Here is a 230,686-nt window from a genome sequence, read left to right on the forward strand (position 1 = left end):
CTGGTGATTCACCCGCACAACCCCTATGTGCCGACGTCCCACGCCAACGTGCGTTTTTTCATTGCTGAAAAAGAAGGCGAAGAAGCGGTGTGGTGGTTCGGCGGTGGCTTCGACCTCACCCCTTATTACGCCAACGAAGAAGACTGCATCCACTGGCACCGCGTGGCCGAGCAGGCGTGTGCGCCGTTCGGCCCCGACGTCTACGCGCGTTACAAAGCCTGGTGCGACACCTACTTCCACATCAAGCACCGCAACGAACCGCGTGGCATCGGCGGCCTGTTCTTCGATGACTTGAACGAGTGGGGCTTCGACACCTGTTTCGCCTTTATTCGCGCCATCGGCGACGCCTATATCGACGCCTACCTACCGATCGTGCAGCGCCGCAAGGCCATGGCTTATACCGAGCAACAACGCGAGTTCCAGGAGTTCCGTCGTGGCCGCTACGTCGAGTTCAACCTGGTCTACGACCGTGGCACCTTGTTTGGCCTGCAATCGGGTGGCCGTACTGAGTCGATCCTGATGTCGCTGCCGCCGCAAGTGCGCTGGAGCTATGACTGGAAAGCCGAGGCCGGCAGCGAAGAAGCGCGTCTGACCGATTACTTCCTGCAGGACCGCGACTGGCTCGGCATCGCGGCCCCCAAGGCGGCGAACTGATGGATCGCTACGTCGTCTTCGGCAACCCCATCGGCCACAGCAAATCGCCGCTGATTCACCGGATGTTCGCCGAGCAGACCGGCGAACAGTTGGACTACAGCACGTTGCTTGCACCGCTGGAGGACTTTAGCGGCTGTGCCCGTGAGTTTTTTCAACAGGGCCGTGGCGCCAATGTCACCGTGCCGTTCAAGGAAGACGCTTATCGCCTGGCCGACACCCTCACCGAACGCGCCAAGCGCGCCGGTGCGGTGAACACCTTGAGCAAACTCGCCGATGGCACCCTGCTGGGCGATAACACCGACGGCGCCGGGCTGGTGCGTGACCTGACGGTCAATGCCGGGTTGAGCCTCAACGGTAAACGCATCCTGCTCCTGGGCGCCGGCGGCGCGGTGCGTGGGGCGCTGGAACCGTTGCTGGCCGAACACCCGGCTTCGCTGATCATTGCCAACCGCACGGTGGAAAAAGCCGAACGGCTCGCCGAGTTGTTCGATGACCTGGGCCCAGTGTCGGCCAGTGGTTTTGATTGGCTGCGTGAGCCAGTGGACGTCATTATCAACGCCACCTCCGCCAGTTTGTCAGGCGATGTACCGCCGATTGCCAGCAGCCTGATCGAACCGGGTAGGACTTTTTGCTACGACATGATGTACGCCAAGGACCCTACCCCCTTCTGCCGCTGGGCCACGCAGCACGGCGCCGCCGTCTCGATGGATGGCTTGGGCATGCTGGTGGAACAGGCGGCTGAAGCGTTCTTCCTGTGGCGTGACGTGCGCCCGGCATCGGCCCCGGTGCTGGCTGAGTTGCGTCGACAGTTGGCCTGACGCCCCTCTGGTCAGTCTTCGAAATGGATGGGGCAGTGGTCGGCCCCTTCCAGCTTCTTCAGTTCCTCGACCACCTGCGGCCTGGCCCGACGCAACGTCAGGCTGCGCCCCAACTTGCGTAAACGCCGCGCTTCCTGGTGCAGCATCTCCACCCCGGAATAGTCGATAAAGTTGATCTGCTGCGCCTCGATGACCACGCGTTCGCCCTGTAAGCGTTGCAAGCGCGCTTGCAGGTAGTGGCTGGCGCCGAAAAAGATCGAGCCGCCGACGCGCAGCACATCCTCGTCACCGTCGCGCCAATGGTGGACGCGCGGCTGCGAGGTGCGCTTGAGGTAGAAAAACAGCGAGGCCAGCACGCCGGCATAAATCGCCGTTTGCAGCTCCAGCAGCAAGGTGGCCACGCAGGTCAGGCCCATCACCGCAAATTCGGCGCGGCTGACTCGGAACAATGCGCGAATACCGCGATGATCCACCAGGCCCCAACTGATCAGGAGGATGCTGGCGGCCATGCTCGGGATCGGGATTTGTGAGATCAATGCCGCGCCAAACAGCGCGAACAGTGCCACCCACAATGCGGAAAACACCCCAGCCAGCGGTGAGCAGGCGCCGGCTTCATAACTGAGCCCGGAACGGGTAAAGGACCCGGCTGACAGGTATCCGGAGAAAAATCCGCCGATGATGTTGGAGAGTCCCTGCGCGCGAATTTCCTGATTCGCATCGAGCAACTGTTGCGAGCGGGCCGACAGCGAGCGCGCAATCGACAGGCTGGTCACCAGCCCCAGCATGCCCACGGCCACGGCGCTGGGGAGCAGGCGCAGAATCGTGTCCAGGTCCATCGGCAACGGGCTGAACGGCGGCAATTTGCCCACGAATGAACTGACCCGCGCCACCTGCCCGAACATGGCCGGCCACAGCCAGGCCACCAGGCTACTGAGGGCCAGGGCTATCAACAGCGTCGGCCAGCGCGGTTTCCAGTATTTGAGCAGCGCCCCTGCCAGCAATGTGCCGAGGCCCAGAGCGAGCGAGGCGTGGTCCCATTCGCCGCGGTGCTCAATCAGCGCCAGCAGGCTGTTGATCGCCGTGGCCTGGCTGGGCAAATCCAGCCCCAGCAGATTGGGCAGTTGCCCCAGCGCGATCACCACCGCGGCGCCCAGGGTGAACCCCAGCACCACCGAATGGGAGACGAAATTGACCAGCGCGCCGAAGCGCAGCATGCCCAGCAACCACTGGAAAACGCCGGCTATGAAGGTGAGCAACAGGATCAAGGTGATGTAGTCCTGCGATCCGGGCACGGCCAGAGGGCTGACACTGGCGTAGAGCACGATGGAAATCGCGGCGGTCGGGCCGCAGATCAAGTGCCACGACGAACCCCACAGGCAGGCGATCAGCACCGGGATGATCGCGGCGTACAGCCCGTATTCCGGTGGGAGGCCGGCGATCAGCGCGTAGGCAATCGACTGCGGCAACGCCAACACCGCGCCGCTGAGGCCGACTATTGCATCGCGGCCCACGCTGGCGCGGGTCTGGCGCGGCAGCCAACTGAGGAAAGGCAAGAGAGTGTGGCGGTTGAGCCGGGGCATTTATAACTCGGTTGAAAAGGTTTGAATCAGGGTATCAGTACACACCGAAGTTTGTGGGAGGGGGCCCTCCCACAATGTCAGCCTTTAGAGTTTGGCTTTTACCGCCGGCAATGCCTCCTGACCATCCAGGGTTTTTACGCCGTCGAGCCACTTGTCCAGTACCGCTGGGTTCGCCTTGATCCACGCCTTCGCCGCGTCGGCATTGCTGACTTTGTTGTTGGCGACCTCGGCCATAATGCTGTTCTCCATCTCTTGGGTAAAACTCAAGTTGGTCAGCAGTTTTCCTACGTTCGGGCAGGCCTGTGCATAACCTTTGCGTGTCAGGGTGTAGACGCTGCCGGTGTCACCGAAGTACTTCTCGCCGCCCTTGAGGTAGTGCATTTTCAGTTGCACGTTCATCGGGTGCGGGGTCCAGCCCAGGAAGGTGACGAAACGCTGTTTTTTCACCGCTCGCGACACTTCGGCCAACATCGCCTGTTCGCTGGATTCGATCAGCTTCCACTGGCCCAGGTCGAAGTCATTCTTCTTGATGATCTCTTGCAGCGAGATATTGGCCGGTGCGCCGGAGCCGATGCCGTAGATCTTCTTGTCGAACTTGTCGGCAAATTTGTTCAGGTCAGCAAAGCTATGCACGCCGGCATCCCATACGTAGTCCGGCACGGCGAGGGTGAACTCGGTGCCGTCGAGATTTTTCGCCAGTTGCACCACGTCGCCATTGGCCACGAATTTGTCGTAGAAGCCTTGTTGTGCCGGCATCCAGTTGCCCATAAACACATCCACTTGGCCGTCCTTGAGCCCGCCGAATGTGATCGGCACGGCCAGGGTATCGACCTTGGGTTTGTAGCCCATGCCCGTGAGCAGAAAACCGGTGATGGCATTGGTCGCGGCGATGTCGCTCCAGCCTGGGTCGGCCATCTTCACCGTCTCGCAACTGGTGTCTGCGTACACGTTGGCGCTGGTCAGCGCCAGGATGCTCAGTACTACCGTTAACTTTTGCATGGCCTTCCCTCAGTTTTATTAGTGTTGGCAGGGTTGTGGATAACGTGCCTTGCGCTCCAGGTCGTCGAGGTCGATATGGTTGCGCATGTACTGCTGACTGGCGTCGACCAGTGGCTGGTGATCCCAGCTCTTCAGCTTGCCGTGGGTCAGCGCCTCGAACACCAGGCGACGACGGCGTTGGCTGGCGAGCACCTGCTGGTGGATCGCCGGGATGTCCCATTTAGCCCGCGCTTCCTGCAAAAACGCCTCGAACAGTGGCCGGTGTTCCGGTGACTGGCTGAGGTCTTCCCGCTCGTGCGGGTCGTTGTGTACATCGAACAGCAGGCAAGGGTCGTCCTCGCTGTAGATGAATTTGTAGGCGCCCCGGCGGATCATCATCAGCGGGCTGATGGTGCCTTCGGCCATGTACTCGCCGAATACCTCGTCATGGCCGCCCTGCCCTTGCAGATGCGGAACCAGCGAGCGGCCGTCCAGCGGCAGGCGTGGGTCCAGTTCGCCACCGGCCAGTTCCACCAGGGTCGGCAGCAGGTCGGCGGTGGACACCGCAGCGCTCACCCGGCCCGCCGCGAATTGCCCCGGCGCGTATACCAGCAGCGGCACGCGGGCGGCCATCTCGAACCAGTGCATTTTGTACCAGAGGCCGCGCTCCCCGAGCATGTCGCCGTGGTCGCCGGAGAACACGATCAGGGTGTCGTCGGCCAAGCCGGTGTCTTCCAGGGTTTGCAGAAGTTTGCCGACATTGCTGTCGATGTAACTGCACGCACCGAAGTAGGCGCGGCGGGCGTCGCGGATCTTATCCACAGGCAGCGGCTTGTCCCACAGGTCATAGACCTTGAGCAAGCGTTGGGAATGGGGATCGAGGTCGCCTTGGGCCGGTGTGGCGGGCAAGGGGATATCGCTGTCGTCGTACAAATCCCAGAACGCCTTGGGAATGGTGTACGGGTCGTGGGGATGGGTCATCGACACGGTAAGGCAGAACGGTTGGTCGCCGTCTTCGCGGATATGGTCGAACAGGTATTGCTGGGCTTTGAACACTACTTCTTCGTCAAAATCCAACTGGTTGGTACGCACGCACGGGCCGGCTTGCAGCACCGAGGACATGTTGTGATACCAGCTGGGGCGCACGTCCGGCTCGTCCCAGTTCACCGCCCAGCCATAGTCGGCGGGGTAGATGTCGCTGGTCAGGCGTTCTTCGTAGCCGTGCAATTGGTCGGGGCCGCAGAAGTGCATCTTGCCCGACAGCGCAGTGCGGTAGCCGAGGCGGCGTAGGTAGTGGGCATAGGTCGGTACATCGGCGGGGAAATCCGCCGCGTTGTCGTAGGCGCCGATCTTGCTTGGCAACTGGCCGCTGACCAAGGTGAAACGCGAGGGCGCACACAGCGGGCTGTTGCAATAAGCGGCGTCGAACACCACGCCCTGGGCGGCGAGACGGCTGAGGTTGGGCAACTTGATTGGCGAGGCACCGTAGAACGGCAGCAGCGGCGCGGCCATTTGATCGGCCATGATGAAAAGAATGTTCTTGCGCTTCATGGGTTATCGGCATTCCATAGGCGGTGTTTATGCCAGTGAGCATGCAGCCCATGAAAAATGGGGTAAAGCCCATGAAAAGCAATGTCTAGGATAAGCACAGCTTATGTATGAAGCCCTGGGAGATCTGTCACTGGACCTGCTGCGCGCATTTGAAGCCGCCGCGCGCCACCGTAGTTTTACCGCCGCCGCCAGGGAGCTGGGCACCACCCAGCCGGCCATCAGCCAGCAGATCAAGCGCCTGGAAGAACAATTGGCGATTCGCCTGTTCGACCGCATCTACCGTGGCATTGAACTGACCGACGCTGGCGCGCTGCTGTTCGAACACGTCCAAGGCGGCCTGCAGGCCATCAACCAAGGCCTGAGTACGATCACCCAGCACAGCCAGCACGAAGTGCTGCAAGTGGCCACCGACTTTGCTTTCGCCGCTTACTGGCTGATGCCGCGCCTGCATCGATTCCACCAGGCCAACCCGCAGGTGGATGTAAGCCTGGTGACCAGCGAACGCAACCACGCCACCTTGCGCAGCGATATCGACGTGGCGGTGTTGTTCGGCGATGGCCGGTTCAAGCAGGGCGACAGTCTGTGGTTGTTCAACGAGGAGGTTTTCCCGGTGTGCAGCCCGCAGTGGCTCAAGGGCCAGGACAAACCCTTGGCCGTGCAGGACTTGCCCGACTGCCCCCTGCTGCACCTGCGCCAGGAAAACAACAGCCAGTGGTTCGATTGGAGCGGCGTGTTCCGCGAATTGGGCCTCAGCGCCGCACCGACCCCCGGCCAATTGCGCTTCGACAATTACACCTTACTGATCCAGGCGGCGATTGCCGGCCAAGGCGTGGCCATTGGCTGGCGTCATCTGGTGGATAACCTGCTGGAACAGAACTGGCTGTGCCGTCCGTTCAGCGACACGGTGATCTCCCGTTTCGGCTATTACGTGGTGCAACCGCAGCGCAAACGGCGTGGGCAACTGGTGGAGCGCTTCGTCGATTGGCTGGTGGCCGAACAAGCCAGCAGCGCGCAATCGCTGACCGGACTGGCCCTGCCCTCGATTGCGGTCTAGCATCTGGCGCACATCCCCATCGGAGCCGGTCATGCACCGTATCAAGGGTTATCACGCTCATATCTACTTTGATGCCAGCACGCTCGAACAAGCGCGCGCCTTGTGCGAGGACGCGGCCAAGCTGTTCCCGATACGCATGGGCCGTGTGCATGAGCGCCCCGTAGGCCCGCACCCGGACTGGAGCTGCCAACTGGCCTTCGACGCTGAGTACATCGGCGTAATGCTGCCGTGGCTGGCGCTGCATCGAAACGGACTGGTGGTGTTTCTGCACCCCGATACCGGCGATGAGTTGAAGGACCACACCGACTACGCGATCTGGATGGGTGCAATGCGCGAGCTGGATCTGTCGGTTTTTTAACCTCTTCTTGCAAGACGCAAGTCCGCACATTCCCGATGACACGTAGGACTTTGCTTGCCTATCTCCCACTATGTGGGATAGCCATTTATATATTGAGATATTTCACCGCATAGGTTTATAGTCGCCCATCTGCTTATTTCAGCACCCACACATTTCAGGTGAAGCGATGCAGGCGCAATTGATCGCGCTCGACTGGGGGACCAGCTCCCTTCGTGCTTACAAACTCGGCCCCGCAGGCGTGGTGCTGGAACAACGCTCGCTGGCGTCGGGCATCATGCATCTGCCCAGCGAACCCCGCGACATTGCCGGCGTGCGCTGCAGCGATGGTTTTGAGTTGGCGTTCGACGCAGCGTGTGGAGATTGGCTCGACGCCGAGCCACACCTGCCGGTGATCGCCTGCGGCATGGTGGGCAGCGCTCAGGGCTGGAGCGAAGCGGCATACCGCAATACGCCGGTGGACGTCGCCAGTCTCGGCAAAGCCTTGCACACCGTACGCAGCCTGCGTGGCGTGGCGGTACATATCGTGCCCGGCGTGATCGAGCAAGGCCGCTTGCCCAACGTAATGCGCGGCGAAGAAACCCAGGTGCTCGGCGTGCTGCACAACCGGGCGGCCGGCGGTGAAGTCTTGATCGGCCTGCCGGGCAGCCACTCCAAGTGGGTCGAGGTGGTCGGTGGCTGCATCACCCATTTCGACACCTTTATGACCGGTGAAGTGTTCGCGATCCTCAGCAAGCACAGCATTCTGGGGCGTACGCAACAGCCTTGCGAACATTTCCAGGCCGAAGCCTTTGATCGCGGCGTGCAAGTGGCGCGCTCTCAGGATGGCCAGCGCGGCGTGCTGTCGACGCTGTTCAGCGCCCGCACTCTGGGCCTGACCGCCGAACTCGCGCCCGACCAGCAAGCGGACTACCTGTCCGGTCTGATGATCGGTCATGAGCTGGCCGGTCTGCCTGAGCGCGCTCGGCACACCCCGATCATCCTGGTCGGCGCCGGCCCTTTATGCGCGCGCTACCAACGCGCCCTCGCCCTCTGCGGCTTTGCCCATGTCAGCCTGGCCGAAGAAGCCACCGAGCGCGGCCTGTGGCAATTGGCGCTGGCGGCCGGGCTCACTCAACCTGCAACGGAGGCCTGACATGCTCAAGCAAGCACTCGCTCAAAACGGTTTGATCGCCATCCTGCGTGGCCTGCGCACGGAGGAAGCCCAGGCGGTCGGCCAGGTGCTGTACCAGGCCGGCTTTCGCGTGATCGAAGTACCCCTTAATTCACCGGACCCTTACACCAGCATCCGCATCCTGCGTGACAGCTTGCCAGCCGATTGCCTGATCGGTGCCGGCACGGTGTTGACGCCCGAGCAGGTCGAGCAGGTGAAAGCCGCCGGTGGCCAAGTGATCGTCATGCCCCACAGTGACGCCAAGGTATTGCACGCTGCCAAAGCGGCGGGCCTGTACCTGTCGCCGGGTGTGGCTACGCCCACCGAGGCCTTTGCCGCACTGGCCGAAGGCGCCGACGTGTTGAAGCTGTTCCCGGCCGAGCAAATGGGCCCGGCGGTGATCAAGGCGTGGTTGGCGGTATTGCCGGCGGGCACGTTGTTGCTGCCGGTGGGCGGCATTACCCCGGACAACATGCAGGTGTTTACCGACGCCGGCGCCAAGGGGTTCGGGCTGGGTTCCGGGTTGTTCAAACCGGGTATGACAGTGGATCAGGTAGCGAGCCGCGCCCAGGCTTATGTCGCCGCCTGGAAAGCCCTGAGCTGAATTCAAGTTCTGCGCCCCTGGCGCTGCATCTACAAGAGAGATAACAGATGAAAATCACCAAACTGACGACCTTTATCGTCCCGCCGCGCTGGTGCTTCCTGAAGGTCGAAACCGACCAGGGCGTGACCGGCTGGGGTGAGCCTGTGGTCGAAGGCCGCGCCCACACCGTGGCTGCTGCCGTTGAAGAACTGTCCGACTACCTGATCGGTAAAGACCCACGCAACATCGAAGACATCTGGACCGTGCTCTACCGCGGCGGTTTCTACCGTGGCGGCGCGGTGCACATGAGCGCCCTCGCCGGTATCGACCAGGCGCTATGGGACATCAAGGGCAAGGCCCTCGGCGTTTCCGTCAGCGATCTGCTGGGCGGCCAGGTGCGCGACAAAATCCGCGTGTATTCATGGATCGGCGGCGACCGCCCCGCTGATACTGCCCGCGCGGCTAAAGACGCCGTGGCGCGTGGTTTCACTGCGGTGAAAATGAACGGCACCGAAGAGCTGCAATTCCTCGACAGCTTCGAAAAAGTCGACCTGGCCCTGGCCAACGTCGCCGCCGTGCGTGATGCGGTCGGCCCCAACGTCGGCATCGGCGTCGACTTCCACGGCCGCGTGCACAAGCCGATGGCCAAAGTGCTGATGAAAGAGCTGGACCCGTACAAGCTGATGTTTATCGAAGAGCCCGTACTCAGCGAAAACTACGAAGCGCTCAAGGAACTGGCGCCGTTGACCAGCACCCCGATCGCCCTGGGCGAGCGCCTGTTCTCGCGTTGGGATTTCAAGCGCGTGCTCAGCGAAGGTTATGTCGACATCATCCAGCCGGACGCCTCCCACGCCGGCGGCATCACCGAAACCCGCAAGATCGCTAACATGGCCGAAGCCTACGACGTAGCGCTGGCCCTGCACTGCCCGCTGGGCCCGATTGCGCTGGCGGCGTGCCTGCAACTGGATGCGGCCTGCTACAACGCGTTTATCCAGGAGCAAAGCCTGGGGATCCACTACAACGAGAGCAACGACTTGCTCGACTACGTGCGTGACCCCGGCGTGTTCGATTATGAGCAGGGCTTCGTCAAGATCCCTAACGGCCCGGGCCTGGGCATCGAGATCAACGAGGAATACGTGATCGAGCGCGCTGCCATCGGCCACCGCTGGCGCAACCCGATCTGGCGCCACGCCGACGGCAGCTTCGCCGAGTGGTGATGCTCACCTGAAGATACCTGGTAAAAAATGTGGAAGGGGGCTTGCCCCCGATTGCGATGGCCCTGCCACTGACGCTGTCGACTGACACTCAGCTATCGGCGGCAACCTCCCCTCCCACATTCAATCCGGTTTCTTCAGTAAGACTTGTCCTCAATAAACATAAGAAGAGACTCCCCCCATGCAACCTGAATCCTTGACCGGGCAGGCTCCTTTAGTCACGCCTAGCCGAAAGCGTTTCTTCATCATGGTGCTGCTGTTTATCACCGTGGTGATCAACTACCTGGACCGCAGCAATCTGTCGATTGCAGCGCCGGCCCTGACCAGTGACCTGGGTATCGACCCGGTGCACGTCGGCCTGATTTTCTCGGCCTTCGGCTGGACCTACGCGGCCATGCAAATCCCCGGCGGCTGGCTGGTGGACCGGGTGCCGCCGCGCATTCTCTACACCGCTGCCCTGCTGCTGTGGTCCATCGCCACGGTGATGCTCGGGTTTGCCGCCAGCTTTATTGCGCTGTTTGTGCTGCGCATGGCGGTCGGTGCGTTGGAAGCGCCGGCCTATCCGATCAACAGCCGCGTGGTCACCAGTTGGTTTCCCGAGCGTGAACGCGCCACGGCGATTGGCTTTTACACCTCCGGGCAGTTCGTCGGGCTGGCGTTCCTGACACCGGTCTTGGCTTGGCTGCAGCATCACTATGGCTGGCACATGGTGTTTGTGGTGACCGGTGGCGTCGGCATTCTGTGGGCGGCGATCTGGTACGCGGTGTACCGCGAGCCGCGTGACTTCAAAGGTATCAACCAGGCCGAAATCGACCTGATCCGCGACGGTGGTGGGCTGGTGGACCTCAGCACCCAAGCGGCCAAGACCAAGACGCCGTTCAGCTGGGTCGACCTGGGTATTGTCCTGAGCAAGCGCAAACTGTGGGGGATCTACCTCGGGCAGTTCTGCCTGAACTCCACGCTGTGGTTCTTCCTGACGTGGTTCCCGACGTATCTGGTGAAGTACCGCGGCATGGACTTCATCAAGTCCGGCATGCTCGCGTCGCTGCCATTCCTTGCGGCATTCGTTGGGGTGCTGTGTTCCGGGCTGTTTTCCGACTGGCTGATCCGGCGCGGCGCGAGCGTGGGGTTTGCGCGCAAGTTGCCGATCATCAGCGGCCTGCTGATCTCCACGGCGATCATCGGCGCCAACTTCGTCGAATCGACTCCGTTGGTCATCGCCTTCCTGGCCGTGGCGTTCTTCGGCAACGGGCTGGCTTCGATCACTTGGTCGCTGGTCTCGACCCTCGCCCCGGCGCGCTTGTTGGGCCTGACCGGCGGGGTGTTCAACTTCATCGGCAACCTGGCGGCGATTACCACGCCAATCGTCATCGGTTTCCTGGCCAGCGGCGATTCGTTTGCGCCGGCGATCACCTACATCGCGCTGCTGGCGTTGCTGGGGGCGTTGTCCTACGTGCTGCTGGTAGGCAAGGTCGAGCGCATCGAGCTGTAAACCAGCCACCCGCTGGCGAGGGCGCAATGCCCTCGCCAGCGGGGTTGTAGCCTCAGAGGCGCCGGTCGTTACGGGAGTGGCACCGACATTTCGTTGCGGAACACATTCAATGGGTCCCAGCGTTGCTTGGTTCTACGCAGACGGCTCTCGATGAGGGGGTTGGGGAAGAAAATTCCATACCACGACGGGTTCTTGGCATTGGCCGGGTCGCCGCCGATGTAGGTCATATCCAAGTCCGGGTAGTTGATGTAGCAGCCCTCGAATTGCGCATCGTCCGGCACGCCGGTGCTGAACGCCGCTTTAAAAAGTCCGCGAATCCAGTTGGCATGGGCCTGGTCCACTGCATCGTCCGCCGAATGCCAATAGCACTGCGGTTGCCATTTGAGGTACGAGGAACGCTGGGCGGCGGAGGTCTGCGCCAGGATCGGAGCCTCCATTTCGTTGATGCGCCCGCCAAACGATTGGATCTGGATCAGGCTCTGGGTCAGGTATTGCGCTGGGTCGGGCCATTTCAAAGTGTTCCAGATCGCGTCCTTGACCTGTAGCGTGAACGCGCCTTTCTGATACGCCGATTTATAGCGACCGCGCTGATTGTCGCCGGACCCGTTGAGCGATTGCGTGGCGTACAGCCAGTCCAGGCGCCTGGCGGCGTCATGGGCGGTGCGCAGGGAGGTGATGTGGCGGCCCTTATTCATGCCGCTGGGCTGGTGCACCACATGAAACGGCAACAATGATTCCCGTGCACTCCCGCCGACCGCAGCGAGCATGCTGCTGACAAAGTCGTCGAAGGGCGCGAGGTCATCAAGTTGGCCATCCTTGTCGACGTAATGAATGCCTAGAGTGACATTGCCGGTATTGGCGTGACGCATCTCCAGCTTGGTGGCCAGGCCCCAGGTGCTTGGGTCTGCCTGATGGCTTGCAAACCAGAGCTGATAAGCGTCCAGCAGCCCGCCGAGCTTGGTGCGGTCCAGTTCGTTCAAATCCCATTCCAACGGCAGCCAAAGCACTTCCTTCGGTGCCGGCGGCAGCGCCTTGAAGTAGTAACTGGTGATGATGCCGAACTGGCCGCCACCGGCACCGCAGCAGGCCGCGAACAAATCCAGCTCGTCGCTATCGGTGCTGTCGCGGGACACATGCACCGGTTCAAGGCCTGTGCCGGTGGCATCGGCCACCAGGATATCCACACCGTCCAGCCAGTCGCAGACCAGCCCGTATTTGCGCGATAGCAACCCGTAACCGCCGCCGCAGATATGCCCGCCGAGCCCCACCGAATAACAGGAACCGCTCGGCAAGGCTTTGCCCGCCAGCTTGTACAGCGCGACGCTGGTGTCCCAATTCTGGCAACCGGGTTCCAGGCGCACGCTGTAGCGGTAGGTCGAGTCGGGCATCAGCACTGAGCCAATCTGCCCGCTGGGGTCGTAGGCCACTTGGTTCATCTGGCCTACATCCAAAATCGATAATGCCTCGCCAGGCGCATTGGGCATCACGTTGGAGACGAAGCCCTCGTAACAGTGGCCGCCGCTGCGCACGGTGATGCGGCCCATGGGCATCGCCAATGCCTGGGCGGCGGCGTCGATGATGTCCTGGGGGGTGTGACACAGGTATATCAGGTTGGCGCCGTCGGGCGACGACTCGCCCTGAACGTTGCCTTTTGGCCAGCGCAGGTTGAAGCCTTTTTGCAAGGTGGAGTGACGCGAGTCTGAAGGTGGGACGAGATCAAATGCCATGATGTACTCCAGGGAGACAATGATGACTTCTGATGCAACTAACTTAACGACCGACGGAGCAAGAACGGTGGGGCTTGCAGAGGTGGTTAGACAGCAATAGGCAAGAAGTGCGTTGAAGGTGGGGCGCAATGCCCACCTTCAGCCTAGCCTAGATCAGTCGGGAGCCTGAGGCCTTTACTTACGAGCGTTGCGTACACCTTCCGACAATGCTGCGCAGTGGCTGAGCACGCCGTCGATAGCCTGCTGGTCACTGCTGGCATTGGCGATGTGATCGATCAACGCCGAGCCCACCACCACACCGTCCGCCAGCCGTGCAATTGCGGCGGCCTGTTCCGGCGTACGAATACCGAAACCGATGCTGATCGGCAGATCGGTGTGCCGACGCAGACGCGTGACGGCTTCTTCGACGTGTTCCAAGGTGGCGGCGCCGGCGCCAGTCACACCGGCCACCGACACGTAATACACAAACCCGGAACTGCCGTTGAGTACGGTCGGCAGGCGCGCGTCATCAGTGGTCGGCGTGGTCAGGCGGATAAAATCCATGCCTGCGGCCTGGGCCGGGTCGCACAGCTCGCCGTTATGCTCAGGTGGCATGTCGACCACGATCAAACCGTCCACACCGGCGGCTTTGGCATCGTCGATAAAAGCGGGCACGCCGTATTTGTGGATCGGGTTGAAGTAGCCCATCAACACCAGCGGTGTTTCGTTGTTGTCCTTGCGGAACTCGCGAACCATCTGCAGGGTTTTCGCCAGGTTCTGCTTGGCGGCCAGCGCGCGGATGTTGGCCAGTTGAATGGCCGGGCCGTCGGCCATTGGGTCGGTGAAGGGCATGCCCAGCTCGATCACATCGGCACCGGCAGCCGGCAGACCTTTGAGGATCGCCAGGGAAGCATCATAGCCAGGGTCGCCGGCGGTGACGAAGGTCACCAGGGCGGCACGGTTTTGTTCCTTGAGTTGCGCAAAGCGGGTTTGCAGGCGGCTCATTTAGTGTTTCTCCTGCTGAGACTGTTCCATGTGGTGCATCACGGTCTGCATGTCTTTGTCGCCACGGCCGGACAGGTTGACCACCATCAGGTGATCCTTCGGCAGCGTCGGTGCGCGCTTGAAGACCTCGGCCAGGGCATGGGCGCTCTCAAGTGCAGGAATAATCCCTTCCAGACGGCAGCATTTGTGGAAAGCATCGAGGGCTTCGTGGTCGGTCACCGAGGTGTACTGGACGCGGCCGATATCATGCAACCACGCGTGTTCCGGGCCGATGCCTGGGTAGTCCAGGCCGGCGGAAATCGAGTGGGCGTCGATGATCTGGCCGTCGTCGTCCTGCAACAGGAAGGTGCGGTTGCCGTGCAGTACGCCCGGTACGCCGCCGTTGAGGCTGGCGGCGTGCTTGCCGGTCTCAATGCCGTGGCCGGCCGCTTCGACGCCGATGATTTCCACGCTCTTGTCGTCCAGGAATGGGTGGAACAGGCCCATGGCATTGGAACCACCGCCGATGCACGCCACCAGGCTGTCCGGCAGGCGGCCTTCCTGGGCTTGCAGCTGGGTGCGGGTTTCCTTGCCGATCACGGCCTGGAAGTCGCGCACCATCGCCGGGTACGGATGCGGGCCGGCCACGGTGCCGATCAGGTAGAAGGTGCTGTCGACGTTGGTGACCCAGTCGCGCAGGGCTTCGTTCATCGCATCTTTCAGGGTGCCGGTGCCGGCGACCACTGGGATCACTTCAGCGCCCAGTAGCTTCATGCGGAACACGTTGGCCTGCTGGCGCTCGATGTCGGTGGTGCCCATGTAGATCACGCATTGCAGGCCGAAACGCGCAGCCACGGTGGCAGTGGCCACGCCGTGCATGCCAGCGCCGGTCTCGGCGATGATGCGTTTTTTGCCCATGCGTCGCGCCAGCAGGATCTGACCGATGCAGTTGTTGATCTTATGCGCGCCGGTGTGGTTCAGCTCTTCGCGCTTGAGGTAGATCTTGGCGCCGCCGCAGTATTCGGTCAGGCGTTCGGCGAAATACAGCGGGCTTGGGCGACCGACGTAGTCGCGCTGGAAGTAAGCCAATTCCTCGTTGAATGCCGGATCGATCTTGGCCGCTTCGTATTCGCGGGCCAGGTCGAGGATCAACGGCATCAGGGTTTCAGCGACGTAGCGGCCGCCGAAGGTGCCAAACAGGCCGCTGGCGTCTGGGCCGTTGCGTAGATCGGTCTGGGACTGAGTCATGGGACGCTCCAGGAAAGAATTCGTGTGGGAAGCAATGAGGGCCACTCTACCCCTCACATTCGATGCTGAAAACCGATAAGATCGCCGCAACCTGTCAGGAAAACTCACAGATGAGCCGAGACCTCCCGCCCCTCAATGCCTTGCGCGCATTTGAAGCCACCGCGCGCCTTAACAGCGTCAGCCAGGCCGCTGAGCAACTGCATGTGACCCACGGCGCAGTGAGTCGCCAGTTGAAGGTGCTCGAAGAACACCTGGGCGTCAGCCTGTTCGTCAAAGAAGGTCGTGGCCTTAAACTCACAGATGCCGGGGTAAGGCTGCGGGACGCCAGCGGCGAGGCGTTCGAGCGCTTGAGGGATGTGTGTGCCGAACTTACTCAGAGCAGCGTGGATGCCCCGTTTGTGCTCGGTTGCTCAGGCAGCTTGCTCGCGCGCTGGTTGATCCCGCGGCTGGGCCGGCTGAATGCCGATCTGCCGGACCTGCGTCTGCATCTTTCGGCGGGCGATGGCGATCTGGACCCGCGTCGGCCTGGGCTGGATGCCTTGCTGGTGTTCGCCGAACCGCCATGGCCGGCGGATATGCAGGTGTACGAGTTGGCCAGTGAACGTATCGGGCCGGTAATGAGCCCGCGCTTCAGCGGCTACGAGCGTTTGCGCCAGGCGCCCGCCTCGGCGTTGTGTGGCGAGGCGCTGTTGCACACCACTTCACGACCCCAGGCTTGGCCCAGCTGGGCGCAGCAATACGGCATCGCATCGGCGGCGTTAAAGCACGGGCAAGGCTTTGAGCACCTGTATTATTTGCTGGAGGCGGCAGTGGCCGGCTTGGGCGTGGCGATCGCGCCGGAGCCGTTAGTGGCAGAGGATCTGCGGGCCGGTCGCCTGGTGGCGCCGTGGGGTTTTAGCGAAACCCCGGCGCACCTGGCGTTGTGGCTACCCAAGCGCGCCGCGGATGGGCGCGCTCGGCAATTGGCGCAATGGCTCAAGGCTGAGCTGTCGCGCCAACCGGTTTAGTCACCGCGCTTGCACAGCAGGTAAGCCGCCAGCAGGCCCAGTGCGCCAACGGCGACGCCGGCGGTGGTCCATGGGTGCTCTTGTGCGTAATCGCGAGTCGCTACGCCGGTTTCGCGCAGTTTGACTTTGCTTTCTTCGTAGGCGTCGGTGATCAGATGACGGGAATGCTTGAGTGCGTTCTCGGCATTGCTTTTCAGGGCCTTCAAGGTTTTGCGCGACTCATCGGACGCATCGTCCTTGAGACTTTCAAGGGACTTGAGCAGGCTCGAAATCTCGGCTTCCATGCTTTCCAGCGACGCTTTGCGTAAAGAAGTGTTGGCCATGTGGACTCTCCTGAAGTGATTGAGTGGCGTGTGTAGATACCGACTGCGGGGTTTGCAGAAAGTGCAGTAAATCTGAACTTTCGGGTAGGAACGGCCGCCAGAAGCAGTACGAAGATTGACTGCTAGGCTGCATAAACCACCCTTAGGAGAAACACCATGAGCGATCATCACACGTACAAGAAAGTCGAATTGGTGGGTTCGTCCACCACCAGCATTGAAGACGCAATCAACAATGCCATCGCCGAAGCGAACAAGAGCCTCAAGCATCTGGAGTGGTTCGAAGTCACCGAAACCCGTGGCCATATCGAAAACGGCAAGGTGGCGCATTACCAGGTGACGTTGAAAGTGGGATTCCGAATTGCCAGCAGTTGATCCCGTGAGTTGAACTTGCTGACTGGCCGATTGCCATAACCTGCGCTACACCGTTCGGGTGCCGATGCCGTTGCATCGGCACGTCCATTTCGATCAGCGCAAGGAAGTAACGGATGAAGAAGCTCCTGTTAGCAGTAGGTTTGTTGAGCATTGCAGGCTCCGCACTGGCCGCGGGTAAGCCGTGTGAAGAGCTCAAAAGCGAAATTGCCGCGAAAATCGACGCCAAAGGTGCTTCGGGCTATTCGCTGGAGATCGTCGACAAAGGCGCTTCGACCGACGCCCAAGTGGTCGGTAGTTGCGAAGGCGGTACCAAGGAAATCGTCTACAAACGCGGCTAACCCCGTGTTGCAGACATAAAAAACCGACGCGGGTGCGTCGGTTTTTTTTCGCCTGAGGTTGGGTCAGCCCTTCATCAGCTGCGCCAGCAACTCGTAGGAATGAATCCGGTCGGCGTGTTCGTAAAGGTCGCAGGTGAAGATCAACTCGTCCGCGCCGGTCTGTTCGATCAGCACCTCAAGTTTGGCGCGGATCTTCGCCGGGCTGCCCACCATGGCCAGGCCGAGGAAACTGCCGACTGCGTCCTTTTCATGGGGCAACCACAGGCCGTCCATGGTTTTCACTGGTGGGCGCTGCACCAGGCTCTGGCCGCGCATCAAGGCGAGGATGCGCTGGTAGACAGACGTCGCCAGGTAATCGGCCTGCTCGTCGGTATCGGCCGCCACCAGCGGAATGCCCAACATCACGTAGGGTTTGTCCAACACGGCTGAAGGCTTGAAGTGGTTGCGGTACACGCGAATGGCTTCGTGCATAAGGCGCGGTGCGAAATGGGAGGCGAAGGCGTAAGGCAAACCGCGCTCGCCGGCCAGTTGCGCACTGAACAGGCTCGAACCCAGCAGCCACACCGGTACGTTGGTGCCGGTGCCGGGAACAGCGATGACCCTTTGATCTGGCGTGCGCGGGCCCAGGTAAGCCATCAGTTCGGCCACGTCTTCGGGGAAGTCATCGGCGCTCCCCGAGCGCTCACGGCGCAGGGCGCGGGCGGTCATCTGGTCGGAGCCAGGCGCGCGGCCCAGGCCCAGGTCAATGCGCCCGGGATACAGGCTTTCGAGGGTGCCAAACTGCTCGGCGATCACCAGCGGCGCGTGGTTGGGCAGCATCACGCCGCCGGAGCCGACGCGAATCGTCGAGGTGCCGCCGGCCAGATAGCCGAGCAATACTGAAGTGGCCGAGCTGGCGATGCCATCCATGTTGTGGTGTTCAGCCACCCAGAAGCGGTTGTAGCCGAATTTTTCCAGGTGCTGAGCCAGGTCCAGGGAATTGCGCAAGGACTGCGCCGGGCTGCCATTGGCCCGCACGGGCACCAGGTCGAGGGCGGAAAACTTAATGTCGGACAGCGATTTCATAAGCCTGCTTCTCCAGTAGGGGCGCAGGCTTCTTAAGACGAACCAAAACCTGCCGCTTCATGTGCATGTTCTATGCAATGAGGGCATATACCCGAGATTCAATAGCGCGCGTAAAAAATCCTACGTAATTGCTGGGTTTTTCCTATGACTGAACTTTGCCAGAGCTTCTATCCTCAGAACCTTACTGAAGCAAAACCACCGTTCGAGGAGAAAGCTATGAGTATCGTTAAAAAGGCATCCGCGCATTGGGAAGGTGATCTGAAGACAGGTGTGGGCTCCATTTCCACCGAAACCGGCGTACTGCGTGACGCGCCTTACGGCTTCAAGGCCCGTTTTGAAGGCGGCAAGGGCACCAACCCCGAAGAGTTGATCGGAGCGGCCCACGCCGGCTGTTTCTCCATGGCGTTTTCCATGATTCTGGGCGATGCCGGCCTCAAGGCTGACAGCATCGACACCCAGGCAGACGTGACCTTGGACCAAGTCGACGGTGGCTTTGCGATCACCGCCGTGCACCTGACGCTCAAGGCCAAGATCCCAGGCGCCAGCCAGGCCCAGTTCGATGAACTGAGCAAAAAGGCCAAGGAAGGTTGCCCGGTATCCAAGGTGTTGAATGCAACCATCACCCTGGATGGCACGCTCGTAAACTGACACAAGGTCCATCGTGGGAGGGCGTAAGCTGCCTCCCACGATGTTCTGCGTTAAATCAGAACTCCCGTTTCACACCTGTGGTCCTATACCCTATGCAGCCTAGTCGCACACTCGTGCGCAATGCATTCAGGGAGCTTCAACATGAAACGTTTTGCCTTGGCGATCATCTGCGGTGTGTTGGCCACATCGGCCGTGGCCGCTCCAAAAGATTGTGAAGAACTCAGGAAAGAGATCGAAGTGAAGATCCAGGCCAAGGCGATTCCGTCCTACACCCTGGAGATCATCACCGCCGAAGAAGCCAAGAACCACGACAGCGCCATGATCGTCGGTAGCTGCGAAAACGGCACCAAACGCATCATCTACCAGAAAAACAACGACTGATTAGAGGCAGTTCACACTGCGCTCCTCTGCCAGCAACTGACGGGCCGAGTCGTAGAGCCGGATGTTGGGCGTGAAGGCCAGCGAGCGACCTTCGAGCAGGTAGCGCTGGCCGGCCTGGAAGTGGTCGTACTGCAACGTCATAAAGCAGGTTCGGTACATCATCTGGCTGAGTCCACCCAGGCCGCCACCCGCTGGCACCTCAAAATCAAAACGCACCATCAGCTCATGGGCGCCGGGCGGCATTTGGAAGTAGCGCCCGTCGTCGAGATTCTTGCCGTCCAGACGCTGTGCCATCACCAGCTTCGCTCCCGGAGTGGGCGTGATGAAATCGACCCATGCCTGTTTTGGATCGGCCGACGGCACCGGCGTTGTGGTGCAGGCACTCAGAAGTAAGGCAGCGGCGGCAAACAGCAATGGGCGCATGGCACAGTCTCTATGCAGGATGAGGTTTGAGTATAAACACCTCAGGCCGTGGAAAAATTCCCGGCAGGCACGCTAGTCTGGCGCGCACATTACCCAGGAGCAGTCGGAATATGGTCAGGCGTTTTGTTGTTGCGGCGTTGACTGTGCTGCTGAGCGGTTGTTCCAGTGTCACTTACTACAGCCAGTTGGCGAGCGGTCAATGGCAGTTATTGCGAGCCCGCGAGCCCGTGGCCCAAGTCATTGCCGACCCGACGCGCCCCCAAGTGCTGCGCGAACACCTGGCACAAGCGCAGAAGGCACGCACCTTCGCCAGCGACCATCTGCACTTGCCCGACAACCTGAGTTACAGGCTGTACGCGGACATCGGTCGTCCCTATGTGGTCTGGAATGTCTTCGCCACGCAGGAGTTTTCTCTGACGCCTCAGACCCATTGCTTTCCCATTGCCGGCTGCGTGGCCTATCGCGGTTATTACAACCAGGGCGCCGCACGCGGCGAGGCGGCAGTGTTGAAACTGCAAGGCATGGATGTGGCGATCGGCGGCGTGGAGGCTTATTCCACCCTGGGGTGGTTCGACGACCCGATCATGAACTCGATGATGAACTGGGGCGATGAGCGGCTGGCCACGTTGATCTTCCATGAATTGGCTCACCAGCGTTTCTATGTAAAGGACGACACGGAGTTCAACGAGTCGTTTGCCAGTTTCGTCGAGCAAGAAGGCACGCGCCAATGGCGTGCAGCGAGGGGGCTGGGGCCGATCAGCGATACCCAGGCGCGGCAGCGCGAGCAATTTATCCGCTTGATCCTCGACACCCGCCAACGCCTGGAAAAACTTTACGCACAACCCTTGGCTCCGGAGGTGATGCGCCGGGCCAAGGCGGCGCAGTTCGAGCAATTGCGCCACGACTATCGACAACTGCGCGACACCCAGTGGGCGGGCGACAAACGCTATGACGCCTGGATCAATCAGCCGATGAATAACGCCCGGCTGCTGCCGTTTGGGCTGTATGACCAATGGGTGCCGGCGTTTGCGGCGTTGTTTGCCCAGCAAGGTGGGGACTGGCTGAAATTCTACGCCGCAGTGGAAAAGATGGGCGAGATGCCGCCGATGCAGCGCAAGGCTGCGTTAAGGCAGTTGGAGGGTGTGGGCTTGTTGGGCCTCATCGGGGGCAAGCCCCCTCCCACCTTTTTACGCTGCACAGCTTGCCCCCGATGACGATTTTTAAGGCCGCTGCAAAAACGCCCCGTGCATCGCGGCCAATGTCTCGAAATGCCAGGTCGGCGCTTCGGCATTCAATTCTTCAAAGCTGCCAAATCCATACCCCACCGCCGCCGAATCCAGCCCATTGCTACGGGCGCCGATCAGGTCGTGCTTGCGATCGCCGATCATCAGGGTGTTGGCCGGGTCCAGGCCCTCTTCTTTGATCAGGTGGGCAATCAGCTCGACCTTATTTGTGCGGGTACCGTCCAGCTCGCTGCCGTAAATCACCTTGAAGTGCTTGGCAAAGTCGAAATGCCGCGCAATTTCCCGGGCAAATTCCCACGGCTTGGAGGTGGCGATGTACAGCTGGCGGCCTTGGTTGTTGAGTGCCTCCAGCAACGGCATCACCCCGTCGAATACGCGGTTTTCGTACAGCCCGGTGACCTTGAAGCGCTCGCGATAGAAATTCACCGCGTCCCAGGCCTTGGCTTCATCGAAGTCATAGAACTGCATAAAGGCTTGCAGCAACGGCGGGCCAATGAAGTGTTCCAGGCGGGTCAGGTCTGGTTCATCAATGCCCAACTTGGCGAGGGCGTACTGGATCGAGCGGGTGATGCCTTCGCGCGGGTCGGTAAGGGTGCCGTCCAGGTCGAACAGCACGGTGGAGTAATGCAGAGTCATCGGTCGAATCCTTCCGCCAGGTGCAGGTCTTTGAGCTTCACGTAGTTCGCCGCGCTGTAGGTGAAAAAGGCGCGTTCCTTGTCAGTCAGCGCACGGATTTGTTTCACCGGGCTGCCCACATACAAAAAACCGCTTTCCAGTGTCTTGCCCGGCGGCACCAGGCTGCCGGCGCCAATGATCACCTCATCTTCCACCACTGCGCCGTCCATCACGATGCTGCCCATGCCGATCAGAATACGGCTGCCCACCGTGCAACCATGCAGCATGACCTTGTGGGCGATGGTCACATCGTCGCCGATCAGCAGCGGGAAACCGTCGGGGTTGAAGGGCCCGGCGTGGGTGATGTGCAGCACGCAGCCATCTTGGATGCTGGTGCGCGCGCCGATACGGATGCGGTGCATGTCGCCGCGAATCACGGTCAGCGGCCATACGGAGCTGTCGGGGCCGATTTCGACATCGCCGATCACCACCGCCGAAATATCGACAAACGCCCCGGTGCCCAGGGTTGGCGTGTGGTTCTGATAGGTGCGAAGGGTCACGATAGCTTCTCTCTCTTTTGCTGATAGCTGCGGTGGGCATTGATTGTAATTAAGATGGCCCCATCTTTGTTCTTACATGTTTCTCCAGCCAAGGTACCCACCGTGAGCGCGAACAACCCTCTTCTGCAGCCCTACGACCTGCCGCCGTTCTCGGCGATCCGTGCCGAGCACGTTCAGCCGGCCATTGAACAGATCCTCGCCGACAGCCGCGTTGCCATCGAAGGCATCCTGCAAAGCCAGGGGAAAAATCCGACATGGGCCGGCTTGGTCCTGGCCATGGATGAACTCAATGATCGCCTGGGCGCGGCCTGGAGCCCGGTGAGCCACCTCAACGCCGTGTGTAACAGCGCTGAATTGCGTGAAGCCTACGAGGCGTGCCTGCCGGCACTGAGTGCTTATTCCACCGAAATGGGCCAGAACCGCGAGTTGTTCCAGGCCTTCGAAGCCTTGGCCAATAGCCCGGAAGCCGCTGGCTTCGATGTGGCGCAAAAAACCATCCTCGAACACTCCCTGCGCGACTTCCGCCTGTCGGGTATCGATTTACCGCCCGAGCAGCAAAAACGTTATGCCGAAGTGCAAAGCAAACTCTCCGAGCTGGGCAGCAAGTTTTCCAACCAACTGCTCGACGCCACGCAGGCTTGGACCAAGCACGTCACCGATGAAGCCACCCTCGCCGGCCTGACTGACTCGGCCAAGGCGCAGATGGCCGCCGCCGCCCAGGCCAAGGGTCTCGAAGGTTGGCTGATCACCCTGGAGTTCCCTAGCTACTACGCGGTGATGACCTACGCCCAGGACCGCGCCCTGCGTGAGGAAATCTACGCAGCCTACTGCACCCGTGCGTCGGACCAAGGCCCGAATGCCGGTCAGAACGATAACGGCCCGGTGATGGAACAGATTCTCGACCTGCGTCAGGAACTGGCCAGCCTGCTGGGCTACGCCTCGTTCTCCGAACTGAGCCTAGCCACCAAAATGGCCGAGTCCAGCGACCAAGTGCTGAGCTTCCTACGTGACCTGGCCAAGCGCAGTAAGCCGTTTGCCGCTCAGGATCTGGAGCAGCTCAGGGCCTACGCCGCCGAACAGGGCTGTGCCGATTTGCAAAGCTGGGACAGCGGTTACTACGGCGAAAAACTGCGCGAGCAGCGCTACAGCGTGTCCCAGGAAGCCCTGCGCGCCTACTTCCCGATCGACAAAGTGCTGAGCGGCCTGTTCGCCATCGTGCAGCGCCTGTATGGCATTGAGATCGCCGAGCAAAAGGGTTTCGACACCTGGCACCCGGACGTTCGCCTGTTCGAAATCAAGGAAAACGGCCAGCACGTCGGACGCTTCTTTTTCGACCTGTACGCCCGCGCCAACAAGCGCGGCGGTGCCTGGATGGACGGCGCGCGCGACCGTCGTCGCACCATCAATGGCGTGCTGCAAAGCCCGGTGGCCAACCTGGTGTGCAACTTCACCCCGGCCGACAGCGGCAAGCCTGCTCTGCTGACCCACGATGAAGTCACCACGTTGTTCCACGAATTCGGTCACGGCCTGCACCACCTGCTGACCCGTGTCGACCACGCTGGTGTCTCCGGGATCAACGGTGTGGCATGGGATGCGGTGGAGTTGCCGAGCCAGTTCATGGAGAACTGGTGCTGGGAGCCGGAAGGTCTGGCGCTGATCTCCGGCCACTATGAAACCGGCGAGCCGCTGCCCCAGGACCTGCTGGAAAAAATGCTCGCGGCGAAGAACTTCCAATCCGGCCTGATGATGGTGCGCCAGCTGGAGTTCTCGCTGTTCGACTTCGAACTGCATGCTACTCATGGCGATGGTCGCAGCGTGGCGCAGGTGCTTGAAGGCGTACGCGACGAGGTTTCGGTCATGCGTCCGCCGGCCTACAACCGGTTCCCCAACAGCTTTGCGCACATCTTCGCCGGTGGTTACGCGGCAGGGTACTACAGCTACAAATGGGCCGAAGTGCTGTCGGCGGATGCCTTCTCCAAGTTCGAAGAAGAGGGCGTGCTCAATGCTGAAACCGGCCGTGCGTTCCGTGATGCGATCCTGGCGCGTGGCGGTTCCCAGGCACCGATGGTGCTGTTCGTCGATTTCCGCGGCCGCGAGCCTTCCATTGACGCTCTCTTGCGTCACAGTGGCTTGAGCGAGGACGCAGCAGCATGAGCCAAGGACCTGTAATCACCAAAAAGCAATTTATCGCCGGGGCTGTGTGCCCGGCGTGCAGCGAGCCGGACAAGCTGAAAATGTGGACCGAGGACAACGTGCCCCATCGCGAATGCGTGGCCTGCGGCTATACCGACACGCTCAATGATCAAGGCTTGTCGGTGCCCAAGGAACTGGGTACGCGGGTCAATACCTCGGCGCTGAAAGTGCCGGATCCGAAGGTGCAGGCGGTGCAGTTCTTTCCGAACCCAAAGCTGAAAAAAGACTGAAGAAACCTCCCTCAATCCTGTAGGAGCGGGGGGCTCGCAAAGAGCCTCAAGACAATGCGGTCATTCACGTGGCTGCATTGTCTTGATCACGTCCGCCCCTACTGCATCTGCTCCCTCCTTGTTTGAGGTGGAGATCCAATCCTTCATCGAACACAGTGCAAACGCGCTGGTGCTGCAATCTCCGTTTGCCAAGGCTGTGCGCAATTTGTCGACATCGGCCCGCATCATGTAGCGAACGCCATCTTTGAACCCATTACTGGTGCCAAATCCACCCAGGGTCATTTCGTTCAGCGCGTCTTCTTTGCTCCACCCTTGAATCACCACCCGGTACATCGCCGCCATCAAGCCCGTACGGTCCGAACCATGCTTGCAGTGCATCAGCACCGGGCCGCTGTTCTCTGCTTGCTGAATGGCGCGTAGCGCCGCCAGTACGTCTGAATCATCAACGTGATTGGTGCGATAAGTCAGTTGCACTTGTTTGATATCGACTGTTTTAAGCCAACTGGCGTCGGATTCCGGTAGGAAATTGATCACCGTGCCGATCTTCAGCTTTTCCAACAATGGCAGCGCGCCGCTATCCGGTAAGCCACTGCGGTACAACGTGGGGGTCATCTGGTGCAAGTTATAGTGGGTATCAATCGGTTGGGCCCATTCGGGTGAGCGCACGGAAGTGATGATCTCATCGGCCTGCACGGGGGTAGGGGCTGACAGGCTGACGAGCGTGAGGCAGAGAGCCGCAAATAAGGCGTGTTTCAACATGGTCGACGTAACCGGAAGGAGCTGGCGAATGGCTCTCAGATTGGGTGACGTCGGGTCAATGCCGTGTGAGTCGGTCGTCAAAGAAGCGTGATTTGGCGGGCTTTGTGGCCGGCGATTTTCAGCTGAATCGATTTTCCTCGATGCTTAGCCTGCTATCATTCGTAACTATTCATGTCAGCTGTGTTCTATCTCTCTGAAACAGTTGGATCCAATTGCCCTGTAGACGCTCAAGCCGCTCGCCAGAAGCGGCTGTTCAATCCGTGACCACATGATGAGGTGCTCCATGTCTGATCAAGATCAAGACAACCCCCGGCGTGACTTTTTACGCAAATCCTTGACCTTGATCCCGGTGGTCACGGTTGCCAGTACCGGCCTGGGTGGTTCGATGCTGATGGCCACGCCTGAGCCGGCACAGGCCAGCGCGGCCAAGCCAGCGGTTAGCGAAAAAGCCTACGAACCCAGCTACTTCACGGCTGAGGAATGGGCGTTTATCCAGGCTGCCGTCGCGCGCTTGATCCCTGCCGATGCCCAAGGTCCCGGCGCCCTTGAAGCGGGTGCGCCGGAGTACATCGACCGTCAGATGAACACGCCCTATGCCAGTGGGGCGTTGTGGTACATGCAGGGGCCATTCAACGCCGATGCCGCCCCAGAGATGGGCTGGCAGAGCAAGTTGGTGCCCAAAGAGATCTATCGCCTGGGCATTGCCGCGACCGATGCCTGGTCGAAGGCATTCAATGGCAAAGCCTTTGCCGCTCAAGACAGCGCTACCCAGGACGATATGCTGCGTCGCCTTGAAGCCGGCGGCGGCGAGGTATCGGCCCATTTCGAGGCGGTGCCGGCGAAGATGTTCTTCAACCTGTTACTGCAGAACACCAAAGAAGGGTTTTTCTGCGACCCGATTCACGGGGGCAATAAAGGCATGGTCGGCTGGACCCTGATCGGTTTCCCCGGCGCGCGCGCCGACTTTATGGATTGGGTGGAACGCAACGAGCAATACCCCTTCCCGGCAGTTTCCATCCGCGGCGAGAGGGCATAAGCGTGGCGACCATCATGAAGAAAGTCGATGCAGTGATCGTAGGTTTTGGCTGGACCGGTGCGATCATGGCCAAGGAGCTGACGGAAGCGGGCCTGAACGTGGTTGCGCTGGAGCGCGGCCCAATGCAGGACACATACCCCGACGGCAACTATCCCCAGGTCATTGACGAACTGACCTACAGCGTGCGTAAAAAACTCTTCCAGGACATTTCCAAAGAGACCGTAACCATTCGCCATAGTGTGAATGACGTGGCCTTGCCCAATCGGCAGCTCGGTGCATTCTTGCCCGGTAATGGCGTGGGCGGTGCGGGCTTGCACTGGTCGGGCGTGCATTTTCGCGTCGACCCTATTGAGCTGCGCATGCGCAGCCACTACGAAGAGCGCTACGGCAAGCACTTCATACCCAAGGACATGACCATCCAGGACTTCGGCGTCAGCTATGAAGAGCTTGAGCCGTTCTTCGACTATGCGGAAAAAGTCTTCGGCACCTCCGGCCAGGCCTGGACCGTCAAAGGTCAATTGGTGGGCGAAGGGCGCGGCGGCAACCCTTATGCGCCGGACCGCTCAAACCCGTTCCCCCTGCAAGCGCAGAAAAATACCGTCTCTGCACAGCTGTTTCAGAAAGCCGCCACAGAGGTAGGTTACAAGCCCTACAACCTGCCGTCGGCCAACACTTCGGGGCCTTATACCAACCCCTACGGTGCGCAAATGGGGCCGTGCAACTTCTGCGGTTTCTGCAGTGGCTACGTGTGCTACATGTACTCCAAGGCGTCGCCGAACGTGAACATCCTGCCGGCGCTGCGGCAGGTGCCGAATTTCGAACTGAGGCCCAATTCCCACGTACTCAAGGTCAATCTCGACAGTACCAAGAGCAAGGCCACCGGCGTGACCTACATCGACGGCCAGGGCCGCGAGTGCGAGCAGCCGGCGGACCTGGTGATCCTCGGTGCGTTCCAGTTCCACAACGTGCGTTTGATGCTGTTGTCGGGTATCGGCAAGCCTTACGACCCGATCAGCGGCGAAGGCGTGGTGGGCAAGAACTTCGCTTACCAGAACATGGCCACCATCAAAGCGTTCTTTGACAAGGACACCCACACCAACAATTTCATCGGTGCCGGCGGCAACGGCGTGGCCATCGATGACTTCAACGCCGACAACTTCGACCACGGCCCCCACGGCTTTGTGGGCGGTTCGCCAATGTGGGTCAACCAGGCCGGCAGCCGACCAATTGCAGGTACGTCCAACCCGCCGGGCACCCCAGCCTGGGGCAGTGCGTGGAAGCGCGCCACCGCCGATTACTACACCCATCAGGTGTCAATGGATGCCCACGGCGCTCATCAATCCTACCGGGGCAACTACCTGGATCTGGACCCGGTATACCGCGATGCCTACGGCCTGCCACTGCTGCGGATGACATTCGACTGGCAGGAAAACGACATCAAAATGAACCGCTTCATGGTCGAGAAAATGGGCAAGGTGGCGCAGGCCATGAACCCCAAGGCGATCGCTCTGCTGGGCAAGAAGGTCGGTGAGCACTTCAATACCGCGTCCTACCAGACCACCCACCTCAACGGTGGCGCGATCATGGGCACCGACCCGAAAACCAGCGCGGTCAACCGCTACCTGCAGTCCTGGGATGTGCACAACGTGTTTGTCCCGGGCGCATCCGCTTTCCCACAAGGCTTGGGTTACAACCCTACCGGCCTGGTGGCGGCGCTGACCTACTGGTCGGCCCGAGCGATCCGCGAACAGTACCTGAAAAACCCCGGCCCCCTGGTTCAGGCATAAGGAGCGATGACCATGAAAGTATTTGTTATCGCGACCTTGGCGCTGCTCAGCAGTTGCTCGATCAGCGCCGCTGAAACCGACCTGATCAAGCAAGGCGAGTACCTGGCCCGCGCCGGTGACTGCGTGGCCTGCCACACCGCCAAGGGCGGCAAACCCTTTGCCGGTGGCCTGCCGATGGAAACCCCCATCGGTGTGATCTATTCCACCAACATCACCCCGGACAAGACCGGCCTGGGTGATTACAGCTTTGAGGACTTCGACAAGGCCGTACGCCATGGCGTCGCCAAAAGCGGTAGTACGCTTTACCCAGCCATGCCCTACCCGTCTTACGCTCGTGTCAGCGAAAGCGATATGCAGGCGTTGTACGCATATTTCATGAAAGGCGTCGAACCGGTCGCCCAAGCGAACAAGGACAGCGATATTCCCTGGCCCTTGAGCATGCGCTGGCCGTTGACGGCGTGGCGCTGGGTGTTTGCGCCGGCCGTTGAGGATTATCAGGCTGCAGCGGGGGCCGACCCGGTGATCAGTCGCGGCGCCTATCTGGTGGAGGGCCTTGGCCACTGTGGCGCATGCCATACGCCGCGCGCCCTGACCATGCAGGAAAAAGCCCTGAGTGCTCAGGACGGCAGCGCGTTTCTGTCCGGCAGTGCGCCGTTGGAAGGTTGGATCGCCAAAAGCCTGCGCGGCGACCACAAGGACGGGCTCGGCAGCTGGAGCGAAGAGCAACTGGTGCAATTCCTCAAGACCGGTCGCAGTGACCGCAGCGCGGTGTTTGGCGGCATGAGCGATGTGGTCGTGCATAGCATGCAATACCTGTCGCAAGACGACCTGACCGCTATCGCCCGGTACCTCAAGAGTCTACCGGCGGTGGATCCCAAGGATCAGCCGCACCAGTACGACAAGCAGGTGGCGCAAGCCCTGTGGAAAGGCGACGACAGCCAGCGGGGTGCGTCGGTGTATATCGACAACTGCGCGGCCTGCCACCGTACCGACGGGCATGGTTATACGCGGGTGTTCCCGGCGCTGGCGGGCAACCCGGTGTTGCAGACGGCGGATGCGACGTCGCTGATCAACATCGTGTTGAACGGCGGCACATTACCGGCCACCCACTCGGCACCGTCCACCTTCACCATGCCGGCGTTCGCCTGGCGTCTGTCGGACCAGGAAGTGGCGGATGTGGTGAGCTTTATCCGCGGCAGTTGGGGCAACCAAGGGGGGCCAGTCAAAGCCAGCGACGTAGCGGACCTGCGCAAAGACGACATGCGCACCACCTCCGGCGATGACCTGGGGCAGGTGACGAAAAAGCACTGATCTTGCATTGACCGCCAAACGGCACTGGTCAGACACCCTGCGCCTCGATACTGTATATAAAAACAGTATTGAGGCGTTCTTATGTCGACTGCGCTGCCACCCCGGGGCCGGGGCACGGCCACCAACCTGCACAACCGCTTTGCGCCCACGGTCAGCGTGGTCGAGGACGACGGGTGGCACCAGGAAGTACCGCCGACCCAGGGCACCGAAGTGCGTATCGAGACGGCCAAGACCATCATCACCCGCAACAACTCACCAGACCTGCCGTTCGACCGCTCGATCAACCCTTATCGTGGCTGCGAGCACGGCTGTATTTACTGCTACGCGCGGCCCAGCCATGCCTATTGGGACATGTCCCCGGGGCTGGATTTCGAAACCCGCCTGATCGCCAAGCACAATGCCGCCCAGGTGCTGGAGCAGCAGCTGTCGAAACCGGGCTATGTGTGTGCGCCGATCAACCTGGGGTCCAACACCGATCCCTACCAACCCATCGAGCGCGAGCACCGCATCACCCGACAGATCCTGGAAGTGCTGCTGCGATACCGGCACCCGGTGACCATCATCACCAAGGGCTCGCTGATCCTGCGCGATCTGGACTTGCTCACCGAGTTGGCGCGCCAGCGTCTGGTGGCGGTGATGATCAGCCTCACCAGCCTGGACGACGAGCTCAAGCGCATCCTGGAGCCTCGCACGGCGGCGCCCAAGGCGCGTCTGCGAGGGATTCGGGTGATGCGTGAGGCGGGGATCCCGGTGGGCGTGCTGTGTTCGCCGATGATCCCGATGATCAACGACAGCGAGCTGGAAAGCCTGCTGAGCGAAGCCCATGCCGCCGGGGCCCAGAGCGCGGCCTACATGATGCTGCGCTTGCCGTTGGAGGTGGCGCCGCTGTTCGAAGAATGGCTGGCGGCGCATTATCCGCAGCGCGCGGCCCATGTGATGAGCCTGGTGCGCCAGGTGCGCGGCGGAGAGGTGTATGACAGCCGTTTCGGCGTGCGCATGCGCGGTGAAGGGCCGTTTGCCGATCTACTGGCCCAGCGCTTCAGCAAAGCTATCAAGCGTTTGGGGCTGGATCGTCGGGAAGGCTTCAATCTGGATTGCGAGGCGTTCTGTCCACCTGGCCGACAGATGGCATTGTTGTAGACTGACTGGGAAGAATGCACCATTCCTGTAGGAATAGTCGCGTTTTGACATCACTGAAACCCGCGATCTAGAGCGGTTCATTCAGTTTGAGTTAAGTTTCGATGGTTACCTTGTTCAGCGAGTGACTGATGAGTCGGCCCTGGAGTCCGTGGCGGTTTACAACTATTCCACTAGCCAGGCGTCGAACTGACCTGAAAACTCCCCTGCATTAATTAAGAGGATGAATCATGAGTGACAAGGATAAACAGCCGTTGGCTGCGTCGGCATCAGCCCCTCAGGTGGCAGAATCCGCCGATGCAGCGTTGCAACATATCGTTGACGGTTTTTTGCATTTCCATCACGACGTCTTCCCTCAGCAGGAAGAACTCTTCAAGAAACTCGCCACGGCCCAGAGCCCAAGAGCGATGTTCATCACCTGCGCGGACTCGCGCATCGTCCCTGAATTGATCACCCAAAGCTCGCCCGGCGACCTGTTCGTTACCCGTAACGTCGGTAATGTGGTGCCCCCTTACGGGCAGATGAACGGCGGTGTTTCCACGGCGATCGAGTACGCGGTGCTTGCCCTGGGTGTACAGCACATCATCGTCTGTGGGCATTCCGATTGCGGCGCCATGCGCGCGGTACTCAACCCCGACAGCTTGGAGAAAATGCCCACGGTCAGGGCTTGGCTGCGGCACGCCGAGGTCGCCAAGGCCATGGTTCATGACAACTGCGACTGCGCTAATGAAGGCGAGAGCATGAAGGTGCTGACCGAAGAAAACGTCATCGCCCAGTTGCAGCATTTGCGCACCCACCCTTCAGTGGCCTCGCGCATGGCCAACGGTCAATTGTTTATCCACGGCTGGATTTACAACATCGAGACCAGTGAAATTCGCGCATACGACGCGGAGCAATCAGCGTTCCGACCGTTGAGCGGTTCCGGACCTATCCCTTGCGCGACGCCTAAAGCGCGCTTCTAAAACACTTCCCTGCCGGGTAAAGCGGTGGCTGCCATGGACGCAGCCAGGCTTTACCGCGCCCGGCGAATGCCTCGGGAGAGCCATCATGCGTGCTGCTCAATTGAAAGCTGTATTGCCACGGGAGCTGCTCGCTTCGGTGGTTGTGTTTCTGGTCGCCCTGCCACTGTGCATGGGCATCGCCATTGCGTCCGGCATGCCGCCGGCCAAGGGCCTGATCACCGGCATCATCGGTGGCCTAGTGGTGGGCTGGCTGGCGGGGTCGCCGTTGCAAGTCAGCGGTCCGGCGGCGGGTTTGGCGGTGCTGGTGTTCGAGCTGGTGCGCCAGCACGGCATGCTGATGCTCGGGCCTATCCTGCTGCTGGCGGGTTTCCTGCAACTGGTGGCCGGGCGTTTGCGCCTGGGCTGCTGGTTTCGTGTGACCGCACCAGCTGTGGTCTACGGCATGCTGGCGGGGATTGGCGTGCTGATTGTGCTGTCGCAGGTCCATGTGATGCTCGACGCCACGCCCAAGCCTTCAGGGCTGGATAACCTGGCGGGCTTCCCGGCTGCACTGGCCGAGGCGATCCCCACTCTTGGCGGTGGCCTCGGCTGGCAAGCGGGACTGCTTGGTTTGTCCACCATGCTGGTGATGTACCTGTGGGACAAACTGCGCCCGCAGTCACTACGATTCGTGCCGGGAGCCTTGCTCGGTGTTGGCCTGGCGACGGTCACCAGCCTGGTGCTGGCGCTGCAGGTCAAGCGGGTGGAGGTGCCGGAGAACCTCGCCGATGCCATCGACTGGCTGCGCCCCAGCGACCTGCTCAACCTGGCTGACCCCCAGCTGCTGATCGCCGCGTTCGCCGTTGCTTTCATTGCCAGCGCCGAAACCCTGCTCTCCGCGGCGGCTGTGGATCGCATGCACAGTGGTCAACGTTCCGATTTTGATAAGGAATTATCTGCCCAAGGTGTAGGCAACATGCTGTGTGGTCTGGTGGGCGCGCTGCCGATGACCGGTGTGATTGTGCGCAGTTCGGCCAACGTCCAAGCAGGCGCTACCACGCGGCTGTCGGCGATGTTCCACGGCGTGTGGCTGCTGGGTTTTGTGCTGCTGTTGTCGAGTGTGCTTCAAAGCATTCCGGTCGCAAGCCTGGCGGGTGTGCTGGTGTACACCGGGATCAAGCTGGTGGACGTCAAGGCGTTCAAGGCGCTGGGGCGCTACGGACGGATGCCGATGTTCACCTATGCCGCCACAGCGCTGGCAATCATCTTCACCGACTTGCTGACGGGTGTGCTGGTGGGCTTCGGGCTGACCCTGGTCAAGCTGGCGTTCAAGGCGTCGCGCTTGAAAGTCAGCCTGATCGATCTGCCTCAGGACGGCGAGATGGAACTGCGGTTGATTGGCGCGGCGACGTTTCTCAAAGTCCCGGCGCTGACTCAGGTGCTCTCGACCGTGCCTACCGGCACCACGGTGCATGTGCCGCTTAACAACCTGAGCTACATCGACCATTCCTGCCTGGAGTTGCTGGAAGAATGGGGCCGGGCAAATGCGGCCAAAGGGTCGAAGTTGGTGATTGAGGCGCGGGGGTTGAAGCGCAGGCTCGAAGGCCGAATCAGGACGACGACGGGGATCGGCTCGGCACCCTCTATCGGCTGACGGAGCCGAATCAAATGCGGGAGAGGGCTACCACCCTCCCGCATTAGATTGAAAGTTCAAGCCGGCTGATCCAGCTCCAGCTCAACACCCAACTGACGCGACAGGCACGGCCAGCGCTTCCACGCTGCTTCCGTTTCCGGGCTTTTGAGCTGCTCGCGATAGGTCTCCACAGACTCCAGCGCAAAGCTGTCTTCGTTGAGCATTTCATCCACGGCGTGGTGTACGGCCTCATCCAGCTGGTTGGCGAATGCCTCGCCGATCAACTGATGGGCAATCACGTTGGCGACGGTGATATCCACCGGAATCAATGGCTGGCCAAAGTGCTTGATATACAAGTCGTTGACCTCTTCCACCAGACGATGGGCCAGGTACGCTTCATCCAGCAGGCCGTCGAGCCCTTCGTGGCCTTGCAGCAAAGCGGGCGGTTGCAGGAAAAAATGCTCGGCGATCTTCAAGACGGGTTTGATCTGACTTTCGATACCGGCCTCGCGGGCCACTTCGTTGGCCGCATCCAGCAGGTCCGGCACGAGGTCGATGTAGGCAGTGACAAAGCGGGTCATGATGACGACGTGATCACCGTCAGCCAGGGAAATGGCCGAATGCAGGTGCGGCAATTGTTTTTCCAACTGGCAACCCAGCTGGCCCGTCTCGGTCTCGTGTTGATGGGCACGGGAAATCTGCTCGCGCAATGCGGCGGTGTTCATGAACGCTCCAGTAGTGCAGGCATAAGAAGAAAGAGCATAAGGTAGCTCGTTTAGACGAGAGCCTCAGATGCATTTGTCATAATTATTTCACGGTTATACGCAGGCGTTATATCGGATAGCCATCGTTCGTCGGAAAATCGATTCCGCCCCCCGCTTCCATTGGGTTTCCACCCAGCCTTTGCGGCTCATTTGCCCCTACACATTGCGGGGTTGCAGACCCTGTCTATACTCGGATTTGTACGCGATTAGCTGATGACGCCAGACTGCATAAGCAGGCAAGGCTAAGCGGTTGTAAGCAGTATGGAAGCCGCTCCCTTCGACGCAGGTGCAAACCGGCGGGATAACAAGAACGATAAGGGGAACCCGCAATGATGCGACATCCACACGTTTGGATGGGCCTCCTGTTGTGGTCGGTATTCGGCCAGGCGCACGCCGCTTGGACCACGAATATGGCGCCAGGGGCGACAGAAGTCAGTCACGCTGTGTTCGACCTGCATATGACCATTTTCTGGATCTGTGTGGTGATCGGCATCGTCGTGTTCGGCGCCATGTTCTGGTCGATGATGGTCCACCGCCGCTCCACCGGGCAGGTCGCCGCCAAGTTCCACGAGAGCACCACCGTGGAAATCCTCTGGACTGTCGTGCCCCTGCTGATCCTGATCGCGATGGCCATTCCGGCCACCAAGACCCTGATCAATATCTACGACAGCAGTGAATCGGATATCGATATCCAGGTCACCGGCTACCAGTGGAAATGGCACTACAAATACCTGGGCCAGGATGTGGAGTTCTTCAGCAACCTGGCCACACCCGCCGAACAGATCCGTAACCAGGCGACCAAGGGCGAGCATTATCTGCTGGAAGTCGACCAGCCGCTGGTGCTGCCGGTGGGCGCCAAGGTGCGCTTTCTGGTGACGGCCGCCGACGTGATCCATTCCTGGTGGGTGCCGGCCTTCGCGGTCAAGCGCGATGCCATTCCGGGGTTCGTCAACGAAGCCTGGACCCGCGTCGAGAAACCCGGCCTCTACCGTGGCCAATGCGCCGAGCTGTGCGGCAAGGACCACGGCTTCATGCCCATCGTGGTGGAGGTCAAGTCCAAGGCCGACTACGACACCTGGCTGGGCGAGCGCAAGGCCGAAGCCGCCAAGCTTAAGGAGCTGACATCCAAAGAGTGGACGCTCGACGAGCTGGTTGCCCGTGGCGACAAGGTCTATCACACCACCTGTGTGGCCTGTCACCAGGCCGAGGGCCAGGGCCTGCCGCCGATGTTCCCGGCGCTCAAGGGCTCGAAGATCGCCACGGGGCCCGCGGCCGATCACCTGAGCATCGTGTATCACGGTAAGCCGGGAACCGCGATGGCCGCGTTTGGCAAGCAGCTCTCGGAAGTGGATATCGCCGCCGTAGTGACTTACGAGCGCAACGCCTGGGGCAACAACAAAGGCGACATGGTCACGCCTAAAGATGTGTTGGCCATCAAGCAGGCGGAAAGCAAATGACTCCTTTCATTGCAAATGCCCTAAACCGCCCCGCCCCTTCGTTTGCAGGAGAACGGCCATGAGCGCTGTGATCGATGACCATGGCCACGCCAGTGACCATGCCCACGGCCCCGCCAAAGGTTTGATGCGCTGGCTGCTGACCACCAACCATAAAGACATCGGCACGATGTACCTGTGGTTTGCCTTCACCATGTTCTTGTTGGGCGGCTCCTTCGCCATGGTGATTCGCGCCGAGTTGTTCCAACCGGGTTTGCAAATTGTGGAACCCGCGTTCTTCAACCAGATGACCACCATGCACGGCCTGATCATGGTGTTCGGCGCGGTGATGCCGGCATTTGTCGGCCTGGCCAACTGGATGATCCCGCTAATGATCGGCGCCCCCGACATGGCCCTGCCGCGCATGAATAACTTCAGTTTCTGGCTGTTGCCGGCGGCGTTCCTGTTGTTGGTGTCGACCTTGTTCACGCCAGGCGGTGGGCCGAATTTCGGCTGGACCTTCTACGCGCCGCTCTCCACGACCTATGCGCCGGAAAGCGTGACGTTCTTCATCTTCGCCATTCACCTGATGGGCATCAGTTCGATCATGGGTGCGATCAACGTGGTCGCCACCATCCTCAACCTGCGTGCGCCCGGCATGACATTGATGAAGATGCCGCTGTTCGTGTGGACCTGGTTGATCACCGCGTTCCTGCTGATCGCGGTCATGCCGGTGCTGGCCGGCTGCGTGACCATGATGCTGATGGATATCCACTTCGGTACCAGCTTCTTCAGTGCCGCCGGTGGCGGTGATCCGGTGCTGTTCCAGCATGTGTTCTGGTTCTTCGGCCACCCTGAGGTGTACATCATGATCCTGCCGGCCTTCGGCGCCGTCAGCTCGATCATCCCGACCTTCTCGCGCAAGCCATTGTTCGGTTACACCTCGATGGTCTACGCCACGGCGAGCATCGCGTTTCTGTCGTTTATCGTGTGGGCGCACCACATGTTCGTGGTGGGCATTCCGCTGGTGGGCGAGTTGTTCTTTATGTACGCCACGTTGCTGATCGCCGTGCCCACGGGGGTGAAGGTGTTCAACTGGGTCAGCACCATGTGGCAAGGCTCGCTGACCTTCGAGACGCCGATGCTGTTTGCCGTGGCCTTCGTGATTCTGTTCACCATCGGCGGCTTCTCCGGCCTGATGCTGGCGATTGCGCCGGCGGACTTCCAGTATCACGACACCTACTTCGTGGTGGCCCACTTCCATTACGTACTGGTGCCCGGCGCGATCTTCGGCATCTTCGCCTCGGCGTACTACTGGCTGCCGAAATGGACCGGCCATATGTACGACGAAACCCTGGGCAAGCTGCACTTCTGGCTGTCTTTCGTGGGCATGAACATGGCGTTCTTCCCGATGCACTTCGTGGGCCTGGCGGGCATGCCGCGGCGGGTGCCGGACTACAACCTGCAGTTCGCTGACTTCAACATGGTGTCTTCGATTGGCGCCTTTATGTTCGGCGCTACGCAGATCTTCTTCCTGTTTATCGTGATCAAGTGCATCCGTGGCGGCCCGCCCGCGCCGGCCAAGCCGTGGGATGGCGCCGAAGGCCTGGAATGGAGCATTCCATCGCCGGCGCCGTACCACACCTTCACCACGCCGCCGGAGGTCAAATGAATACGCCGATCCCCTGTGGGAGGGGGCTTGCTCCCGATGACGGTATGTCAGCCGACATCACCCTGGTTTGCGACGCAGCAGGTGGGCGTCATGGCTGACTCCGTGCCCGTCAGGCGCCTGGTCACGCGGCTGTTGATCCTGGTGGTGGCGATGTTCGCCTTCGGGTTCGCCCTGGTGCCCATCTACGACGTGATGTGCAAGGCATTTGGCATCAACGGCAAGACCGCTGGGCAGTACGAGGGCTCGCAGGTAGTTGACCCGTCGCGCCAGGTGCGCGTGCAGTTTCTGGCCACCAATGCCATCGACATGGTCTGGGAATTTCGCTCCAAGGCCGATGAACTGGTGGTCAACCCTGGGGCGGTCAACGAGATGCTGTTCGTGGCCTACAACCCCAGCAATAAGCCAATGACCGCCCAGGCGATTCCGAGCATTTCCCCGGCCGAAGCGGCGGTGTATTTCCACAAAACCGAGTGTTTTTGCTTCACCCAGCAAGTGCTACAGCCTGGCGAGCGCATCGAGATGCCCGTGCGTTTCATTGTCGATCGCGACATGCCCAAGGATGTGAAGCATTTGACCCTGGCGTACACGCTGTTCGATATCACTGCGCGCCAACCGCCCGTGGCTGCCCATAGCGGCGGCTAGCTACTGTTTGCCCGCTCAATCAGGAGAGCGAATACATGTCGACTCATGATACGTACTACGTACCAGCGCAAAGCAAATGGCCAATAATTGCCACGTTCGGTCTGTTGATCACCGTGTACGGCCTGGGCCTGTGGTTCAACGACCTCAAGGCCGCGCGCCCGGAATCCCACGGGCCGTGGATTTTTTTCGTCGGTGGCCTGCTGTTGGCCTATATGCTGTTCGGCTGGTTCGGCGCGGTGATCAAGGAAAGTCGCGCCGGTTTGTACAGTTCGCAGATGGACCGCTCGTTCCGCTGGGGCATGAGTTGGTTCATCTTTTCCGAAGTGATGTTCTTTATCGCGTTCTTCGGTGCGCTGTTCTATGTGCGGCATGTGTCCGGTCCGGCGTTGGCGGGCGAAGGTCCTAAGGGCATCGCGCATATGCTGTGGCCGAACTTCGAGTTTGCCTGGCCGTTGCTCAACAACCCGGACCCGAAACTCTATCCAGCGCCGGAGGGCACCATCAGCCCGTGGGGCTTACCGTTGGTCAATACGATTTTGCTGGTCAGTTCCAGCGTGACCATTACCATTGCCCACCATGCCCTGCGTAAAGGCCATCGCGGTGCTCTGAAACTCTGGCTGGCGATCACCGTGCTGCTGGGCTTGGCGTTCCTTGGGTTCCAGGCCGAGGAATATATCCACGCCTATAAAGAGCTGGGTCTGACCTTGGGCTCGGGCGTGTACGGCGCGACCTTCTTTATGCTCACCGGTTTTCACGGCGCCCACGTGACCATCGGCACGATCATTCTGTTTGTGATGCTGATGCGCATCCTGCGCGGGCATTTCAATGCCGAGCACCAGTTCGGCTTCGAAGCGGCCAGTTGGTATTGGCACTTTGTGGATGTGGTGTGGATAGGCCTGTTTTTCTTCGTTTACGTGCTGTGAGGCGTTTCACCACGGCGCGTGCGAGACCAACTGGCCGCTGAAAAAGCCCCAGGTAATCAAGCCGAGGGTGATCACGGCCAGCACTACGCGCACGGTCAGGGCAGTGACGAGGCGGTTGGAGTGGCCCTCGTCCTTGACCAGAAAGAACAAGCCACTGAACAGGCTCACGACGGTCGCGATCAGCATCAGGGCAATGGCTGCTTTGAGCATGGTGCGGCTCCTGGGCTTTCGAGGGGAGGGGCGATGAAATCCAGTATAGCCAGTGCCTGGCAGCGCTTTCGTCCCGGTATTGCGCCGACGGTGGTAGTGCTTGTGCTGCTGCCGCTGATGGTGGGGCTGGGATGCTGGCAGTTGTCTCGCGGCCAGGAAAAGCAGGCGCTGGTGGACAGCTATGCCGAGCGCCGTGCGGCCGAACCGATCCATGGTGACCAGCTCGCGGCGCTCGCAGACCCTGCGTTTCGTCGGGTTCACCTGAGTGGGCAGTTCGATGCCGAACACAGCGTACTGCTCGACAACCGCATGCGCGATGGCAAGGCCGGTGTCGAGCTGCTGCAACCCTTCCATGACCAGGCCAGCGGTCTGTGGCTGTTGCTCAATCGCGGCTGGCTGCCCTGGCCGGACCGGCGCACGCCGCCGGCCTTCACCACCCCTGAACAACCGGTGAATCTCGACGCCTGGGTGTACGTGGCGCCGGGCGAAACCTTCCAGTTGCAGGCCGACCCGGTGGCGTCCAACTGGCCGCGCTTGCTCACCGCGCTGCACCCCTGCGCGTTGTGGGCCGAGCTGGGTCGCAGCGGGTATGCCTACGAGTTGCGCGCCGAACCCGGCCCAGGCACCTACGAAACCCGCTGGCCGGTCGTGGCCATGGGCCCGGAAAAACACCTGGCGTATGCCGTGCAGTGGTTCGCCATGGTCTTGGCGTTGCTGGCGCTTTATCTCTATCTCGGATGGCACCATACAAAAAAGGAGAAGCCCCATGAGAGCGGCCATGAATCCACCCAACATGTCTGAGCTGCCCGACCGTCGCAAAGGCCGCTGGCAGTTGATCCTGATTCTGCTGATGGTCATCGGCCCGATGGTGTTGGCCACACTCATGTACAAGCTGCAGTTCTGGGTGCCCGACAGTCGCAGCTATCACGGCGAGCTGATTGGCGATGGCCAGACCCGCGCCGACATCGGCGTGCAGGCCGACGAGCAGCGCTGGCAACTGCTGGTTACGGCACCCACGGCCTGCGCCGCCGACTGTCAGCAACTGGTGTACCTGGCGCGGCAACTGCAGATTGGCCTGGGCCGCGATGCTTCGCGCGCCAGTCATGCCCTGGCCAGCGCGCAACCTTTGAGCACTGACTATGACGCCAAGCTCAAGGCCGAATACCCCCAGTTGCAACGCTACGCGCTGGACCTGTCGACCTTCGGCAAAAACGCCGCCGCGCCGGGTGACGCGCAGCTTTGGATCGTCGATCCCCACGGCAACCTGGTGCTGCGCTATGACGCCACGGTCAAGGGCAAGGATCTGCTCAACGATCTGCGTCATCTGTTGAAACTGTCCAACATCGGATAAGGGCATCGTCATGGCCAAACCTGGATTTCGCCTCGCGTTGTTTGCCACCCTGCTGGCGCTGATCGTCGTGCTGCTCGGTGCCTATACCCGCCTGACCCACGCCGGTCTCGGCTGCCCGGATTGGCCCGGTTGCTACGGTTTTATTGGGGTGCCCAACAGTGAAGCCCAACTGGCCCATGCTGAATTGCATTTTCCTGACACGCCGGTGGAGGCCGACAAAGGTTGGAGCGAGATGATCCATCGCTACTTCGCCGGCACCTTGGGGCTGCTGATCGGCGTGTTGGCGGCGCGGTGCTGGAGCCATCGGCGCGATCCCGGTCAGCCGGTGAAGTTGCCGCTGTTTCTGCTCGCCGTGGTATTCGCCCAGGCGGCGTTTGGTATGTGGACGGTGACATTGAAGCTGTGGCCGCAAGTGGTCACAGGGCACTTGCTGGGAGGCTTTGCCACCCTGAGCCTGCTGTTTTTGCTGACCCTGCGTTTGTCGGGAGTGTTACCGGCGTTGATCGTGCCGAAGCGCCTGCAATATTGGGCCACGGCCGGGCTGGTGCTGGTGATCGGCCAGATCGCGCTGGGCGGCTGGGTGAGTTCCAACTATGCGGCCGTGGCCTGTATCGACCTGCCCACCTGCCACGGTCAATGGTGGCCGGCGGCGGACTTTGCCAACGGTTTTCACCTGACCCAACACATCGGCCCGAACTACCTGGGCGGGCAGCTCGACAGCGAGGCGCGTACGGCGATTCACCTGACCCACCGCTTGGGCGCGGTCATCGTCACCTTGGCCCTGCTCGGTTTGGCCTGGCAACTGCGCGCGGTGGGCATGACGCGACTGGCCGGCCTGTTGCTGATTGCCTTGGCCGCGCAAATCGGCCTGGGCTTGAGCAATGTGTATTTCCATCTGCCGCTGCCGGTGGCCGTGGCCCATAACGCCGGTGGCGCCGGGTTGTTGCTGACGCTGGTGCTGGTCAATTACCACGCGCGCACCAGCCTGGTACGGGTGCGCAGTCAGCGGCCGTTCGGCTGGCGCTTTATCCCGCGCAAACAGATATCGGGCCTGACCACCCTTAAAGGAGAAATGCCATGGCGACCTTGACCGGCGCGCGGCACGACCAGGCGCTCTGGCGCGACTATCTGGAGCTGACCAAGCCGAAAGTGGTGGTGCTGATGTTGATCACCTCCCTGGTCGGTATGTTTCTCGCGACCCGCGCTGGCGTGCCGTGGACGGTGCTGATTTTCGGCAATCTGGGGATCGCTCTGTGTGCAGGCGGCGCGGCGGCGATCAACCACGTGGTGGACCGGCGGATCGACGCCGTGATGGCTCGCACCCATAAGCGCCCGTTGGCCCAGGGGCGCGTGCAGCCTGTGGGCGCGCTGGCCTTTGCGTTGGTGTTGTCAGTGGCTGGGCTGACGCTGCTGCTGGCGTTCACCAATCCGCTCGCGGCATGGCTGACCTTGGCGTCGTTGTTGGGGTATGCGGTGATCTATACCGGGTTTCTCAAGCGCGCTACGCCGCAGAATATCGTTATCGGCGGTTTGGCCGGAGCGGCGCCACCGTTACTGGGCTGGGTTGCCGTCACCGGGCATGTCAGTGCCGAACCGCTGCTGCTGGTGCTGATTATCTTCGCCTGGACCCCGCCACACTTCTGGGCTTTGGCCATTCACCGCAAAGAGGAGTACGCCAAGGCCGATATTCCGATGCTGCCGGTAACCCACGGCGAGCATTACACCAAGGTGCATATCCTGCTCTACACCTTCGCCCTACTGGCAGTGAGCCTGATGCCCTACGTGATCCACATGAGCGGCCCGCTCTACCTGGGTTGCGCGCTGGCCTTGGGTGCGCGCTTTCTGCAATGGGCCTGGGTGTTGTACCGTGGCGGTCGGCCGCACGCGGCGATCAACACCTTCAAGTACTCTATCTGGTACCTGTTCCTACTGTTTATCGCGCTGCTCGTAGACCACTACTTACTGTTGAACCTATGACTCGAACTCAAAAAACCGTCTTTATCCTGGTGGCCATCGTCGCGTTGATCATGGGCCTGACCGTCAACAAAGTGCTCAACGGCAAAGGCCAGGGCGACCCCACCGCGCTGATCGACGCCGGCATCATCCTGCTGCCGCAAAGCCGCGCGCTGCCGCCGGTGACCATGACCAATCAGGACGGCCAGCCGGTGGTGATCAATGAATTGAAGGGTAAGTGGAGCCTGCTGTTCTTCGGCTACACCTTCTGCCCGGACATTTGCCCTACCACCCTTGCTCAACTGCGCCAGATCAAGAGCGAACTGCCCAAGGACGTTGTGGATAAGCTTCAGGTGATTCTGGTGAGTGTCGACCCCAACCGCGACACTCCGACCCAGCTCAAGCAGTACCTGGGCTATTTCGATCCGCAATTCCAGGGTCTGACCGGCGCAAATGTGGCTGAGGTGCAAAAGGTCTCGAACGCCGTGAGTATCCCGTTCATCCCGGCCGATACCAGCAAGCCGAACTACACCGTCGATCACAGCGGTAACCTCGCGCTGATCGGCCCGGACGGAACTCAACGTGGTTTTATCCGCGCGCCATTGAACAACCAGAAGCTGGTGGCGCAATTGCCAGGGTTGTTACAGCGTCAGTAGTAGTCGACACAAGAAATGTGGGGGGCTTGCTTGCCCCTGATAGCAGAGTGTCAGTCGATGTAGATGCCGACTGAAGCACTGCCATCGGGGGCAAGCCCCCTCCCACATTTGCTTTGTGTTGCCTGAGGATCGGGGCCAGCGTCTGCTGTTGATTGGGATCGAGTTCACGCCGTAATGCTGAATCGAGATGCAAGCCCATCAGGTGGCCGATGTCAGAGGCACTGCGGTTGGTCGTCGATTGGCACATTCGAATCTTGCACAAACCTAACGTGGGAGGGGGCTTGCCCCCGATAGCTGAGTGCCAGTCGATGTAGATGCCGACTGAAGCACTGCCATCGGGGGCAAGCCCCCTCCCACATTTGCTTTGTGTTGCCTGAGGGATCGGGGCCAGCGTCTGCTGTTGATTGGGATCGAGTTCACGCCGTAATGCTGAATCGAGATGCAAGCCCATCAGGTGGCCGATGTCAGAGGCACTACGGTTGGTCGTCGATTAGCACATTCGAGTCTTGCACAAACCTAATGTGGGAGGGGGCTTGCCCCCGATAGCAGAGTGCCAGTCGATGTAGATGCCGACTGAAGCACTGCTATCGGGAGCAAGCCCCCTCCCATATTGTTGATCGCCAGTGGACTGGGGATCAGGTTGTTTCTTCAGGATCAGAACGCCGGCTTGATCGCGCCTTTGTATTTTTCTTCGATGAATTGCTTCACCTCAGGGGTGTGCAGCGCGGCGATCAGTTTCTTCACGGCGTCCGCGTCCTTGTTGTCTTCGCGGGTGACCAAGATGTTCACATACGGCGAGTCGCTGCCTTCGATCAACAGGGCGTCCTTGGCAGGGTCCAGCTTGGCTTCCAGGGCGTAGTTGGTGTTGATCAGCGCCAGGTCGACCTGGGTCAGCACGCGTGGCAGGGTGGCGGCTTCCAGTTCGCGGAACTTCAGGTCTTTCGGGTTGGCGGTAATGTCTTTGATGGTCGACAGGATGTTGGTTGGGTCCTTCAGGGTGATCAGGCCGTTGTTGGCCAGAAGCAGCAGGGCGCGGCCGCCGTTGGTGGCGTCGTTCGGGATCACGACGTTGGCGCCGCTTGGCAGCTCGTCGATTTTTTTGTACTTGCTGGAGTAAGCACCCAGGGGCTCCAGGTGTACCCCGCCCACGCTTACCAAGTGAGTGCCCTTGGTCTTGTTGAATTCATCGAGGTACGGCTGGTGCTGGAAGAAGTTGGCGTCCAGGCGCTTCTCGGCCACTTGTACGTTGGGCTGCACGTAATCGGTGAACACCTTGACCTCGAGGTCCACGCCTTCTTTAGCCAGGGCTGGCTTCACGAATTCGAGGATTTCCGCGTGGGGCACCGGCGAGGCCGCGACGGTGAGGGTCTCGGCCGCGTGAGCGGAAAACGCGGCAACGGCGGCAAAAGCAACCAGTAGTTTTTTCATCCAGCAAGCTCCTTGTTCGGGCATCTGCCGGCAGTTGGCCGGCAATGGCCGTTATTTTCGAGAATAGTGTGTCACCAGCTTGTCGCCGATGGTTTGCAGAATCTGCACCAGCACAATCAACATAATGACGGTGACGACCATGACGTCGTCCTGGAAACGCTGGTATCCATAGCGGATCGCCAGGTCACCCAACCCGCCGGCACCGACCACGCCGGCCATGGCGGTATAGCCCACCAGTGCAATGGCGGTCACGGTGATTGCGGCAATGATGCCAGGCTTCGCCTCGGGCAAAAGTGCCTTGACGATGATCTGCCGAGTGGTGGCGCCCATGGCTTGCGTAGCTTCGATGATGCCGCGATCCACTTCGCGCAGAGCCGTTTCCACCAACCGCGCGAAGAACGTCGAGGCGCCTACCACCAACGGCGGAATAGCGCCGGCCACTCCCAGGGATGTGCCGGTGATAAAGATCGTTGTAGGAATCATCACAATCAGCAGAATGATAAACGGCAGTGAGCGTATAGCGTTGACGATAAACGCCAGAACGCCGTAGGTGGCTTTCTGCTCCAGCAACTGACGTGGGCTGAACAAGAAGAGCAGGATGCCGAGCGGCAGGCCGACCAGCACGGTGAACAGCAGTGAAGTGCTGAGCATCAGCATGGTGTCACCGGTGGCGACCCAAATGTCGGCCCAATCCACCTTATCGAAGTAATGCAGTAACACGTCCATTAACGCAGGACCTCCATATGCACGTCGGCTGCGGTGAAGCGGGCGAAAGCTGCTTCCATATCACCGCCGGTGATGGCCAGAGTCAGTTGCCCGTAGGGAATGTCTTTGATGCGATCGATACGACCGGCAAGGATGCTGTAGTCCACTCCCGTCTCGCGCGCGACGGTACCCAACAATGGCGCGTAAGTCGCTTCGCCCTGGAATGTCAGGCGCACGATACGGCCAGGCACGTGAGCGAAGTCATCGCGCTGTTCGCTTTCGTCGATTTGGTCGGCTTCCTGCACAAAACGCTTGGTGGTCGGGTGCTTAGGGTGCAGGAACACATCCGCCACCGACCCCTGCTCGACGATTACACCGGCGTCCATGACTGCGACTTGGTCGCATACGCGACGGATCACATCCATTTCATGGGTGATCAGTACGATGGTCAGTTTCAACTCGCGATTGATTTCGGCCAGCAATTGCAGGACCGACGCGGTGGTCTGCGGGTCGAGGGCGCTGGTGGCTTCGTCGCACAGCAGGATCTTCGGCTTGGTTGCCAGGGCGCGGGCGATGCCGACGCGTTGCTTTTGGCCGCCGGAGAGTTGCGCGGGGTACTTCTTGGCGTGGTCGGACAGGCCCACGCGAGCGAGCAGTTCTGCCACCCGTTGGTCGATTGCCTTGCGCGACATTTCGCCGGCCAGAGTCAGTGGCAGCGCCACGTTGTCGGCGACGGTCTTGGAAGCCAGCAGGTTGAAGTGCTGGAAGATCATGCCGACCTGCTGGCGGAAACGCCGCAGGCCGTTGGCGTCCAGGGCGGTGACTTCTTCGCCATCGACCGTGATCTGACCGCCGCTGGGTTCTTCCAGGCGGTTGATCAAGCGCAACAGCGTGCTTTTACCTGCACCCGAATGGCCGATCAGGCCGAACACCTGGCCGTTCTCGACTCGCAGGCTGGTGGGATGCAGCGCGGGGATATCCCTACCGTCGACACGGTAGGTTTTATGGACGTTTTGAAACTCGATCACGTAGCGAACCTTGTGGGGCGCATGAAAAGGGATCAGCGGTTAGCCGGGCGCGCATTTTAGCCTGTCCGTATAGCGTTTCTTAGCATTTATTTCGTATCCAACCAGCGATTTGGCAATAACGCGATCAAAGGTCATAAAAAAGGAACGGCGCAAAACCCTGTCAGTCCCTACTTAAGCAACTCAATTTCCCAGGTGCCGTGCCTGGGGTTTTGCTCAAACGAGCCGGGGAACGCTCTGGCCACTTTGAATAAGGAGTTTTGACTGATGAGCACCAAGAAGCCAGCTACCCCGTCCAAGAGCGAACTCGCGGGGACCGATACCCTGGACCGCGGCAATACCAACGCCAAGCTGCAGGCCCTGGAAGCTTTTCGCTCCGATGCCACCGGCCAGGCTTTGCGTACCAACCAGGGCGTGAAGATTTCTGACAACCAGAACAGCTTGAAGGTCGGCTCCCGCGGCCCGTCGCTGCTGGAAGACTTCATCATGCGTGAAAAAATCACCCACTTTGACCATGAGCGCATCCCGGAGCGCATCGTGCATGCTCGCGGTACCGGCGCCCATGGCTATTTCCAGACCTACGAAGACCATTCGGCACTGACCAAGGCCGGGTTCCTACGGACCCCCGAGCATAAAACACCGGTATTTGCGCGGTTCTCCACCGTACAGGGCCCGCGTGGTTCCGGTGACACCGTGCGCGATGTGCGCGGCTTTGCCGTGAAGTTTTTCACCGAGGAAGGCAACTTCGACTTGGTGGGCAACAACATGCCAGTGTTTTTCATTCAGGACGCGATCAAGTTTCCTGACTTCGTGCATGCGGTAAAACCTGAGCCCCATAACGAAATTCCTACCGGCGGCTCGGCGCACGACACTTTCTGGGATTTCGTTTCCCTGGTGCCGGAATCGGCCCACATGGTGGTGTGGGCAATGTCCGACCGCGCCATTCCGAAAAGCCTGCGCGCCATGCAGGGTTTTGGCGTGCATACCTTTCGCCTGATCAACACTGAGGGCAAGTCCAGCTTCGTCAAATTCCACTGGCGTCCGAAGGTCGGCACCTGCTCCCTGGTGTGGGACGAAGCGCAGAAGCTTGCCGGTAAAGACACCGACTACCACCGCCGCGACCTGTGGGAATCCATCGAGAGCGGTGACTACCCCGAGTGGGAGCTGGGCGTACAGATCGTCGCCGAAGAGGACGAGCATAAGTTTGACTTCGACCTGCTCGACCCGACCAAGATCATCCCCGAAGAGTTAGTGCCCATCACGCCGCTGGGCAAGATGGTGCTTAACCGCAACCCAGACAACTTCTTTGCCGAAGTCGAGCAGGTGGCGTTCTGCCCGGGTCATATCGTGCCGGGTATCGATTTCACTAACGACCCGCTGCTGCAAGGCCGTCTGTTTTCCTACACGGACACGCAGATCAGCCGCCTGGGTGGTCCGAACTTCCATGAAATCCCGATCAATCGACCAGTCGCGCCGTTCCATAACGGCCAGCGCGACGCGCAGCACCGCAGCGTGATTGATAAGGGACGTGCCTCTTACGAGCCGAACTCCATCGATGGCGGCTGGCCGAAAGAAACCCCGCCGGGCCCGACCGACGGTGGCTTCGAAACCTATTACGAGCGCGTCGACGCCAACAAGGTACGTGAGCGCAGTGAATCGTTTGGCGATCACTTCTCCCAGGCCACGCTGTTTTTCAACAGCATGAGCCACCACGAGAAAGAGCACATTATTGCCGCTTACAGCTTTGAGCTGGGCAAGGTCGAGCGCGAGCATATTCGTGCGCGCCAGGTAAACGAGATCCTCGCCAATATCGATTTGGAACTGGCCAAGCGTGTGGCGCAGAACCTGGGCCTGCCGGCACCGACCAAGGGTACCGTGCCGCCACGCGAAACCTCGGTGAAAACTTCGCCGGCGTTGAGTCAGGTGAACTTGCTGTCGGGGGATATCAAAACGCGCAAAGTGGCGATTCTGGCCGCCAACGGCGTGGATGGCGCCGCGATTGATGCGTTGAAAAAGGCCTTGGAGGCCGAAGGGGCCCATGCCAAATTGCTGGGGCCGACTTCGGCACCGGTGAAGACGGCCGATGGCAAAACCCTGGCGGTGGATGCATCGATGGAAGGCATGCCGTCCATTGCGTTCGACGCGGTGTTTATCCCTGGCGGCAAAGACTCTGTGAAAGCCCTGAGCGGCGACGGTGTGGCATTGCACTACGTACTGGAAGCCTACAAGCACCTGAAGGCGATTGCCGTAGGGGCGGATGTGAAGCCGCTGCTGGATCAGCTGAAGCTAGAGGCGGATGCGGGGCTGATCGTCGGCTCGGATGCCAAAGCGTTCAAGGCGTTCTTCGCCGCGATTGCACAGCACCGGGTCTGGGAGCGTGAGCCGAAGGCCAAGGCGATTCCGGCTTAAGGCAGGAGTTGCTGGTTAGATAGCTATCGGGGGCAAGCCCCCTCCCACATTTGAATGTATTCACAGTTCAATGTGTGGGAGGGGGCTTGCCCCCGATGCTTTTACTTCACTGCGCCTTGCGCGGAATCAGCACGATCTGCGCCGGGATCTTCTTCAGAATCTGCCGGTGAATCTTCAGGTCATATCCCGAATCAATGCGCTTCACCCGTTTGGTCAGCAGGCTGGCCAGCCACGGGTAATCTTCTGTGCGCGGCACCTGGATGCTCACGTCGCACTGGTAATTCACCACGTCGGTGGCGATGGCGTCGAGCTGATGGCGCATGTCTTCGATGTTGGTGAGGTTCAGCGCCACGGTGGTGCTCGGTGCTGCCGGGTCGATGACCTTCGCGGCGGGCTTGGCTTCGGCGGCTTTAAGGGCCTCTTCGGCTTGATCCAGCTCGGCTTTACGGGCGTGGGTGATAGCGCTGTTGACGCCGCCGGTCAGCGCCGGTGCTTTTGGCATCAATGCCCGGGCGCGGCTCAAGGCGGTGGCGGCCGCGTTGACGTCGCCTTTTTGCAGCACGATCTGGCTGCGTTGTAGATAGGCTTCGGCCAGTTGGCGCTGGTAGGTTTCCAGCGCCGGATCATTGGGCGTCTGGGCCTGCAGGGTGGCGAGTTGGTCTTCGGCGGTGGCCAACTCACTGCTGGCCAGGTTTTGCTCCAGCTGCGCGATGGCCGCAGCACGCGGGTCCGTGGCCTCCGGGGCAGCGGGCGGTGTGCTTTGACAGGCACCCAGCAGCAGGGAAAATGCGGCAAGGAGCAGATAACGTGCGGTGAACGGCTTCATTCCTGCGACTCTCTATTTGCGCAAAAAGCGAGCAAGTCTACACCCCTCGACGGGGCAGGACAAAACTCAGCAGAAACAGGGCGGCGGCGGTGACCACGATCGACGGTCCGGCCGGAGTGTCCTTGAACCACGACAACGCCAGGCCCCCACACACTGCAAGCATCCCCAGCAGGCTGGCGCCAATCGCCATTTGCTCCGGCGAGCGGGCGTGACGCTGAGCGGCCGCGGCGGGGATGATCAGCAACGATGTGATCAACAATACGCCGACAATCTTCATCGCGACAGCAATCACCACCGCGATCAATAACATCAAGGCCATGCGCAGGGCGGGCACCGGCAAGCCTTCGACCCTGGCCAGTTCCTCATGCACGGTGATCGCCAGCAGCGGGCGCCACAGCGTCACCAGCAACACCAGTACCATTGCGCTGCCGCCGAGGATCCAGGCCAGGTCGGTGGGGCTGATTGCCAGCAGATCGCCGAACAGGTAAGCCATCAGGTCGATACGCACTTCATGCATAAAGCTCAGCACCACCAGGCCCAGGGATAAGGTGCTCGGTGCCAAGATCCCCAGCAAGGTGTCGGAAGCCAGCGGCTGGCGCTGTTGCAGCGTCACCAATAGCACGGCCAGCAGCAGGCAGCCGGCGGTTACGGCGATGGTCGGGCTCACATCCAACAGGAAGCCCATGGCTACGCCCAGTAGCGCGGCGTGTGACAAGGTGTCGCCGAAATAGGCCATGCGCCGCCAGACCACGAACGAGCCCAGAGGGCCCGCGACCAGTGCCAGAGCCAAGCCTGCCAGCAGGGCGTAGAGCAGAAAATCAGCCATGCTTGCAGCTATCTCCGTGAACGTGGGTATGGGGGGCGCTCGGGTCGTCGACCACCGCGCCATGCAGGTCATGGGCGTGGTCATGATGGTGATGGTAAATCGCCAGGCTTTGCGCGTTTTTGCCGAACAACTCGACAAATGCCGGGTCGCCGCTGACTTGTTCCGGGTGGCCCGAGCAGCACACATGGCGGTTGAGGCATACCACTTGGTCGGTGGTGCTCATCACCAGATGCAGATCGTGGGACACCATCAGCACGCCGCAGCCGTGGCGGTCGCGCAGGCGGGTGATCAGGCTATACAGTTCGGCCTGGCCGGCGACGTCGACGCCCTGCACGGGCTCGTCCAACACCAGCAGTTCCGGTTCGCGCAGCAGCGCGCGGGCCAGCAGCACGCGTTGCATTTCGCCGCCGGAAATACTTTGTACCGGGCTGTCGATCACCTGTTCGGCGCCGACTTCCTTAAGTGCGGCTTGGGCGCGGGCGCGGTCTACGCCGGGCACCAGACGCAGGAAGCGCAATACGGACAGCGGCAGAGTTGGGTCCACATGCAGTTTCTGCGGCATATAGCCCACGCGTAGCTTGGGCTTGCGCCACACACTGCCACTGTCGGGCTTGAGCAGGCCGAGCACGGCGCGCACCAGCGTGGTCTTGCCGGCACCGTTAGGGCCGATCAGTGTGACGATCTGCCCCGGCTCCACGCTCAGTGCGATGTTGTCCAGCACGTTTTGCCCGGCGAACTTGACGCCGACCTGCTCCAGACGGATTAACGCGTTGCTCATCAAGCCCCCTGGCAACCCGAGCACAAACCGACCACTTCGACCGTTTGCCCTTCGACTCGGAAGCCAACGTCGGCGGCGCTGTGGATAATCGCATCGCTGATGCTTTTTTGTTCAAGCTCGATGGCCGCATGGCACACCCGGCAGATCAGGAACTGACCCTGGTGCGCATGCTCTGGGTGGTTGCAACCGACAAACGCGTTGAGGGAGGCGATACGGTGGACCAGGCCGTTTTCCAGCAGGAAATCCAGCGCGCGATAAACCGTAGGCGGCGCGGCGCGGCGGCCGTCCTGCTCGCTGAGCACGCCGAGAATGTCGTAGGCACCCAGCGGTTTGTGGCTCTGCCAGACCAATTCCAGCACGCGCCGCCGCAGGGCGGTCAGGCGCAGGCCTTGGCGTGCGCACAGCGCATCGGCCTCCGACAGCGCGCTGTGCACGCAGTGAGAGTGGTCGTGGGGACGGCTGGCAAGCGGTGTTATAGGCATGAGCGGCGACAGATATTTGATAGAGACGTTATTATGTTACCCGTTCCTACGCCATTGAGTGGTCATCGTGTCCCGACTTTTTCCCGTTTTTGTCGTATTTGTCACCAGTTTATTCATTGCCGGCACCGCTCAGGCCGACGTCAAGGTGCTCACCAGCATCAAGCCGTTGCAGCTGATCGCCGCGGCGGTGCAGGACGGCGTGGCGGTTCCGGAGGTGCTGTTGCCGCCGGGCGCGTCGCCGCATAACTTCGCCTTGCGCCCATCCGACGTACGGCGTGTGCAGTCGGTCGACCTGCTGTATTGGATCGGGCCGGACATGGAGACTTTCCTGCCTCGCGTGCTCAAAAATCGTACAGCCACAACCGTGGCCGTGCAGGACCTGCCTGGCATGCAGTTGCGCCGTTTCGCCGAAGATAGCCATTCCCACGTCGATGAAGACGAACATGATCACGACCACCGTCCAGGCAGCGTGGACGCCCACTTGTGGCTATCGACAGTGAACGCCCGCGTGATTGCCGCGCGCATGGCCTCCGATCTCGCCAGCGCCGACCCTGTCAATGCCGCGCGTTATCAGAGCAACGCCAAGGCTTTCGCCGCACGCCTGGATGCGTTGGACGCGCGATTGAAGAAACGTCTGGCCGGCATCGGCGACAAGCCCTACTTCGTCTTTCACGAAGCCTTCGATTACTTCGAAGCTGCCTACGGCCTCAAGCATGCCGGCGTGTTCAGTGTTGCCGCTGAGGTACAGCCGGGGGCTCAGCACGTCGCGGCAATGCGTACGCGGTTGCAGGAAGTGGGCAAAACCTGTGTGTTCAGCGAACCGCCGCTGCGTCCGCGTTTAGCTGAAACCCTGGTGGCAGGGTTGCCGGTAAAACTGGCGGAATTGGATGCTTTGGGCGGTTACACCCCGGCAACCGCGCAAGGTTATGAGCAGGTGCTGGAAAAGTTAGGCAATGACCTGGCTGGGTGCCTGGAGTCGTTGTAAGTGTTAGCGCAGATCAAATGCAGGAAGGGTTTGCCCCTTCCCGCATTGTTGACCGGATCGGCGCTTAGAGCGCGAATGGCAGGTTGACCGTGACCTGCTGACGCTGCGCTAGGCGATGTTCGAACTCGGCGGGATCGTGAATGAGAACATCCTGCCCGGCAAACGACTCGGCCGCGATCAAGCGCGAGAGCCAGAAGCGTACACACGCTACCCGCAGCATGGTCGGCCACAGTTCGGCTTCCTTGGCGGTAAATGGCCGCAGGCTCGCATAGGCGCCCAACAGTGCGCGAGCGCGGGGTGCGTCGATCACACCGTCGGCGTCCGAACACCAGTCGTTCAGGGCAATCGCCACGTCGTACAGCATCGGGCCCGAGCAGGCGTTGTAGAAGTCGATCAGGCCGGTCAGATGTGTGCCTTCGAACATCGCGTTGTCGCGGAACAGGTCCGCGTGCACGTTGGCCCGAGGCAAGGCGAGGATCTGAGCCTTATGGGCGGCGATTTCATCCAGCGCGCCTTGCAACAGGCGCTGTTGGGCATCGTTAAGATGTGAAATCAGTTGGTTGCCCTCACTGAGCATCCAGTCCAACCCGCGATCGGTCTTACGTTCCAGCACCTTGTCGCCCTGAGTTGCCAGATGCAGGTGACCGAGCAATTCGCCGACCTGGGCGCAGTGCTGGGCATTGGCATCTTTGATGTGCTTGCCGGCCAGGCGCGGCTGCAACAGCGCCGGTTTGCCGGCCAGTTCGCGCAGGGCCACGCCATCGGTTGTACGCAGGGCGTATGGCACGGGCAGGTTGGCGTCGTGGAGTACGTCCAGCAGCTCGATGAAGAACGGCATTTCCTGCACCGGGCCGCGCTCAACCAGGGTCAGGACAAACTCGCCCTGCTCCAGGCTGATAAAGAAGTTGGTGTTTTCGCTACCAGCGGCAATCCCCTGGAAGTCAAGCAGGCGGCCGAGCCCATAAGGGGCAAGAAAGGTTTCCAGCTCGGGCCGAGCCAGGGGGGTAAACACAGACATGGTTAAAACTGCCAGTACGGGCGCCGCGGTGGGCGGCGCCGATTGAAGTTAAGAAGTCATTTCCATTCGAAGATCTTCCATGACGGGATCAGCATATCCGGCTGGTCGGAGCGGATGAAGTTCGCATCGGTTCCGTCTGCGCGCACCAGGAAATACGGCGGGCCCTTCTTAGGGATCACCTTGATTGCGTACAGGAAGCCATTCTGACGATATTCCTGAATAGTCTTGTCGCCTTCGGTGCGAATGGTAACTTGCGGGTCGCCCGAAGGCGCATCGTCTGCCGCCATGGCAGCCATCGGAGCGAGTGCGATCAAGCCGGTCAACAGCAGGCGATTGAATGTACGCATGATAACCTTGTCCCTTTGTTTTCATTGGTCCGGCTATTCTAGCGCCTGACCCGCCGAAAAGGTTGATCCTGCTCATGAGCCAAGCCCCCCTCGTCCTGGTGGACGGTTCGTCCTACCTGTACCGCGCCTTCCACGCGCTGCCACCGCTGACCACCTCCAAAGGCCTGCCGACCGGTGCGGTCAAAGGCGTCTTGAACATGCTCAAAAGCCTGCGCAAGCAGTACCCGGACAGCCCGTTCGCGGTGGTGTTCGACGCTAAGGGTGGGACTTTTCGCGATGACATGTACGCCGAATACAAGGCCAACCGCCCCAGCATGCCTGATGACATGCGCCTGCAGATCGAGCCGCTGCACCAGAGCGTGATCGCTCTGGGCTTCCCGTTGCTGTGCGTCGAAGGCGTCGAGGCCGACGACGTGATCGGCACCCTGGCGCGCAGCAGTGCGGCCGCTGACCGTCCGGTAGTGATCTCCACCGGTGATAAAGACATGGCGCAGTTGGTCGACGGGCACATTACCTTGGTCAACACCATGACCGGTAGCGCCTTGGACGTGGAGGGCGTAAAGGAGAAATTTGGCGTCGCTCCCGAGCAGATCATCGACTATCTGGCGTTGATGGGCGATTCGTCCGACAACATCCCCGGCGTACCGGGCATCGGCCCCAAGACTGCGTCCGGCCTGCTGGTGGGCGTCAATGGTGGCCTCAAAGAGCTTTATGAGCAGTTGGATATCGTGCCGACGCTGCCGATCCGTGGGGCCAAGAACCTGCCGGCCAAGTTGGAAGAACACAGGGAAATGGCGTTTCTTTCCTACCAATTGGCGACGATCAAGATCGATGTGCCACTGGACGTGGGCCTGGATGACCTGCATCTGATCGAACCGGACCGTGAAAAACTGCTGGAGCTGTACACCCTGCTGGAGTTCAAGAGCTGGTACGACGAAGTGCAGCGTGATACCAAACGCGTCGAACTGAAGGCGTCGACCGAAGCGGCCCCCGTCGCGGCGGTAGCGGAGGCAGTGGTTGTGGCCCCTGTTGAAGCGGTCTACACCACCATCTTGGATCAGGCCACGTTCGACGTCTGGCTGAAGAAGCTCGACGCTGCAACGTTGATCGCGTTCGACACGGAAACCACCGGGATCGACGCGCATCAGGCGCAATTGGTCGGCGTGTCCTTTGCTGTGCAGCCCCACGAAGCGGCCTACGTCCCCTTAGCCCATTCCTACATCGGCGTACCGCAGCAACTGGATCGCGACAGCGTATTGCTCGCCCTGAAACCGCTGCTGGAAGATCCGAACAAGCTCAAAGTCGGCCAGCACGCCAAGTTCGACATGAACATCCTGGCCAACTGCGCCATCGGCGGCGACCCCGCGCACGGCATCACGGTGCGCGGCATTGCATTCGACACCATGCTCGAATCCTACGTGCTCAATTCCACCGCGACCCGGCATGACATGGACAGCCTGGCGAAGAAATACCTGGACTACGACACAGTCAGCTTCCAAGACATCGCCGGCAAAGGCGCCAAGCAACTCACCTTCGACCAGATTCCACTGGAGCAGGCCGGGCCTTATGCGGCTGAAGATGCCGATGTGACGCTGCGTCTGCATCAGGCGTTGCATGCGCGACTGGCCGCCATCCCGAGCTTGGCCAGTGTGCTGACGGACATTGAAATGCCGTTGGTGCCGGTGTTGGCACGCATCGAGCGTCAGGGTGCCTTGGTGGATGCGCAGCTGCTGGGCGTCCAGAGCATCGAACTGGGCAACAAGATGGTGGAGCTGGAGCGCCAAGCATTCGAGATCGCCGGTGAGGCGTTCAACCTGGGCTCGCCCAAACAACTGGGGGCGATTCTTTACGAAAAGCTCGGGCTTCCGGTACTGAAGAAAACCGGCAAAGGCCAGGCCTCCACCGCTGAAGAAGTGCTGGCCAAGCTGGCGGAAGATGACTACCCGTTGCCCAAAGTGCTGATGCAGTACCGCAGCATGAGCAAGCTCAAAAGCACATACACCGACCGCCTGCCGGAGCAGATCAACCCGCGCACCGGGCGTATCCACACGTCTTATCACCAGGCAGTGGCGGCGACCGGTCGACTGTCGTCCAGTGACCCGAACCTGCAGAACATTCCGGTGCGTACCGCCGAGGGGCGGCGGATTCGCCAGGCGTTTGTTGCGCCCAAGGGCTACAAGCTGCTGGCGGCGGACTATTCGCAGATCGAGCTGCGCATCATGGCGCACTTGTCCAAAGACGAAGGGCTGATGAATGCCTTCCGTCATAACCTGGATGTGCACACGGCCACGGCGGCCGAAGTGTTCAAGGTCGAGCTGGGGGCGGTCACGTCCGACCAGCGTCGCAGCGCCAAGGCGATCAACTTTGGTCTGATCTATGGCATGGGCGCGCAAAAGTTGGGTAAGGACATTGGGGTCGATACCAAGACGGCCAAGGCTTATATCGACGTCTACTTCGCCCGCTACCCGGGAGTGCGCGAGTATATGGAGCGCACTCGGGCTCAAGCGGCCGATCAAGGTTATGTCGAAACCTTCTTCGGGCGCCGGCTGTACCTGCCGGATATCAACTCCAATAAACCCCAAGAGCGCGCCGCGGCGGAACGCACCGCGATCAACGCGCCGATGCAAGGCACGGCGGCGGACATCATCAAGAAAGCCATGGTGCGGGTAGATAACTGGCTCACCGACTCGGGCCTGGACGCCAAGGTGATCCTGCAAGTGCACGACGAACTCGTGCTGGAAGTGCGTGAAGACCTGGTTGCGCAAATCAGCGAGAAGATCCGCGAGCATATGAGCGCCGCAGCCCAGCTGGATGTGCCGTTGCTGGTGGAAGTGGGCGTGGGTGATAACTGGGACGAGGCACACTGATAACGGGCGCTTTGCCATCGCTAAGGGTGGTGGCATTGCGCTTTATGTCGGAAAGACCTGACAGTTATTTCCAATAGTTTTCGAACAGCTTGGAACTTAACCTGTGAACTGCCACTCAGAGTTACTGAATGGGTGGTGAAGCCCTTCAATGCTCCTATGTTGTGTTAAGTGTTGGCAGATATCTGGACCCCGCCCTAGCGGTCCGGAACTTGAACCCCGAACTTCCCCTCCCCATAAGAAGTCCGGGGTTTTTTTTGCCCGCAGAAAAGTTACCCGGCGATTTCCGCGCCTTTGTCCGCCAACTCCATCCAGCCCGCGAGAACGGTGTAAGCCTCTTCCAAGCCCATGCGCTTAGGCGCGGAGAACAATTGGATGGTGATCGTGTCGCCCCAACCCTTGCGGATTTCCGACTGCACTTTGAGCAAGGTATTTTTGGCCGCGCCGTAGGTCAGCTTGTCGGCTTTGGTCAACAGGATGTGCATCGGCATGCCGCTGGCGACTGCCCAATCGAGCATCAGCAGGTCGAAGTCGGTCATTGGATGACGGATATCCATCATCAGGATCAAACCCTTCAAACTCTCCCGGCCACCCAGATAAGCCTCCAGGTGACGCTGCCAGTGCAGCTTCAACGGGATCGGTACTTTCGCATAACCGTAGCCTGGCAGGTCGACCAGACGCCGATCATCGTCTAGCTTGAAGAAATTGAGCAGTTGCGTGCGGCCCGGAGTTTTCGAGGTGCGCGCCAGGCTGGCGTGGGTGAGCGTGTTCAGGGCGCTGGATTTACCGGCGTTGGAGCGGCCGGCGAAGGCGACTTCAAAGCCTTCGTCATCGGGGCATTGGTCAACCTTGGCGGCGCTGAGCATAAACGTGGACTGTTGGCACAGGCCGAGGATGGGATTCTTGAGTTGCATGAGATTTCCGATGTGGGCGGTGCCGAAAAAGGGTGCGGCAAGCGGTGTCGTTTCCGTTTCAGTGGCGCCAGTATATAATGCCGCAGATTTTGTGTGTGCTTTGTCCCAGCGAAGGATGAAGTTCACGGGAGCGATAGACCTTCATTGCGCATTAGAACGCAAAACGCTCTCAAACCCTGAAAAGGTCGATGTATGACCAGATGGTTGCTCGCTGTCGGTGTCCTGATTCCGCTTTACGGTGCTCAGGCTACACAGGAACCAGAAGCGCTGTACAACCGAGTTTGCGTGGCTTGCCATGCTGGCCAGTTGCCGAACGCCCCGAAGCGGGGTGACCAGGCAGCCTGGGCGCCGAGATTGGCGCAAGGTATGGATACGCTGGTACAGCACGTGACCCAGGGTTTCAAGGCAATGCCGCCGCGTGGTTTGTGCATGGACTGCAGTACTGAGGATTACCAGGCCGTCATTGAATGGATGGTGAGTAAACCCGGTAGATAACTCTTAAACCCTTAGCCGTAGTTGGATTAGCTGATGAACAAACTGATCGTGAGTCTGCTGTTGACCCTGGGCATCACCGGTGTTGCCCATGCTGCAGGCGACGCTACTGCGGGCCAGGCGAAAGCCGCCGTGTGTGGTGCTTGCCACGGACCGGATGGCAACAGCCCGGCGCCGAATTTTCCCAAACTGGCCGGCCAGGGTGAGCGTTACCTGACCAAGCAGATGCAGGACATCAAGTCAGGCAAGCGCACGGTGCTGGAAATGACCGGCTTGCTGACCAACCTCAACGATCAGGATCTGGCGGACATCGCGGCGTATTTCGCCAGCCAGAAAGGCAGTGTGGGAGCTGCCGATCCGAAACTGGTAGCGCGTGGCCAGAAGCTGTTCCGTGGCGGTGACCTGAATAAAGGCCTGCCGGCTTGCACCGGTTGCCACTCGCCCACTGGCGCGGGTAATGCCGCCGCCGGTTTCCCACATCTGGGCGGCCAGCACGCTCAATACATCGCTAAGCAACTGACCGATTTCCGCAAGGAAGAAGCCGGTCGTGCCAACGATGGCGATGCGATGACCATGCGCACCATCGCCCGCAAGCTGAGCGACGAAGACATCGCGGCAGTGTCCAGCTATATCCAGGGCCTGCACTGATCGGCGCGGCGACGTTAACGCTCGATTAATCCCGCGATGCAAGCATAAAAAGGGTGGCCCTGGCCGCCCTTTTTTGTGGCCGCTGCCGTTACACTAACGAACTCATGCCTGCGTCGACCGGTCACAACTAAGGTCGCGTGAGGCGACTTTATTTGTCCAGGAGTAAAGCATGCGTAATCTGATCCTCAGCGCCGCTCTCGTCACTGCCAGCCTTTTCGGCATGACCGCTCAAGCTGCCGATGTGCCGCTTGAAGCCGGTAAGACCTACGTCGAATTGGCCAACCCAGTGCCCGTCTCGGTGCCGGGCAAGATCGAAGTGGTTGAGCTGTTCTGGTACGGCTGCCCGCATTGCTACGCTTTTGAACCGACCATCAACCCGTGGGTTGAGAAACTGCCTAAAGACGTGAATTTCAAACGCATCCCGGCCATGTTCGGCGGCCCTTGGGATGCCCACGGCCAACTGTTCCTGACCCTCGAAGCCATGGGTGTCGAGCACAAGGTCCACAACGCAGTGTTCAACGCGATTCAGAAAGAAGGCAAGCGCCTGACCAAGCCTGAAGACATGGCTGACTTTGTTGCCACCCAAGGTGTCGATAAGGATAAGTTCTTGGCCACCTTCAACTCCTTCGCTATCCAGGGCCAGATCAAACAGGCCAAGGAGCTGGCGCAGAAGTACGGCGTGCAAGGCGTTCCGACCATGATCGTCAACGGCAAATACCGTTTCGACCTGGGTTCCACTGGTGGGCCTGAACAGACCCTCAACGTTGCTGACCAACTGATCGCCAAAGAGCGCGCAGCCAAGTAAGGGGCCTTTCATGCGCCGCTGGGGTACCGAACGTGTCGTTGGCCTGCATGATCCGCGTGTCAACGAAGATCACCTGGAATCCACTGGCCAGCTCGCGGACAGCCGTCTGCGCCTGCTCAGTTTCAATATTCAGGTTGGCATCAGTACCGAAAAGTATCGGCATTACCTCACCCGTGGCTGGCAGCATTTGCTGCCCCACAACGGGCGGGCCGTGAATCTGCAGAAGATCGGCGACCTGTTGAGCGATTTCGACCTGGTCGCGCTGCAGGAGGCCGATGGGGGTAGCATCCGCTCTGGTTACATCAATCAGGTGGAACACCTGGCCAGGCTCGGAGCGTTCCCCTACTGGTACCAGCAGCTCAATCGCAACCTCGGGCGCCTGGCTCAGCACAGCAATGGCGTGCTGAGTCGCTTGAAACCCACTGCTATCGAAGACCACCCGCTGCCAGGCCCCAAGGGGCGTGGCGCGATCCTCGTGCGTTTCGGCGAAGGGCCGGAAGCGTTGGTGGTGGTTATGATGCACCTGGCGCTCGGGGGGCGTACGCGCAACCTGCAGTTGGCCTACGTGCGCGAAATGATCGGCAACTACAAGCATCAGGTGCTGATGGGTGATATGAACACTCATGCCAATGACCTGCTGCAAAACTCGCCGTTGCGCGACCTCGGGTTGCTGGCGCCGCAAGTCGAAGCGACGTTTCCCAGCTGGCGTCCGCAGCGCTGTCTCGACCATATCCTGCTCAGTCCCACCCTCACGCTGGAAAGTGTGCAGGTGCTTGCGCAGCCCATTTCCGATCACCTGCCGGTCGCGGTAGAGATTCGTCTGCCGGGTTCGCTCACGGCTGATGCATTGCCCGCGTTGAGCCCCGGCCCTCGCGGACCCCTTGCATGAGCGACGACGCCCAGCGCTGGAAAGAAAAATACCTGTTAAGCATCGAGCAACAAGACAAACTCGAACGCCGCTGGGCTGCGCGCCTCGACCTGCTGCGCCGTGGCCTGGTGCGCAGCACCTTGGCGGCTGAAGGCACCGACCGCGCGGTCGACCAGTGCATGAAGGAGATGCGCGACGTTGTCCGCACCGACGACATGGACGCCGCCCTCGCCGCGCTGCTGCCGCGTCTGGAAAAAGCCGTGTTGGATTCGGAGCAGCGCCGCGAAACCCGGGTTGAACAGATGAGCACCGCGCTGACCTCCCTGGTCACGCAGTTGCAGAAACTGCCGCTGCCCCGCGAGGTGGCGCGACCATTGAAGACCTTCGCTAAACAGTTGGATGGCCGTGTCGGCCAGGCCCGGGAAATTCCGCTATTGCTCAGCGAGCTGAGCGACCTGCAAGGGCAGGCGCTGACTAACCTGGACCCGGATGGCGAAACTCCACGTCCTGGGCCGGGGCTCCTGCAGCGGTTGTTCGGTACCAAGGACGCCACCGTTGAAGCACCTGCCAGCGAGCCGGTTCCCACCCCCTCAGTTGCACCGGTTGCAACTAAACCCGTATCGGAAACCCCGCAGCCCGAGCAATCCGAAGAGCTGACCCAGGCTTTGCGCGCCTTCGCGCCACAACCCGAAGCCGCGGCGCCTCAACCCGCCACACCGATCCAGCCAGCCCAGGTCGCCGTCGAGACCTTCGTCTACGAAGCGCCGCCTCAAGCCGACGCAGCGGCTGTGCCGGTCAAAGCTGAGCTGGCCCGCACGGAACCCAAGGCGCCTGAACTCGAACCGCAGGCGCAAGAGCCGGCCAACGAAAGTGCCCTCGCCGCCTTTATCGACGCACCGCAGCCCGAGGCCATAGAGGCACCGGAGCAGACGGTAATCGGCAGTCTGTCGCTGCCGCCGGTGTTGGACGTGGAGGCGCTTGACCCCGACGAGATGCAATCGGACGGCCAATACGCTTTGCCGGACTCGCCGGAGCCGTCCTACAGCTCCGTGGCCAAGCACATCGAAGACACGCTTATCGGTTTGCTCGAAGAGCTGGACCTGCCCGAGCGTCATCGCCCTCAGGCTGAAGCGATGCGCGAGCGTCTGGCCCACGGTTTGAACTGGTATGAACTGCTACCGATCCTGGATGATCTGGCGGTACTGATGTTGGCGATCACCGACAGCGGCCATCTGGAATTCGAGGCATACCTCAAGCAACTCAATGAGCGCCTCGAAGCCTTCCAGGGTCATTTGAAGGTGGCCAGTGACGGGCATGCCGACAGTAGCTCTGCCGCGCGTGAACTGGATACGCAGATCCGCGAGCAGGTCGATGGGCTGCAAACCAGCGTACAGGACGCCGCCGACCTGGACAGCCTCAAACAGGTGCTGGAGAGCCATCTTGAGGGCTTGCTCGGCACCATGGACGAGCATCGGCAACAACGCGATCTGCGCGAGCAGGAGGTTGCCGAGCGCCTCAAAGGCCTGGCCGAACGCGTCGCCAACATGGAGCAGGAAGCCCAGGGCTATCGTGAACACCTTGAAGTGCAGCGCCAGAAGGCCCTGATCGATCCATTGACCGGCCTGCCCAATCGTGCGGCCTGGAGCGAACGCCTGGACCACGAAATCAATGCCTGGCACCAGCGCGGCAACAGCCTGTCGCTGGCCATGCTGGACCTGGACCACTTCAAACGCATCAACGATGGTTACGGCCACCTGGCCGGCGATAAGGTGCTGAAGATCATCGCCAATGTGCTTAGCAAGCGCCTGCGGCCCACCGATTTCATCGCGCGTTTTGGCGGTGAAGAGTTTGTCTTGCTGATGCCCGATTCGACCCTCGCCGAGGCCTTGGCGGTGGGTGAGGGGCTACGCGAGGCGATTCAAGCGTGTCCGTTCCACTTCAAAGGCGAACCGGTGACGATCACGGTGTCGATGGGCGTGGCGCAATTGCGCTCGGGTGAGCGCAGCGAACTGGCGCTCAAGCGCGCCGATGAAGCGTTGTATCGAGCCAAGGCGGCGGGGCGTAATCAAGTGCAGGCGGCGTAAAAGATGTTGCCTGTTTGTAATTAGGCCGCTCTGTTTCAGTCGGTACGTTACACTGTTGCATTATCGTCTTCAGCGTACTGTCATCCGCCATGAAATCCATTTGTATCGCCCTTGCGTTTCTCCTGCTTGCCGGCTGCGCCAGCGGCCCCCGCATCAACACCAGTCATCCCTCGGTCAACTACGACAATCGCGTGCAATTTGTGATCGTTCATTACACCTCGGCCAACCTGGAACGCTCCCTGGCCTTGTTGACCCACGGCCAGGTCAGTAGCCATTACCTGATTGGCGATGACGTCTCGGCCACCATTTACAAATTGGTGGATGAAAGCCAGCGCGCCTGGCACGCAGGTGAGAGTGAATGGATGGGCCGCACTTGGCTCAATTCAAGCTCCATCGGTATTGAGATTGTGAACCCGGGTTTCAAGGACACCCCGACAGGCCGTCTGTGGTATCCGTATTCCGAGGCGCAGGTGAAGTCGTTGGTCGTGTTGCTTAAAGACATCAGCAAGCGCAACGGCATCGACCCGAAGAACATCATCGGCCACAGCGATATCGCGCCGTTACGCAAGTTGGACCCGGGGCCCTTGTTACCCTGGAAGCGTTTGGCCGATGAAGGGTTGGGGGTTTGGCCGGATGCACAGGCTGTCGCGCGCTTTCAGGTGCAATACACCGCAGAGCTACCGAGCATCACTTGGTTTCAGGAGGAGTTGGCCCGATTGGGCTACCAGACGCCTCAAACCGGTGAGCTGGATGTCGCCACGCGTCATGTGCTCGCAGCGTTCCAGATGCACTTCAGGCCGTCGCGGTTCGATGGCACGCCGGATGCCGAAAGTGCCGCCATTCTGCGCGCCCTCAACCGGCGCTGACCGTCAGAGCGGCAGCGCCATGTAAAACTGGGTGCCCTGCCCCGGCCGCGAATACACCCCCATGCGGCCGCCGTGCAACTGCACGATCTCTTTGCACAACGCCAGCCCCAGACCGGCGCCGCCTTTCTTGCGGCCCACCTGCACAAAGGGTTCGAAGATGCGCCCTTGCTGCCCATAGGCAATCCCTTCGCCGTTGTCTTCGACGCTGATAATCACCCGCTCGCCATGGCGACGCGCTTGCAGGCGAATTTGCCCGCCATCGGCGGTATGGCGCAGTGCGTTGGCCAGCAGGTTGTCGAGTACCCGTTCCAGTTGCGCCTGGTCGGCATATAAGCGTGGCAGGTCGGGCTGGGCTTCGATCAGCAGCTCGATTTGCTGCGCATTGGCCTGCTCTATAAAGCGCCCGCGGGCATGCTCCAGCAGGTCGGGAATCTCACAGGGGCCGAGGGTCAGTTTCTGCAGGCCATTCTGGTAGCGCGAGAAGTTGAGCAAGTCATTGATCAGCTGCATCAGGCGCTGCATTTCTTCGTTAACGGTGTCCAGCAGATCCGCTTCCCGGGACTCTGTGGGGAATTTCGCGCGTTCGCGGAACAGCCCGAACGCCATGTGCATGCCGGTTACCGGCGTGCGCAGCTCATGGGAGGCACGCAGCACGAATTCACTGCGCACGCGTTCGAAGGCGCGTTGCTCGGTCACGTCGTGCATCACCATCACCGCGCCGAGAATATGCCCTTGGGTGTGGCTGACTGGGGTCAGGCTGTAGGTCAGCAGGCGCAGTTCGCCGTCGACTTCCACCTCAAGGTCTTCCGGCGCGCGCTCCAGATTGCCGCCACGCAGCACCAAGTGCAGTTGTTCATCCAGCTCAGGGCGCCCCAGCGCTTCGCCCAGGCCCTGGCCGAGGCGTTCTTCATCCCAGCCCAATTGGCGTTGGGCAACCGGGTTCAGGTGCTCCAGACGCCCTTGGCGATCAATCATCAGCAAGCCGTCGTCGATGCTGTCGAGCACCGCCTGTAGCCGCTGCTGGCCGGCCAGCAGTTCGTCCACATTGGTGGCCTGATGCTGACGCAGCGCCTCGGCCATGATGCCGAAGCGCCGAGTCAGTAGGTTCATTTCCGCGGCTGACGAGATCGGCAGCGTGACCTCGAAATCCCCCTGGCCGATCTTGTCCGCGGCCTTGGCCAGCGCTTCGATCGGCCCGCCAAAGCGCCTGGCGATACCGTGGGCGGTCACGAAGCCGATGATCAGCACCGCCAGGCCCACCAAACCCATGAGACCGGCGATCAACAGCGCGCGGTCGCGGGATTTGCGTTCACTGGTGTTGATGGCTTCCAACGCGCGTTTGTGCTCGGCGATCAAGCCATTGCGCAGCACATTGAATGTCTGGGTGAGTTTGTCGTTATTGCCGCTTACCAGCGACGCAGGTTGGGACTCGTCGAATGCCTTGAGGAAATTCAGGTAGTCGATGCGGGCCTGGCTGAACCCACTGCCTATGCCGTCCTGCCGCTCGTGGGCGATGCCCTCGTCCAGCAGTGCGAAATACTGTTGTTTGGACGCGTCCAGGGCGTTCGGATTGGGCCGCTCGTCGAGCATCAGGATCAACTGGTCGCCCAGGCTTTGGCGCAATTTCAGGCCAAGCTCCAGGGTGACAAAATTGCTGCGGATCAGCGACTCTTGGGTCTTGGCCATCTGCATGACGCTGACCAGGCCCAGGATCAATCCAAGCAGGGCGACCGTGATCAGCGCTGAGATACTCAAGAACAGCCGAGTCCGCAGCTTCATCGCTAACTTCATAAGGTACAGCTCACAGGTTGTACTGTTTTCGTTTGCGGTACAGCGTCGACGCGTCAATGCCGAGGGTGCGCGCCGCCTGATCAAGCGTGTCGCTGGTGGCCAGTACAGCACCAATGTGGGCTTTTTCCAGTTCGTCCAGGCTTAGCGCCGCACCGATGCGCGGGGCGTTGTTGGTCGGTTGCTCGGCCATCCCCAGGTGGCTGATTTCAACCTTTTCCTGCGGGCAGATAATGCTCGCGCGCTCCACCACGTTACGCAGTTCCCGGATATTACCCGGCCAACGATAGTTGAGTAGGGCTTCGCGCGCTTGGTCGCTGAACCCGCGCGCCGGGCGGGCGTACTCCTTGACGAAGCGTGCCAGGAAGCGGTCGGCCAGGGTCAGGATGTCCTCGCTGCGCTCGCGCAGCGGTGGCAGGTGCAGGGTGATGACATTCAGGCGGTACAGCAAGTCTTCCCGGAAGCGGCCGTCGCGCACCATGTCTTCCAGGTTCAGGTTGGTGGCGGCGAGGATACGTACATCGGCACGCCGGGTAACCGGGTCGCCCACGCGTTCGTATTCCTTGTCCTGAATAAAGCGCAGTAATTTGGGCTGCAAAGTGAGGGGAAAGTCGCCGATCTCGTCGAGGAACAGCGTGCCGCCGTCAGCCTGGTTGACCCGGCCCAAGGTGCTTTCGCTGGCGCCGGTAAAGGCGCCGCGGCTGTGGCCGAACAGCTCGCTTTCCATCAGTTCGGCGGTCAGCGACGGGCAGTTGATGGTCACGCAGGATTTTTTCGACCGCTTGCTCCAGCCGTGAATGGCCCGCGCCAGTTCACCTTTACCGGTGCCGGACTCGCCCAGGATCAGGATGTTGGCATCTGTACCGGCCACTTGGCGCGCGGTTTCCAGCACCACCATCATCGACGGGCTGTGGGAGTCGAGGCCGTCCTTGGGCTGGCGCACCGCGCCTTCCAGGGCTTCCAGACGTGCCGAGAGTTGGCGGACTTCCAGCTGCTTGGCGGTGGCCAGGCGCAGTTGGTCTGGGCTGCACGGTTTTACCAGATAGTCGGCGGCGCCGGCCTGGATCGCGTCCACGGCGGTGTCCACGGCCGAATGCGCGGTGACGATCACTACACGCATCCACGGCGCCTGAATACGCATCTGGGCCAGCACGTCCAGGCCATTGTCTTCGCCTAGACGCAGGTCCAGGAAGCACAGGTCGAACACCTGGCGTTGCATCAGCGCGTCGGCTTGGGCGGCGCTGTTGGCGGTGGCGACGGTATAGCCTTCATCTTCCAGGCAATAACGGAAGGTGCGGAGGATCGCGGACTCGTCATCTACTAAAAGAATGCGGCCTTGAAGTTCCTTGGCTGATTCCATCTGTCCCGCGCTCCCTAACTGATAAGTGATGGTGTTTAGTCCCGGAATAATCGGGCAAGTTGCATGGTTTATTCTGACCGACAAAACGAATCGTCGTGCAGGTATCTGCGCTTCTTCTCACAAAGGCCACAGCGAGTGGCCATTTCATGTCATTCGCTCAGTTGGGCAGCGCCCATGTCGCGATGTATCCCTTGATCCGACCGCTGGCCATCGTGCATTTCGCACGGCCCATAGAGGCCCATCGTGCAGGATGCTGGCCCTGTCAGCGAGCGAGTATCTATAACACGCTGATTTTATTGGGTTTTATTTTGTTAAAAACCTGGCATGCGCTCTGCAATACCTCTCCCAAGAGCGTCATGAACGAATAATCAGAATGCGGGAGTACAGCAGCATGACTCGCCAAACCCTCAGCCAATTGCGTGTATCGCCACGGTATGTGCAGCAAGGTTTGTTTGCCAGCTTGGCCATGATGGTCACGTTGATTGCAGGCCAGCAGATTCAGCATTGGCAGGAGAGTCAGCAGCAAGCCCAAGTGTTTGAGCGTCCGGCCATGACCCAGACCCATTTCAGTTCGATGCAGAGCCGCCCCGTCGCCAGCGCTGTCGGTGAGGTGAGCGTCAAGCAATTGCGAGTGGCTGACCAGGATTCAACTCTTGATCAGTTGCCAGCCCAGGAACGTTGGGTGTTCTAGGCAAGAAAAGCGGTCGTCCGCACTGGGCGTCCGTACGGCATGACCGCTGTACCCTCTAATAGAAGCGTAAGGAGAATCACCATGTTGAGTTGGGCAATCACATTTCTGATCATCGCCATTGTTGCTGCAGTACTGGGCTTCGGTGGTATCGCAGGCACCGCAACCGGTATCGCCAAGATCCTGTTTGTCGTCTTCCTGGTGATGTTCATTGCTTCGTTCTTCTTTGGTCGTCGCGGCCGAGGCTGAATATGACCACTTTGTCTCTCAAAGCCATTGCTGCCGCCCTGTTGCTGGGCGGTAGCGGTCTGGCGATGGCCGCCAATGACGGCCAGTCGCGGGCCAATGAATTGCTCAGCGCGGACCCGCAATACCGTGAGACTTGGCAAGGCGTGGTGAAGAAAGAAGAGCGCCTGCCGGAATGGGTGATGAACCTGACCGGTACGGCCGAGCAAATGAATGCCGTCGAAGAGGATGGTGACAAGTACTTGGTGGGCCCGCTCTGCGAGACCGCGGACACATGCCTGAACAAGCGCCTGATCGTCGCTTTCAGCTTTGACAAGGAAGATGCCTACGCCATGTTGGTGGAAGTGCCAGCCGGCCTCCCGGCGGACAAGTCCCCTACGCGGCACGCCGATTACCGTTTTATCGGTAAGCCGGATGAAGGTATGCAAAAGCTGCTGATGGAACAGCTCAAGAAAGACCCGAATTGGTACTAGGTTTCGTTTAAAGCACTTGCTGATAACGGGACCAGCGTCCATAGAAAGAAGCCCTTCGCTTCTTTCTTATGCATGCCTCGCCAAGGGGTATGCATGACCAGGGGGCCGGGTTGCTCTGATCGATTGGGATCGGCGTGACCTACGGGTACAGGGAGTACCTGCGCAAGGGCCGGGTCAGGCGAAAAGCTGCGACGCAGGTTCACAAGTCGTCGACTTGTTGAACTTGCGGCGGGCTTATGCCTCTTATGCCGCCCATAGCCCACCAATTTATTTTCGCCTGCCCTCAACCATTACTGAGTGTGTCGCTGCGACCATCTATCGAGAAAGTCTGCTGGGGTCTATAGGACATTTCAGACACCTCTGCGCTGAATCCTCAAGCATTTATGCCAACCGTTCGACCAGCGCCGAAAACCCTGCGTGAGCCGGAATTGGCCGTTTCACGGCATATTCGCCGGGCAAAATGTCGCATTTGAACTGACCGTTCGGACAGTTATTATCTAAAAAAGCCATGCCGATTCGGCATGGGGTAGGCGTTTACGGCATTAGACGTCGCCCCCTTGCATGGGAATAGTTGCGCCTTTTTTCGCCTGCCAGTAAGTCATTTCGGCCATGCGGCGGCGACCTTTCATGGAGGCGGATGCACACACTTTTTCGCTTTCGAGCGTTGCAGCTGGCGCATTTGCCTTAAGTTCACTTGAAGTAAGGGTAATGACATGAAGAAGGCAAAGCTAAGCCTCGCCTGGCAGATCCTCATCGGTTTGGTACTGGGGATCGCAATCGGTGCAGTGCTCAACCATTTCAGTGCTGAAAAGGCCTGGTGGATCAGCAATGTGCTGCAGCCGGCGGGCGATATCTTTATTCGCCTGATCAAGATGATCGTGATCCCGATTGTGATTTCCTCGCTGATCGTCGGTATTGCCGGTGTCGGTGACGCGAAAAAGCTCGGTCGCATCGGCGTCAAAACCATCCTCTACTTCGAAGTGGTCACCACCATTGCCATCGTGGTCGGTCTGTTGCTGGCCAACCTGTTCCACCCCGGCGCCGGGATCGACATGAGTACCCTGGGCACCGTGGACATCTCCAAATACCAGGCGACCGCCGCCGAGGTGCAGCACGAGCATGCGTTTATCCAGACCATCCTCAACCTGATCCCGTCCAACATCTTCGCCGCCGTCGCCCGTGGCGAAATGCTGCCGATCATCTTCTTCTCCGTGCTGTTCGGTCTGGGCCTGTCGAGCCTCAAGCCTGAGCTGCGCGAGCCGCTGGTGACCATGTTCCAGGGTGTATCCGAGAGCATGTTCAAAGTGACCCACATGATCATGAAATACGCCCCCATCGGTGTATTCGCGCTGATCGCGGTGACTGTGGCCAACTTCGGCTTCGCCTCCCTGCTGCCGCTGGCCAAGTTGGTGATCCTGGTTTATGTCGCCATCCTGTTCTTCGCTTTTGTGATTCTCGGCCTGATCGCGCGCCTGTTCGGCTTCTCGGTGATCAAGCTGATGCGCATCTTCAAGGATGAACTGGTGCTGGCCTACTCCACCGCCAGTTCCGAAACCGTGCTGCCGCGCGTGATCGAGAAGATGGAAGCCTACGGCGCGCCGAAGGCGATCTGCAGCTTTGTGGTGCCGACCGGCTACTCGTTCAACCTCGACGGTTCGACCCTGTACCAGAGCATCGCCGCGATCTTTATCGCCCAGTTGTACGGCATTGACCTGTCGATCGGTCAGCAACTGATGCTGGTACTGACCCTGATGGTCACCTCCAAAGGCATCGCCGGTGTACCGGGCGTGTCCTTTGTAGTACTGCTGGCGACCCTGGGCAGCGTGGGCATTCCGCTTGAGGGCCTGGCGTTCATCGCCGGTGTCGATCGTGTGATGGACATGGCGCGTACCGCTCTGAACGTGATTGGTAACGCGTTGGCCGTGCTGGTTATCGCCCGTTGGGAAGGCATGTACGACGACGCCAAGGGCGAGCGCTACTGGAATTCCCTGCCGCACTGGCGCAGCAAGGAAGCATTGCCGGTCGGCGAGGTCAGCCGCGGTTGAACCCCATGAGCTGAACAACGCAAACCCCGGGTAAATCCGGGGTTTGTCGTTTCTGCCGGCCCCGCTATCATTCGCCCCATCATTCGAGGGGATTCAACTGATGCTCAATGGCCTGTGGCTTGGCTTCTTTGTCGTGGCAATGGTGTCAGCACTGGCGCAATGGCTGGTCGGCGGTAACGCTGGGATCTTCGCGGCGATGGTGGAAAGCATTTTCGCCATGGCCAAACTGTCGGTTGAAGTGATGGTGTTGCTGTTCGGCACCCTGACGTTATGGCTGGGCTTTCTACGCATCGCCGAAAAGGCCGGCATCGTCGATTGGCTGGCCAAGGCCCTCGGCCCGCTGTTTCGTCGCCTGATGCCGGAAGTGCCGGCGGGTCACCCCGCTATCGGTCTGATCACCCTCAACTTCGCCGCCAACGGCCTGGGACTGGACAACGCCGCCACCCCCATCGGCCTCAAAGCCATGAAGGCGTTACAAGAACTCAACCCGCTGCCGACCACCGCAAGCAATGCGCAGATCCTGTTCCTGGTGCTCAATGCCTCGTCGCTGACGCTGTTGCCAGTGACCATCTTCATGTACCGCGCCCAACAAGGCGCCGCCGACCCGACGCTGGTGTTCCTGCCGATTCTGCTGGCGACCAGTGCGTCGACCCTGGTGGGCCTGCTCTCGGTTGCCGTCATGCAGCGCCTGCGGCTGTGGGACCCGGTGGTGTTGGCTTATTTGATTCCAGGCGCGCTGATGCTGGGCGGCTTCATGGCGTTGCTGGCGACCCTGTCCGCCACGGCACTGGCCGGGTTGTCGTCGATTCTCGGCAACCTGACCCTGTTCGGCCTGATCATGCTGTTCCTGCTGATCGGCGCGTTGCGCAAGGTGAAGGTGTACGAAGCATTTGTCGAAGGCGCCAAAGAAGGCTTCGATGTCGCCAAGAACCTGCTGCCGTACCTGGTGGCGATGCTGTGTGCGGTGGGCGTGTTACGTGCCTCCGGCGCGCTGGATTTCGGCCTGGAAGGGATTCGCCATGTGGTGGCGTGGACGGGCATGGACACGCGCTTTGTCGATGCCTTGCCGACTGCGATGGTCAAGCCGTTCTCCGGCAGTGCCGCGCGGGCAATGCTGATCGAGACCATGCAGACCCAAGGCGTGGACAGCTTCCCGGCGCTGGTGGCCGCGACGATTCAGGGCAGTACCGAAACCACCTTCTATGTGTTGGCGGTGTACTTTGGTTCGGTCGGTATCCAGCGCGCGCGGCATGCGGTGGGTTGTGCGTTGCTGGCGGAGTTTGCCGGTGTCGTGGCGGCTATCTCGGTGTGCTACTGGTTCTTTGGCTGAGAGTTAGATAGCTATCGGGGGCAAGCCCCCTCCCACCTATTGACTGTGAATACATTCAAATGTGGGAGGGGGCATGCCCCCGATGAGGCCCTTAGCGCTTCACGCCCCGGTTGCCCTGAGCCACCACCCAATCCACCACCTGCTTGTTCAGCTGATCCCCTGCCTGGCCAAACGCAGCCACCACCCCTGGCACCTGGGTATCGCTCACCGGCTGGCGCACTTCAAAGCGCCGACTGGCCAGAATCCGTTGATCGCTCCCACGTACCAGGCGTGCGTCCAGGCGAATCACCACCTCCACCGCATTGCCCCGGTATTGGCTCTGAAACGCCTGCAACTGCCCGCCCAGTTCATAGTCGGCCTGCAGGTTGGTGTCATCGGTGCTGAGCAGCGTGACCCGGCCATCGCGCTGGAAGCCGTCGAGCAGGCGATTACGCAACAGCACCGGCGCCGGATCGCTCCAGCGCGAGTTCGCATAGCTGCTGATCAAGTCGCCATTGGGCACCACGGCAATGCGCGGGCTGTCGAGAAATTCGCTGGTTTGCGGCTTGGTCACGCGCAGCGACCAACTCACCGGCGTGCCTTGGCTGGTGGCTTGGGCCGAAGCCAGGCGGTACACGTCGGACGGGTCGGCTTTGGGCAGGATCGAGCACGCGCTGATCAGCGCCAAGGCCACAGGGACGATCAGTTGATAAGCACGCTTCATGGCGTGAACTCCTTGTTCTTGTCGCTGCCCAGCAAGTAACCGCTGGGGTTGGCTTCCAGGCGGCGGGAGATGGCGCGCAGCGAGCCGAGGGTTTCGCGCAGTTCGCGCACGGCCGGCGCCAGTTCGTTGAGCCCTTGCATGCCGCTGTTGACCGAATCCTTGTTGTTGGTCAGCAAGGTATTGATGGTGGCGGTGCTTTGCTCAAGGGACTTCATGGCCTGTTCGGCGCTGCCGAAGGCTTGCTTGCCCTGCTCGTTCAGCAGGCCATTGGCATTGCGCATCAGCACGGTGGTCTGTTCCAGCGCGGCGCTTGCCTGTTTGCTCACTTGCATCAATTGCTGCATCACAACCTTGATATCGCCACGCTGGTCAGCGATGGCGCCGGTCGTTTGTTCCAGATGTGCAAGGGTATTGCTCAAGTGCTCGACGTTTTCCGCGGAGAACATGCTGTTGGCGTTGTGCAGCAGCACATTGATGCTGGTCATCAGATCATTGCTGTTGTTAAGCAAGCGCGCGATGGGCGAAGGTGAGGCGATGATTTCCGGCAGGTTGCCATTTTTGCCTTTGAGTTCGGGGCTTTGCGGCGTGCCGCCACTGAGCTGGATGATCGAGGTACCGGTGATGCCGGTCAGCGCGAGTTTGGCCTGGGTGTCTTCCTTGATCGGCGTCTGCCCGGCCAGGCGAATACGAGCGAGGACGCGACGCGGGTCTTTTGGGTCCAGGCGCAGGCTGATCACATCGCCCACCTTGATCCCGCTGTATTGCACCGCACTGCCTTGGGACAAACCGCTGACCGCTTCATTGAAGACCACTTCGTAATCCTGGAACGCGCTGTCGACGCTGGACTTGGCCAGCCACAAGCCAAACAGCATGGCGCCGACCACCACGATCACGCTGAACAGTCCGATCATCACATGATGGGCTCGGGTTTCCATGTCATACCTCGTTGAGCGATTGAGCGGCATCCAATGCCGCGCGGCCACGGGGGCCGTGGAAATATTCGTGAATCCACGGGTCGTCCGTTTCCGAGACGACATCGATAGCATCGGCCACCAGCACTTTTTTCTGCGCCAGTACTGCCACGCGGTCGGTGATGGTGTACAGCGTGTCCAGGTCGTGGGTTACCAGGAACACGCTCAAGCCCAGCGCGTCGCGCAGGGTCAGGATCAGTTGATCGAATTGCGCCGCGCCGATCGGGTCGAGGCCCGCGGTGGGTTCATCAAGGAACAGGATGTCTGGATCCAGCGCCAAGGCTCGGGCCAGAGCGGCGCGTTTGATCATGCCGCCGGACAACGAGGCCGGGTACTTGTCGGCCGCCGACAGCGGCAGCCCGGCCAGCGCCAGTTTCACCGCAGCCAAATGCTCGGCATCGGCGCGGCTCAGGCCCGCATGTTCGATCAGTGGCAGCGCGACGTTCTCGGTCACCGTCAGCGAGGAAAACAGCGCGCCCTTCTGGAACAGCACGCCGAAGCGCCGTTCCACCAGGGAACGCTCCTGTTCCGGCAGGCTCGGCAGGTTCTTGCCGAACACCCGCACTTCACCCTCGTTTGGCCGGCGCAGGCCGACGATACTGCGCAGCAGCACCGACTTACCACTGCCGGAACCGCCCACCACCGCGAGGATTTCACCTTTATACAAGTCCAGATCGAGGTTCTCGTGCACGCGCTGGCTGCCAAAGCGATTGCACAGGCCGCGCACTTCAATCACCGCCTCGGCGGGTGCCCGGTGTAGACGGCTCACCAGCTCATCTCCATGAAGAACAGAGCCGCGACCGCATCCAGCAAGATCACCACGAAAATCGATTGCACCACGCTGGAGGTGGTGTGGGCACCGACCGACTCAGCACTGCCGCTGACCTTGAAGCCCTCCAGGCAGCCAATCGCCGCGATCAGGAAAGCGAATATCGGGGCTTTCACCATGCCCACCAGGAAATGTTGAACCCCAATGTCCGATTGCAACAGCGAGAGGAACATCGCCGGTGAAATATCCAAGGCCACGGCGCATACCACGCCACCGCCGACAATCCCCGAGAGCATCGCCAGAAACGTCAGCATCGGCAGCGCCACCAGCAGCGCCAGCACGCGGGGCAGCACCAGCAACTCCATCGGGTCCAGCCCCAGGGTGCGGATAGCGTCGATTTCTTCGTTGGCCTTCATCGAGCCGATTTGTGCGGTAAACGCACTGGCCGTGCGGCCAGCGATCAGGATCGCCGTCAGTAGTACGCCGAATTCTCGTAGGAAAGAGAACGCCACCAGGTCCACGGTAAAAATCGTCGCGCCAAAGCTTTTGAGCACGGTGGCACCGAGAAAGGCCACTACGGCGCCGACCAGGAAGGTCAACAAGGCCACGATGGGTGCGGCATCCAGGCCGACCTGTTCGAGGTGGGCAACCATGGGCGTAATGCGCCAGCGCTTGGGCCGGAACAGGCTGCGGGCGAAGGTTTCGAGGATCAGGCCGATAAAGCCCAGCAGTTTCTTGCTGTCCTGCCACACCTTGTCCACCGCTGCACCGATACGCGCCAGCACCTGAATACCGGTAGCTTCTTCGGGGGCTTTGTCCGGCACGCAGAAGTCGTTGAGGGAGCGATACACGGTTTTAAGCAGTGCGCGGTCGGCGGTGGACAGGCTGCAATCGGTCTGCTCGGCGGATTGCTCGATGCGGGTCGGCCCGAGCAGTTCCACCAGCAGTGACGCGCCAGCAGTGTCCAGGGCGCCGAGGCCATTGAGATCGATGCGCGCGCCGGCGTCGTATTGGCCGTCGAGCTTGTCCGACAGCTTTTTCAGGCTGGCGTAGTGGGCAAGCGTCCAGTCCCCCGTAATCCTGAGTAACGGAGGGGCGGTGGACGTATCGAGATGGGCGGCGCCGGCCGTGGTGTGGGTGGTCATAAGCTCCGAGCTTGTTTGCTATCCACAAGTCCTACGTAATAGCACGAAGCAGCCTACTGTGGGTTGTCCGTTTGTGCTGCGTCGGTGACTTTAAAGCGCAGCACGCCGATCACTTGTCCGTCTTCGGTGAGCACCCTCACCTGCCAGCGCCCTACGGAGTCGGCCGGGAAGTTCTGCTTGTGGGTCCAGGCGCGGTAGCCCTCTTTGCGTCCGCCGTGAATATCCAGGGCGATACGGTCCACTTCTTTGCCGTTGAGTTTCCACACATGGTAGATGCGCTCATCCAGCCCCCGCGGCGCGTTGATAGCGGTGTAGGCATACAGCCCGCCGTTTCGCAGTTGCGCGGCGCTCACTTGTTTGAGGTCATCGCCTGGGGTGCGGTCCTGCAACTGCGTGCTGATGGCCACTTCGGTCATCCACAGCGTGGCCGGCGGCACCCAACTGCGCAGCAGCCAGCCCGCCGCGCCGATGGCGGCCGTGACCCCCAGCAGCATCGCCCAGCCCTTGAGGCTGCGCAGCGGCAGGCTCACGGCCAGGCTCGGAATCGACAAGGCCATGGCCACGCCGAGGGCGAGTTTGTAACTCTCGGCGGTGGTCAGGTGCAGGATGATCGGCAGTGCAGTGAGCAGCGCGGCGAACAGGGTCAGGGTGTGCAAGGCCAGGAACAGCGAACGCTTGGGCGCCAGCCACTTGTAGTACAGCGGGTCGATGATCGACACCAGCGCCGCGGCGCCGAGCAGCCCTGTAAATATCGATTGGCCACTGTTCCAGGCCGTGGTGACGAAAAAGAACGGCAGCACGAAGAACAGACTTTCCTGGTGGATCATCTGGGTCGCGTAGCGCAGCAGAGGTTCGGGAATTTCCCGCTTGAAGAGTTTGGTGAACAGCTGCGTGAAGCTGTTTTCGAGCATCAGCCATAGCCAGCTCACCAGCATGATCACCGCGATCCAACTGGCCATGCCCTGCTGACGGTCCACCAGGATGAAGCTGCACACCCCCGAGATAAAACCACCGAGTGCGATCACCCCTGGGTAGCGCTTCATCAGTTCAAGGATGCGCTGGATATAGTGAGTCAGGTTTGGCATTCGGCGATTCGCAGTGTGTGTAGGAAAAATCCCAGACAGAATAACGTCTTAGCCGGGTGTTCGGTGTGTCATTGCACAACCCGTTTGCGATAACGCCGCACGCTTACCCACAGGATCGCGATCACCCCCAGTAGGCCGACGCCGAGCCCACTCAGGCTGTCGTAGCTCAACAGTGGTTTTTCGATGCGCCAGTAGCCGGGTTGCTTGAGCAACTCGCGCAGTGTCTGGTTGGCCTCGTCCAGTTTGACTGCCTTGATGCGTTTGGCTGGGTCGCTGAAATGGCCGTTGTCATAGTCGCTGGTAGCGCTCCAATAGTAGTCGGCCAGCGCGCTGTTGCCCTGCACAGCCCAGGCTTGTCGGGCAATGGCCGCTTGTTGCAGGCGCGCAAAGGTGGCCGGGTCCAGGCCGTCTTTGAGCAATTGCGTCTTGAGGTCTTGCAGTACCTGTTCGGCTTCGCTGAGGTCTTCCCGTTCCAGGTCTGCGTTCAGGCTCAGAAAACCGACGCCGCCGAGCACTTCGCGTTCGGCCCAGGGGCCGTAGGACAGACCATGTTTGAGGCGCAGTTGGCGGTACAGCGCCCAGTCCAAGTAGTCCTTGAGCAGGTCGTAGGTTTCATCGTGCTGGTCGTCCAGCACCGGTTCCGGCAGCAGCCAGTGCAGTTTGACGCTGTTGCCCAGCCATCCGTGGATCAGTTCGCGATGGGCGGCGGCGGCCTGTTGGATCTGCGGCAGCGGTAAATGGTCGCTGGGTTCGACCGGCGTCAATTGGCCGTAGGTGCGTTCCAGATAGGCCGGCAGCAGTTTGTCGAGATCGCCGACGACGATCAGCGTCATGTTGTTGGGGGCGTACCAGTCCTTGCGCAGTTTTTGCAATTGATCGCGGGTCAGGTGATTGACCTCGGCGCGTTCGGCACATTTAAGTCCCAGCTCGACGGCCAGTTGATTGCTGGCGGTGTGGCCCAGGTCCTGGCGGTCAAGCAGGCGTTGCAGGCGTGAGTAGTGGCCGCCGTCCTCACGTTCCACCACCTGTTTAGCTGCATTGATGTGGGCGTCGGTCAACTCGGTGCGAGTAAGGATCGCCAGCAGCAGGTCCAGCACTTTGCGCTGGTTATAGGCGGGCGCTTCGATCACGAAGGTGGTATCGGCGTTGCTGGTGTAGGCATTCCATTCGCCGCCCAGGGCTTGCATGCGTTCTTCCAGATCGCCTTCGTCGCCGCCATCGATGCCGCTGAACAGCAGGTGTTCAAACAGGTGAGGCAGCTCTTTGTCCTCGCACCGGAAGTCATCCAGGCCCACACCCACCACCAAGCGAATCGCCACATGCCCGCGCTCGGTACCCGGTTTGAGCAGCAGTTGCAGGCCGTTGGGCAAGGTGTAGCCCTCGACTTGCAGGCGGTCAAAGGCAAAGGCGTGAGCGGCGCCCATCAGCAGGCAGGCGAATAACAGGCGACGCATAACTGGCTTCCTGGCGAGTGAGGTCAGTTGTAACTGACTTCACGGGCCATCGTACGTTCAGGGTGAATGCGTGATGTCGGCAATATCTTCGGCCGAGAGTGCGCCGGTGTCGGACGTTTCCAACACCACATACGCACTGCTGCAAAACAACGAGTTCAGGCGCTTCATGTCGGCAATCAGCTCCAGATGCAGGGAACTGGTCTCCAGGCTTTGTACGATCTTGCGCTGCAGACGGCTGACATGGGCATGGGCCAGGCGCCGCTCCTGGGCGCGGAAGCGGCGCTTCTCGCGCAGCAGTTGGCGCGCGCTGTGGGGGTCGGCGCTGAGAAACACCGACAGCCCCAGGCGCAGGTTGGCGATCAACTGGCTGTGCAGGTCGGTGAGTTCTTCCAGGCCCACCTCCGAGAACTGCCGGCGCTGGGAGGTCTTCTGCTGCTGGACCTTGCGCAGCATGCGTTCGATCAAGTCGCCGGCCAGCTTGAGGTTGATCGATAGCTCGATGATTTCGGCCCACCGGCGGCTGTCTTGTTCGCTGAGGTCTTCGCGGGGCATTTGCGCCAGGTAGAGCTTAATGGCGCTGTAGAGCGCTTCAACGTCATCGCTGAGGCTGCGCATTTCCTGGGTGATGGCCGTCTGTTTGCCGCGCAGTACTTCCTGCATGGCGGTGAGCATATTGTCGATCAGGTCACCCAGGCGCAGGGTCTCTCGCGCGGCGTTGGCTAGCGCCAAGCTGGGAGTGGTGAGGGCGGTAGGGTCCAGATGCCGTGGTTTGGCTTTGCCATTGACCTCTTCTCGCTCTGGCAGCAGCCACGTGCACAAGCGTGCCATCGGGCCGATGGTGGGCAGCAGGATCAGGCAGCGGCTGACGTTGTAGAGCAAATGAAAGGTGATGACCATGCCCTGGGCGCTGTAGTCCAGGTTATCCATCCAGCGTACGAGCGGGTCGAGCACCGGGATGATCAGCAGCAGACCGATCAGTTTGTACAGCAGGCTCCCTAGGGCGACCTGGCGACCGGCCGCGTTCTGCATGCTGGTACTGAGAAATGCCAGTATGCCGCTGCCGATATTGGCGCCGATCACCAGGCCGATTGCCACATGCAGGCCGATCACGCCGGCGCCGGCCAGGGTTGCGGTCAGCAGCACCGCGGCCAGGCTGGAGTAGGAGATCATGGCGAACAACGCGCCGACCAAGGCGTCGAGCAGGATGTCGCCGGTCAGCGACGCAAACACGACTTTGACTCCCTGGGCATGGGTAATTGGTCCCGCCGCTTCGACGATCAATTGCAGCGCCAGGATGATCAGCCCCAGGCCGATGCCCACCCGGCCCAACTGCCCTGCCCGCGTCTGTTTGCGCGACAGGAAGAAAATCACCCCCAGAAAAATCAACAGCGGCGACAGCCAGGACAGATCAAAGGTGAGTACCCGCGCCATCAAGGCCGTGCCGACGTCGGCGCCGAGCATGGTGGCCATGGCCGGCATCAGCCCCATCAGGCCCTGGCCGACGAATGATGTCACCAGCATCGCCGTGGCGTTACTGCTCTGCACCATGGCGGTCACCAGAATGCCGGCGATAAACGCCAGCCAGCGCTTGGCCATGTTCTGACCGATGACGTGGCGCAAGTTGGAACCGTAGACCCGCAGGATGCCGGTTCGGACGATGTGCGTGCCCCAGATCAGCAGGGTCACGGCGGAAAGCAGATTGAGCAAGGTCAGCATGCTCGGCCCCCCGTGTGGGTGGGCTCCAGAAGGAGCCAATGAGAATTGCCGCGTGCCGTTCTACGTCTTGTACTTAAGCTGTAGTTGGCGAATGGGCTCGGCGCCAGCATCGCATAGCTAAAGTGGGGATTGAAACAAAACTGTCATGAAATCAGCTTTTTGCTATGTAAAAAAAACGGGGCGCGAAGGCCCCGTTTTTGTTCAGGCTCGGGTTTACTGACCCGGAATGTCCTTGCGCAGTTTCACCGGATCCTGCTGCTTTTTCTTTTTCGCGATGGCGGTGCGCATCTTGATGTTTACCGCTTCCACCGCCAACGAGAACGCCATGGCGAAGTAGACGTAACCCTTCGGCACATGCACATCGAAGGATTCGGCGATCAGCACGGTACCCACCACCAGCAGGAACGACAGCGCGAGCATTTTCAATGACGGGTGCTTATCGATGAACTCGCTGATCTTGCCGGCCGCCAGCATCATCACCAGTACGGCGACGACGATCGCGGCGACCATGACCGGCACATGGGACACCATGCCGACCGCAGTGATCACCGAGTCCAGGGAGAACACGATGTCGATGATCGCGATCTGGATGATGGTGTAGATGAACTTGCCACCGGCGCCCTTGGGCTCCTCGTGGGTTTCGTCTTCGCCTTCCAGCGCGTGGTACATCTCCTGGGAGCTTTTCCACAGCAGGAACAGGCCACCGAAGAACAGAATCAGGTCGCGACCGGAAATGCCCTGGCCGAGGACCACGAACAGGTCGGCGGTCAATTGCATCACCCAAGTGATCGACAGCAGCAGCATGATGCGCGTGACCATTGCCAGCGCCAGGCCGAAAATCCGGGTGCGCGCTTGCATGTGCTTGGGCATGCGGCTGACCAGGATCGAAATCATGATGATGTTATCGATGCCCAGAACGATCTCGAGGGCCGTCAGGGTGAAGAAGGCAATCCAGATCTCCGGATTGGTCAGCCATTCCATGTGTATTCCTTTGCGCAAGTGTTGAACCGCGCCGGTCTGGAACCGGCGCAGTGGGTTGTACGGTTATAGAGTGCTGAACAGCGGAAAAATCCCCATCAGCAAGGCGGCGAACATTATGCACAGGCACACCAGCACTGCCCACTTCAACGTAAAGCGCTGGTGATCGCCAAATTCGATACCGGCCAGGGCCACCAGCAGGTAGGTCGAGGGGACCAACGGGCTGAGCAAGTGCACGGGCTGACCAACGATGGAAGCGCGGGCCATTTCCACGGCGGTGATGCCATAGTGGCTGGCGGCTTCGGCGAGTACTGGCAGTACGCCGTAGTAGAACGCGTCGTTGGACATGAAGAACGTGAACGGCATGCTCACCAGCGCGGTGATCACCGCCAGGTACGGGCCCAACGCTTCAGGGATGACCGCCAGCAGGCTCTTGGACATAGCATCGACCATGCCGGTACCCGACAGAATGCCGGTGAAAATGCCCGCCGCGAAGATCAGCCCCACCACCGCCAGCACGCTGCCGGCGTGAGCGGCTACGCGGTCTTTTTGTTGTTGCAGGCACGGGTAGTTGACGATCATCGCGATGCTGAACGCCACCATGAACAGCACCGGCAGCGGCAACAGACCTGCAATCAGAGTGCACATCAGCGCCAGGGTCAGGGCGCCGTTGAACCAGATCAGCTTCGGACGGCGAGCGTCCGGGTACTGCGACACACTGATCTCGCTGTGGTCGATTTCGTCGACTTGCAGGTGCAGTTCACCCAAGCGCGCACGTTCGCGCTTGCCGTACATGTAAGCGATCACCAGGATCGCCACCACGCCGGCGGCCATGGCGGGGATCATGGGTACGAAAATATCCGACGGGTCCACATGCAGCGCACTGGCGGCGCGGGCGGTGGGGCCGCCCCAGGGGGTCATGTTCATCACGCCACCGGCGAGGATGATCAGGCCGGCCATGATCCGCGGGCTCATGCCGATGCGCTGGTACAGCGGCAGCATGGCGGCTACGCAGATCATGTACGTGGTGGCGCCGTCACCGTCGAGGGACACCACCAGGGCCAGCACCGCGGTGCCGACCGAGATTTTCAGCGGGTCGCCCTTGACCATCTTGAGGATCTTGCGCACGGCCGGGTCGAACAGGCCGGAGTCGATCATCAAGGCAAAGTAGAGGATGGCGAACATCAGCATCACGCCGGTCGGCGCGAGCTTGGTGATGCCTTCGAGCATCATCGGGCCGATCTTCGGCGCGAAGCCGCCGAACAGCGCGAACAGGATCGGCACAATGATCAAGGCGATCAGCGCGGACAAGCGCTTGGTCATGATCAGGAACATGAACGTGATGACCATGGCAAAGCCAAGGAAAGTCAGCATAGGAATACTCCAGGCGTAGCGCGGCTAGGGAATGGCGAACCGGAACGGTTCAGCGCAGAACGACAGTCACGAGGCTTACGGATGGAGTTGGAGCGAACAGGCGGGTACGGACGGACATCGGGGATCACCATTGTTGTTGTGTACAGCCGGTCTGTTGCCGGCAGTTGGGGGCGATCCTAGACGCGTAAGCTTTCAGCCAGCTTTCGCTGGCAAAACAGTTGGTGGTGGGAAGATGCGCGGTCTTCAGGGGAACGCATGTCAACTATCGCGGGGGCCTCAGGGCAGTTCGAGGCCGCCCGCCGCCTTGTGCAGTTTGCGCAGATGTTCACCGACCTGCTTGAGGTTGGCTTCACAGGCGGCGATCTCGGCGGCACGGGACGGATCCAGCAGCGCCCTCACCTCTTTGTCCAGCTCGCCGGTCAGCGATTGCAATTGCTTTTGGCGCTCGGCGCTTTCTGACTCCAGGCGCGTGGCTTCCGACGGTTGCGGCAGACCGTAGCCGCCACTGCCCAGCAGTTCAGCCGGGCGACTGAGAAAGCCACTGTTGGCAAGGATCTGCTGCAACGTGGCGTTGGCTTTCTCCATGCCGCCGTTTTTCAACTCGCGGGCGCCGAGGTAACGCTGCTTGACCTCATCCTGGGCCAGCATCAGCTGTTTACGGAAGCTCGCCTGTTCCAACAGCAGCAACGCCGCACTGGTGCGCAGATCGGCCTGGTTGAACCACACGCGACGTTGCTCGGCGCTGAGGGAGAGCCAGTCTTCAACCTGAGTCTGTTTGATCGGCAGATGTTTGCGCAGCACGTCGAACATGGCCTGGTAGCGTTCGCGGAAGGAGTCGAAGTGATACCCCAGGCGCAGCGCTTCACGTTTGTCGTCCAGCACGCTGGTATCGGCCAGACCGCGAGCCTGCAGTACTTCCAGCAAGCCATTGGGGGTAATGTTGTCCAGGCCGGTCAGCTGCGGGTTGGCGCTGCCGCTGCGCAACAGTTTCAGGCTTTCCACGGCACAGTTATTGGACAGGAAGAAATAGTTGCCGTCGTAGCTCCAGTGCATTTCAGCGGCGTGCTCGACGGTTTCGTTGATCTCCCGGCGCGTGAGTTTCAGCGGGACGGAGGCCAGGCCGCGCAGTTCGGTCTTGGTGTATTCATCGATCACCTGCGCCAGCGGCAATACGAACAGCCGTGACGGGTATTTGCCCACCAGACCGTCCCAGCTCGACAGTTGCACGTCACCGACGAAAGCGCGGTAGGACAGCACCAGGTGCTGGTCCAGATCCAGCCGACAGTCCGGCCCACGCGGGCGGCCCGGGGCGCAGATCACCAGACGCAACATGCTGTGGCCCCAACGGCTCACTAGGTTCTGGTTGGCTTCGGCCAGCAAGTAGTCAATCTGGTATACCCGCTCGGGATCGATATGACCCAGCGGCGTTTTGGCGAAATCGTTGCCGGCATTGAGAAACGCGTAAGTCTTGGCGCAGGCATCCTGTTCGGGCGGGGCCCAGCCGAAGTGATCGCGGTAGTAACGGAACAGTGCCGGGCGCCGGCAAGCGTAGCTCGGGTCGAGGAGGAAGTACTCCATATTGACCGCGACGAATTCCAGCGGGCTGGTGGTTTCGTACAGGTCGGGGCTGCGCACCACCTGGCGGTTGTGTTGTTCGCGTTCGCCGCGCCTGCCGACGTATTGCGGCCAACCGGCGAGGTCGAGCAATCGCGGGTCATCGCTGAGGGTGAAGCGCCGGTCGTTCTGGCCACGGCACTGATCCGGCAGGCCGATCACGCCGGTGATGCTGTTCTGGCGACTGCAGCGCTGGATCAGCCTGCGTTCGTCTTCGGACCACAGGCGCGCGCGATCATAGATGTGAGTCAGTTCATGCAGGACCGTGGCCAGCATTTCCCGGCGCACGGTGCCGTGGGGGCGATTGGTTTTACGCGTGGCGGCGCTGCCGTCGGTCAGGCTGGCCAACAGGTTGCGGTTGAGGTCCAGCTCGGACACCAGGGAGGCTTGGCCGTAAGCGTTTGCAGGCATCTGGTCGGTCCAGCCGACATCGATGCGTCGGTCCAGTTGCTCGATAAAGCGCGGCGGCAACGCGCGCATCGCATCATCGAGCAATGCCTGGCTGGCCTGCTGTTCAGCCGGGCTCAAGCCCTCGGTCTTGAGCCGCAGTTGCAGGCTGGCCTGGGCAGCGCTGGCGCATAGCAGCACAGTCCCGGCCAGGAGCCAGGCCGCGAGGCGCCTCACAGTGCGAGGATGGCTTCGGCGAGAGTCTGGTCGCTGGCATCGCGTGCTTCAGGCAGGCGGGTTCGCAGGGTATCGAAGGCGGCCTCCAGTTGCGCGCCACGGATTTCGCCGTTGGTGGCGACAAAACTGGCGGCGTCGTCGTGGGCTTCGCGTACGACCTTGGAATCGCGGATGGAGGTGGTGGTGTCTGAGGTGAAATCAATGGTGCGACCGGAGGCGCGCACAATGATGTTACTGGTGGCCACCAGGGTATGCGCCTGGGCAACGTCGGCCAACAACAGCAGGCCAAGGGTGGCGACGATCAGCGGGCTACGCATGGAATGACTCCGAAATACAAAGGTGATTATTGGACGAGAATTGCTTGCGCCAGTTCAAGGTCGCTGGCGTTAAGTTTTGGCTGGCTGCGGCGCAGGTAATCCAATGCCGACTCCAGCCGTGCTCCCCGCCACTGACCGTCAGTGGCAATGAAAGCGGCGGCATCATCCTGGGCCGCCATGACGACTTTTCTGTCGAAAGGTGCGGAAGTCACTTTGCTGGTGGCGTACGCGCTCGCGACGGTGCCCTGAATGGTCACGTCAAAGGCAGAGGCAATGGGCGACCAACTGGCAGAAAACAACATAGGAACGATGAGCAAACGGTATGAAAAAGCCATAGGACTCGACAACTGAAAACGAGCGGCAAGGCTAGCGCAAAGCCCCGGCAAGGGCCAGTGCGAAGGCATCCGGGAGCGGCAGAGGCTCCCGTTGCATGGTGTTTCAGATTGCCAGGATGGCTTGGGCCAACTGTGCGTCCGTCGCGGTGTTCAATTGCGGGGCTTGTTGGCGGATTTGAGCCAGGGCGCTTTCCAGCTTCACTCCACGAATTGCACCTTCGCTGGCGACAAAGCTGGCGGCGTCGTCACGGGCGGCGCGTACGACTTTGTTGTCACGTAGGGACGAAGTGGCATCGGAGGTCGCGTCGGACGTGGCTTTCAGGGCGCCAACGATGGAGTCGGTGGTCACGATAAAGCTGCTCGCGTTGGCAGTGGTAGCCAGGGTCAATAGAGCAGCGGCACTCAGCAGGCGAAGACGGGACATGGTGTGACTCCTTTAGATGAACGATAAGTGGTGCAGAACAGTCGTTGGGGATCAGACGCCTGCTCCCCGTGCTTCGCCACTCGGTAGCTGGATATTAAGCCGCCATTTATCCGTTCGGAAAGCTTCTTGACTGTCTAGTCACGCCAGAATGGTTTGGACAGCTCGGCAATACGATCTCCCTGCGTGATGCCTGCATCGGCCAAGTCTCGCGGATCAAGCTGAGCCAGCTGGCGCCTACCGTGAGCACGCTGCGCCCAACGGCCAAGGCCGTCGACTATACGACGTGTCAGCCGCTTATATAGAGCGTCTCGATTAGTCATGGAAGGTGCCTTCGATTAGTTCTGAAGCACCATTGTGAGAGAGGTATATCGAGCGATACAGATACACTGCGGGCAAATTGTACCGCTAAAATGTTCTATTATTAGAACTGTACTGGTCTGAATATAGCGCTTCTGCTCGGCGCCAAAAATCGAATCCCCCAAACGACAAAGCCCGCCTCCGGTTTCCCGGGGCGGGCTTTGTTTTGTTCAATCTGGTTGCTGGCAGTGGACCTAAGCAGGTCAGGGCCAGCGAGCGCTCATTAGCGCCAGAACGGCTTGCTCAGCTCTTCGTAGCGTTGAGCTTCGCTGATACCAGCATCAGCCAGCAGACGCGAATCCAGACGAGCCAGTTGGTGACGGCTGGAGATGCGGCGCTGCCACAGCATCAGGTTGGCCAGAACGCGCAGAGGCAGAGCGGCTTGGTGGTTTACGGCTTTTTCGGAGAACAGTTCGGAACTGAGTGTACGTTCCATGATGACATCCTTCCGCTTGTGGCGGGATTAGGTAGTGGTTTAACTGATGCCAATGATCCTCTTCCAGGGCAACACTCTCTAGATACAGTTCACCTGTATTGTGAGGGGCCAGTTAACTGTTTAATGAGGCTGTACGGTACGGAAATGGGGCAACTGTACCTGTCCGCACCTAAATGGTGCGAAATTGGCATTTTTTAAAGGTTGAGTAGGTAAATGGCGTAGGAAATGACCGGTACAGCAGTACAGTTTTTTAAATTTTGGCGGGTTGCTTAAGGAGCTGAGGCAACTGTACTTGCCTCAGCCCCGAGGTGTATGAATCAAGCCTTCAGCATATGCCCGGTTTCTTCCAGGTTGATGTGCCAGCTCAGTGCCTCGCGCAGGATGTGCGGGGTGTGGCCGCCTAATGCGCAAGCGGTCTCGAAGTAGGTGTTCAATGCATCGCGGTAAGCGGGGTGTACACAGTTATCGATGATCACCCGCGCCCGCTCCCGTGGCGCCAGGCCACGCAGGTCGGCCAGGCCTACTTCAGTCACTAGGATGTCCACGTCATGTTCGGTGTGATCCACATGGCTCACCATCGGCACCACGCTGGAAATCGCACCACCTTTGGCGATCGACTTGGTCACGAAGATCGCCAGATGCGCGTTGCGCGCGAAGTCGCCTGAACCGCCGATGCCGTTCATCATCCGCGTGCCGCACACATGGGTGGAGTTGACGTTGCCGTATATGTCGAACTCCAGAGCGGTATTGATACCGATAATGCCCAGGCGCCGCACCACTTCAGGGTGGTTGGAGATTTCCTGAGGGCGCAGCACCAATTTCTCTTTGTAGCGTTCCAGGTTGCCGAACACGTCGGCGTTGCGCCGTTCCGACAAGGTGATCGAACTGCCCGAGGCAAAGCTCAGCTTGCCGGCGTCGATCAGGTCAAATGTCGAGTCCTGCAGTACTTCCGAGTACATGGTCAGGTCTTCGAATGGCGAGTCGATCAAACCGCACATTACCGCGTTGGCAATGTTGCCGATCCCGGCCTGCAGCGGGCCGAGTTTGTTGGTCATGCGCCCGGCATCCACTTCTTGCCTGAGGAAATTGATCAAGTGATTGGCGATGCCCTGGGTGTCATTGTCAGGCGGGGTTACGGTAGACGCAGAGTCGGCCTGGTTGGTGATGACGATCGCAACGATCTTCTCCGGCGGAATCGGGATTGCGGTGCTGCCGATGCGGTCATCTACCTTCACCAGTGGAATCGGTGTGCGGGTCGGCCGGTAGGTAGGTATATAGATGTCGTGCAGCCCTTCCAGGTTCGGGTTGTGCGCCAGGTTGATCTCGACGATCACCTGCTTGGCGAAAATCGCGAAACTGGCCGAGTTGCCCACGGAGGTGGTGGGCACTATGTGACCCTGCTCGGTGATAGCAACCGCTTCGATCACTGCAATGTCCGGGAGCTTGAGCTGGTTATTGCGCAGTTGCTCGACGGTTTCCGACAGGTGTTGATCGATGAACATCACCTCGCCTGCGTTGATGGCCTTGCGCAAGGTGCTGTCTACCTGGAACGGCATGCGTCGGGACAATACGCCGGCCTCGGTCAGCTGCTTGTCCAAGTCATTGCCCAGGCTGGCGCCGGTCATCAACGTGATTTTCAGCGGGGAAGTCTTGGCGCGCTCGGCCAGGGCGTGGGGGACGGCCTTGGCTTCACCGGCACGGGTGAAGCCACTCATGCCGACGGTCATGCCGTCCTCGATCAGTGCGGCGGCGTCAGCCGCGCTCATGACCTTGTTCAACAGCGAAGGCAAGCGGATACGATCACGGTACATGAATTGTTATCTCAGGCTACGGAAGCAAGGTGGGCAGTGTAGTGATTTCAAAAAAATTCGGCCCGCTACCATGGTCGAATGCGAGGCAGCGATTTAGAGCCTTTGGTCGGGTTTCATCCCGCAATAAAAAACCCCAGCCTACTGCAGGCCGGGGTTTCGGGTATTGCGCTGGCGCAGTGTTATTCGACGGCCTTGACCATGTCCTCGATGACCTTCTTGGCGTCGCCGAAGACCATCATGGTTTTGTCCAAGTAGAACAGCTCGTTATCCAGCCCGGCATAACCGCTGGCCATCGAGCGCTTGTTGACGATGATGGTCTTGGCCTTGAAGGCTTCCAGGATCGGCATACCGGCGATTGGCGAGTTTGGGTCGTTCTTGGCGGCCGGGTTGACCACGTCGTTGGCGCCCAATACCAGCACCACGTCGGCCTGGCCGAACTCGGAGTTGATGTCCTCCATCTCGAACACCTGGTCGTAAGGCACCTCCGCCTCGGCGAGCAACACGTTCATGTGTCCAGGCATACGGCCGGCCACCGGGTGGATCGCGTATTTCACTGTGACGCCGTGGTGAGTGAGCTTCTCGGTCAACTCTTTGAGCGCATGCTGCGCCCGCGCCACTGCCAGGCCGTAGCCTGGGACGATGATCACGGTGTCGGCGTTGGTCAGCAGGAAGGTCGCGTCGTCGGCCGAACCGGATTTCACCGGGCGCGCTTCTTTTGAGCCAGCGGCCGCCCCGGCGTCCGGTGCGTTACCGAAGCCGCCGAGCAGTACATTGAAGAAGGAGCGGTTCATCGCCTTGCACATGATGTACGACAGGATCGCGCCGCTGGAGCCCACCAGCGAACCGGCAATAATCAGCATCGAGTTGTTCAGCGAGAAACCGATACCGGCCGCCGCCCAGCCTGAATAGCTGTTGAGCATCGAGACCACCACCGGCATGTCAGCACCGCCGATCGGGATAATGATCAGCACGCCCAATACGAACGCTAGAGCCAGCATCAGCGCGAAAGCGGTGAGGTTGCCGGTGAACATGAATGCCAGCCCTAGGGCCAGGGTTGTGAGGCCCAGCACCAGGTTCAGTTTGTGCTGGCCGCCGAACTGTACCGGTGCGCCCTGAAACAGGCGGAACTTGTACTTGCCAGACAGCTTGCCGAACGCGATCACCGAGCCTGAGAACGTGATGGCACCGATGGCCGCGCCGAGGAACAGTTCCAGGCGGTTACCGGCAGGAATCGCATCGCCCAGGTGTTTGACGATACCCAGGGATTGCGGCTCGACCACCGCCGCGATGGCGATAAACACGGCGGCCAGGCCAATCATGCTGTGCATGAACGCCACCAGCTCCGGCATCTTGGTCATTTCTACACGCTTGGCCATGATCGAACCGGCGGTGCCGCCGATCAGCAGACCGACGATCACATAGCCGATGCCGGCAGTGGCCAGCTCAGCGCCGAGCTTATAGATGAGCCCCACGGTGGTGAGCACGGCCAGGGCCATGCCCAGCATGCCGAACAGGTTGCCGCGACGCGACGTGGTGGGGTGCGACAGGCCCTTGAGTGCCTGGATGAAGCAGATCGACGCGATCAGGTAAAGCGTCGTGACGAGATTCATGCTCATTACTTCGGCGCCTCTTCTTTTACTTTCGCGGCTTTCTTCTTGAACATCTCCAGCATCCTGCGGGTAACCAGGAAGCCGCCGAACACGTTGACCGCAGCCAGGGCCACGGCCAGGGTGCCCATGGTTTTGCCCAGCGGCGTCACGGTAAGGGCGGCGGCGAGCATGGCGCCGACGATCACGATGGCGGAAATCGCGTTGGTCACCGCCATCAAAGGCGTGTGCAGTGCGGGCGTGACGTTCCAGACCACGTGGTAACCGACATAAATCGCCAGCACAAAGATGATCAGGTTGTAGATACCGGGGGAGATAAGCTCTTCCATCGTCTGAATCCCTGCTTAGGCGTTTTTGCGGATGACTTGGCCGTCGCGGCACATCAGGCACGCGGCGACGATGTCGTCTTCGAGGTTGATTTCAAATTGGCCTTCCTTGGTGAAGACCAGCTTCAGGAAGTCCAGCAGGTTGCGCGCATACAATGCCGACGCGTCGGCGGCGACGGCACCGGCGAGGTTGGTCGGGCCGCAGATGATCACGCCGTTTTCCACCACCACTTGGTCGGCCACAGTCAGCGGGCAGTTACCGCCTTGGGCGGCGGCGAGGTCAATGACCACCGAGCCGGGCTTCATCTGCGCGACAGTGTCGGCGCTTAGCAGCGTCGGTGCCTTGCGGCCGGGTATCAACGCAGTGGTGATAACAATATCGGCTTGTTTGGCGCGCTCGTGTACGGCCTGCGCCTGACGTTGCATCCAGCTGGTCGGCATCGGGCGGGCGTAACCGCCGACCCCGACGGCGCATTCGCGCTCTTCATCGGTTTCGTAGGGTACGTCGACAAACTTGGCGCCGAGGGACTCGATCTGTTCCTTCACGGCCGGGCGCACGTCAGACGCTTCGATCACAGCTCCCAGGCGTTTCGCCGTAGCGATCGCCTGCAGCCCTGCAACGCCAGCGCCAAGGATCAATACGCGCGCGGCTTTAACGGTGCCGGCGGCGGTCATCAGCATGGGCATGAAGCGTGGGTAGTGATGGGCGGCGAGCAGCACGGCTTTATAGCCAGCAATGTTGGCCTGGGACGACAGCACGTCGAGGCTTTGGGCCCGAGAGGTGCGCGGTGCGGCTTCCAGGGCGAAGGCGGTGATGCCGCGTTCGGCCAGTTTGGCGATAGTTTCATTGCTGAACGGATTGAGCATGCCCACCAACACGGTGCCGCTTTTAATCAGCGCCATCTCGTTATCGCTGGGAGCGACCACCTTCAGGATCAGCTCGGCGCCAAATGCGTCGTTGGCGCTGCCAAGGGTGGCACCTGCCGCTTCATAAGCACTGTCGACAACGCTGGCCTTGAGGCCCGCTCCACTTTGTACAGTGACCTTATGGCCCTGGCCGATCAGCTTCTTGATGGTTTCCGGGGTGGCAGCCACCCGCGTTTCACCGGTCTGGGTTTCGAGAGGAACACCAATGTGCACGTCAAATCTCCTGCATGATCTTTTTGCTTTTGATCTTTTTGTAAAAAGGCCAGTGCACCGCGAGTGGCGCAACTGGGGCGGCCGATCAGCACGATCCCGCTGAAATGACAGCGGGGCGCGGCATTTTGCAGGCGAACTTTACGGCCTTCAAGGGATTATGACGGGTGACGAAAAATTAACTACAAGTCACCCTGTGACTGATTGTCGCAACTCGCTGAAATAACCTCTTTAAATACAAGTGATTAAAGGGTTTCAGGCGTTTTTAGGGGTTTTTGTCATCGTTGTTGTGAATAGTCGTGCATTGGCTCGTCGTGGTCGCTGTAAGCCATGAGAATCATGGCTTCGGCACGTATTCTCGGTCGATAGATACAGTCTGCTGAAATGCGACATATACGTATATCTGTAGGATTTAAAAATAGCTGACTACAGAGTCAGTAATTTGAGGGCCCCTTTAAATACTGGGGCTGTAGCGTTGTGATTGCTCGATGAGCCAATCTCTGAAGGCGTGCAGCGACGCTGATTCGACCTTTCTGTCAGGAATCATCAGGTAATACGCCTTGGCGCTGGTCAGCGCCTCTGGGCTCGCAATCACCAATTGATGCTCATCCAACTCTCGCTGGATCAAAAACGGTGGGATCAGCGCGATGCCCATATCGTGCATGGCTGCCTGAGACAGCATCGAGAATAGCTCGTAACGGGGTCCTGTCATGTCGCGGGGAACGTTCAGTTGCCTGGCGTTGAACCACTGGCGCCACGCATAGGGCCGAGTGGTTTGCTGCAGCAGCGGTAGTTCTGCGATTTCCTGGGCGCTGAAGTGAGTGCGCTTGCCCAGCAAGCGCGGGCTGCAGATTGGCACCGGATTCTCTCCCATCAAGCGGTGGGATTCGGTGCCGGACCAATCGGCATCTCCGAAATAGATCGCAGCGTCAAAGTCAGTATCTGCAAATAGAAACGGCCGCGTACGGTTGGTCAGGTTCACCGTGACTTCCGGGTGTTGGCGCTGGAAGTCCTTGAGCCGTGGAATCAGCCACTGTGTGCCGAATGTCGGGACCACCGCCAGCTCAATCACATTGGCGCCCTGCTGGCCCATGACGGACAGGGTGTCGCGTTCCACCGCGTCCAGTTGTGTGGCGACGCGACGACTATAGGACAGTCCCGCTTCTGTTAGCTTCACGCCGCGCCGCGAACGCCGAAACAGTTCCACACTCAAGAACTCCTCAAGGCTGGCGATCTGTCGGCAGATGGCGCCTTGGGTCAGGGAAAGTTCCTGAGCGGCCTTGGTGAAGCTCTCGTGGCGGGCTGCCGCTTCGAAGCTGACAAGGGCGGTGGTGCTGGGGATTTTTCTGCGCATGTACCTTGACCTCACTCATAAAGCGAAATTTCACGGCATAAAACTGTTTCGAAGTGAGAAATTAGCACAACCTTATGCTTAAACCTCGTTTGCCCAGAACGATTACCCAGCCTAGGCTTGCTCCACGACTTCCCATGTTCTTTGCGAGGACTTAACTCATGGCTGGCAAGGCAAGCTTCAACTGGATCGATCCGCTTCTTCTGGATCAACAGCTCACCGAAGAAGAGCGCATGGTGCGCGACAGTGCTGAGCAGTTCGCTCAGGACAAACTGGCGCCGCGTGTGCTTGAAGCCTTCCGTCATGAGAAGACTGATCCTGCAATTTTCCGTGAGATGGGTGAGACCGGCCTGCTGGGCGCAATGATTCCCGAGCAGTACGGCGGTAGTGGGTTGAACTACGTGAGTTACGGCTTGATCGCGCGCGAAGTAGAGCGTGTCGATTCCGGCTATCGTTCGATGATGAGTGTGCAGTCGTCGCTGGTGATGGTACCGATCAATGAGTTCGGTACCGAGGCGCAGAAGCAGAAGTACCTACCAAAACTCGCCTCAGGCGAATGGATCGGTTGCTTTGGTCTGACCGAACCTAATCACGGGTCTGACCCTGGCGCGATGATTACACGTGCGCGCAAAGTGGAAGGCGGCTACAGCCTGACGGGCGCCAAGATGTGGATCACCAACAGCCCGATCGCGGATGTGTTTGTCGTCTGGGGCAAGGATGATGCCGGTGATATCCGCGGTTTCGTGTTGGAAAAAGGCTGGAAGGGGCTGAGTGCTCCGGCGATTCACGGAAAGGTTGGCCTGCGGGCCTCAATCACCGGCGAGATCGTTATGGATAACGTATTTGTGCCGGAAGAAAACATCTTCCCGGATGTGCGCGGCTTGAAAGGGCCCTTCACCTGCCTGAACTCTGCGCGCTATGGCATCTCCTGGGGGGCTTTGGGTGCTGCCGAGTTCTGCTGGCACACCGCTCGCCAGTACACATTGGATCGTCAGCAGTTTGGACGACCGCTGGCGGCCACCCAACTGATTCAGAAGAAACTGGCTGATATGCAGACTGAGATCACCTTGGCGCTGCAGGGGTGCCTGCGTCTGGGGCGTATGAAAGACGAAGGTACGGCTGCGGTTGAGATCACGTCGATCATGAAGCGCAACTCATGCGGAAAGTCGCTGGATATTGCGCGGATGGCGCGTGACATGTTGGGCGGCAACGGCATTTCCGATGAATTCGGGGTGGCGCGTCACTTGGTGAACCTTGAGGTGGTTAACACCTACGAAGGGACTCACGACGTGCATGCCTTGATATTGGGGCGCGCGCAAACCGGGCTTCAGGCCTTCTACTAATAGGGGTATGGGCATGGGCGCGCTTTCCCATTTGCGGGTATTGGATCTTTCGCGGGTATTGGCCGGCCCTTGGTCGGGACAGATCCTTGCAGACCTGGGGGCTGAGGTGATCAAGGTCGAGCGACCGGTAAGTGGTGACGATACGCGGGCCTGGGGCCCCCCCTTTCTGAAGGACGCTTTTGGTAAGAGCACCGGCGAGGCGGCGTACTACCTGGCGGCCAATCGGAATAAAGAGTCGGTCACGATCGATTTCACTCGGCCGGAGGGGCAAAAGCTCATACGGGACCTAGCGGCCAAGTCCGACATCCTGATCGAGAACTTCAAGGTCGGTGGTCTGGCGGCTTATGGGCTGGATTATGAGTCGCTCAAGGAGATCAATCCTGAACTGATCTATTGCTCAATCACAGGGTTTGGCCAGACAGGACCCTATGCGGCGCGAGCGGGCTACGATTTCATGATTCAGGGGCTGGGTGGGCTCATGAGTCTGACCGGACGGCCTGAAGGCGACGAGGGAGCCGGGCCTGTGAAGGTGGGGGTAGCGTTAACCGATATCCTCACCGGGCTCTACTCGACTGTCGCGATACTGGCTGCCCTGGCCCATCGTGATCATGATGGTGGCGGTCAGCATATTGATATGGCGTTGCTCGATGTGCAGGTCGCCTGCCTGGCTAACCAGGCGATGAATTACCTGACAACTGGGGTCGCGCCAAAGCGCCTGGGTAATGCTCATCCGAATATTGTTCCTTACCAGGATTTTCCTACTGCCGATGGTGATTTCATACTGACGGTCGGTAATGACGGGCAGTTCCGGAAATTTGCGCAAGTGGCCGGGCAGCCACAATGGGCAGATGACCCGCGGTTTTCTACCAATAGGATGCGGGTGGCCAATCGCGCCGAGTTGATTCCGTTGATTCGCCAGGCCACTGTCTTTAAAACGACGGCGGAATGGGTGGCGCAGTTGGAGAGTGCCGGAGTTCCGTGTGGACCGATCAACGATTTGGCGCAGGTGTTTTCTGATCCGCAGGTCAAGGCGCGTGGATTGGCAATGCAACTACCCCATCCGCTGGCGGGGGAGGTGCCTCAGGTTGCCAGTCCCATACGTTTATCCAAGACGCCCGTGGAGTACCGTAGTGCTCCTCCCTTATTAGGAGAGCACACCGTTCAGGTGCTGCAGAGCGTATTAGGTCTTGGGCCGGATCATGTGGCTGCTTTAAAGGGGGCGGGTGTTATCTGAATCTTTCCTTCTATATAGAGAGCTGTAGCAATAATGCTGGTTGGTTTTTAGCCAGATTTAAGTAATTGATAGAAAACGAAAATTAACGCTTGACGGCAGATTCCAGAAGTCTATAATTCGCCCCACTTCCGGCGCAGTCGAAACGGAAAACTCCTTGGTAAACAAAGAGTTACGCAAGATTCGACAGCGGATCGCTTCAGTTCATCGAAGCCCAGAAGGAGTTGGTAGAGCAGTGTTGTTTGGCTCTATTAACGTTTCGATCTTCTCGGTCGAAAGCGGAGAAAAAGAGGTGTTGACAGCAGCGTGTAACGCTGTAGAATTCGCCTCCCGCTAACGAGAGATCGGAAGCGCAAGTGGTTGAAGTTGTTGAAGAAATCTTCGAAAACTTCTGAAAATAATCACTTGACAGCAAATGAGGCTGCTGTAGAATGCGCGCCTCGGTTGAGACGAAAGATCTTAACCAACCGCTCTTTAACAACTGAATCAAGCAATTCGTGTGGGTGCTTGTGGAGTCAGACTGATAGTCAACAAGATTATCAGCATCACAAGTTACTCCGCGAGAAATCAAAGATGTAACCAACGATTGCTGAGCCAAGTTTAGGGTTTCTTAAAAACCCAAAGATGTTTGAACTGAAGAGTTTGATCATGGCTCAGATTGAACGCTGGCGGCAGGCCTAACACATGCAAGTCGAGCGGTAGAGAGAAGCTTGCTTCTCTTGAGAGCGGCGGACGGGTGAGTAATGCCTAGGAATCTGCCTGGTAGTGGGGGATAACGTTCGGAAACGAACGCTAATACCGCATACGTCCTACGGGAGAAAGCAGGGGACCTTCGGGCCTTGCGCTATCAGATGAGCCTAGGTCGGATTAGCTAGTTGGTGGGGTAATGGCTCACCAAGGCGACGATCCGTAACTGGTCTGAGAGGATGATCAGTCACACTGGAACTGAGACACGGTCCAGACTCCTACGGGAGGCAGCAGTGGGGAATATTGGACAATGGGCGAAAGCCTGATCCAGCCATGCCGCGTGTGTGAAGAAGGTCTTCGGATTGTAAAGCACTTTAAGTTGGGAGGAAGGGCCATTACCTAATACGTGATGGTTTTGACGTTACCGACAGAATAAGCACCGGCTAACTCTGTGCCAGCAGCCGCGGTAATACAGAGGGTGCAAGCGTTAATCGGAATTACTGGGCGTAAAGCGCGCGTAGGTGGTTTGTTAAGTTGGATGTGAAATCCCCGGGCTCAACCTGGGAACTGCATTCAAAACTGACTGACTAGAGTATGGTAGAGGGTGGTGGAATTTCCTGTGTAGCGGTGAAATGCGTAGATATAGGAAGGAACACCAGTGGCGAAGGCGACCACCTGGACTGATACTGACACTGAGGTGCGAAAGCGTGGGGAGCAAACAGGATTAGATACCCTGGTAGTCCACGCCGTAAACGATGTCAACTAGCCGTTGGGAGCCTTGAGCTCTTAGTGGCGCAGCTAACGCATTAAGTTGACCGCCTGGGGAGTACGGCCGCAAGGTTAAAACTCAAATGAATTGACGGGGGCCCGCACAAGCGGTGGAGCATGTGGTTTAATTCGAAGCAACGCGAAGAACCTTACCAGGCCTTGACATCCAATGAACTTTCTAGAGATAGATTGGTGCCTTCGGGAACATTGAGACAGGTGCTGCATGGCTGTCGTCAGCTCGTGTCGTGAGATGTTGGGTTAAGTCCCGTAACGAGCGCAACCCTTGTCCTTAGTTACCAGCACGTAATGGTGGGCACTCTAAGGAGACTGCCGGTGACAAACCGGAGGAAGGTGGGGATGACGTCAAGTCATCATGGCCCTTACGGCCTGGGCTACACACGTGCTACAATGGTCGGTACAGAGGGTTGCCAAGCCGCGAGGTGGAGCTAATCCCATAAAACCGATCGTAGTCCGGATCGCAGTCTGCAACTCGACTGCGTGAAGTCGGAATCGCTAGTAATCGCGAATCAGAATGTCGCGGTGAATACGTTCCCGGGCCTTGTACACACCGCCCGTCACACCATGGGAGTGGGTTGCACCAGAAGTAGCTAGTCTAACCTTCGGGGGGACGGTTACCACGGTGTGATTCATGACTGGGGTGAAGTCGTAACAAGGTAGCCGTAGGGGAACCTGCGGCTGGATCACCTCCTTAATCGACGACATCAGCTGCTCCATAAGTTCCCACACGAATTGCTTGATTCATTGAAGAAGACGAAAGAAGCAGCCCGAAATTGGGTCTGTAGCTCAGTTGGTTAGAGCGCACCCCTGATAAGGGTGAGGTCGGCAGTTCGAATCTGCCCAGACCCACCAATTTTGTGTGGGAAACGCCTGTAGAAATACGGGGCCATAGCTCAGCTGGGAGAGCGCCTGCCTTGCACGCAGGAGGTCAGCGGTTCGATCCCGCTTGGCTCCACCACTACTGCTTCTGTTTGTATAAAGCTTAGAAATGAGCATTCCATCGTGTGGATGGTGAATGTTGATTTCTAGTCTTTGACTAGTTCGTTCTTTAAAAATTTGGGTATGTGATAGAAAGATAGACTGAACGTTACTTTCACTGGTAACGGATCAGGCTAAGGTAAAATTTGTGAGTTCTCTTAGTTGAGAAATTCGAATTTTCGGCGAATGTCGTCTTCACAGTATAACCAGATTGCTTGGGGTTATATGGTCAAGTGAAGAAGCGCATACGGTGGATGCCTTGGCAGTCAGAGGCGATGAAAGACGTGGTAGCCTGCGAAAAGCTTCGGGGAGTCGGCAAACAGACTTTGATCCGGAGATGTCTGAATGGGGGAACCCAGCCATCATAAGATGGTTATCTTGTACTGAATACATAGGTGCAAGAAGCGAACCAGGGGAACTGAAACATCTAAGTACCCTGAGGAAAAGAAATCAACCGAGATTCCCTTAGTAGTGGCGAGCGAACGGGGACTAGCCCTTAAGTGGCTTTGAGATTAGCGGAACGCTCTGGAAAGTGCGGCCATAGTGGGTGATAGCCCTGTACGCGAAAATCTCTTAGTCATGAAATCGAGTAGGACGGAGCACGAGAAACTTTGTCTGAATATGGGGGGACCATCCTCCAAGGCTAAATACTACTGACTGACCGATAGTGAACTAGTACCGTGAGGGAAAGGCGAAAAGAACCCCGGAGAGGGGAGTGAAATAGATCCTGAAACCGTATGCGTACAAGCAGTGGGAGCAGACTTTGTTCTGTGACTGCGTACCTTTTGTATAATGGGTCAGCGACTTATTTTCAGTGGCGAGCTTAACCGAATAGGGGAGGCGTAGCGAAAGCGAGTCTTAATAGGGCGTCTAGTCGCTGGGAATAGACCCGAAACCGGGCGATCTATCCATGGGCAGGTTGAAGGTTGGGTAACACTAACTGGAGGACCGAACCGACTACCGTTGAAAAGTTAGCGGATGACCTGTGGATCGGAGTGAAAGGCTAATCAAGCTCGGAGATAGCTGGTTCTCCTCGAAAGCTATTTAGGTAGCGCCTCATGTATCACTGTAGGGGGTAGAGCACTGTTTCGGCTAGGGGGTCATCCCGACTTACCAAACCGATGCAAACTCCGAATACCTACAAGTGCCGAGCATGGGAGACACACGGCGGGTGCTAACGTCCGTCGTGAAAAGGGAAACAACCCAGACCGTCAGCTAAGGTCCCAAAGTTATGGTTAAGTGGGAAACGATGTGGGAAGGCTTAGACAGCTAGGAGGTTGGCTTAGAAGCAGCCACCCTTTAAAGAAAGCGTAATAGCTCACTAGTCGAGTCGGCCTGCGCGGAAGATGTAACGGGGCTCAAACCATACACCGAAGCTACGGGTATCACGTAAGTGATGCGGTAGAGGAGCGTTCTGTAAGCCTGTGAAGGTGAGTTGAGAAGCTTGCTGGAGGTATCAGAAGTGCGAATGCTGACATGAGTAACGACAATGGGTGTGAAAAACACCCACGCCGAAAGACCAAGGTTTCCTGCGCAACGTTAATCGACGCAGGGTTAGTCGGTCCCTAAGGCGAGGCTGAAAAGCGTAGTCGATGGAAAACAGGTTAATATTCCTGTACTTCTGGTTATTGCGATGGAGGGACGGAGAAGGCTAGGCCAGCTTGGCGTTGGTTGTCCAAGTTTAAGGTGGTAGGCTGAGATCTTAGGTAAATCCGGGATCTTAAGGCCGAGAGCTGATGACGAGTGTTCTTTTAGAACACGAAGTGGTTGATGCCATGCTTCCAAGAAAAGCTTCTAAGCTTCAGGTAACCAGGAACCGTACCCCAAACCGACACAGGTGGTTGGGTAGAGAATACCAAGGCGCTTGAGAGAACTCGGGTGAAGGAACTAGGCAAAATGGCACCGTAACTTCGGGAGAAGGTGCGCCGGTGAGGGTGAAGGACTTGCTCCGTAAGCCCATGCCGGTCGAAGATACCAGGCCGCTGCGACTGTTTATTAAAAACACAGCACTCTGCAAACACGAAAGTGGACGTATAGGGTGTGACGCCTGCCCGGTGCCGGAAGGTTAATTGATGGGGTTAGCTAACGCGAAGCTCTTGATCGAAGCCCCGGTAAACGGCGGCCGTAACTATAACGGTCCTAAGGTAGCGAAATTCCTTGTCGGGTAAGTTCCGACCTGCACGAATGGCGTAACGATGGCGGCGCTGTCTCCACCCGAGACTCAGTGAAATTGAAATCGCTGTGAAGATGCAGTGTATCCGCGGCTAGACGGAAAGACCCCGTGAACCTTTACTATAGCTTTGCACTGGACTTTGAATTTGCTTGTGTAGGATAGGTGGGAGGCTTTGAAGCGTGGACGCCAGTCTGCGTGGAGCCATCCTTGAAATACCACCCTGGCAACTTTGAGGTTCTAACTCAGGTCCGTTATCCGGATCGAGGACAGTGTATGGTGGGTAGTTTGACTGGGGCGGTCTCCTCCTAAAGAGTAACGGAGGAGTACGAAGGTGCGCTCAGACCGGTCGGAAATCGGTCGTAGAGTATAAAGGCAAAAGCGCGCTTGACTGCGAGACAGACACGTCGAGCAGGTACGAAAGTAGGTCTTAGTGATCCGGTGGTTCTGTATGGAAGGGCCATCGCTCAACGGATAAAAGGTACTCCGGGGATAACAGGCTGATACCGCCCAAGAGTTCATATCGACGGCGGTGTTTGGCACCTCGATGTCGGCTCATCACATCCTGGGGCTGAAGCCGGTCCCAAGGGTATGGCTGTTCGCCATTTAAAGTGGTACGCGAGCTGGGTTTAGAACGTCGTGAGACAGTTCGGTCCCTATCTGCCGTGGACGTTTGAGATTTGAGAGGGGCTGCTCCTAGTACGAGAGGACCGGAGTGGACGAACCTCTGGTGTTCCGGTTGTCACGCCAGTGGCATTGCCGGGTAGCTATGTTCGGAATAGATAACCGCTGAAAGCATCTAAGCGGGAAACTAGCCTCAAGATGAGATCTCACTGGAACCTTGAGTTCCCTGAAGGGCCGTCGAAGACTACGACGTTGATAGGTTGGGTGTGTAAGCGCTGTGAGGCGTTGAGCTAACCAATACTAATTGCCCGTGAGGCTTGACCATATAACACCCAAGCAATTTGAGTCGAAAGGCCAGATTGCGGTGTGTGAAGACGCAATGAACCGAAAGTTCGATGCTCACAAAACACCGACAGCTGTCACATACCCAATTTGCTGAAGCGAGGCCAAAAGGTCACGAGTCAGTACCCGAATTTCTTGACGACCATAGAGCATTGGAACCACCTGATCCCATCCCGAACTCAGAAGTGAAACGATGCATCGCCGATGGTAGTGTGGGGTTTCCCCATGTGAGAGTAGGTCATCGTCAAGATTAAATTCCGAAACCCCAATTGCGAAAGCAGTTGGGGTTTTGTTTTATGTAGAAGTCCACGAATTTTCACCGGAACGATGCTCAAGGTCGATCTGGTACACAGAATTTCTTGACGACCATAGAGCATTGGAACCACCTGATCCCATCCCGAACTCAGCAGTGAAACGATGCATCGCCGATGGTAGTGTGGGGTTTCCCCATGTGAGAGTAGGTCATCGTCAAGATTAAATTCCAAAGCCCCTGTCTGCTAACGCAGGCAGGGGTTTTGTCGTTTATAGGGAATTAATAGGCGTCAAATCAAAGATTCGCCATTGAAGGGTGTCATAGGCTGCTTTAATGATTTTTGGTAGTTCGGATTTACCGCCTGTCGGTTTAACACTCAAAAAGAGGATGTTTCCCACAAAACCTTAAGATTTCACTCCGTTTGGCCGAAAGCCTGATGAGCCATGCGTGCACCGAAATAGAGCGGCCCGAGAAGCCGGCTATACCGTTACATGGAATGTTCCGTTCGGCACGCTCATCCCCCTTTGGCAAAAGAAGTCGACGAAATGAATCTCAAGTTCAGCCACAAAATTCTGCTAGCTGCGTCAGGCGTCGTAGTCCTAGCCTTCGCATTATTCACGCTTTACAACGATTATCTGCAACGGAGCACGATCAAGCAGAACCTGGAGTCGTCTATCCAGCAATCCGGTGAGCTGACCGCCAGCAGCGTGCAGAACTGGCTCAGTGGCCGAATACTGGTGCTTGAAAGTCTCACGCAGAACATTGCCCATCAAGGCGATGCCGCGGATCTGCCAGGTTTGGTGGATCAACCCGCATTGACCTCAAATTTCCAGTTCACCTATGTCGGTCAAACCAACGGCGTTTTCACCCAGCGTCCTGACGCCAAAATGCCTGACGGCTACGATCCGCGTCAGCGCCCTTGGTACAAGCAAGCCGTGGCCGCCGATAAACCCATGCTTACGCCGCCCTATATGGCCGCAGTGGGCGGGCAGATTGTCACTATTGCCATGCCGGTTAAAAAGAACGGTGAATTGCTCGGCGTGGTCGGTGGTGACCTGAGCCTGCAAACCTTGGTAAAAATCATCAACTCGGTGGACTTCGGCGGTATTGGCCATGCGTTCCTGGTCAGCGGTGACGGCCAGGTTATCGTTAGCCCTGACGAAAACCAGGTGATGAAGAACCTCAAGGATATCTACCCAGGCACCAGCGTCCGTATCGAGAAGATTAATCAGGACGTTGTACTCAATGGCCAGGATCGCATTCTTTCATTCACCCCCATCACCGGGTTGCCTGGCGCGGATTGGTACATTGGTCTGTCGATCGATAAAGACAAGGCCTACGCCCCGCTAGGTAAATTCCGCACATCTGCGTTAATCGCCATGCTAATCGCGGTAGTTGCGATTGCCGTGCTGTTGAGTCTGTTGATTCAAGTATTGCTGCGCCCCCTGACCACCATGGGTGTTGCCATGCAGGATATCGCTCAAGGCGAAGGCGATCTGACGCGTCGCCTGGCAGTCACCAGCAAGGATGAGTTCGGTGAAGTTGGCAGTGCGTTCAACCGGTTCGTGGAACGTATTCATGCGTCGATTTCCGAAGTGTCTTCGGCCACACGTCAGGTGCATGACCTTTCCCAGCGCGTGATGGCGTCGTCCAATGCCTCGATCATCGGCTCCGACGAGCAGAGCGCACGCACCAACAGCGTCGCCGCGGCGATCAATGAGTTGGGGGCAGCGACTCAGGAAATCGCACGGAACGCTGCTGATGCGTCCCAGCATGCCAGTGGTGCCAGCGAGCAGGCCGACGATGGGCGCAAAGTGGTCGAACAGACCATCTTGGCCATGTCGGAGCTGTCTCAGAAAATCAGCCTATCGTGCACGCAGATCGAAACCCTGAATGCCAGCACCGACAACATTGGTCACATACTTGATGTGATCAAAGGCATTTCCCAGCAAACCAACTTGCTTGCCCTTAACGCTGCGATCGAAGCTGCGCGTGCCGGTGAGGCTGGCCGTGGGTTCGCAGTGGTGGCCGATGAGGTTCGCAACCTGGCTCACCGAACCCAGGAGTCCGCCGAAGAGATCCATAAAATGATCACTTCGCTTCAAGTGGGTTCGCGTGAAGCGGTGACGACGATGAATGCCAGTCAGGTTTCCAGCGAGGAAAGTGTTGAGGTCGCCAACCAGGCCGGCGAGCGCCTGGTCAGTGTGACGCAGCGTATTGTTGAGATCGACGGCATGAACCAGTCCGTCGCGGCGGCCACCGAAGAGCAGACCGCCGTGGTGGAGACGCTCAACGTGGACATCAACCAGATCAATCTGCTGAACCAGCAAGGTGTGGAAAACCTCAACGAAACCCTGAGGGATTGCGATGCACTGTCACAGCAGGCCAATCGTTTGAAGCAATTGGTCGACAGCTTCAAGATCTGACTCGCCGGGGCACGCCGTAGGAGCGCGCCAACTCGCTCCTACGGCTTGTCGAGTAATTTACGTACGTTGTTCAGGGCGCTGTCGGCAAAGTCCTGCACGAACGCTTCGAACCCCTTGCGCGTTGTGTCTTCGGGTTCCGCGATGATCGTCCAGGTGACCTTGGCGCTCTGGGCGCCAAGTGCCTGCACATTAATCGCTGCCCACAGTCTGGCCACGCCCAAGGTGTTGTAGATCGTGGTCCATGTCATGTGCATGGCGTCGTCATCTCGACTGTTGAGTTGTTCGACCGCACAGTTGCCGTCATGGAAAATTTTTGTACGCAAAGCGCCCACGCCCGTGCCAATCATTTCAATGCGCGACAGGGCAGGGATAAAGGCATCAAAGTTGGAAAATCGCCCCACCAGATCCCATACACGAGCGGCCTCGCAGTTGACTATGACGCCGGCAACGATTGGCACGCCGTTTGGGTTGCGAATTAACGTATCGGGTTGCAGCGCTTTCATGAAGTTGTCCTGAAACGGTTCAAAGGAAGCCTATGGTTTTGAGGTAGTTACAGCCCTTGTCCAAGAGTGCCTGGTCTTTTTCGGGATACTGCTCGCCCATGTTTTGAACACCTCTGCGTGCGTTGTCATGCAGGATCCTCGTGGTATCGCCGATGTCTTTGTCCAGACGATCGAGATAGAACCCCAGTACCCCAAACAATGCGTTGTCCGGGCTCACGGCCCGCAGCGCCTGCTGCCATTGCGTCACGCTGACTCGCTCAAAGCGGTAACCCGCGCGACTGAACGCATCCAGATACTGCTCCCAACTCAACGGCTGTGGGTTATGCATATTGAACACGCAACTATCGGCATTAAAACCGGCACTGTGAAAGGCGATAAATCGCGCCAGGAAGTCCACAGGCATCAGATCGAAATTCAAATGCAATTGCGGTAGCAGGCCTAATTGCAGCGACCCTTTGAGCATCAACATCAGGCGATTCTTGTGCGGTTGGCAAACACCGTTGCGGCTGTTGAAACTGATGTTGCCGGGGCGATGGATATTCACCCAGGCGCCTTGCTCCACCGCTCGTCCCAACATTCGCTCAGCCACCCACTTGGAAAGGTTGTAGCCGTTTTTGATGAACAGCGGCAGCGACGCGCAGGCCGGAGCCTCGAGCACATGCCCTTGGGTGTCGACCCTGCTGGAAGCCGACAGCGTCGAGACAAAGTTGAGGATTTTCTTACTGTGGGTCTCACAGAGGCGCAGGCATTCGAAGACGGGGTCGACGTTGTCCCTGGTCAGTGACGCATAGTCCATCACATGGTTGACCTGTGCGGCGTTGTGCACCAGCACACCGAAGCCATGGGCGAGTGCGACATATGCGTTTTCGTCCAATCCCAGGCGTGCTTGGCTGATATCCGCAGCGAATACCTGCACACGACTCAGGTCCAGATGCTCCAACTGATAGTCGCGTAGCGCTTGGGTAAACCGTGCCGTCGCGCATTGCCCGGGCCGCTCGCGCACCAGGCACGCCACTTGAGTCGCACCGCCGGCCAGCAGCGCCTGAACAATATGGACGCCGACGAAACTGTTGGCCCCGGTCACAATCACTTTGCGCGGATCGCCTGCGCACGCGGCGGGTAGCATCTTGATGCTCCATTCGCGTTGCGCATCTCGTACGGCTTGGCTGGAGGACGCGTCGGGCAGCTCACCGTCCTCCATCAGCGTGGCGAGGGTACGAAGGGTGGGTGCTTCGATGAAATGGCTCAAGGCGAAACTGCGGCCAAATTGTTCGCGTACACGCAGTAACAGGGCCGACAGCAAGATCGAGTGACCACCCAGATCGAAGAAGCTGTCATCGACGGATAACTCGGCGCCATCCAGCCCTAGAAGCACTCCCCACAGGCTGGCCAGGCGCGCTTGAAGCGGTGTGTGTGCCACACGGCGTCGATCTGCAATATTGAGCCGCAACGGCTGTGCAAGCAGGGCTTGCCGATCGACTTTGCCATTGTCGGAACAAGGTAGGGCAGGCAGCTCGGCCCATGCATTCGGTTGCATGTAATCCGGAAGCCACTGGCGTGCGTGCTGTTTCAGCGCTTCGAGGGTCGAGCCGTGATCGGGCTGCGCAACAAAGGTGCAGATCCGGTCATCGCGGTCGATCGCCACGGCCACCTGACGATAGAGCCGGCTGTCGCGCAAACACTCCTCAATCTCCCGAGGCTCGACCCGAAAACCACGGATTTTTACCTGATCGTCCTGTCGTCCGCCCAGCAGAATGCCATCGGCGCTCCACTGTGCTAGGTCGCCGCTGCGGTAGGCCCGCAACGATTGGCCGCCCGGCAGCGGTAAGTCGACAAACGCGCTCGCCGTTTGCACCTGCGCATTCAGGTAACCCAGGCTGACGCCAGGGCCGACGAGGTACAACTCGCCCATCACCTGTTCATCCACGGGCTGCAGATGCTCGTCGAGAATCAGTACCTGGCTGTTAGCAATGGGGCGGCCGATATTGCGGTTGCTGTCATCCGGGGTGAATGTGCGGTGGGTTACCAGCACAGTCGCTTCGGTAGGACCATACAGGTTGTGGAACTGACACTGTCCAGCCAGGCGTTCGATGACATGGGGCTCGCACACATCGCCGCCGGTGAGCAGTTGCGTTAGGCCCAGCGGTTGATCCAGCGGCAAGATGCTGAGCAGCGCAGGTGGCAGGAACGCGTGAGTGACGCATTGCCGTCGCAGCAGCGCCAGCAGTTGCTCCGGATCACGCCGTTGCGCTTCATTCGGGATGATCAGCTCGGCGCCGGCAGTCAGGGCGGGGACGATATCGATCAGCGACGAGTCGAAACTCAGTGGCGAAAATTGCAGGACACGGGCGTGTTCATTCAGTTTCATGCACGCCCCACACCAGGCGGTGAAATGTGCCAGGTTGCCTTGGCTCAGCAACACCCCCTTGGGCTGACCCGTGGTACCCGAGGTGTAGAGCACCATGCACGGTGCATCCAGGTACGGACGCTGTCGCATCGGCAAGGGCGGGTTGCCGACGGTGCAGGGCTCGATACTGCTGACATCCAGTGCGGTAAAGCGCTCCCGCAAAGGGTGTTCGCCCGCATCCAGCAAGAGCCGGGCTCCGGCAGTCTCCAGCATGAGCTGATGACGTTGTGCAGGCTGGTCCGGACCCAACGGCAGGTAGACCGCGCCGCTGCCCAGGACAGCCAGCATGCTCGCATACAGCTCAATGGATTTATCCAGACACACACCGACCACTGCGGGGGCTTCAAACGCCTCCAGCAAAAGGTGCAAGCGCTGTTGAATCGCCGCGGCCCGACGATGCAAGCCGCGGTAGCTCACGGCATAGCCATCGATGTTCAGCGCTGGGCGCTCGGCGAAGGCGTGCAGGCTGGCTTGCACCCGTTCCATCACCGGCACTTGCGCCTTCTGCATCAATGCGGGGTTTGTCGTGCAATTGAATCGATGCATGAACGCCAACGCATCGAGCCCCAGCAGGCTCTGTTCGGGCCAGTCATTGGCCGTGGTGCTGGTCGGCACGTACGCAGGGTCCCGTGAGAATTCACTGACCTGCAGCGCGACCCAGTCCACCAGGGCGTTCATCACCTGCTTACGCTGTCGTTCGCCGTTACCCGTAGGCTCGTCGGCGATCTCCAGCACCCCGTGCAAACGTCTCTGGCGGTCATAGGCGCGCAGTTGCAATGCGGGCAGCCCGTACTCGGTGGCGGCGCCTACCCCCAGGCGCAGGCGGATACAGGGCGCTTCGCCGATATCGCTTGGCAGCGGCAGGCTACCGTCTTCAATCCACAGATCGACGGCTTCGTTCCCCGTCGCGTGGCCGTATTGCTCCAGCATCTGCCTGATAGCCTGCAAGGCAGCACTGGTGCCGTTCCAGCCGATGGTCAGGCGCTTCATGCCAATCTCCTAGTAACCGGCAGGTAGTCGTTCAGTGCCCGCGCCACGCTTGGCGTTTGCAGCAGGCCGCTGTTATGCACAAAGCTCAGGATGTTGCCCATCAAGGGGTGCTGGCGATGGATGGGGAATGCCAGTGCGTTGATGTCATCGCGCAATGCACGGCGCACGTCCGTGCTGACGTCTAGATGCTCGATCAGGTGCAGGTCGAAATGCTTTTGCAGTTGGTTGGTCAGGTAACGCGAGAGGAACGTCGGCAGCGCCTGAGCGATGGCATCGCGGTCGTTCGGGCTTGCACTTTGCCAGTAGCTGCGCACCAGGCAGGTCCAGAACTGCGCGTGGCGCCCTTCATCGAACAGGTGGTCGGCCATCAGGCCCCGGATCGAGCCTTTGACGCTGCTGTCTTTGGAGAACGCGGCCACTTCGTGGGTGACGGTGTTTTCGGCAATCGCCACGCCAATCAGCTCCACGGCATCGCGCAAGTGAGCCGGCACCTGCGCTTGCGCCGCTGGCAGGGCCAGGCTCAGTTCAATGTGTGTCGGCAGCTCAAGTGGCTCGATGCCTGTCATGGTTACGGTCTGTTGCAGGAAATCCAGAGCAACCAGCGCGTGGTAGTCCTCGTCCACCACGACGGTCATCGCGTCGACGCGACAGGCGAGGGGAAAGGGCAGCGAGAAGCGATTCTTGGCGATGGCGCGCGCAGTCTTGTCGACGATTTCCGTTTCGAAAATCACAACGTCATTGATGAACTTATAAAAACTTTGCACCAGCACAAAGTCGCGCCACTGCGGGCAGTGCTCGGTAAAGGTGGCACTGAGTACCAGAGGCTGGCGGCACAGGGGGAATATCAATTTGTCGTCGTCTTCCAGCAAGCGGCGTGGACGTGTGCGAATGGTTGCGCGGCGCTCCCAATCGTCGGCAAAGGCTGGGTAACCGGCCATATTCATGGCTGCACCTCCAGCAGCGAGGCTCGAACCTCATCCCAAAGCGTGATCCGGCTTTGCATGGCTGCGAGAGCGGCGTCGTGGGCTTGTTGCGGGTAAGTCGGATGGGCATCGGTCAAACGCTCAAGTAAACGCTGCGCTGCCGGCCCGTGATCCTGAGCGTCCAGCTCGATATGACGGTTGAGGTAGGCACATAAGGTTGGCGCGTGCTCTCGAATCAACGTGCCGGCGTGCAGCAACTGCTCGAACATGCTTGGGATCACGCGTTCTCGACTATGAAGAAACACCGCTGCTACGCAGTGGGTGGGGGCGTTCAATGCGATCTGCAACGTATCGCTGACAAAGCGGGCCGCGCCGCGCGGTACTTGAGCCCTAAGCAACGCCGTATTGGCGGCCAGGCCTTGGCGTTGCAGCGCAATGAAGTGTTCGATTGAAGCGGTGCTGGCACCGACTTCATCCATGGATTCCAGATACAGCTGGAAATGGCTGCACTGGCCCTCTTGGGGGTGTTGGTCGGATTCTTCCTCCAGCACGATCTCGTTGATCAGGCGAGCAGCCGCCGGGTCGGTAGGCGGTAGCCAGGGCAAGCGTGTACAGGTCAGGTCTTGTTGGAGGCGTTTGAGCAGGGTCATGAAGTCCCAAACCGCGAACACATGACTTTCCATGAACTTTTTTAATGTGTGAATAGAAGTTATTTCTTTGAATAACGGGTGGGCGCAAAGGCGCTCTGCTCTTTGTGCAAGTAAGGATTGATACATGCTGGATGCCTATAATTTATTGCGTCAACTGTGACTACAGCGATGGGCTTTTTTGAACGGCAAGTAGATAAGGGGATATAAGCCAGGCGTGGCGCAATCCCTCTGTCTAAGGGCTGCGCGCCCTGAATAAAGAGCCGGGTTAATGCCGAAGATAATAGTCAGGCTAACTAATTTGGCGAGCATATAAATGTGTTAGATGTTTTTCTAAATAATATCTTTTGTCAGTAAGTCGCTTTATATAGGTGGGAAAGTTCTTTACCGCGCGCCCTCGCCTTGAACCCGGTACTGATGTTGGCGTTCTTGGGAGGGCAGTCGTTATTGAATAACGCACGTCACGCGCTATAGCAGCAACCCTGCCGCGCTCAAGGTGCAGGGCGAATGTTATGGGTTATTGCGGGCCTTTCTGACTGGCGACGTCCGGGCCATTGAGGTAAGTCCTGATCACTTCCATCCCACGCATCAAGTGATTGCGCAGGGTCAGGACGCTTTCCTGGACTTTCTTGCGTGCGACCAGGTTCAGCAATTCCCGGTGGTCTTCCTGGGACGTCTCGCCCAGCCCCATGGCTTCCAGATTGAAGCGCAGGAAACGCTCCTCTTCGTTCAACCCGTGCTCCACCAGTTTGAGCAGCCGCTGGTTAGGGGCTTTGCTGTAAAGGGTCATATGGAACAAGCGATTCAGGCGGCCTATCTCGGTGTAGTCTTTTTCTTGCTCCAGCGCACAAATCAACGCGTCAGCCTCGGCGATATCGGTGTCGGTGAGCAAAGGAATCGACAAGCGCAGCGCTTCGGATTCCAGCAACATCCGCAGCTCATAGGTTTCGGCCGAGTTGTCTTCGATCAACGGAGCGACCACGGCGCCCTTGTGAGTCACCACATGCAGCAGTGACTGGGCTTCGAGTTGGCGCAAGGCTTCGCGCACCGGCATGCGGCTTACCCCGAACAGGCTGGCCAACTCCTGCTGACGCATGGCGGTCCCGCAGGGCAGGCGCCCATCGAGGATGGCGTTGCGCAAGGTTTCTTCTATGACGGAGCGAGCAAGGTGAGCGGGAATCGGACCGCTGATCTTGATGCTGTTCAAAGGTGTAGGCTTCTGCGTCACGGTTACGCTGCCCTCCTTATTGGAATGGCTGATGGATAATTGGATCCAAAGCACACTAGTGACTGCCCATAAGCTTGTCAAACACGCACGGTTTCGGCTTGTAAGTAGTTCAACACCACGCTCCGCGCACTCACAGCATGCCTTTATGGCGTCTTACAAACGGGATGGAAGCGCCCTCAGTCCAAGCAGCTTCGCTGCGAGCGCTACATCGTTTTGCCGCGCCGTTCACGCATATCGTTATGCGTAAACGGTATTTAAATTGAATTTCTTATACCTATAAAGTTTGTCTCCTGACTGCCAGGAGTGAACCCATGTCTGCCGCCTCTACCGCTTCACCCGCGTCGCTCGATGCACAAGTATTCGAGGTTCTTCCACTGCCCGGCAGCGTGGGTGCCGAGGTGGTTGGCCTGGACTTGTCCCGCCCGATCAACGACACGGATTTCGCGCGAATTCACCGCGCGCACCTCGATCACCATGTGCTGGTCTTTCGCGACCAGCGCATCACACCCGAGCAGCACATCGCGTTCAGCCGTCGCTTTGGCGTGCTGCAGATCCATGTGCTCAAGCAGTTCCTGCTGCTCAATCATCCGGAAATCCTGATCGTCTCCAACATCATCGAAAACGGCCAGGCTATTGGCTTGGGCGACGCCGGCAAGTTCTGGCATTCGGACCTGTCCTATAAAGCACTGCCCAGCCTGGGGTCGATGTTGCACGCACAGGAACTCCCCTGCGAGGGCGGCGACACGTTGTTTGCGGATACGCACAAAGCCTGGGACCAGTTGCCCGCGCATCTGCGCAACGCTGTTGAAGGCCGAAGCGCTGCGCACTCCTACACCGCGCGTTACAGCGAGACCAAATTCGAAGGCAACTGGCGCCCTACGCTCACGCCCGAGCAATTGGCCCAAGTCGCCGAAGTGGTGCACCCCATCGTGCGTACCCACCCTGAAAACGGCCGAAAAGCGCTGTTCGTCAGTGAGGGTTTCACCACTCGCATTATCGGTTTGCCTGAAGACGAAAGCCGCGACCTGCTGGCTCAGCTCTACGCCCACAGCGTGCTGCCGCACAACCTCTACCGCCATCAATGGCAGCCTCACGACCTGGTGTTCTGGGACAACCGTTCGCTGATCCATCTGGCCGCCGGTTGCCCAAGCCATCTGCGCCGCAAGCTGTTCCGCACCACCATCCAGGGCGACGCGCCTTTCTGATTCGGAGCATGACCATGTCCAGACACCTTCCATTTGCACGACTGGCCGCCACTGTCGGCCTGGGTATCAGCCTGCTGGCCGGCAGCCTGGCAGCGCCGGCGGTGGCCCACGCTGAGGGCGAGATTCGCATTGCCGAACAGTTCGGCATCGTCTACTTGCTGCTCAATGTGGTGCGCGACCAGCACCTGATTGAAAAATACGGCAAGCAGGAAGGCATCGACATCAAGGTCGACTGGACTCAACTGTCCGGCGGCGCGGCGGTCAACGACGCATTGCTCTCTGGCTCCATCGACATTGCCGGAGCCGGCGTCGGACCGTTGTTGACCATCTGGGATCGCACCTACGGCAAGCAGAACGTTAAGGCCGTGGCGTCCTTGGGTAACTTCCCCTACTACTTGGTCAGCAATAACCCCAAGGTCAAGACCATTGCCGACTTCACTGACAAGGACCGTATCGCGGTGCCGGCAGTGGGGGTGTCAGTGCAGTCGCGCTTTCTGCAATACGCCGCCGCCAAACAATGGGGCGACCAGGATTTCAACCGCCTCGACAAGTACACCATCGCCGTTCCGCACCCCGACGCCACCGCGGCGTTGATCGCCGGCGGCACGGAGTTGACCGGGCATTTTTCCAACCCGCCGTTCCAGGACCAGGCCCTGGCCAATCCCAATGTCCATGTGGTGCTCAATACCTACGACCTGTTTGGCCCGAACTCGCCGACGGTGCTGTTCGCCACCGAAAAATTCCGCAACGACAACCCCAAGACCTACAAAGCATTTGTCGACGCTTTGACCGAAGCCGCACAGTTCGCTCAGAACGACAAAGGCGCGGCGGCCGATACGTACCTGCGCGTGACCAAGGCCAAGATCGACCGTGCCGAGCTGCTCAAAATCATCGACAACCCGCAATTCGAATTCAGCGTCACGCCGAAAAACACCTACCCGCTGGCGGAATTCCTTTATCGCGTCGGCGCCATTAAGCACAAGCCGCAATCGTGGCAGGACTACTTTTTCCAAGACGCCAAACCCCTGCAAGGAAGCTGAGATGAACGCACCGTTATCAGCCCACGCGACCAGCAATCTGCACCCTGCCGCGCCGTTACTGGCGGTGGATAACGTCAGCCTGGAATATCGCACGGCCGAGCGCGTGGTGCGCGCGACGCATCAGGTCAGTTTCGAGATCGACCCGGCCGACCGCTACGTGCTGCTCGGCCCTTCGGGCTGCGGCAAATCCACGTTGCTCAAGTCCGTTGCCGGGTTTATAAAACCCAGTGAAGGCGAGATTCGCCTGCTAGGGCAAAAGGTCGAACAGCCGGGCCCGGACCGTATCGTGGTGTTTCAGGAATTCGATCAGTTGCCGCCCTGGAAAACCGTCAAGCAAAACGTGATGTTCCCGCTGCTGGCGTCGAAAACCTTGAAGCGTGCCGACGCCGAAGACCGCGCACTGCATTACCTCGATAAGGTCGGCCTTAGTGCGTTTGCCGATGCCTACCCCCATACACTGTCCGGTGGCATGAAGGCGCGCGTGGCGATTGCCCGTGCGCTGGCGATGCAACCGAAAATCCTGCTGATGGACGAACCCTTCGCCGCCCTCGATGCCCTGACTCGGCGCAAGATGCAGGAAGAGCTGCTGCTGCTCTGGGAGGAAGTGCGCTTCACCTTGTTGTTCGTCACCCACTCCATTGAGGAGGCGCTGGTGGTGGGCAATCGCATTCTGTTGCTGTCACCACACCCAGGGCGCGTGCGTGCGGAAATCCACAGTCATCAATACGACCTGCATAGCCTTGGCGGTGTCGACTTCCAGGCATCGGCGCGGCGGATCCACCGGCTGTTGTTCGATGAAGCCACTGAGGCCGAACCCGAGTTGGATTTTGCCGATATCCGCATCGCGTACTAAGGGGAGATTATGCGCCAGGAATACGAAATCACCCTCGAACCGCTGCTCAGCGTGCCGGTGGAACGCGACCTGCCGCTGCGCCAGCGCCTATGGCAACAGGGCTGGTTGCGCAAGGGCCTGATCCTGATCGTGCTCGCTGTCCTCTGGGAAGCCGTTGCGCGCTATCAAGACAACGACCTGCTGCTGCCGAGTTTTCTGCAGACCTTTCACGCGTTCTACGACGGTTTGCTCAGCGGCGAACTGCTCGGCAAAGTCAGCATCTCGCTGGTGGTGCTGATCAAGGGCTACCTGATCGGTATCGTACTGGCGTTCGCCCTGACCACGCTGGCGGTGTCGACGCAGGTGGGTCGCGACCTGCTCAGCACACTGACCTCCATGTTCAACCCGTTGCCGGCCATTGCGCTGCTGCCGTTGGCGCTGCTGTGGTTTGGCCTGGGTCAGAACAGCCTGATCTTTGTGCTGGTGCATTCGGTGCTGTGGGCGCTGGCGCTCAATACCTATTCAGGGTTCCTGGGCGTGTCCGAAACCCTGCGCATGGCCGGACGCAACTATGGCCTCAAAGGTATCCGCTTTGTGCTGTTTATTCTGATCCCGGCGGCGCTGCCATCGATTCTGGCGGGCCTGAAAATCGGCTGGGCTTTTGCCTGGCGCACGCTGATCGCTGCCGAATTGGTGTTCGGCGCCACCAGCGGCAAGGGCGGGCTAGGCTGGTACATCTTTCAGAATCGCAACGAGCTGTACACCGACAAAGTATTCGCCGGGTTGGCGGTGGTGATCCTCATCGGCCTGCTGGTGGAGAACCTGGTGTTCGATACCGTCGAACGGCTGACGGTCAAGCGCTGGGGCATGCAGCGCTGATAGATCCACCCTGATACGATTGCGCCCAGTTCACTCCTGACCGCTTACGAGTGCTTGGCATGCAACTACCGGATATGAACCTACTGGTCGCCCTCGACGCTTTGCTCGACGAGGGCAGTGTGGTCGGCGCCGCGCGCCGCATGAACCTCAGCCCGGCGGCCATGAGCCGTACTCTCACGCGCATACGTGAAGCGGTGGGCGACCCGATCCTGGTGCGCGCCGGGCGTGGCCTGGTGCCGACGCCCAAGGCCCTGCAGTTGCAAGAGCAGGTGCGCAACGTGGTCGAGCAGGCGGCGCTGTTGTTTCGCTCGGCCGACCAAGTGGACCTGAGTACCTTGCGCCGGCGCTTCAGCGTACGAGCCAATGACTTCTTTATCGGTGTGTACGGCGGGCGGCTGTTCGACACCATGGAGCGCGTCGCACCGCTGTGCGAGCTGTGTTTCGTGCCCGAAGGCGACACCGACGACGAAGCGCTGCGCGAAGGTCGACTGGACCTGCGTGTGAGCAACACCATGCCCGCCAGCCCTGAAGTGAAAGTACAAAATCTGTTCTCCACTACTTTTGTCGGCCTGGCGCGGCAAGATCATCCCTTGTTCGATGAAGAAATCACCGCCGCCCGCTTCGCCAGCTATTCCCACATCAGCATCTCGCGGCGCGGCATCGCCCGTGGGCCGATCGATACGGCCCTCAATGCCCAGGGCCTGGAGCGCCGCGTGGCGATGATCGCACCGGGGTTTCACGGCGCAATGTTTATGCTGCCCGACTCCGACCTGCTTCTGCCGGTGCCCAAGGAAGCGCTCTACAGCGCCAACCGACTGAAGCTGCCCCTGCGCGCGTTCCCGCTGCCCATCTCCTTGCCGACACTGGTGTTGGCCCAGTCCTGGCACCCGCGCTTCGACAACGACCCGGCGCACAAATGGCTGCGCGAGACCCTGCGTGAAAGTTGCCATGCCACCTGGCTGGAAGCTCAACCCACCTGACCTCTAAATCATGCAGGGTCAAAATGTGGGAGGGGGCTTGCCCCCGATAGCGGTGTAAAGATGGAAAAAACCGTGGCTGTCACAAAGCATCGGGGGCAAGCCCCCTCCCACCTGGAGATTTTGGCCGGGTTCGGGATTGCGTTTGGCGCACTTATAAGCTGCCGATAAGTAACTTTTTGTCATGTGTTAGCCTGATTAAACTGCTCGGGTATTCCCTACGCCGAGTTACCTGTTCATGACGTCCCTCGCTGCCCCCACCTTTGCGGCCGCAGCCCAACCCACCGCCATCGCTCCGCCCGTATTCGGCCCGCGCATCATCATCGGCCTGGTCGGCGTGTTGCTGGCGGTGCTGGTGTCCGGTCTCAACGAGATGGTCACCAAGATTGCCCTCGCCGACATCCGTGGCGCGCTCGCCATCGGGTTTGATGAAGGCACCTGGCTGGTCGCCGCGTATACCGCCACCTCCGTGTCGGCCATGGCCTTTGCGCCCTGGTGCTCGGTGACCTTTTCCCTACGGCGCTTCACCTTGTGGGCCATCGGGTTGTTCACCTTGCTTGGGGTGCTGTGCCCGTTCGCGCCGAACTACCAAAGCCTGCTGGCGCTGCGCACCCTGCAAGGCCTGGCCGGTGGCGCGCTGCCGCCGATGCTGATGACCGTGGCGCTGCGTTTTCTGCCGGCCAACGTCAAGCTGTACGGCCTGGCCGGTTACGCACTTACCGCCACTTTCGGCCCGAGCCTGGGCACACCGCTGGCGGCGTTGTGGACCGAATACGTCGGCTGGCAATGGGCGTTCTGGCAAATCGTCGCGCCGTGCCTATTGGCGATGGCCGCCGTGGCCTACGGGTTACCGCAGGACCCGCTGCGCCTGGAGCGCTTCAAGCAATTCAACTGGCGCGGCCTGCTGCTGGGCTTCCCGGCGATCTGCATGCTGGTCATCGGTGTGCTGCAAGGCAATCGTCTGGACTGGTTCGAGTCCGGCCTGATCACCTTCCTGCTCAGTGGCGGCAGCCTGTTGCTGGTGCTGTTCCTGTTCAACGAATGGTCGCAGCCGCTGCCGTTTTTCAAGCTGCAGATGCTGGGCCTGCGCAACCTCGCGTTTGCCTTGATCGTGCTGGCGGGCGTGCTGATGGTGCTGACTTCGGTGATCCTCATCCCGTCGAGTTTTCTCGCCCAGGTGCAGGGATACCGGCCGCTGCAAACCGCGCCGCTGATGCTGCTGATGGCGCTGCCGCAACTGGTCGCGCTGCCGTTGGTGGCTGCCCTGTGCAACCTGCGCTGGGTCGATTGCCGCTGGGTGCTGGGGGCGGGGCTGGGCATGCTGGTGCTGTCCTGTGTGGGCAGCGCGCACCTGACCTCAGCGTGGATTCGCGACGATTTCTATGTGCTGTACCTGCTGCAAATCTTCGGACAGCCCATGGCCGTGTTGCCGTTGTTGATGCTTTCCACCGGCAGTATCCAACCGGTGGAAGGCCCATTCGCCTCGGCCTGGTTCAACACCGTCAAAGGCCTCGCCGCGGTGATCGCCACGGGTGTGCTGGATGTGCTGACCACCCGTCGGGTGCATTTTCATTCGAGCAGGCTGGTGGACGGCCTCGGTAATTCGCCCCTGGCCGACGCCGATGCCCCAGGCCTGGCGCACCGTCTGCATGAGCAGGCCGTAGTGCTCACTTCTTCGGATCTGTACTACGTCATGGCCGCGGTGGCGGCGGCGTTGATCCTGCTGATTTTCTGGATGCCCACGCGGATCTATCCGCCGCGCGCACCGACCTAGCACAAAGGAACTCCCATGAAACGCAAAGACAAAATTGCCGTGTCGGCCATCGCCGTATTCGCCGTCGGCGTGCTGGTGTACCTGGCTGCCCCTGGGCTGTTGGGCAGCCGACAACAGACCACCAACGACGCCTTTGTCGCCGCTGACTTCACCCAGGTGGCGCCGCGCGTGGCCGGTTTTATCAAGGAGGTGCTGGTGGAAGACAACCAGCGCGTCAAAGCCGGGCAACTGCTGGCATTGATCGACGACCGCGATTTTCGCGCTGCCGCTCAGGCCGCCGATGCCGACACACTGGTGGCCCAAGCCCAACTGAAAAACGCCACCGCGACACTGGAGCGGCAAACCTCGGTGATCGCCCAGGCTCAGGCCACGGTGGCGGCGGATCGCGCCGAAGTGGCCTTCGCCGAACACGAACTGAACCGCTACAACCATCTGGCCGGTGTTGGCGCCGGCACCGTGCAGAACGCCCAGCAAGCCAAGACCCGCATCGACCAGGCCACCGCTCGCCTGGCCAAGGCCACGGCCGTGCTGGCGGCCGAGCGCAAGCAGGTGGAAATCCTCACGGCTCTGCGTGATGCCGCCGAGGGTGGGCTTAAACGTGCCCAAGCGGCGCTGGAAATGGCCAGTTATCAGCTGTCTTACACACGCATTGTCGCGCCAGTGGATGGCATGGTCGGTGAGCGCGCGGTACGGGTCGGTGCCTACGTAACACCGGGAAGCAAGTTGCTGGCGGTGGTGCCGTTGGCCGAGGCGTATGTGGTGGCCAATTTCCAGGAAACCCAGCTGTCCCACATGCATGCCGGTCAGGCCGTGCAGGTGCGCGTCGACAGCCTCGACGGTGAAGTGCTCGACGGCCACTTGGAAAGCCTGGCGCCCGCCACCGGAGTGACCTTCGCCTCGATCAAACCGGACAACGCCACCGGCAATTTCACCAAAGTCGTGCAGCGTATTCCGGTGAAGATCGTGCTTGAGCCCAATCAGCCGCTGACCGAGCGTCTGCGGGTCGGTATGTCGGTGGAAGCCAGCGTCGATACTCAAGCCGTAGCGCCACAGCGCGAGGTGGCCCAGCAATGAGACACCTCGCCTGGCTCACCCTCGGCCTGATCAGCCTGAGCGCCTGCACCGTCGGCCCGGACTTCCAGCGCCCCCACAGCGCGCAGCCCTCGCAGTGGACCGAACCCCAAGGCCGTCAGGCTGCTAGCCATGCCGTCAGCGACCCCTTGCAGGAGCGCTGGTGGGACGTGTTCCACGACGCGCAATTGTCGACCCTGACCCGGCGCGCCCTCAGCGATAACCTCGACTTGAAACTGGCCAGCAGCCGTCTGCAACAAAGCCGTGCGGTGCGCCAGGTAACCACTGCCGAGCGCTACCCGAGCGTCAACGCTACCGGCGCCTATCAGCGCAAACGCAACAGTGGTGAGGGCCTCAACGACCCGTCCGGCGAGAATGGCCGCGCCGCGTTCAACCAGTGGGACGCCGGGTTTTCCGCCGCCTGGGAGTTGGACTTCTGGGGCCGGGTCAAACGCGAAACCGAGGCGGCCGACGCCACGCTGCAAGTCGCGGAGAATGACCGTCGCGCCGTGCTGCTGTCAGTGCTGGCTGAAACCGCCCAGGACTACATCCAACTGCGCGGGGTGCAGAACATCCGTGCGGTCACCGAGCAAAACCTCGACGTGGCGCGACACAGTCTCAAGCTCTCGCAACTGCGCCTGGCCGACGGCGTGGCGACTGACTTGGATGTGGCCGAAGCCGCCGCCCAGGTCGCCGCCATCGAAGCGCGCCTGCCCGACTTGCAACAGCGTCAGGATCAGTTGATCAACGCTTTGAGCCTGCTGATGGGCGAACCGCCGCAAGCCCTGCATGCACAGTTGTCCAAGGCCGCTGCCGTCCCGCAAACCCAGCGCCAGGTCGCCATTGGCCTGCCGTCGGAATTGGCCGAGCGTCGCCCCGATATCCGCCAGGCCGAGGCACGACTGCACGCCGCCACCGCCAGCATTGGCGTGGCCAAGGGCGATTTCTACCCGCGCATCACCTTGTCCGGCAGCCTCGGCTCCCAGGCCATGCAACTGTCGGATTTCGGTGCATGGGGCTCACGCGCCTTTGCCTTCGGCCCACAGCTGAGCCTGCCGCTGTTCAATGGCGGACGCTTGCAAGGCATGCTTGAGCTGCGCGAAGCCCAACAGCAGGAAGCGGCGATTGCCTACCAGCAAACGGTTTTGCGCGCCTGGCATGAAATCGACGATCAACTGACCCGCTACAACGCCAGCCAACTGCGCCGCGACAGCCTGGCCGAAGCCGTGCGCCAGAACCAGATCGCCCTCACCACCGCGCAACATCAATACGTCGAAGGCGTGGTGGACTTCGTCAACGTGCTCACGGTGCAAAGCGCGCTGCTGGCGACCCAGGAGCAATGGGTGGAGAGTTCTACCGGCGTGTCCCTGGCCATGGTCGGGTTGTACAAAGCCTTGGGGGGCGGGTGGGAATCGGTATATCCGCTGCAAACGGCAGGGGGCTGATCGACAAAGAGTTTTGTCAGTGACGAAATAAGGTGTAATGATAATTGCTCTCAATAGTGTATCTGAGCTTTTCATGGACACCGCGACTGACGGCCAGCAACAGCTTCATCTTCTGTACCGCGACCATCACGGCTGGCTGCAAGGCTGGCTGCGCAAGCGCCTGGGCGATCGAGAGCACGCCGCCGATGTAGCCCAGGACACGTTCCTGCGGCTGTTGGTGTCCGGACGTTTTCCAGGTGACAAGGAAAGCCGCAGCTATCTGGCGCAGATCGCGCGCAATCTGGTGATTGACCAGTGGCGGCGCCTGCGTATCGAACGCGCCTATCTGGAGAGCATCGCCCATCTGCCGGAGCCGGAGTCGCCGTCGCTGGAAACCCGCGCACTGATCCTTGAAACCCTGATGCAGATCGACGCCATGCTCGACCGCATGCCCGACAACGTGCGCCGGGCCTTCCTGCTATCGCAATTCGAGGGGTTAAGCTACGCGCAGATCGCCGAGCGCCTGGGTGTCACCATCAGCTCGGTGCAGAAATACATGACCCGCGCCATCGTCGCCTGTTACCAGGTGGTCTACGAAGAATGAAACACGACGCACCCATCGCCCCGGCCATTGTCGAGCAAGCCAGCGAGTGGTTGATGCTGCACTGGGGCGGCGAACTGCGCGGCGAGCAACGTCACGCTTTTGCCCAGTGGCAGGCCGCCGATGAGGAACACCGTCGCGCCTGGCAGCGTTTGCAGCACTTGCAGCACACCCTCGGCGGCGTTCCTGCCGACAGTGCCCGCGCGGTGCTAAGCGATACGCCGGACACCCAGCGCCGAGCCGCCCTCAAGCTGCTCGGCGCGCTCTTAATGGTCGGCGGCAGCGGCTATCTGGTGCGGCGTAGTGAACCTTGGCAAGCGGCATTCGCCGAACATCGCACGGCGACCGGTGAGATCCGCTACGTCACCCTCAGCGACGGTACGCGTCTGGACCTCAACAGCGACAGTGCAGTGGATGTGCGTTTCAGCGCCACTGAGCGACGTATTCGCCTGATCCGAGGCGAGATCCTGCTGACCAGCGGCCACGATGCACTGCGCCCGCTGATCGTGGAAACGGCGGCCGGCGATGTGCAGGCGCTGGGCACTCGCTTTGCCGTGCGCGAACTGGGCGAGGGCAGCCGTGTCGACCTGTACGAAGGCCGCGTGCGCGTAACCCCGGTGCACGGCGCTGCGGTGCAGATGAACGCCGGTGACAGCCTGTGGTTCGATCAGCGCCAGACCCTTGCGTTACCTGCGGTGGGCGCCAACGGCAGCAGTTGGACTGAGCATCGGCTGATCGCCGAACGCCAGCCGCTGGGCGAATTTGTCACGCAACTGAGTCGCTATCGTCCGGGCCTGTTGCGATGCGATCCGGCCGTGTCCGGGCTGTTACTCACCGGTGTTTTTCCGTTGAACGATACCGACGCGATCCTTGCCGCCCTGGAGCGCTCGTTGCCGGTGCACGTCCAGGCAGTTACCCGCTACTGGGTGACGATCAAGGCTCGTGTCTGAAAATATTTTCTCTGGCGCTTGTCGGTTTCTCCATCCCGTTCGGGATACCTCTTGAAAGCCAATCAAGAAGCGTTCTCACGGGGAGTCCTGCAATGCCGCACCGCCCAATCCAACCCTTGGCCCGCGCCCTGCGCCATGGTCTGTTTGTCGGCCTGATGGCGACCGCGCCGATGCTGCCGACCTTGGCCTATGCCGCCGAAGCCAATGAAGAAGTGCGTACCTACGCCATCCCGGCGGGCAGTCTCGACCAGGCGTTGAACCGTTTCGCCAGTGCCTCGGGCATCTTGTTGTCGGTTGATGCCACGCTTACGGAAGGTAAGCGCAGCGCCGGTCTGCAAGGGCGTTATGCGGTGGGGGCCGGTCTGGAGCGGTTGCTGGCGGGCAGCGGCTTGGTGGCGATGCAATCCCAGGGCGGTTGGTCGTTGCAGGCGAGCGCGTCTGACGGCACGTTGCAACTTGGGGCTACCCAGATCAGCGCCCAACAAGCCGAGGAAAGCGCCTGGGGCCCGGTGGACGGCATCGTTGCCACCCGCAGCGCCTCCGGCAGCAAGACCGATTCGGCGCTGGTGGAAATCCCCCAGACCATCAACGTGATCACTGCCGCCGAGATCAAGGCGCGCGGTGCCCAGAGCGTCACCCAGGCATTGCTGTACACGCCGGGCATGAGCGCCGGCGGCTTCGCCGACCGGGTCAAGTTGTTCGATGAACCCACCTCGCGGGGCTTCTCGCCCACACCCCTGTACCTCGACGGTTTGCACCTGCCCTATGGCGGTGGAAGCACTGGCGGCGCGCTGCAAATCGAGCCCTATTCCTTGGAGCGCATTGAAGTCCTCAAAGGCCCGGCTTCGGTGCTGTACGGGCAAAACCAGCCGGGCGGTATCGTCAATATGGTCAGCAAGCGCCCCAGCGAAACCCCGGTACACCAAGTGGTGCTGGAAGCCGGCACCTACGAGCATAAAAGCGCGGCCATCGACCTCAGCGGTCCGCTGGATGAGCAAGGGCAATTTCTGTATCGCCTGACCGGCCTGGCCAACGATGGGCAGGACGAGATCAACTACGTCGAGAACAAACGCCAGTTCATCGCCCCCAGCTTCACCTGGCGCCCCAACGACGACACCCATGTGACGCTGTTCGCCCAGTACCAGAAAGACAAAGGTGTGCCCGAAGCCCAAGGCCTGCCGGCGTCCGGCACCTTGTGGGCCAACCCCAACGGTAAGATCAAGCGCGATGTGTTTATCGGCGAGCCCGGCGTCAACCAATACAACCGCGAGCAGTACGTGCTGGGCTACGAGATTTCCCATCGCCTGAACGACACCTGGACCCTCAAACAAAATGCGCGCTACGCCGAGGTGGACGACCGTTACACCGCGCCGTTGCACGGCTACCGTTTCGTCGCCAACCCGGCCACCGGTGTGCAGGACCAGCGCTACCTGCAACGCTTCGGTGTGGACTGGGCGCAAAACAACAAAGTGTTTGGCGTGGACAGCATCGCTCAGGCCGAATTCGACACAGGCGCGTTGTCCCACACCCTGATCCTGGGCCTGGATTACTACCATTCCGGCTCGCTGTTCCATGGCCTGTATGACCGCAACCCGCCGATCATCGACCTGTTCAAGCCGGTCTATGGGCAGCGCCTGAATTTTGGCCAGCCATATCGGTGGGATCGCACCATCACCCAGACCGGCCTGTACGTTCAGGACCAGATCAAGTTGGATAAATGGGCGCTGGTCCTGGGCGGGCGCTATGACTGGGCCAACGTCGTGAACAAAGAGCCCTTGACCGATACGCGCTTTGCCAGCAAAGACCAGGCGTTCACCGGTCGTGCGGGGTTGGTGTACCTGTTCGATAACGGCCTGGCGCCCTTCGTCAGCTACACGGAATCCTTCCTGCCACTGGCGGGCACCGACGTAAATAAAAAGCCGTTCGAGCCGTCTACCGGCAACCAGTACGAAGTCGGCGTGAAGTACCAGCCGCCCGGGCAGAAGAGTTTTGTGCAGGTCTCGGTCTATCAGCTGGACCAGGAAAATGTGCTCACCACCAACCCGGTGGACACCACCTACAGCACCCAAAGCGGCGCCATGCGCTCACGCGGCGTGGAGCTGGAAGCCAAGGCGGCCCTCAGCGACGCTTGGGAGATCATCGCGTCGGCCTCGCGTAACGACATCAAATACACCAAGGACAACGACGGTCGCCAAGGCCGCCACCCCGCAGGCATTTCGCCGCTCACGGCGTCGATGTGGGTCAATTACACCGTGCTTGGCGACACCCCGCTGGCTGGTCTCGGCGCGGGGCTGGGTGTGCGCTACGCCCGCCAAAGCCTGGGCGACTACTACGAAGGCGCCTTCAGCGTGCCCTCGTATAGCGTCTACGACGCCAGCCTGAGCTACGACCTAAGCCGCTCGCCGCTGAAACTCAAAGGCGTGAAACTGGCGCTGAACGTGCAGAACCTCACCGACAAGACCTACGTTTCGCAGTGCACCAGCGATCTGGATTGCTATTACGGGCAAGGACGGACGGCGGTGTCGAGCCTGACGTACGACTGGTAGCCAGGTGCCTAAGATCGCAACAGCATGAAGGTGGTGTCGTCGTGAGTTGAACAGCCGTCAAGGGTTTGCTGTGCAATGGCCCTGAGTTGGTTCTGGACAGACAGTTCGGCCCAGAACCCATCCGTCGCCATGATCCATGTTGTGTCTTTGATTATCTGCAAGGATTGAATGTGAGGCTCATGGCGGCGGCGGTAGCTCATGCAGTTGAGCAGAGTTTTCCGCGCAGGGCTGTTGGCGATGAGTGAATGGCTCAGATCACCTTTCCAGTTGGGGCCGTAGTGGGGTGGGCTTATCCAATTCAGATGCTGACCTTTTTCCAGATATCCAAGGCAACAGTCGCCTGCATGAATGGATATGGCGGTTTGACCGACTACCAGGAGCGCAAGATAGCTGGCGGCGGCAAAGGGGAAGTCCGGGCATAGATTTGAATGCACTCGATTGAGTGATGTGAGTGTCAGCGCCAAAGCCTTATCTGTGCAGGCCGCGACGGCAGTCGCTGAGTGAGAAAAGGTGTCCAGCAGATGGTGGCTCAGGGCTCGCGCCAACTCGCCACTGCCTGGTTTGGACGTACCGTCGGCAATCACGTAGAGATATGAATCTGCATTGCGTGCCGAACCGCAGGCGTCACGGTTTTCTGCTCTGTGGATACCTTGCCGACTGACACTGGAATGCAGGATCAAATGCGCACCCCGAACTCAATCAGTCTATCGAGGCGCTCGTAAATCAACGTTTCTCGATCGGGGTCTTGAGCGGTGCTTTGAATCACATCCTGAAACGCAGTGAGTCTGAGCAGAGACGAGAGCTCCTCGCCCACAAAGCGTCGTAGCTCGATAGGTGCGTGTTTTGTTTCTGCAATTAGCTCTTCCCGACCATCCAGCAGAGCGATGATGTCTTCAATATCGTTGGACATCAGTAGGTCGCCCTTGCCCCGGCCTAGATATGCCTGGAGTTTTGCGGCAAGAAACCAAGGGGCTGCGAACACCTTGATAGGCGTTCCATTAGGCAATGTGTAATCAATCGCATTTTCCAGCCCTCCGACAAACCAAGTATTGGAGAACCCCAGTATTTTTTCATCGGTTGGCATGAAATCGACTTTCAGCGCTCCTAGACGCAAGCGACAGGTGACCGTGTCCTGGCCTGTATTTTTGAACCCTTTGGTTTTAAGGGTTTCTTCAAGCCGATACCAAGCGGCAGTACTGGTCAGGTGGATGACCAGATCCACGTCATCGGTACCGCGAATGGATTCTTATGTGTATTCGTCGGTAATCAACAGGACGGTTGTACACCCACCGACAAAGGCCACTTGCTGGGGTAGCTCTGCCCCCAATGCGTCGGCGACCGCTTCAAGCATTTGCAACATCATTTCCCGAACTGAATTCAAAGGATCAACTCCCTCAGCAGTGCATCGGCTACCTTGGTCTCGCGCGGTCCGCCGATGCGAATTGCATCGACTAGAGCCAGGAAGTGATAGAGAAGCTCGTCTTTTTTTACCGCCCCAGGAACAGTTTTGTACAAGGGCGCGATTTCCTGACCTTTGCTTTTGCCATACGCGTCTGGCCACACGGGGATGAGATCGCCACCGCTCATGACTTTGCCCGTCAGGATAGGGGCCCCGAATGCTGTTGGAATTCCACGAACGACGGCGCCAGGCTTTGCGGGAAATACGTAGCGAATGCCATATTTCACGAAGTCCAGAAGGGCTTCTCTTCTTACCAGAGGCTGCCCGCTGAGGCGGTTCGTGTGAATAAGGCCGATCTCTCGACAGCGATTCAGAGAATTCGATACCTCGCTTTTGCTCAACGCCAACGACGCAGACAGTGCTCGAACGGAGTAGCTATCACTGTTAGTCGGGAGCGTGTCACCGTCGCTATCCTCCCAACCTTTCCACTCACTACCTGCAAGGAAAACAAGCGTTTCGGCCTCTTTTCCGGTGGCCCGCTCTTTCACCGCCTGTAGTTCCAGGCTAATCAGTTTGAAGAGGATAACGATATCCTGACTTTTCATAGGGCTCCCTGAAGCGGCTGTCCACTGTCCATGGACCGTGGACGATTTCTTGCATGGAGGGAGAGCCCTGTCAAGAAAGGAATCAAGGATTCTGCAAAAACACCACATACCCCCGAAACCACTCATTGCTCTGCAAATACCCCGGCGCCTGCCATTCACCGCCCTGAATCAAGCCGATCTTGAACGGCAACCCCAGCCGATTCATCCGCGGCAAGTACGCGGCGTAATCCGGGATGCTGTGGCGGCCTTGATAGGTCTGCACCACCACTTCATCCACCACGCCTTTGAGCTGGGCGATGGCGGCTGGGTCGGCGTTGCTGCTCCAGTCCATCAGGCCGGTGATGCTCAGCCGCAGGTCGGCGGGCAGGCGTTGGCGCAGGTCGCGCAGAAAGTCGGCGTATTCGTGCAGGTATTGGGTACGGGCGTCGAAGTCGATCTGGATACCTATCACCGGGTTGCCCGCGTCGCGCCAGCGTTGCACCTGGCCGAGCAGCTGGGTGTAGATCGGTTCTGGCCAGCGCAGGGTGTGGGCGCGGTATACCACCCAAACCTCGCCCTGGGTCAGGCGCGGTACGCTCATGCCCTGGGCGATCAGCTGCACGCCGCGCTGGGGGGCGCGGCGGGTAGAGTTGATCTGGCCCTGCAGGATGTAGAGGGTCTTGGCCTGCTTGAGCACCGCTTGGGACTTGACGCCGCTCCACAGCCAGAAGGCGTCATAGTCGCGGGCGTCAACGGCACCGAAGGCCGGGCTCGCCAGTAGCAGCAAGCCTAGCCACAAGTGTTTCACCAGTAGTACTGCAGCGATTTGCCCCACTGGGTGTCGGCGTAGCCGCTTTTGAGCTGGCGGAACCAGGCTTTGCGCACGGCCGGTTCAACGTCCTGCCCACCGCAGCTGTTATAGCCGGCCGGCGCGTAGCAGTTGATGGCGCGGAACAGCGCATAGGCTTTGTCCGTCTTCGGCGCCTTGGCGTCATTGATCACCTGCTTGTATCCGTCGAGCCGCGAGAAAGTGGTTCCTTTGAAGTCCGACGCGGTGCTGCCCAGGCTGCCGGCGGCGCGCGCTTGTTCCAGCGGCATGCTGTCCAGGTTGTTGCGCAGGATGAACTCGCCGAGGCAGTTCAGGGCCTGGGGGTTCTTGGCCTCGGTTTGTAGGGTCGCGGCGGTTTGCGCGATGGCCGGGCAGGTGTAGCCCGAGGCAGCTTTCTCGCCGTTCCACTGGAACAGCTTCAACGTCTGCCCTTCGCTGTAGACATAGCCCAGGCTGCTGCTCAACTTATCTTCGGGCGCTGGGGTCGGCAGTTGCTTGAAGTCCTCGGCAAAGGTGGCGAACTGGCCGCGCAGCAGGTCTTTGTAGAGCAACACGAATTGCGCAGTCTGGCGCTCCACCGGATCGCTGGCCTGGGAAATCTGCTGGCGCAGCAGCTCCGGACCGGCGACGTTGCGCAACAGGCTGTAGCGCACTTGCTTGGCGTTGATCGGCGAGTTGGCGGCAAACACTTCGGCCAACTGGCCGCTGCGCTCGTAGTTCATGGCCAGGGCCAATTCCAGTTGATCGCGCATCAACGGCAGTTTGGCCAGTGGCAGCAATTGCAGCCACAGCGCTTGGGCGCCTTTCCAATCTTGCTTGGCTTCCAGCGCCAGGGCGCGCAGGGTCTGTTGGCTGAAGGCGAAGTAATTCAGACTCGACGGCACACTTTGCGGCAGCTGCTTCAAAGCGGCATCCGGCTGGTGCTCGATGTACAACGCACACACCGCCAGCAGGTAATCGTAGAGTTCGGGTTCGCTGGCAAACAGTGCCTTTTGCTTCTCCAGGTCTGCGCGGGACAAGGTCGGCTGGTTGCCGCCGCGCATCACCATCAGGTCACTGACCAGTTGGATCATCGGCGTCTTCACTGGCTGGCTGTTGACCATCAACAACTTGAGGTCAGCCTCTTCCACCAGCTCATCCTCGGACACATTGCGCTGCGCGTCGCTGGCTTGCGTGAGGCTCCAGGCATACGCCTCGGCCAGTTTGCTGCCATCATCGGCCAACCAGTAGACCCGCCGCAGCAGGCCGCGCGCGGAGGCGCTGTAATCGCCTTGTGGATAAGCACTCAGGTAGCTATCGAAGGCTTGCTCGGCATTGGCCAGCGCCGACTTATCCACACGCGCCAGAGTCGGCACGCCGTCGGCATCGTACGCGTCTGCCTGGGCCTGGTTCAGCGCAGTGCGGGCGGTCATGTACAGCGCGGCTTCCTTGAGCCAGGGCAGGGCACTGCTGCGAGCGGCGCTGAAGCCGCGCTCGGCTTCGGCAAAACGGCCGCTATAAAAATCGGCGGCGGCTTGCAGGTAGGTGTACAGCTGCTGGCCGTCGGTCGATTGCAGTTGCTGCGCATTCGCCACGACCGGGCCGTCCCACTCGCAGGTGGTGAGCAGTTGCAGGCGGGCTTTGACCAGCAGCTCGCGTTCGGCGGCCGGCATATCGGCCTTGACCACTTGGCGCACAAACGCGGTGGCACTGTCGTCGTCGTTGCTGCGGCAACGGCTGCCCTCGCCCGTGACAAACGCCTCGCCGGCGGTGGTGTAGTCCTCGCGCTTGATGCCCAGGGGTTGCAGCAGGTTGTCCAGTTCGGCAGTGGACGATGTGTCTGCGCCGTCATCCGGTTCAGTGTCCGAGCTGCCGAGCAGCGTCAGGCGATACACCGGGAACGGCACAGGGCCGAACCCCTCGGCCAGGTCATCTTCGCTCAAGGCATTGGGCGTCAGGCCCGTATTTTTCTTGTCGGCCAGCAGCAGGCGCAGGTTGACCCGGCTGTCGTTGCCAGGGCTGAGGAAAGGCTGGTTGCTGCACGGGTCGAGGGTGTCGCGGGAAACACGCCAGTCGGGGTAGCACGAATCGTCGGAGCTGGCCTGGGCCTGCACGGAGAGACCGGCCAGCAGGGCCAGTGCCAGAGGTGACAAAAAACCGATGCGCATGAGGTGTCCTTGATCCTGGTGCTTGGAGGGGCGCAATCATAGCTTGATCTGACAATTGCTTTGGTGACTGCCTACACAATTTGCCGATTTGTCCGATTGGGGGTAGTGGCAATTTAATTTCGCTGACTTAGACTGCGGTCATCGTCAGGGAGTCGACCATATGAAGCAATTGCATGGATGGGCGTTGGGTTTTATCGGCATATTGGGCGTGGCTCAGCTGGCCATGGCCGAAGACCCGTTGTTGGATCATTCGCCTGCGACCACCGCCAGTGCCGACAGCGAAGCGCGGGGCGTGTTGCGTGCCCGCGACCAGGCGATGCTGGCCAGTGAGCTGTCCGGGCGCATCGTCGAGTTGCCGTTCAGCGAGGGCGAGACGTTCAAAAAAGGCGACACTCTGGCGCGTTTCGATTGTTCGGCCTACCAGGCCCAATTGAACGCCGCCCAAGCCGCCAGCCGTGGTGCCGGGGAAGAACTGGCGCACAACAAACAGTTGGCGGCGCTCAATTCAGTCGGACGCTTTGAAGTGGCCCGCGCCGAAGCGCGGTTGAGCGAGACCCAGGCCCAGTCCCAGGTCTACCAGGTACAAGTCAAACGCTGCAATGTGCTGGCGCCGTATGACGGTCAAGTGGTGCAGCGCAAAGTGCAACGCTATGAAAGCGTCTCGGCCGGCGCGCCGCTGCTGGAAATCGTCGATAACCGCAGCCTGGAAATTCACCTATTGGTGCCGTCGCGCTGGATGGGCAAGCTCAAGCCGGGGCAGACGTTCAGTTTTACTCCGGATGAAACTGGCCAGGCGTTCAGCGCTACCGTCAAACGCCAGGGCGCACGCATCGACGAGGGCAGTCAGACGCTGCTGCTGGTCGCCACCTTGCCCAATGCCACCGGCTTGATGGCGGGTATGAGCGGCACCGCCCACTTCGCGCAACTGCAATGAACGCACCCATGGCGGGGAACACCGAGCGGGTGTTCGCGCAATTTCTGGACCTCGAACGCCAGACCCGCGCCGCCCGCTCCACTGAGCAATTGGCCTACAGCTTGGTCAACGATGGGCAAGCGCTGTTCGGCTATCGCCACGCTGCATTGTTGATTGCCGGTAAGGTGCAGGCGGTCACAGCAGTGAGCAGCATCGACCCGAACGCGCCGTTCGTGGCGTTTGTCGAGCATGCGGTGGGGCAGTTGCACTCGCTCGACCTCGGCCAGACCGCGCGCGTGGTGCCTGCCGAGCAATTGAGCGATGCCGTGCGCGCCGACTGGCAGAGCCTGTCGGCCGAACACGTGTTCTGGTTGCCGCTGATCAACCCCCAGGGCCAGGTGTTTGGTGGCCTGTGGCTGGCGCGGGATACGCCGTGGAACCCGGCAGAGCAAGTCTTGCTGGCGCAATTGGGCGACACCTACAGCCATGCCTGGCACGCGTTGCAACCGCGCCAGCCGTGGCGCCTGCGCCTGACCCGCAAACGTCAGGTGGCGGTGGGGGTCGGGTTGCTGCTGATGTTGCTTATCCCGGTGCGCCAGTCGGTGCTGGCGCCCGCCGAAGTGGTGCCGCTGGCTGGACAAGTCGTCGCGGCACCCTTGGATGGGGTGATTGCCGAGTTCTTGGTTAAACCCAACCAGAGCGTGAAATCCGGCGACCTGCTGCTGCGTTTTGAAAGCACTACCCTGACCGCCCAGGCGGACGTGGCGGCGCGGGCCCTAGGTGTGGCGGAGGCGGAGCTCAAGGCCAATTCCCAGCGTGCCTTTGCCGATGCCGAATCCAGCTCGCGCATCGACTTGCTGGCCGCGCGCGTCGAGCAAAAACGCGCCGAACGCGACTACGCCCGCGAGCTGCTCAAGCGCAGCGAAGTGCGCGCCGAGCGCGACGGCATCGCGGTGTTTGCCGACGCCGAGCGTTGGACCGGCAAACCGGTGCAAACCGGCGAGCGCCTGTTGCAGATCGCCGACCCCGGCCAGGCCGAGTTGCGCATCGAACTGGCGGTAGGCGATGCGATTGCCCTGGCGCCCGACGCGCAGGTCGCGCTATTCCTCGACAGCGACCCGTTGCAACGTCACCTCGCCACCCTGCAACGCGCCGCGTACGAAGCGCAGCCCACGCCGGGCGGGCAGTTGGCCTATCGCTTGGATGCGCAGTTCGATGACGCGCCGCCGCGGATCGGCCTGCGTGGCACTGCGAAGCTGTATGGCGACCGCGCGCCGCTGGCCCTGTACCTGCTGCGGCGACCGTTGGCGGGCCTGCGCCAAAGCGTGGGCCTCTGATGAGCCTGCCCAAGCTGCGTGACGACCTGCAACTGTCCAGCGCCGGCGCGGCATTGGATGGCTCGCCGCGCTGGACCCTCGCCGACCCAGTGCGTGGGCGCTATTTCAAGCTGGGCGCCACGGCCATCCGTCTGTTGCGGCATTGGTCCCTGGGCGACCCGGAAAAAGTCCTGCAAGCTGCCAACCGCGAGCCGGGCTTGCCCCTGGGGAACAGCGAAGTCACCGAGCTGCTGAGTTTTCTACGCGCCCACGACCTGATCGCTGCCCTCGACCCCGAGCAACGCGCCAGCTATCTGTATAAAGCCGCCGCCCAGAAGCAGGGCCTGTGGCAGGTGCTGCTGCATCAATACCTGTTTTTCCGCATCCCACTGTGGCGCCCGGACACGTTCCTCAATCGCGCCTGGCCGTGGTTGGCGCGGTTTGGTCCGGGCCTGTTGCGCTACGGTTTGCCGATGACCCTCGGTCTTGGGGTGTTTTTGGTGGCGCGCGATTGGCAGCGCTTCCTGGCGACGTTCCCGCACCTGTTCAGCCTCGGCGGCGCCCTGGCGTTTGGTGTGGCACTGTTCTTCGCCAAGTTGTGCCATGAATTCGGCCATGCCTTCATGGCCAAGCGCGCCGGTTGTCGGGTGCAAAGCATGGGCGTGGCCTTCATGGTGCTGTTGCCGATGTTCTACACCGACGTCAGCGACGCCTGGCGCGTCAATGATCGCCGCGCCCGCTTGATGATCGGGGCCGGCGGGGTGATGGCCGAGCTGCTGCTGGCGTGTATCGCCTTGCTCGCCTGGTCGCTGTTGCCGGATGGACCGGCGCGCACGGCGGCGTTCATGCTGGCCAGCGCCACCTGGCTGACCACCCTGGCGATCAACCTCAACCCGTTCATGCGCTTTGATGGTTACTTTTTGATCAGCGATTTATGGGGCGTGGACAACCTGCAAGGCCGTGCCTTCGCGCTGTGCCGCTGGCGTCTGCGCGAACTGCTGTTCGGCTATGGCGAACCGGCCCCGGAGCCGTGGTCGCCGGCTTTGCAGCGACGCCTGTTGTGGTGGGGCTACCTGGCGTGGCTGTGGCGTGCGGCGCTGTTTCTGGGGATCGCGTTGGCGGTCTATCACCTGTTCTTCAAGCTGCTCGGAATCTTCCTGATGCTGGTGGAATTGGTGTGGTTTATCTGCCTGCCGATCTACAAGGAATGGCACGAATGGTGGAGCCGTCGCAGCCAGGCCCATGCGCCCCGGGTGTTGCTTAGCAGTCTCGGGTTGGGGCTGATCGTGCTGGCGCTGGTGGTGCCGTGGCGCAGCGCGGTGGAACTGCCGAGCATGCTCGAAGCGGGTCGTGTCAGTGCCTTGCATGCGCCGGTGGCGGCGCGGGTCAAGGCATTGCGGGTGGTGGACGGGCAGGCGGTGACCCAGGGCCAGGTGCTGATCGAACTGGAATCGCCGGACCTCGACGCGCGCCAAAGCATCGTGCGGCGCGAAGTCGAGATCCTGCAATTGCAGATGCGCCGCCAGGCTGGACGCAGTGAAACGGCGGCCGACGCCGGGATCATCGATCAGCGCCTGTCCCAGGCCCTGGCCGAATACCGCGGCCTCGCTGCCCAACGCGAACGCCTGCTGTTGCGCGCCCCCCATGCGGGCACCGTGCGCGATGTATTGCCGCAATTGGACGTGGGTCGCTGGCTGTCGCCCAAGGATGCGCTGGTGCAGGTGGTGGAGGATGGCGCGCGCCTGCGTGGCTACCTGGCCGAGGCCGAGTTGTGGCGAGTCGGACCAGGGGCGACCGGGCGGTTTATCGCCGATGACCCGATGCGCGCCGCGATCCCCGTTGAATTGACCGACGTTGACGCAAACGGCGTGGCTTATCTGGATCAGGAGGCGCTGACCTCCGACCATCACGGGCCAATAGCCGTACGCCGCGACGAAAACCAGCGTCCTGCGCCGGTACAGGCGCAATACGGCGTGCGTCTCAAAAGCCTGCAGACGATCGACACCCCCCGGCAGCCGTTGCGCGGCGTGGTGCTATTGCAAGGACGCAGCGAGTCGGTGCTGGGCACGGCCTGGCGTCGAGCGGTGGCGTTGGGCGTTAGGGAAAGCGGATTCTGACAAGGAGTGCAGACGATGATGAACAATCAGGGCGGGTTGGCGCAGGGCTTAGCGATGCGCCCGTCACGGGCCAGCGACGGGCCGTTTTTGCAGAAGCTCTACCATTCGGCGCGGGCGGATCTGCAGTGGATCGACGGCGAGCAAGAGAAGGTAGAAGAGGTCATCGCCCAGCAGTTCCAGGTGCAGGAGCGGGGCATGGACCAACAGTTTCCAGGGGCCCTGCATTACGTGGTGGAAAAGCTCGGCACGCCCATCGGTGCCTTGAGTGCCGACTTCGGCGCCAATGAAATTCGAGTGTTGTACCTGGCGCTTATCCCCGCCGCACGTGGCCAGGGCTTTGGTCGGGCGATGCTGCATAGCGTTCAGCAGGCCGCCACCCAAGTGTGCTGTCCGGTGGCGACGGTGGTGTGGGCGAGCAACCCCCATGCGCGCCAGCATTACCTGGCGCTGGGGTTTCGTGTGGAAGAACAGACACCGGCGGCGCAGCGGTTGGTGTGGTACCCGCCTCAGTTGAACACGATGCAAAAGTAACCGCGCTCGCCGTCACGCCCCATGGCGGGCTCGCGGGACACGAACACGTGTTCCAGGCACACATCCGGCAAGGGCATGCGGCATAAACCGTCGACGAACTCCGTCGGGCCGAGGCTGTTGAGAGACACACTGAAGCCCTCGCGTACGCTGCCCGGGAAACCGGACTGTGGCGACGGGCGCAGCCCCTGGACCTGAATTTGAAGTGCCGAGCCATCCGGCAGGTACAGCACGCTAGGCTGGGTCAGCAAGGGGCGAAAGTGTTCGAGGGTGACCTGATTCAACATGGTTCGGCTCCGCATCGGAAGTGCCGAGGCCCATGGGCCTCGGCCGGGGGGCATCATGGGCGTGAAGGATAAAGTCCTTCCAAGGCAATGCTGAAGTTGATCGCCAGATAGGGGTTCATAATGCCAACGGCCTGGCTCTGGCCGGCGCTGGCCGTCTCGCCGCTCAAAGCGCTGGTGACGCCCTTGAGTGGTACCGGGTTGGCGCCTTGTTGATCGGAATAGATCGTAGCGCTGCCCGGTCCTGGGCCAGAGGCGCCGATGTAGGCATTGGTAGGCGTAGGCACCGTTACTGGGTTGCTGACTACGCTGGTCAGTTGCACCGTGGTGTTGCCTGCGAGTGTGCCTGCGCCATGGGTGTGGGCGGGGAGGTTGCCGGCCAGCAGCGTGACCGACTCGCTGCCCGAGAATGCACCGATCGCATGGGGCGACAGCCCCGTGCCTTGGCCCATGCCCACCGGCACGCGGCTTTGCAGGTTCGGCAGTTGGAAGGTGGACTGACCGTTGCCGCCGTAGAAGGTGCCAATCAACGAAAACAGCACGGCGTTCTGTTGCACAGCCACGATCTGGCCATTGCATAACGCCCAGCCATTGGGTGCGTAGTTAAAGGCAAAAGACTGGATGGTGCCGATAAATACTTCCATGAGTCGCGAATCCTTGTGTGAGCTCTAGGGTCTTGGACGACGCCTATCGATCGGGCGCCATCGCAAAGCGTAGACGCACATTTGCGCTACGCCCAACGGTTGCGAAACCGCGAGCGAAACCTGGGCTTTTGCCCTAGAGTTGCGCGTGTTTGCGCATGTGTGGCGTTTACCCGGGAAACCGGCGGTATCAGGGGATTTGAGGTGCGACGGTCTGTGGTCGAGCAAGACGAAAAAGTGGGCCCATTTGCCGTAGCGGGCGCCTGGGAAGGCAGCCGTTGGCTGAGCCGGTTATGGTGGGTGCCGATCCTCGCGCTGGCCATAGCCACGCGGTTCTATGGCTTGACGGCCGCGGCGATCTGGGGCGACGAAGGTTCGAGCCTGCTGCTGAGCGAATATGCCGTAGACGACCTGTGGTTTCACGCGGCCCATGACGTGCACCCGCCGCTGTACTTTTTCATGTTACGTGGCTGGATCGAGCTGTTTGGCGACGGCATCTGGTCGATTCGTGCCATGAGTGCGATCCCCGGCGTGGTCGCCGTGGGCCTGGGCGTGTGGCTGATGCGGCAACTGTCCACACGCCGCGCTGCCGCGCTGGCGGGCGTGCTGCTGGCGTTGTTCCCAAGCGCCGTGCGCTACAGCCAGGAAGTGCGCATGTATTCGCTGCTGGCCGTGTGGCTGCTGGGCGCCACGCTGGCGCTGGTGTACTGGGTGCGCCAGCCCGAGCGCACGCGGTGCCTGGTGGCTTATGTGTTGTTGATGGCGGCCGGTTTTTATACCCACTACTTCACAGCGTTGTGCGTGCTGGTGCACTGGGCCTGGCTGGGCGTGTTGTGCCGCTCCCAGGCGCCCGGCCAGCGCCTGCTCACGCGTCCGGTGTGGTGGTGCGCAAATGCCGCGATTGTCGCGTTGTACCTGCCTTGGCTGCCGAACCTGCTGGATCTTGTTCAGCATGTCGAGCAGCTCAAGGTCGGCGGTGATATTGGCTGGGAAGACCCGGTCACGCTGACCTCTGTGCCTTCGATGATCTGGCAGTTCGTGCTGCAGGATGAAGGTGTCGGCTTCTGGGCACCGCTGTTCTGGCTGTTTCCGCTATCGCTGGTGGCGGCGGTCGCGGTGACCGTCTGGAAGGAACGGGATAGTTACTCTCCGGCCTGTCTGCTGGCGCTGTTTTTTATGCTGCCGCTGCTGGTGGTATACGGCGTGTCGTTTGTATCGCCTGTGTTCATCGAACGTTACCTGACGGTGTATGCCCTCGGCTTGCCAATGCTCATTGCCCTGGCCATCGAGCGTCTGCCGACGCGCCTGTCGTGGCTCGGGGCGGCGTTGCTCGTGGTATTTGTCGGCGTTGAGCTGCTGGGTTTGAAGAACAACGCCACGGTGGATGTGCATGACCAATTCAACGTGCCGGTGGAGTTCGTCAATCGCAATTACCAGGAAGGCGATCGCATCGTGCTCAGCGACATGATGTGGTACTTGAGCTACGTGTATTACGACCAGACCGACGCCCAGTTGCAGCTCTACACTCCGCCCAAGCCCGACGGCACACCGACCCGGCCAAACGCCTATGGTTTCGGCACCCTGGTGGATCAGGACGGTGGACGCATTTACCTCGACCGTCTGTCGGCTTTACCCGCCCAGACCCGCCGTGTCTGGCTGATCAGTAGCAACGAAATGCCGGATGATTTCGCGCCGATTCCCGACGGTTGGCGCCAAGTGTTGCAGCAAGATGGCGGCGGTGCGCGGGCGCGGCTGTTTTTGCTGTGTGTGGGGCCGACTCTATGCAGCCTGAAGGGTGCCGTTAATTTCGAAACAGTATTAAATCGGATGCGAGTAGTGGCAATTTCATACTAGTGGCTGTAGCAATCCTGAGCTAATCTTGGTGACAAAGGAATTGTCCTACAAAGTGGTGAATGGATTGCCGTATCACTTTATTTCCGGCTTGCCGCGCTCCGGCTCGACCTTGCTTTCTGCCATCTTGCTGCAGAACCCGCGCTTTCATGCGGGCATGAGTAGCCCCGTGGGCCTCCTATTCAATGGCGTGCTGGCGCAGTGCAGCGCCGGCAGTGAATTTGGCTCGGTGATTGACGCCGACACCCGCCGCCGCCTGCTGCGCGGCCTGTTCGATTCCTACTACGCCGACAAAACCGCCACGCCCGTGGTGTTCGACACCAATCGCCAGTGGTGCGCGCGCATGCCGGCGCTGCATGACCTGTTTCCCCAAGCCAAAGTCATCGCCTGCGTGCGCAACGTCGCATGGATCATGGACAGCCTGGAGCGCCTGTACCGCGCCAATCCCTTCGAAAATACCAAGCTGTTCAACGACGATGTCGAGCGCAACACGGTGTACAGCCGTGTCGAGACCCTGGCCCAGCGCAACCGCATGGTCGGGTATGCATGGTCGGCGCTCAAAGAGGCGTACTACGGTGAACACGCCGGCTCGATGCTGATCGTCGACTACGACCTGCTGGCCCAGGCCCCCGAGCGGGTCATGCGACTGGTCTACGAATTCATCGGTGAGCCGTGGTTCGAGCATGACTTCGACAACCTCAGCTACGACGCACCGGATTTCGACCAGGACCTGGGCGTAGCCGGTCTGCATCGGGTCAAACCACAGGTGGCGTTGCAAGCGCGGCGCAGCCTGCTGCCGCCGGATCTGTTCGAGCAGTTCGCCCATATGGATTTCTGGCGTGACGGCAGCTTGAGCGCTGCCAATGTGATTCGCACCAAAGCCGACGCCGCGATCAGTTGATCGCGGTTTTTTTATTTGTGGGTATCAGCATTCGACAAGCGGGTGAGCAGCATGTGGTGGAGCAAAGGCAAGGCACGGCAAACGACAACGCGCGCGCGCACGCAGGCGACGCCGATGATCATGTCCCTGGAACCGCGCATGCTGTTCGACGGCGCGGTCGCCGCCACGGTGGCTGATGTGGCGCAGGCCGACAGCCATGCCACGGCTGCCGATGCGGCCGCCAAGGCGCCGACCGCCGAGCACGCCGGCGCCGTCGGCGAAACCCACGGGCAAACCGATGCACCCGTGACTCCGGCCCCGGTCACTGTGCCGGGTGAGTCAGTCGTATTCGTCGATGCACGGGTCAAGGACTCCGCCGAGTTGCTCAAAGGCGTCGCCCCCGGCACCCAGGTGGTGCAGTTGGATGCGAGCAAGGACGGCCTGCAACAGATCGCCGATTACCTGGGCAGCCACCAGGGCGTCAGCTCGGTGCAGATCATCGCCCACGGCAACTCGGGTGACCTGTGGCTGGGCAACACCTATTTATCGGCAGACAACATCGCAGCTCGTAGCGAGGTGCTGGCGCAGATCGGGCAGGACATGAACGTCGGCGGCGACATCCTGATCTACGCCTGCAACACGGCAGCGGGCGATAGGGGCGTCAACTTTGTCGACTCGCTGGCGCAGCTGACCGGGCGCGATATTGCCGCGTCCAGCAACCGCACCGGCGCGGGCAGCGACTGGACCCTGGAAATCGCCACCGGCTCCATCGAGAGCCGCACCGCGCTGGCCTACGGGAGCATGTCGGGGTATCAGTACAGCCTGGCGACGGTCACGGTGCTCAATAATGGCGACAGCGGTGTCGGCAGCTTGCGGCAGGCCCTGAGCTCCGCGGTGTCGGGGGATACCGTGGCCTTCGGTGCTGACATGACGATCAACCTCAACAGCCAGCTGATCATCAGCAAGAACCTCACCATCGACGGCGATCGCAACAATGATGGTGTGGCAGACGTGACCATCAGCGGGCAGTACAAAACCCAGGTGTTGAGGGTCAACTCCGGCGTCACCGCGACCCTGGATGGGCTGATCATCACCAAGGGCCTGGCCGCCGGCAACGGCGCTGCGGCGGGGACCGACGGAACGGCGGCCATGGGCGGCGGCATTGTCAACTACGGTAACCTGACCTTGACCAATGTCACGGTGACCAGCAACGCAGCCTCGGGCGGCGGTGGCGGTGGCGGGGTTACTGCGCCTTATGTCGGTGGCGCGGTCGGTGGCGGCGGTGGCGGTGGCGGCGCGCTCGGCGGGCAAGCCGGTGGTCACGGTGGTACTTCCGGCTTTGGTACAGGCGTGTATGGCGGCACTTCCGGCAGTGCCAACACCGGCGGCAACGGCGGCGGCTATAACCCCAACTACATGGGCGGCAGGGGCGGCAGCAGCACCGGCGGCGCGGGCGGCGTGGGCGCGGCCAACTACAGCAATGGCGGCGCCGGTGGTACGGCAAACAATGGCACGATTTCCATTGGCGGCGGTGGCGGCGGCTCCGGTTGGGACAAACCTGGCCGGGCGGGCGCCTCGGCCAGCGGCGGTATCTACAACGGCAGCACCGGCACACTGACCGTTGTCGGCACGTCGGTGATTACCAACAACATCGCTGCCGGTGGCGGCGGTGGTGGCGGTGGGGGCCTGGGTGGCTCCGCCGATTCGGGCGGCGCGGCCGGCAAAGGCGTCGGCGCGATCTGGAACAAAGGCACGCTGTTGATGACGGCTGCCAACTTTGCGGCCATGAGCGGTAACGTCGGTGGCAGCGGCTCCGGTGGCCCTGCGTCGGGCGGCGGTTCCACGGGCGCCTCCGTAGCGGCCGTGAACAACATCTTCAATGACGGCGGCACGGTGAACACGGCTTATTCCCCGGGGCCAACCGCGACCATCGTGATGGCGGATACCGCGTTGAAAATCGGCGATACCTCGCTGGTCACCATCACGTTCAGCCGTGCGGTGAGCGGTCTCACCAACGCCGACCTGACGATCGCCAACGGCACCTTGACCGCTGTGAACAGCCTCGATGGCGGCATCACCTGGACCGCGACGTTCACGCCGACCAGCAACATCACCGATGCGACCAACCTGATCACCCTCGACAACACAGGGGTGGTCGCGATCAACGACGGCTTGGCTGGCGCGGGCACCACCAATTCGGCCAATTACACGATCGACACCGTGCGGCCAACCGCGACCATTGTGGTCGCCGACACCGCGTTGAAAATCGGTGAAACCTCGCAGGTGACCATCACGTTCAGCGAGGCCGTCACCGGTTTCACCAACGCCGACCTGACCATCGCCAACGGCACCCTGAGCGCGGTCAGCAGCAGCGACGGCGGTGTCACCTGGTTCGCGAACTTCACACCCAGCGCGAGCATCACCGACACCACCAACCTGATCACCCTGGACAACACTGGCATCGCCGACCTGGCGGGCAACGCCGGCAGTGGCACCACGGATTCCAACAACTACGCCATCGACACGGTGCGGCCGACCGCTTCCATCGTGGTCGCGAACACTGCCCTGAGCATCGGTCAAACCAGCTCGGTGACCATCACCTTCAGCGAAGCGGTCACCGGGTTTACCAACGCCGACCTGAGCATTGCCAATGGCACCTTGAGCGCGGTGAGCAGCAGCGATGGCGGCATCACCTGGACCGCGACGTTCACGCCGACCGCGGGTGTCAATGACACCACCAACCTGATCACCTTGAACAACACCGGCATCAGCGACTTGGCAGGCAATGCGGGCAGCGGCACCACTGATTCCAATAACTACGTCATTGACACCCAGCGCCCAACCGCGACGATCATCGTGGCGGACAGCAGCCTGAAAATCGGCGAATCCTCACTGGTGACCATCACCTTCAGCGAGGCGGTGACCGGCTTCAGCAACGCCGACCTGACGATCGCCAACGGCACCCTGACCGCTGTGAACAGCCTTGATGGCGGCATCACCTGGACCGCGACCTTCACGCCGACCACCAACATCACCGACGCCACCAACCTGATCACCCTGGACAACACCGGCATTGCCGACCAGGCCGGCAACGCCGGCAGCGGCACCACTGATTCCAATAACTACGCCATTGATACCGTGCGGCCAACGGCGACGGTGGTGGTGGCCGACAGCGCGTTGAAAATCGGTGAAACCTCGCAGGTGACCATCACGTTCAGCGAGGCCGTCACCGGTTTCACCAACGCCGACCTGACCATCGCCAACGGCACCCTGAGCGCGGTCAGCAGCAGCGACGGCGGTGTCACCTGGTTCGCGAACTTCACACCCAGCGCGAGCATCACCGACACCACCAACCTGATCACCCTGGATAACACCGGCATTGCCGACCTGGCGGGCAACGCTGGCAGCGGCACCACCGACTCCAACAATTACGCCATCGACACCCAGCGCCCGACCGCGACCATCGTCATGGCCGACCCGGTGCTGAACGCCGGTGAAACTTCGCTGGTGACCATCACCTTCAGCGAAGCGGTCACCGGGTTTACCAACGCCGACCTGAGCATTGCCAATGGCACCTTGAGCGCGGTGAGCAGCAGCGATGGCGGTATCACCTGGACCGCCACCTTCACCCCGACCGCGGGTATCAACGACGCCACCAACCTGATCAGCCTGAACAATACGGGGGTGAGCGATCTGGCCGGTAACTCGGGCTCGGGCGTCACCAACTCGGCCAACTACAGCATCGACACCGTGGCGCCTACGGCGACCATCGTCGTGGCGAATCCGGCCTTGAACGTTGGCGCCAGCTCACTGGTGACCATCACCTTCAGTGAAGCGGTCACCGGGTTTACCAACGCCGACCTGACCGTCGCCAACGGCACCCTGAGCGCCGTGAACAGCGTCGACGGCGGCATCACCTGGACCGCGACGTTCACCCCTTCGAGCAATGTGACGGACGCCACCAACCTGATCACCCTGGACAACACGGGGGTGCAGGCGGCGACTTCGGGGAACGTCGGCAGCGGCAGTTCGAATTCCAACAACTACGCCGTCGATACCCAGCGGCCCACCGCCACGGTGGTGGTCAACGACAACGCGCTGGGGATTGGCGGCACGTCGTTGGTCACGATCACGTTCAGCGAGGCCGTCACAGGCTTCAGTTTGGCTGACATGACGGTCGACAACGGCGCGCTGTCGAATCTGTCGACCAGCGACAACATCACCTGGACCGCGACGCTGACGGCGGTGGCAGGCATCACCCAGGGCAACAACCATGTGGTCGTCGACAACACCGGCGTGGTCGACACCGCCGGCAACGCCGGTTCCGGCACCACCACCTCGAACGCCTATGCGGTCGACAGCCAGCGCCCGACCGCGATCATCGTGGTCGCCGATTCGGCCCTGAGCGCGGGTGAAACCTCGCTGGTGACCATCACCTTCAGCGAGGCGGTTACCGGTTTCACCAACGCTGACTTGAGCGTGCCCAATGGCACCCTGAGCGCCGTGAGCAGCAGCGACGGCGGTATCACCTGGACCGCCACCTTTACACCGACCGCGGGTGTCCACGACACCACCAACCTGATCAGCCTGAACAATACGGGCGTGAGCGACCTGGCCGGCAACGCCGGCACGGGCACCACCAACTCGGGTAACTTCACCATCGACACCGTGCGCCCAACCGCAACGATCGTCGTGGCCGACAGCAGCCTGAAAATCGGCGATACCTCGCTGGTCACCATCACCTTCAGCGAAGCGGTCACCGGCTTTACCAACGCCGACCTGACCATCGCCAACGGCACCTTGAGCAACGTGGCCAGCTTCGATGGCGGCATCACCTGGACCGCGACCTTCACGCCGACCACCAACATCACCGACGCCACCAACCTGATCACCCTGGACAATACCGGTGTCGCCAACGCCTCCGGCAACGCCGGCAGCGGCACCACCGACTCGAATAATTACGCGATGGATACCGCGCGTCCGACGGCCACCATCGTGGTCTCGGAAACGACGCTGAACATCGGTCAAACTTCGCTGGTGACCATCACCTTCAGCGAAGCGGTCACCGGGTTTACCAACGCTGACCTGAGCATTGCCAATGGCACCTTGAGCTCGGTGAGCAGCAGCGACGGCGGTATCACCTGGACCGCGACCTTGACCCCGCTCGCCAGCATCACCGACACCAGCAACGTGATCAGCCTGGACAACACCGGCGTCAATGACCTGGCGGGCAACGCTGGCAGCGGCACCACGGATTCGAGCAACTACGCCATCGACACCCAGCGCCCGACGGCAACCATCGTGGTCTCCGACGCGAGCTTGAGCGCCGGCGAAACCTCGGCGGTGACCATTACGTTCAGCGAGGCGGTCAGCGGTTTCACCAATGCCGACCTGAGCATCCCCAATGGCACCCTGAGCACCGTGAGCAGCAGTGACGGCGGTATCACCTGGACGGCCACCTTCACGCCGGACGTGGGCATCCGCGACACCACCAACCTGATCACCCTGAACAATACGGGGGTGAGCGACCTGGCCGGCAACGCTGGCGCGGGCACCACCAACTCGGCCAACTTCAGCATCGACACCGTGCTGCCGACGGCTACCATCGTGGTGGCGAACCCTGCGTTGAGCATCGGTGAAACCTCGCTGGTGACCATCACGTTCAGCGAAGCCGTCAGCGGTTTCACCAACGCCGACCTGACCATCGCCAACGGCACCCTGAGCGCCGTGACCAGCGGTGACGGCGGCATCACCTGGACTGCGACCTTCACCCCGACCAGCAGCATCACCGACGCCACCAACCTGATCACCCTGGACAACAGCGGCGTGGCCAACGCCTCCGGCAACGCCGGCAGCGGCAGCACCGACTCGAACAATTACGCGATTGATACCGTGCGTCCTACCGCGACCATCGTGGTGGCGGATACGGCCCTCAGCGTCGGTCAGACCTCGCAGGTGACCATCACCTTCAGCGAGGCGGTGAGCGGTTTCACCAATGCCGACCTGACCATCGCCAATGGCACCTTGAGCGCGGTGAGCAGCAGCGACGGCGGTATCACCTGGACAGCCACCTTTACCCCGGCGGCCGGCATCACCGACACCACCAACCTGATCACCCTGGACAACACCGGCGTCGCCGACCTGGCGGGCAACGCCGGCTCCGGCACCACCGATTCCAACAACTACAGCGTCGACAGCCAGCGGCCGACAGCCACGATTGTCATGAGCGACAGCGACCTGCGCCCGGGCGAAACCTCATTGGCGACCATCACCTTCAGCGAGGCCGTCACCGGCTTCGACAACAGCGACCTGAGCGTGGCCAATGGCAGCCTGAGCAACGTCAGCAGCAGCGACGGCGGCATCACCTGGACGGCAACGTTCACGCCCACGTTGAGTGTGACCGACACCACCAACCTGATCGTGCTGAACAACACCGGCATCTCCGACCTGGCGGGCAACAGCGGCACCGGCACCACCAGCTCCGCCAACTATGCCGTGAACACCGAGGTGCCGACGGCAACCGTCGTGGTGGCCGACACGCAACTGAAAGCGGGCGAAACCACCCAGGTGACCATCACCTTCAGCCAGGCCGTCAGCGGCTTTACCAACGCTGACCTGACCCTCGCCAACGGGACTCTGAGTGCGGTCAGCAGCAGCGATGGCGGCGTTACCTGGACCGCGACGCTCACGCCGACCAGCAATATCACCGACACCAGCAACCTTATCGTGCTGGACAACAGCGGCGTGACAAATGCCTCGGGCAACAGTGGCGTCGGCACCACGGACTCCAACAACTACAGCATCGATACCCAGCGGCCGACCGCGACCATCACCGTGGCGGACGCCCTCCTGGGCATCGGGCAAACCACCACGGTCACTGTGACCTTCAGCGAAGCGGTCAGCGGGTTTGACCTGTCGGACCTGAGCGTGGCCAACGGCACCTTGTCCAACCTTGCCACCAGCGACGGCGGCAAGACCTGGACGGCCACGTTGACGCCGACCGGCGCAATTACTGACCCCACCAACCTGGTGGTGCTGGACAACGGCCTGGTCAACGACGCTGCGGGCAATGCCGGTGCAGGCATTGCGATTTCCAACAACTATGCGCTCGACGCCGACCGGCCAACTGCGACTATCTCCGTCGCCAACCCGAACCTCACTGTCGGCCAGACCACCACGGTAACGTTCACCTTCAGCGAGAAAGTCAGTGGCTTCGACCTGGATGACCTGAGCGTGGCTAACGGCACCTTGTCCAATCTGTCCACCAGCGATGGCGGCAAGACCTGGACGGCCCTCCTCACGCCGACGGCCAACCTTAATGACCCGAGCAACTTCATCACCCTCGACACCAGCCTGGTGACGGATGCGGCGGGCAATGCCGGAAGCGGTTTCAGCAACTCCGGCAACTACGCGATCAACACCGTCGCGCTGACCGGCGACCCGCTGTTCCGCGTCGATGGCCCGATGGCGCCACCGAGTGCGCCGGACGCGCCGCTGCAACCGATCATCTTTGGCCCGCCCAGCGGCAACTTGGGCTCGCCGATTGGCTTCCCGGCATTGTTCGAGCAGCGTGAATTGGGTGGCGGCTTGCCACCGATCGGCAACATCTTTATCCGCAACAACGCCCTGGCGCCGAGTTATATCGCCCAGGTATTCGGCATCGATGGCGGCAATGCTGCGGGTGCCTCTGGGTTCCTTGGGTTTGGCGGCGGCGATGGCGGGGTGTTTGGTTCAAGTACCTTGTCGGGCCTGTTCAACCGCGAAAACCACGGTGACGCGAGCGACTCCAAAGCGTTCGACAGCAAGTCGATCAAAAGCTCGGGCGGTGCACTGGGTGCGCCGACCTTCGGCCAGCAATTGCACCAGATCAACGACAAAGAACAGCGCCAGGTCATGGACTTGGCGCTGGCACTGCAGCAGGTCGGCATCAGCGAAATGCAGGCTTGAACACACTCAATTAAAGACGCAGGAACAGGGGCAGTCCACGGATGAATACAGCTCAAAAGTTATTCGGTGCCAGCTTGCTGGCTCTTGCAATCAGCGGGTGCGCAGTCACCAGTGACCCCATCGAGCGCAGTGTCAGCGAGCAACGCGCGCGCAGCGATCTACATGGCATGTACAAGGATCAGGAGCCGTTAAGCGGCCCGCTGACCCTGCACGAGGCCATGGCCCGCGCGGTCAAGTACAACCTCGAAGGCCGTTTGAAGGTGATGGAAGAGGCGCTGGCCAAGCGTCAATCCGACCTGTCCAGTTTCGACATGCTGCCGCGCATGGCCCTGTCCGCTGGCTATGCCGGGCGTAACAACACCAACGCCTCCAGCAGCCAGAGTGTGCTCACCGGCACCCAGTCCCTGGAACCCTCGACCTCCCAGGACCGCGACCGTCGCGTGGCCGACCTGACCATGGTGTGGAACGTGCTCGACTTCGGCGTGAGTTACATCAGCGCCAAGCAGCAGGGCGATCAGCGCCTGATCATCCAGGAACGTCGACGCAAGGTGATCAACACCATCGTGCAGGACGTGCGTTCCGCCTACTGGCGCGCGGTGGCCGCCGAACGCCTGCTGACCCAGATCGACAGCCTCATGACCCGTGTCGACCAGGCCCAGGCCAACAGCCAGAGCATGAGCGAACAGCGTATCGGCGACCCGGTCCAGGCGCTCGGCTATCAGCGTGCGTTGATCGAAGCCACACGCCAGTTGCAAGAGCAACGCCGGGCCCTGTCGTTGGCCAAGACCGAGCTGTCGACCCTGATCAATCTGCCCATGGGCACCGAGTTGAAACTGGCCACGCCCGATGACTACAGCGTTCCTCAGCTCAAGGTGAACCTGGCCAGCCTGGAGCAGGAAGCCCTGGCCAACCGCCCGGAACTGCGCGAGCAGGATTACCAGACCCGCATCAGCGCCGCCGAAACCCGTAAAGCCATGCTGCGCTTGCTGCCGGGGCTGGAGTTTTCGGCCGGTGGGCATTACGACAGCAACTCGTTTCTAGTGGACAACCGCTGGGCCGACTACGGCGCCAAGGTCACCTGGAACCTGTTCAATGTGATCTCCGCCCCGGCGGCCATCGACGTGGCCAAGGCCGGTGAAGAAGTCGCCACCGCCCGGCGCCAGGCGATGTCGATTGCCGTGCTCGCGCAACTCTATGTGGCCAACGCCAACTATCAGGACGCGGTGCGCCAGTTCAAAACCAGCGAACAACTTGCCGATATCGACGGGCAAATCCTCGGTCAATTGCGCAACCGTCATGAGGCCGCCGGGATCGGTGAGCTGGACCTGATCCAGGGCGAACTCAACACCTTGCAGGCCGACCTGCGCCGCGACCTGGCCTACGCCGATCTGCGCAACGCCTACGGGCAGATCTTCGCCAGCGCCGGTCTCGACCCGCTGCCGGAGCAACTGGACTCCGACCGCGTGCAAAGCATCGCCAGCGCCCTAGCCAGCCGCGAATCGGCTTGGGCGGCGGGCAATATCGCTGCACCAGTGCCCCGTGCCGTCGCTCAATAACCTGGTAGCGCCGACGGCGAGCATCACGCGCCGTCACCGCGAAGCCCGCAATGGGCATCGCGGCGTGGCGATCCTGCTCACCGGCCTGCCGGCGTCGGGTAAGTCCACCTTGGCCCAGGGCCTGCAAGCCGCCTTGTTCGAACAGGGCCGACAGACCCTGGTACTCGACGGCGATACCCTGCGCGGCGGGCTCAATCGAGACCTGGGTTTTTCCGATAAGGACCGCCTGGAAAACATCCGCCGCGCCAGCGAACTGGCGGCGCTGCTGGTGGACAACGGGCAGATTGTGATCCTGGCAATGATTGCGCCACTGACGGACCTGCGCGCGGTGTTTGCCGAACGCCTCGGTGACGATTATCGCGAAGTGTGGTGCAGCGCTTCGCTGGCAGTGTGCGAAGGCCGCGACCCCAAGGGGCACTACGCCCGTGCGCGTAACGGCGAGTTGCCGGGGTTTACCGGCATCGGCTCCCCCTATGAACCGCCGCCCCTGGCATCGCTGGTGTTGGACACCGGTGTGCTGTCGGTGCAGCAGGGCGTCGAGCGATTACTGGCCTGGCTGGCGCCTGAACTAGACTCTGGGTATTCATCTTCTCAGGAGCCCACCATGGAATCGCCCGTGCACAGCTTGCCGTCGCTGTTCAAACAGCTTGGACTGCCGGATGACCCGGTCAGTATTAATCAGTTTGTGACCGCCCACTCACCACTCAAGCCGGATTTGAAGTTGGCAGAGGCGTTTTTCTGGACAGACAGCCAGAAAGCATTTTTGCGTGAGGAAATCTTGGACGATGCGGATTGGGCGGAGGTGGTGGATGAGTTGAATCTGATGTTGCGGGATGGCCGAGGGGTGTAAAAAAATCTTTTGAAAATTGTGTTTTCGTAAAAAAAAGGTGAGCAGTAGAAAAATCTGGGCGCTAATCGCCTGGGTTATTTTTTCTTGGGGGATTCACCTTGGCGACAGTCGGATATGCCCATCACTCGAATCGGCAGCGCCACCTGGATGGCGAGGCCGCACAACAATCCTGAAGCTGACACCGATCCAAATGTGGGAGGGGGCTTGCCCCCGATTACGGTGCGCCAGTGACAGCTTGTTTACCTGACCCACTGCTATCGGGCTCGCGCCCCCTCCATCCATCGCTAAATTGTTTCAAAACTTGACGCAATTCGATCCCTTCGCCATATTGATAGTTAGCAAACTAACTGTATGCGAACTATCCAGTGCCTCAATCCCTCGAACAACTCCAGATGAACCTCAGCAGCAGCATGGTGGTGGGCGCCCGTCATTGGCGCAAAATCTGCCAGAGCACGCTGGTGAGCTACGGTATTTCCGAAGCCTGCGCCGTGCCGTTGTTGATGATCGGCCGTTTGGGCGACGGTGTGCATCAGGTCAAGGTCGCCCATGCGTCGGGGATGGAAAGCCCGTCCCTGGTGCGCCTGCTCGACCAGCTGTGCAGCGGCGGCTATGTGTGCCGCACCGAAGACGCCCACGACCGCCGCGCCAAGGCGTTGAGCCTCACCGAACGTGGTCGCGAACTGGTGCAGGCGGTGGAGGCGCAACTGGTGCGCCTGCGCAAAGATGTGCTGGCGGATATCGCGCCCGCCGATATGGAGGCGGCCCTGCGGGTGTTGCGCGCCTTTGAGGCGGCGACGCTTTGAACGGATTTTTCACCGGTTTCCCGCCCGCCCGCGACTGGTTCTACGGCGTACGCACCTTCGCGGCGTCGATGATCGCCCTGTATATCGCCATGCTGATGCAGATGCCCCGTCCGTATTGGGCAATGGCCACGGTGTATATCGTTTCCAGCCCGTTTGTCGGCCCCACCAGTTCCAAAGCGCTGTACCGCGCCATCGGCACCTTGATGGGGGCGGCGGCGGCGGTGTTTTTTGTGCCGATGTTCGTGCAATCGCCGTACATCCTGGTGGTGGTGATCGCGCTGTGGACGGGCACCTTGCTGTTTCTGTCCATGCACCTGCGCACGGCCAACAACTACGCGCTGATGCTGGCCGGCTACACCTTGCCGTTGATTGCCCTGCCGGTAGTGGATAACCCACTGGCCGTGTGGGACGTGGCCGAAGCGCGTACCGAAGAAATCTTCCTCGGCATTGTGGTGGCCGCCGTGGTCGGCGCGATGTTCTGGCCACGACGCCTGGCGCCGGTGTTCGACGGTTCGGTGGCCAAGTGGTTTGCCGATGCGCAGGTCTACAGCCAGCGGTTCCTGACGCGCACGGTGCAGCCTGACGAAATCAGCACCTTGCGCGGCGGCATGGTCGCCACCTTCAACACCTTGGAATTAATGATCGGCCAGTTGCCCCACGAAGGCGCGCGTCCACAGACGGTGCGCAATACCAAAGAACTGCGCGGGCGCATGATCCACCTGCTGCCGGTGGTGGAGGAGCTGGATGACGCGCTGTACGCCGTCGAACAGCGCGCGCCGCAGTTTCTCGAACGCCTCAAGCCGCTGCTGGACGCCACCGCCCAGTGGCTGCAAAGCAGTGCCGACAATCCGTCCCTGGACAGTTGGCGCGCCCTGCGTGACCAGATAGAAGCCCAACAGCCCAGGGGCGACGCGCTGGATGATCGCCACACCTTGCTGTTTTCCAACGCGCTGTACCGCCTCGGCGAATGGGTCGACCTGTGGCAGGACTGCCGCAGCCTGCAAGCCGCCATCCACTGCGAGAGCCAGGACACCTGGCGCGCCGTCTATCGCCACTGGCGCTTGGGCCGGCTCACGCCGTTCCTCGACCGTGGCCTGATGTTCTACTCGGCGTTTTCCACCGTCACCGCGATTATCGTCGCCTCGGTGCTGTGGATTCTGCTGGGCTGGACCGACGGCGGCAGCGCGGTGATCCTGGCCGCCGTCGCGTGCAGTTTCTTCGCCTCGATGGACGACCCCGCGCCGCAGATCTACCGGTTCTTTTTCTGGACGGCGATGTCGGTGCTGTTTGCCAGCCTCTATCTGTTTTTGGTGCTGCCCAACCTGCACGACTTTCCGATGCTGGTGCTGGCGTTCGCGGTGCCGTTTATCTGCATCGGCACGCTGACCGTGCAGCCGCGCTTCTACCTGGGCATGCTGCTGACGCTGGTTAACACCTCGTCGTTCATCAGCATCCAGGGCGCCTACGACGCCGACTTCCTCAACTTCGCCAACGTCAACCTGGCCGGGCCCGTGGGCCTGCTTTTCGCATTTGTGTGGACGCTAATCGCGCGCCCGTTCGGCGCCGAACTGGCGGCCAAGCGCCTGACGCGCTTCAGTTGGCACGACATCGTCGGCCTGACCGAGCCGGCGACCCTGGCCGAGCACCGGCACCTGGCCGTGCAGATGCTCGACCGTTTGATGCAGCACCTGCCGCGCCTGGCCCTGACCAATCAGGACACCGGCATTGCCCTGCGCGATTTGCGCGTGGCGCTCAACCTGTTGGACCTGCTGGCCTACTCGCCGCGCATCCTCGGCGTGCCGCGTGTGCTGCTCAACCAAGTGGTGGAGGGCGTGGGCGGTTACTTCAAGGCGTGCCTGAAAGCGGGTGAACGCTTGCCCGCGCCAAGCGGTCTGCTGATGACCCTCGATCGCACGCGCCGCGCCCTTAACGGCCAGGGCCTGCAAGGCGAAGACGACACCCGCCTGCATTTGCTGCATGCGCTGGCCGGCCTGCGCCTGGCGTTGTTGCCCGGCGTGGAATTCATTGGCGGCACGGAGATGCAAGCGCCGCTACCCGATGGAGCGCCTTTATGATCGGTGATCTGGATATCAGCGGGGTGTTCCTGCCCACGCTGCTGGTGCTGATGGGCATTACGTACGTGCTATTTCTGGTGGTGCATGGGTTGTTGACCCGTCTCCACTTCTATCGCCTGGTCTGGCACCGGGCATTGTTCAATGTGGGGCTCTACGCGCTGTTGCTGGGCGCGGTGGACTCACTCAGTCGATACCTGATGACATGAAAAAACCGTTTTTGACTATTGGCCGTGTGGTCCTGACGCTGCTGATCGTGAGTTTTGCGGTCGTGGTGGTGTGGCGCATGGTCATGTACTACATGTTTGCGCCGTGGACCCGTGACGGCCATATCCGTGCCGACATCGTGCAGATCGCCCCGGACGTGTCCGGGCTGATCCAGCGCGTGGACGTGCACGACAACCAACTGGTGAGCAAAGGCCAGGTGCTGTTTGCCGTCGACCAGGACCGCTTCAAGCTGGCCCTGCGTCAGGCCCAGGCCGCCGTGGCCGACCGCCAGGAAACCCTGGCCCAGGCCCAGCGCGAATATAAGCGCAACCGTGGCCTGGGCAACCTAGTGCCCAGCGAGCAATTGGAAGAAAGCCAGTCTCGCGTGGCCCGCGCCCAATCGGCCCTGGCCGAAGCCCAGGTAACGGTGGACTCGGCGCAGCTCAACCTCGACCGCTCGGTAATTCGCAGCCCCGTGGACGGCTACGTCAACGACCGCGCGCCGCGCACTCAGGAGTTCGTCACCGCTGGGCGCCCGGTGCTGTCGGTGGTGGACAGCAACTCGTTCCATATCGACGGTTATTTCGAAGAGACCAAGCTCGACGGCATCCACGTCGGCATGGGGGTGGACATCCGCGTGATCGGCGACAACGCCCGCTTGCATGGGCACGTGCAAAGCATCGTCGCCGGCATCGAAGACCGCGACCGCAGCAGCGGCTCCAACCTGTTGCCCAACGTCAACCCGGCGTTTAGCTGGGTGCGCCTGGCCCAGCGCATTCCGGTGCGCATTGCCTTTGATGAGGTGCCGGCGGACTTTCGCATGATCGCCGGACGTACCGCCACGGTGTCGATCATTGACGACTCGACCAAGGCCGGAGCCCGGCCATGAAACAGTTGTTAGCCATCGTTGCCCTGGGTTCTTTGCTGTCGGCCTGTCAGATGGTCGGCCCGGATTACCAGGTGCCGGACACCGCCGCGGTCAAGCGCGGCGATCTGCAAGGGCAACTGCCGTCCGATGGCAAGAACGTGGTGTCGGCGCCGGTGCCGACGGATTGGTGGAAGCTCTACAACGACCCGCGTCTGGATGAACTGGTGCGCCAGGCCATGGCCTCCAACACCGACCTGCGGGTGGCTGCGGCCAACCTGCAACGCGCGCGCTATCAAGTGCAGCAGGCCGAATCCGCCGGCGGTTGGAGTGCCGGCGCCAAGGCCGAGGCCCAACGCTTGCAGGAGTCCGGCGAAGCCTTCCTGCTGTCGGAAAAAGTCCCGGTGGGTAACATCGGCAGCGTGGGCATCACCACGTCGTATCAATTCGACCTGTTCGGCACCCTGCAACGCGGCATCGAAAGCGCCCAGGCCAGCGCCGACGCCACCCAGGCCGCCGCCGACATCGCGCGCATCACCCTGGTGGCCGATGTGGTGCGCTCCTACACGCAAATCTGTGCGGCGAATGAAGAACTGGCGATTGCCAACCGTTCCCTGGAACTGCAAGCGCAAAGCACCACGCTGACCCAGCGCCTACGCGATGCCGGCCGGGGCGATGAAACCCAGGTGACGCGCTCGCAAACCCAATACAAATCCCTGCGCGCCGAGATGCCGCGCTACCAGGCGGCGCGTCAGGCGGGGCTCTATCGCTTGTCGATGCTGCTGGCCAAACCCCTGGAGCAACTGCCGGCGGGCACCGGTGATTGCGCCGAGTTGCCGCACATCGCCCAATTGCTGCCGGTGGGCGACGGTGCCACATTGCTCAAGCGCCGCCCCGACGTGCGCCAGGCCGAACGCCAACTGGCCGCCGCCACCGCGCGCATCGGCGTGGCCACTGGCGCCCTGTACCCGGACATCGCCATCGGCGCCAGCGTCGGCACCGTGGGCCTGCTCGATAACCTCGGCCAACCGGCGACCAACCGCTGGGGCTTTGGCCCGATGATCAGTTGGACCGTGCCGACCAACGGCGCCCGCGCGCGTATCCATGAAGCCGAAGCCGCCACCCAGGGGGCGTTGGCGCATTTCGATGGGGTGGTGCTCAACGCGATCCGCGAAACCCAGACCGGCCTGGCCCAGTACACCGCCGTGCTGCAGCGCCGCGACGCATTGGCCGAGGCCGAGCAATCGGCGCAGCAGGCAGCGGACCAGACCCACCGCTTCTTCCAGGCCGGTCGCGCCTCGTTCCTGGCCGACCTGCAGGCCACGCGCACTTACACCGAGATGCGTGCCCAACTGGCGGCGGCCAACACTCAGGTCGCCATGAGCCAGATCGACCTGTTCCTGGCCCTGGGCGGCGGCTGGGAAAGCGGACGAACGCAAGCGTCGGCGTCCAGCAAACCCTGAGCGAATAGCTATGCTTTGACAGGCGGGCGCCGTGGCTTTCGAGCCAGGCGCACGCCTGACACTGCTCGCGTTTGCTCATGGGGATTCCAATAATGAAAAACCCTTATGCTCCCGCTTTCTGGTGCGTGCTCTTCGCACTGGTGCTGTTATCGGCCGCGTATTTCTATGGCGTCATGCTTTCCCACCAACTCGACAAGGCCATGGTGTTTCTCGACAGCGCCTGCCTGGTGATCGGCACTTTGTCCATCGGCGTGGTGGCCTGGGCGTCCTACCAGAATCAACGCATCAAGAAAAAACTCCTCGAACAAGGCAAGACCCGCGTGGCCATCTGGGACACCAAGGTCGCACTGCGCCGCGTCGAAACCGTGTTCGACCGCTATTTCTGGGGCAGCTACTGGCAGCCGGGGCGCACCTTCCAGGAAGTGATGGGCGACCTGACGGGCACGCCGTTGGAAAAAAGCCTCGAAACCCTGAAAAAACAGTGCGTGGTGCTCGACAAGCAGGTCGCCGAAGGTCGGCATTGGCTCAATAACGCGCGGGAATTGTCCGACGTCGCCACGCAGATGGCCCGCGAGCGCTACCAGCTGGACTTCTGCGACCCCAAGGCCGACACCCCCGGCAACGCCGTGATCCACCGCGAATTCGAGGTGCTGGTGTACACCTGGACGGCTCGCTTGAAGAGCTTCGATCACCAGCTCGATGAAATCGAATTGGAGTATTCGTGAACCAGTAGCGATCTGATGCCTCTGAAAGGTTGCGCCGTTTAAGGCCGCCAGTGCTAATCTTCCCCCCGTTTTCGGCGGGCTTGAGCCAACCCTTGCAGGGTTCAAGGAAGACAGCCCACTTCTCACAGGATTTGATCAGGTCACTTCATGAATAAGCCAGCAGTCGTTCTTTTGGGTTTTGTTGTCGCCGTCGGCGTCGTCAGTGCAGGCGGCGCCTGGTACACCGGTAAGCAGTTGGAGCCGGTGTTGCAGACCGCGATCCAAAACGCCAACAAGGAACTGCAAACCTCCATGGCCGGCGTTGACGGCAGCGTCGCCCTGGAGCTGGTGTCCCTGGAGCGCGGCGTGTTCAGCAGCACCGCGCACTACCGCCTGAAGGCGCAGGGTCCGGTGTTCGGCGAAGAAAACCCGAACCCGGAGCTGCTGTTCGTCGACCATATCGAACACGGCCCGTTGCCGTTCTCGCGTCTGGTCACGCTTAAATGGCTGCCGGTGATGGCCACCAGTCACTACGAGCTGGAAAAGAACGCCACCACCGAGAAGTGGTTCGCTGCCGCCAAAGACGCATCGCCGCTCAAGGGCGTGGCCAATATCGGCTATACCCGCGCGGTCAACGGCAATGTCGAACTGCTGCCCCTGGAGTTCAAGGACGATAAGTCCTCGGTGAGCTTCTCCGGCGCCAACCTGAATTTCGATGGCACCGCCGAAGGCCAGAAAGTCAAAGCCGACGGTTTTATGAACAGCCTCAAGGTCGCCGCCGTGGACGCCCAGGGCGCGCCGTTCGAAGCCGAACTGGCCGGCCTGACCGTGGCCAGCAACCTGGCCAAGTCCACCTTCGGTTTCTACACCGGGCAGAACACCGTGGAGCTGACGGACGCCAAGTTCACCGTCGGCGTGCAGAAAGACGTGATCTCGCTCAAAGGCTTTGAGCAGAAAGACTCCAGCGAAACCACAGACAATAACCTGGCCGGCCGCGTCGACTACAAAATCGACGAGATCGGCTACAAGGGCAAACCTGTCGGCTCGGCCGCCATGGCGCTGAGTATGAAAAACGTCGACGTCCCGGCCATGCTGGTGCTGACCAAGCTCTACCAAGACAAGATGCAGCCGGTGCAAGCCGCGGCCGCCGCTGGCGAGCCCGTGCCTGAACTGCAATTGACCGAAGCCGAGCAGACCCTGGCCGAAGCCAACGTCAACCAACTGTTGGCCGCCAAGCCGCAACTGGCGCTGGAAAACCTGTCGCTGAAAACCACCCATGGCGAAAGCAAGTTCAGCCTGGTGGTGGACCTGGCCAAGCCGGCGTCGATGGAATTGCCGCCGGTTGAACTGGGCAAGCAGATGGTGTCGCTGCTGGACGCCAACCTGACCCTGTCCAAGCCAATGATCGCCGATGTGTCCGCCCTGCAAGCCCAAGCCGGCGGCCTGACCGACCCGAAAGCCATCGAGCAGCAAGCCCAGATGGCCGCCGAGATGGTCAGCGGTATGGCCGTGGGTACACAACTGGCGACCCTGGTGGGCAGCGATGTGGTGTCCAAACTGCACTACGCCAACAATGAAGTGACCTTCAACGGCCAGAAGATGACCGTCGAGCAGTTCATCGGCTTTGTGATGTCCAAAGTCGGCGCGGTCAGCGGCGCGCAATAATCGCCTCACGTGTGGCAAGGGCGCTTGCTCCCTTGCCACAAGCGGCGCTGCTTCGTGGGCCGCGCGTAAATCCCCCTTCTTCATCCAATTCTGAACAATTGTTCTGATTTGCGCTTTTACCCACCGCCCTCGGCGATAGTGACCACAGGAAAGCTAGGCCGGGTCATGAGACGTCGGCACCCTGAAGCGAATTGCTCAGGACCACCTATCGTTACAGCTTTCCCTGTAAGGAAGCTCACGATATGTTGCCAAACCCACCACTCAGTGCATCAGGCCGGTTGCGACTGCTTATCGGGGTCGCCTTGTGCAGCCAATTGCTGATGCCTGCTTTTGCCCTGGCCGATCCGGCCTATGACGCGCTGATTATTCAGGCGCGCAACGGCAACTTCACCCCCGCCCTTACGCAATTGCGCCAGTTGTCCGCCGAGCGCCAGACGCCTGGCCAGGTCAGCGATCACCTGGTGATTGCCGGTTGGGCCGGCCAGGACGCCGAAGTGCTGCAGGTCTACGAGGCCCAGGGCAAGCATCGCAACCTCAGCACCCAAGCGCTGGCCACGGTGGCGCGCACCTATCGAAATCAGAAACAGTGGGCCCAGGCCGAGGCGGTGTACCGTCAGGCGTTGCTGCGCGAACCGAACAACATCGACCTGCAACTGGGCCTGGCCCTTACCCAGGCCGATGGCGGCAAGGCTAACGAAGCGGTGCAGAGTACCCGTGCATTGGTGGCCGCCAAGCCTGACGACCCCAACCGCCGCATGGCCCTGGGTTATGCGCTGACCCGTGCCGGCTTGAATTACGACGCGCTGTTCGAATTCGATCAGGCGTTTATGCGTGCCGGCGATAAGCCGGAAGTTGCCCGCGAATACATCATCGCTCTGCAAAAGGCCCGCTTGCCGGAAGCCGCGCTGCGTCTGTCGGCCCAGCGTCCGGGCCTGCTGGATGCGGTTACCCAACGCCGCCTGGAAGGCGATCTGGCCGCCGAGCGTGTGCGCATGGCCGAGTTCGCCACCCGCAGTGAACAAGAGCGCTACGTGATCGCCGACCGTGCGCTACAGGCGTACGACAACCTGCTCGCACGCTGGACCCCCGACGCCAGCGCCCACGATGACGTGGTGCGCTGGCGCATCGATCGCCTGGGCGCTCTCAAGGCTCGGGCGCGCACGGCGGATGTGGTGCGCGAATACGAAACCTTGACCCGCGAAGGCGTGCAATTGCCCACCTACGCGGTGCGTTGGGTGGCGGCGTCCTACCTGGACCAACGCCAGCCGGAAAAGGCCGAGCCGCTGTACCGTCAGGCCCTGAGCGCCGCCGATGCCGAACCCGATGATCGCGTCGAAGACACCACCGCCTTGTTCTATGCCCTGCAAGAGAGCGATCAGGGCGAACAAGCCCGCGAAGTCGCTAGCAGCCTCGCCAACAGCCAAAAACCTCGGGTCGAACTCAAGGGCCTGCCGATTGGCAACCCCAACGATTCATGGATGGACGCCCAGCAACTGGCCGCTCAGTCCGGCGTCTACGGCGGCGACCTGCCGGGCAGCGAAGCCAGCCTGGAAGCGTTGGTGGCCAAGGCCCCAGGCAACGTCGGCTTGCGCCTGGCCCAGGCCGACATGTACCGCGCCCGCGACCTGCCGCGCCGCGCCGAAGGCATTCTGAAAGAAACCGAAGCCCAGGCCCCGCGCGACATCGGCCTGGAAGTGTCCCAGGCTTACACCGCCATGGACCTGCAGGAGTGGCGCCAGCTCGACGTGCTCACCGACGACGTGGTCGCGCGCAACCCCGACAGTCGCCAGGTGCAGCGCCTCAACCGCTTGCGCAATGTGCACGACATGGCCGAATTGCGCGTTGAAGCCTACACCGGCAAAAGCTACGGCGGCGGCAACAACAGCGATGCCGGCGCAGTGGCCGGCAGCCGTGACTGGGGCATCGAGAGTGTGATCTACACCCCGCCCATCGACGAAGACTGGCGCCTGTTCGCCGGTGCTGGTTACGCCACCGCCGACTTTGAAGAAGGCACCGGCCACCACCGTTGGCAGCGCGTCGGCGTGGAGCGGCGCACCCGTGACCTGACCCTGGAAGCCGAGGTGTCCAACCACTCCTACGGCTTTGGTTCCAAACAGGGCGCCCGCGTAGCGTTTGCCTATGACCTCAACGATCACTGGCAATACGGCGGCAGCCTCGACTACCTCGCCGCCACCACGCCGTTGCGCGCGTTGAATGCCGACATCACCGCCAATGGCGGCAGCGGGTTTATCCGCTGGCGCGCCAACGAAAGCCGCGAGTGGAAGTTGTCCGTCAGCCCCTCCCACTTCAGTGACGGCAACGACCGCGTCGAAGCCCTGCTCGCCGGCCGCGAGGGCCTCTACAGCTCGCCGAAGGTGCAAGTGGACCTGGGCCTGGAAGTCGCCACCAGCCGCAACAGCAAGGAAGACACGGTGTATTTCAACCCGAAGTCGGACTTCAGCGTGTTGCCCACCGTCAACGTCAACCATGTGCTCTACCACCGCTACGAGACCCAGTGGAGTCAGCAGTTCCAAGTCGGTGCGGGTACGTACAGCCAGCGTGATTATTCCACCGGCGGCGTCGGCCTGATCGGCTATGGCCAACGCTTTCGCTGGAACGATGTACTGGAAGTCGGCGCCAACCTGAGCCTGATCAGCCGACCTTACGACGGTGATCGCGAACGCGATCTGCGCCTGCTCGTCGACCTCACTTACCGTTTCTAAAAGAGCCTGACCATGACTGTTCTCAGCCGTTGCTTGTTGCTCCTGGGTGTATTGCTGGCCAGCGCCTGCGCCCAGCAACCCGCGCCCTTCACTCCACCCGCCGAGCGGCCGACCCCAGCCAACGAAGCGGCGTGGCCGAAGAACCATTTCCTGGGGATCGCCTACCACGACGTGTCTGACCGCGACCCCGATCAGGCCGTGGTGGCGGTGCGTACCGAGCGGTTGATCGAACAATTGGCCTGGCTGCGCGAGAACGGTTACCAGGCGGTCAGTGTCGATCAGATTCTCGCCGCACGCCGTGGGGGCCCGGCGTTGCCACCCAAGGCGATCATGCTGAGTTTCGACGACGGCTATTCGAGCTTCTACACCCGGGTGATGCCGATTCTGCGCGCCTACCGCTGGCCGGCGTTGCTGGCACCGGTGGGCTACTGGATCGATACGCCGCTGAACAAACCGGTGGACTTCGCCGGCATGCCACGCCCTCGGGGTGAGTTCCTCACCTGGGAGCAGATTCGCGAGGTGTCGCAATCGGGCCTGGTAGAAATCGCCGCCCACACCGATGCCAACCACAAAGGCATCCTGGCCAACCCCCAGGGCAACCTGGAGCCGGCCGCGACCACCCGCCGCTATGATCCGGCGACCAATCGCTACGAAACCGAAGCGCAGTTCCAGGCGCGCATGCGTGCCGACGTGGCGGCGATCTCCAACAAAATTCGCAGCGTCACCGGCAAGGCACCACGGGTGTGGGTCTGGCCGTATGGCGCGGCCGACGGCACGTCGCTGGCGGTGGTGGGCGAGCAGGGTTACCAGATGGCCCTGACCCTTGAAGACGGCCTCGATAACCTCGGCGACCTGATGAACAGCCCGCGCTTCCTGGTGGCCTCCGATCCGGACGGCGAGCACTTCGCCAACAGCATCGTGGCCGTGCAGGCCAAGGCGCCGCTGCGCGTGCTGCATGTGGACCTGGACAACGTCTACGACCCGGACCCCGCCCAGCAGGCGCGCAACCTCGACCAACTGGTACAGCGCGTGGTGGACATGGGCGCCGGCACGGTGTTCCTGCAAGCCTTTGCCGACCCCAAGGGTGACGGCCTGGTGCACTCGCTGTACTTCCCTAACCGTCACTTGCCGATGCGTGCCGACCTGTTCAACCGCGTCGCCTGGCAGTTGCATACCCGTGCCCATGCCAGCGTCTATGCCTGGATGCCGGTGCTCAGTTTTGCCCTCGACGCCAAGCTGCCGCGCGTGACCCGTTGGGATCCCAAGACCGGCAAGATCGGCCTCGATCCCGACCAGTACCAACGCCTGTCACCGTTCGATCCCGCCGTGCGCAAGGCTATCGGCGAAATCTACGAAGACTTGGCGCGGGTAGGGCCGATCGACGGCATCCTTTATCACGACGATGCGGTGTTCAACGATTTCGAAGACGCCAGCCCCGCCGCATTGAAAACCTACGCAGCCAACGGTTTGCCCGACAGCATTGCGGCCCTGCGCGCCGACCCGGCGGTGATGCAACGCTGGACGCGTTTCAAGAGCCGCTACCTGATCGACTTCACCCATGAGCTGACCGCCAAGGTGCGCGCCATCCGCGGGCCACAGGTGCTGACCGCGCGCAATATCTTCGCCGAGCCGATGCTCAACCCGCCGAGCGAAGCCTGGTTCGCGCAGAATCTGGATGATTTCCTCCAGGCTTACGACTGGACGGCGCCGATGGCCATGCCCCTGATGGAGGGTCAGCAGGTGAGCACTTCCAACGCCTGGCTGGAGAAACTGGTCGCCACCGTCAAGAAGCGCCCCGGCGCCCTGGAGCGCACGGTGTTCGAGTTGCAAGCCAAGGACTGGCGCACCAAAGAGGCCACCGATATCAACGGTGCGCAAATGGCTGAATGGATGGGTGTGCTTAAACGCCAGGGGGTCACGAGTTTTGGTTACTACCCGGACAACTTCCTGGAAAACTCCCCGGACCTGAACACCGTGCGTCCGGCCCTTTCCAACCAATGGAACCCTTGACCATGTTCGACAGAATCCTGGCTTTATTCGTACTGGCGCTGGTGTTGGGCGTGCCCCTGGGCCTGATCTTTCTGGTCACCGGGCAGTTCCTGATGGACTTCGTGTTCTTCTACCCGCTGTTTATGTCGGCGCTGTGGATTGCCGGCGGCCTGTACTTCTGGCTGCACTGGGAGCGCCACTGGCCTTGGGAGGAAGACACCCCGGCGCCGACCCTGGCCGGCAACCCGCTGATCTCGATCATCATCCCTTGCTACAACGAAGGGGATAACGCCGCCGACACCATCCATGCGGCGCTCGGCCAGTTGTACCCGAACATTGAAGTGATCGCGGTCAACGACGGCTCCAAAGACAACACCGCGGCGGTGCTCGATGCCCTGGCGCTGGAACACCCACGCTTGCGCGTGTTGCACCTGGCGCAGAACCAGGGCAAGGCCGTTGCCCTGCGCATGGGGGCCGTGGCGTCACGCAGCGAATACCTGGTGTGCATCGACGGCGACGCGTTGCTCGACAAAAACGCGGCGGCTTATCTGGTGGCGCCAATGCTGGATAACCCACGCCTGGGCGCCGTCACCGGCAACCCACGTATTCGCACGCGGTCGACCTTGATCGGTCGCGTCCAGGTGGGTGAGTTCTCGTCGATCATCGGTTTGATCAAGCGCACCCAGCGCGTGTTCGGCCGGATCTTCACGGTGTCGGGGGTGGTGGTAGCGTTCCGTAAGAAGGCGCTGGACCGCATCGACTACTGGAGCACCGACATGATCACCGAAGACATCGACGTGAGTTGGAAGCTGCAGTTGGATCACTGGGCCATCTTCTACGAGCCGCGCGCGCTGTGCTGGATCCTGATGCCCGAAACCGTCGGCGGCTTGTGGAAGCAGCGCCTGCGCTGGGCCCAGGGCGGCGCCGAAGTGCTGTTCAAGAATATCCGCGGCATCTGGCAGTGGCGTCACCGCTATCTGTGGCCACTGCTGTTCGAGTACTGCCTGTCCACCGGCTGGGCGTTCACCTTCCTGCTGTCGGTGATCTTTTGGGGCGTGGGCAAGTTTATTGCGCTGCCACAGGCAATCGCCGTCGACGCTCTGATGCCGCCGGCTTTTACCGGGCTGGTACTGGCGATGGTCTGTCTGCTGCAGTTCGCGGTGAGCATCATCATCGACCGCCGTTACGAGAAAGACCTGTGGAAAACCCTGTTCTGGACCGTGTGGTACCCGATGGTGTTCTGGTTGGTCAGCCTGTTTACCACGCTGGTCAGTTTCCCCAAGGTGTTGTTCAACCAGCATCAGAAACGCGCGCGCTGGGTCAGCCCGGACCGTGGCATCAAACCTGTCAGTGAGGAGGCGTGATCATGCACCTGGTCAGAACTCGCCAAAGCCTGGTGATGTGGATTATCGATGTGCTGTTGACGCTGATGGCTTGGGCCGGATTGATCTGGCTGCTGGCACGCGGTATCACCTCGATGCTCGACACCCACGGTGGCCCGCGTATCGAAGCGCCGATTTTCGCAGCGCTCAACACCTTGCAGATCTACCTGTGGATCGCGTTGTTCAACGCGGTAATCCTGGTGTCCTGGGCGCGCTATCAGCAACGCAAGGGCCGTAAGTTCGCCCAACGCCGCGCACAAGCCAACGCCTTGAGCGACCAGCACCTCAGTGAGAGCTTCAAACTGGGTGCCGGCGATCTGGAACAACTGCGCCGCCCCGGCGTACTGGTTATCCACAACGACGAAGAGGGCGGTGTGGAAGAGGTAAGGTCCCATGTCTCCCGCGACGTGGAACGCCCGGCATTGACCCTCGTCCCCGGCCAGGAAAAAGATCAAAGCGTTAGATAAACCGTGCAGTCATGACGGTGTGGTGAGTGGGCTTGCCCTAGTGAGCAGGCTCACCACGCCAACGCTGGCGGGTCCTGCTCTAGCGGCGTTGCATTGGAATACCGACAAATGGGATCCAATTCACAAAACGCCCGCGAACTTTTCCGTCTTTCTCGGTACTAACCTATCTCGGCAATAACTTGATGGCTAAATAATGGCATCTAATTAGTTGTGGCCGACTCATATTCAAAAAGTGCAGCCACTGGTCGGAATAATTGTTCCGTTAATCTGCGCATGCTCTTTTTGATTGGTTTTTATTGTTATTAATCAAGGGCTTGAAAACTAAATAGGTGCGATCGTGCAACTAGCTCATTAGCTTGGGCTAGCGCAAGTTCGATGTTAGTTTGCGCCCCCTTGATTTTCGACGGATCGAACATGTCTCTGTTATTACCACGGACTCGGTACTTTCTATGCACTTTCCTGCTCGTTTGCTTGAGCATGAACAGCGCCACCGCCGCCCCCACCCCCGGGGACCAGGACCTGATCCGCGACCGGCAGAATCGCCTGCTCGAAGAGCAGAGCCGTCGTCTGCAAGAGCTTCAGGACCTGCCCGGCAAACAGACCAAGCCCGCCGCTCCGACGACGCCGGCAGACACTCGCTGCTTCCCGATCCAAGACATCGAACTCAAGGGCGCCGACAGCCTGTCCGCCGCCGACCGCACGCGCCTGCTCAAACCTTATCTGGGCCAGTGCCTGGGCGTGTCGCAGCTCAACGAACTGCTCAAGGTCATCACCGACTATTACATCGCCAAAGGCCGCGTCACCAGCCGTGCCTACTTGCCGCAGCAAGACCTGTCCAGCGGCCACCTGCAGGTGCTGGTGGTCGAAGGCAAACTCGAAGCGCTGAAAAGCGCCGAAGGCAGCAGCGTCACCGACCGCGAACTGGCCATGGCCTTTCCCGGCAAGGTCGGCGAGGCGCTGAACCTGCGCGAAATCGAGCAACTGGTGGACCAACTTAACCGCTTGCCCTCCAAGCAGGCGCAGATGGAACTGACCCCAGGCCAGCAGATTGGCGGCAGTGACGTGGTGGTCAAGAACACCCCGCAAAAGCCCTGGCGCGCCAGCCTGTCGCGTAACAACGACGGCCAGAAAAGCACCGGCGAACAGCAATGGGGCGCCGGCCTGGAATGGGACAGCCCGCTGGGCCTGGGCGACCAACTGATGCTGCGCGGCGGCCACGATGCGGTCAGCGACCACCAGAAAACCTCGAAAAACAGCATGCTGTATTACAACGTGCCGTGGGGCTGGTGGAACTTCAGCTACACCTACAGCGAAAGCGACTACCGCACCTACGGCCACACCAACGACTTCAAATTCAAGCAGGACGGCGACAACCAGAACCATCAACTGCGCGCCGAGCGGGTGATCCACCGCGACGACGTGAGCAAGACTTCGGTGAACGTCGGCCTGGCCCATCTGCGTACCAACAACTACATCCTCGATACGCGCACCGAGGCGAGCAGCAACCGCCTCAGCGAACTCCAGTTCGGCATCAACCACGGTCGGCGCATCGGCACTGCGTTCGTCAACCTCGACCTGGGCATGCAGAACGGCATCGGCCTGCTCGATGCCCAGTCTGAAGAAGAACGCGATCAGTTCGGCAACCGCCAGGCCAATTCGCGCTACCGCAAATACACCGCCACCGTCAGCTATTTGCAGCCGTTCACGCTATGGGGCGAGTCGTTGAGTTTTTCCAGCCTGGCCACCGGTCAGCGCAGCGAAGACATTCTGTTCAGCCCGCAACGCGTGAGCCTGGGCGGCTCGGCCTCGGTACGCGGTTTCAAGGACCAGCAACTGACCGGCGACAGCGGCGGCTACTGGCGCAACGAGGTGCGTTGGGCGCGCCCGGTGACCCTGGATTGGATGCGCCCGGCCTTTGCCGAGTACGGCGCCAGCGTCGGCTACGACCAGGGCGTGATCAGCAACGACCGCTACAACGGCGATGTGCATGGCCGCGTGTCCAGCAACTCCCTGGAGCTGTTCGCCCGGGGCAAGCACGTCAGCACCAGCGTGACCTTTGCCCATTCTTTGGAAAGACCGGCCGTAGTGAGCGAGCGCGAAGCGCCGATCTACTTCCGTATGGACTTCTTCCTGTAATTCAACGCCCCGCCGCAATGAGAATCTGACAATGGATGTTCGCCAATTTGCCTTCCTGGCCCGCCAACCTTCCGCCGCTTTGAAGCCGCGTGACGCGTTCTTCGGCCTGCCCAAGCGCGGGCTGGCGTTGATCCTGGCCAACGCGCTGTTCTGGCAGCCGCTACTGGCCCAGGCCGAAGGCATTGTGGTCAGCGCGCCGGGCACCACTGTTGGCGCGGCGGGCAATGGCGTGCCCGTGGTGAACATCGCCACGCCCAACGGCGCCGGCTTGTCCCATAACCAGTTCAAGGATTACAACGTCGGCCCCAACGGCGTGATCCTCAACAATGCCAGCGGCGCGGTGACCAACACCCAGTTGGGCGGCTACATCGTCGGCAACCCCAACCTCAAGGGCGGCGCGGCCAGCGTCATCCTCAACGAAGTCACCGGCAGCAACCCCAGCCAACTGCGCGGCTACACCGAAGTGGCGGGGCAGTCGGCCAAAGTCATCGTCGCCAACCCGTACGGCGTCACCTGCAGCGGCTGCGGCTTTATCAACACGCCGAACGTCACCCTCACCACCGGCAAACCGGTACTTGACGCGAACGGCCAACTGCAGCGCTACCAGGTCGACGGCGGCGCCGTGACCATCGACGGCGAAGGCTTGAATGCCAGCAACGTCGACCGCTTCGACATCATCACCCGCTCGGCCAAGATCAACGCGCAGATCAACGCGCGCGAACTGAACGTAATCGCCGGGCGCAACGATGTGGACGCCCAAAGCCTGAAAACCACACCGCGCGCCGACGACGGCAGCGCCAAGCCCGAACTGGCGATCGACTCCAGCGCGTTGGGCGGCATGTACGCCGGCGCGATCAAGCTGGTGGGCACCGAGGCGGGTGTGGGCGTAAAGCTCGACGGCACGCTGGCGGCCAGTGGTGGGGATATTCAGCTGGATGCCAACGGGCGCCTGAGCATGGCCCAGGCGGCCACCGCCGGCAACATCAAGGTCACTGCGCAGAACGTCGACCTTACCGATAAGGTCTACGCCACCGGCAACGTGCAGATCACCAGCGCCCAGGCCCTGGTCAACCAGAAGAGCGTGGCGGCCGGCCAGCGCATTGAACTCAACGCCGCGACCGTCACCAACCCCGGCATCGTCGAAGCCGGCGTCGCCTCCGACAACAGCCGCAACACCACCGGCGATCTGGTGGTCAACGCGCAAACCGTCACCACCTCCGGCAACCTGCTGGCCAGCCGCGCCCTGGCGATCACCGCCGCGCAAGCGCTGACCAACCAGGGCGCGATCATCCAGGCCAAGACCGTCGACGTCAGCAGCGCCAAACTGACCAACCAGGGCGCCACCGCGCGCCTGTTCGGCGAACAGAGCCTGGTGATCAACTCGCCGGCCATCGTCAACCTCGGTGGTCTGATTCGCTTCGGTGAAGGCCAGGCCGCCACGCTCAACAGCGCTTCCCTGAACAACCAGGGCCGTATCGAGATGGCCGGCGGCAGCCTGGTACTCACCAGTGCCGACCTGAACAACAGCGGCGGGCAAATCATCGCCGACGAGCTGACGCTCAACGCCGGCAAGCTCAATAACCAGAACGGCGTGCTGGTGGCCAAGACCGCCACCGTCAATGCCACCGAGCTCGACAACAGCCTCAAGGGCCTGATCCAGGCCGACGGCGGCGCGCTCAACCTCATCGTCAGCAACGGCTTCAACAACGCCCAGGGTTTCGCCCAGGCCAGCACCGACCTGACCGTCAACGCCGGCACCCTCGGCAGCAATGCCGGCGGCGTATTGAGCGCCGACACCGGCAAGCTGACCCTCACCGCCGCGCAACAGCTCAATAACGCCCAGGGCCGCGTGCAGGCCGGGCAGGGCAATATCGAACTGCACACCGCAAACCTGGATAACCAGAGCGGCGTGATCGTCGGCAAACAATTGCTGCTCGACGTCGCCGGTGGCGATATCGATAACCGCGCCGGACGCGTATTGGGTGACCAACTCGACGTACGCGCCTCCGGCCTCGACAACCGCAGCGCCGGCTTGCTCGCCGGTGGCGCCCAGGGCGTAAGCCTGCTGCTCAAAGGCCCGGGCCAATTGCTCAACGCCCAGGGCCGCATCCAGAGCGAAGGCCTGCTGCAACTGCGCGGCGAGCGTTTCGACAACAGTGCCGGCATCCTGCTCGGCCAAACTGTCGATGTGACGGCGCAGCGCTTCACCAACAGCAACAAAGGCGCGTTGGTCAGCGATGGCGGCGACGTGGTGCTCAACGTCAGCGACCTGTTGACCAACGTTGGCGGCCAGATCGACGCGGGCGAGCGCAGTGTGTTGGTCAAGCAACTCACTACCCTCGACAACAGCGGCGGCACCCTGCGTGGCAAGCGCCTGGACATCACCGCCCAGCACCTGAATAACAACGACGACGGCCAACTGCTGGCCGGCGCCGGGGGCTTGAGCTTCAGCGGCCAGGATGTGAGCAACCGCAAGGGCCTGATCCTCAGCGGCGGCGCCCTCACCGAGTTGCACACCACCAGCCTGGATAACCAGGGCGGCACGGTGCAAGGTGACAGCCTGACCGTCACCGCCGACAAGGTCGACAACGGCAGCGGTGGCCTGATGGCGAGCCTGGTCGGCAACCTGCAACTGACCGTCGAAGCGCTGGCCAACCGTGGCGGCAAACTGTTCGGCAAAGAACAGCTGACCGTCAGCGGCGCCACCCTCGACAACAGCGAGGGCGGCCAGGTCAGCGGCAACCTACTCAACCTGACCTCACGCGACACCCTCACCAACCAGGGCGGCCTGATCGAAGCCAACCAGGGGCTGAGCCTCAACGGTGGCAACCTGGACAACAGCGCCAACGGTCAACTGCGCGCGCTTGGCGGTGCCAGCAGCAGCCTCAACCTCAGCGGCGCGGTGAACAACCAGGGCGGCACCCTCGAATTCGGCAGCACGGCCTTCAGCCTCGACGCCACCAGCCTGAATAACCAGGCCGGCCTGTTGCAGCACGCCGGCAGCGGCCTGTTTCGCATCAACACCGCCAGCCTCAACGGCAGCCAGGGCACTATCAACGGCATGGGTACCGCCGACTGGGCGTTCGGCAAAGTCGACGGGCTCGGTCGCCTGCAACTCAACGAAGTGCTTACCTACAAAAGTGCTCAAGGCCTGGCCCTCAAGGCCGGCGACCGCATGGCCAGCGGTAAGGGCCTGGTCCTCAATGTGGCAAGCCTGGACAACGGCGGCGAACTGCTCAGCGACGGTGACCTGAGCATCACCACTGGCGACATGAGCAACAGCGGTCGCGTGTCGGCCCTGCAGACACTCACCGTGGCGGCGAACAACCTCAGCCAGAACGGCGGCCGCCTGGCGGCCAACAATACCCGCCTGACACTGGGCGGCACCCTGGACAACCTCGGTTTCCTCACTGCGCGTCAGCAACTGGATATCGCCGCGGCGCAGATCAATAACCGCGGCACCCTCGGCGCCCAGGGTGCGGTAAATCTCACTGCGGTCAATGGCATCACCAACGCGGCCGATTCGCTGCTGTTCAGCGGTGGCAACCTGACTCTGCGCGCCAATGGTTTCAGCAACCTTCATGGCGACGTCTACAGCAAAGGCGACTTGAGCTTCGCCGCGCGCGATGGCGGGCGTGCCGCGCTGTTCAGTAACCGTTCCGGCACCGTGGAAAGCGAAGGCTCGATCGGTATCAATGCGGGCTTTATCGAAAACGCCAAAGATGAATTCGAACTCGGGCAGACGCTGACCACCGGCAGCTTGAGTTGGATCTGTGGCCAGCACTGCGGCGAAAAAGATTGGTGGGAAAAAGGCATCATCACCATCTACGAGACCTACCTTGAGGCGGCGACCAAGGATTCGGCAGCGGCGCGCCTGGTAGCTGGCAAAAACATGCTGCTGCAAGGCGACAATGTGCAGAATCGCTACAGCCTGATGGCTGCCAATGGCGACCTGAGTATTGCCGCCGGTGACCTGCTTAACCAGGGTGCCGCCACGCGCACAGGGCAGCGCAAGATTGTCGTCACCACGCCAGGACGTGTCTCCGACGATTTATTTGAACGCATGCAATGGGTCGACGTTCCCGCTTTCAATGCGGCCACGGCGGCTGGGCATTTCGATAAGGCGCGCTTTGAAGAGCTGAAAAACCGCTCACCCAATAGCTATCCTTTCGAGCACATAAGCGACGTCACCACCTGGACCAACAACAGTGGCCCCGGCTACGACGCCACCCTGCAAGCCGGCGGCACGGTCAACCTCAACGTCGCCCGCACCCTGCAAAACGGCACGCTGCACAACAACACCCTGGCCCAGTTGACCGGCACCCTCGGCGACGACCAGACCGGCATCCCCGTCGGTGGCATCAACATCAACCTGAGCAAACACGCCAACGACCCGAGCGCCAAGGCCGCCGGCAGCATCCTGCCCGTAGCAGGCGCGGCCCCCGGCGGCGGCTTCGTGCCCGTGGACTACACCGGCACCGCCTTCGCCCCGGTCGACCCGACCACCTCGCCCAACTTCCAACTGCCCAAGGGCGAGTACGGCCTGTTCGTTAAAAATCCTGACCCGACCAGCCATTACCTGATCGAGACCAACCCCGAGTTCGCCTCCCTCACGGGCTTCTTCAGCTCCGACTACATGCTCGGCAAACTCGGCTTCAGCTCAGACAACGCCTGGCGCCGCCTCGGCGATGGCCAATACGAAACCCGACTGATCCGCGACGCCGTGCTCGCCCAAACCGGCCAACGCTTCCTCGCCGGCGGCCTGTACAGCGACGCCGACCAGTTCCGCTACCTGATGGACAACGCGTTGGCCAGCAAAGATGCGCTGCGCCTGAGCCTGGGTGTCACCCTCACCAGCCAGCAAGTCGGCGCCCTGACCCACGACATCGTGTGGATGGAAAACCGCGTGGTCGACGGCCAGACCGTCCTGGTGCCCGTGCTCTACCTGGCCCAGGCCGAGTCGCGCAACGTACGCGGCAACAGCCTGATCCAGGGCCGCGACCTCAACCTGGTCACCGGCGGTGACCTGATCAACGTCGGCACCCTGCGCGCCAGCAACAACCTCTCCGCTGCGGCTGGTGGCAGCCTCTACAACGGCGGCCTGATCGAAGCCGGCAACAACCTGGCGTTGCTGGCCCAAGACAGCATCCGCAACGCCATGGCCGGTGAGATTCGCGGCAAGCAAGTCAGCCTCACCGCCCTCCGAGGCGACATCACCAACGACACCACTGCTATCCAAGTGCGTGACGGCGTCGGCATGCGCACCCTCACCGACGGCAGCGGCGGCACCATCGTCGCCCGCGAAAACCTGGCCATGGACGCTGGCCGCGACCTCACCAACCGAGGCGCGCTGGTAGCGGGCAACGACGCCAACCTCACCGCCGGCCGCGACCTCAACCTCATCGCCGCCAGCGACACCAGCGTCAAGCACGAGATCCGCGACGGCGGCGAGAAATCCAGCATCACCACCGACGTCAAAAACCTCGCCGCCAGCGTCACGGCGGGCGGCAGCATCAACATGCAAGCCGGGCAAGACGTCAACATCATCGGCAGCACCGCCACCGCCGGCAAAGACCTCAACATCGCCGCCGGCCGTGACCTCAACATCGCCTCCGTCAGCGACATGCACAACGTCGACGGCAAGGAAAAGCACGGCAAGAAACGCATCAAGACCGCGGACGAGCAGACCACCCAAGTGGCGAGCGTGCTGACGGCGGGTGGGGATTTTGTCAGCCAGGCCGGGCGTGACACCACGATCGTGGCGAGCAGGATCAGCGCGGGAAATGAGGCTTATCTGTATAGCGGGGATAAGTTGAGTTTGTTGGCGGCGCAGAACAGTACGCATACCCTGTATGACATGAACGAGAACGGCGGCTGGGGCGCCAAAAAAGCCAAGCGTGATGAAGTTACCCAGACCACCAACGTCGGCACTGAGATCAAAACCGCAGGCAACCTGACTTTGGTTAGCAATGGCGACCAGCTGTACCAGGTCGCCAAGCTCAACAGCGGCAACGACCTTATCCTGAAAAGCGGCGGCGCCGTGACGTTTGAAGGCGTAAAGGACTATCACGACGAGAGCCATACCAAGAGCAAGAGCAACATGGCTTGGTTCTCGATGAAGGGCAAAGGCAAGACCGATGAAACCTTGCGTCAGAGTGAACTGGTTGCCAAGGGGCAGACCGTCATCGAAGCCGTTAACGGCCTAAAGATCGACATCAAACAAGTCGACCAGCAAACCGTCAGCCAGACCATCGACACCATGGTCAAGGCCGACCCGCAATTGGCCTGGCTCAAAGATGCCGAGAAGCGCGGCGACGTGGATTGGCGCCAGGTAAAAGAGTTGCATGACTCCTTCAAGTACAGCAACTCGGGCATGGGCCAGGGCGCCATGTTGGCGGTCATCATTATCGTCACCATTGTGACGGCAGGTGGTGCTAGCGCATTGGTGGGCGCAGGTGCATCGGCCGGTTCAACCATGGCCGCCGGCACTGCTGCGGTTGCGGCGACCAGTACGTCGGCAGCGGTTGCAGCCACAAGTGCGGGGCTGGGCAACATGATGGCCACCGCCGCGTTGACCTCGCTGGCCAGTACCGGTGCTGTGAGCACGATCAACAATAAAGGCAACATCGGCCTTGCACTCAAGGACACCTTCAGCAGCAGCAGTCTGAAGAACGCGGCCATTGCCGGTCTGGCAACCGGGGCGTTGAACTACGCAGACAGTAATTGGTTTAAGGGCGCAAGCCCGGTTGACGGTGCGGGCGCGAAAGTCACTACGGCGGGGCCGGTGCAGAACCCAGGCTACTCCAGCGAATGGTTGAGCTGGCAGAAAGCGCAGGATGCAGTACTGCGCGGCGGTACCCATGCGGTCATCGAAAGCAGTATTTCCACCGCCATCAACGGTGGCAGTTTGAAAGACAACCTGGGCTCGGCCTTGGTATCGCAAGGCTTCGACTTGGCCGCAGCAGCCGGCAACAAAGGTCTTGGTAACTTGGCGAATGATCTTGACCTGAGCCCCGGCTCGGCGGAAAAGGTCTTGATGCACGCCCTCCTGGGTGGCGCACTTTCAGCGGCTCGAGGCGGTGACTTCAAGACCGGCGCAATTGCCGCTGGCGCGGCTGAAGGGCTGACAGCGATTGCGACCGAGAACTTGGGTAAATATCTGGATGAACGTTTCGCAAAGGATGATCAATTCAAAGTCGCAACCGCTCAAATCATCGGTATTGCGGCCGGGTCCTTGGTCAACGGCAACCCGAATGACGCTGCCTGGGTGGCGGGGAACGTTGAACGTTACAACGAGCAATTGCACCCACGAGCCGCTGAGCTGATCAAAGAGCAAGCGCCAAAAATGGCGGCGGACCAAAACATCAGTCCGCAGGAGGCTGAGCGGCGCATGGCGGTTGCGCTGACTTACTACACCGATGAAGACTGGAGCAAGTCAATCCCGCCTGAAGATGCAAGCAAGATCGATATAGCAACCTTGCAGAACTTAGGTGTGGCTCTGGCCCCAATTGCGGATAACTACGCTCGATCCGATGCGTCCGCAGACGGAAGCCAGCGTGGATACAGTGGCAATGAGACGGCGGCTTTGATTCTTGATTTCAAGGACACGCGCCCGTCTGCCTACAAAGACGGCACTAGAAATATCGACTACCTAGGCGACCCTGAAGGCCACAACAGCCAAGGAACAGTGGATTTCTATAAATCCAACTTGAACTACAGCGATAAGCCGACGGACTACCTGGAAAGCTTCAAAGGCGGAGTGGCAGGCGTAGGGCGCAGTGCGTGGGGGTTAGTCACTTCCACAGCCAAAGTCGGTAGTGAACTTTTGGGCGGAAACGCACTGGGCGTCGCCAACGACTTTCTAGGACCGGTTGCTGATCCGTCTCTAAACCCGGTTGGTCAAATGACCACCCGGCAAACGGGGCGGGCATTCGTTTCAGACCTGCAAGGCAACAGCTATGAGTCAGCCGCGCAAGTTTCAGAGTTAGTCACTGACGCTGCGACCATGGTCGCCCCAGGGTCTACTGCTGGCAGGTTTGGGCAGATTTCCAAGGCCGGCGAAGCCTCAGCGCTTGTCAGGGCTGACAGCACCCTGGTGGCGAGAAGCGAAGCCGGTGCGGGGATGACGGCCCGATTGGCGGATGACATCCCAACCTACGGCCTTAGCCCCAATAGCTTTGACACCACGTTACAGTTTGAGCGCACGGGCACTCGTACACCGACCACATCCGTCGGCGCCTATCAACCGACTGCCCTCACTGGTGATGTAGGCAGCTACGTCAGAGCCGATGACTTACTTGCTGCCAGAAGCAATGAAGTCGTGTTGACAAAATACAAAGAGCCCTGCTGCTTCGCTGCCGGCACTAAAGTCTCAACCCCGAACGGCGACCGCGCCATCGAATCGCTCAAAGTCGGCGACGTGGTCTGGAGCAAACCGGAAAAAGGCGGCAAACCCTTCGCCGCTACGATTCTCGCCACTCATCAGCGCTCCGACCAGCCGATTTACCGCCTCAAGCTGAAAAGTGTTCGGGCAGACGGTAAAGCAGAAGGCGAAACCCTGCTGGTCACGCCGGGTCACCCGTTCTATGTTCCGGCCAAGCGCGACTTCATCCCGGTTATCGATCTTAAACCGGGAGATCAACTTCAATCCCTGGCCGATGGCGATACGGACAACACGTCCTCTGAAGTGGAGTCGCTGGAGCTTTACTTGCCGGTGGGCCAGACCTTCAACCTGACGGTGGACGTGGGGCACACGTTCTACGTTGGGGATTTGAAGACGTGGGTGCACAATACCGGGCCGTGTGTGTTGCCGGAGGGGTATTTTGGTGCAAAAGGTAGTACGTCGGGTTTGGTTCCTGGAGACGCAGGAGTTGTGGGGACAGGTAAAATTGCAGCTAAGGATGCAAATTTCGACGGCCCAAAAAATACCTCAAGTGAAATTGATCAACAAAAACTTGAGTTGCTCACAAGTCATCCGAACGCACATTCACTGGATGTTCACGGTGGTAACGTTACTGACGGAGACCTGATGGTCAGGGCAAAGACTGGTGTAAAACCGGACGGCGCTATAGGTCCATCGGTTCCGCCATTGTCCTCCGCCTTCCATTCTGACGATTTGTTGGTTCAAGCTGATCAGTTCGTCCGAAACAACGCTTTGCAAAAAGCGATTGCTCGTAATCCTGGCAGCGATACAGTTAGAGTCACGGCTGATGATGTTGGTGATGTCGGGGCTGACCTTGGTAGAGGGTTTAAGAGGATTTGGTCAAGCGGTAATACAGCTAAAAATTTAGAAGTTTTAGGCGCTCCTGCTAAAGTAAGCAACTTACGCAGCGTAGAAGGTGTTTATCAATTTAATCCTGGCAAAAATGTTTGGGAGACTATCACTATTTTTCCAGCGCCGTTGCCAAAATAGAGGGGATCTTATAATGTATGAAAATATTCGCTATATGCTAAAGACTATATTTTCTGCAGACTTTGGTTTTCAGGAGGAAGCTGCTAAAAATATATACCTAAGAGGCTTGATATCAAGTGGAAAGCTGGATGAGATGAAAGCTGAGTTGGCTGCAGCGTTCGAAGATAAGAGTGTGCGTTGGAGAGAAATGCTTTTGAATGATGATTATGAAGTCCAAGACTTCGATACTGAAGAGGAATCAATAGCGTATGTAAAGAGAGTGCTTTGGGATCCGTTGAACTCTTAGAGCTTTCTTGACGGTGCAAAAGGTGGCGGTTCTGGTGGTTTCAGTGGCGGTAAACCTACTATTGTGGATGATCCATATAGCCCGAATGCTATTACTGAAAGGTCTAGAGTAAATAGAGATTATTATGGTCGAGAAAATGCTGCCGATGAATTTTCTGCTGGTCTTCCAGACTACGCAACGCATTCAACAGCAAAGAGCTATCAGTCAACGGTGCCAAGAGATCTGAGCGAGAGACTTTGTGGAACAGGGTGATAGAAAATCCCTCAGCCGGTCGTGATCAAAACTAGCTGGTGATAAAGACCTTCCGCGGAGTAAGGGACGGAAAAAAATGGAAGTAAGTCACCGTCTGCCTAGCGGAGAAAATATAACCCTCCACTATCAATACAACTCCGCAACCGGTAAAGCATACGATATGAAAATTACCACGCCGCAGCAGCTGCCCCCCTGTGCTGCAGCCCGGTAGGACTATTGAGTGATGTGGAATGATTATTCGAGAAATTGGGCGAGAAGAGCCCGTGCAGGTGTTTGGGATTTACTGGATAGAGAACGAGCGCTTTTACTGGGTCATTCCTTATGATGGTTATGGCGGTTTGAGGGCACTCAGTGATAGAGAAGTCAATGTTGTTGACTCTTCTTTGTCAGCTGATCTCATCCTCTGCAAGGATGGGGGGGGAGGGGACATGATTCTGCATTGGGCAGCGGAAGATTTGATTGAAGAGCTTGTGGAGCGTGATCCACAGGCGATGGTCGAGTTCTTAGAACGCTTAAAAGGCTGATGGTCCAAAAGGGACGGGTTCTGCTGGTACGGGCACGACGGCGGGTAGTGATGTTGCAAGTACAATGCCTAAAGCTGGTGCTTTTTGGAATAAAACAACAGTTTTAGATAGGACTGTCTATCAACGTAACGACCTCTTTGATCCAGAGGCCCTATCGACCTGGAGAGTACGAGGTAAAACTGTTCAAGACTCAAACCTTGAGAGGATGGCCTCGGGTCGAGCACCAATTGGGTATGATGGGAAATCAGTCGAGTTACATCACCTCTCGCAAACTGAAGTTAATGGGTTCGCTGGTACTCGTGGTTCACTTGCAGAAGTTGGTTCTGTGATCAACCTATGAACACTGGGAAGTACCCTCATCTGAAAGTGTTTTTTGCTTTCTGGTTTATGCCCTGATTGGAGGGCGGTTTTTTGTGTGGGGCCACATCGGGCTGCTGTTCGGGTATTATTCGAACGACCTCGCACCTATTGGGTGTGAATCTTAAAAGAATGAAAATAGGGGGCAGACCGCGATTAATGCATCAATGTATATTGGTGGTCTGACCCCTATTTTTCCTGATTCAAGTTTATCCATTTAGCAGCGGCAGGAAAGTCATGACAATAGAAAAGGAAATTCGACAATGAAGTATTGGAACGTATACCGAAAAGGTCTTTACCTAGTCATCCTGTTCAAGCTCACTCTATTAACAGGCTGCGCAGGAATTCCCTACGAAAAGCCCGAAGACCAGATTGCTATCCAGAAGGACCTTTCCATAAAGGCTGAGGATATTGTCATAATGAGTCAGGTAAGTTGGTGCTCCTATCCTTATGGTGACATGGCGCCGTGTCGTCCACAGGATGCACTTGCGGTACAGACGCGAACAAAGCTGATATTTGCCAGTTATAGCAGTCAGCACTATAAGCCCGATTTAGAAGTGTTGGTCAGTGACGTCATGTGTGCTCACCTCTACGAGTCCAGAGATACGTCACCGAATTTCTATTTATTCACCAAAGATTATGCGCTGCAGATTTGGCCAATGGATGCGCATAGTAAACCGGATATGAAGAAAAAAAAGCTCATGCTCGATGTCATGGTGCCGCAAGGGAAAAAAGCATACGTGGGGCCAGAGGGTAATTTTGTGACAGCCACCGGGCGGACCAGCGAGGCAATTTATGTCTCGCGCTATCCCGGCATCGTATATACGAGCCATCCGGAAATATTGCAGCTGGTCAATCCATGTGGTCAGTAGTTCAAACTAGAAAATAGGCGGATTTATTCAGTTGAAATGCTTGTTATTTAAGCGTGAGTAAAGGGGGGGCGGATTTATCTAGTTGATTTATTTGGTTGTACTACTCACGCACAAAGCGGGCGACACTACGGCCGCCCTATTTTCACTCAGGACAGATCGGCGTTAAGCCTGCGACTGATGACATCCAGCAAATCGCACCCATCGCGCAGCGGAATGGCCAGCAAGTGGGCGAAGTCTGAAAGTACTACGGCATCGCTGCTGAGTTGTTCGCGGAAGGCCAGATTTTCCAGCAGTTGGGTGATGGCCCGAATGCGATGCGCGGCGGCATCGTGAAGGACGTCGAGAGGTGCCTGGGTGTCGATGACCAGGGCTGGGACGGTGCAGTCGTGGCCGGTTAGGGGAATGTATCGATTTCATTAAGCTCTCTGGATTATTGAGGGCTCGTTCTTCGGGTCGCCAAACCCGGTCACCTTCTGAGTGACGGCCGGACTATAAGCCGCACCACCAAGCCCGCGCAAGGCATCAAAATGCCGCCGCTTCGGAGCGTGTACGCAGCTACTAACGTCTTGCCAGCCATTGCCGACATACTGCTCACGAACAAACGCACTACGACTATGCAAATCTGAAAGCTTCACCCCAAACATTAAAGGACCAATGTGAAAAACCTCCTCCTCATTCTCTTCACCACCCTCATCCTCGGCGGTTGCGTCAGCCACCCCCTCACCCCCGAAAACCGCGCTCAGATCAAGACCGTCAAAGTCCTGCCCGTGAAGTGGGAAAAGAACATGGTGTACTTCGGCCGCGAACAGGCCTGGGGCGCGGCCCTGGGGGCCGGGGTTGGTGCCGGTGTTGGCATGGCCAGCGGGGCGTCCAAGGTGGGTACTGCGGCGTTGAGTGGCGCCGGGTTTGCCGGCGGTATGAAGCTTGGGCAGTTGGCCGAGATGCCGACGCCGGTGGCCATCCTGACGGTGATGGAGGCGGAAAAACTCGATGTAGGCGTGTTGCTCAAGCAGGGCTTTGTCGATGAGTTGGGTAAGACTTCGACGCTCAAGGTGGTCGGCGACGATGAGCCCGCCGATGCGCAGATTCAGCTGACCGTGTCCGAGTGGGGCTTTCGCTTGACCCAGGGTTTCAGCAGTGTGATTTATCCGACCCTTAACGTGTTAGCGCAGATGGATCGCGGCGATGAGATGATTTGGCGCACCTTTGAAGCGGTCACGCCGTTCAATGGTCAGAATGTCTATGGCTATACACCGTTGACCTACCGCACTGACCCTGAAGCCTTACGCCGGGCGTTGACGGGGATTACGCAGATTTCTGCGCAGTATCTGGTGAAAGAGCTCAAGTAGGGCTGTGCGAAGGCTGGGTGCTGTTGGTGGGCTAATGCCAGTCAGTTAAAGATTTTTGTAGGAGCGAGCTTGCTCGCGAAAAACTCACAGGCGCTGCGTTTATTCAGGAAGCACGCGTTATCGTTGACGTTTTTCGCGAGCCAGCTCGCTCCTACAGTAGGCGTGGCGTTAGGGCTTGCTTGTGAAGGCAATGTATTTGTTGCTGTACTGGTGCTTTCGCAGGCAAGCCAGTTCCCACATTTGAGCTTTGTTGCTTTGAGTATTGCGGTCGGCAGTCATATGGCCGAAACAACTTGAGAACCGCTCTCAACCCCGTAAAATGCCGCAGCCGTTGCATCACCGTCTTTCAGGGAAGAACTCAGGCCAGCGCGCTTTCAGGCTGCCTGACTCCTTGGAAAACCCGGCAACGCTGTTTTCCTCACCCAAGGAGCACCCTGTGAAGACACTGTCCAAAATCCTCCTGTCCGGCCTCACCGCCGCAGCGCTGCTGACCGTGGCCGGTTGCGCCACCGAAAGCAACCGCGCGATGCCGGTGGAACAAGTCGCCAGCGCCAACGTCGCCTACTCCGGCGTGCGCGTGCCGATTGCCGTGGGCAAATTCGACAACCGCTCCAGCTATATGCGCGGCATCTTCTCCGATGGCGTCGACCGCCTCGGCGGCCAGGCCAAGACCATCCTGATCACCCACTTGCAGCAGACCAACCGCTTCAGCGTGCTGGACCGCGACAACATGGGCGAAATTTCCCAGGAAGCCAAAATCAAAGGCACCGTGCAGAAGCTCAAGGGCGCGGACTATGTGGTGACCGGCGATGTGACCGAGTTCGGCCGCAAAGAAACCGGCGACCGCCAGCTGTTCGGCATCCTCGGCCGTGGCAAGACCCAAGTGGCCTACGCCAAAGTCGCGTTGAATATCGTCAACATCAACACCTCCGAAGTGGTGTATTCCACCCAGGGCGCCGGTGAGTACGCGCTGTCCAACCGTGAAGTGGTCGGCTTCGGCGGCACCGCCAGCTACGACTCCACCCTCAATGGCAAGGTCCTGGACCTGGCCATGCGCGAAGCGATCAATCGCCTGGTCGACGGTATCAACGCCGGTGCCTGGAACCCGCGCAACTGATCAGCAGCACCTCAAGGAGCAGTACACGGATGAGCAAGGCAGTTAAGTCAGCGCTGATGCTGACAGCAATCGCAACGGTCGCCGGGTGCCAGACGGCGCCCCAGCCCCTGTATCAATGGGAAAGCTACCAGCCGCAGGTCTACGAATACTTCAAGGGCGAGCCCAAGGAAGCGCAGGTCGAAGCGCTGGAACGCGACCTGCAGAAGATCAACGCCAGTGGTCGCAAGGCGCCGCCGGGTTACCACGCCCACCTGGGTATGCTGTACCTGAGCATGGGCAAGGATGACCAGATGGTGCAGGAATTTCGCACCGAGAAGGCGCTGTTCCCCGAATCCGCCGCCTACATGGACTTTTTGCTGAAAAACGCCAAGACCGGAGTCGCGACTAAATGAGCCTGTTAAAACTCACCGGCGCCCTGCTGGCCCTGGCCTTGCTCGGCGGTTGCGCGGCACCCAAGACCATCGATTACACGGCGTATAAACAAGCGCGGCCCAAGTCGATCCTGGTGTTGCCGCCGCTTAATGAGTCGCCGGAAGTACAGGCGTCCTACAGCCTGGTGTCGCAGGTGACGTACCCGCTGGCCGAAGCCGGCTACTACGTGCTGCCGATTGCCCTGGTGGACGAAACCTTCCGCCAGAACGGCCTGACCACTGCCAACGATATCCAGGCCGTGCCGCCGACCAAGCTGCATGACATCTTCGGCGCGGACGCGGCGTTGTACATCACCGTCACCGAGTACGGCACCAAGTACATGCTGATCTCCAGCGATACAGCGGTGACCGCCTCGGCCAAACTGGTGGACCTGCGCACCGGCACCACCCTGTGGACCGGCACCGCGCGCGCCTCCAGCGAGGAAGGCAACAACAACAGCGGTGGCCTGATCGGCATGCTGATCACCGCGGCGGTCAAGCAGGTAATCAACAGCTCCACCGACGCCGCGCACCCGATTGCCGGCATCACCAGCGCACGCTTGCTGTCGCCGGGGCAACGGGCGGGGATTCTGTACGGCCCGCGTAATCCCAAGTACGGCACGGACTGACAATCCGGCTCTGAAAAACCATCGCGCTACTGTAGAACCGGGCCCGCTGTAGTGAGCGGGCTTGCTGTGGTAAGCGGGCTTGCTGTGGTGAGCGGGCTTGCCCCGCGCTGGGGCGCGAAGCGGCCCCAAACCTGGCGACGAGGTTTGTCTGCTTGAGCGCGATAGCCTTATGTGGGACCGCGTCGCCCCCCAACGCGGACGGCGCGACGATTCGACAAGCCTGCTCACCAAAGCCTTAAGGAGACACCCATGCCCCCGATGGCGATGTGTCACTCACTAGAGGCAATAGCTGACACTCTGCCATCGGGAGCAAGCTCCTTCCCACACCGATTGAGATGTTTTCTAAATCGGTATTAACCCGAATCCCCCGCACCTTGCGTCTGACCTTGTGAACGGATCATTCATTCACGAGGTTCAGCCCATGTCTCACTCTCTGCTCTGGCTACGTCCTGCTGCCCAAGGCTTCGCCGTTACCCTGACGCTGGCGCTGGCCGGGTGTGGGGCGTCGTCCTCCCACGATGTGGCGCCACCGGCCGACACGGGCCCGATCTCTCGGCTTGAGGCCGACACTGTGCAAGGTGCCCTGAGCAAACCCATGCCGATCCCCGCGCCGATGTCTACAGGCCTGGCGATGCAGGAATCGAGGACGATGGACTACCGCAGCGAGCCCCGTGAGCAATACGCCAATCTGCCGGATAACCCGGTGCACCGCGTGGCTGAAACGCCGGTGTCCACTTTCAGTGTCGATGTCGACACCGGCAGCTACGCCAACGTACGACGCTTCCTCAATCAAGGCAGCCTGCCGCCCGAAGGCGCCGTACGACTGGAGGAAATGGTCAATTACTTCCCCTACCACTACGCACTGCCCACCGATGGCTCACCCTTCGGCGTGACCACCGAAGTCGCCCCTACGCCCTGGAACCCGCACACCCAATTACTGCGTATCGGCATCAAGGCATCCGACCGCGCCGTGGCGCAGCTGGCGCCGGCCAACCTGGTATTTCTGGTGGATGTGTCCGGCTCCATGGACCGTCGCGAAGGTTTGCCGCTGGTGCAAAGCACCCTGAAGTTATTGGTGGATCAATTGCGCGAGCAGGACCGCGTGTCGCTGGTGGTCTACGCCGGCGACTCCCGTGTGGTGCTCAAGCCCACGTCCGGGCGCGACAAGGCCGCGATCCGCAACGCCATCGACCAGCTCACCGCCGGTGGTGCCACGGCGGGGGCGTCGGGTATCGAACTGGCTTACCAGATGGCCCGCGAAGGCTTTATCGACAACGGCATCAACCGCATCCTGCTGGCCACTGACGGTGACTTCAACGTCGGCGTCAGTGACTTCGACAGCCTCAAGCAGATGGCGGCGCAGCAGCGTAAGAGCGGCGTGTCCCTCACCACCCTGGGCTTTGGCGTGGACAACTACAACGAGCACCTGATGGAGCAACTGGCCGACGCCGGCGACGGTAACTACGCCTATATCGACACCTTGCGCGAAGCACGCAAGGTGCTGGTGGACCAGCTCAGCTCGACCCTCGCCGTGGTGGCGCGGGATGTGAAATTGCAGGTGGAATTCAACCCGGCGCGGGTCAGCGAATATCGCCTGCTCGGCTACGAAAACCGCGCCCTCAAGCGTGAGGATTTCAATAACGACAAGGTGGATGCCGGTGAGATCGGCGCCGGCCATACCGTTACCGCGCTGTACGAAATTGTGCCCAAGGGGCAGAAGGGTTGGCTGGAGCCGCTGCGCTATGCCGGCGCGCCTGTGGCCGAGGGGCAGTCCGAGGAGCTGGCCATGCTGCGCGTGCGCTACAAGCCTGCCGCAGGTGGCGATAGCCGCTTGATCGAACGGCCAATCACTGGCCAAACCACCCAGGCCAGCGACGATTTGCGCTTTGCGGCGGCAGTGGTTGCGTTCGCCCAGCAACTCAAGGGCGATGGCCGCTACACTGGCAGCATGACGTTGAAAGACACCGCCGCACTGGCCCGCTCGGCGCGGGGCGACGACCCGTTCGGCCTGCGCAACGAGTTCGTGCAACTGGTGGAGTTGGCCCAAAGCCTCAAGCCCTGATCTCGAACACCACATTGCTGTTACTGATAGACCGCGATCGGGAGCAAGCGCCCTCCCACATTTGAACCGCGTTAACTTTACAAAAGGAGTTCGCCCCCTACATGGCTGTTCCAGATGACCCCTCCAGCGACGAAGCGTTGCTGGCCCGTTACCGGACCGGTGATGCCGCTGCGTTCGAAGTCTTGTACGCGCGGCATCGCCAAGGTCTGTATCGTTTCCTCCTGTCCCTGAGCAACAAGGCCGAACTGGCTGAGGAAATTTATCAGGAGACCTGGCTCAGCCTGATCCGCAGCGCCAGTCAGCCACAAGGCCGGGCGAGCTTTCGCACATGGCTGTTTCAGATTGCCCGCAATCGCTTGATCGACCACTGGCGCAAGCACGGCATCCACAACCCATTGCACGACAGCTACGACGAGCACCTGCACGCCCAGCCCGACCACAGCGCCGGCCCTGAGCAGCAATTGAGCCTGAGCCGCGACCAGGCGCGCCTCGACGCGGCCCTGCAAGACTTGCCCGAAGACCAGCGTGAAGTGTTCCTGCTGCGTCTGCATGGTGACCTTGAGGTACCGCAAATCGCCGCGCTCACCCAGACCCCGCTGGAAACCGTAAAAAGCCGCTTGCGCTACGCCCAGCAGAAATTGCGTCGTCTGCTGGCCGAGGAGGTACCTGTATGACTGACTCCCGACACACCCCTGACGACGAGCTGCTCCAGCATTTGCGTCGACACAGCACCGGCGAGCCGCCCGCGTCTCTCGATGCCTTCATCCTCAACGCCGCCCGCCGCGAAGCCCCGGCGCCGCAACCGAGCCTTTGGCAACGCTGGCTGCACGCCTGCCAACGCCCACGCTGGCAAATGGCGTTCGCCACCGTCGCCGGCGTCGCGCTCATGGTCGGCGTGGTCATGCGCTCGCCGGTGCCGCACCCCGAAGTGTCCACCGCGACCTTCTCCGCGCTCCACGACCAAGCCCCACCCCCGGCACCCGCCCCTGCGCCGATGGCGCGTATGGCTGTCGCACCCAAGGCCGAGAGTGCTCAGGCCGAAATCACCGGCTCGCTGGCCCAGGCGCCAGCGGCAAAACCCTTGAGCAAGCGCGCGCCGCCGGGGTTGCCGAGCCTGGAGGACGGGTTGCAGGAAATTGTGAACCTGCGCGCAGCAGGCCAAACCCGAGCGGCGGATGAAAAACTGCTGGCGCTGCACCAGCGTTTTCCCCAGGAAGATCTGCCGGCGCGATTGGAGGCGCTGCAGCCGCGCTGAAACCAGGCTCACGAAAAAAGCCCCAGGTCTCTCAACCTGGGGCTTTTTTACGCTGCGCCCTCAGCGCCGCCCTTCCAGCGCCATGCGCACGGCCAGCCCTGCCAGCACCGTCCCCATCAACCAGCGCTGTACCAACTGCCATAGTGGTTTGGCCGCCAGAAACGAGGCGATGGAGCCCGCCGACAGGGCGATCAACGCGTTAACGCTCACACTGATCATGATCTGGGTAAAACCCCGCACGAGGGACTGCGCCAGCACACTGCCGTGGCCATCGGGCACGATGAATTGGGGCAGCAACGACAGGTATATCACCGCGACTTTCGGGTTCAACAGGTTGGTGACAAAGCCCATCATAAACAACCTGCGCGGTCCGTCCTGAGGCAGATCGCGCAACTGGAACGCCGAACGCCCACCGGGCTTCACCGCTTGCCAGGCCAGGTACAGCAAATACAACGCGCCGCCGAGCTTGAGCGCGTCATACGCAAAGGGCACCGCCATCAGCAGAGCGGTAATACCCAGCGCCGCGCAGAGCATATAAACCATAAAGCCCAACGCCACGCCGCCCAGGGAAATCAAGCCCGCGACCCGCCCTTGGCAGATCGAGCGGGAGATCAGATAGATCATGTTCGGGCCGGGCGTCAGCACCATCCCGAGGCAAATCAGACCAAACGCCAGCAGGCTCGACAGTTCGGGCATGGGGTAACTCCTGTAGGTAATGCCAGCCGTGGGCGCGTGGTCGCGGGTGGCGGGATGCGCACGATGGTAGGGCGGCCGAAGGCGGCGCGTTAGATACAGATGGCCCGACAAAACGTCATACAGGCACGCAGCGCTGAGACGGAGCGTCTCAATCGCTCAGCGCTTTCTCAGAGGTCTGATTCAGGGCGTCTCATTCGACGGTGATTGCGGCCAGCGCGGGTTGTGCCACGGATCGCTCTAAAAAACGCCTGTGCGAGGATTTTCGCGCAGCTGGCACCGGCCTTGCTCTGGCCCTCGCAACCCCCCGCGGGGTTTGTCACTCACTGCCGTTTCAAGGAGCCTTGCCATGACCCTAACGATCAATCCGCAACGCAGCATGCGTGCCGCTGTCTGGCACGGCCGTCACGATATCCGCGTCGAAGACGTTCCCCTGCCCGATGCGCCGCCCGCCGGCTGGGTGCAGATCCGCGTGCAATGGTGCGGCATTTGCGGCTCCGATCTGCATGAGTACGTGGCCGGGCCGGTGTTTATCCCGGTCGATGCGCCGCACCCACTGACCGGCATCAAGGGCCAGTGCATCCTCGGTCACGAGTTCTGTGGCGAAATCGTCGAACTCGGCGCCGGCGTGCAAGGCTTCAGCGTCGGCGAACCGGTGGCGGCCGATGCCTGCCAACATTGCGGCACCTGCTACTACTGCACCCACGGCCTGTACAACATCTGTGAAAACCTGGCTTTCACTGGGCTGATGAACAACGGCGCCTTCGCCGAACTCGTCAACGTACCCGCCAACCTGCTGTACAAGCTGCCCGCCAACTTTCCCGCCGAAGCCGGTGCACTGATCGAGCCCCTCGCGGTGGGCATGCACGCCGTGAAAAAGGCCGGTAGCCTGCTGGGGCAAAACGTCGTGGTGGTCGGCGCCGGCACCATCGGCCTGTGCACCATCATGTGCGCCAAGGCGGCGGGCGCGGCCCAAGTGATCGCCCTGGAAATGTCCGGAGCCCGCAAGGCCAAAGCCAAGGAAGTGGGCGCGACCCACGTACTCGATCCCAACCAATGCGACGCCCTGGCCGAAGTACGCCGCCTCACCGGCGGGCTCGGCGCGGATGTCAGCTTCGAATGCATCGGCAACAAACACACCGCCAAACTCGCCATCGACCTGATCCGCAAAGCCGGCAAATGCGTGCTGGTGGGCATCTTCGAAGAACCCAGCGAATTCAACTTCTTCGAACTGGTGGCCACCGAGAAACAGGTACTCGGCGCGCTGGCCTATAACGGCGAATTCGCCGACGTGATCGCGTTCATCGCCGATGGGCGGCTGGACATCACGCCGCTGGTGACGGGGCGCATTCAGCTGGAACAGATCGTGGGGGCGGGTTTCGAGGAACTGGTTAAAAACAAGGAACACAATGTGAAGATCATTGTGTCGCCTGCTCGGGTCTGAAGCGTGGGCTGTGCCCCCACTCCTGACTCCCCAAGCCAGACTGAGGAGGGGAGTGGGGGCAAGATTGTCGGTATGACGCTAAAAGTCTTCGCAGACGGCGGCCTTCAATCACGCATCCACAGGCCAAGTACCGCGACGCACCATCTCCCGGACACGATCAGCGCCGTTGGCCCGAACCAGCAACTCCATGCGTGCTTTCTCGATGTCCTCCGCGCTCCATTGATCGGTCGCCATCGTGGCTTTTTCATGGGACCAACCGTTGTCGTAGTGACGCACTACATACTGCTGCTGGTATTCCCACATCGACGTCCCGGGAATCGGCGTGACGATAAACGGGTTGGCGTAAGCCATGCCGGCGCCCATGAGGTTGACCGCGTAGTCGATGGTGCGGTCGATCAGCTCCAGGCTCTCTACAAAAGGCTTTTGCCCAGGTCCGCCGGGGGGATTGACGAACCCCAGCATGAACCCGCCGGTAACCTGAATGCCGTGCTGGTGCCTCGCCATGGGCGCGACGGCGGATGCCGGTTCGGCTGTTCAGCAACGATGGCTTTCCCAGATGACTGAGTAAGGGCCGCGTGGGCGCGACTGAAAAGCTCGGCCCGTCGCTCTTGATCCTCATGGTTCCCTGCGAAGCTATCAAGTTCATTTCCCTGTCTCCTTACCCGTCGAGATCACCCTGAGGTCGTGCGTGAGCGTGAAGTGGCGATGACCGCCCCCGTAATGATCAACACCGCGGGAATCATCAGGATCGGCTTGGCATCGCTTTGCCCCACGGCAATCAGCAGGAGCGTGGAGAACAGCGGCGCGAGATAAGACAGGGCGCCCAGCATCGATAGGTTTCCGTGCTTGGTCGCGTGGTCCCAGGCAAAAAAAGCCAGGCCCACTGGGCCCAGCCCCAGGGCAATGATTGCGGCCCACTGGCCCGGCCCAGGCCGCACCGTGGTTTCCAAAGCCAGGTGGCAGAGCCCGCCGGCCACTGCCACCAGCCCGCAGATCCCCCCGATGATGCTGCTCGGAACATGGCTGAACCGCCGGTTGAACACCGAATACATCGCCCAGACCCAGGCACACGCAAAGGCTGCGGCGTAACCGACCACCGGCATCGACGCACTGTCACTCCGGGCCCGCAGCTGCATGATGAAGGCCGTCCCCGCCAGGCCGAGCAGGGCGCCCAGCAGCTGGCGCTTGCGCAGCGACTCGCCGGTGGCAAAGCTCGACAGCAGCACGATCAGCAGTGGCCACAGGTAGGCAATCAGGCTGGCTTCAGCCGCAGGCGCGGCCTTCAACGCAAAGAAATACAACGCGTGATAGACAAAGATCCCGGCAAAACCCGTGGCCCACACAGGCCAGGGCTGACGCCAACTGCTGAACCCTGCTGCGCCACGCATCCCCAGCACGCATAGGCTGGCCACAAACGCGACCGCGAAGCTCAAAGCCAGTAACTGAAAGGCCGGGATGCCGGCGGTCAAGGTGGTCAAAAGCGCCAGGCACGCCCACAAAAACACGGCAATCACCCCGATCAGCGTCGCACTGGTTGCGCCCTTGGCAAGGGTGATGGATGGGTTGGAAGTGCTCATGCAAGCCCCGTCTGCGGATAATCCTCAAGCGGGAACAATAGAAAGGTCGAGAGAGGGAGTATTGATCAGGCCCGCCAAAGAATTGTTCGGGACTGCTGTTTTTTCAGGGAACGCGCCCTTGTTTACGCACCACGGCCGGCGTCAGATGGCGGGCTTTCTTCAGGGCATGGGTTAACGCACTTTGGTCGGCGTACCCGGCGCGATGCGCAATATCAATGATCGACAAAGACGTTTGGCGCAGCAGATCAATGGCCAGATTCAGGCGCAAGTTCGCGATATGCGAGAACGGCGTGGTGTTCAGGTGCTGCGCGAATAGCACATACAAGCGCCGCTCACTGGTGCCCGCATAACGCGCAATATCATGCACCGTCAGGGCGCTGCCCAAGTGCTTCTCGATGTAGGCCAACGCACGAGCGAGAATGAACTGACCGGGATCGCTCCGCGCAACCTCGGGCTGCAATAACGAACACAACAACAACCGACTCCAGGACTCGGCCATCGCGAGCGACCCGACCAACTGTGGCCCGTTGCAACTGGCGTAATCGAGCAAATGCCGTATATCGGGCCTGACCGCAAAAAAGCGCTTGTCGTTGAGTGGGTCAAATGACGCAACCGTACCCTTCTGCACCTCGCCACGCTCGGTCGAGACGTCCAGCACCAGGAAACGGTTATGGGTATTGGCCAGGAACGTATGCCGAGCCCCAGCAGAAATCACCACCCCCTGACTCGCATCGACCTTGCCACCTCGCCCGTCGACCTCAATCTCCATCGACCCGGATTGAGGAAGCACGATTTGATGGAAGTCGTGCTGGTGAAGCTCGACCTGACCAGAGTAGGAGCGTAATGAGAGGGAGAGCGATTGGGGGGTGGTGGTGCTCATCCGTGAGTCTCCGGGGGTGAGGGGGGTATCGTATGTCAGTGCTCTGGTTGGATGCCAGACTGTATGTGGGGGGAGGGATTTTGCTGGGCTTGGGGTTGTGTTTATGAGGACGTTAAGGCGTGTGATTCAACGGTGCGACGGGGGGACTTGCGGGGGGAAGGGCAGTGGTAAACCGTTAGGAACAAGAAAGCCCGCACTAGGCGGGCTTCTTGAGGTGTTCCGTAGACTGTCTGAGACAGGTCTAAACAGCTATATGGTGCACCCGGCGGGATTCGAACCCACGACCCCTGCCTTCGGAGGGCAGTACTCTATCCAGCTGAGCTACGGATGCAATGCGGGCGCCATGATACTCATCTGGCCGGGGGGCGTCCAGTTGCAGGGCGGTGAAGGGGCAAATCAGGGCAGGGTCTTACGTCTGCGGTGTCGCTGAGGGTTTGCCCGCTTGATGTCGCCGCCCGGTCCATGGGGGCTGGGTTCAGGACTCTGGCGCAGCCGTGGACTGATGCGGCGGGTGGCCGTGGGGTTGTTTGGGGGCTTTTTGCTGGGTCGTTCTGTTCTGCTCATGCCAACGCGTCAAGGCGTCAGCGCCGCCCTCGGCGTGGGCAAACACTGGCAGGGTGATGATTGAAGCGAGCGCGATCCACTTGATTAACGTGTTCATTCTGCAAGTACCTTCGTGAGTGGGGATAAGCAGTCGGCAATACCGCGAAAGCGGCCGACCTTCAGGTGATGGCCGTCGTTGCGTTTTCGTATCGCTCCAGTAGCCAGGCCAGGTTTCGGTAACGCGCCGCCCACTGCTCGGCGCCCAGCCGCTGCATGGACTTGGCTGCTCTGCGTGCTTGTGCGGCTCCTATGGCGGTGTGGTGAGTCGACCGGGTCAGCCTTCTATTGGCCGTGGCTGCGCAGCGGGCAATCGGCGAGCCGGGGGGCAGGCGACGTGTGTGGCGTTGGAGTCGTGCGAGTTCGCGGCTGAGTTGGAGCGATAGATAGCCAGCCTCGTAATCCCCCTGACGGTGGGCGCCCAACAGGCTTTTCAAGGCGACGATGCGGTGCTGCTGTTGCGCTTGCCACCGGCGATGATTGAGCGTGTCTGCTCGATGCAGAAGCCGGCGCGTTGCGTGTAGCAGCGAGCGCTTGAGTGCCTGCACGGTGTGCTGGGGCTTTTTGGGAACAATGTTGAACGCCAGAAGACAGATGCCCATCGCGACAAACCAGGCGAGCGCTTGGTTGACGAAGTCGGCGAAGTCGTAATGAGCGGTCGCGCCGGTGCTGACCAGCGTGTTGAACGCAATCAGGTAGGCGATCCCGATGAGGGCTTGACGAGGTCGGGTGGTGGCGTGAATGCCGAATGACCAGAACACCGCCAGCATCACTACAAGCAGTGGAAAGCCATTGATCGCCGGCATCAGTAAAAATTTGCACACCAGTGCGGCCAGCGTGGCGTAAAAGGTCCCTTTGATAAAACCGATGATGCCTTGAACCGGGTCGGGCGCCGCAGCCGATAGCGTGCAGCAGGGCCCCAGCACCGCCAGCAGGGTGGGGCCTTGATTCCAGCCGCTCAGGTACCACACGGCACCGGCGACCAGGGTGGCACCCAAGGCACGCAGACCGTTGCGAGCGGCGTCCTGATAGTTGCGATGAAACCCCTTCACCGTTTGGCGCGCTTGAGTGTCGCGCTCAAGGCTGGAGAAGCTGTGCAGGGCGGCATGCAGATCCGCAAGCTGCTCGCGCAAGCGCTCCACCCCTAACGCCGTGAGGGCAGAGGCTGCGCGAAGGCCGCCAACCGTTTCCTCGTTCTCAAGCGCGCTCATTGCTTGTTTCACCCGATCCGCCGCCGTAGTGAAGTCGAGGGTGCGATCGTCCAACGCCTCGCCCAGGTGCCGAAGCGCTTTACTGATCCGGTTAAAAAACAAACACCCCGGGGCATCGTGATCGTCCAGGCGTATATCCATAACGGCCGACTGCAATTGAGCGAGACCGGTTTGAATCACGGGCAGGCGCGTCCGGATAAGCACGGACTCACCCCAGCCGATGCCGAGAAGCTCATCCACTTTGCCGATGTCCATCGACAGCTGCGCGCGCCGCGCGGCCAGCTCGGGTGTTTCTTCGTTGGTGAACCGATCAGCCAACTGGTGTGCAGCGCGGGCAGACACGTCGACCAGCGCGTTCAGCAGCTTGCGATCAATGGTTTTACGACTGCCCAGCGTGGCAATAAGGCTGAGGCTGAACACGCCGACCACCACGGCGGTGCCTCGGGTCACGATGTGATCGAAGCCTTGCTCGGGGGCGACAATGGCGGGGCCCAACGCCAGGCACACGGTGTAGCCGGCGACTACCGCCGCAGTTGCCTGGTAATGCCGCAGCAGCGTCATTGCCGCCACACATAAGCCGAGCCACAGGCCGACGCCGAAGATGAACAGCAACATCTGCTGGGCAAACATGCCCAGCAGAATAAAGGCCGCAGTCACCCCGATAAGCGTTCCAACCATACGGTTGAAGCCCTTGCCGACCACCGCCCCTTGCACCGGATGCACCAGCAGGAGCACGGTGGAGGCCGCAGAAAAAGGCGAGTCCAGTTGCAACTCAAAACCCAGCCAAAGCGCAAGGGTCGCGGCGATGATGCTGCGCAACACATACGCGAAGGTATCGGCCGTCCACGGTAGAGGTAGTGAGGCGAGCGCGCGGCGGACATACTCGGCCATCACATAAACCCCTGCAGCCAGTGGGTGAACCTCCAGTGCGACGGCGACTGCGCATCGACGATCTCAACGCTCGCCGTCATCCCCGCCGCCAGTTCGACCCCGGCCGGAACTTTATCCAGTTCGATGCGTACAGGCACGCGCTGGGCCAGTCGTATCCAGCTGAACGTCGGGCTGACTTGAGGTAACCCGCTGTCGTTGCGCAGTTCATTGCCATCGGCGATCCCGCGTCCGATGCTGGCGACGTGTCCCTTGAGCAGTGGCGAGAAGCCCATCAATTTGATGGCTGCGGGCGCGCCTTCGCGGATGTTGGAGAGCTTGGTCTCTTCGAAATAGCCAGTGACCCAAAAGCTATGGCCATCGACCACGAACAGATTGGTATCGCCGTGGGCGGCGTAATCGCCTGGCTGTAAGCGCAGTTGAGTGACATAGCCGTCTACGGGGGAACGCAGGGTCGTGCGCTCCAGGTCCAGCCGCGCTCTGGCCAATTGGCCCTGCGCGGCATCGAGGCGAGCTTTGGCGACGTTCAGGGCGCGAGCGGCGTTGTCGATTTCCTCGCGGGCAATGGCGTCCCCGAGGCGAGTGCGACGTTTGAATTGTTCGTTGCGTTGCTCAAACACACTTTGCGCTTCGGCCAGCTCTGCCGCCCGTTGGCGCTGGGCCAGCAAATAGTCGCGCTGGTCGATGCGGTAGAGCAGATCGCCTTTGGACACCCATTGATTATCAGCCACCGCCAGGTGTTCGACCTGGCCGGACACCTCTGGGGCTATGCGAATAACTTGAGCGCTGACCCGCCCATCGCGGGTCCAGGGCGCCAACACATAGGCACGCCACAGCTGCATGCACAGGGCGACGGCGACAAGGCCCAAGGCCAGGGTCGCGGAGGCTTTCAGGCATTTGACGACAGACATAGGCGGCCTCACTCAAACCGTCAGAAACAGCGTGGCCAAAATGATCAGCAGCACAAAAAAGCGCGACAGGCTGGGATGCCATGCCCACTCCAAGGGGCCGTCGACTAAATGTTTCAACGCCTGGTAAGCGAGGGCCGAGGCGATCAGATAGGCCAACAACGGAGGGATGTAGAGGTTCGCAATCGACAGTTCACTCAGCATCTTCATCACCGTAAATCGATGGGCTCGCAGGGAGCGAGCGCTACTAGATGAGAATGCTACGCAACAACCGGAGGTGCCGATATCGACTACACTGCCAATTAATAATCAAATCCGGTCAATGTGAGAGATGCCAATGCAGGACGTTCAGCACCCGCCACTGGAGCAATTCGACCTGGACGACCTTGGTCAGCCCGCCGTGGCGCTGATGCTGACCACGCAGCAGCACGTCAGGGAGTTTCCGGTGCATGAGCACCGCAAAGGCCAACTGGTCGTGGCCTGCCGCGGCGGTATCGTTTGTACGGTGGAGAATGGGGTGTGGATGGTGCCACCGGGGTTCGGTGTGTGGATTCCGGCCGGTGTGTCCCACAGCAACCGGGTCACGGCGAATGGGCAAGTGTGCTTTCTGCTGGTTGAACCTGAGGCGGCGGCGCTGCCCGATCAATGCTGCACATTGGCGTTGTCACCGGTGATTCTCGAACTGATCTTTCATCTCAGCGCGCAGGACCAGGCGTACCCGGCGGACTCTCCCACGGCTCGGTTGACCAGCGTATTGCTCGAACAGCTGGAAATGGCACGCTGCGAGCAGTTGTACCTGCCCCTTCCTGCCGCTTCCCCCTTGCGCACCATCGCCAAGGCCCTGGCGCAGGACCCTTCCAACCGCTCGACCATTGCCGATTGGGCGAGGCAGGTGGCCATGAGCGAGCGCTCCCTGGCTCGGCTGGTCAAAAGCGAAACCGGCCTGACCTTTGGCCAGTGGCGCCGGCAATGGCAGTTGATCGTGGCATTGCAGAGCCTGGCGGAAGGAGAGACCGTCCAACGCACTGCCGAAGTGCTGGGTTATGAGTCGGTGAGCTCTTTTATCAGCATGTTCCGAAAGACCCTGGGCGCGTCGCCGGCGCGGTACGTGCGCAGTACTGGCATGGCCAAGACTTCGGCAGCGCCTACGCTGGTCAGATAACGTCAGCGAATTCGCCGTTTTCGTTCTTTTTTTCGAACATCCTATTGCCCTGCACCCCCATTGATCCTAGGATTCGTTTGAGATTTCAAACGCTCTGTCTCCCGTGCGCTTTTTTCGCTTCACTCGCGCGCAGGGGCTGATTTCCCTGACGGCAGCCCACAAGGCGCCTTTCAACAACTCTAATTCGCTCCGCGTGCGCGCGGTGCTGTTAAGGAAACCCGACATGCAGCTTAAAGATGCCCAGTTGTTCCGCCAGCAAGCCTTTATCGATGGCGCTTGGGTCGATGCGGACAACGGCCAGACCATCAAGGTCAACAACCCGGCCACCGGTGAGATTCTCGGCACCGTGCCAAAGATGGGCGCCGCAGAAACCCGCCGCGCCATCGAAGCCGCCGACAAGGCGCTGCCAGCCTGGCGCGCACTGACCGCCAAGGAGCGCGCCAACAAGCTGCGTCGTTGGTTCGAACTGCTGATCGAAAACCAGGAAGACCTCGGTCGCCTGATGACCCTCGAACAAGGCAAGCCGCTGGCCGAAGCCAAGGGCGAAATCGTCTACGCCGCGTCCTTTATCGAGTGGTTCGCCGAAGAAGCCAAACGCATCTACGGTGACGTGATCCCCGGCCACCAGCCCGACAAGCGCCTGATCGTGATCAAGCAGCCGATCGGCGTGACCGCTGCGATCACCCCGTGGAACTTCCCGGCCGCGATGATCACCCGCAAAGCCGGCCCGGCCCTGGCCGCCGGTTGCACCATGGTCATCAAACCGGCCTCGCAAACCCCATTCTCGGCCCTGGCCCTGGTGGAACTGGCGCACCGTGCCGGTATCCCGAAAGGCGTGTTGAGCGTGGTCACCGGCAGCGCCGGCGACATCGGCGGCGAACTGACCAGCAACCCGATCGTGCGTAAATTGTCCTTCACCGGCTCGACCGAAATCGGTCGCCAGTTGATGGCCGAATGCGCCAAGGACATCAAGAAAGTGTCCCTGGAACTGGGCGGCAACGCGCCGTTTATCGTGTTCGACGACGCCGACCTGGATAAGGCCGTCGAAGGCGCGATCATCTCCAAGTACCGCAACAACGGCCAGACCTGCGTCTGCGCCAACCGCCTCTACATCCAGGATTCGGTATACGACGCGTTCGCGGAAAAACTCAAGGTGGCGGTGGCCAAGCTCAAGATCGGCAACGGTCTGGAAGAAGGCACCACCACTGGCCCGCTGATCGACGAAAAAGCCGTGGCCAAGGTGCAGGAGCACATCGCCGATGCGGTGAAGAAGGGCGCCAAGCTGCTCAGCGGCGGTAAGGTGATTGAAGGCAACTTCTTCGAGCCGACGATCCTGGTCGATGTGCCTAAAGACGCTGCCGTGGCCAAGGAAGAAACCTTCGGCCCGCTGGCGCCGCTGTTCCGCTTCAAAGACGAAGCCGAAGTGATCGCCATGTCCAACGACACCGAATTCGGCCTGGCTTCCTACTTCTATGCTCGCGACCTGGGCCGTGTGTTCCGCGTGGCCGAAGCCCTGGAATACGGCATGGTCGGCGTCAACACCGGGTTGATCTCCAACGAAGTGGCGCCGTTCGGCGGCATCAAGGCCTCGGGCCTGGGCCGTGAAGGGTCCAAGTACGGGATCGAGGATTACCTGGAAATCAAATACCTCTGCCTGGGCATCTAAGCCCCGTAAGAGATTGCAGTAAACGCAGAGGGCACGAGAGCGCTGACCCTTTGCGTGTTTCATATCGTTATTCGTAGTGGCCGGGAAAGCTGTGGCAGTCGATCATCGCATGCTGCCGTAGTTGCCTCCCCGCCACGTATTCCTTGGACCACGCCACCCGATGAGTGGCGAATGAGGACTTTATGAGCAAGACCAACGCATCCCTGATGAAACGCCGCGAAGCCGCTGTACCGCGCGGTGTTGGCCAGATCCACCCGATCTTCGCCGAATCGGCGAAGAACGCCACCGTGACCGACGTTGAAGGTCGCGAGTTCATCGACTTCGCTGGCGGCATCGCCGTGCTGAACACCGGCCACGTGCACCCAAAAATCATCGCCGCCGTGACCGAACAGCTCAACAAGCTGACCCACACCTGCTTCCAGGTCCTGGCCTACGAGCCTTACGTGGAGCTGTGCGAAAAAATCAACGCCAAGGTCCCTGGTGATTTCGCCAAGAAAACCCTGCTGGTCACCACCGGTTCCGAAGCCGTTGAAAACGCCGTGAAAATCGCCCGCGCCGCCACTGGCCGTGCCGGTGTGATCGCCTTCACCGGCGCTTACCACGGCCGCACCATGATGACCCTGGGCCTGACCGGTAAAGTCGTGCCTTACTCGGCCGGCATGGGCCTGATGCCCGGCGGTATCTTCCGCGCGCTGTACCCGAACGAACTGCATGGCGTGAGCATCGACGATTCGATCGCCAGCATCGAACGCATCTTCAAGAACGATGCCGAACCGCGCGACATCGCCGCGATCATCATCGAGCCGGTGCAGGGCGAGGGCGGTTTCTACGTCGCGCCAAAAGCCTTTATGAAGCGTCTGCGCGAACTGTGCGACAAGCACGGCATCTTGTTGATCGCCGACGAAGTGCAAACCGGTGCTGGCCGTACCGGTACCTTCTTCGCCATGGAACAGATGGGCGTCGCCGCCGACCTGACCACCTTCGCCAAGTCCATCGCTGGCGGCTTCCCGCTGGCCGGTGTGTGCGGCAAGGCCGAGTACATGGACGCCATCGCCCCAGGCGGCCTGGGCGGCACCTACGCCGGTAGCCCGATCGCCTGCGCCGCGGCACTGGCGGTAATGGAAGTGTTTGAAGAAGAGCACCTGCTGGACCGCTGCAAAGCCGTCGGCGAGCGCCTGGTGACTGGCCTTAAAGCTATCCAGGCCAAGTACCCGGTGATCGGCGAAGTACGTGCCTTGGGCGCGATGATCGCGGTGGAGTTGTTCGAAGACGGCGACAGCCACAAGCCGAACGCTGCCGCCGTGGCAGCGGTAGTGGCCAAGGCCCGTGAAAAGGGTCTGATCCTGCTGTCTTGCGGCACTTACGGTAACGTCTTGCGCGTACTGGTGCCGCTGACCTCGCCGGACGAGCAGTTGGACAAAGGATTGGCGATCATGGAAGAGTGCTTCTCTGAACTCTGATAACGACCGTTGACAAAAAACCGCTTCGGCGGTTTTTTTGTGCCCGCAGATTGTACGGCGCAGGCCGCGTTGACTATGGTTCAGGCATTGCCGATGGAGCGTGACGGATGACTGCGGTTGATTTACCGGCTGTACCCCGTGTGTTGATTGCCGAGGCGGACCCTTGGTCGCAAGACCTGCTCAAGCAGGTGCTGCTGGCGGTGCGTTGTGACGCCCGGCTTGATGTGTGCGCCGACGGGCAGCAGGCGGCTACCCTGCTGCGCGACAAGCCCTACGATCTGATCCTGGCCGACTGGGAGTTGCCGGTCATCGACGGCTTGAATCTGCTGCGCGCGGTGCGTCAGCAGCGCCGTACGCCGCCTCTGCCATTTATTTTGCTGAGCAGTCGCAATGACAGTGCCAGCGTGCGCGAAGCCTTGCCCCTGGCACCCACGGCATACCTGACCAAACCGCTGAACATGCAGGCGCTGACCCAGCGTCTGCAGGACTTGCTGCTTAACGAAGGCGAAAGTGTGTATTGCGAAGTACCGGCGCTGACGCCGGGCATGACGTTGCCGGGGTTTCTGGAGCAGCGTCGCGAAGCGTCCGATGGCGCACCGCTGCGGGTCGATGTGCAAGCGGCCGTGCAGCACAGCCTCGGCCCCGACGGCCTGGACCTCAAACGCCTGGAAGAACAGGTGCGCACAGACCCGCAAATCACCGCCGTGCTTATCGCCGCCGCCAACAGCGCCGGCCATCACGGCGCACCGGTGCAGACCCTCCACGCGGCGTTGCACACACTGGCGCCGGGGCAAAGCATGAACCTGATCCTGGGCCTGGCGCTCAAGCACAACGTAGTACTCGGCGATCCGGTGCTGGCGGCGTACGCCGAGCGCTATTGGCAGTTGTCCCAAGACACGGCGGATTACGCGCTGCTGCTTGCGCACTTGCTTGAGCTGGATCGCGAGCGCTGCTACAGCGCCGGCATCCTGCATCAGTTGGGGGACCTGGCGCTGTTGCGCAGCCTGGAAGACTGGCGCCGGGGCGGTGGGGAGCTGGACGACAAAGCGATTGGCGAGTCCCTCGACACTTTTGGCGCCGCCTTCGGCTCCTCGCTGCGCGCGCGCTGGCGCTTGCCGCTGGAACTGCGTCAGCTGATTGCGGCGAGCTATTCACTGGAGGGCGGGGTGTATGCCCGTGATGCGCTGGCGGTGAACCTGGCCGCGCAAATGGCGCGGTTGACTGAGCACGAAGGCTTGGAAGCGTTGGCCGACGGCAAGACGGCACGTTTGCTCAAGATCGGCTTGTCGGAGTTGACGCGGATTCGCAAAAGGCCGGTGGGCTAAAAGTCGACGGTGGCGACGATGATGCGGTTCTTGCCCTGGCGTTTGGCTTCGTACATGGCGGCATCGGCACGGGCGAACAGGTTGTCCAGGGTTGAGTCTTCTTCGCTGAGGTTGGCCAGGCCCTGGCTGACGGTCACGCCAAATGCCTGGCCTTCGTAGCTGAAGTTCAGCGCTTGAATCTCTTTACCCAGACGTTCGGCCACCTGCAGCGCCATCTCCGGCGCGCAGCCAGGTAGCACGGCGGCAAACTCCTCGCCGCCAATACGCCCGAACAGGTCGCCACGGCGCAGCACCCCTCGGCCACTTTCGGCGATACGCCGCAGTACTTGGTCACCTTCCAGGTGGCCATAGGTGTCGTTGATGTCCTTGAAGTCGTCGATGTCCAGCAACAGAAAGGCCAGCGGCGCACCCTGTACGCTGGCGGTGTCGAAGGCTTGGTTGGCGCACTCGAAGAAGTGCCGGCGATTGCTGCTCTGGGTCAGCACGTCGGTGGTGGCCAGGCGGTGCAACTCCAGCTCCAGTTGCTTCTTTTCGGTGATGTCCTCGGCTATGCCTACCACGATCACCGGCTCGCCAGGCTCGACCTGCTGGTTGATGTAGCACTTGTCGCTCAGCCAGCGAATCTTGCCCTCGGCGGTGATGATGCGGTATTCGCGGTTTTCCACCGCGCCCTGTTCCAGCACGCGGGCCAGGCTTTGTTCGGCGTAATCGAGGTCTTCGGGGTGAATGCTGTTGCGCCATTCGCGATGATCGGCCAACAGCAGGCTGGCAGGGCGGCCGAAGACGCGTTCGTAGGCCGGGCTGACGTACAACACGCGGCGCGTCTCCCACTCCATGGCCCAGAGCACGGCATTCACACTCACCAGCAGCGAGCTGAGCAGTTGTTCGCGTTCGCTCAGCCGCTCGACTTCACCCTGAGCATGCACCAGCGCCAGCAGGGTCGAAGCCGCAGCCGGAAGCGGTTGTTCGGCAGTGGGCGGGTCAGGTAAATGAGGCTTTTCTTGAACCATCGGCACAACTCTCTCTGGGCGCGCCGCAAGGCGAAGCAGCGGTCACAACAAGGGGCCACCATGATGGCGAAGTGTTCTTTGAGAGAGGCGAATTGCGGTGAAGTTCCGTCAACGGTGTCGATTGGCGGCGCCCGGTAAATGACGCCAAAAACAGGTCGCGTGGGAGGGCGAGCCCTCCCACGGCAGGGTCACACGGCGGCAGGGCGCAGCGAGTAGGTTTTCAACTGGTGGGCAAAATCCCGCAGGGATTGGATGCCACTGGCTTCGGCTTCGTGTACCCATTCCTTGATGGCTGCCAGCATGTCGTGACCATTGGCGCTGGTCTTGACCCAGATCTGTTGCAGCGCCAGACGCTTCTCGTAGATCACCTTCAGCGCCTGGCTGTGTTCCAGCATGCTTTGGATGCGCAAGTGATGGCGATCATCCAGCAGGCTGGTTTCCCGCGACAGCAGGCGCTTGGCCCGATGGAATTGGTGCCGCACCGAGTGATCGACTTTTTCCAGCTCCTGTTTGACCAGCGGGCCAATCACCAACTTGCGGTACTGGGCCATGATCTGGAAGCGGTTGTTGAGGATCGCCATGGCGGTGTCCATGTCCAAATGGCCCTTGCCCTCCACGCGATGGGCAATCGGCGCCACGCGCTGCACCTTGGCCAGGCGCAGGAAGCTGAACACCTTGATCCACGCCCAACCCAGGTCGAACTCCCATTTCTTCACCGACAACTTGGCGGAGTTCGGGTAGGTGTGGTGATTGTTGTGCAGTTCTTCACCGCCGACGATGATGCCCCACGGCACCAGGTTGGTGGCCGCGTCACGGCATTCGAAGTTGCGATAGCCCACCGCATGGCCCAGGCCGTTGATCACGCCGGCGGCCCAGAACGGGATCCACATCATCTGGATTGCCCAGATGGTGATGCCGATGGTGCCGAACAGCAGCAGATCGATCACGCCCAGGATCGCCACGCCCAGCAGTGGGTAGGGGGTGTAGAGGTTGCGTTCGAGCCAGTCGTCCGGGCAGTTCTTGCCGTAGATACGCAGGGTTTCGGGGTTCTCCGCCTCGGCACGGTAGAGTTCGGCACCTTTGCGCAGGACGGTAGACAGGCCCTTGATCACGGGGCTGTGGGGGTCGTCGACGGTTTCGCATTTGGCGTGGTGTTTGCGGTGGATGGCGGTCCACTCGCGGGTGTTCTGCGCCGTGGTCAGCCACAGCCAGAAGCGGAAGAAGTGTTTAAGCCCGGCATTGAGCTCCAGGGAGCGATGGGCGGAATAGCGGTGCAGATAGACGGTGACCGCAATGATGGTCACGTGGGTCATCAACAGAGTGACTGCCACCAGTTGCCAGGCCGACAAGTCAAGAAAACCGTTGTACCACATAGGCTGTATGGCCCTCAGATAAAGAAAAGAACAGCTCACGCATTATCACTAAGCCTACAGAGAAAACCAGCCGCCCTTTCAGATAAGACTTACTGGATGTTTCTTATTCTATAATCCGCAGCCTTCGTGGGGCGATTCTGTTTTTTGGGTAAGGATTACTGAACCTATGCTGCTTTCATACCGAGGTGCCCTGCGCGCGGGGCTGGTATATCTGCTGGTTTCCGTCTTATGGATCGGGCTCACGCAGCGTGTATTGATCGAGTTTCTCGATAACCCCAATGAGATGAGTCTCTGGATCCAGGCGTGCGGCTACATTTGGGTAGCCCTCACCGCGCTGGCGATTTACCTGATGTGCGCGCGCTTCGTACGGGCCAATCTGCTGTTGCAGCCGTCCAAGGAGCACCGCGAGCGCCTGCGCCAGGCTGCCGCCGTGTTCGATTGCACCCGCGAGGGGGTACTGGTCACGGATGCCCAGGGCCTGATCGTGCACGTCAACCGCGCGTTTATGGAGATCACCGGATACCGGCGCGACGACGTGATGGGGCAACAGCCGAGTTTGTTCAAGTCCGGGCGCCATTCGTCGCTTTTTTACCAACAGATGTTCCAGGCCTTGGAGCGCACGGGCGAATGGAGCGGTGAAATCTGGAATCGGCGCAAAAGCGGCGAAATCTACCCGCAATGGCAAACCATCCGGGTGATTCACGATGATCATGGCCACATCAGCCATTACGTCGCGGTGTTTTCCGATATCAGCGCCATCAAGAACTCCGAGCACGAGCTGGCTCACTTGGCGCACCACGACCCCCTGACCGACCTGCCCAATCGTCTGCTATTCACCGACCGCACCGAACAGGCGCTGGCCTCGGCGCAAATCCACAAACGTGGTTGCGCTCTGCTGTTGCTCGACCTGGATCACTTCAAAATCATCAATGACAGCCTCGGCCACAACGTCGGCGACCAATTGCTCAAACTGGTCGCCGAGCGGCTGCAGAGCCTGTTCGGCCCCGGCGTGACCCTAGCGCGGCTGGGCGGGGATGAATTCGCGGTGCTGGCGGAAAGTTGTCCACAGGTGGTGCAGGCCGCGGCATTGGCTCAGCGCATGCTCGATGTGATGAAGCAACCGTTCATCTTTGACGGCCATCAGTTGTTTGTCAGTGCCAGCATCGGTATCAGTTTGTTCCCCAACGACGCCCTCAGCGCCGAACAATTGTTGCGCAACGCCGATTCCGCGCTGTTCAAAGCCAAGGGCGTCGGTCGCGAAAGCTACGCGCTGTACACCGAGGAACTCACGGCCCATGCACAGAACCGCGTGGAGGTGGCCAGCGAGCTGCGTCGCGCCCTCGAACAGCAGGAACTGCGCGTGTATTACCAGCCAGTACACGACCTGACGGGCAGCCGCCTGGTGGGCTTGGAAGCGTTGGTACGTTGGCAGCACCCGGAGCGCGGCCTGGTGCCGCCCATCGAATTTATCCCGATTGCCGAACGCACTGGCCTGATCGCAGAGATCGACGCCTGGGTCATGGATCAAGCCTGCCGCCAGATGTGCCAATGGCTGGCCGACGGCGTAAGGCTGAGCTTTGTCGCCGTCAACGTGTCCAGCCGCCTGTTCGCCCGGCGCGAGCTGTACGAGCAAGTCGCCCAGGTGCTGCATGACACGGGTTTGGACCCGGCATTCCTGGAACTGGAAGTCACCGAAAGCGCGGTGATGGACGACCCCGAGGCGGCCCTGGAACAGCTGCATCGCCTGCGCGAATTGGGTTTGCGCCTGGCGATCGACGACTTTGGCACCGGCTATTCCTCCCTTCTGCGCCTCAAGCGCCTGCCCGTGCAGAAGCTCAAGATCGATCAGGGGTTTGTCGCCGGGTTGCCATGGGATGAAGATGACATGGCGATCGTGCGCGTGGTCATCGCCCTGGCCAAAAGCATGGGCATGCAGGTGCAGGCCGAGGGTATCGAACAGGTGGAGCAGGCGCGGTTCCTGTTGGAGCAGGGCTGTGATCTGGGCCAAGGGTATTGGTTTGGCCGGCCGATACCCGCACATGAACTCGATTGGGATCGCGCACCCCTCATCCAAGCTTGAAACACCGTCAAGTGTGGGAGGGGGCCGGCTTCCTCCCACAACCTCACGCCTACCAAAAATTCTTTTTGGTTATATAAAAATTCTTAAATAGTATTTTTAAGAATATTCACGCTTATCTACTATCGCTCTCACGCCGCAAGCAGTGCCGCCACTGCCAGGCACTATTCATTTCAGGAGCGAGACCATGAGCGCATCTCTACGTAGCGTCGACGGCCAGGACGAAGCAACCATTTTGCGTGAGATCCAGAGCGCCCTGCGCGATCTGCGTTTTGGCGCGGTGGAAATTACCGTGCACAACGCCCAGGTGGTGCAGATCGAGCGCAAGGAAAAATTCCGTTTGCAGAATCCCGGTAACAAACCGAGCTAAGCGCTGACGGCGATAGACCCGCAACTATAAGAAAAAGCCAACACCCAGAATTTCAGGAGCTTCTATGTCGTCGATTCGCCGTTATGCCCTGGCCGCCCTGGCCAGCGCCGTATTTGCCGGTTCCGCGGTTGCCAAGGATTACGAGCTGCTCAATGTCTCGTACGATCCGACCCGCGAGCTGTACCAGGACTACAACGCGGAATTCACCAGCTTCTGGAAACAGTCCCATCCCGGCGACACCGTCAAGATCCAGCAATCCCACGGCGGTTCTGGCAAGCAAGGCCGTGCGGTGATCGACGGCCTGCGCGCCGACGTGGTGACCCTGGCCCTGGCCGGTGACATCGACGAAATCGCCAAACTGGGCAAAACCCTGCCGGAAAACTGGCAGACCCGCCTGCCGGACGCCAGTACTCCGTACACCTCGACCATCGTGTTCCTGGTGCGCAAGGGCAACCCCAAAGGCATCAAGGACTGGGGCGATCTGATCAAGAAGGACGTCTCGGTGATCACGCCGAATCCGAAAACTTCCGGCGGCGCCCGCTGGAACTTCCTCGCCGCCTGGGCCTATGGCCTCAAGGCCGGCGGCAGCGAAGCCAAGGCCCAGGAATACGTGAAGGAACTGTTCAAGCACGTACCGGTGCTGGACACCGGCGCGCGCGGCTCGACCATCACCTTCGTCAACAACGGTCAGGGCGACGTGTTGCTGGCCTGGGAAAACGAAGCGTTCCTGGCGCTCAAGGAAGACGGCGGCAAAGACAAATTCGATATCGTCGTACCGTCCCTGTCGATCCTCGCCGAACCGCCGGTAGCGGTGGTGGATAAGAACGCCGAGAAGAAGGGCAACACCGAAATCGCCACCGAATACCTCAAGCACCTGTACAGCCCCGCTGGCCAGGAGATTGCGGCGAAAAACTTCTACCGTCCACGGGATGAGAAAGTCGCCGCCAAATACGCCCAGCAGTTCCCGAAACTGGACTTGGTGACTATCGACAAAGACTTCGGCGGCTGGAAAACTGCCCAACCGAAATTCTTCAATGACGGTGGCGTGTTCGACCAGATCTACACGGCGCAGTAAGCCAGCAACAACCCGCCCACAGAGCCCGCATTCAGCTGCGGGTTTTGTGTGTCCGTTACGCTAACCAAGGACTCTTATGTCGCGTCGTATTTCCCCCGTCATACCCGGCTTCGGGCTGACGCTGGGTTACACCGTGGTGTACCTCAGCCTGATCGTACTCATCCCCCTTGCGGCGATGTTCGTTCACGCCGCTCAACTCACCTGGGATCAGTTCTGGGCCATTATTTCCGCACCCCGCGTGCTGGCGGCATTGAAGCTGAGCTTCAGCACCGCGCTGTACGCCGCGTTGATCAACGGCGTGATCGGCACGCTGCTGGCCTGGGTGCTGGTGCGCTACACCTTCCCCGGTCGCAAGATCATCGACGCGATGATCGACCTTCCATTCGCCTTGCCCACCGCCGTGGCCGGTATTGCGCTAACTGCGCTGTATACGCCGACCGGCCTGGTGGGCCAGTTCGCCGCCGACCTGGGCTTCAAGATCGCCTACACGCCGTTGGGCATCACCCTGGCGCTGACCTTCGTGACTCTGCCGTTCGTGGTGCGCACGGTGCAGCCGGTACTGGCCGATATCCCGCGCGAAGTCGAAGAAGCCGCCGCCTGCCTGGGCGCCAAGCCGTTGCAGGTGTTCCGCTACATCCTCGTGCCGGCGCTGTTGCCGGCCTGGCTGACCGGTTTCGCTTTGGCGTTCGCCCGTGGCGTGGGGGAGTATGGCTCGGTGATTTTTATCGCCGGCAATATGCCGATGAAAACCGAGATCCTGCCGCTGCTGATCATGGTCAAGCTCGACCAATACGACTACCGCGGCGCCACCTCCATCGGGGTGTTGATGCTGGTGGTTTCCTTTGTGCTGCTGCTGCTGATCAACTTGCTGCAGCGGCGTATCGAACGTCCTTAAGGAGGCGCGGAACATGTCCCAATCGTCTATTTCCGCCGCGTCCTCCAACGCCGCCCGACGTGGCAGCGCGGCGTCGCGGCGCATCCTGATCGGCTTCGGCTGGCTGGTGTTCGTGCTGTTTTTGCTGCTGCCGCTGTTTATTGTGGTGTCCCAGGGCCTGAAGAACGGCCTCGGCGCGTTCTTTACCGCGATTCTGGAGCCCGATGCGCTCTCGGCGTTGAAACTCACGGTGATCGCCGTGGCCATTTCGGTGCCGCTCAACGTGGTGTTCGGCGTCAGCGCGGCGTGGTGCGTGAGCAAGTACTCGTTCCGTGGCAAAAGCATTCTGGTGACGCTGATCGACCTACCGTTCTCGGTCTCGCCGGTGATTGCCGGTCTGGTGTATGTGCTGATGTTCGGCGCCCAGGGCTTCTTTGGCCCGTGGCTGCAAGAGCACGACATCCAGATCGTGTTCGCACTGCCGGGCATCGTGCTGGCGACCATCTTCGTCACCGTGCCCTTCGTGGCCCGTGAGCTGATCCCGCTGATGCAGGAGCAGGGCACTCAGGAAGAAGAAGCCGCGCGCCTGCTCGGTGCCAACGGCTGGCAGATGTTCTGGCATGTCACCGTGCCGAACATCAAATGGGGCCTGATCTACGGCGTGGTGCTCTGCACGGCGCGGGCGATGGGGGAGTTCGGCGCGGTGTCGGTGGTGTCCGGCCACATTCGCGGCGTGACCAACACCTTGCCGCTGCATGTCGAGATTCTCTACAACGAATACAACCACGTCGCCGCGTTCGCGGTGGCGAGTCTGTTGCTGGTCCTGGCGCTCTTCATCCTGCTGCTCAAGCAGTGGAGCGAGAACCGTATCAATCGCCTGCGCGCCAGTGCGGCAGAGGAATAAGTCATGTCGATCGAAGTCCGTAACGTCAGCAAGAACTTCAACGCCTTCAAGGCTCTGGACAGCATCAATCTGGATATCCAGAGCGGCGAGCTGGTGGCGTTGCTCGGCCCTTCCGGCTGCGGCAAGACCACCTTGCTGCGCATTATCGCCGGCCTGGAAACTCCGGATGACGGCAGCATCGTGTTCCACGGCGAGGACGTGTCCGGCCATGACGTGCGTGATCGCAACGTCGGTTTTGTGTTCCAGCACTACGCGCTGTTCCGCCATATGACCGTGTTCGACAACGTCGCCTTCGGCCTGCGTATGAAGCCGAAAAACCAACGGCCCAGCGAAAGTCAGATCGCGGCGAAAGTCCATGAGCTGCTGAACATGGTGCAGCTCGATTGGCTGTCCGACCGCTACCCGGAACAACTCTCCGGCGGCCAACGCCAGCGCATTGCCCTGGCCCGCGCCCTGGCGGTGGAACCCAAAGTATTGCTGCTGGACGAACCCTTCGGCGCCCTCGACGCCAAGGTGCGTAAAGAACTGCGCCGCTGGCTGGCGCGCTTGCATGAAGACATCAACCTCACGTCGGTTTTCGTGACCCACGACCAGGAAGAGGCCATGGAAGTCGCCGACCGTATCGTGGTGATGAACAAGGGCGTGATCGAGCAAATCGGCTCACCGGGCGAGGTGTACGAAAACCCGGCGAGTGACTTCGTGTACCACTTCCTCGGCGACTCCAATCGCCTGCACCTGGGCGAAGACCAGCACGTGCTGTTCCGCCCCCACGAAGTGTCGCTGTCGCGCCATGAACTGGAAGACCACCACGCCGCCGAAGTCCGCGATATCCGCCCGCTGGGAGCGACGACGCGAGTGACCTTGAAGGTGGAGGGCCAGCCTGAACTGATCGAAGCCGAAGTGGTGAAAGACCACGACAGCCTGATCGGCCTGGCCCGTGGCGAAACCCTGTTCTTCAAGCCCAAGGTCTGGCAAAAAACCTGAGAACCCTGCGCTACCCAATGTGAAAAATGGGGCCAATGTGGGACGGGCGGTGCGACGATTCGACTTGCCCCCCCGATAGCAGTGGGTCAGTTGATATAGATGTCACTGACCCGCCGCCATCGGGGGCAAGCCTCCCCCATATTCAGACCTGTCTCGGCTTTAGATCGCGGCGTGCCACCGGGCCCGAGCGTTCTTCGATCTGCCGCTTGAGCCCCTGCCGCAACCCCAGCAAAAACGCCACCTCCGCCACCACAAACAGCGGCCCCACGATCAACCCCGAAATGTCATCCACAAACGCCGGTTTCTTGCCTTCGTAATAGTGGCCGACAAACTGAATCACCCAGCCCACCACAAACAGCCCGACGCCGCTGCTCAGCCACACCAGCGTGCTGTGCGCGGCGAGTGTGTGCCCGGCCCACACCGATAACCCCATCAGCGCGCTCATCAACACGCCGAGCGCCAGTTCCAGGCGCAGGTAAAACCACGCCGACAGCAGCGCCACGATAAGCGCCGGAGATATCCACAGGCTGCCGATAGCCCAGGTGGGGCGCGACAGCAGCACGGCGACGGCGATGACGATCAACGGGATGCCGACAAAATGGCTGGCGATATTGCGCGGGTCGCGGTGGTAGGCGGCGTATTGACTGAGGTGGTCGACGAGGCTTTTCATTGTTGTTCCTCCTGTAGGATGTTTGATCATGCCCTGTCGGACCACGCCTGACTGTCAGCTGGGCGACAATCTTCGGAGCGCTCATGAACCCAGAGAACTGGCACCGCCAATTGGTCACCGGCCACTGGTTCAGCCATTTACCGGACGACTTTCAGCGTAGCCTGCTGGCGGCCGCTCGGTTGCGCACGTTGGCGGCGGGGCAGTTGCTGTTCAAACGCGGCGATCCGCCCTGTGGCCTGTACGCCGTGCTTGACGGCGCGGTGCGCATCAGCGCGGTCAATGCCCAAGGCAAGGAAGCGGTTTTGAGCCTGGTGGAAACCCCTTACTGGTTCGGTGAAATCTGCCTGTTCGACGGCCTGCCGCGCACCCATGATGCGCTGGCCATGGGGCCGTGCACGTTACTGCAGGTGCCGCAGGCAGCGATGCTCGCGCTGCTTGAGCGCCAGCCGGCGTACTGGCGGGAAGTGGCCCTGTTGATGAGCCATAAACTGCGGTTGTCGTTGATCAATATCGAACAGATGAGCCTGATGCCCGCGTCGGCGCGTCTGGCCCATCGGTTGCTGATGATTGCCGAAGGCTACGGCGAAATCGAACAAGCACGCCGCGTGCTGCAACTGCCCCAGGAAGACCTGGCGGCGATGTTGGGCCTGTCGCGCCAGACCATCAACAGCTTGCTCAAGAGCCTGGAGCAGCAGGGCATTATCGGCTTGAGTTACGGCGCAATCGAAGTGCTCGACCTGCCTGGCCTGCGGCGTGCCGCAGGCGCGTGAACTAGGAACCGCGATAGGTGGAGAACCCGTACGGGCTGAGCAGCAGCGGAATGTGGTAGTGCTGGTCGGCCTGCTTGACCTGGAAAATCACCGGCACTTGCGGGAAGAACGTCTCGCGGTTGGCTTTTTTGTAATAGTCGCCGGTCTTGAACACCACACGGTACTCGCCGGGCGTCAGGCTGCGGTCGGCGGGGAACAGTTCGGCAATGCGCCCTTGCTGGTTGGTCACGCCCTCGGACAGCGCTTGCCAGTGATCGCCCACCTGCTGTTCCAGAGTGACGCTGACGCCCGCCGACGGCAGGCCGTTTTCCAGGTTGAGAACGTGCACGCTCAGCGGGTTGCCGGCGGCCAGGGCCAGGTTGCACAGGCCGCTCAGGCTGAGGGCGGCGAGGGTCATGCTCAGGGTTTTCATGGGGAGGTCCTTTCGAGGGTTAATCACAGAGAAGTTTTCAGGCCCAGTTGCTCGGCGGCCTGGACGGCACAGGCTTCGTCCTGCGCTGCGCCACCGGCTCCGGCGATACCCAGCGCGCCGACCAGTTCGGCGTCGGCAAACAACGGCACGCCGCCACCGAGCAACAGCAATTCGGGCAAGGTGTTAAGGTTGGCCGCTTCCGGGTTGTTGCGGGCGCGCTCGGCAAATAGCCGGGTGGCGGTTTTGCTCGACAGCGCGGTGTAGGCCTTGCGTTGGCTGGCGAGGCTGTTGTGCGGCCCCACAACGTCAGCGCGCAGGGCCACCAGCAAATTGCCGCCGCGATCGAGCACGGTCAGCGCGGCGTTGCAGTGGGCCAGGCTGGCATCGGCCAATTGGCGGGCGGTACGCAGATCCAAATCGGCATGGCGTGGCAATTGCGGCGCCGCTTGGGCGGCGCCGCTCAGGGCCAGGCTCAGAAACAAAGCAGTGCGATACATGGTGAAAGCTCCGTTGAACAGGCCGCCACGGTAGCCAGTGAACGGGGTCAGAAGCCGCACAATTGGATGACAGGTTTGTCATTAAACCCAGAGGTAAGGCATGCAGGTGTTGTTAGTGGAAGACCAGCCGCAGCTGGCGCAACGCATGGCCCAAGGCTTGAGCGAGGCGGGTTTCGCCGTAGAAGTCGCGGCCAACGGCATGGCCGCGCAGCGCTTTGTGGAAAGCAACGTGTACGACCTGGTGATCCTGGACGTGATGTTGCCGGGCCTGAATGCCTGGACGCTGCAGCAGGCGATCCGACAGCAGGGCGACACGCCGCTGTTGTTCTTGACCACACCGGGCGGGATCGAAGATCGCCTGCGCGGGTTGGAACTGCATGAGGATGACTACCTGCTCAAGCCCTTTGATGACAAGGCTCTGGTCGCGCGGGTCAAGAAGCTGTTGCGGCGCGAGCGTGGGCGCTAACCCAGGCCTTCTCTGAACTGCCCCGGCGTCATCCCCGTCCAGCGCTTGAACGCGCGGTTGAAGCTGCTGGTATCGGCAAACCCTAATAAATGGCTGATCTCGGCCAACGAACACTGCGGATCGCGCAGGTGCTGCAACGCCAGGTTCTGCCGACATTGGTTGAGCAGCGCATCGAACCGACAACCTTCATCCGCCAGGTGCCGTTGCAGGCTGCGCAGGCTCAGGTGCAGGGCCTGGGCAACGCGTTCGGCGCTGGGCTCGCCGTCCGGTAATTGCGCTTCGATGACCGCCCGCACCTTGCGCTCCCAGGTCAGCGGTTGCAGTTGGGCGAGGGTGCGTTTGAGCACGGTTTCGTTGTGTTCGGCCAGCTCCGGGTTGGCGTCGTCCAGGTGGCTGTCAAAGTCGCGCGCGGCGAATTCCAGGCGGTCTTCGTCGGCGGCAAAAAATACCGGCGCGCGGAACACCGTTTGCCACGGCGTCGGATCGGCCGGCGGCGGGCGGCGCAGGTACACGGCCAACGGCGCGTAATCCCGACCCAGGCGATTGCGGCAGGTGCGCACGTAAATCGCCGCGAACGCATCAATGGCCTCCAACGCTGGCGCCGGGCTGCCTGGCGGTTGTAGCAGGCGAAACCGATAGCGCTCACCATCGCCGCTCAACTCCAGGGTCAAGGCGTCACTGACCACCGGGTGGTAACGCACGATGCGTTCGAACACCTCGCGCAAACTGCCGCTGGCCACCAGCGCATAGCCCAACGCATGAAACGTGGTGGGGCTGACAAACCGCGACACCCGCAGACCGATCGCCGGATCGCCGCTGGCCTGCACCGCCAATTCCCACAGGCGCGTGGTGGCCGACAGCGGGTAGCGCGCGTTTGGGTCTTCCATCAGCTGCGGATCGAGCCCGGCCTCGTGGCATAGCGCGGCGCTGTCCAGGCCCAAGGCATCGAGCTGCTTGCGCAAGGCGCGGGTCCAGCTGGCGAGGGAGGTGGGTTCGGTCATGGCGATTGGCGTGTGCGGTCAACAGGTTGGCGTGTGGGGCTAGCGTCCTGCGCGAGCGCCTGGTGCAGGATGTAAACCTCGATAAACAAGAGGATGGGAGCATGGACGGTACTTCTGCAAGTCCCCAATCGCTGAATGCACAACAACGTTCGGCGCACATTCGCGAAGTCGTACTCGCCGAAGGCGTGCGCTTGCGCCAGCAATACCCCTGGCTGCTGCATCAGGACGCGCTGGGCGCGGGCATCCTGGCCTTTGCGTTGCTGGGCATGCTCGGCTCGGCGGCGCTCTACATTACCGGGCATATGGCCTGGTGGGTGTGCCTGCTGCTTAACGCATTTTTCGCGTCACTGACCCATGAGCTGGAACATGACCTGATCCACAGCATGTACTTTCGCAAGCAACGTGTGCCGCATAACCTGATGATGGCCTTGGTGTGGCTGGCGCGGCCGAGCACCATCAACCCATGGATTCGCCGCCACTTGCACCTCAATCATCACAAGGTCTCCGGCACCGAGGCCGACATGGAGGAGCGCGCAATCACCAACGGCGAACCGTGGGGCCTGGCGCGCCTGTTGATGGTGGGCGATAACGTGATGTCGGCGTTTATCCGCATGCTGCGGGCCAAGACCTGGAGCCATAAATTCAAGATTCTCAAGCGCGCGATGCTGGTCTACGCGCCGCTGGCGCTGCTGCATTGGGGCGCGTGGTACGTGTTTCTCTGGTTCCACGCCGCCAACGGTGTCGCCAGCCTGCTCGGCGCGCCCATCGAATGGTCGGCGGGCACCTTGCAGATGATGCACGTGATCGACATCGCCGCCGTGGTGATCATCGGGCCCAATGTGCTGCGCACGTTCTGCCTGCACTTTGTCAGCTCCAACATGCACTACTACGGCGATGTGGAACCGGGCAATGTGATCCAGCAAACCCAAGTGCTAAACCCGTGGTGGATGTGGCCGTTGCAGGCGTTCTGCTTCAACTTTGGCAGCACCCACGGGATTCATCATTTTGTGGTGAAGGAACCGTTCTATATCCGCCAGATGACGGCCAAGGTGGCGCATAAGGTCATGGCGGAGATGGGCGTGCGCTTCAATGATTTCGGCACATTTGCGCGGGCCAATCGTCTGGAGCCCATGGCGGCGCCCAGTGCAGGCCTCAACCCGGCGGAAACGGCGCTGCGCTGAGGTGCGGCGGCCGATTGCGGTTGCGCGTCAGGCCGCCCCGTGCTCAGTCGTTGACGGCACGGATGTGGGCGGCCAGCTCGGCCAACGTCGAATCGTCGGCCCTGGCGCAGTCATGGGATGAGAGATAGCCCTCATAGCGATCAAAAAACTTATCCATGCGAGAGCTGATTTTTTTGAAGGCGCTGTCCTCGCCCGTTCCGTGCATCGGGAACAGTTTGGCGTGCAAATGATCGACGCCGTAACCCTCCAGAATCATGCCGGTCCTCGCCACACCCGCAAGCGCCTGGTCAATCAGCAGTGCGGTCTTCTTGGCCGCAACCACCAATTCGCACAGCACCTTGTCCGACTGGGCAAACCCATAGCTGCCGTAATGCGCTTTGGGAATCACCACACTGAACCCTGGGGTGTTGGGAAAGATAGAGAGGAAAGCCATGTGGCTCTGGTCTTCCCATAACAGGTGGGCAGGGGCGGTGCCGCGGGCGATGTTGCAGAAGATACAGTCCATCAGACGACGTCCTCGTTTTCGTCAAAGGGGCGGGTGGAATTCAGTGGTGCAAATCTGACATGGGTGTGTGTCGCTAGTGTGTAAAGCGCTGGCCGGGCGCCACGACGGCCAGTTCGATGCGATAGCTCGCCGGGCTGAACACCCGCGTCACGACCAGCATCGCCAGCACTGTCACGGTCAGCACCCACCAGGCACTGACGAAGTCGCCAGTAAGCTGGCGCAGCCAACCGGTCATCCACGGTGAAATGGCGTTGATCAAAAAACCCACGCCTTGCACGAAGGCCGCCAGTTGCCCGGCATGGCGTGGGTCGCGGTGGTGGTCGAGGGTCAGCAGCAGGCTCAGGGCAAAGCAGGCGCCCAGGCCGAAGCCGCACAGGGCCACCCACAGGTGGGGATAGTCCAGCGGCGCGAAGATCAGGCCGAGGTAACCCACGGTTTGCGCCAGCAGGCTAATGACCAGCAACGGACGACGATCGACACCGCGTTGCGCCAGCACCGGCATCAGCAGCGCGGCGATCACTTGAAAAATGGTCATGTACGCCAGCAGCGAGCCGCTGGGCAGCACGCCCCAGCCCAGTTGCTGGTAATAAGCCGGTAGCCAGGCCACCAGGCTCATGTAGCCGCAGTTCACCAGGCCGAAATACAACGCCAGCAACCACGCGCGCCGATTGCGCAGACCTTCCAGCGCCGGCGGCACTTGCGGGTTACGCGCCGCGCCCAGCGGCAGCCAGGCCCACAACAGCAACGCGCCGAGTGCCGGCAACAGCCAGACTCCGAGCCCGGCCTGCCACTGCGCAAAGTGCGTCGCCACCACCGGGCTGAGCAACGCCGCCAGCCCGCCGCCGGCCATCAGCGACGCCGAGTACACCCCCATCGCCACCGGCACGCGATGACGAAACTCGCGCTTGACCATCGCCGGCACCAACGCCTGGATCAGCGCCACACCGGCGCCGCCGAGCAATGCCGTGACCAACAACGCCGACGCCTGCCCCATCAGCCAGCGCGCCAGGCAGGCCAACAGGATCATCATCAGCCCCAGGGCGATGCCACGCCGCTCGCCCAAGCGTGCTTCCACCCGCACACCCACCAGCGCCACCAGGCCCATGCACACCACCGGCAGGCTGGTCAGCAGGGCGCTGCTCTGGAAGCTCAAGCCCGTGGCCTGGCGGATTTCGCCCAGCAGCGGGCTGATGGAGCTGAGGATTGGTCGCAGGTTCAGGCCCAGCACCAGCAATAGTCCCCAGCCGGCGAGGGATTTGTTCAGGGTCATGCAGGCCGCTCCGGGCACGATGGGAGGTGAAGTATGGGCAGCCCTAAGGGTATTCTGAAATTAAATATAACCATGCCAATCAGTGGCAAACACAATGGTGATGTGGATGTTCGACCCCGTGTTATTGCGCAGCTTTGTCGCCGTGGTGGACTGCGGCAACTTCACTCGCGCCGCCGAGCGCCTGCACCTGACCCAATCCACCGTAAGCCAGCAGATTCGCCGCCTGGAGGACGCGGCGGCGTGCCAATTGCTCGACCGCGACCAGCGCCGCGTGGTCGCCACTGCCGAGGGCGAGCGCTTGCTGGCGTACGCGCGGCGCATCCTCGCGCTGCATGAGGAGGCCGCTGAGGTGCTGATCAGCCAACAAAGCGACGGCGTGCTGCGCCTGGGGGTGCCGGAAGATTTTGCCGCCGAGCGCCTGATGCCGCTGTTGTCATCATTTGTGCAGGCTTATCCACGGGTGCGTCTGGAGGTCACCAGTGGTTTGGGCCCCGAATTGCAACGCCAATACCGGGCCGGCGAGTTCGATGTGTTGCTGGTCAAACAAATGGGCGACAGCGCCGACTGCCTGGCCTCGTGGCCCGAGCCGCTGTGCTGGGTGGACAGTCGCACCACACCCTCCGTAGGGCGCGACCCGTTGCCGTTGGTGGCCTTTCCGGTGGGCGGCCTGTACCGCAATGAAATGCTGCAGCACCTGGAAGTGGGCGGTTGGCGCTGGCGTATCGGTTACTCCAGCGCGAGTTTGGCCAGCGTATGTTCGGCAGTGGCGGCGGGGTTGGGGGTGAGTCTGTTGCCGCGCCGGGTAGTGCAGCCAGGGCATATGGAGCTGGGGCCTGACAGCGGTTTGCCCGAGGTGCAAGGCGTGCGTCTGGCGTTGTATGCCCGCCATGGCCTGAGTGCGGCGGGGCAATGCTTACAGGCTCAGTTGTTCGAATTGTGCGCGAAGTGACGTGAAGGCAGATCGGGTAGAATTTTGAATTTTTGGTTATTAATAAATAGCTTCTTATTCCTTAACGAATATAACCCCCGTCCCTATACTGCTCAGCAACGTTAAACGCTGCAGGAGGGCACACCCATGCACAGCGAGTTGGTTCGTTACCTGATCGTGCCGGGCTGGCAAGGATCGCCAGAAGATCATTGGCAGAGTCACTGGCAGAACAGCCTGCCCAACAGCACCCGCGTGGAGCAGGCCGATTGGTTGACACCGCGCCGCGAAGACTGGGTAGCCGCGCTGGCCGAGGCGATCGCCGCCGACAGCACGCCAGTGATTCTGATCGCCCATAGCCTGGGCTGCATCACCGTGGCCCATTGGGCCGCTACCGCGCCGCTGCATTTTCTGCGGCAGGTGCGCGGTGCCTTGCTGGTGGCGCCGGCGGATGTGGAACGCCCGGCCTGCTCGCCGGCCTTGCGCAACTTTGCGCCGATCCCTACCGACCTGTTGCCGTTCCCCAGCCAGGTGGTCAGCTCCGACAACGACAGTGCCGTCAGTGCCCCTCGGGCCTTGGAGTTGGCGCGCAACTGGGGAGCTGAAGCCGGGATCCTGGCCGGTGCCGGGCATATCAATGTGAAGTCCGGCCACCAGCGCTGGGAGCAGGGTTTCGCTTACCTCTATCGCCTGCAAAGTCGCCTTGAGCATCACGCCCGGCGCAGTGCCTGATCATTTTCTTAACGCCCCGTCCCGCAGTGGATTGGGGCGGGAGCCTGTCATGAGTCTGCATGAAACCTTCGGCCAGCCACTGCTGACCTTCCCCGACGCGGAAAAAAGCCCCCTGAGCATCCGCGCCAAGGCCCTGGTGTTTGTCGACCCGCGCTCGCGCAAGCTGCGCGAAGACCTGGAAGCGCTCGCGCCGCGTGCCTTGCCCGTGCTGATTCGCGGCGAAACCGGCAGCGGTAAAGAGCTCCTGGCGCGGCATATTCACCGTGGCAGTGACCGCAGTGGCTTGTTCGTTTCGGTCAATTGCGGCGCGATCAGCCCCACCTACGCCGATGCCGAGCTGTTCGGCTACGCCGCCGGCAGTCACAGTGGCGCCGCCAGCAGCCGCGCCGGCTGGTTCGGCTCGGCCAATGGCGGCACCTTGTACCTGGACGAGATCGGCGACCTGCCGCTGCCGATCCAGGTCAAATTGCTCGCCGCCCTGGAAAACCACGAAGTCACCCGCGTCGGGGCTCATCAACCGAGCCCGGTGGACGTGCGCCTGGTGGCCGCCACCAGCATCGACCTGGCCCAGGCCGTGGCGGCCGGCAAGTTCCATGAACGCCTGTTCCACTACTTGAGCGAAGGCCGGCTGGACCTGCCGGCGTTGCGCGAGCGGGTGGGGGACATTCTGTCCCTGGCCGAATACTTCCTGGGCATCTACAGTCAGCGCCTGGACTTGCCGGTGCCGCTGATCAGCGAGGCTGCGCAGCGCGTACTGGAACACCACAGTTGGCCAGGCAATACCCGTGAGCTGGAAAACGTTATTCACTTCGCGTTGCTGGTCAGTAGCGGCGACGAAATTTTGCCCGAGCACCTGAACCTGCCGGTGGTGGATTCGCCTCTGGAGCAAGTGCGGCGGATCTATGCCCAAGCCAGCCCAGAGGAGCAGGCAACGTTGCGCCAATTCCTACATGAGCAAAATGGAATATCAACGTGAATAAAAGATATTGTTCGGGAATAAAAAATCTAGGTATTGTCCGTTCTATGCCGCGATAGCACTTCGCTGGCACCTCACTTAACAAACGGTCGTCAGAGACGCCCCCGAATGTCGATAAGGACACTGCATGAAAAAGGTTCTGTTGTTTACCGCACTCGCCGCTGCCCTGACTGCCAGCTTCGCCCAGGCCAACGAGAAACTGGTGGTGGCCGCCACCCCAATCCCGCATGCCGAGATCCTTGAGCTGGTCAAGCCAACCCTGGCCAAGGAAGGCGTGGACCTGGAAATCAAAGTATTCACTGACTACGTGCAGCCCAACGTGCAAGTCGCTGAAAAGCGCCTGGATGCCAACTACTTCCAGACCCTGCCGTACCTGGAAAACTTCAACAAGGGCAAGGGCACCAACCTGGTGACCGTGGTGGGCGTGCACGTTGAACCGTTCGGCGGTTACTCGAAAAAGATCAAGAAAATTGAAGAGCTGAAAGACGGCGCCACCGTGGCCATCCCGAACGAAGGCTCCAACAGCGGCCGTGCCCTGTTGCTGCTGCAGAAAGCCGGTGTGATCACCCTCAAAGACCCGACCAACGCCCTGGCTACACCGAAAGACATCGCCAGCAACCCGAAAAACCTCAAATTCAAAGAGCTTGAATCGGCCTTGCTGCCGCGCGTGCTGGACCAGGTCGACCTGGACCTGATCAACACCAACTACGCCCTGGAAGCCGGCCTGAACCCGGCCAAAGACGCGCTGATCATCGAAGACGCCAAGTCGCCTTACGTGAACTTCCTGGTAGCCCGCCCGGACAACAAGGACAGCGATGCAATCCAGAAACTGTCCAAGGCCCTGACCAGCCCGGAAGTCAAAGCCTTCATCGAGAAGAAGTACAACGGTGCGGTCGTACCGGCGTTCTGATGTAAGCCAAAACCCCCTTCAAGGTTTCAACGCCGACGGCTTACATAGCGTCGGCGTTTTTTTATGTGTGGAATTCGCAATGCAAGCAAAATGTGTGAGGGGGCTTGCTCCCTCACACATTTGATCTTCATCTCACAGTGGACCTTCAGCGTGTCAGAGCGCGCGGCTATTGATCGCCCTGCGCAACGCCACCAACCATTTCACCAACTCCTGCGGATCAATCGGTTTCGCTTTGTTCATTGTTCATTCCCTCGAAACACAGACCCCTCAACCATAGCCGCCACCCGCCAACCCCGCGAATCCGGAGGTTATCTTTTTGGGTGATATCAATATGCTATTTTGGTATTTAAAATTTAATTTTTATACCTTTAAAGTTCGCGCTACCCGACGTTACCCACGTCGGCTTGGATAGCACGCGCCGCTCTACCCTGCGGCGTCATGGACTGCAAATGACCCTCGATTTCGCTTTTATCCTCAGCACCCTGCCGGCGTTTTTGAAGGCCGTGGGTGTCACGCTGCAAGTCGGCCTGATCGCCATCGCCACCTCCTTGCTTGTAGCGCTGATCAACGCGGCGCTGCTGGTGTTTCGCACGCCGTACCTGTCGCGCCTGGTGGCGTTGTATGTGGAGCTGGCGCGCAATACACCGCTGCTGATCCAGCTGTTTTTCGTGTACTTCGCCTTGCCCGCCCTGGGCTTGAATGTCTCCGGGTTCTGGGCGGCGATCATCACCATGACCTTTCTGGGCGGTGCTTACCTCACCGAAGTGCTGCGCGCCGGTGTGGAGGCGGTGCCGCAGGCGCAGGTCGAATCGGGCAAGTCCATTGGCCTGTCGGACTGGCAACTGCTGCGCCACGTGATCCTGCCCCAGGCCGGCATCCTCAGCCTGCCGGCCTTGTTCGCTAATTTCATCTTCCTGCTCAAAGAGACCACCGTGGTCTCCGCCGTGGCCGTGCCGGAGATTCTCTACACCACCAAGAGCTACATCGCCCTCTACTACAAGACCTACGAAATGCTCGCCGTGCTGACGCTGATTTGCGTGCTGTTGTTCTTGCCGCTGTCGCTGCTGCTCAGCCGCTTGGAAAGGAGGCTCCAGCATGGCCAATTCGGGTCTTGAGTTGTTGTGGGTGTCGCTGCCGCAACTGGGCAAGGGCGCCGCGCAGACCTTGTCGATTTCGTTTATGAGCATCGCCTTCAGTACGGTAGGCGGCGTGCTGTATGGCGTGCTGCGCACCTTGAACAACCGGCTGATCAACGCCGTGCTGCGGGTTTACCTGGAGTTGTTCCGGGCGATCCCGGTGCTGGTGTGGTTGTACCTGCTGTTCTTTGGCCTACCGATTTTTTTTGGCCTGAGCCTCCCCAGTTTCTGGTGCGCGGTGCTGGTGTTGTCGTTGTGGGGCGCCAGCGAGGTCGGCGAAGTGGTACGTGGCGCGTTGCATTCGCTGCCCCGTGGCCAGCGCGAGGCCGGCCTGTCGATTGGCTTGTCCGACCCGCAGTTGTACGGCTACGTGTTGCTGCCCCAGGCCCTCAAGCGCATGACGCCACCCACGATCAACGTCTACACGCGCATCATCAAGACCAGTTCCCTGGCGGTGCTGATCGGCGTGGTGGACGTGATCAAGGTCGGTCAGCAAATCATCGAGCGCACCTATGAGTCGGTGTTGATCTACGGCGCGCTGTTCCTGTTCTTTTTCTTTATCTGCTACCCGTTGTCGGCCGCCTCCAAGGTGCTGGAACGGCGCTGGGCCCAAGCATGAGCGCATTGATCGAGTTCCAGGGTTTTAACAAATTCTTCGGCGAGCAGCAGGTGCTCAAGGGCATCGACCTGAGCGTGCACAGCGGCGAAGTGGTGGTGATCCTCGGCCCCAGCGGCTGCGGCAAAAGCACCTTGCTGCGTTGCCTCAACGGCCTGGAAGTGGCCCATGGTGGCAGCCTGCGATTTGCCGGCAAGGAGCTGCTGGATAAACACACCGACTGGCGCCAGGTGCGCCAGGACGTAGGCATGGTGTTCCAGAGCTACCATCTGTTTCCACATATGAGCGTACTCGACAACATCCTGCTCGGGCCGCTGAAAGTGCAAAAGCGCGAGCCGCGCCAAGCCCGCGAGCAGGCTGAACAGCTGTTGGCGCGGGTCGGCCTGGCGGACAAGCGCGACGCGTTCCCGCGCCAGCTCTCCGGCGGCCAGCAGCAACGCATCGCCATCGTCCGTTCGCTGTGCATGAACCCACAAGTCATGCTGTTCGACGAAGTCACTGCAGCCCTCGATCCGGAGATGGTCAAGGAAGTGCTGGAGGTGATCCAGGGCCTGGCCCGCGATGGCATGACATTACTGATCGTGACCCATGAAATGGCCTTCGCTCGCGCCGTCGCCGACCGCGTGGTGTTCATGGAGGCCGGCCGCATTCTCGAACACAACACCCCCGAGGCATTCTTTACGAACCCGCAAACCGCACGCGCGCAGCAGTTCCTGGAGAAGTTCTCCTTTGTTTCAACACTGCCCAAGAAAATCAAGGAACTGGAACCGCTATGAAAAAACTACTACTGCCCCTGTTAGCCGTCGCGCTGCTGGCCGGTTGCGATAAAAAGGCCGAAGAGCCTGCCAAACCCACGGCTGCCGTGAGTTACATCGACAAGATCAAAGCGCGCGACAAGTTGATTGTCGGCGTCTTCACCGACAAACCACCGTTCGGCTTTGTGGACGAGGCCGGGCGCTATGTCGGCTTCGATACAGACATCGGCCGCCGATTCGCCAAGGATCTGCTGGGCGACGAGAACAAAGTCGAATTCGTCGCCGTGGAGCCGGCCAGCCGCATTCCATTCCTGCAAAGCGACAAGGTCGACCTGATCCTGGCCAACATGACCGTGACCCCGGAGCGCAAGGAAGCGGTGGACTTCACCCATCCCAACCTGAAAGTCGCGGTGCAGGCCCTGGTGCCCAACGACAGCCCGGTCAAGCGCCTGGATGACCTGGCGACCCGCACCATCATCGTCACCACCGGCACCACCGCCGATATCTGGCTGACCAAAAACCATCCGGACTGGAAACTGCTCAAGTTCGAGAAAAACTCCGAATCCCTGCAGGCGCTGTCAGCCGGTCGCGGCGATGCCTATGCCCAGGACAACCTGGTGCTGTTCAGCTGGGCCAAGCAAAACCCCGGCTACCGCGTGCTGGAACAGAAACTCGGCGACGAAGCCCCCATCGCCCCGGCGGTCAAGAAGGGCAACACCGAACTGCGCGATTGGGTAAATACCGAACTGGCGAAGTTGGGCGAGGAGAAATTTCTGCTCAAACTGTACGACCAATACGTGCGTAAAGAACTCAGTGATGACACCCAGCCTGAGAGCGTGATTGTCGAAGGCGGCAAATGGCAGGGCTAGTTCTGCGCTGACTGTTGTATCGCTATCGGGGGCAAGCCCCCTCCCACATTTGAATGTATTCACACATCAAATGTGTGAGAGGGGGCTTGCCCCGATGAGGCCGGTGAAATCACCTCAATACTCTCTTCCCCATGCAGATAAGGAACCCTGATCTAAGCTGACAGTCGCATACACACTGGCACGTCGGCATCACGCAAAAGGAGACTGCATGGGCGGTCGTATTTCCACTTGTATATTCGGTCTTGGCTTAGTCGCGCTCTTGAGCGGTTGCGGTCAGGAAAATACCGAGCCCAAGGCGCATTCCCGGGTATTTGTGCAAACCGTGGAGCCAACGGATTTTGCTGCGGCGGTCACGCTGACCGGGGATATCCAGGCGCGGGTGCAAACCGATCTGTCCTTTCGCGTGGGCGGCAAGATCATCCAACGCATGGTGGATGTGGGTGACCGCGTCAGCGCCAAGCAAGTGCTGGCCAGGCTTGATCCCAAAGACTTGCAGACCAACGTCGATTCGGCCCAGGCCCAGGTCGTGGCTGAACAGGCGCGGGTCAAGCAGACAGCGGCGGCCTTTGTGCGCCAGGAAAAACTCCTGCCCAAGGGCTACACCAGCCGCAGCGAATACGACTCGGCCCAGGCGGCTTTGCGCAGCAGCCAAAGCGCTTTGGCCGCCGCCCAGGCGCAACTGGCCAATGCCCGTGAACAACTGGGCTACACCGCGCTGGTAGCCGATGCGCCGGGTGTGATCACCGCGCGCCAGGCCGAGGTAGGCCAAGTGGTGCAGGCCACCGTGCCGATTTTCAGCCTGGCCCGCGACGGCGAGCGCGATGCGGTGTTCAACGTATATGAATCGCTGCTGGTCGAACCATCGACCGATACGCCGATCACCGTCAGCCTGCTGGACAACCCAAGCATTCAGGTGCAGGGCAAGGTGCGCGAAGTCACCCCCGCCGTGGCCGCCAACACCGGCACCGTGCAAGTGAAAATCGCCCTGCAATCGCTGCCCGAGGGCATGCACTTGGGCTCGGTAGTCAGCGCCACCGCCAATGGCCCGGCCAAGGCCAGTGTGGAACTGCCGTGGTCGGCCCTCACCAAGGACCTCAACGAACCGGCGGTGTGGCTGGTGGACGGCGACGGCAAGGTGCAGCTGCATAAAGTCACCGTGGCCCGCTATCTCACTGGCAAAGTCATCCTCAGCGAGGGCCTCAAGGGTGGCGATAAAGTCGTGGTGGCCGGCGGGCAATTGTTGCACCCCGGTATGCAGGTCGAGATTGCCCAGCCAGGAGCCCAGCCATGAAGCGTCTGGTATTGATGCTCGCCGCCGGCCTGTTGCTGGCGGCCTGCTCCAAAGAAGAGCCCGCGCCCGAGCCGGTGCGCCCGGTGCTGTCGATGCAAGTGAAGGCTGAAGACCAAGAAAACCTCGGCCGCTTCGCCGGCACCATCCAGGCCCGTTACGAAAGTAACCTGGGCTTTCGTGTGCCCGGCCGCATCGCCCGCCGCCTGGTGGATGTGGGCGCCGAAGTGGAGAAGGGTGCCTTGCTGGCCGTGCTTGACCCCACCGACCAGCAGAACCAGTTGCGCGCCGCCCAGGGCGACCTAGCGCGGGTGCAGGCGCAATTTATCAATGCCCAGGCCAATGCCCGCCGCCAGCAGGAACTGTTCAACCGTGGCGTCGGCGCCCAGGCCCAGTTGGATGTGGCCCTGACCGACCTGAAAACCACCCAGGCCTCCCTCGACCAGGCTCAGGCCTCGGTCAACCAGGCCAAGGATCAGCTTAATTACGCTGAACTGCGCACCGACCACGCCGGCATCGTCACCGCCTGGAATGCCGAGGCCGGCCAGGTGGTCAGCGCCGGCCAACAAGTGGTGACCCTGGCGCGCCCGGATATCAAGGAAGCGGTGATCGACCTGCCCGCCGGCCTGGCCGAGCGCCTGCCGCCGGATGGGGTGTTTCTGGTTGCCGGGCAACTGGACCCGAGCGTCAATACCACCGCCACCGTGCGTGAAATCGAGCCCCAGGCCCAGAGCGCCACGCGCACCCGTCGCGCGCGCCTGACGCTGGCCGAAACACCACCTGCGTTCCGCCTCGGCACCGCCATCAGCGTCACCCTGAGCACCGCCATTGAGCCGCGCATCGAGCTGCCGGTGAGCGCCTTGCAGGAGGTGGACGGCGCCACTCGCATCTGGCTGCTCGACACGCAAAACCAGAGCGTGCAGCCGCGCGACGTCACGGTGATCAGCCGCGAGGCCGGCAGCGCCTTGATCAACGGCGGCGTCAAACCCGGCGAGCGCATCGTCACAGCCGGCGTGAACAGCCTGAAGCCCGGGCAGAAAGTCAAAATCGACGAGGACAGCCCGCGATGAAAGGCAGCTTCAACTTATCCGACTGGGCCCTCAAGCATCAGTCCTTCGTCTGGTACCTGATGTTCGTCGCGCTGCTGATGGGCGTGTTCTCCTACATGAACCTGGGGCGCGAAGAAGACCCGTCGTTCACCATCAAGACCATGGTGATACAGACCCGCTGGCCGGGCGCAACCCAAGAAGAAACCCTCAAGCAGGTCACCGACCGCATCGAGAAAAAACTCGAAGAACTCGACTCTCTGGATTACGTGAAAAGCTACACGCGGCCAGGCGAGTCCACGGTGTTCGTGTTCCTCAAGGACACCACCAGCGCCAAGGCCATCCCCGAAATCTGGTACCAGGTGCGCAAGAAGATCGACGATATTCGCGGCACCTTCCCCCAGGGCTTGCAGGGGCCATCGTTCAACGATGAGTTCGGTGACGTGTTCGGGTCGGTGTACGCCTTTACCGGCGACGGCCTGTCGATGCGTCAACTGCGCGACTACGTGGAACAGGTGCGTGCCGAAATCCGGGCAGTGCCGGGGCTGGGCAAGGTCGAGATGATCGGCCAGCAGGACGAAGTGATTTACCTGAATTTCTCCACGCGCAAACTGGCGGCCCTGGGTATCGACCAGCGCCAAGTGGTGCAGAGCCTGCAATCCCAGAACGCCGTGACCCCGGCCGGGGTGATCGAAGCCGGACCGGAGCGTATCTCGGTGCGCACCTCGGGGCAGTTCGCCTCGGAGAAGGACCTGGCCGACGTCAACCTGCGCCTCAACGACCGTTTCTATCGCCTGGCGGATATCGCCGAGATCAGCCGTGGCTACGTCGACCCGGCGCGGCCGATGTTCCGTTTCAACGGCAAGCCCGCCATCGGGTTGGCCATCGCCATGCAGAAGGGCGGCAATATCCAGTCGTTCGGCAAAGCCTTGCATGAGCGCATGGACGAGCTGACCGCCGACCTGCCGGTGGGCGTCGGCGTGCATAAGGTTTCCGACCAGGCCGAAGTGGTGGAAGAAGCCGTGGGCGGCTTTACCAGTGCGTTGTTCGAGGCGGTGATCATCGTGCTGGTGGTGAGCTTTATCAGCCTCGGTCTGCGTGCCGGGCTGGTGGTGGCGTGTTCGATTCCGCTGGTGCTGGCGCTGGTGTTCGTGTTCATGGAATACAGCGGCATCACCATGCAGCGCGTGTCGCTGGGCGCGTTGATCATCGCCCTCGGCCTGTTGGTGGATGACGCGATGATCACCGTGGAGATGATGATCACGCGCCTGGAAAAAGGCGAAACCAAGGCCCAGGCGGCCACGTACGCTTACACCTCGACCGCGTTCCCGATGCTCACCGGTACGCTGGTCACCGTGGCCGGCTTTGTGCCCATCGGCCTCAATGCCAGCTCGGCGGGGGAATACACCTTCACCCTGTTCGCGGTGATCGCCGTGGCGATGCTGGTGTCGTGGGTGGTGGCGGTGTTGTTTGCGCCGGTGATCGGCGTGCATATCCTCAGCGCCAATGTGAAGCCGCACAACGCCGAGCCTGGGCGCATTGGCCGGGGTTTCAATCGCGGCATGCTGTGGGCGATGCGCAACCGCTGGTGGGCCATCGGCATCACCGTGGGGCTGTTCGTGGCGTCGGTGTTCTCCATGCAGTTCGTGCAGAACCAGTTCTTCCCGTCGTCGGATCGCCCGGAAATCCTGGTGGACCTCAACCTGCCGCAGAACGCCTCGATCAACGAGACGCGCAAGGCCGTCGACCGCCTGGAAGCGATCATCAAGGACGAACCGGACATCGCCCGCTGGAGCACTTACATCGGCCAGGGCGCGATTCGTTTCTACCTGCCCCTCGACCAGCAACTGGAAAACCCTTACTACGCACAGTTGGTGATCGTCAGCAAAGGCCTGGAAGAACGCGGCGCGTTGATCGCACGCCTGCAGAAGCGTCTGCGCGATGACTTCGTCGGTATCGGCAGTTATGTGCAGCCGCTGGAAATGGGCCCGCCGGTGGGGCGTCCGATTCAATATCGGGTGTCCGGCAAAGACACCGACCAGGTACGCAAACACGCCATCGAACTGGCGACCCTGCTGGATAAAAACACCCACTTGGGCGAGATCATTTACGACTGGAACGAGCCGGGCAAAGTGCTGCGCATCGATATCGCCCAGGACAAGGCGCGGCAACTGGGGCTGTCCTCCGAAGATGTCGCGCAGTTGATGAACAGCGTAGTCAGCGGCGCCTCGGTGACCCAAGTGCACGACGATATTTACCTGATCAACGTGGTCGGCCGCGCCGAAGACGCCGAGCGCGGCACGCCGGAAACCCTGCAGAATTTGCAGATCGTCACGCCCAACGGCACGTCGATCCCGCTGCTGGCGTTTGCCACCGTGCGCTATGAGCTGGAGCAGCCGCTGGTGTGGCGTCGCGACCGCTTGCCGACCATCACCATCAAGGCCTCAGTGCGCGATGAGATGCAGCCGACCGACCTGGTCAAGCAGCTCAAGCCGGAGATCGACAAATTCAGCGCCGGCCTGCCGGTGGGTTACAAGGTCGCCACCGGCGGTACCGTGGAAGAAAGCGGCAAGGCCCAGGGCCCGATCGCCAGCGTGGTGCCGCTGATGCTGTTTTTGATGGCGACCTTTCTGATGATCCAGTTGCACAGCGTGCAGAAGATGTTCCTGGTGGCCAGTGTCGCGCCGCTGGGGCTGATCGGCGTAGTGTTGGCCCTGATTCCCACCGGCACGCCCATGGGTTTTGTGGCGATCCTCGGCATCCTGGCGTTGATCGGCATCATTATCCGTAACTCGGTGATCCTGGTGACGCAGATCGACGCCTATGAGCGCGACGGCTACACGCCATGGGACGCGGTCGTGGAAGCCACCGAGCACCGCCGTCGGCCAATTCTGCTCACGGCCGCTGCGGCGAGCCTGGGCATGATCCCGATTGCCCGCGAAGTGTTCTGGGGGCCGATGGCGTACGCGATGATCGGCGGCATCATCATCGCCACCTTGCTGACGCTGCTGTTCCTGCCGGCGCTGTATGTGGCGTGGTACAAGATTCGCGAGCCCAAGCCTGAAGAAAAAACCGTTTAGAAATGGGGGAGGGGGCTTGCACTAATGCCAGTCGCCCTCCTCAGTATTAACTGAAAGAACCGGCTCAAAATGTGTGGGGCTTGCACTAATGTCAGTCCCCTCCTCAGTATTAACTGAAAGAACCGGCTCAAAATGTGGGAGGGGGCTTGCCCCCGATAGCAGTGGTTCAGTCATCCCACCTATCACTGACGCATCGCTATCGAGTGCGAGCTGAATCGTCGCACCGCCCCCCCCCACGTTTGATCGTCATCAGGGCATTTGTTACCCCGTCTACCGTTGAGTGTTTTACCCTCTTGGTTTCACTCTTCAACGGTTGCCCACCATGAACCGTCTGCGTCTTACCCTGCTGGTCTTCTGCTTGCTGTCGCCCATGGCGTTTGCCGGCGCCCTATTGGAAAACACGCTGTGGCGCGTCGAACTGGACCCCGCCACCCTGGCGCTGCGGGTGACACCGTCGGGTCAGGTCAGTGTGCAAGCCTCCAGCGGCGTCACCGCGCATGCTGTCAGCGACCTGCAAAGCAGCGCCGAGCAAGCGAGCTGGCAGTGGGACAACGGCGCCTATCGCCTCAGCGCACGTCTTGAGCAGCGCGAGTTGTTGCTGAGCATCACCGCGCGCGAAGCAGGGCGTTTGGCATTGCTGCAACAACCGGCAGAAGCAATGGGTAACGGGCTGATCTGGCCGTTGGCCGAAGGGCATTACGTGCCCACCGGCAATGCGGTATGGCAAGCGTTCCTGCTGGAGCAGGGCGCGTTCAACACCACCCAGGACCTCAGCCTGCCGCTGTGGGGTATGGATCACGGCGGTTTCACGCTGAACTGGCTGCTCACCAACCCCTACAACAACCGCCTGCACTGGCAAGCTGAAGGTGCCGGTGTGGGGTTGGCGCTGGCCCATGAATTCACCGCGCTGGCCCCCAATACCCCAATGACCCTGCGCCTGTACCTGGGCGATGCGGACCCCCTCGCCGGCGCCAAACGCTATCGTCAATGGCTGGTCGAGCAGGGCCGTTATGAGACGCTCGACGACAAGCTGCAACAGACCCCCGAAGCGCAGAAACTGCTGGGCGCCAGCCACGTCTACCTGTGGGGTAACGACCTGTTGGCGCCGGACGATGTGCGTGACTGGCCGCTGTTGCTCAAGCAGCTGCGCGCCCATGCACTCAAGGCGTTGTTGGACAAGGACGCCACGCAGATCCTGGCGCAATCCCGCCCGTTGAATCCCTACGAGCAGAGCGTGGTGCTGCGCAGCCTCAACGCGGCGATCAATAAAAAGGCGCGGCAGAGCTGGCAAGTCGACGAGCCGGACATGACCCGGCTGGCCGCGCGTTATGGCGAGCTGCGCGCAGAACTGGCCGTGGCGTTCGCCGGGGCGTTGAGAGCCGACCCGGCCACCTGGGGCGGCAAGGCCCTTCAAACCCTGCGCAACAGCGGCCTGCCGCGTTTGCTGGTGACCCTGGGCGAAGGCTGGGAGGGCGGCCTCTGGCACCCCGAAGCGATTCGCGCCGCAGTGCAGGCCGGCTACTTGATGGCCCCTTACGACTCTTACGAAACCGCACTGTCGGCCACGGAAAACCCGGACTGGACCACCGCCCACCTGGGCCGCAAGGCGTATCGCGACTGCGCCATCGTGTTGCAAGACGGCACATACAAGAGCGGTTTCCAGAAATCCGGCCACTACACCGACCCGCGCTGCATGCGGCCGCTGCTGGAGGCGCGAGTGAAGGCAGTGCAGGCTAAGGCCGGTTTCAATGCCTGGTTTCTGGATGCCTACGCCACCAGCATGCTGTTCGACAGCTACCGCGCTGGCGCGCCGATGACCCAGGCGCAAAACGCCGCGGGTAAGATCGATGCCGTGCGCTGGCTCAATACCGTGCTGAAGTTACCCACAGGCTCCGAAGACGGTAACGCCGTCACCGCCCAGGGCATCCTGTTCGCCCATGGCATGCAGACGCCGGTGCTTGGTTGGGGCGACCGTGAGATGACCCAGGACAAGCAGTCGCCGTACTACGTCGGCAACTGGTACCCGCCAGAACAACCGACGGTGTTTTTCAAGCCGGTCCCATTGAAAGCGTCGCTGCGCAGCGTGTATTTCGATCCGACCCTGCGTTTGCCGCTGTATCAGGCGGTGTTCCATGGCTCGGTGATCACCACCCATCACTGGTTGTTCGACAGCCTCAAACTGAGCAACGTATGGGCCGAGAACGAACTGACCCAACTGCTCTACAACGTGCCGCCGCTGTATCACCTGAGCGCCGCCACCCTGGCGCAGCGCTTGCCGGCGATCCAGCGCCAGGACGAATTTTTCCGTCCGTTGCACCAGCGCCTGGCGACCCAGGCCATGACTGATTTTCGCTGGCTGACGGCGGATCGGCAGCTGCAACAGACCACCTTTGCCGATGGCACGCGGTTGGTGGCGAATTTCTCCACTACCGGAAGAGAAGGCTATGCCCCGCGCAGTGTCACCGCACTGCGGGTGGGGGAGGCGCCGGTGGTGTACCAGGTGCAGTAGATGTGGGAGGGGGCTTGTTGTGGTAATGGAATGGACGCCCCCTTCCTAACGGCATCTATGTGCCAAAGTTAAAGTGTTACCCACACTTAGCGGAAGGGAGCGTCCTCATGCAGCTTACGACTGTTTCGGTTGACTTGGCAAAAACCGTGTTTCAACTTCACGCGATCGATCAACAAGGAAAAACAGCGCTAAGGAAGCAGCTTAAACGTGAGCAGGTTGTCCCTTTTTTTGCCAACCTGGAGCCCTGCCTAGTGGGCATGGAGGCATGTGGCGGAGCCCACTATTGGGCAAGAAAACTGCAGGCACTTGGTCATACGGTCAAGTTAATGGCTCCGCAATTTGTGAAGCCCTACGTGAAGTCGAACAAAAACGATGTAGCTGACGCAGAAGCGATCTGTGAAGCCGTTACTCGGCCCAACATGCGCTTTGTGCCGATCAAGACGGTAGAGCAGCAAGCTATTTTGGCGGTGCATTGCGCACGGCAAGGGTTTGTAAAGGCCAGAACGGCACAAGCTAATTCGATTCGTGGGCTCCTTGGCGAATTTGGCGTGGTCTTGCCTCAGGGCATTCGACATATCGTCGAGCGTTTGCCGAATATTTTGGAAGATCATGAAAACGCTCTTCCTGGATCGTTACGCCAACTGATGCAGCGCTTGATGGAGCATTTCAAAGAGCTGGATCGACAGGTCGTCGAGTTGGAACGAGAGATTCAACAATGGCATCGCAGCAATGAAGGCAGCTGCCGCCTGGCAGAAATCCCAGGCGTTGGCCCGCTCACTGCAACCGCGCTAGTGGCGTCAGTGGGTGACGCGAAAAACTTCAGTAACGGTCGGCAAATGGCGGCATGGTTGGGGTTAGTGCCGCGACAACACTCCAGCGGAGGCAAGCCCACGTTGTTGGGGATCAGTAAACGGGGCGATGGTTATTTACGCACCTTGCTGATTCATGGCGCACGCTCGATGGTTCGAGTGGTGGAGAGCAAGACAGATCCTTCGGCGGATTGGCTGAAGGGGTTATTGGCTCGTCGTCACACCAACGTTGCTGTCGTTGCACAGGCTAATAAAACGGCCCGGATAGCCTGGGCATTATTGGCCCATGGCACCAAGTTCCGACCCGACTACACCCCCGACGTAACGGTGGCGTAGCCGGCCCGCTGAAATGAAAAAGTGATGCGTTAGAAGGAGTACTTCCAAGGTTGCTCAGGCGATCATGACGTGATGGCAAGACAGGTAGGACCGGGATCGGGTAACTCTGCCCTGCTCACAGCGCTTCGAGCGCGTTGTGGTGATAAGAGCCCGATCAGCGAATTCCATCAGGGACAGAGGCACCGCCTCACTTAAAGTCCGGATGTATGGCTGCAACCTTATCCCGTCTGTGTTTTCACGAATTGAGTGCTTGGCATACTGGGGGCGTCCATGTATGAGCAGGCTTGCCCTGCGCTGGGCTGCGAAGCGGCCCTAAAACCTGGCAACCGCTTTTGCCTGGCACACCGCAGTGTCTGTAGAGAGGGCCGCTCCGCGCCCCAGCGCGGGGCAAGCCCGCTCACCACAAAAACCGCATTTTTTCAGGTTGCTAATAAGGTTTACACCAGACGCTGGCCAGCCACGCCTCCAGGTCGTGATACGACCCGTAGCGCGGCCCGTTCCAGCCTTCCTGGTTGTCACTGCGGATGGGGGAGGCGCCGGTGGTGTATCAGGTGCAGTAAATGTGGGAGGGGGCTTGCCCCCGATAGCATTGTCAAGTCGTGTGTCGGCTTATAACTGTCGCTACGGGTTTATTGGAAAAACAGGTCAGCTTTGTTCTGCGTCTGATAGTTTTCAGATGTCTGTGGTTGTGTTTAAAAAAAACGGGGTGGGGAATTCTGTCTCCCGCCCCGTCCTGATGGTATTAACCAGCGTCGTGATTAATCTGCTGGTCTGAATTTCTATAATAGTGTGTTTAAGGTTCTCCCGAAAAGCACACTTACTGCCATAAGAGTGCGCAGTTCGGGAGTTTTTATACTTCCTCTATTAATATGTCTTTAATGGTGTAATAACTTACGGAGTAGGATGGGTCGGTTATCGCGAATCTTGTTGTTGAGGATGCTGATCCATTTGCTATAAATGTGTATGTATCGCTTATTGCTGTTGAAAATGTTACTGACATGGTCGCGGATCTGTACGACCCAATTCGGAATGCGAGGTGACGGTAGTTACCGCCTTTGTAAGCATTGACGCTGATTCTATAGCGCTTTTCTGGGGAGGTATTGATGTCCTTATATATAACATCTCCATATATACCGCCAGTGGTAGCAATGGTCAGTTCTTTACTGCCAGTACTACCAATGATAGTCGCGGAAGATTGTCCGGAACCTCTTATCCAATCATTCATTCCGCTCTCAAAGTCCGTGTAGTCACCCGCCGAGCGCGTGCTGATTATGTAGGTGGTTGGCCGGAAGGGCACGGCTTTTGATCTATCTGTACTTCCATCAAACGTCACCGCACAACTAACCGTAATCTCCTGATTATTCGGCAACGCCGCCAACCAGGTGCGCAGCACCGTCTTATTCGCCAGGCCATTGTTGGCTTCGAGTGAGTTAATGTCATACGCGCTTAAAACTTCCAGAGGCGTGACGCCCGGAGCGCTGCAGGTGATCCATACCCGTTGCCCCGTGATACTCAACCGCCACTTGGCCAGGGCCGCGGTGGCGTTGCCGGTAAAGGTGTTGAGGTCCAGCGTGTCGCCATTGGCCTTAGCGTTGATCAATACCCGTGGCAGGTCCGATTCGCGGATCGTTTGCACCGTCAGCCGTTGTTCGAAGGAGTCCACCGGGCTGCCATTGATCATGGCGATATACATCAACTCGATGGTTTTACCCACGCTGGCGGCAAGGATCTGCTGGCTGATGGCAAAGTCCACACGACCGCCGGCCAAACCATTCTTAGCCGGGATATCGGCCTCGGAGCCATCGGGGAACAACCATTTCAACTGGATTACGTGTTCGCCGTTCATGCCGTCGTATTTCACCGTGACCGACGCGGTGTTTTCATAGTCCAGCGGGTAGATGGTCAGGGTCGCGCCCGGCCGGTTGTCAAATGCCGGGGCGGGCAAGGTGGAAGCCAGCGCCTGCACCGTGTGTTCGCGCACCCCGAACAGCACGGCCGAGTTTATGTCAGCGCTTTCGGACAAGGTGACCCAGAACTCAATGGTCAGCCGTGAGCCATCCTTGAGCAGGCGCAGTTTGCCCACCGGGGTCGGAGGGAAAATGCCGTGGGTGACGCCGTTCGCTGTCACCAGGTTGGCGGTGTAGGTGTGCTCTTTATAAATGCTGCCGTTGGCAAAAATACCTGTGTAGATCATCCACATCCGTTGGTTGGGGGCGATGAAACTCCACACCGGAATACGCGTGCGGGCGGTGTCGTTGAGTTCTGCCAGCACCAACAGCACCTTGTCGCCCACTCCGTCGATGGTCGGCGTGGGCAGCCCGGTCAGGGGCAGCAGTTCCAGGTCCAGCACATCGGACTCATAGGGGAAGCTGCCGCGCGTGAAGTGGTATTGCACGCTGATGCGATTGCCGCCCTCGCGGATGCCTTTGGCGATGATCTCGGACGGTATGGGCACCTCTACTTCGTGGGTGCTGGGGTTGCCTTGTGCACTCACGGCCACGCTGCCAGTGCCATCGGCGCTGATCCAGTCCACACGAATCTGATCGGTTGCCAGCATCGGCCGGAACTTCACCAGCACCGTGGCGCCTGACAGGGCTGCCAGGGGGTCGAGGCGATCGGGGAATTTCTGTGCTTCTTCAACTTCTGGCCGCTCCAACTGAACGCCGACGCCAACCGTCAGGTTCAGGGCTTCCGAACGCAGTACCACCCGGGGCGGGCCTTGGCGTTCCAGGCTGTAGGTGATATGCAAACTGCCGTTGTTGTTTTTGTCGAGAATGTCGCGGGTGACCGGATAGGGCAGTTCCCGGCCTGCGGTGGCGCCATTGATGTCCAGGGTACCGTTGGCGGAGCCGCCCAGGCCCGAGCCGATGCAAGACCAATGGAGCTTGTCGCCGGGCTGGGTACCGAGGTAAGTGAACGTGACCAGTACATCGCTGCCTGTAACGTCAGCGGGGTTGACGTTGTTGCCCACGGCACCTTGCAGGCGGGGCGCGGGCATGTCGGCCACGCGCTCGCCGATTTGGGCGCCCAGCATCAGGGAGCGCCGAGTCGCCAGGGCATTGCCGCCCAGGATATGAACGACACCGTCGTTGGTTTCGTAATAGATATCAATGTGACCCAGCCCATTGAACTGTTCCAGCTCGGCGGCGCGCACTGTGTAGGTGCCCCCCTGAGCGCCTGCCAGTTGATTTTGACGGTAGACAATGGCATTGCCGCCCCCCGACGGTACGTGGGTGATAAACAGCGTCTCCAGCCAGCCAGGGTCATGGGGTTCGTAAAACGGCAGGGTGACCGTGATGTCTTCACCTGCCGGAATCAACCCCAGCTCGATAGGGCTGACATCGGGGGCCGGCATCAAGACCTTGGTGCCCACCACGGTGATGGTAGTGCTGCCCGATTGCCCCAGCGACACGCCGGCGGCGGTTTGCCACTCGAACGATACCCGAAATGAGCCGCCAACCCATTGAGCGATGATGCTGGCATCCACCGGAATAAAGGTGAAACCGAGGTTCTTGTCGGTAACCGGCTGCAGCACAATTGTCTGGGTGGTGCCGTCTTCGAGCATCCCGAGCAACGTCACAATGATCTGATGCCTGGGGAGGGGGGACGGAAACTGTTTGTCTGTAAGGGCGATCACTTCGAAGGTTGAGCCACTCTGGGTATCGAAGTCGATCTGCCTGGATTCGAGCTCTTCGCCGTCCACCAGGAAAATCGGCGGCCCCAACAGCGAAGGGTCCAATTCGGCGTCCAGGAAATAAGGTTTGGAATACTGATATTTTTCCCCGGAAAAATTTTCCACCACATCATGCACACGAAACCGAAGGGTCACTTTCCCAAGTTGCCCTCCCTTATCAATGATCGATTTGGGCACAAAGACCCGAATCGGTCCTGACCCGGCCGCCTCAGCCGGGCTCACGGTATGCTGCACAAACTCGCCATCCCAGGACAGCTCGAT

At 60.6% G+C, this 230,686-nt stretch carries 195 protein-coding genes, 3 tRNA genes, 4 rRNA genes and 3 pseudogenes (2 of these 205 cut by a window edge); 127 read left to right on the top strand and 78 right to left on the bottom strand.

Annotated elements, in window-relative coordinates; translation table 11 throughout:
- Positions 1–654: the 3' portion of an oxygen-dependent coproporphyrinogen oxidase gene (hemF, locus tag HRH33_RS01010; protein ID WP_034101647.1), read on the top strand. The gene continues 279 nt to the left of window position 1, outside the view; the window shows 654 of its 933 coding nt (coding positions 280–933); the start codon falls outside the window, past its left edge; its stop codon occupies positions 652–654.
- Positions 654–1,472, top strand: coding sequence for a shikimate dehydrogenase (aroE, locus tag HRH33_RS01015; protein ID WP_167417367.1), 819 nt, complete (start codon positions 654–656; stop codon positions 1,470–1,472). Before hemF ends, aroE begins: the two co-directional genes overlap by 1 nt.
- 11 nt (positions 1,473–1,483) lie before the next feature.
- Here the strand turns inward: aroE and HRH33_RS01020 are convergent, their stop codons facing one another.
- The 3 genes from HRH33_RS01020 to betC form a co-directional block, all read right to left on the bottom strand.
- Entirely contained in the window at positions 1,484–3,052 is a 1,569-nt protein-coding gene (locus HRH33_RS01020) for a SulP family inorganic anion transporter (RefSeq protein WP_167417368.1), read from the bottom strand.
- Between the two features lie 84 nt (positions 3,053–3,136).
- Complete coding sequence (gene choX, locus HRH33_RS01025; RefSeq protein WP_123479135.1) at positions 3,137–4,051, bottom strand: choline ABC transporter substrate-binding protein; 915 nt, start codon at positions 4,049–4,051, stop codon at positions 3,137–3,139.
- A gap of 18 nt (positions 4,052–4,069) precedes the next feature.
- Entirely contained in the window at positions 4,070–5,581 is a 1,512-nt protein-coding gene (betC, locus tag HRH33_RS01030) for a choline-sulfatase (protein ID WP_173603346.1), read from the bottom strand.
- Between the two features lie 103 nt (positions 5,582–5,684).
- Between betC and HRH33_RS01035 the strand changes: the two genes are divergently transcribed.
- From HRH33_RS01035 to HRH33_RS01060, 6 genes are all read left to right on the top strand, one after another.
- Complete coding sequence (locus HRH33_RS01035) at positions 5,685–6,635, top strand: choline sulfate utilization transcriptional regulator (protein ID WP_167417370.1); 951 nt, start codon at positions 5,685–5,687, stop codon at positions 6,633–6,635.
- 31 nt (positions 6,636–6,666) lie between these two features.
- Entirely contained in the window at positions 6,667–6,993 is a 327-nt protein-coding gene (locus HRH33_RS01040; protein ID WP_034111099.1) for a DOPA 4,5-dioxygenase family protein, read from the top strand.
- A gap of 166 nt (positions 6,994–7,159) precedes the next feature.
- On the top strand, positions 7,160–8,125 hold the full coding sequence (locus HRH33_RS01045) for a 2-dehydro-3-deoxygalactonokinase (RefSeq protein WP_167417371.1): 966 nt from the start codon (positions 7,160–7,162) through the stop codon (positions 8,123–8,125).
- A gap of 1 nt (position 8,126) precedes the next feature.
- Positions 8,127–8,747: a 2-dehydro-3-deoxy-6-phosphogalactonate aldolase gene (locus HRH33_RS01050; protein ID WP_167417372.1), complete on the top strand. Its 621-nt coding sequence runs from the start codon at positions 8,127–8,129 to the stop codon at positions 8,745–8,747.
- A 47-nt stretch (positions 8,748–8,794) separates the two neighbouring features.
- A complete protein-coding gene (gene dgoD, locus HRH33_RS01055; protein WP_034111103.1) occupies positions 8,795–9,943 on the top strand; it encodes a galactonate dehydratase in 1,149 nt (382 codons plus the stop codon).
- 178 nt (positions 9,944–10,121) lie between these two features.
- Positions 10,122–11,432 (top strand): MFS transporter, encoded by a 1,311-nt coding sequence (locus tag HRH33_RS01060; protein WP_034136328.1) that lies wholly within the window; start codon positions 10,122–10,124, stop codon positions 11,430–11,432.
- Between the two features lie 68 nt (positions 11,433–11,500).
- Here the strand turns inward: HRH33_RS01060 and HRH33_RS01065 are convergent, their stop codons facing one another.
- The 3 genes from HRH33_RS01065 to trpB all read right to left on the bottom strand — a co-directional run bounded on the left by HRH33_RS01065 (position 11,501) and on the right by trpB (position 15,370).
- Positions 11,501–13,159, bottom strand: coding sequence for an FAD-binding oxidoreductase (locus HRH33_RS01065; RefSeq protein ID WP_167417373.1), 1,659 nt, complete (start codon positions 13,157–13,159; stop codon positions 11,501–11,503).
- Between the two features lie 174 nt (positions 13,160–13,333).
- Positions 13,334–14,143 (bottom strand): tryptophan synthase subunit alpha, encoded by an 810-nt coding sequence (gene trpA, locus HRH33_RS01070; RefSeq protein WP_034101661.1) that lies wholly within the window; start codon positions 14,141–14,143, stop codon positions 13,334–13,336.
- Positions 14,144–15,370 (bottom strand): tryptophan synthase subunit beta, encoded by a 1,227-nt coding sequence (trpB, locus tag HRH33_RS01075; RefSeq protein WP_167417374.1) that lies wholly within the window; start codon positions 15,368–15,370, stop codon positions 14,144–14,146.
- 110 nt (positions 15,371–15,480) lie between these two features.
- On the opposite strand from trpB, the gene HRH33_RS01080 reads away from it, so the two are divergent.
- The gene (locus HRH33_RS01080) at positions 15,481–16,377 is read left to right on the top strand and encodes a LysR family transcriptional regulator (protein ID WP_034136378.1); all 897 of its coding nucleotides are present in this window, start codon (positions 15,481–15,483) and stop codon (positions 16,375–16,377) included.
- Here HRH33_RS01080 and HRH33_RS01085 read toward each other — a convergent pair.
- Positions 16,374–16,700, bottom strand: a complete 327-nt coding sequence (locus tag HRH33_RS01085) for an ElaB/YgaM/YqjD family protein (protein WP_034101663.1) — start codon at positions 16,698–16,700, stop codon at positions 16,374–16,376. The two genes, HRH33_RS01080 and HRH33_RS01085, sit on opposite strands and share 4 nt — an antisense overlap.
- Before the next feature lie 156 nt (positions 16,701–16,856).
- Here HRH33_RS01085 and HRH33_RS01090 point away from each other — a divergent pair, with 156 nt between their 5' ends.
- Positions 16,857–17,072 (top strand): dodecin, encoded by a 216-nt coding sequence (locus HRH33_RS01090; RefSeq protein ID WP_003170747.1) that lies wholly within the window; start codon positions 16,857–16,859, stop codon positions 17,070–17,072.
- Positions 17,073–17,185: 113 nt separating this feature from the next.
- Positions 17,186–17,410 carry a DUF1161 domain-containing protein gene (locus HRH33_RS01095; RefSeq protein WP_034136332.1) on the top strand — a complete coding sequence of 75 codons (225 nt, stop codon included), beginning with the start codon at positions 17,186–17,188 and terminating at the stop codon, positions 17,408–17,410.
- A gap of 63 nt (positions 17,411–17,473) precedes the next feature.
- Here the strand turns inward: HRH33_RS01095 and HRH33_RS01100 are convergent, their stop codons facing one another.
- Positions 17,474–18,475, bottom strand: a complete 1,002-nt coding sequence (locus tag HRH33_RS01100; protein WP_034111111.1) for an LLM class flavin-dependent oxidoreductase — start codon at positions 18,473–18,475, stop codon at positions 17,474–17,476.
- Positions 18,476–18,691: 216 nt separating this feature from the next.
- On the opposite strand from HRH33_RS01100, the gene HRH33_RS01105 reads away from it, so the two are divergent.
- Positions 18,692–19,123: an OsmC family protein gene (locus tag HRH33_RS01105; RefSeq protein WP_123479126.1), complete on the top strand. Its 432-nt coding sequence runs from the start codon at positions 18,692–18,694 to the stop codon at positions 19,121–19,123.
- A 141-nt stretch (positions 19,124–19,264) separates the two neighbouring features.
- Positions 19,265–19,504, top strand: a complete 240-nt coding sequence (locus tag HRH33_RS01110; protein WP_016969660.1) for a DUF1161 domain-containing protein — start codon at positions 19,265–19,267, stop codon at positions 19,502–19,504.
- Here the strand turns inward: HRH33_RS01110 and HRH33_RS01115 are convergent, their stop codons facing one another.
- Complete coding sequence (locus HRH33_RS01115; RefSeq protein WP_034136334.1) at positions 19,505–19,927, bottom strand: PA0061/PA0062 family lipoprotein; 423 nt, start codon at positions 19,925–19,927, stop codon at positions 19,505–19,507.
- Positions 19,928–20,037: 110 nt separating this feature from the next.
- Between HRH33_RS01115 and HRH33_RS01120 the strand changes: the two genes are divergently transcribed.
- On the top strand, positions 20,038–21,141 hold the full coding sequence (locus tag HRH33_RS01120) for an aminopeptidase (protein ID WP_167417375.1): 1,104 nt from the start codon (positions 20,038–20,040) through the stop codon (positions 21,139–21,141).
- Positions 21,142–21,147: 6 nt separating this feature from the next.
- Here the strand turns inward: HRH33_RS01120 and HRH33_RS01125 are convergent, their stop codons facing one another.
- The gene (locus HRH33_RS01125; RefSeq protein ID WP_099312980.1) at positions 21,148–21,807 is read right to left on the bottom strand and encodes an HAD family hydrolase; all 660 of its coding nucleotides are present in this window, start codon (positions 21,805–21,807) and stop codon (positions 21,148–21,150) included.
- Positions 21,804–22,346, bottom strand: a complete 543-nt coding sequence (locus tag HRH33_RS01130; protein WP_167417376.1) for a gamma carbonic anhydrase family protein — start codon at positions 22,344–22,346, stop codon at positions 21,804–21,806. The genes HRH33_RS01125 and HRH33_RS01130 overlap by 4 nt, the downstream gene beginning before the upstream one ends.
- Positions 22,347–22,400: 54 nt before the next feature.
- Here HRH33_RS01130 and prlC point away from each other — a divergent pair, with 54 nt between their 5' ends.
- Both prlC and HRH33_RS01140 read left to right on the top strand, forming a co-directional pair.
- Positions 22,401–24,500, top strand: a complete 2,100-nt coding sequence (gene prlC / locus HRH33_RS01135) for an oligopeptidase A (RefSeq protein ID WP_173603347.1) — start codon at positions 22,401–22,403, stop codon at positions 24,498–24,500.
- Complete coding sequence (locus tag HRH33_RS01140; protein ID WP_034101676.1) at positions 24,497–24,769, top strand: YheV family putative zinc ribbon protein; 273 nt, start codon at positions 24,497–24,499, stop codon at positions 24,767–24,769. Before prlC ends, HRH33_RS01140 begins: the two co-directional genes overlap by 4 nt.
- A gap of 60 nt (positions 24,770–24,829) precedes the next feature.
- Here the strand turns inward: HRH33_RS01140 and HRH33_RS01145 are convergent, their stop codons facing one another.
- Positions 24,830–25,528, bottom strand: a complete 699-nt coding sequence (locus HRH33_RS01145; RefSeq protein WP_167417378.1) for a dual specificity protein phosphatase family protein — start codon at positions 25,526–25,528, stop codon at positions 24,830–24,832.
- Between the two features lie 283 nt (positions 25,529–25,811).
- Between HRH33_RS01145 and HRH33_RS01150 the strand changes: the two genes are divergently transcribed.
- The 6 genes from HRH33_RS01150 to HRH33_RS01175 all read left to right on the top strand — a co-directional run bounded on the left by HRH33_RS01150 (position 25,812) and on the right by HRH33_RS01175 (position 33,394).
- A complete protein-coding gene (locus HRH33_RS01150; protein WP_034101679.1) occupies positions 25,812–26,564 on the top strand; it encodes a gluconate 2-dehydrogenase subunit 3 family protein in 753 nt (250 codons plus the stop codon).
- Between the two features lie 2 nt (positions 26,565–26,566).
- Positions 26,567–28,351 carry a GMC family oxidoreductase gene (locus HRH33_RS01155; protein WP_034136340.1) on the top strand — a complete coding sequence of 595 codons (1,785 nt, stop codon included), beginning with the start codon at positions 26,567–26,569 and terminating at the stop codon, positions 28,349–28,351.
- A 12-nt stretch (positions 28,352–28,363) separates the two neighbouring features.
- Complete coding sequence (locus tag HRH33_RS01160; protein WP_167417379.1) at positions 28,364–29,662, top strand: cytochrome c; 1,299 nt, start codon at positions 28,364–28,366, stop codon at positions 29,660–29,662.
- Between the two features lie 81 nt (positions 29,663–29,743).
- Complete coding sequence (locus tag HRH33_RS01165; RefSeq protein ID WP_167417380.1) at positions 29,744–30,802, top strand: PA0069 family radical SAM protein; 1,059 nt, start codon at positions 29,744–29,746, stop codon at positions 30,800–30,802.
- A 227-nt stretch (positions 30,803–31,029) separates the two neighbouring features.
- Positions 31,030–31,761 carry a carbonic anhydrase gene (locus HRH33_RS01170; protein ID WP_034101684.1) on the top strand — a complete coding sequence of 244 codons (732 nt, stop codon included), beginning with the start codon at positions 31,030–31,032 and terminating at the stop codon, positions 31,759–31,761.
- A gap of 85 nt (positions 31,762–31,846) precedes the next feature.
- Positions 31,847–33,394, top strand: a complete 1,548-nt coding sequence (locus HRH33_RS01175) for a SulP family inorganic anion transporter (protein WP_034136343.1) — start codon at positions 31,847–31,849, stop codon at positions 33,392–33,394.
- A gap of 56 nt (positions 33,395–33,450) precedes the next feature.
- Here the strand turns inward: HRH33_RS01175 and HRH33_RS01180 are convergent, their stop codons facing one another.
- Positions 33,451–34,098 carry a hypothetical protein gene (locus tag HRH33_RS01180; protein ID WP_034136344.1) on the bottom strand — a complete coding sequence of 216 codons (648 nt, stop codon included), beginning with the start codon at positions 34,096–34,098 and terminating at the stop codon, positions 33,451–33,453.
- Positions 34,099–34,466: 368 nt separating this feature from the next.
- On the opposite strand from HRH33_RS01180, the gene coxB reads away from it, so the two are divergent.
- From coxB to HRH33_RS01200, 4 genes are all read left to right on the top strand, one after another.
- Positions 34,467–35,594 (top strand): cytochrome c oxidase subunit II, encoded by a 1,128-nt coding sequence (gene coxB / locus HRH33_RS01185; protein WP_034101688.1) that lies wholly within the window; start codon positions 34,467–34,469, stop codon positions 35,592–35,594.
- Positions 35,595–35,652: 58 nt separating this feature from the next.
- Positions 35,653–37,242: a cytochrome c oxidase subunit I gene (ctaD, locus tag HRH33_RS01190; RefSeq protein ID WP_167417381.1), complete on the top strand. Its 1,590-nt coding sequence runs from the start codon at positions 35,653–35,655 to the stop codon at positions 37,240–37,242.
- A gap of 90 nt (positions 37,243–37,332) precedes the next feature.
- Positions 37,333–37,884 (top strand): cytochrome c oxidase assembly protein, encoded by a 552-nt coding sequence (locus tag HRH33_RS01195; RefSeq protein WP_099312985.1) that lies wholly within the window; start codon positions 37,333–37,335, stop codon positions 37,882–37,884.
- A gap of 35 nt (positions 37,885–37,919) precedes the next feature.
- Positions 37,920–38,807: a cytochrome c oxidase subunit 3 gene (locus tag HRH33_RS01200; protein WP_034101692.1), complete on the top strand. Its 888-nt coding sequence runs from the start codon at positions 37,920–37,922 to the stop codon at positions 38,805–38,807.
- 6 nt (positions 38,808–38,813) lie between these two features.
- On the opposite strand, the gene HRH33_RS01205 is transcribed toward HRH33_RS01200, so the two are convergent.
- Positions 38,814–39,017 (bottom strand): twin transmembrane helix small protein, encoded by a 204-nt coding sequence (locus HRH33_RS01205; protein WP_034101693.1) that lies wholly within the window; start codon positions 39,015–39,017, stop codon positions 38,814–38,816.
- Between the two features lie 33 nt (positions 39,018–39,050).
- On the opposite strand from HRH33_RS01205, the gene HRH33_RS01210 reads away from it, so the two are divergent.
- The 5 genes from HRH33_RS01210 to HRH33_RS01230 are packed head-to-tail and all read left to right on the top strand — an operon-like array spanning position 39,051 to position 42,977.
- A complete protein-coding gene (locus tag HRH33_RS01210; protein ID WP_167417382.1) occupies positions 39,051–39,818 on the top strand; it encodes an SURF1 family protein in 768 nt (255 codons plus the stop codon).
- Positions 39,784–40,368 (top strand): hypothetical protein, encoded by a 585-nt coding sequence (locus HRH33_RS01215; RefSeq protein ID WP_034101695.1) that lies wholly within the window; start codon positions 39,784–39,786, stop codon positions 40,366–40,368. Before HRH33_RS01210 ends, HRH33_RS01215 begins: the two co-directional genes overlap by 35 nt.
- Positions 40,369–40,378: 10 nt before the next feature.
- A complete protein-coding gene (locus tag HRH33_RS01220) occupies positions 40,379–41,458 on the top strand; it encodes a COX15/CtaA family protein (RefSeq protein WP_034101696.1) in 1,080 nt (359 codons plus the stop codon).
- Complete coding sequence (gene cyoE / locus HRH33_RS01225) at positions 41,446–42,345, top strand: heme o synthase (RefSeq protein WP_167417383.1); 900 nt, start codon at positions 41,446–41,448, stop codon at positions 42,343–42,345. Before HRH33_RS01220 ends, cyoE begins: the two co-directional genes overlap by 13 nt.
- Positions 42,342–42,977 carry an SCO family protein gene (locus tag HRH33_RS01230; RefSeq protein ID WP_034101699.1) on the top strand — a complete coding sequence of 212 codons (636 nt, stop codon included), beginning with the start codon at positions 42,342–42,344 and terminating at the stop codon, positions 42,975–42,977. Before cyoE ends, HRH33_RS01230 begins: the two co-directional genes overlap by 4 nt.
- A gap of 654 nt (positions 42,978–43,631) precedes the next feature.
- On the opposite strand, the gene HRH33_RS01235 is transcribed toward HRH33_RS01230, so the two are convergent.
- The 3 genes from HRH33_RS01235 to HRH33_RS01245 are packed head-to-tail and all read right to left on the bottom strand — an operon-like array spanning position 43,632 to position 46,138.
- Complete coding sequence (locus HRH33_RS01235) at positions 43,632–44,405, bottom strand: MetQ/NlpA family ABC transporter substrate-binding protein (protein WP_167417384.1); 774 nt, start codon at positions 44,403–44,405, stop codon at positions 43,632–43,634.
- Between the two features lie 51 nt (positions 44,406–44,456).
- Positions 44,457–45,131, bottom strand: coding sequence for a methionine ABC transporter permease (locus HRH33_RS01240; protein WP_034101701.1), 675 nt, complete (start codon positions 45,129–45,131; stop codon positions 44,457–44,459).
- Positions 45,131–46,138, bottom strand: a complete 1,008-nt coding sequence (locus HRH33_RS01245) for a methionine ABC transporter ATP-binding protein (RefSeq protein WP_034136349.1) — start codon at positions 46,136–46,138, stop codon at positions 45,131–45,133. Before HRH33_RS01245 ends, HRH33_RS01240 begins: the two co-directional genes overlap by 1 nt.
- A 264-nt stretch (positions 46,139–46,402) precedes the next feature.
- Here HRH33_RS01245 and katE point away from each other — a divergent pair, with 264 nt between their 5' ends.
- Positions 46,403–48,544, top strand: coding sequence for a catalase HPII (gene katE, locus HRH33_RS01250; protein WP_034111138.1), 2,142 nt, complete (start codon positions 46,403–46,405; stop codon positions 48,542–48,544).
- Positions 48,545–48,650: 106 nt separating this feature from the next.
- Here the strand turns inward: katE and HRH33_RS01255 are convergent, their stop codons facing one another.
- Genes HRH33_RS01255 through zur form a run of 4 tightly spaced genes read right to left on the bottom strand, consistent with a single transcriptional unit; the run spans position 48,651 to position 51,456 of the window.
- Positions 48,651–49,370 (bottom strand): PA5502 family lipoprotein, encoded by a 720-nt coding sequence (locus HRH33_RS01255; protein WP_034111139.1) that lies wholly within the window; start codon positions 49,368–49,370, stop codon positions 48,651–48,653.
- 37 nt (positions 49,371–49,407) lie between these two features.
- Positions 49,408–50,196 (bottom strand): zinc ABC transporter permease subunit ZnuB, encoded by a 789-nt coding sequence (znuB, locus tag HRH33_RS01260; RefSeq protein ID WP_034101706.1) that lies wholly within the window; start codon positions 50,194–50,196, stop codon positions 49,408–49,410.
- Positions 50,189–50,974, bottom strand: coding sequence for a zinc ABC transporter ATP-binding protein ZnuC (gene znuC, locus HRH33_RS01265; protein ID WP_167417385.1), 786 nt, complete (start codon positions 50,972–50,974; stop codon positions 50,189–50,191). The genes znuB and znuC overlap by 8 nt, the downstream gene beginning before the upstream one ends.
- Positions 50,974–51,456 carry a zinc uptake transcriptional repressor Zur gene (zur, locus tag HRH33_RS01270; protein ID WP_034136352.1) on the bottom strand — a complete coding sequence of 161 codons (483 nt, stop codon included), beginning with the start codon at positions 51,454–51,456 and terminating at the stop codon, positions 50,974–50,976. The genes znuC and zur overlap by 1 nt, the downstream gene beginning before the upstream one ends.
- Positions 51,457–51,514: 58 nt before the next feature.
- On the opposite strand from zur, the gene HRH33_RS01275 reads away from it, so the two are divergent.
- On the top strand, positions 51,515–52,441 hold the full coding sequence (locus tag HRH33_RS01275; protein WP_167417386.1) for a zinc ABC transporter substrate-binding protein: 927 nt from the start codon (positions 51,515–51,517) through the stop codon (positions 52,439–52,441).
- A 64-nt stretch (positions 52,442–52,505) separates the two neighbouring features.
- On the opposite strand, the gene HRH33_RS01280 is transcribed toward HRH33_RS01275, so the two are convergent.
- Positions 52,506–53,459, bottom strand: coding sequence for a homoserine kinase (locus HRH33_RS01280; RefSeq protein ID WP_047882320.1), 954 nt, complete (start codon positions 53,457–53,459; stop codon positions 52,506–52,508).
- Positions 53,460–53,515: 56 nt separating this feature from the next.
- Positions 53,516–53,806, bottom strand: a complete 291-nt coding sequence (locus HRH33_RS01285) for a DUF2782 domain-containing protein (protein WP_034101712.1) — start codon at positions 53,804–53,806, stop codon at positions 53,516–53,518.
- A 74-nt stretch (positions 53,807–53,880) separates the two neighbouring features.
- Between HRH33_RS01285 and polA the strand changes: the two genes are divergently transcribed.
- Positions 53,881–56,673: a DNA polymerase I gene (polA, locus tag HRH33_RS01290; RefSeq protein ID WP_167417387.1), complete on the top strand. Its 2,793-nt coding sequence runs from the start codon at positions 53,881–53,883 to the stop codon at positions 56,671–56,673.
- Between the two features lie 269 nt (positions 56,674–56,942).
- Here the strand turns inward: polA and yihA are convergent, their stop codons facing one another.
- Entirely contained in the window at positions 56,943–57,584 is a 642-nt protein-coding gene (gene yihA / locus HRH33_RS01295) for a ribosome biogenesis GTP-binding protein YihA/YsxC (RefSeq protein WP_167417388.1), read from the bottom strand.
- A gap of 192 nt (positions 57,585–57,776) precedes the next feature.
- Here yihA and HRH33_RS01300 point away from each other — a divergent pair, with 192 nt between their 5' ends.
- From HRH33_RS01300 to HRH33_RS01325, 6 genes are all read left to right on the top strand, one after another.
- On the top strand, positions 57,777–58,079 hold the full coding sequence (locus HRH33_RS01300; RefSeq protein ID WP_034136356.1) for a c-type cytochrome: 303 nt from the start codon (positions 57,777–57,779) through the stop codon (positions 58,077–58,079).
- Positions 58,080–58,112: 33 nt separating this feature from the next.
- Positions 58,113–58,724: a c-type cytochrome gene (locus tag HRH33_RS01305; protein WP_167417389.1), complete on the top strand. Its 612-nt coding sequence runs from the start codon at positions 58,113–58,115 to the stop codon at positions 58,722–58,724.
- A 169-nt stretch (positions 58,725–58,893) separates the two neighbouring features.
- Positions 58,894–59,529: a thiol:disulfide interchange protein DsbA gene (dsbA, locus tag HRH33_RS01310; RefSeq protein WP_034136358.1), complete on the top strand. Its 636-nt coding sequence runs from the start codon at positions 58,894–58,896 to the stop codon at positions 59,527–59,529.
- A gap of 10 nt (positions 59,530–59,539) precedes the next feature.
- A complete protein-coding gene (locus HRH33_RS01315) occupies positions 59,540–60,418 on the top strand; it encodes an endonuclease/exonuclease/phosphatase family protein (protein ID WP_034136359.1) in 879 nt (292 codons plus the stop codon).
- On the top strand, positions 60,415–62,481 hold the full coding sequence (locus HRH33_RS01320; RefSeq protein WP_167417390.1) for a diguanylate cyclase: 2,067 nt from the start codon (positions 60,415–60,417) through the stop codon (positions 62,479–62,481). Before HRH33_RS01315 ends, HRH33_RS01320 begins: the two co-directional genes overlap by 4 nt.
- 89 nt (positions 62,482–62,570) lie before the next feature.
- Positions 62,571–63,347, top strand: a complete 777-nt coding sequence (locus HRH33_RS01325; protein WP_167417391.1) for an N-acetylmuramoyl-L-alanine amidase — start codon at positions 62,571–62,573, stop codon at positions 63,345–63,347.
- Between the two features lie 3 nt (positions 63,348–63,350).
- Here the strand turns inward: HRH33_RS01325 and HRH33_RS01330 are convergent, their stop codons facing one another.
- Complete coding sequence (locus HRH33_RS01330) at positions 63,351–65,138, bottom strand: ATP-binding protein (protein ID WP_167417392.1); 1,788 nt, start codon at positions 65,136–65,138, stop codon at positions 63,351–63,353.
- A 10-nt stretch (positions 65,139–65,148) separates the two neighbouring features.
- Positions 65,149–66,495 carry a sigma-54-dependent response regulator transcription factor AlgB gene (gene algB / locus HRH33_RS01335; protein ID WP_034101725.1) on the bottom strand — a complete coding sequence of 449 codons (1,347 nt, stop codon included), beginning with the start codon at positions 66,493–66,495 and terminating at the stop codon, positions 65,149–65,151.
- Between the two features lie 391 nt (positions 66,496–66,886).
- Here algB and HRH33_RS01340 point away from each other — a divergent pair, with 391 nt between their 5' ends.
- The 5 genes from HRH33_RS01340 (at position 66,887) to HRH33_RS01360 (ending at position 71,277) form a co-directional block, all read left to right on the top strand.
- The gene (locus HRH33_RS01340; protein WP_167417393.1) at positions 66,887–67,186 is read left to right on the top strand and encodes a hypothetical protein; all 300 of its coding nucleotides are present in this window, start codon (positions 66,887–66,889) and stop codon (positions 67,184–67,186) included.
- Between the two features lie 81 nt (positions 67,187–67,267).
- The gene (locus HRH33_RS01345) at positions 67,268–67,432 is read left to right on the top strand and encodes a DUF1328 domain-containing protein (RefSeq protein ID WP_003170804.1); all 165 of its coding nucleotides are present in this window, start codon (positions 67,268–67,270) and stop codon (positions 67,430–67,432) included.
- A gap of 2 nt (positions 67,433–67,434) precedes the next feature.
- Positions 67,435–67,902: an inhibitor of vertebrate lysozyme family protein gene (locus HRH33_RS01350; RefSeq protein ID WP_034111150.1), complete on the top strand. Its 468-nt coding sequence runs from the start codon at positions 67,435–67,437 to the stop codon at positions 67,900–67,902.
- Positions 67,903–68,615: 713 nt separating this feature from the next.
- Positions 68,616–69,947 (top strand): glutamate/aspartate:proton symporter GltP, encoded by a 1,332-nt coding sequence (gene gltP, locus HRH33_RS01355; RefSeq protein ID WP_034101729.1) that lies wholly within the window; start codon positions 68,616–68,618, stop codon positions 69,945–69,947.
- A gap of 100 nt (positions 69,948–70,047) precedes the next feature.
- Positions 70,048–71,277, top strand: a complete 1,230-nt coding sequence (locus tag HRH33_RS01360; RefSeq protein ID WP_034101730.1) for a nucleoside recognition domain-containing protein — start codon at positions 70,048–70,050, stop codon at positions 71,275–71,277.
- A gap of 91 nt (positions 71,278–71,368) precedes the next feature.
- Here HRH33_RS01360 and HRH33_RS01365 read toward each other — a convergent pair whose 3' ends face one another.
- The 20 genes from HRH33_RS01365 to HRH33_RS01460 all read right to left on the bottom strand — a co-directional run bounded on the left by HRH33_RS01365 (position 71,369) and on the right by HRH33_RS01460 (position 91,814).
- Complete coding sequence (locus HRH33_RS01365; RefSeq protein ID WP_167417394.1) at positions 71,369–71,980, bottom strand: ABC-type transport auxiliary lipoprotein family protein; 612 nt, start codon at positions 71,978–71,980, stop codon at positions 71,369–71,371.
- Positions 71,977–72,915 carry an MlaD family protein gene (locus HRH33_RS01370; protein WP_034136364.1) on the bottom strand — a complete coding sequence of 313 codons (939 nt, stop codon included), beginning with the start codon at positions 72,913–72,915 and terminating at the stop codon, positions 71,977–71,979. The genes HRH33_RS01365 and HRH33_RS01370 overlap by 4 nt, the downstream gene beginning before the upstream one ends.
- A 1-nt stretch (position 72,916) precedes the next feature.
- Positions 72,917–73,720, bottom strand: coding sequence for an ABC transporter ATP-binding protein (locus HRH33_RS01375; RefSeq protein ID WP_034136365.1), 804 nt, complete (start codon positions 73,718–73,720; stop codon positions 72,917–72,919).
- Positions 73,717–74,865, bottom strand: coding sequence for an ABC transporter permease (locus HRH33_RS01380; RefSeq protein WP_034101735.1), 1,149 nt, complete (start codon positions 74,863–74,865; stop codon positions 73,717–73,719). Before HRH33_RS01380 ends, HRH33_RS01375 begins: the two co-directional genes overlap by 4 nt.
- Before the next feature lie 53 nt (positions 74,866–74,918).
- A complete protein-coding gene (locus HRH33_RS01385) occupies positions 74,919–75,950 on the bottom strand; it encodes a DUF5924 family protein (protein WP_034136367.1) in 1,032 nt (343 codons plus the stop codon).
- Positions 75,951–76,018: 68 nt separating this feature from the next.
- Positions 76,019–77,404 carry a M16 family metallopeptidase gene (locus HRH33_RS01390; protein ID WP_167417395.1) on the bottom strand — a complete coding sequence of 462 codons (1,386 nt, stop codon included), beginning with the start codon at positions 77,402–77,404 and terminating at the stop codon, positions 76,019–76,021.
- A gap of 57 nt (positions 77,405–77,461) precedes the next feature.
- Positions 77,462–79,120 carry a Na/Pi cotransporter family protein gene (locus tag HRH33_RS01395; RefSeq protein ID WP_034111154.1) on the bottom strand — a complete coding sequence of 553 codons (1,659 nt, stop codon included), beginning with the start codon at positions 79,118–79,120 and terminating at the stop codon, positions 77,462–77,464.
- A gap of 213 nt (positions 79,121–79,333) precedes the next feature.
- Positions 79,334–80,101, bottom strand: a complete 768-nt coding sequence (locus HRH33_RS01400) for a TerC family protein (RefSeq protein WP_034101741.1) — start codon at positions 80,099–80,101, stop codon at positions 79,334–79,336.
- Positions 80,102–80,164: 63 nt separating this feature from the next.
- Positions 80,165–81,472 carry a CitMHS family transporter gene (locus HRH33_RS01405; RefSeq protein WP_167417396.1) on the bottom strand — a complete coding sequence of 436 codons (1,308 nt, stop codon included), beginning with the start codon at positions 81,470–81,472 and terminating at the stop codon, positions 80,165–80,167.
- A gap of 276 nt (positions 81,473–81,748) precedes the next feature.
- Positions 81,749–83,710, bottom strand: a complete 1,962-nt coding sequence (locus HRH33_RS01410) for a DUF7844 domain-containing protein (protein ID WP_167417397.1) — start codon at positions 83,708–83,710, stop codon at positions 81,749–81,751.
- The gene (locus HRH33_RS01415) at positions 83,707–84,027 is read right to left on the bottom strand and encodes a DUF2388 domain-containing protein (RefSeq protein WP_034101745.1); all 321 of its coding nucleotides are present in this window, start codon (positions 84,025–84,027) and stop codon (positions 83,707–83,709) included. Before HRH33_RS01415 ends, HRH33_RS01410 begins: the two co-directional genes overlap by 4 nt.
- A 26-nt stretch (positions 84,028–84,053) precedes the next feature.
- A complete protein-coding gene (locus tag HRH33_RS01420) occupies positions 84,054–84,362 on the bottom strand; it encodes a DUF2388 domain-containing protein (RefSeq protein WP_123479103.1) in 309 nt (102 codons plus the stop codon).
- 103 nt (positions 84,363–84,465) lie between these two features.
- Positions 84,466–84,786 carry a DUF2388 domain-containing protein gene (locus tag HRH33_RS01425; protein WP_034101747.1) on the bottom strand — a complete coding sequence of 107 codons (321 nt, stop codon included), beginning with the start codon at positions 84,784–84,786 and terminating at the stop codon, positions 84,466–84,468.
- A 134-nt stretch (positions 84,787–84,920) separates the two neighbouring features.
- Positions 84,921–85,106 carry a DUF1127 domain-containing protein gene (locus tag HRH33_RS01430; RefSeq protein ID WP_034111160.1) on the bottom strand — a complete coding sequence of 62 codons (186 nt, stop codon included), beginning with the start codon at positions 85,104–85,106 and terminating at the stop codon, positions 84,921–84,923.
- 260 nt (positions 85,107–85,366) lie between these two features.
- Positions 85,367–85,579, bottom strand: a complete 213-nt coding sequence (locus HRH33_RS01435) for a DUF1127 domain-containing protein (protein WP_034101749.1) — start codon at positions 85,577–85,579, stop codon at positions 85,367–85,369.
- A 317-nt stretch (positions 85,580–85,896) separates the two neighbouring features.
- Entirely contained in the window at positions 85,897–87,390 is a 1,494-nt protein-coding gene (locus HRH33_RS01440; protein ID WP_167417398.1) for a succinyl-CoA:acetate CoA-transferase ScpC, read from the bottom strand.
- A gap of 179 nt (positions 87,391–87,569) precedes the next feature.
- Complete coding sequence (locus HRH33_RS01445) at positions 87,570–89,006, bottom strand: NAD(P)(+) transhydrogenase (Re/Si-specific) subunit beta (protein ID WP_034136373.1); 1,437 nt, start codon at positions 89,004–89,006, stop codon at positions 87,570–87,572.
- Complete coding sequence (locus HRH33_RS01450) at positions 89,006–89,326, bottom strand: NAD(P) transhydrogenase subunit alpha part 2 (protein ID WP_034101753.1); 321 nt, start codon at positions 89,324–89,326, stop codon at positions 89,006–89,008. Before HRH33_RS01450 ends, HRH33_RS01445 begins: the two co-directional genes overlap by 1 nt.
- A gap of 15 nt (positions 89,327–89,341) precedes the next feature.
- Positions 89,342–90,463 carry a Re/Si-specific NAD(P)(+) transhydrogenase subunit alpha gene (locus HRH33_RS01455; protein ID WP_034136374.1) on the bottom strand — a complete coding sequence of 374 codons (1,122 nt, stop codon included), beginning with the start codon at positions 90,461–90,463 and terminating at the stop codon, positions 89,342–89,344.
- 451 nt (positions 90,464–90,914) lie between these two features.
- Entirely contained in the window at positions 90,915–91,814 is a 900-nt protein-coding gene (locus HRH33_RS01460; RefSeq protein ID WP_034136375.1) for a LysR family transcriptional regulator, read from the bottom strand.
- Between the two features lie 158 nt (positions 91,815–91,972).
- On the opposite strand from HRH33_RS01460, the gene HRH33_RS01465 reads away from it, so the two are divergent.
- From HRH33_RS01465 to HRH33_RS01505, 9 genes are all read left to right on the top strand, one after another.
- The gene (locus tag HRH33_RS01465) at positions 91,973–93,154 is read left to right on the top strand and encodes an acyl-CoA dehydrogenase (protein ID WP_010207882.1); all 1,182 of its coding nucleotides are present in this window, start codon (positions 91,973–91,975) and stop codon (positions 93,152–93,154) included.
- Between the two features lie 13 nt (positions 93,155–93,167).
- On the top strand, positions 93,168–94,388 hold the full coding sequence (locus tag HRH33_RS01470; RefSeq protein ID WP_167417399.1) for a CaiB/BaiF CoA transferase family protein: 1,221 nt from the start codon (positions 93,168–93,170) through the stop codon (positions 94,386–94,388).
- 627 nt (positions 94,389–95,015) lie between these two features.
- Positions 95,016–96,552 (top strand): 16S ribosomal RNA (locus tag HRH33_RS01475).
- Positions 96,553–96,633: 81 nt separating this feature from the next.
- Positions 96,634–96,710 (top strand) — tRNA-Ile (locus tag HRH33_RS01480).
- A 30-nt stretch (positions 96,711–96,740) separates the two neighbouring features.
- Positions 96,741–96,816 (top strand) — tRNA-Ala (locus HRH33_RS01485).
- A 247-nt stretch (positions 96,817–97,063) separates the two neighbouring features.
- Positions 97,064–99,955 (top strand): 23S ribosomal RNA (locus HRH33_RS01490).
- Between the two features lie 151 nt (positions 99,956–100,106).
- A 5S ribosomal RNA gene (gene rrf / locus HRH33_RS01495) occupies positions 100,107–100,222 on the top strand.
- 108 nt (positions 100,223–100,330) lie between these two features.
- Positions 100,331–100,446: ribosomal RNA gene (rrf, locus tag HRH33_RS01500) — 5S ribosomal RNA — on the top strand.
- Together the 16S, 23S and 5S rRNA genes with 2 tRNA genes alongside form the textbook arrangement of a ribosomal RNA operon.
- 324 nt (positions 100,447–100,770) lie before the next feature.
- Positions 100,771–102,651: a methyl-accepting chemotaxis protein gene (locus HRH33_RS01505; protein ID WP_167418506.1), complete on the top strand. Its 1,881-nt coding sequence runs from the start codon at positions 100,771–100,773 to the stop codon at positions 102,649–102,651.
- 38 nt (positions 102,652–102,689) lie between these two features.
- Here the strand turns inward: HRH33_RS01505 and HRH33_RS01510 are convergent, their stop codons facing one another.
- The 5 genes from HRH33_RS01510 to HRH33_RS01530 form a co-directional block, all read right to left on the bottom strand.
- Positions 102,690–103,154, bottom strand: coding sequence for an SRPBCC family protein (locus tag HRH33_RS01510; RefSeq protein WP_083377922.1), 465 nt, complete (start codon positions 103,152–103,154; stop codon positions 102,690–102,692).
- 19 nt (positions 103,155–103,173) lie between these two features.
- Positions 103,174–106,551 carry an amino acid adenylation domain-containing protein gene (locus tag HRH33_RS01515; RefSeq protein ID WP_167418507.1) on the bottom strand — a complete coding sequence of 1,126 codons (3,378 nt, stop codon included), beginning with the start codon at positions 106,549–106,551 and terminating at the stop codon, positions 103,174–103,176.
- A complete protein-coding gene (locus HRH33_RS01520) occupies positions 106,548–107,495 on the bottom strand; it encodes a diiron oxygenase (RefSeq protein WP_167418508.1) in 948 nt (315 codons plus the stop codon). The genes HRH33_RS01515 and HRH33_RS01520 overlap by 4 nt, the downstream gene beginning before the upstream one ends.
- Positions 107,492–108,250 carry a DUF3050 domain-containing protein gene (locus HRH33_RS01525; protein WP_167418509.1) on the bottom strand — a complete coding sequence of 253 codons (759 nt, stop codon included), beginning with the start codon at positions 108,248–108,250 and terminating at the stop codon, positions 107,492–107,494. The genes HRH33_RS01520 and HRH33_RS01525 overlap by 4 nt, the downstream gene beginning before the upstream one ends.
- A 388-nt stretch (positions 108,251–108,638) precedes the next feature.
- Entirely contained in the window at positions 108,639–109,349 is a 711-nt protein-coding gene (locus tag HRH33_RS01530; RefSeq protein ID WP_034095238.1) for a GntR family transcriptional regulator, read from the bottom strand.
- A gap of 311 nt (positions 109,350–109,660) precedes the next feature.
- Here HRH33_RS01530 and HRH33_RS01535 point away from each other — a divergent pair, with 311 nt between their 5' ends.
- The 11 genes from HRH33_RS01535 (at position 109,661) to HRH33_RS01585 (ending at position 122,648) form a co-directional block, all read left to right on the top strand.
- Positions 109,661–110,554: a TauD/TfdA dioxygenase family protein gene (locus HRH33_RS01535; protein WP_167418510.1), complete on the top strand. Its 894-nt coding sequence runs from the start codon at positions 109,661–109,663 to the stop codon at positions 110,552–110,554.
- Between the two features lie 14 nt (positions 110,555–110,568).
- A complete protein-coding gene (locus HRH33_RS01540) occupies positions 110,569–111,594 on the top strand; it encodes an ABC transporter substrate-binding protein (protein ID WP_034111194.1) in 1,026 nt (341 codons plus the stop codon).
- A 1-nt stretch (position 111,595) separates the two neighbouring features.
- Positions 111,596–112,447 (top strand): ABC transporter ATP-binding protein, encoded by an 852-nt coding sequence (locus tag HRH33_RS01545; protein ID WP_167418511.1) that lies wholly within the window; start codon positions 111,596–111,598, stop codon positions 112,445–112,447.
- Positions 112,448–112,456: 9 nt separating this feature from the next.
- The gene (locus tag HRH33_RS01550; protein ID WP_034095242.1) at positions 112,457–113,305 is read left to right on the top strand and encodes an ABC transporter permease; all 849 of its coding nucleotides are present in this window, start codon (positions 112,457–112,459) and stop codon (positions 113,303–113,305) included.
- Between the two features lie 59 nt (positions 113,306–113,364).
- Positions 113,365–114,285: a LysR family transcriptional regulator gene (locus HRH33_RS01555; protein ID WP_040265164.1), complete on the top strand. Its 921-nt coding sequence runs from the start codon at positions 113,365–113,367 to the stop codon at positions 114,283–114,285.
- 235 nt (positions 114,286–114,520) lie between these two features.
- Complete coding sequence (locus HRH33_RS01560) at positions 114,521–116,056, top strand: MFS transporter (protein ID WP_167418512.1); 1,536 nt, start codon at positions 114,521–114,523, stop codon at positions 116,054–116,056.
- A gap of 15 nt (positions 116,057–116,071) precedes the next feature.
- Positions 116,072–117,130 (top strand): HlyD family secretion protein, encoded by a 1,059-nt coding sequence (locus HRH33_RS01565; RefSeq protein ID WP_167418513.1) that lies wholly within the window; start codon positions 116,072–116,074, stop codon positions 117,128–117,130.
- A complete protein-coding gene (locus tag HRH33_RS01570) occupies positions 117,127–118,572 on the top strand; it encodes an efflux transporter outer membrane subunit (protein ID WP_167418514.1) in 1,446 nt (481 codons plus the stop codon). The genes HRH33_RS01565 and HRH33_RS01570 overlap by 4 nt, the downstream gene beginning before the upstream one ends.
- 73 nt (positions 118,573–118,645) lie before the next feature.
- The gene (locus tag HRH33_RS01575; protein ID WP_034095247.1) at positions 118,646–119,155 is read left to right on the top strand and encodes a sigma-70 family RNA polymerase sigma factor; all 510 of its coding nucleotides are present in this window, start codon (positions 118,646–118,648) and stop codon (positions 119,153–119,155) included.
- On the top strand, positions 119,152–120,102 hold the full coding sequence (locus HRH33_RS01580; protein ID WP_167418515.1) for a FecR domain-containing protein: 951 nt from the start codon (positions 119,152–119,154) through the stop codon (positions 120,100–120,102). The genes HRH33_RS01575 and HRH33_RS01580 overlap by 4 nt, the downstream gene beginning before the upstream one ends.
- A gap of 92 nt (positions 120,103–120,194) precedes the next feature.
- Positions 120,195–122,648, top strand: coding sequence for a TonB-dependent siderophore receptor (locus HRH33_RS01585; protein WP_167418516.1), 2,454 nt, complete (start codon positions 120,195–120,197; stop codon positions 122,646–122,648).
- Positions 122,649–122,656: 8 nt separating this feature from the next.
- Here HRH33_RS01585 and HRH33_RS01590 read toward each other — a convergent pair whose 3' ends face one another.
- From HRH33_RS01590 to HRH33_RS01610, 5 genes are all read right to left on the bottom strand, one after another.
- Entirely contained in the window at positions 122,657–123,328 is a 672-nt protein-coding gene (locus tag HRH33_RS01590; RefSeq protein WP_167418517.1) for a PP2C family protein-serine/threonine phosphatase, read from the bottom strand.
- Positions 123,325–123,870 (bottom strand): hypothetical protein, encoded by a 546-nt coding sequence (locus HRH33_RS01595; RefSeq protein WP_243269854.1) that lies wholly within the window; start codon positions 123,868–123,870, stop codon positions 123,325–123,327. Before HRH33_RS01595 ends, HRH33_RS01590 begins: the two co-directional genes overlap by 4 nt.
- 155 nt (positions 123,871–124,025) lie before the next feature.
- Complete coding sequence (locus tag HRH33_RS01600; protein ID WP_034111216.1) at positions 124,026–124,652, bottom strand: hypothetical protein; 627 nt, start codon at positions 124,650–124,652, stop codon at positions 124,026–124,028.
- A gap of 82 nt (positions 124,653–124,734) precedes the next feature.
- The gene (locus HRH33_RS01605; RefSeq protein ID WP_167418518.1) at positions 124,735–125,439 is read right to left on the bottom strand and encodes a DUF3142 domain-containing protein; all 705 of its coding nucleotides are present in this window, start codon (positions 125,437–125,439) and stop codon (positions 124,735–124,737) included.
- Positions 125,436–127,607, bottom strand: coding sequence for a PA5441 family protein (locus HRH33_RS01610; RefSeq protein ID WP_167418519.1), 2,172 nt, complete (start codon positions 127,605–127,607; stop codon positions 125,436–125,438). The genes HRH33_RS01605 and HRH33_RS01610 overlap by 4 nt, the downstream gene beginning before the upstream one ends.
- A gap of 223 nt (positions 127,608–127,830) precedes the next feature.
- Here HRH33_RS01610 and HRH33_RS01615 point away from each other — a divergent pair, with 223 nt between their 5' ends.
- Genes HRH33_RS01615 through HRH33_RS01630 form a run of 4 tightly spaced genes read left to right on the top strand, consistent with a single transcriptional unit; the run spans position 127,831 to position 132,484 of the window.
- Positions 127,831–128,541 (top strand): efflux RND transporter periplasmic adaptor subunit, encoded by a 711-nt coding sequence (locus HRH33_RS01615; RefSeq protein ID WP_371918477.1) that lies wholly within the window; start codon positions 127,831–127,833, stop codon positions 128,539–128,541.
- Positions 128,538–129,857 carry an efflux RND transporter periplasmic adaptor subunit gene (locus tag HRH33_RS01620; protein ID WP_167418520.1) on the top strand — a complete coding sequence of 440 codons (1,320 nt, stop codon included), beginning with the start codon at positions 128,538–128,540 and terminating at the stop codon, positions 129,855–129,857. The genes HRH33_RS01615 and HRH33_RS01620 overlap by 4 nt, the downstream gene beginning before the upstream one ends.
- A complete protein-coding gene (locus tag HRH33_RS01625; RefSeq protein ID WP_167418521.1) occupies positions 129,857–131,953 on the top strand; it encodes an efflux RND transporter periplasmic adaptor subunit in 2,097 nt (698 codons plus the stop codon). The genes HRH33_RS01620 and HRH33_RS01625 overlap by 1 nt, the downstream gene beginning before the upstream one ends.
- 15 nt (positions 131,954–131,968) lie before the next feature.
- A complete protein-coding gene (locus tag HRH33_RS01630) occupies positions 131,969–132,484 on the top strand; it encodes a GNAT family N-acetyltransferase (RefSeq protein WP_034095258.1) in 516 nt (171 codons plus the stop codon).
- On the opposite strand, the gene HRH33_RS01635 is transcribed toward HRH33_RS01630, so the two are convergent.
- Both HRH33_RS01635 and HRH33_RS01640 read right to left on the bottom strand, forming a co-directional pair.
- Positions 132,460–132,768, bottom strand: a complete 309-nt coding sequence (locus tag HRH33_RS01635) for a hypothetical protein (RefSeq protein WP_034095259.1) — start codon at positions 132,766–132,768, stop codon at positions 132,460–132,462. The two genes, HRH33_RS01630 and HRH33_RS01635, sit on opposite strands and share 25 nt — an antisense overlap.
- A gap of 53 nt (positions 132,769–132,821) precedes the next feature.
- Entirely contained in the window at positions 132,822–133,409 is a 588-nt protein-coding gene (locus HRH33_RS01640; RefSeq protein ID WP_034095260.1) for a phage tail protein, read from the bottom strand.
- Between the two features lie 201 nt (positions 133,410–133,610).
- Here HRH33_RS01640 and HRH33_RS01645 point away from each other — a divergent pair.
- From HRH33_RS01645 to HRH33_RS01760, 23 genes and pseudogenes are all read left to right on the top strand, one after another.
- Positions 133,611–135,211, top strand: a pseudogene (locus HRH33_RS01645) (glycosyltransferase family 39 protein).
- Between the two features lie 104 nt (positions 135,212–135,315).
- A complete protein-coding gene (locus tag HRH33_RS01650; protein ID WP_236238726.1) occupies positions 135,316–136,158 on the top strand; it encodes a sulfotransferase family protein in 843 nt (280 codons plus the stop codon).
- A 51-nt stretch (positions 136,159–136,209) separates the two neighbouring features.
- Positions 136,210–144,084, top strand: a complete 7,875-nt coding sequence (locus tag HRH33_RS01655) for an Ig-like domain-containing protein (protein WP_173603348.1) — start codon at positions 136,210–136,212, stop codon at positions 144,082–144,084.
- Between the two features lie 41 nt (positions 144,085–144,125).
- Positions 144,126–145,640, top strand: coding sequence for a TolC family protein (locus tag HRH33_RS01660; protein ID WP_167418107.1), 1,515 nt, complete (start codon positions 144,126–144,128; stop codon positions 145,638–145,640).
- Positions 145,624–146,199: pseudogene (gene cysC / locus HRH33_RS01665) on the top strand (adenylyl-sulfate kinase); the annotation flags it as partial. The gene HRH33_RS01660 and the pseudogene cysC, both read left to right, overlap by 17 nt.
- A 45-nt stretch (positions 146,200–146,244) precedes the next feature.
- A complete protein-coding gene (locus tag HRH33_RS01670) occupies positions 146,245–146,490 on the top strand; it encodes a DUF2789 domain-containing protein (RefSeq protein ID WP_173603572.1) in 246 nt (81 codons plus the stop codon).
- Between the two features lie 392 nt (positions 146,491–146,882).
- Positions 146,883–147,293 (top strand): MarR family winged helix-turn-helix transcriptional regulator, encoded by a 411-nt coding sequence (locus HRH33_RS01675; protein WP_167418109.1) that lies wholly within the window; start codon positions 146,883–146,885, stop codon positions 147,291–147,293.
- Entirely contained in the window at positions 147,290–149,368 is a 2,079-nt protein-coding gene (locus tag HRH33_RS01680; RefSeq protein ID WP_167418110.1) for an FUSC family protein, read from the top strand. Before HRH33_RS01675 ends, HRH33_RS01680 begins: the two co-directional genes overlap by 4 nt.
- Positions 149,365–149,574 (top strand): DUF1656 domain-containing protein, encoded by a 210-nt coding sequence (locus HRH33_RS01685; protein ID WP_010214247.1) that lies wholly within the window; start codon positions 149,365–149,367, stop codon positions 149,572–149,574. Before HRH33_RS01680 ends, HRH33_RS01685 begins: the two co-directional genes overlap by 4 nt.
- Positions 149,571–150,461: an efflux RND transporter periplasmic adaptor subunit gene (locus HRH33_RS01690; RefSeq protein WP_034095266.1), complete on the top strand. Its 891-nt coding sequence runs from the start codon at positions 149,571–149,573 to the stop codon at positions 150,459–150,461. The genes HRH33_RS01685 and HRH33_RS01690 overlap by 4 nt, the downstream gene beginning before the upstream one ends.
- Positions 150,458–151,900 carry an efflux transporter outer membrane subunit gene (locus tag HRH33_RS01695; protein ID WP_034136403.1) on the top strand — a complete coding sequence of 481 codons (1,443 nt, stop codon included), beginning with the start codon at positions 150,458–150,460 and terminating at the stop codon, positions 151,898–151,900. The genes HRH33_RS01690 and HRH33_RS01695 overlap by 4 nt, the downstream gene beginning before the upstream one ends.
- Positions 151,901–151,992: 92 nt before the next feature.
- Positions 151,993–152,625: a hypothetical protein gene (locus tag HRH33_RS01700; protein ID WP_034136404.1), complete on the top strand. Its 633-nt coding sequence runs from the start codon at positions 151,993–151,995 to the stop codon at positions 152,623–152,625.
- Between the two features lie 147 nt (positions 152,626–152,772).
- Positions 152,773–154,269: a YdgA family protein gene (locus HRH33_RS01705; protein WP_167418111.1), complete on the top strand. Its 1,497-nt coding sequence runs from the start codon at positions 152,773–152,775 to the stop codon at positions 154,267–154,269.
- Between the two features lie 242 nt (positions 154,270–154,511).
- Positions 154,512–156,992: a poly-beta-1,6 N-acetyl-D-glucosamine export porin PgaA gene (gene pgaA, locus HRH33_RS01710; RefSeq protein ID WP_034136405.1), complete on the top strand. Its 2,481-nt coding sequence runs from the start codon at positions 154,512–154,514 to the stop codon at positions 156,990–156,992.
- Positions 156,993–157,004: 12 nt separating this feature from the next.
- Positions 157,005–159,002: a poly-beta-1,6-N-acetyl-D-glucosamine N-deacetylase PgaB gene (gene pgaB, locus HRH33_RS01715; protein ID WP_094066089.1), complete on the top strand. Its 1,998-nt coding sequence runs from the start codon at positions 157,005–157,007 to the stop codon at positions 159,000–159,002.
- A gap of 2 nt (positions 159,003–159,004) precedes the next feature.
- Positions 159,005–160,345 carry a poly-beta-1,6-N-acetyl-D-glucosamine synthase gene (pgaC, locus tag HRH33_RS01720; RefSeq protein WP_034095272.1) on the top strand — a complete coding sequence of 447 codons (1,341 nt, stop codon included), beginning with the start codon at positions 159,005–159,007 and terminating at the stop codon, positions 160,343–160,345.
- A gap of 2 nt (positions 160,346–160,347) precedes the next feature.
- Positions 160,348–160,830, top strand: coding sequence for a poly-beta-1,6-N-acetyl-D-glucosamine biosynthesis protein PgaD (pgaD, locus tag HRH33_RS01725; protein ID WP_034136407.1), 483 nt, complete (start codon positions 160,348–160,350; stop codon positions 160,828–160,830).
- A gap of 414 nt (positions 160,831–161,244) precedes the next feature.
- Positions 161,245–162,966 carry a ShlB/FhaC/HecB family hemolysin secretion/activation protein gene (locus HRH33_RS01730; RefSeq protein WP_099312420.1) on the top strand — a complete coding sequence of 574 codons (1,722 nt, stop codon included), beginning with the start codon at positions 161,245–161,247 and terminating at the stop codon, positions 162,964–162,966.
- A 31-nt stretch (positions 162,967–162,997) separates the two neighbouring features.
- Complete coding sequence (locus tag HRH33_RS01735) at positions 162,998–172,378, top strand: two-partner secretion domain-containing protein (RefSeq protein ID WP_243269836.1); 9,381 nt, start codon at positions 162,998–163,000, stop codon at positions 172,376–172,378.
- Positions 172,379–172,391: 13 nt separating this feature from the next.
- On the top strand, positions 172,392–172,664 hold the full coding sequence (locus tag HRH33_RS01745; protein ID WP_123480124.1) for a hypothetical protein: 273 nt from the start codon (positions 172,392–172,394) through the stop codon (positions 172,662–172,664).
- Positions 172,665–173,146: 482 nt separating this feature from the next.
- A complete protein-coding gene (locus HRH33_RS01750; RefSeq protein ID WP_123480125.1) occupies positions 173,147–173,440 on the top strand; it encodes a hypothetical protein in 294 nt (97 codons plus the stop codon).
- 205 nt (positions 173,441–173,645) lie between these two features.
- Positions 173,646–173,780, top strand: a complete 135-nt coding sequence (locus HRH33_RS26320; RefSeq protein ID WP_243269837.1) for an HNH/ENDO VII family nuclease — start codon at positions 173,646–173,648, stop codon at positions 173,778–173,780.
- Between the two features lie 280 nt (positions 173,781–174,060).
- Positions 174,061–174,669, top strand: a complete 609-nt coding sequence (locus HRH33_RS01760) for a hypothetical protein (RefSeq protein WP_173603349.1) — start codon at positions 174,061–174,063, stop codon at positions 174,667–174,669.
- Between the two features lie 146 nt (positions 174,670–174,815).
- On the opposite strand, the gene HRH33_RS26325 is transcribed toward HRH33_RS01760, so the two are convergent.
- Entirely contained in the window at positions 174,816–175,073 is a 258-nt protein-coding gene (locus HRH33_RS26325) for a hypothetical protein (protein WP_167418142.1), read from the bottom strand.
- Between the two features lie 252 nt (positions 175,074–175,325).
- Here HRH33_RS26325 and HRH33_RS01765 point away from each other — a divergent pair, with 252 nt between their 5' ends.
- The 8 genes from HRH33_RS01765 to HRH33_RS01800 all read left to right on the top strand — a co-directional run bounded on the left by HRH33_RS01765 (position 175,326) and on the right by HRH33_RS01800 (position 181,491).
- Entirely contained in the window at positions 175,326–176,018 is a 693-nt protein-coding gene (locus HRH33_RS01765) for a hypothetical protein (RefSeq protein WP_167418113.1), read from the top strand.
- 69 nt (positions 176,019–176,087) lie between these two features.
- Positions 176,088–176,315: a hypothetical protein gene (locus tag HRH33_RS01770; RefSeq protein WP_167418114.1), complete on the top strand. Its 228-nt coding sequence runs from the start codon at positions 176,088–176,090 to the stop codon at positions 176,313–176,315.
- A 139-nt stretch (positions 176,316–176,454) separates the two neighbouring features.
- Entirely contained in the window at positions 176,455–177,135 is a 681-nt protein-coding gene (locus HRH33_RS01775) for a CsgG/HfaB family protein (protein ID WP_167418115.1), read from the top strand.
- Positions 177,136–177,164: 29 nt separating this feature from the next.
- Positions 177,165–177,527, top strand: coding sequence for a DUF4810 domain-containing protein (locus tag HRH33_RS01780; protein WP_040265227.1), 363 nt, complete (start codon positions 177,165–177,167; stop codon positions 177,525–177,527).
- A complete protein-coding gene (locus tag HRH33_RS01785; RefSeq protein WP_034136418.1) occupies positions 177,524–178,174 on the top strand; it encodes a DUF799 domain-containing protein in 651 nt (216 codons plus the stop codon). Before HRH33_RS01780 ends, HRH33_RS01785 begins: the two co-directional genes overlap by 4 nt.
- Positions 178,175–178,595: 421 nt before the next feature.
- Positions 178,596–180,236 (top strand): vWA domain-containing protein, encoded by a 1,641-nt coding sequence (locus tag HRH33_RS01790; protein WP_167418116.1) that lies wholly within the window; start codon positions 178,596–178,598, stop codon positions 180,234–180,236.
- A gap of 101 nt (positions 180,237–180,337) precedes the next feature.
- A complete protein-coding gene (locus HRH33_RS01795) occupies positions 180,338–180,910 on the top strand; it encodes an RNA polymerase sigma factor (protein WP_167418117.1) in 573 nt (190 codons plus the stop codon).
- Positions 180,907–181,491, top strand: a complete 585-nt coding sequence (locus HRH33_RS01800) for a hypothetical protein (protein WP_167418118.1) — start codon at positions 180,907–180,909, stop codon at positions 181,489–181,491. The genes HRH33_RS01795 and HRH33_RS01800 overlap by 4 nt, the downstream gene beginning before the upstream one ends.
- Before the next feature lie 60 nt (positions 181,492–181,551).
- Here HRH33_RS01800 and HRH33_RS01805 read toward each other — a convergent pair whose 3' ends face one another.
- On the bottom strand, positions 181,552–182,187 hold the full coding sequence (locus HRH33_RS01805; RefSeq protein WP_173603350.1) for a LysE family translocator: 636 nt from the start codon (positions 182,185–182,187) through the stop codon (positions 181,552–181,554).
- Positions 182,188–182,563: 376 nt separating this feature from the next.
- Here HRH33_RS01805 and HRH33_RS01810 point away from each other — a divergent pair, with 376 nt between their 5' ends.
- The gene (locus HRH33_RS01810) at positions 182,564–183,628 is read left to right on the top strand and encodes a 2,3-butanediol dehydrogenase (RefSeq protein WP_232925220.1); all 1,065 of its coding nucleotides are present in this window, start codon (positions 182,564–182,566) and stop codon (positions 183,626–183,628) included.
- Between the two features lie 108 nt (positions 183,629–183,736).
- On the opposite strand, the gene HRH33_RS01815 is transcribed toward HRH33_RS01810, so the two are convergent.
- From HRH33_RS01815 to HRH33_RS01850, 8 genes are all read right to left on the bottom strand, one after another.
- Positions 183,737–184,132 (bottom strand): hypothetical protein, encoded by a 396-nt coding sequence (locus HRH33_RS01815; protein ID WP_034136423.1) that lies wholly within the window; start codon positions 184,130–184,132, stop codon positions 183,737–183,739.
- Between the two features lie 167 nt (positions 184,133–184,299).
- Positions 184,300–185,205, bottom strand: a complete 906-nt coding sequence (gene yddG / locus HRH33_RS01820; protein ID WP_167418119.1) for an aromatic amino acid exporter YddG — start codon at positions 185,203–185,205, stop codon at positions 184,300–184,302.
- 103 nt (positions 185,206–185,308) lie between these two features.
- On the bottom strand, positions 185,309–186,085 hold the full coding sequence (locus tag HRH33_RS01825) for a helix-turn-helix domain-containing protein (protein ID WP_167418120.1): 777 nt from the start codon (positions 186,083–186,085) through the stop codon (positions 185,309–185,311).
- 254 nt (positions 186,086–186,339) lie between these two features.
- Positions 186,340–186,416 (bottom strand) — tRNA-Arg (locus tag HRH33_RS01830).
- A 144-nt stretch (positions 186,417–186,560) separates the two neighbouring features.
- Positions 186,561–186,746, bottom strand: coding sequence for a hypothetical protein (locus HRH33_RS01835; protein WP_123480141.1), 186 nt, complete (start codon positions 186,744–186,746; stop codon positions 186,561–186,563).
- Positions 186,747–186,807: 61 nt separating this feature from the next.
- Positions 186,808–188,787 (bottom strand): FUSC family protein, encoded by a 1,980-nt coding sequence (locus tag HRH33_RS01840; RefSeq protein WP_167418121.1) that lies wholly within the window; start codon positions 188,785–188,787, stop codon positions 186,808–186,810.
- Complete coding sequence (locus tag HRH33_RS01845) at positions 188,787–189,695, bottom strand: efflux RND transporter periplasmic adaptor subunit (RefSeq protein ID WP_167418122.1); 909 nt, start codon at positions 189,693–189,695, stop codon at positions 188,787–188,789. Before HRH33_RS01845 ends, HRH33_RS01840 begins: the two co-directional genes overlap by 1 nt.
- A 12-nt stretch (positions 189,696–189,707) precedes the next feature.
- On the bottom strand, positions 189,708–189,896 hold the full coding sequence (locus HRH33_RS01850) for a DUF1656 domain-containing protein (protein WP_034136459.1): 189 nt from the start codon (positions 189,894–189,896) through the stop codon (positions 189,708–189,710).
- 133 nt (positions 189,897–190,029) lie between these two features.
- Between HRH33_RS01850 and HRH33_RS01855 the strand changes: the two genes are divergently transcribed.
- From HRH33_RS01855 to HRH33_RS01870, 4 genes are all read left to right on the top strand, one after another.
- Positions 190,030–190,854, top strand: coding sequence for an AraC family transcriptional regulator (locus tag HRH33_RS01855; protein WP_167418123.1), 825 nt, complete (start codon positions 190,030–190,032; stop codon positions 190,852–190,854).
- A 223-nt stretch (positions 190,855–191,077) separates the two neighbouring features.
- Positions 191,078–192,520 carry an NADP-dependent succinate-semialdehyde dehydrogenase gene (gabD, locus tag HRH33_RS01860; protein WP_034095304.1) on the top strand — a complete coding sequence of 481 codons (1,443 nt, stop codon included), beginning with the start codon at positions 191,078–191,080 and terminating at the stop codon, positions 192,518–192,520.
- Between the two features lie 182 nt (positions 192,521–192,702).
- Positions 192,703–193,980, top strand: coding sequence for a 4-aminobutyrate--2-oxoglutarate transaminase (gabT, locus tag HRH33_RS01865; protein ID WP_034095305.1), 1,278 nt, complete (start codon positions 192,703–192,705; stop codon positions 193,978–193,980).
- A gap of 107 nt (positions 193,981–194,087) precedes the next feature.
- Positions 194,088–195,305 carry an HDOD domain-containing protein gene (locus HRH33_RS01870; RefSeq protein WP_167418124.1) on the top strand — a complete coding sequence of 406 codons (1,218 nt, stop codon included), beginning with the start codon at positions 194,088–194,090 and terminating at the stop codon, positions 195,303–195,305.
- Here the strand turns inward: HRH33_RS01870 and HRH33_RS01875 are convergent.
- Both HRH33_RS01875 and desA read right to left on the bottom strand, forming a co-directional pair.
- On the bottom strand, positions 195,302–196,315 hold the full coding sequence (locus tag HRH33_RS01875; protein ID WP_034111275.1) for a GGDEF domain-containing protein: 1,014 nt from the start codon (positions 196,313–196,315) through the stop codon (positions 195,302–195,304). The genes HRH33_RS01870 and HRH33_RS01875 overlap by 4 nt on opposite strands.
- A 188-nt stretch (positions 196,316–196,503) precedes the next feature.
- Positions 196,504–197,688, bottom strand: coding sequence for a delta-9 fatty acid desaturase DesA (desA, locus tag HRH33_RS01880; protein WP_034136443.1), 1,185 nt, complete (start codon positions 197,686–197,688; stop codon positions 196,504–196,506).
- A gap of 166 nt (positions 197,689–197,854) precedes the next feature.
- Here desA and dibA point away from each other — a divergent pair, with 166 nt between their 5' ends.
- From dibA to HRH33_RS01910, 6 genes are all read left to right on the top strand, one after another.
- On the top strand, positions 197,855–199,768 hold the full coding sequence (gene dibA, locus HRH33_RS01885) for a phosphodiesterase DibA (RefSeq protein WP_167418125.1): 1,914 nt from the start codon (positions 197,855–197,857) through the stop codon (positions 199,766–199,768).
- 184 nt (positions 199,769–199,952) lie between these two features.
- Positions 199,953–200,135 carry a sulfur starvation response protein OscA gene (gene oscA / locus HRH33_RS01890; RefSeq protein WP_007941032.1) on the top strand — a complete coding sequence of 61 codons (183 nt, stop codon included), beginning with the start codon at positions 199,953–199,955 and terminating at the stop codon, positions 200,133–200,135.
- 64 nt (positions 200,136–200,199) lie between these two features.
- On the top strand, positions 200,200–201,210 hold the full coding sequence (locus tag HRH33_RS01895) for a sulfate ABC transporter substrate-binding protein (protein ID WP_034095310.1): 1,011 nt from the start codon (positions 200,200–200,202) through the stop codon (positions 201,208–201,210).
- Between the two features lie 76 nt (positions 201,211–201,286).
- Positions 201,287–202,105, top strand: coding sequence for a sulfate ABC transporter permease subunit CysT (gene cysT / locus HRH33_RS01900; RefSeq protein ID WP_034095311.1), 819 nt, complete (start codon positions 201,287–201,289; stop codon positions 202,103–202,105).
- A gap of 13 nt (positions 202,106–202,118) precedes the next feature.
- Entirely contained in the window at positions 202,119–202,988 is an 870-nt protein-coding gene (cysW, locus tag HRH33_RS01905; RefSeq protein ID WP_034111277.1) for a sulfate ABC transporter permease subunit CysW, read from the top strand.
- Positions 202,989–202,991: 3 nt separating this feature from the next.
- Complete coding sequence (locus tag HRH33_RS01910) at positions 202,992–203,972, top strand: sulfate/molybdate ABC transporter ATP-binding protein (protein WP_034095313.1); 981 nt, start codon at positions 202,992–202,994, stop codon at positions 203,970–203,972.
- Between the two features lie 142 nt (positions 203,973–204,114).
- On the opposite strand, the gene HRH33_RS01915 is transcribed toward HRH33_RS01910, so the two are convergent.
- The gene (locus HRH33_RS01915; RefSeq protein ID WP_040265252.1) at positions 204,115–204,642 is read right to left on the bottom strand and encodes an Mpo1 family 2-hydroxy fatty acid dioxygenase; all 528 of its coding nucleotides are present in this window, start codon (positions 204,640–204,642) and stop codon (positions 204,115–204,117) included.
- Positions 204,643–204,725: 83 nt separating this feature from the next.
- Here HRH33_RS01915 and HRH33_RS01920 point away from each other — a divergent pair, with 83 nt between their 5' ends.
- Positions 204,726–205,412 (top strand): Crp/Fnr family transcriptional regulator, encoded by a 687-nt coding sequence (locus tag HRH33_RS01920; protein ID WP_034136448.1) that lies wholly within the window; start codon positions 204,726–204,728, stop codon positions 205,410–205,412.
- 1 nt (position 205,413) lies between these two features.
- Here HRH33_RS01920 and uraH read toward each other — a convergent pair whose 3' ends face one another.
- Positions 205,414–205,824 carry a hydroxyisourate hydrolase gene (uraH, locus tag HRH33_RS01925; RefSeq protein WP_167418126.1) on the bottom strand — a complete coding sequence of 137 codons (411 nt, stop codon included), beginning with the start codon at positions 205,822–205,824 and terminating at the stop codon, positions 205,414–205,416.
- Between the two features lie 23 nt (positions 205,825–205,847).
- Positions 205,848–206,321 carry a GlcG/HbpS family heme-binding protein gene (locus HRH33_RS01930; RefSeq protein ID WP_167418127.1) on the bottom strand — a complete coding sequence of 158 codons (474 nt, stop codon included), beginning with the start codon at positions 206,319–206,321 and terminating at the stop codon, positions 205,848–205,850.
- A 100-nt stretch (positions 206,322–206,421) separates the two neighbouring features.
- Between HRH33_RS01930 and HRH33_RS01935 the strand changes: the two genes are divergently transcribed.
- Positions 206,422–206,787 (top strand): response regulator, encoded by a 366-nt coding sequence (locus HRH33_RS01935; RefSeq protein WP_167418128.1) that lies wholly within the window; start codon positions 206,422–206,424, stop codon positions 206,785–206,787.
- On the opposite strand, the gene HRH33_RS01940 is transcribed toward HRH33_RS01935, so the two are convergent.
- Entirely contained in the window at positions 206,784–207,788 is a 1,005-nt protein-coding gene (locus HRH33_RS01940; protein WP_167418129.1) for an AraC family transcriptional regulator, read from the bottom strand. The genes HRH33_RS01935 and HRH33_RS01940 overlap by 4 nt on opposite strands.
- Positions 207,789–207,889: 101 nt before the next feature.
- Here HRH33_RS01940 and HRH33_RS01945 point away from each other — a divergent pair, with 101 nt between their 5' ends.
- Complete coding sequence (locus HRH33_RS01945; RefSeq protein WP_167418130.1) at positions 207,890–208,969, top strand: fatty acid desaturase; 1,080 nt, start codon at positions 207,890–207,892, stop codon at positions 208,967–208,969.
- Between the two features lie 43 nt (positions 208,970–209,012).
- Here the strand turns inward: HRH33_RS01945 and HRH33_RS01950 are convergent, their stop codons facing one another.
- Together HRH33_RS01950 and HRH33_RS01955 are read right to left on the bottom strand one after the other, a co-directional pair.
- Positions 209,013–209,474 carry an HIT family protein gene (locus HRH33_RS01950; protein WP_167418131.1) on the bottom strand — a complete coding sequence of 154 codons (462 nt, stop codon included), beginning with the start codon at positions 209,472–209,474 and terminating at the stop codon, positions 209,013–209,015.
- Between the two features lie 73 nt (positions 209,475–209,547).
- Positions 209,548–210,744, bottom strand: coding sequence for a CynX/NimT family MFS transporter (locus HRH33_RS01955; protein ID WP_167418132.1), 1,197 nt, complete (start codon positions 210,742–210,744; stop codon positions 209,548–209,550).
- A gap of 106 nt (positions 210,745–210,850) precedes the next feature.
- On the opposite strand from HRH33_RS01955, the gene HRH33_RS01960 reads away from it, so the two are divergent.
- The 13 genes from HRH33_RS01960 to HRH33_RS02020 all read left to right on the top strand — a co-directional run bounded on the left by HRH33_RS01960 (position 210,851) and on the right by HRH33_RS02020 (position 226,731).
- Complete coding sequence (locus tag HRH33_RS01960; protein ID WP_167418133.1) at positions 210,851–211,693, top strand: LysR family transcriptional regulator; 843 nt, start codon at positions 210,851–210,853, stop codon at positions 211,691–211,693.
- A gap of 126 nt (positions 211,694–211,819) precedes the next feature.
- Positions 211,820–212,401 carry an alpha/beta hydrolase gene (locus HRH33_RS01965; RefSeq protein ID WP_040265266.1) on the top strand — a complete coding sequence of 194 codons (582 nt, stop codon included), beginning with the start codon at positions 211,820–211,822 and terminating at the stop codon, positions 212,399–212,401.
- A gap of 49 nt (positions 212,402–212,450) precedes the next feature.
- Positions 212,451–213,377: a sigma 54-interacting transcriptional regulator gene (locus tag HRH33_RS01970; protein WP_167418134.1), complete on the top strand. Its 927-nt coding sequence runs from the start codon at positions 212,451–212,453 to the stop codon at positions 213,375–213,377.
- 127 nt (positions 213,378–213,504) lie between these two features.
- Positions 213,505–214,287 (top strand): MetQ/NlpA family ABC transporter substrate-binding protein, encoded by a 783-nt coding sequence (locus tag HRH33_RS01975; protein WP_034095325.1) that lies wholly within the window; start codon positions 213,505–213,507, stop codon positions 214,285–214,287.
- Positions 214,288–214,736: 449 nt separating this feature from the next.
- Positions 214,737–215,402, top strand: coding sequence for an amino acid ABC transporter permease (locus HRH33_RS01980; RefSeq protein WP_167418135.1), 666 nt, complete (start codon positions 214,737–214,739; stop codon positions 215,400–215,402).
- Positions 215,383–216,042 (top strand): amino acid ABC transporter permease, encoded by a 660-nt coding sequence (locus HRH33_RS01985; RefSeq protein ID WP_167418136.1) that lies wholly within the window; start codon positions 215,383–215,385, stop codon positions 216,040–216,042. The genes HRH33_RS01980 and HRH33_RS01985 overlap by 20 nt, the downstream gene beginning before the upstream one ends.
- The gene (locus HRH33_RS01990) at positions 216,039–216,815 is read left to right on the top strand and encodes an amino acid ABC transporter ATP-binding protein (protein WP_167418137.1); all 777 of its coding nucleotides are present in this window, start codon (positions 216,039–216,041) and stop codon (positions 216,813–216,815) included. The genes HRH33_RS01985 and HRH33_RS01990 overlap by 4 nt, the downstream gene beginning before the upstream one ends.
- A complete protein-coding gene (locus tag HRH33_RS01995; protein WP_167418138.1) occupies positions 216,812–217,663 on the top strand; it encodes a transporter substrate-binding domain-containing protein in 852 nt (283 codons plus the stop codon). Before HRH33_RS01990 ends, HRH33_RS01995 begins: the two co-directional genes overlap by 4 nt.
- 208 nt (positions 217,664–217,871) lie before the next feature.
- The gene (locus HRH33_RS02000; protein WP_167418139.1) at positions 217,872–218,954 is read left to right on the top strand and encodes an efflux RND transporter periplasmic adaptor subunit; all 1,083 of its coding nucleotides are present in this window, start codon (positions 217,872–217,874) and stop codon (positions 218,952–218,954) included.
- Positions 218,951–220,021 carry an efflux RND transporter periplasmic adaptor subunit gene (locus tag HRH33_RS02005; protein WP_034111293.1) on the top strand — a complete coding sequence of 357 codons (1,071 nt, stop codon included), beginning with the start codon at positions 218,951–218,953 and terminating at the stop codon, positions 220,019–220,021. The genes HRH33_RS02000 and HRH33_RS02005 overlap by 4 nt, the downstream gene beginning before the upstream one ends.
- The gene (locus tag HRH33_RS02010) at positions 220,018–223,077 is read left to right on the top strand and encodes an efflux RND transporter permease subunit (RefSeq protein WP_167418140.1); all 3,060 of its coding nucleotides are present in this window, start codon (positions 220,018–220,020) and stop codon (positions 223,075–223,077) included. The genes HRH33_RS02005 and HRH33_RS02010 overlap by 4 nt, the downstream gene beginning before the upstream one ends.
- A 322-nt stretch (positions 223,078–223,399) precedes the next feature.
- On the top strand, positions 223,400–225,586 hold the full coding sequence (locus HRH33_RS02015) for a glycoside hydrolase (RefSeq protein WP_167418141.1): 2,187 nt from the start codon (positions 223,400–223,402) through the stop codon (positions 225,584–225,586).
- Between the two features lie 107 nt (positions 225,587–225,693).
- Positions 225,694–226,731, top strand: coding sequence for an IS110 family RNA-guided transposase (locus HRH33_RS02020; protein WP_173603351.1), 1,038 nt, complete (start codon positions 225,694–225,696; stop codon positions 226,729–226,731).
- A 451-nt stretch (positions 226,732–227,182) separates the two neighbouring features.
- Here the strand turns inward: HRH33_RS02020 and HRH33_RS26570 are convergent.
- Together HRH33_RS26570 and HRH33_RS02025 are read right to left on the bottom strand one after the other, a co-directional pair.
- Positions 227,183–227,254: pseudogene (locus HRH33_RS26570) on the bottom strand (SAM-dependent methyltransferase); the annotation flags it as partial.
- Between the two features lie 327 nt (positions 227,255–227,581).
- On the bottom strand, positions 227,582–230,686 hold the 3' portion of the coding sequence (locus tag HRH33_RS02025; RefSeq protein ID WP_173603352.1) for a YncE family protein. It continues 633 nt past the right edge of the window; only the last 3,105 of its 3,738 coding nucleotides appear in the window; its start codon lies beyond the right edge, outside the window; it ends in the stop codon at positions 227,582–227,584.

The sequence above is a fragment of the Pseudomonas rhodesiae genome, assembly GCF_013285305.1.
Taxonomy (GTDB): domain Bacteria; phylum Pseudomonadota; class Gammaproteobacteria; order Pseudomonadales; family Pseudomonadaceae; genus Aquipseudomonas; species Aquipseudomonas rhodesiae.

Excerpts from the sequence above, each read along its gene's own strand:
- HRH33_RS01795 (WP_167418117.1), top strand. The coding sequence starts at position 180,338 with ATGGCTGTTCCAGATGACCCCTCCAGCGACGAAGCGTTGCTGGCCCGT.
- HRH33_RS01415 (WP_034101745.1), bottom strand. The coding sequence starts at position 84,027 with ATGCGTAGCCCGCTGATCGTCGCCACCCTTGGCCTGCTGTTGTTGGCC.
- yddG (WP_167418119.1), bottom strand. The coding sequence starts at position 185,205 with ATGAGCACTTCCAACCCATCCATCACCCTTGCCAAGGGCGCAACCAGT.
- HRH33_RS01535 (WP_167418510.1), top strand. The coding sequence starts at position 109,661 with ATGTCTGCCGCCTCTACCGCTTCACCCGCGTCGCTCGATGCACAAGTA.
- HRH33_RS01255 (WP_034111139.1), bottom strand. The coding sequence starts at position 49,370 with ATGAAGCCGTTCACCGCACGTTATCTGCTCCTTGCCGCATTTTCCCTG.
- betC (WP_173603346.1), bottom strand. The coding sequence starts at position 5,581 with ATGAAGCGCAAGAACATTCTTTTCATCATGGCCGATCAAATGGCCGCG.
- HRH33_RS01205 (WP_034101693.1), bottom strand. The coding sequence starts at position 39,017 with ATGCTCAAAGCAGCCATTGCCCTGATGCTGATCGCGACCGTCGTGAGC.
- HRH33_RS01995 (WP_167418138.1), top strand. The coding sequence starts at position 216,812 with ATGAAAAAACTACTACTGCCCCTGTTAGCCGTCGCGCTGCTGGCCGGT.
- HRH33_RS02020 (WP_173603351.1), top strand. The coding sequence starts at position 225,694 with ATGCAGCTTACGACTGTTTCGGTTGACTTGGCAAAAACCGTGTTTCAA.
- HRH33_RS01385 (WP_034136367.1), bottom strand. The coding sequence starts at position 75,950 with ATGCCAAACCTGACTCACTATATCCAGCGCATCCTTGAACTGATGAAG.
- HRH33_RS01910 (WP_034095313.1), top strand. The coding sequence starts at position 202,992 with ATGTCGATCGAAGTCCGTAACGTCAGCAAGAACTTCAACGCCTTCAAG.
- HRH33_RS01390 (WP_167417395.1), bottom strand. The coding sequence starts at position 77,404 with ATGCGTCGCCTGTTATTCGCCTGCCTGCTGATGGGCGCCGCTCACGCC.
- HRH33_RS01315 (WP_034136359.1), top strand. The coding sequence starts at position 59,540 with ATGCGCCGCTGGGGTACCGAACGTGTCGTTGGCCTGCATGATCCGCGT.
- HRH33_RS01230 (WP_034101699.1), top strand. The coding sequence starts at position 42,342 with ATGACTCGAACTCAAAAAACCGTCTTTATCCTGGTGGCCATCGTCGCG.
- HRH33_RS01370 (WP_034136364.1), bottom strand. The coding sequence starts at position 72,915 with ATGGAAACCCGAGCCCATCATGTGATGATCGGACTGTTCAGCGTGATC.
- HRH33_RS01675 (WP_167418109.1), top strand. The coding sequence starts at position 146,883 with ATGAACCTCAGCAGCAGCATGGTGGTGGGCGCCCGTCATTGGCGCAAA.
- HRH33_RS01215 (WP_034101695.1), top strand. The coding sequence starts at position 39,784 with ATGAGAGCGGCCATGAATCCACCCAACATGTCTGAGCTGCCCGACCGT.
- HRH33_RS01940 (WP_167418129.1), bottom strand. The coding sequence starts at position 207,788 with ATGACCGAACCCACCTCCCTCGCCAGCTGGACCCGCGCCTTGCGCAAG.
- katE (WP_034111138.1), top strand. The coding sequence starts at position 46,403 with ATGAGCACCAAGAAGCCAGCTACCCCGTCCAAGAGCGAACTCGCGGGG.
- HRH33_RS01175 (WP_034136343.1), top strand. The coding sequence starts at position 31,847 with ATGCGTGCTGCTCAATTGAAAGCTGTATTGCCACGGGAGCTGCTCGCT.
- HRH33_RS01460 (WP_034136375.1), bottom strand. The coding sequence starts at position 91,814 with ATGCGCAGAAAAATCCCCAGCACCACCGCCCTTGTCAGCTTCGAAGCG.
- HRH33_RS01855 (WP_167418123.1), top strand. The coding sequence starts at position 190,030 with ATGCAGGACGTTCAGCACCCGCCACTGGAGCAATTCGACCTGGACGAC.
- HRH33_RS01095 (WP_034136332.1), top strand. The coding sequence starts at position 17,186 with ATGAAGAAGCTCCTGTTAGCAGTAGGTTTGTTGAGCATTGCAGGCTCC.
- HRH33_RS01895 (WP_034095310.1), top strand. The coding sequence starts at position 200,200 with ATGTCGTCGATTCGCCGTTATGCCCTGGCCGCCCTGGCCAGCGCCGTA.
- HRH33_RS01045 (WP_167417371.1), top strand. The coding sequence starts at position 7,160 with ATGCAGGCGCAATTGATCGCGCTCGACTGGGGGACCAGCTCCCTTCGT.
- HRH33_RS01210 (WP_167417382.1), top strand. The coding sequence starts at position 39,051 with ATGAAATCCAGTATAGCCAGTGCCTGGCAGCGCTTTCGTCCCGGTATT.
- HRH33_RS01560 (WP_167418512.1), top strand. The coding sequence starts at position 114,521 with ATGACGTCCCTCGCTGCCCCCACCTTTGCGGCCGCAGCCCAACCCACC.
- HRH33_RS01870 (WP_167418124.1), top strand. The coding sequence starts at position 194,088 with ATGACTGCGGTTGATTTACCGGCTGTACCCCGTGTGTTGATTGCCGAG.
- prlC (WP_173603347.1), top strand. The coding sequence starts at position 22,401 with ATGGCCCCATCTTTGTTCTTACATGTTTCTCCAGCCAAGGTACCCACC.
- HRH33_RS01970 (WP_167418134.1), top strand. The coding sequence starts at position 212,451 with ATGAGTCTGCATGAAACCTTCGGCCAGCCACTGCTGACCTTCCCCGAC.
- HRH33_RS01085 (WP_034101663.1), bottom strand. The coding sequence starts at position 16,700 with ATGGCCAACACTTCTTTACGCAAAGCGTCGCTGGAAAGCATGGAAGCC.
- HRH33_RS01635 (WP_034095259.1), bottom strand. The coding sequence starts at position 132,768 with ATGTTGAATCAGGTCACCCTCGAACACTTTCGCCCCTTGCTGACCCAG.
- HRH33_RS01610 (WP_167418519.1), bottom strand. The coding sequence starts at position 127,607 with ATGCGCATCGGTTTTTTGTCACCTCTGGCACTGGCCCTGCTGGCCGGT.
- HRH33_RS01425 (WP_034101747.1), bottom strand. The coding sequence starts at position 84,786 with ATGTCCCGTCTTCGCCTGCTGAGTGCCGCTGCTCTATTGACCCTGGCT.
- HRH33_RS01735 (WP_243269836.1), top strand. The coding sequence starts at position 162,998 with ATGGATGTTCGCCAATTTGCCTTCCTGGCCCGCCAACCTTCCGCCGCT.
- HRH33_RS01915 (WP_040265252.1), bottom strand. The coding sequence starts at position 204,642 with ATGAAAAGCCTCGTCGACCACCTCAGTCAATACGCCGCCTACCACCGC.
- HRH33_RS01035 (WP_167417370.1), top strand. The coding sequence starts at position 5,685 with ATGTATGAAGCCCTGGGAGATCTGTCACTGGACCTGCTGCGCGCATTT.
- HRH33_RS01565 (WP_167418513.1), top strand. The coding sequence starts at position 116,072 with ATGAAACGCAAAGACAAAATTGCCGTGTCGGCCATCGCCGTATTCGCC.
- HRH33_RS01520 (WP_167418508.1), bottom strand. The coding sequence starts at position 107,495 with ATGAATATGGCCGGTTACCCAGCCTTTGCCGACGATTGGGAGCGCCGC.
- HRH33_RS01065 (WP_167417373.1), bottom strand. The coding sequence starts at position 13,159 with ATGGCATTTGATCTCGTCCCACCTTCAGACTCGCGTCACTCCACCTTG.
- HRH33_RS01200 (WP_034101692.1), top strand. The coding sequence starts at position 37,920 with ATGTCGACTCATGATACGTACTACGTACCAGCGCAAAGCAAATGGCCA.
- cyoE (WP_167417383.1), top strand. The coding sequence starts at position 41,446 with ATGGCGACCTTGACCGGCGCGCGGCACGACCAGGCGCTCTGGCGCGAC.
- HRH33_RS01730 (WP_099312420.1), top strand. The coding sequence starts at position 161,245 with ATGTCTCTGTTATTACCACGGACTCGGTACTTTCTATGCACTTTCCTG.
- HRH33_RS01785 (WP_034136418.1), top strand. The coding sequence starts at position 177,524 with ATGAGCCTGTTAAAACTCACCGGCGCCCTGCTGGCCCTGGCCTTGCTC.
- HRH33_RS01540 (WP_034111194.1), top strand. The coding sequence starts at position 110,569 with ATGTCCAGACACCTTCCATTTGCACGACTGGCCGCCACTGTCGGCCTG.
- HRH33_RS02010 (WP_167418140.1), top strand. The coding sequence starts at position 220,018 with ATGAAAGGCAGCTTCAACTTATCCGACTGGGCCCTCAAGCATCAGTCC.
- HRH33_RS01845 (WP_167418122.1), bottom strand. The coding sequence starts at position 189,695 with ATGTCTGTCGTCAAATGCCTGAAAGCCTCCGCGACCCTGGCCTTGGGC.
- HRH33_RS01145 (WP_167417378.1), bottom strand. The coding sequence starts at position 25,528 with ATGTTGAAACACGCCTTATTTGCGGCTCTCTGCCTCACGCTCGTCAGC.
- dibA (WP_167418125.1), top strand. The coding sequence starts at position 197,855 with ATGCTGCTTTCATACCGAGGTGCCCTGCGCGCGGGGCTGGTATATCTG.
- HRH33_RS01360 (WP_034101730.1), top strand. The coding sequence starts at position 70,048 with ATGCTCAATGGCCTGTGGCTTGGCTTCTTTGTCGTGGCAATGGTGTCA.
- HRH33_RS01340 (WP_167417393.1), top strand. The coding sequence starts at position 66,887 with ATGACTCGCCAAACCCTCAGCCAATTGCGTGTATCGCCACGGTATGTG.
- HRH33_RS01325 (WP_167417391.1), top strand. The coding sequence starts at position 62,571 with ATGAAATCCATTTGTATCGCCCTTGCGTTTCTCCTGCTTGCCGGCTGC.
- polA (WP_167417387.1), top strand. The coding sequence starts at position 53,881 with ATGAGCCAAGCCCCCCTCGTCCTGGTGGACGGTTCGTCCTACCTGTAC.
- HRH33_RS01420 (WP_123479103.1), bottom strand. The coding sequence starts at position 84,362 with ATGGCTTTTTCATACCGTTTGCTCATCGTTCCTATGTTGTTTTCTGCC.
- HRH33_RS01975 (WP_034095325.1), top strand. The coding sequence starts at position 213,505 with ATGAAAAAGGTTCTGTTGTTTACCGCACTCGCCGCTGCCCTGACTGCC.
- HRH33_RS01760 (WP_173603349.1), top strand. The coding sequence starts at position 174,061 with ATGAAGTATTGGAACGTATACCGAAAAGGTCTTTACCTAGTCATCCTG.
- znuC (WP_167417385.1), bottom strand. The coding sequence starts at position 50,974 with ATGAGCAACGCGTTAATCCGTCTGGAGCAGGTCGGCGTCAAGTTCGCC.
- HRH33_RS01440 (WP_167417398.1), bottom strand. The coding sequence starts at position 87,390 with ATGTACCGTGATCGTATCCGCTTGCCTTCGCTGTTGAACAAGGTCATG.
- HRH33_RS01505 (WP_167418506.1), top strand. The coding sequence starts at position 100,771 with ATGAATCTCAAGTTCAGCCACAAAATTCTGCTAGCTGCGTCAGGCGTC.
- gabD (WP_034095304.1), top strand. The coding sequence starts at position 191,078 with ATGCAGCTTAAAGATGCCCAGTTGTTCCGCCAGCAAGCCTTTATCGAT.
- HRH33_RS01810 (WP_232925220.1), top strand. The coding sequence starts at position 182,564 with ATGCGTGCCGCTGTCTGGCACGGCCGTCACGATATCCGCGTCGAAGAC.
- gabT (WP_034095305.1), top strand. The coding sequence starts at position 192,703 with ATGAGCAAGACCAACGCATCCCTGATGAAACGCCGCGAAGCCGCTGTA.
- HRH33_RS01020 (WP_167417368.1), bottom strand. The coding sequence starts at position 3,052 with ATGCCCCGGCTCAACCGCCACACTCTCTTGCCTTTCCTCAGTTGGCTG.
- HRH33_RS01620 (WP_167418520.1), top strand. The coding sequence starts at position 128,538 with ATGAACGCACCCATGGCGGGGAACACCGAGCGGGTGTTCGCGCAATTT.
- HRH33_RS01835 (WP_123480141.1), bottom strand. The coding sequence starts at position 186,746 with ATGAACACGTTAATCAAGTGGATCGCGCTCGCTTCAATCATCACCCTG.
- HRH33_RS01615 (WP_371918477.1), top strand. The coding sequence starts at position 127,831 with ATGGCCGAAGACCCGTTGTTGGATCATTCGCCTGCGACCACCGCCAGT.
- choX (WP_123479135.1), bottom strand. The coding sequence starts at position 4,051 with ATGCAAAAGTTAACGGTAGTACTGAGCATCCTGGCGCTGACCAGCGCC.
- HRH33_RS01555 (WP_040265164.1), top strand. The coding sequence starts at position 113,365 with ATGCAACTACCGGATATGAACCTACTGGTCGCCCTCGACGCTTTGCTC.
- HRH33_RS01040 (WP_034111099.1), top strand. The coding sequence starts at position 6,667 with ATGCACCGTATCAAGGGTTATCACGCTCATATCTACTTTGATGCCAGC.
- HRH33_RS01815 (WP_034136423.1), bottom strand. The coding sequence starts at position 184,132 with ATGGCGAGGCACCAGCACGGCATTCAGGTTACCGGCGGGTTCATGCTG.
- HRH33_RS01850 (WP_034136459.1), bottom strand. The coding sequence starts at position 189,896 with ATGCTGAGTGAACTGTCGATTGCGAACCTCTACATCCCTCCGTTGTTG.
- pgaA (WP_034136405.1), top strand. The coding sequence starts at position 154,512 with ATGTTGCCAAACCCACCACTCAGTGCATCAGGCCGGTTGCGACTGCTT.
- HRH33_RS01625 (WP_167418521.1), top strand. The coding sequence starts at position 129,857 with ATGAGCCTGCCCAAGCTGCGTGACGACCTGCAACTGTCCAGCGCCGGC.
- trpB (WP_167417374.1), bottom strand. The coding sequence starts at position 15,370 with ATGACTCAGTCCCAGACCGATCTACGCAACGGCCCAGACGCCAGCGGC.
- HRH33_RS01960 (WP_167418133.1), top strand. The coding sequence starts at position 210,851 with ATGTTCGACCCCGTGTTATTGCGCAGCTTTGTCGCCGTGGTGGACTGC.
- HRH33_RS01580 (WP_167418515.1), top strand. The coding sequence starts at position 119,152 with ATGAAACACGACGCACCCATCGCCCCGGCCATTGTCGAGCAAGCCAGC.
- HRH33_RS01435 (WP_034101749.1), bottom strand. The coding sequence starts at position 85,579 with ATGGAACGTACACTCAGTTCCGAACTGTTCTCCGAAAAAGCCGTAAAC.
- HRH33_RS01150 (WP_034101679.1), top strand. The coding sequence starts at position 25,812 with ATGTCTGATCAAGATCAAGACAACCCCCGGCGTGACTTTTTACGCAAA.
- HRH33_RS01160 (WP_167417379.1), top strand. The coding sequence starts at position 28,364 with ATGAAAGTATTTGTTATCGCGACCTTGGCGCTGCTCAGCAGTTGCTCG.
- HRH33_RS01750 (WP_123480125.1), top strand. The coding sequence starts at position 173,147 with ATGATTATTCGAGAAATTGGGCGAGAAGAGCCCGTGCAGGTGTTTGGG.
- gltP (WP_034101729.1), top strand. The coding sequence starts at position 68,616 with ATGAAGAAGGCAAAGCTAAGCCTCGCCTGGCAGATCCTCATCGGTTTG.
- cysT (WP_034095311.1), top strand. The coding sequence starts at position 201,287 with ATGTCGCGTCGTATTTCCCCCGTCATACCCGGCTTCGGGCTGACGCTG.
- znuB (WP_034101706.1), bottom strand. The coding sequence starts at position 50,196 with ATGGCTGATTTTCTGCTCTACGCCCTGCTGGCAGGCTTGGCTCTGGCA.
- HRH33_RS01450 (WP_034101753.1), bottom strand. The coding sequence starts at position 89,326 with ATGGAAGAGCTTATCTCCCCCGGTATCTACAACCTGATCATCTTTGTG.
- HRH33_RS01990 (WP_167418137.1), top strand. The coding sequence starts at position 216,039 with ATGAGCGCATTGATCGAGTTCCAGGGTTTTAACAAATTCTTCGGCGAG.
- dsbA (WP_034136358.1), top strand. The coding sequence starts at position 58,894 with ATGCGTAATCTGATCCTCAGCGCCGCTCTCGTCACTGCCAGCCTTTTC.
- HRH33_RS01195 (WP_099312985.1), top strand. The coding sequence starts at position 37,333 with ATGGCTGACTCCGTGCCCGTCAGGCGCCTGGTCACGCGGCTGTTGATC.
- HRH33_RS01545 (WP_167418511.1), top strand. The coding sequence starts at position 111,596 with ATGAACGCACCGTTATCAGCCCACGCGACCAGCAATCTGCACCCTGCC.
- pgaB (WP_094066089.1), top strand. The coding sequence starts at position 157,005 with ATGACTGTTCTCAGCCGTTGCTTGTTGCTCCTGGGTGTATTGCTGGCC.
- HRH33_RS01515 (WP_167418507.1), bottom strand. The coding sequence starts at position 106,551 with ATGAAGCGCCTGACCATCGGCTGGAACGGCACCAGTGCTGCCTTGCAG.
- HRH33_RS01980 (WP_167418135.1), top strand. The coding sequence starts at position 214,737 with ATGACCCTCGATTTCGCTTTTATCCTCAGCACCCTGCCGGCGTTTTTG.
- HRH33_RS01285 (WP_034101712.1), bottom strand. The coding sequence starts at position 53,806 with ATGCGTACATTCAATCGCCTGCTGTTGACCGGCTTGATCGCACTCGCT.
- HRH33_RS01985 (WP_167418136.1), top strand. The coding sequence starts at position 215,383 with ATGGCCAATTCGGGTCTTGAGTTGTTGTGGGTGTCGCTGCCGCAACTG.
- pgaD (WP_034136407.1), top strand. The coding sequence starts at position 160,348 with ATGCACCTGGTCAGAACTCGCCAAAGCCTGGTGATGTGGATTATCGAT.
- HRH33_RS01600 (WP_034111216.1), bottom strand. The coding sequence starts at position 124,652 with ATGAAAAGTCAGGATATCGTTATCCTCTTCAAACTGATTAGCCTGGAA.
- HRH33_RS01365 (WP_167417394.1), bottom strand. The coding sequence starts at position 71,980 with ATGAAGCGTGCTTATCAACTGATCGTCCCTGTGGCCTTGGCGCTGATC.
- uraH (WP_167418126.1), bottom strand. The coding sequence starts at position 205,824 with ATGAAAACCCTGAGCATGACCCTCGCCGCCCTCAGCCTGAGCGGCCTG.
- HRH33_RS01380 (WP_034101735.1), bottom strand. The coding sequence starts at position 74,865 with ATGACCACCCACACCACGGCCGGCGCCGCCCATCTCGATACGTCCACC.
- HRH33_RS01935 (WP_167418128.1), top strand. The coding sequence starts at position 206,422 with ATGCAGGTGTTGTTAGTGGAAGACCAGCCGCAGCTGGCGCAACGCATG.
- HRH33_RS01320 (WP_167417390.1), top strand. The coding sequence starts at position 60,415 with ATGAGCGACGACGCCCAGCGCTGGAAAGAAAAATACCTGTTAAGCATC.
- HRH33_RS01350 (WP_034111150.1), top strand. The coding sequence starts at position 67,435 with ATGACCACTTTGTCTCTCAAAGCCATTGCTGCCGCCCTGTTGCTGGGC.
- HRH33_RS01700 (WP_034136404.1), top strand. The coding sequence starts at position 151,993 with ATGAAAAACCCTTATGCTCCCGCTTTCTGGTGCGTGCTCTTCGCACTG.
- HRH33_RS01510 (WP_083377922.1), bottom strand. The coding sequence starts at position 103,154 with ATGAAAGCGCTGCAACCCGATACGTTAATTCGCAACCCAAACGGCGTG.
- HRH33_RS01090 (WP_003170747.1), top strand. The coding sequence starts at position 16,857 with ATGAGCGATCATCACACGTACAAGAAAGTCGAATTGGTGGGTTCGTCC.
- HRH33_RS01660 (WP_167418107.1), top strand. The coding sequence starts at position 144,126 with ATGAATACAGCTCAAAAGTTATTCGGTGCCAGCTTGCTGGCTCTTGCA.
- HRH33_RS01430 (WP_034111160.1), bottom strand. The coding sequence starts at position 85,106 with ATGACTAATCGAGACGCTCTATATAAGCGGCTGACACGTCGTATAGTC.
- HRH33_RS01685 (WP_010214247.1), top strand. The coding sequence starts at position 149,365 with ATGATCGGTGATCTGGATATCAGCGGGGTGTTCCTGCCCACGCTGCTG.
- desA (WP_034136443.1), bottom strand. The coding sequence starts at position 197,688 with ATGTGGTACAACGGTTTTCTTGACTTGTCGGCCTGGCAACTGGTGGCA.
- HRH33_RS01080 (WP_034136378.1), top strand. The coding sequence starts at position 15,481 with ATGAGCCGAGACCTCCCGCCCCTCAATGCCTTGCGCGCATTTGAAGCC.
- HRH33_RS01790 (WP_167418116.1), top strand. The coding sequence starts at position 178,596 with ATGTCTCACTCTCTGCTCTGGCTACGTCCTGCTGCCCAAGGCTTCGCC.
- trpA (WP_034101661.1), bottom strand. The coding sequence starts at position 14,143 with ATGAGCCGCCTGCAAACCCGCTTTGCGCAACTCAAGGAACAAAACCGT.
- HRH33_RS01060 (WP_034136328.1), top strand. The coding sequence starts at position 10,122 with ATGCAACCTGAATCCTTGACCGGGCAGGCTCCTTTAGTCACGCCTAGC.
- HRH33_RS01235 (WP_167417384.1), bottom strand. The coding sequence starts at position 44,405 with ATGAAAAAACTACTGGTTGCTTTTGCCGCCGTTGCCGCGTTTTCCGCT.
- HRH33_RS01690 (WP_034095266.1), top strand. The coding sequence starts at position 149,571 with ATGAAAAAACCGTTTTTGACTATTGGCCGTGTGGTCCTGACGCTGCTG.
- HRH33_RS01445 (WP_034136373.1), bottom strand. The coding sequence starts at position 89,006 with ATGAGCATGAATCTCGTCACGACGCTTTACCTGATCGCGTCGATCTGC.
- yihA (WP_167417388.1), bottom strand. The coding sequence starts at position 57,584 with ATGCAACTCAAGAATCCCATCCTCGGCCTGTGCCAACAGTCCACGTTT.
- algB (WP_034101725.1), bottom strand. The coding sequence starts at position 66,495 with ATGGAATCAGCCAAGGAACTTCAAGGCCGCATTCTTTTAGTAGATGAC.
- HRH33_RS01100 (WP_034111111.1), bottom strand. The coding sequence starts at position 18,475 with ATGAAATCGCTGTCCGACATTAAGTTTTCCGCCCTCGACCTGGTGCCC.
- HRH33_RS01465 (WP_010207882.1), top strand. The coding sequence starts at position 91,973 with ATGGCTGGCAAGGCAAGCTTCAACTGGATCGATCCGCTTCTTCTGGAT.
- HRH33_RS01805 (WP_173603350.1), bottom strand. The coding sequence starts at position 182,187 with ATGCCCGAACTGTCGAGCCTGCTGGCGTTTGGTCTGATTTGCCTCGGG.
- HRH33_RS01305 (WP_167417389.1), top strand. The coding sequence starts at position 58,113 with ATGAACAAACTGATCGTGAGTCTGCTGTTGACCCTGGGCATCACCGGT.
- HRH33_RS01115 (WP_034136334.1), bottom strand. The coding sequence starts at position 19,927 with ATGCGCCCATTGCTGTTTGCCGCCGCTGCCTTACTTCTGAGTGCCTGC.
- coxB (WP_034101688.1), top strand. The coding sequence starts at position 34,467 with ATGATGCGACATCCACACGTTTGGATGGGCCTCCTGTTGTGGTCGGTA.
- HRH33_RS01920 (WP_034136448.1), top strand. The coding sequence starts at position 204,726 with ATGAACCCAGAGAACTGGCACCGCCAATTGGTCACCGGCCACTGGTTC.
- HRH33_RS01575 (WP_034095247.1), top strand. The coding sequence starts at position 118,646 with ATGGACACCGCGACTGACGGCCAGCAACAGCTTCATCTTCTGTACCGC.
- HRH33_RS01930 (WP_167418127.1), bottom strand. The coding sequence starts at position 206,321 with ATGTATCGCACTGCTTTGTTTCTGAGCCTGGCCCTGAGCGGCGCCGCC.
- HRH33_RS01640 (WP_034095260.1), bottom strand. The coding sequence starts at position 133,409 with ATGGAAGTATTTATCGGCACCATCCAGTCTTTTGCCTTTAACTACGCA.
- HRH33_RS01180 (WP_034136344.1), bottom strand. The coding sequence starts at position 34,098 with ATGAACACCGCCGCATTGCGCGAGCAGATTTCCCGTGCCCATCAACAC.
- HRH33_RS01950 (WP_167418131.1), bottom strand. The coding sequence starts at position 209,474 with ATGGACTGTATCTTCTGCAACATCGCCCGCGGCACCGCCCCTGCCCAC.
- HRH33_RS01550 (WP_034095242.1), top strand. The coding sequence starts at position 112,457 with ATGCGCCAGGAATACGAAATCACCCTCGAACCGCTGCTCAGCGTGCCG.
- HRH33_RS02005 (WP_034111293.1), top strand. The coding sequence starts at position 218,951 with ATGAAGCGTCTGGTATTGATGCTCGCCGCCGGCCTGTTGCTGGCGGCC.
- HRH33_RS01345 (WP_003170804.1), top strand. The coding sequence starts at position 67,268 with ATGTTGAGTTGGGCAATCACATTTCTGATCATCGCCATTGTTGCTGCA.
- aroE (WP_167417367.1), top strand. The coding sequence starts at position 654 with ATGGATCGCTACGTCGTCTTCGGCAACCCCATCGGCCACAGCAAATCG.
- HRH33_RS01825 (WP_167418120.1), bottom strand. The coding sequence starts at position 186,085 with ATGAGCACCACCACCCCCCAATCGCTCTCCCTCTCATTACGCTCCTAC.
- pgaC (WP_034095272.1), top strand. The coding sequence starts at position 159,005 with ATGTTCGACAGAATCCTGGCTTTATTCGTACTGGCGCTGGTGTTGGGC.
- HRH33_RS01670 (WP_173603572.1), top strand. The coding sequence starts at position 146,245 with ATGGAATCGCCCGTGCACAGCTTGCCGTCGCTGTTCAAACAGCTTGGA.
- HRH33_RS01140 (WP_034101676.1), top strand. The coding sequence starts at position 24,497 with ATGAGCCAAGGACCTGTAATCACCAAAAAGCAATTTATCGCCGGGGCT.
- HRH33_RS01965 (WP_040265266.1), top strand. The coding sequence starts at position 211,820 with ATGCACAGCGAGTTGGTTCGTTACCTGATCGTGCCGGGCTGGCAAGGA.
- HRH33_RS01875 (WP_034111275.1), bottom strand. The coding sequence starts at position 196,315 with ATGGTTCAAGAAAAGCCTCATTTACCTGACCCGCCCACTGCCGAACAA.
- HRH33_RS01800 (WP_167418118.1), top strand. The coding sequence starts at position 180,907 with ATGACTGACTCCCGACACACCCCTGACGACGAGCTGCTCCAGCATTTG.
- HRH33_RS01220 (WP_034101696.1), top strand. The coding sequence starts at position 40,379 with ATGGCCAAACCTGGATTTCGCCTCGCGTTGTTTGCCACCCTGCTGGCG.
- HRH33_RS01630 (WP_034095258.1), top strand. The coding sequence starts at position 131,969 with ATGATGAACAATCAGGGCGGGTTGGCGCAGGGCTTAGCGATGCGCCCG.
- HRH33_RS01165 (WP_167417380.1), top strand. The coding sequence starts at position 29,744 with ATGTCGACTGCGCTGCCACCCCGGGGCCGGGGCACGGCCACCAACCTG.
- HRH33_RS01695 (WP_034136403.1), top strand. The coding sequence starts at position 150,458 with ATGAAACAGTTGTTAGCCATCGTTGCCCTGGGTTCTTTGCTGTCGGCC.
- HRH33_RS01955 (WP_167418132.1), bottom strand. The coding sequence starts at position 210,744 with ATGACCCTGAACAAATCCCTCGCCGGCTGGGGACTATTGCTGGTGCTG.
- HRH33_RS26320 (WP_243269837.1), top strand. The coding sequence starts at position 173,646 with ATGGCCTCGGGTCGAGCACCAATTGGGTATGATGGGAAATCAGTCGAG.
- HRH33_RS01840 (WP_167418121.1), bottom strand. The coding sequence starts at position 188,787 with ATGGCCGAGTATGTCCGCCGCGCGCTCGCCTCACTACCTCTACCGTGG.
- HRH33_RS01705 (WP_167418111.1), top strand. The coding sequence starts at position 152,773 with ATGAATAAGCCAGCAGTCGTTCTTTTGGGTTTTGTTGTCGCCGTCGGC.
- HRH33_RS01050 (WP_167417372.1), top strand. The coding sequence starts at position 8,127 with ATGCTCAAGCAAGCACTCGCTCAAAACGGTTTGATCGCCATCCTGCGT.
- HRH33_RS01170 (WP_034101684.1), top strand. The coding sequence starts at position 31,030 with ATGAGTGACAAGGATAAACAGCCGTTGGCTGCGTCGGCATCAGCCCCT.
- HRH33_RS01585 (WP_167418516.1), top strand. The coding sequence starts at position 120,195 with ATGCCGCACCGCCCAATCCAACCCTTGGCCCGCGCCCTGCGCCATGGT.
- HRH33_RS01570 (WP_167418514.1), top strand. The coding sequence starts at position 117,127 with ATGAGACACCTCGCCTGGCTCACCCTCGGCCTGATCAGCCTGAGCGCC.
- cysW (WP_034111277.1), top strand. The coding sequence starts at position 202,119 with ATGTCCCAATCGTCTATTTCCGCCGCGTCCTCCAACGCCGCCCGACGT.
- oscA (WP_007941032.1), top strand. The coding sequence starts at position 199,953 with ATGAGCGCATCTCTACGTAGCGTCGACGGCCAGGACGAAGCAACCATT.
- HRH33_RS01745 (WP_123480124.1), top strand. The coding sequence starts at position 172,392 with ATGTATGAAAATATTCGCTATATGCTAAAGACTATATTTTCTGCAGAC.
- HRH33_RS01525 (WP_167418509.1), bottom strand. The coding sequence starts at position 108,250 with ATGTATCAATCCTTACTTGCACAAAGAGCAGAGCGCCTTTGCGCCCAC.
- HRH33_RS01280 (WP_047882320.1), bottom strand. The coding sequence starts at position 53,459 with ATGTCTGTGTTTACCCCCCTGGCTCGGCCCGAGCTGGAAACCTTTCTT.
- HRH33_RS01780 (WP_040265227.1), top strand. The coding sequence starts at position 177,165 with ATGAGCAAGGCAGTTAAGTCAGCGCTGATGCTGACAGCAATCGCAACG.
- HRH33_RS01110 (WP_016969660.1), top strand. The coding sequence starts at position 19,265 with ATGAAACGTTTTGCCTTGGCGATCATCTGCGGTGTGTTGGCCACATCG.
- HRH33_RS01105 (WP_123479126.1), top strand. The coding sequence starts at position 18,692 with ATGAGTATCGTTAAAAAGGCATCCGCGCATTGGGAAGGTGATCTGAAG.
- HRH33_RS01470 (WP_167417399.1), top strand. The coding sequence starts at position 93,168 with ATGGGCGCGCTTTCCCATTTGCGGGTATTGGATCTTTCGCGGGTATTG.
- HRH33_RS01405 (WP_167417396.1), bottom strand. The coding sequence starts at position 81,472 with ATGCTGACTTTCCTTGGCTTTGCCATGGTCATCACGTTCATGTTCCTG.
- HRH33_RS02000 (WP_167418139.1), top strand. The coding sequence starts at position 217,872 with ATGGGCGGTCGTATTTCCACTTGTATATTCGGTCTTGGCTTAGTCGCG.
- HRH33_RS01125 (WP_099312980.1), bottom strand. The coding sequence starts at position 21,807 with ATGACTCTGCATTACTCCACCGTGCTGTTCGACCTGGACGGCACCCTT.
- HRH33_RS01395 (WP_034111154.1), bottom strand. The coding sequence starts at position 79,120 with ATGCTGACCTTGCTCAATCTGCTTTCCGCCGTGACCCTGCTGATCTGG.
- HRH33_RS01400 (WP_034101741.1), bottom strand. The coding sequence starts at position 80,101 with ATGGAATGGCTGACCAATCCGGAGATCTGGATTGCCTTCTTCACCCTG.
- HRH33_RS02015 (WP_167418141.1), top strand. The coding sequence starts at position 223,400 with ATGAACCGTCTGCGTCTTACCCTGCTGGTCTTCTGCTTGCTGTCGCCC.
- HRH33_RS01655 (WP_173603348.1), top strand. The coding sequence starts at position 136,210 with ATGTGGTGGAGCAAAGGCAAGGCACGGCAAACGACAACGCGCGCGCGC.
- HRH33_RS01300 (WP_034136356.1), top strand. The coding sequence starts at position 57,777 with ATGACCAGATGGTTGCTCGCTGTCGGTGTCCTGATTCCGCTTTACGGT.
- HRH33_RS01330 (WP_167417392.1), bottom strand. The coding sequence starts at position 65,138 with ATGAAGTTAGCGATGAAGCTGCGGACTCGGCTGTTCTTGAGTATCTCA.
- HRH33_RS01120 (WP_167417375.1), top strand. The coding sequence starts at position 20,038 with ATGGTCAGGCGTTTTGTTGTTGCGGCGTTGACTGTGCTGCTGAGCGGT.
- zur (WP_034136352.1), bottom strand. The coding sequence starts at position 51,456 with ATGCCTATAACACCGCTTGCCAGCCGTCCCCACGACCACTCTCACTGC.
- HRH33_RS01240 (WP_034101701.1), bottom strand. The coding sequence starts at position 45,131 with ATGGACGTGTTACTGCATTACTTCGATAAGGTGGATTGGGCCGACATT.
- ctaD (WP_167417381.1), top strand. The coding sequence starts at position 35,653 with ATGAGCGCTGTGATCGATGACCATGGCCACGCCAGTGACCATGCCCAC.
- HRH33_RS01945 (WP_167418130.1), top strand. The coding sequence starts at position 207,890 with ATGGACGGTACTTCTGCAAGTCCCCAATCGCTGAATGCACAACAACGT.
- dgoD (WP_034111103.1), top strand. The coding sequence starts at position 8,795 with ATGAAAATCACCAAACTGACGACCTTTATCGTCCCGCCGCGCTGGTGC.